The organism is Allobosea sp. NPDC055332, assembly GCF_053645455.1.
Window position 1 is genome coordinate 1 of record NZ_JBSHMO010000001.1, and the last position, 219,229, is coordinate 219,229.

A 219,229-nucleotide genomic window follows, 5' to 3' on the forward strand; every position below is an offset into this window, starting at 1 on the left:
GTCGTGCCGCCGCCGGTGTCCCCACCACCCGGCCCGAAGCCGGTGTCGTTGCGGGTCATGGTCAGCGTGACGCTGGTGCCGCCATAGCCGAGCGACGGCGTCAGGAAGGCGAGGTTCGAGCTGACGCTGGTGAAGGTGCCGGTGACCCCGCCCGAGGCGGTCAGGATGGTGTAGTTCGTTGCGGCCGCGTAATTGCCGTTCTGCGCCAGCACCTCGACCCTGCCACCGGTGATGGTCGCCTTGCCCGAAGCCGCGATCCTGTCGCTCTGGCCGGCGGCGTTGACCTCGACCTGGTAGGTCGAGCCGCTCGCGAAGGCGACGTTGCCGGAGACGTTCAGCGTCCCGATCGAGTTGCCCGGCGCAACCGTCGCGCCGCTGGCGACGCTGACGCCGCCGATCGTGCCGGAGCCGCCGAGCGTGCCGCCATCCAGCGTGACCGAGCTCGCCAGCGAGCCGTTCACCACCAGCTTGCCGCCGGAGACCTTGGTCGCGCCGGTGTAGCTGTTGGTCCCGGTCAGCGTCAACGTGCCGGTCCCCGCCTTGGTCAGGCCGCCGGTGCCGGTGATCGTGCCGGAGAAGCTCGTCGACGAGTCGTTCGCGCCCGCCGTCAGCGTGCCCGAGCCGAGCGTGACCGTGCCAGCGCCGGCAAGCGAGGCGATCGTCTGGCTGAAGCCGGCAAGATCGAGCGTCGCGCCGCTCGCCACGGTGAAGGCCGAGCTCGACGAGAACGCCCCGGCGACGCCGGCCCGCAGGGTGCCCCCTGAGACCGTGGTCGCGCCGGAGTAGCTGTGCGTGCCCTTGAGAACCAAGGTGCCGGCGCCGGCCTTCGAGAGCGCGCCGGTGCCCGAGAAGGACTGTGAAACCGAGAAGGTATTCCCGGCCTCGACGATGTCGAAGCCGCCACCATTCGCACCGAAGACGATATTGCGAGTCAGCCCGTGCAGCACCGTGTCGGTCACCTGCAGCACGCCGCCATCCAGCGTCAGCGCCCCCGAAGTCGCGCCGAGCCTGCTCTCCTTGGAGATGCTGATCGCCCCGCCGGCGATCACCGTGCCGCCGGTATAGCTGTTGCCTTCGGTCAGCGTCAGCGTGCCCGTGCCGGTCTTGCGCAGGCTGCCATCGCCGGAGATCAGGCCGCTGAAGCTGGTCGAGGCGTTGGTCGCGCCGGTTTCTAACGTAGAGCCGCTTCCGATCCGGACCTGGCCGGCGCCCGCGATCGAGCCGGCCGTCACCGTGCCGAGCGTGTCGTTGATGTTGAGCGAGGCGCCCGCCAAGACAGTGTAATCAGACGCCGCCGACATGGCCTGCGCGCCGTCGATGAGGAGCTCGCCGGCCGACACCGTGGTCGCGCCCGAATAGGTGCTGGTGCCCGACAGGGCCAGCTGGCCATCCCCGCTCTTGGTTAGGCCGCCCGTGCCCGAGATCGTGCCGCTATGGCTGAAGGCCTGGCCGACCACGACCTCGATGCCGCCGCCAGCGCTGCCCAGCGTCACCGTGCGCGCGGAGGAGAAGCTGCTTGTCACCGACAGCGTGCCGCCATCCAGCGTCAAGCCGCCGGAGGCCGCGCCGAGATTGGCGTCCGCCCCGACCGCGAGGTTGCCGCCTGTGACCGTCGTGCCGCCGGCATAGCTGTTGTTCCCGGTCAGCGTCAGCCTGCCGGCGCCCTGCTTGGTCAGCCCGCCACTGCCGCCGAGATTGGCCGAAACGTCGATGTCGTAGCCGTTGCTGTCGAAGAAGGCGCCGTTGGCGCCGATGTTCACCACGCCATAACTGTCGAGAAAAAAGGAGTGGTTCATGCGCGCGCGCAGGATGCCGCCGTCCAGATTGAGCGTGCCTCCGACGATGACGTAGTTGGCCTCCATCACGCCACGGCCGCTGCTGGCATCACCGAGCAGGTTCAGCGTGCCGCCGAAAAGGTACAGCCAAGCCGTTCTGACATGGCCGCCCTTTTCGACGGTCACCGTGCCGTTGCCGCCGATTTCGATGCCGTTGTTCTGCCAGATCGAGCCGGCGCCCGTGACCGTCACGGCGCCGGAGCCGTTTTGTCCGATCCGGCTGAGGACGGCCTTGACTCTTCCGCCATTGGCGATGGTCAGCGTGCCGGAGCCGTCATGGCCGACATCGAGGATGCCGTCGACGGTCCAGCGCGAATCCGGGCCGGTCACCGTCACGGTGCCGCTGCTGCCGGAGGCAAAGCCGAGATAGCCGGAGGTGTTCCGGACCGCACCGCCAGCCTCGATGGTCAGCGTGCCGGTGCCGGCTGAGCCGACATAGAGCTCCCCGGTCTCGGCCGAGACGTTATTGATGGTCCAGGCCGAGCCCGCGCCGGTCACCGTCACCGTGCCGGTCGAGCCAGCCATGTTGCCGATGAAGCCGCCCGCCCCGGCGGTCGTGACCGTGCCGCCATCGGCGATGGTCAGCGTGCCGGTGCCCTGATAGCCGACATAGAGTTCGGTGCTGTTGCTCCAGCGCGAGCCGGCGCCGGTCACCGTCACCGTGCCCGTGCTGCCGGCGTTTCTGCCGACAGAGCCGATGGTATTCGAGACCTTGCCACCAGCCTCGACGGTCAGCGTGCCGGTGCCGGAGTAGCCGACAAGGAGCTCGGCGCTGTTGGTCCAGGTCGAGCCGGCGCCCGTCACCGTCACCGTGCCAATGCCGCCGCTAGAAGTACCGACATAACCAAAGAGCGTGTTGCTGACCCTGCCGCCATTCTCGATGGTCAGCGTGCCGGTGCCCTGATAGCCGACATAGAGGTCGCCGCTGTTGCTCCAGCCCGAGCCGGAACCACTCACCGTCACCGCGCCGGTGCTGCCCAGGTCTCTGCCGACATAGCCCGTGGTGTTCGAGACCGTCCCACCATCCGCGACGGTCAGCGTGCCGGTGCCGAGGTAGCCGACAGTGAGCTCGCCGCTGTTGGTCCAGCTCGAACCGGCGCCCGTCACCGCCACCGTGCCAATGCCGCCGGGGTTGAAGCCGACATAGCCCGTGGTGTTCGAGACCGTTCCGCCGGCTGCGATGGTCAGCGTGCCGGTGCCGGCGTTGCCGACAAGGAGCGCGTCGCTGTTGCTCCAGCGCGAGCCGGAACCGCTCACCGTCACCGCGCCGACGCTGCCGGAGTTTCTGGCGATATTGCTGTAGGTGTTCGAAACCGTGCCGCCATTCTCGATGGTCAACGTGCCGGTGCCGGAATCGCCGACATAGAGGTAGCCGCTGTTGGTCCAGGTCGAGCCCGTGCCCGTCACCGTCACCGTGCCGGTTGAGCCGGCGTTGCTGCCGATCGTGCCATTGGTGTTAGAAACCTGGCCGCCATTCTCGATCGTCAGCGTGCCGGTGCCGGCGAGGCCGACGATCAGCTGGCCGCTGTTCGTCCACGTCGAGCCGGTGCCGGTCACCGTCACCGTGCCATTGCTACCGGCGCCAGCGCCGAGCCGGCCATCGAGGCTCTCGACGACACCACCATTCTCGACCCTCAGAGTGCCGGTGCCGAAGACGGCGACCCTGAAGGTGCCGGCATTAATCCAGCGCGAGCCCGCGCCGGTCACCGTCACCGTGCCATTGCTGCTGGCGGCGGCGCCGACAGTGCTGCCGTCGGCGCTGCCCCCGCCACCGGAGACCGTGGCGCCATCCGCGACGGTCAATGAGCCGGCGCCGTGGAAGCCAACGGAGATAAAAGTCGATGCGGTCAGATTGGAGCCGGCGCCGGTCACGGTCACCGTGCCGTTGCCAGCGGCGGCATAGCCGATGTGAAGGTAGCCGGTCGAGACGGCGCCGCCATCCTCGACCGTCAACGTGCCGGTGCCGGCGAGGCCGACATAGATATAGCCCGGATCGTTGCTCCAGCTCGAGCCGGCGCCGGTCACCGTCAGCGCGCCGGTGCTGCCCGCCCGGCCGCCGATAGAGCCGAAACGGACATCGGTAACGGTCCCGCCACCGGCTATGGTCAAGGCGCCGGCGCCAGTGTCGCCGATGGTGAGATTGCCCCCTCCCAGATTCCAGTTCGTGAGCGGCGCCGCCGGGATGGCGGGAGTCAGCTCGCCGGTGCCGGTCACCGATTGGGCATTGGCGGCAGGCGCGGCGGCGAGCAGGGCGAGGCCGAGCGCGAGCATCGAAACGGACTGACATAGCTGCGCCGGCCGCCGGCCACGCGCCGGCAGCATCAGCGCAAGCTTCAGATCGTTCGGCATCAATAGTCAGGCCCCAACCGCACAAGCAGACTCAGGCAGCGTCGCGCGCGAGGCAATGAACAGCCGTTCACACCCGGTAAAATCGATGAGATGTGACGAATTTGCCGCGCGCCTTCTGGAGGAGCCTGGGCATCGGCGCAGAGCCATTTGCCCGCTCGCACCCGCTGACTTAGGCGGCAACCGCGCTATAACCGGGCAAAGGTCTCATCCGAGCCGGGAGGACATCATGCTCGCCAACGCGCCCCGCCCCTTCAATTTCGACCTCGGCGAGACCGCCGACGCGATCCGCGACACCGTCCATGCCTTCGCCCAGGAGAAGATCGCCCCGCGCGCCGAGGAGATCGACCGGACCAACCAGTTCCCGCGCGATCTCTGGCCGGAGATGGGTGCGCTCGGCCTGCACGGCATCACCGTCCCGGAGGAGTATGGCGGCGCTGGTCTCGGCTATCTCGAGCATTGCGTCGCGATCGAGGAGGTTTCCCGCGCCTCGGCCTCGGTCGGCCTCAGCTACGGCGCCCATTCCAATCTCTGCGTCAACCAGATCGCGCGCAACGGCAACGAGGCGCAGAAGCGCAAATACCTGCCCAAGCTGATCTCGGGCGAGCATGTCGGCGCGCTCGCCATGTCGGAGCCAGGCTCGGGCTCCGACGTCGTCTCGATGAAGACGAAGGCGGTCAGGAAGGGCGACCGTTATGTCCTGACCGGCAACAAGATGTGGATCACCAACGGCCCGATCGCCGAGACTTTGGTGGTCTACGCCAAGACCGATCCGGAGGCCGGCCCGAAGGGCATCACCGCCTTCCTGATCGAGAAGGGCATGAAGGGTTTCTCGACCCATCAGAAGCTCGACAAGCTCGGCATGCGCGGCTCCGACACCTGCGAGCTCGTCTTCGAGGAGTGCGAGGTTCCGGAGGAGAACGTGCTCGGTTCGGTCGGCCGCGGCGTCAACGTGCTGATGAGCGGGCTCGACTATGAGCGCGTCGTGCTCTCCGCCGGCCCGCTCGGCATCATGCAGGCGGCGATGGACATCGTCCTGCCCTATATCCACGAGCGCAAGCAGTTCGGCCAGTCGATCGGCGAGTTCCAGCTCGTCCAAGGCAAGGTCGCCGACATGTATGTCGCGATGAACTCGTGCAAGGCCTATGTCTACGCCGTCGCCAAGGCCTGCGACCGGGCCGAGACCACGCGCGAGGACGCCGCCGGCGCCATCCTGATCGCCGCCGAGAAGGCGACGCAGCTCGCCCTCGACGCGATCCAGCTGCTCGGCGGCAACGGCTACATCAACGACTACCCGACCGGGCGGCTGCTCAGGGATGCCAAGCTCTACGAGATCGGCGCCGGCACCAGCGAGATCCGGCGCATGCTGATCGGGCGGGAATTGTTCAACAAGACGAAGTGAGGGCTCGCGGCGCTTTCTTCCTTCTCCCCTCGGGGGAGAAGGTGGCCCGGCAAAGCCGGGTCGGATGAGGGAAGGACAGCCCTAGCCTGCCTTCGTCTCACCCAGTCATACCGCCCTCATCCGTCTGCTTCGCAGACACCTTCTCCCCCGAGGGGAGAAGGAAGCCCCGCTCCGGTAAGCCGACGCACGCCAATGCCCCTCTATTTCGCCTACGGCCTGAACATGGACGTCGCCGGCATGGCGCAGCGCTGCCCGCGCTCGACGGCGCTCGGCCTCGCCCGCCTGCCGCGCCATCGCTTCATCATCACCACGGACGGCTACGCCTCGGTGATCCGCGATCCGCGCGAGAGCGTCCATGGCGTGCTCTGGGATTGCGCGCTCGGCGACATCCGTACGCTCGACAAGTTCGAAGAGCTCGCCAGCGGCCTCTACATCAAGATCAACCAGCCGGTCGTGGTCGAGGGCGGCGCCAAGCGCGCCCTGATCTATGTCGGACGCAGTGCGCAGGTCGGCCGGCCCCGCCTCGGCTATCTTGAAGACATCATCGCCAGCGCCAGAAAATGGGCTCTGCCAGAGACTTACATCGCCGCGATGAATCGCTTTGCGAGCAAGCCGATTCAGGACAGCAAGCCGTTGAATCCCGATCTGAGCGAGCCATTACCGGCCGGTCCGGTCGCCGGCGTCAGGCCGCGCGCCGCCGCGCCGAGCTCGGGAATCCGTGCCGGCAAAGCCTCGGAATAGTTCGGATCTCGAAAGATTGACGCTGGCGCATGCACGCCATGCGCGAGCCCTTCCAACCTGCGAAAATCGCGCTGGCGGCGACAGGCGGGAGGCGTCCGGAAAGCTTCCGGGCTCCTTTCCCGAACTGTCTCGATGGAGGCCCCAATGAGCGGAATCGTCGGCTGGATCACCGGCAAGATCAAATGGCTGCTGCTGATCGCGGCGATCGGTGGACCGGTCCTCGCCTTCTTCAGCTGGCAGGATGGCGAACGCGTCAGGACCATCGCGGCGAAGGGCATCGAGGCGCAGGCCTCGGTCGAAGGCGCGACCCGGACCAAACGCCGCCGCGGCGGCACCAGCTATAGTGTCGACCTCGCCTGGAAGGATGCCACCGGCAAGGACCGCACTGCCGAGAAGGTCTCGGTCTCCAACCAGTTCGCCAATCGCATCATCAGCAACGACAAGCTCACCGTCGACATGCTGAAGATCAAGTACCTGCCGGACGAGCCGGGCAAGGACGCGGTGATCATCGCGGACGATGCCGACAAGCAGGCCGATCAGGACAGCGAGATGATCTATGTCGGCGCCGGGGCCGGCGCGATCGGCATCATCGGCTCGGCGCTGTTCTTCTGGCTCGGGCGCCGTCGCCAGGAGGATGAGCCGCAGGCCGCCTGAGCTGATCGTTCACCAGCTTTCGCGCCGCTATCCTGCGAGGATGGCGGCGCAAGGTGCTGTTTCGTAGCAGCCAGATTGCGTCTTTCCGGGAGCAAGATCGATGAAGCTCGTCCGTGCTGCTGCCATCCTGCTGTTCCTCGCCATGCCTATGGCTGAAGCAGCCCTCGCCCGCTCCGCGGAAACACCGGCGGCACCGCTCACCTGTGGCGGTGACGAGCCCTATTGGAGCCTGAAGCTCGGGATCGACGGCAAGGCCCGTTTCTCTGATGGCAATGGCGGGGACTCAACCACCCCCTTCACCCTGCAGCAGAGCCGCAACACGACGCTGATCGCCGGTGTCACCTTCGGACTGAGTGCCGAGATCCGCGCCGTCATCGGCCACGAGGCCTGCTCGGCGACCAACAGCGACGAGGACAGGCCGATGACGATCTCGATCTGGTACAGGGACAGCCTGCTGTCCGGCTGTTGCCAGCCGGACAGCTAGGGCAATTCCCTGTTCAGGGGTGGAACTGGTGGCCTTACGCCACCAGCCCCTTGGCCAGCTCGCTGACCTGCTTCTCGAACAGCGCCCGGTAGATGCCGCCGTCATGGGTGAGCAGCGTCTCATGCCGGCCCTCTTCCACGACCTTGCCGCGGTCGAAGACCAGGATGCGGTCCATGGCGCGCACCGTCGAGAGCCGGTGGGCGATGACGATGGTGGTGCGGCCTTCCATCAGCCGCTCCATCGCCTCCTGGATCAGCGCCTCCGATTCCGAATCGAGGCTCGAGGTCGCCTCGTCCAGGATCAGGATCGGCGCGTCGGCCAGGAAGGCACGCGCCAGCGCCACCCTCTGCCGCTCGCCGCCCGAAAGCTTGACGCCGCGCTCGCCGACGAGCGTGCCGTAGCCCTTGGGCAGGCGCATGATGAACTCATGCGCATTGGCGAGCTTCGCCGCCTGCTCGATCTGCGCCATGCTGGCGCCGGGCCGGCCATAGGCGATGTTCTCCGCCAGTGAGCGATGGAACAGCACCGGCTCCTGCTGCACGATCGCGATCTGCGCCCGCAAGCTGGCCTGCGTCGCCGAGGCGATGTCGCGCCCGTCGATGGCGATGCGCCCGTCGGTGACGTCGTAGAGACGCTGCACCAGCTTGACGAAGGTGGTCTTGCCGGAGCCGGAGCGCCCGACCAAGCCGACCTTCTCGCCGGCTTTGATCGTCAGCGAGAAGTCGCGATAGAGCGGCTCGATGTGGCCTCCATAGTGGAAGGTCACCCGCTCGAAGGCGATCTCGCCGGCGGTCACGTCCATCGCCGTCGAACCGGCACGGTCCGGCACGCCGAAGGGCAGCGAATGCATCGCGACCAGCTCCTCCATGTCGTTCACCGAACGCTGGAGGTTGTGCACGTGCTGGCCGACATCGCGCAGATAGCCATGCACGACGGCATAGCTGGTCAGCACGAAGGCGACGTCGCCGGGCGAGGCCTGGCCATTGGCCCAGAGCCAGATCACCAGGCCGATCACCGCGGCACGCAGGCCGAGCAGCACGACCTGCTGCGCCGTACCCGACCAGGTTCCGCGCACCCAGGTGCGCCGCGTCCGCCCCGCCCACTTCGCCAGGACACCCGAGAGACGATTGTCCTCGCGGGCCTCGGCGCCGAAGGCCTTGACCACCGGGTTGCACGAGATCGAGTCGGCCAACGCGCCGCCAAGCCTGGTGTCCCAGCTATTGGCGAGCGTCGCCGCCGGCGCGACGAAGCGCAGCGATAGTGCCATCGTCACCGCGCAGTAGATCACTGCGCCGGCAAAAACGACCGCGCCCATCGCCGGCCAGTGCCAGGCCAGCAGCACCGTCGTGCCGAGCAGCACGATCAGCGAGGGCAGCAGCGCGATCACGATCGTGTCGGTGAGCAGGTCGAGCGCCCACATGCCACGCGTGATCTTGCGAACTGTCGAGCCGGCAAAATTGTTGGCGTGCCAGTCAGTCGAGAAGCGCTGCAGTCGCGCGAAAGCCTCGCGCGCCACATCGCTCATGGTGCGCAGCGTCATCGCGGTGATGCCGATGAAGGACAGGTGCCGGAAGAACACCGTGCCCGCGCCGAGCGCGATCATCATGGCGAGCGCCACGAGCGCGGCCTCGAGCCCGCTCGCCTTGTCGCCGGCGACCGCATCGACCAGCCGCCCGGCATAGAGCGGCATGAACAGGTCGGCAGCGGTCGCCGCCATCACGGTGAAGACCACGCCGGCGACGCGCCAGCGCTGGCGGCCCCAATGCGAAAATGTGAAGCCGAGAACGGCCCGGAACGGCTCCTGCCGCTCCGTCTTGGGAGAAAGAGACATGAAAGCATCCGGTCCCGAGAGACCGGCTCCAAATTCAGGCGAAGCGCAGCGAAGGCCGCGGCTTCAGAAAACGTGTTTGGAAATGATGGCTCGAGCCGCCTAGGAGGCGGGCCTCGTGCTGATCCGACCTAGTGGTGGCGGGACCGCGTGGCGGGAGCGACGATGGTTGCGAATTCCATTCAGCCCTCCCTTTCCTGAGTTGGAGCCAAGGCAGGCAACATGCCGCATGCCCGCTTATTGTGCAAGCCGCGTCCGATGCATGGGGTGGTTGCAGCCGAAACCGATCGGGCTTCGCATTGCAGTCACGATTTGCCGCGACGCGCGGGCGGGATTCGCCACCACTTCCTTCTTCCCTTGGGGGAGAAGGTGGCAGCGCGAAGCACCCGCGGATGATGGCAGGATTGCTTCAAGCAGCCAGCCCGGCGCTCACCTTGTGGCTTCGCCTAGCCGGAAAGCAGCGGAGGCTGAGCCCAGCCAGGTGTGGATGTTCCTGTCCCAGCACCAACCCAGGCGCGGTCGCCCCTTGCTGAACCAGATCGAGGGTATTCGCTGATCGCCCGCTTTCCGCGAGCCGGGCATTTGAATGCAGTTGTAGTTCTTTTTGTCCGTCAGCAATGCCGGATGTTGTGTCGTGAGAGCGACCCCCTCCTCCATCGTCAAAGGCGTCCTGCCGCGCCGCTCGATGATGGCCAAGGATTCCTTCGGACTGACATTCAGGAGATCGCGCCCGGTATCGATGTCGAGCAGGAGATAGAACTCACCGCGGGGAAGCTGAATTCGGTCGATCACGTGAAAGGCGTCAGGCGACAGGGGCGTCATCTCAACGACGCCGGTTGCCGATTTCGCCTCGATCCGCGCCATCGCATCTACGAGATTCACAAGGCCGAAACGAAAGGCGACGCACAGGGGAACGTTGCCCGAGATCGGGACCTCTCCGGCAGAATCGAGCAAGGAAGCGAGCTCTTCCATTCTCGAAATGAAACCCCTTTCCGTCGCGCCACATAACTCGTGAAATCCCTTATCCAAGAGCTTCTTCGCTTGGTGCTCGAGAAGGGCGTTCAGTTGGCGGGGGGTCATATGGCCTACGATCCAGCGATGACAGTGTGCGGGCGGGCCCGGTCTCGGATCCCCGCCTCCATCTAGGAGCTGGAGGAGAAGCTTTCACGTTGCCAGTTTGTTCTGAAATCTGCTGAGAACTGCCCGCAAGCCCGTAAGGCATCCAGACCCAAGTCGAACTGCCCTCAACAGGCTGCTTTGCAGCTACCTCCTTCCTACGCATGTCGGGCAGGCCCGAGATCGGTGGGAGAAGGAGGCTCACCAGAACAGCGCCAGCAACCTCATCCCGATCACCAGCAGGAACGCCGCGATGATCGTGCCGAGCACGCGCTGGCGCTTGCCTCGGTCGGGGAATTGCTTCGCCAAGAGGCGGCCGAGCGGCTTGCGGAAGACGAAGCAGACGACCAGAAAAACGATGACGAAATGGGACAAGCGCCGAGCTCAGCCTTGCTTCGGTGCGGGCGCATCGAAGGGCGCGCCGGCTTTCTTCCAGGCGCCGAATCCGCCCTCGACATGCGCGACCGGCTTCAGCCCCATATCCTGCGCCGTCTTGGCGGCGAGCGCCGAGCGCCAGCCGCCGGCGCAAAAGAAGACGAACTGCTTGTCCTCCTGGAAGACCGGCTTGGCATAGGGGCTGTCCGGATCGATCCAGAACTCCAGCATGCCGCGCGGGCAGTGGAAAGCGCCAGGCATGCGCCCTTCCCGCTCGAGCTCGCGCGGGTCGCGCAGGTCGACGAAGACGACGTCGCCCCGCCCCACCAGGCCTTGCGCCTCCTCGACCGAGAGCGTCTTCACCGCAGCTTCCGCCTCGGCCAGCAGCGCCTTGTAGCCCTTGGTGATCGTCTGCGGCATGACCGGCCCTTCCCTTAAGAGGCCGGCAAGGTGGCGGCTACGACCGCTGGCGTCAATCGACAGGCTTGCAGGCGCGCGCCGGCCTCGCCAATCTGCCGGCCGGAGGGGCTCATGGCCGGATTCGGAACGCTCGACCTGATCGCGATCGCCTTCTTCGCCGCGGCCTGGATCGGCTATCTGCTGGCCGTCGAGATCGGTCCCCATTCCAGACGCAGCCTCAACACGCTGATGAACGAGCGCCGCGAGCGCTGGATCATGGAATCGGTCAGGCGCGAGAACCGGATCATCGATACGCAAGTGATGAACGGCCTGCAGAACGGCACCGCCTTCTTCGCCTCGACCTCGCTGATCGCCATCGGCGGCTCGCTGACCCTGCTGCAATCGGCCGATCGCGTCGTCCAGATCTTCGCCGACCTGCCTTTCGCCACCACGACGACGCGCGCCGCCTGGGAGATCAAGGTGATCGGGCTCGCGGTGATCTTCGCCTATGCCTTCTTCAAGTTCGGCTGGAGCTACCGGCTGTTCAACTACTGCGCCATCCTGATCGGCGCGATCCCGCCGCATACCGAGGCCGACAAGCCGGAGACGATCGCAGCGGCACGCGAGGCGGTAAGAATGAACATCGTCGCCGGCCTCCACTTCAACCGCGGCCAGCGCGCTTTCTTCTTCGCTTTGGCCTATCTCGGCTGGTTCATCTCGCCCTGGCTCTTCCTGATCGCCACCGCGGCGGTGCTGACGGTGATGTGGCGCCGGCAATTCGCCTCGGATTCAGCGGCGGCCGTCGGTGCGGGGCGCCGCAGCGCTTGACGAAACCCGTCGCTGCGCTCAGCAAGCGGCATGACCACACCGACAGACGAAGAGCTTGCCGAGACGATCCTGCGTCTCACCAACGAGCGGAGCGATCGGACGACCTCGCCGATGGACGTCGCCCGCGCCCTCGGCGGCGACCACCCCGATGGCTGGGGTCCGCTGATGCAGCCGATCCGCCGCGTCGCCGTGCAGTTGATGAAGGATGGCAGGCTGGTGATCACCCGGAAAGGGCGTCCAGTCGATCCCGACGATTTCCGCGGCGTCTATCGCCTGCGCCGGCCGGGTCATGAAGGGGCCAGCCAGGACTAGCCCGCTCCCAACAGCGATGGGTCGCTAGGCACTGGAATAGCCGTCTCCGGACGGAGCTGAGCCGCGCCTGTTTAGATGTCATCGATGGTCGCGAAGTCGTCCGAGGCCGCGCCGCCAGCTCGCAAGGAGCAGTGTCAGCGGCAACAAAAAAGGGCCGAGGAATGCCTCCGCCCTTTGCCACTATCATCGTCTAACGCGCCCGGGGGCTTGCGGCAAGCCCCCCTCCATGGCCTAGGAACGCTGCCCTCGACCTGAACCTCAGGTCAAAGGGAGCAGAAAAATGCGTGTATTGCTACCGACTTACGGCTCGCGCGGCGACGTCGAGCCGCTTGTGGGGCTTGCAGTCCAATTGCAGGCTCTTGGCGCCGAAGCAGTGGTGTCAGCTCCGCCGGACCGGGAGTTCACGGACCTGCTGGCGCGGGCCGGCGTGCCGCTGGCGCCGGCCTTCATGCCGATCCGCCAATGGGTCAGCGAGCGGGCCAAGCCGTCATCGCCGGCCGATTTCCGCAAGCTTGCCTCCGACATGATGGCTGGGCAGTTCGCTGCCATCTCCGCAGCGGCCGAAGGCTGCGATGCGATCGTCGCGACCGGCCTGTTCCCGTCGGCGAGTGCCGCGCGCTCCGTAGCGGAGCTGACGGGTCTTTCCTATCGCCACGTCACCTTCTGCCCGCTCTTCCTGCCATCGCATCATCATCGGCCCTTCCCCTATCCCGGCCATCCCCTGCCGGCGGCGGTGACCGACAATCGCGAATTATGGGATTTCAACGCCCGGACCATGAATGCGCTGTTCGGCGAGGCGCTCAGGGCGCACCGGGCGTCGGTAGGCGTCGCGCCCGTCGACAATGCCCGCGACCATATCTTCACGGACCGGCCATTTCTGGCCTCGGACCAAGTCCTGTGGCCCTGGCAGCCAACGGACCTTTGCGACGCCGTGCAGACCGGCGCCTGGATCCTGCCTGACACGCGTCCGCTTCCGGCAGAGCTGATGGCGTTCATCGAGGCCGGCGAACCGCCTATCTATATCGGCTTCGGCAGCATGTTCGTGCAATCGGCAAAGGACGCGGCTCGCGTGGCGATCGAGGCGGTTCGTGCGCGGGGCCGCCGCGCGGTCGTCCTGCGGGGCTGGGCCGACCTCGTCTTGGACGACGCCCCGGGCGATTGCTTCATCACCGGCGACGTCAACCAGCAGGCGCTGTTCCCGCAGATGGCGGCCGTGCTGCATCATGGCGGCGCCGGCACGACGACGGCAGCGGCCCGCTCCGGCGTACCGCAGGTGATCGTCCCGCAGATCGTCGATCAGCCCTATTGGGCCGGCCGGGTGGCGGAACTGGGCATCGGCGCGGCCCATGATGGCCCAACGCCGAGCTTCGAGTCCTTGTCGGCAGCGCTCGCCACGGCGCTGGCGCCTGAGACTGGAACACGGGCGACCGACGTGGCGCGCACGATCCGCACCGATGGAGCAGCGGTAGCTGCGAAGCTGCTGCTCGACGCGATCAGGCGGGATAGGCCGCCGTCCTAGCGCCTGGCCGCCGCCTGTGCCGGTCCGGGGAACAGCGCATCCGAATAGCCGGCGAGATAGTAGGCAAGCAGCCCGGCCCATTCCTTGAAGGCATCGTCGGCAATGTCGAGCCCGCGCGCCGCCTTGCGGTAGGGACGCAGATAGTCGGCGCGCTCGCCGCTGGAGAGGAAGTCGACCGGGAAGGCCTCGACCTGGAACCCCGCCTTGCGGAACACGCCCATGGCGCGCGGCATGTGCCAGGCCGAGGTCACCAGGAGCCAGCGCTCGCCGGGCTTGGGATCGACCAGCCGGCGGGTGAACACCGCGTTCTCGACCGTGTTGCGCGATTTGTCCTCGAGGACGAGACGGTGCTCGGGCAGGCCGAGCCCGAGGAACAGCAATCGTGCTCCGTCGGCCTCGGTCTTGACCACCGGCGAAAGCAGATTGGCGCCGCCACCGGTGAAGACCAGCTTCGCCTCGGGATGGGCGCGGGCGAGCTCGACCGCCTTGGTCATCCGCGCCGCGGCGTTGTTGAGCACGATGTCCTCGCGCGCCACGCCGATCGCGCCGCCGAGCACGATGATGCCGTCGACCTTGCCGGAGTGCACCGCCTGCTGCGGGAAGCGATCCTCCAATGGCCTGACGACGATGCGCGGCAGCGGGCTGAAGGCGAGCAGGCCAAGCACGAAGACGCAGGCGAGCCCGAGCCAGCGCCCCGGCCCGGAAAAGCGCGTGAAGGCGAGCAGGCTCGCCAGCACGAGCCCGCCAATGGCGAGATTCACCGGCGAAGCCAGGAACCAGAGGATCTTTGAGAGGACGAAGAACATGATTTTCTTGAACAGACCCACCTCCCCTTACGCACAGAAAGCTGACAGGCCGTTAGGAAACGGCTGAGGGCGGCCGGGGTTCGATGCGGGATTGCGTTCACGTTGCGGTGAAGGCCAAGCGACCACCGCAGCCATCCCAAGCCGTCATTCTAGGGCGAAGCGAAGCGCAGACCCGAGAATCTCACGACGAGAATGCCCTGGACGGAGCCTCATCCGGCTTGAGATGCTCGGGACAAGCCCGAGCATGACGCGAAAGAGCGATTACCGGATGATCTGCGGCGGTTGGGCCGGCGGGCGGCGGGTCTGCCGCGCCGCGAAGCGCTCGACCTCGAGCGCCCGCTCGGCCACTTCGCGCAATTCGCAGCCGGCCTGCAGTCCGGCCGAGCGCGCCGGCGGCTGGGCAGCGCCGTAGAAGGCGCATTTCTGGACGGCGTAGCTTTGCCAGGCGAGCTGCAGCGCCGCGAACTGGCTGCGCGCCCCGGCATCGAGCGAGCGGCCCAGCGCCTGCGTCGCCAAGCTCAACCGCTCGCGCCAGACCGCCTCCTCCCGCCGCGCGCAGGCGATCTCGGCCTGGGGACGATCGCTGGCTGAAGCGGCGCTGACGCAAGGCACGGCGACGAGGCCGATGCAGGCCGGGCTCGCGGCCAGCCCCTGTCGGACGCAATTCGCCACCTGCATGCGATCGGCCGACTGCACCGGATTGGTCGGCACCTGCGCGAACGCAGCCGCACAGCCGAGCTGCGCCAGAATGACGGGAATGACCAGAAAACCGCGCATGGCGGGGATCATGACGGCCAAATCGGCCGGGTCAAGCGCCGCTTTCCAGCCTCACGAGATCGGCAACGGCATGGCAGGCCCGGCCGCCGGCCGCGCCGAGACCTGTGCATACCAGCGGCGGATATTGGGCCAGTCCTTCTGCTGCACCGGCATGTGCAGCCAGCGATGGGCACCGAGCGCCACCGTGATGTCGGCCATGCCGAAGCGCTCATTGGCGAGGAAAGCCCGCCCCGTCAGATGCGCTTCCAGGATGTCGAGCTTGGCTTCGGCCTTGGCGACCGAAGCCGCGATCGCCGACGGCTCGGTGTAGCCCGGCGTCTTGCGGATTAGCCCCCAGAAGGCCGGCGTCATCGAAGGCTGCAATTCGGACAGCATCCAATCCATCCAGCGATCGGCCTCGGCGCGCCTGGCCGGATCCTCTTCCCAGATCCAGCCGGCTCCGTAACGGGCCGCGAGATAGCGCACGATGCTGTTCGACTCCCAGATGACGACCTCGCCATCCTCCAGCGTCGGAATCTGCCCGTTCGGATTCTTGGCGAGATAGGCCGGCTCGCGATTGCCGCCGAACTGGCCGCCGACATCGATACGCTCGAAGGGCTGGCCGACCTCGCCAGCGGCCCAGACCGCCTTCTGCACATTGATCGAGCTGATCCGTCCCCAGATCGTCAGCATGGTCGCCCCTTCGCGTGATAGGGCGGCGACAATCAGCCTGCGGGTGAACGAAGACAAGCGTCTTTGGCGGAATGCAGCGTCTTTCCCCGAGCACGCCGCGACGATGCGTGAACCTTGCGCCACGCCAGAGGCATGCGCCTCAAGCCGTCTTGCCGCCGGCCCGAATGGCGAGGCTCGCGACCACGTCCTCGACGATCTCCAGCAGCTCCGTCCGCGAGGCGCCGTCCCGCGCCTGGATCGAGATCCCTTGCATCACCGCGGCAAGGTGCCTGGCCAGACGCTGAATCGCGCGCGCTTCACCGAAGCGATCCAGGGCCGAGACGATCCGCTCGCGCATCGCCTCGCGATGCGCGGCTGCATGACGAGCGAGCTCGGCGTGATCGGGATGGCAGGTGATCATGCCGCTCGAGATCATGCAGCCAGGCTCGCGTTCGGGGTCAGTGACTGCTCGCACCGCCCCTTCGAGCAGCAGGCGCACCGCCCACTTCAGGGTTTCGGCCGCGGCGAGCGAGGCGACGTCGAACGAGCCGAAAATATCCTCATAACGCACCAACGCCTCGCGATAGAGCTCGGCCTTGCTGCCGAATGCGGCGTAAAGGCTCGGCGGCGCGATCCCCATCGCTTTGGTCAGGTCGCCGATCGACACGCCCTCATAGCCGTGTCGCCAGAACTGTCGCATCGCGATGTCGAGCGCCCGGTCGCGGTCGAAGCTCCAGGGGCGTCCGCCGCGGGATCGGTCAGCCTGTTCCATAGCGACCACTAAATAACCGCTTGACCATGGAGGTCAAGAATGTTGTTTAGCGATCAATAAACAACATGGAGCGATGCGATATGGATCATTCGCGGCGGACCTTCCTGGCCGGAAGCGGCGGTCTCACCATGGTCGCGACCGGAGCCGGTGCGGCCCTGGCGGATATGTCGTTGCATCGTCCGGCTGCCGAGGCCGCCACCCGGAACCAGGCTGGCCTTTTCTCGGCGACCTCGTCCGACGGGACAAAGCTCGCCGGCTGGGCCCAGGGCGATGCAGCGGCGCCCGAGATCCTCTTCATCCACGGGCTGCGCCAGAGCCGCCTGAGCTGGGAGACGCAGTTTTCCGATCCGGTCCTTGCCGGCTTTCGCCTGGTCGGGTTCGACCTGCGCGGCCATGGCGATTCCGACAAGCCCACCTCGATGGAGGCCTATTCCGATGCCGACCGCTGGGCTGACGACGTCGCAGCGGTCATCGCGGCAACCGGGCTGCGCCGGCCCGTCCTGGTGGGCTGGTCGCTCGGCGGCTTCGTGGCCGGCGCTTATCTGCGCAAATATGGCGGAGCGGCGATCGCCGGCGTCAATCTCGTCGATGCGGTGACGAAGCTCTCCCCCGATCTCCTGACGGAGGAGGCCGGGGCCTTCACGCAGACCACCACCTCGCCTGATCTGGCACAGCGGGCGACGGCTACGGCCGAGTTTCTCGCCGCCTGTTTCCATCGGCCGCCGGCGCCGCGCGAGCTGCAGCGCATGCTGGTCATCAACGGCATGACCGGGCGCGCCGTGAACGAGGGCTTCGTCAGGACACAGGTCACCGACCTCGAACCGGTTTTCAGGGAGTATTCCGGACCGATCCTGCTGAGCCATGGCGTGCATGACCGGCTGGTGCGGGTCGCCATGTCCGAGCGCATCGCGGCGCTCCACGCGAATAGTCACCTCTCCCTCTATACCGATAGCGGCCACGCCCCCTTCTATGAGGAGCCCGGCCGCTACGGGCTGGAGCTCGCCGCCTTCGTCACGGCAGCGAACAGAGGCTGAGACGATGACGTCGCAGCCGATACCGCGTCGGAACTCCAGCGCCGGGTCGCCGCCCTTCTTTCCAGGCTTCCGATCGCTCGATCTCGAAGCCGGCGGCGTCCGCTTCGCCGGCGTGATCGGCGGCAGCGGCCCGCCGCTCCTGCTGCTGCACGGCTTCCCGCAAACCCATATCGCCTGGCGCAAGGTCGCCCCGGCCCTGGCGCGCGAGCATACCCTGATCATTCCCGACCTGCCCGGCTATGGCGCCAGCAGGACGCAGGCATCGAAGCCGCGCTGGAACAAGCGCCGGGTCGGTGCGGCGCTGGTCGCGCTCATGCGGGCGCTTGGATACGGGCGTTTTGCGCTCGCCGGGCACGATCGCGGCGCAAGGGCCGGCTACCGCCTGGTGCTCGATCATTCCGGCATCGTCGGCGCCTTCGCCTCGCTGGCCGTCGTGCCGACGCGCGATGCGATGTCGGGGGTCGACTATCGCTACGCCCAAAAGGCCTATCACTGGTTCCTGCTGGCGCAGGAAGCCGACCTGCCCGAGCGCCTGCTCGCCGCCGAGCCGGATCTTTTGATCGACCGCGCCTTCGCCGGCATGAACGCGCAGAGCGATGCCGTCATCGAGCCGGCTGCCCGGGAGGCTTGCCGCACTGCTTTCCGCAGGCCTGAGGTCCAGCATGCGGTCTGCGAGGATTATCGCTCCGCTTTGGACGAGGACCTGGCCTGCGACGAGGCTGATCGGGCGGCCGGCCGCAAGCTCGACTGCCCGGTGCTGGTGATCTGGCCGGGCCCGGAGAACGCCCTCGCACGGCGTGTCGGCATCTGGCGCAACTGGGCGGACGAGGTCAGCGGCGCGAGCACGAGCGGCGATCACCTCCAGCTCGAGGACAGCCCCAGGCAGGTCGTCGCGGCGCTCATGCCCTTCTTCCGGCGGCAGGCCAGTGCCGCAGCCCCCGGCTGAGGCCTCAGGCGAATTCCATGATCACCGCGTCGACCGCGAGCGAATCGCCCTCCTTCGCCAGGATCTTGGCGATGGTGACGTCCTTCTCGGCACGCAGCACGTTCTCCATCTTCATCGCCTCGACCATGGCGAGCGGCTCGCCGGCCTTGACCTCCTGGCCGACGCTGACGAGCAGCGCCTTGACCAGGCCGGGCATCGGGCAGAGCAGCACCTTGCCGGTGTCAGCCGCTGCCTTCTCCGGCATCAACGCCGCGAGCTCGGCCTCGCGCGGCGTGTAGACATGGGCGTTAGCATAGGCGCCGGCATGGCCGAGCGCGACGCCGTTGAGGATCGGCCGGACCTGCGCCGCGATCGAAACGCCATCGAGCGTGCCGCGCCAGACCGGCTCGCCCGGCCGCCAGTCGCTCGCGACCGTCAGGCTGCGGTCGGCGAAGGCGATCGTCACCGCCCCACCCTGCTCCGTGACGTCGCCTTCGAAGCGCTCGCCGCCGAGCGAGACGATGCGGGTGCGCTCGAACTCGACCTTGCGCCAGCCTTCCATCTGCGCCGAGACGTGGCGCTTGCGGGCATTGAGCCGGTGGTCGCAGGCGATCGCGATCGCCGCCATGCGCAGCGCGATCTCGCCTTCCGGCTGCGGCAGCGAGAAGCCTTCCGGGAACTCCTCGGCGATGAAACCGGTCGAGAGATTGCCCGAGATCCAGCGCGGATGCTGCATCACCGCCGCAACGAACGGGATGTTGTGGCGGATGCCGTCGATGGCGAAGGCATCGAGCGCGCGCGCCTGCGCCTTGATCGCCGCCTCGCGCGTCGGCGCGTGCGTCACCAGCTTGGCGATCATCGGGTCGTAATAGATCGAGATCTCGCCGCCCTCGAACACACCGGTGTCGTTGCGCACGGTGGCGTCGCCGTCCGGCCCCTCGCTCGGCGGGCGATAGGTGACGAGCCGGCCGGTCGAGGGCAGGAAGTTGCGGGTCGGGTCCTCGGCATAGACGCGGCTCTCGACGGCCCAGCCATTGAGCTTCACGTCGCCCTGGCCGATCGCGAGCTTCTCGCCATAGGCGACCCGGATCATCTGCTCGACCAGGTCGATGCCGGTGATCATCTCGGTGACGGGATGCTCGACCTGCAGGCGGGTGTTCATCTCCAGGAAGTAGAACGACTTGTCCTGGCCGGCGACGAACTCGACCGTGCCGGCCGAGTCGTAGTTCACCGCCTTGGCCAGCGCGACCGCCTGCTCGCCCATCTTGCGGCGGGTCGCCTCGTCGAGCAGCGGCGACGGCGCCTCCTCCAGCACCTTCTGGTTGCGGCGCTGGATCGAGCATTCGCGCTCGCCGAGATAGATGACGTTGCCGTGCTTGTCGCCCAGCACCTGGATCTCGATATGGCGGGGATCGACGATGAACTTCTCGACGAAGACGCGGTCGTCGCCGAAGGAGGATGCCGCCTCCGATTTCGCCCGGGCAAAGCCCTCGGCGACCTCAGCCGAAGAATGGGCGATGCGCATGCCCTTGCCGCCGCCGCCGGCCGAGGCCTTGATCATCACGGGATAGCCGATCTCGTCGGCGATCTTCACGGCATGCTCGGGGTTCTCGATCACGCCGAGATAGCCCGGCACCGTCGAAACCTCGGCCGCGGCCGCGGCCTTCTTCGATTCGATCTTGTCGCCCATCGCGGCGATGGCGCCGGGATTGGGGCCGATGAAGACGATGCCGTTCTCCTTCAACGCCTTGGCGAAGGCCTCACGCTCGGAGAGGAAGCCGTAGCCGGGATGGACGGCCTCAGCCCCCGTCTGCTTGCAGGCGGCGATGATCTTGTCGATCTGGAGATAGGATTCGGCGGCTGGGGCTGCGCCGATATGCACGGCCTCGTCGGCCATCTCGACATGCAGCGCATCACGGTCGGCATCGGAATAGACCGCCACCGTCTTGATGCCCATCCGCTTTGCCGTCTTGATGACGCGGCAGGCGATCTCGCCACGGTTCGCGATCAGGATCTTCGAGAACATGCGTGGCGTCCCCCCGGCCCGGTGCCTTCATTGTGCAGTGCGGGCTTTACGGGAGGCAAGCGCATCCGTCCACTGATGCGAAAGTTCTGCGACGTGCGCAAACACCAGAGCCGTATCCGAGCGGGTCGGATCAACCCGCTCGGATACGGCTCCAAGATCATCCAGTGGCGAGGCGCACCACGCGCCCCACGCTTCAGCTCGCCAGCACCACGCGCTGGGCGGTCGGAGCCATCGAGATCCGGGCATCGGCCTTGCGCAGGGCGAAGCTGACCAGTGCCTCGTCGCAGGCCTCGGCTTCGCGAACCACCTCGAAGGCGATCTTCTGCGCCAGCGGCGTCGGGCCATCGCCGGCCGAGAGCGTCGTCACCAGCCAATGCGCCTTGTCGCGGTCGATCCGGCCGGTCGGGCGGCTCTCCCAGACCGAGAAGTCGACGCAGAATGCCAGCAGCACATCGGCGAAGAGCGGCGACTTGTCGGTAACGGCCCGGTCGAGCGCCACCAGCACATCAATGATGTCGCGGGTCAGCACGGCTTCGTGCAAGATCTCGCGCTGAAGAATTCGGACGTCTTCATCGTCGATCACGCGCCTGTCTATCACGTGATCGACGAATTCGCGGAGTTCGTGGCCAATCATCGTTCAACTCCTGTCCGACGTTGTTGTGTGTCGGCTTGTCCCTGTCGTATGAAGACGATGCAGCCGGGCCAGTCATCAGGTGGTTAACACGCAAATCTGAACGTCCGTTCAGGTTAAACGGTGCTGAGTCAGCGTGGTTGCGAGGATGTTACTGCCTTGCCGCTCCTCCCTGCCCACGAGCGCTTTTCCGGGCTGCGTCCGGCGCATTGGACGCGATCGCGCGCGGCACTCTACCGTGTCCGGATCCTCATCCCGGACAGGTAGCGCGACATGGCTTCTTCCGACACGCTGGCTGCGGTCTTCGCGCATATCGAGGCGAACCGCAGCGCTTTCCTCGATCGCCTGCTCGCCTATCTGCGCCATCCCAGCATCAGCGCCGAGAATATCGGCATCGCCGAAGTCGGCGCGCTCTTGGTCGAGATGCTGACGAAGATCGGGCTTGAGACCAGCCTGGTGCCGACCGACGGGCATCCCATGGTGGTCGCGCGCTGGCAGAAGGCACCGGGCAAGCCGACCGTGCTGCTCTACGGCCATTACGACGTGCAGCCGCCGGACCCGCTCGACAAATGGCTTTCGCCGCCCTTCGAGCCGACGATCCGCGACGGCCGGATCTATGCGCGCGGCGTCGGCGACAACAAGGGCCAGCACTTCGCCCAGATCCTGGCGATCGAATCGCATCTTGCGGTGCACGGCACGCTGCCGTGCAATGTCATCCTGCTCTTGGAGGGCGAGGAGGAGATCGGCAGCCCTAACATCGCCGGCTTCGTACACGCCAACCAGGCGATGCTCGAGGCGGATCTTGCCGTCACCGCCGACGGGCCGCGTCATGCCAGCGGTGCAGCGGCGATCAAGTTCGGCTCGCGCGGCGTGGTCTCCTTCGAATTGCGCTGCCGCCACGCCGTCCGCGACGTGCACTCCGGCAATTTCGGCGGCGTCGTGCCGAACCCGATCTGGACGCTGGTGCATCTGCTCGGCACCATGAAGAACGCCGCCGGCGAGATCACCATTGCCGGCCTGCATGACGACATCGAAGCACCGACGCCAGAAGAGCTCGCCGCGATCGAGGCCCTGCCGCTCGACATCGAGGCGGTCAAGCGCAGCCTTGGGCTGACGCGGCTCGATGCGCCGGCCGACCGGCCCTTCTACGAGCGCCTCTGCTTCCGCCCGACGCTGACCATCAACGGCTTCCATGGCGGCTATGGCGGCCCCGGCTCCAAGACCGTCCTGCCCAACGAAGCCTTGGTGAAATGCGATATCCGCCTGGTCGAGGCGCAGGACCCCGGGGACATCCTGCGCAAGGTCGCGGCGCATGTGGCGCAGCATGCGCCGGAAGTCGAATTCATCGCCGCCGATGCCGGCATGCAGCCCTCGAAGACGCCGATCGCCTCGCCCTTCACCGCCCCCTTACGCCGCGCCTTCGTCGCGGCGCAGGGCGTCGAGCCGCTGCTGATCCCGGCGGGGTTCGGCAGCCTGCCCGGCTATGTCTTCACCAAGATCCTCGGCATCCCCGCCTTCGTCACGCCCTATGCCAATCCGGACGAGGCGAACCACGCTCCGAACGAGAACCTGACGCTCGACTGCTTCTATAGCGGGCTGCGCACCGGCGCGGCGCTCCTGCACGAGCTCGGCCAGCTCAAGGCGTCCTGAGCCCTCTCCGGGCGGCTTCAGCCGCCCTCAGGCCGGCTCCGCCACCGCCAGCTTGTCGACGATGCCGAGCAGCTCGGCGCAAGCGTCGATCACATGCCGCGCCCCGGCTGCCTGCAGCGCCGCGACCGGCTGGAAGCCCCAGGAGACCGCGACCGGGGTCACGCCTGCCGCCACCGCCATCTCCATGTCGAAGGTGCTGTCGCCGACCATCAGCGTCCGCTCCGGCGTCGCGCCGGTCTCGGCGATCGCCCGCAGGATCATCTCGGGATGCGGCTTCGAGATCGCATCGTCAGCCGTCTGGGTCGTCGCGAACAGCTGTCTCCAACCATAACGTTCGATGGCGTAGTCGGCCCCGCGCCGTGACTTTCCGGTAGCGATGCCGAGCAACGTCTGCGGCCGCTGCGACAGCCCTGCCAGCAGATCGACCACGCCGGGGAAGAGCGGCTCGGCCAAAGACGGATCGCTCTCCGCCCGCAGCCGCATGTCGTTGAAGACGTCCCGGTAGGTCTGCGTCAGCACGTCATCCGGCTCGGCAAGCCCGGCGACCCGCATCAGCGCGATGTCGAGGGTGAGCCCGATCACACCGAGACCGGCCTCGCGACCGGGGTGGACACGGCCACAGCGCGCGAAAGTCTCGTATTGCGCGCCGAGGATGATCGCCTCGGAATTGATCAGCGTGCCGTCGAGGTCGAAGATGATGAGGTCCATGCCCGGCGCTCTACAGGAGATGGCGGCAGCCCGCCATCTCCGCCGGCGCAAGGCCCTCATGCCGCAACGGCCTCACCCTTGCGGGTTGCGGCCGCATCCGGCGATCGCCGCCTTCAGGGCATCGCCATCGAGCCCCTTGCCGCGCGCCTCCTTGCGGCATTCGGCGCGCTGGGCGAGGTCCGGACGCTTGCCGTTGAAACAGGCGACCAGCGCCGCCGTGCGCTCGGCGCCCTTGAGCCCGCCAGCATCGGCCTCCTGCTTGCAGACGGCCCGCGCCGTCGCCGCGGTCGGCTTGCCGTCGCGGGTCAGCCCGTCGCTGGCATAGAGCTTCACGCCCGGAAAGCGCTCCTGCATGCACTCGCGCATGGCGCGGCGCAGATCATCACCGGAGAGAGCGACGTTCTCGGCATAGCAATCGCGCCGGGCCTCGGCGCGGGCAGCGCGCGGCACCGGCTCGTCGGCCGCCGTGGCGGCCGGCTTCGCGGCGGCAGGCGCCGGCTGGACCTGAGCGAAACCGGCAGAAGAAAACGAAAGAACGAGGCCAGCGGCAAGCAAGGCGATGCGCGACATGGAAAGCCTCCCGTGATGAACTGTTCACAGGAACAAACTTAGAACATAACGCGTTTTGTTCCGCAAGTGTTCTGACGTCAGGTCACGCAACTTTCTCGTGCGGGCCCTATTCGTCCGGCGCGTCGACGATCGGGTCGTAAGGCGCATCCTCGAAGCCGAGCAGGTTCCAGCTCTGGCGCATATGCGGCGGCAGCGGCGCGCTGACGTCGATCGTGCCCTTGCCACGCGGATGCGGCAGCACGATTCGCCGCGCCAGCAGATGCAGCTTGTTCTGGATGCCGCCCGGCATCTCCCAGTTCTGGATGTCGAAGTATTTGGGATCGCCGACGATCGGGTGGCCGATATGGGCGGCATGGGCACGCAATTGGTGCGTGCGCCCGGTCACCGGCTTGAGCGAGAGCCAGGCCAGCTTCTGCGCCGCGGTCTCGACCACGGCGTAGTAAGTCACCGCATGCATCGCGCCCTCTCCGCCATGCTCGGCGACGGCCATGCGCTGGTCGCCGTCATAGGCTTCCTCGCGCGCGAGATAGGTCGAGATCCGGCCCTGCTTCACGCGCGGGACATGATAGACCAGCGCCCAGTAGACCTTGCGGGCCGAGCGCGAGCGGAAGGTCTTGGCGAGCGTCGCCGCGGCGAAGCGCGACTTGGCGATAACCAGGCAACCGGCCGTGTCCTTGTCGAGCCGGTGGACGAGACGCGGCTTCTGCCCATCCTTGCCAGTCAAGGCCGCCAGCATGCCGTCGACATGGCGGGTCGTGCCCGAACCGCCCTGCACGGCCAGGCCCGCCGGCTTGTTGAGGACCATGACGTCCTCGTCCTCATAGAGCGTGATCGAGCGCAGGAAGCCGATCGTATCGGCATCGGCCTTGGCCGAGCGCGGCCGTTCTGCCGCCTGCTCCAGCTTCAGCGGCGGGATGCGCACGGTCTGGCCGGCTTCGAGCCGGTCCTTGCTGTCGGCGCGCTTGCCGTTGACGCGCAGCTCGCCTTTCCGGACGATGCGCTGGATATGGCTGAAGGAGAGCTGCGGGAAGCGCGCCTCGAGGAAGCGGTCGATCCGCATCTCGTTCTCGTCCGGCGTCACCACGAGCTGCTGCACGCCGGTCGAGAGCACCTCGGCGGTGACGGCCTTGACCTCGGCGCGCGTCGGCACATCCGTGATCGGCGGCTTGCGTGTCGCAGGCTTGCGCGGTCCAGCGGCCCTCGGGGCGGGATGATGCGGCTTCGGGTTGCGCGTCGGCTCGGTGCGCACGACCACCTCCTCGGCCGGGCGCGGCCTGGCCGCGGCACGGGCCGAGCGGCGCGCATCATGGCTCGGGCGCTTGCCCTTCGGCGCGCCGGAAGCGGGCGGCCTGCCGCCGCGCTTGGGGCCGTTGCCGCGTGGAGGACCGCCCGTCCCCTTGCCACCGGTTCTCATGACAGCCCCCTGACCAGAGCAAGCCCTGCGACCAGCGCCGCAAGCGAGAGGACGACCGAGCCGAGCACATAGGCTGCCGCCAGCGCGATCTCGCCGCGCTCCCAGAGCAGCACCGCGTCGAGCGAATAGGCCGAGAAGGTGGTGAAGCCGCCCAGAATGCCGGTAGCGAGGAAGAGCCGCGCATTCTGCGTCCAGCCCTCCCCGGCCTTGAAGGCAAGGAAGCCGGCGACCAGCCCCATCACGCCGGAGCCGAGGATATTGATCGCCATCGTGCCATAGGGGAACGAGGCGCCGAGCCATTTCAGCGAGACGAGGTTGACCCCGTGCCGGAGCACGCCGCCGATGCCGGCGCCGAGGAAGACGAGAGCGGTGGAAAGCATCCCCGAGGCATAGAGCGCCGCGCCAGCGCGCACAAACGAAATCCGCTGCGGATCTGTCCGTTCCAGCCCGGCCTGCCCCTTATTTGACTGCTTCCGTGCCGTAGCCGCGCAGGAACGCGTCGACCGCAGCCTGCGCATAGCGGGCGAGCTCGGCCGGATCGCTGTCGCAATTGCCGCTGAACATGGCGCGGTTCAGCGGTATCCACAGCACCAGCCCGGCGAAATGGTCGGCCGCCAGCAAGGGATCGTCCATCCGCAGCCGGCCGTTGGCGACATAGCGCTGGAAGGCGCCCGACAACGTCTGGAGCACCCTGCCGAAGCCGCGGTCGAACCAGCCCTGCCCCACGTCCGGAAAGCGCTCGGCATTGGCGATCACCAGCCGGCGCAGGCGCAGCAGGTCCGGCTGCATCAGCGCGGTCAGGAACTTGCTGGCGAGCCGCCCGAGCCCTTCCCTCGGATCGTCGGAGGCGGCGAGTTCGTCGGCCACCATCCGCAGCAATCCGTCGATATTGTCCGTGGTTGCCGCGACGATCTCGGCATAGAGCCGCTCCTTGTCAGCGAAATAGCGGTAGAGCGTCGGCTTCGACACACCCGCCAGGGCCGCCACCTCGTCCATGGTGGTGCCGTCATAGCCCTTGCTCAGGAAGAGGTTCGTCGCCGCGTCGAGCACGGTGCCGCGCTTGCGCTCGGATCGATCGAGGGTGGCTTGCGACATGGCGCAGCGTCTCCGGGCTTGACATCAGGAATGAAACTACACAGTTTAGTTGTACTAAACCGTTCAGTTTCACTTTATCCCTTCCATCCCCGGAGAGCCAGATGAAAACCGCATCCTCCCAGCCCACGAACCGTGCCCTCCTCGCCTGTGGCGCCGTGACGGCCCCGTTCTTCTACCTCGTCGTCGCCCTGCAATTGGCGCTCAGGCCGAGCTACGACATCCGCACGCAGCCACTCAGCTTCCTCGCGGTCGGCGAGCTCGGCTGGATCCAGGTCGCGAATTTCGTGCTGTCCGGCACCCTGGCGCTCGCCGGTGCGCTCGGTTTGCGCCGGGCCCTGCGCGGCCAGCGCGGCGGCATTGCAGGCCCCATCCTTGCCGGCCTCTACGGAATCGGCATGATCGGTGCCGGGCTGTTCGGACCCGATCCCCTCCCCGTTCCCGGCCAAGCGCCGCAAATGAGCGCCACCGGCGCCTTGCATATGGTGGCGTTCCTCGTCTCGTTCCTGTCGCTGATCGCCGCCTGCTTCGTCCTGGCGCGCCGCTTCAGCGCCGTCGGCAAGCGTGGCTGGGCGCTCTACAGCATCGCCACGGCCCTGTTGGCTCCCGCGCTCGTCGCCATGGGCATGGCCAATCCCTCCTGGGCAGGCGTGATCGTCGGCAGCGCTGGTATCGTGCTCTTCGGCTGGCTCTCGCTCGTCGCCTTCGAGATCCGCAACGAAGCGTCGGCCTCCTCGGCACTCCCGCCTCAGCCAGCTTCCGCCGGCTGATCCGGCCGGCGTTCCGGCGCCTCCGCGATTGACTTGCCACCCCCGCGACCGGCAAAAACGCCGGGTAGCGTGGGGTGGTCGGCGCGCCGATGGCATGCGGTTTCGAACCGGAAGGCGAGCGTATCGGCGCAGCTTGTTGGCGCGCGGCCTTGCCTGCCGGGCTCGTGCTCGCACTGCTCTCGCAGACCGCCCTCGCCGCGCCGGCCCCCTTGCCGTCACGCCCGGCGCAGGCCCCGAGCTTCGCCCGCGCCTGCACCATCACGCTCCCCGAGACCGAGCCGCTCTTCGCCAGCGAAAAAGCAAAGCCCACGGCGTCGAGCGCAGACGAGGCGGATGACGACAGCGACGACGAAGAGGAAGATGACGACGACGAGGACCCGCCCGAGCGCGGCCTCGTCCTGCCGGGCTCGGCCACCTGCCTCTCGATCACCGGCACGGTCAGCGCCGGCATGCAGCGTGATTCCTTCCGCGCCTCGCGCAACGGCCCGCCGGCTCCCTCCGCCGCGACCTCCTCCTCGGTCAGCGCCGCCTTCCGCATCGCGACCTCGCATGAGCTCGCCTCGGGCCTGCGCATCGGCACCGCCTTCGGCTTCACCATGCAGAGCCCGGTCGACGGCATCAGCGAGACCACGATCGACGAGGCGACGATCCTGATCGGTCCCTGGACCTTCGGCCTCGATTCCTCACGCTTCTCGTTCTGGACCGCCGACGAGTTCATCTTCTCGACGCGCGTGCCGTCGCGCACCGTCGGCGTCATCGCGCTGGAACTGCCGCTGACCGAGAGCTGGACCGCGACGCTCGCCCTCGAGGACCCGGCGCTCGGCAACGCCTCGGTGACGGCGCCGGTCCAGACCGGCCGGCGGATGCCGGATGCGGTCGGCCGGCTGGTCTATGAGCAAGGCGGCTGGACCATCCATGGCGCGCTCGCCTTGCGCGAGATCCCCGGCACGCCCGCGCGCTTCGGCCGGGCCGGCATCGTCGGCGCGACCTATGAAGGCGAAGCCTTCGGCCATGGCTGGAGCCTGACCGCCCAGCTCGCCGGCGCGATCGACGGCGCGCCCTATATCGGCTCGCAGCTCGACGCCCGCCTCGTCAACCGCGTGCTGCTGGCGAGCGACGCCACCCGCGGTTTCTCGACCGTCGTCTCAGGCCGCTTCGAATGGACCGAAGAGCTTGCCAGCAACGCCTATCTCAGCCGCTACTGGCTCGAAGTGCCGCTCGCCAACCAGATCCGCGGCGAGATCAGGATCGACCGCTTCGCCACCAATCTGGTCTGGACGCCCGTGGAGGGTTTCAAGGCCGGCATCGAGAGCTCGATCGCCTGGGCGAAGATCGCGCTCACCGGCCGCGAGATCGCGGCAGGATTGGCGGGGCGGCAGATCTCGACGCAGATTTTCATCGAGCGGAGTTTTTAAGAGGCGGGCAGACAAATTCAGCGCGGCTTGTCGGTTGGTTAAGCCGGCGACCCGAATACTTTAGCAATCGTCTCAATTATGCGGACGAGCTGCGGATTCTTGGGAAAGGCTGAGGCTGCGTAGGCAGACAGAGCGGTCGCATGCTGTGCCACGAATGCCGCGATCGTTGCCCATTGCCCAGTCAACCAAACGCCGACAGCAGCAGTTCCGATCAATCCGGCGATCTCTCCGCTCTTCTTATAGAAGCCTGAACGCGCCTCCTTCCATGCGAAGGCAACTTCACTTGCCGCCGCCACTCCGGCCTTCTTGAGGGGTACATAGGCGCGTCGCAATAGTGTGGCGATGAAATTCCGGATCGTTCGCTGCCCTGCTTCGGCTCCTTGGCGCTCGGCTAGCGAAGCCCCAGTCCCTATCTTTGCCAGTTCCTCCGTGACGGCCGCTCCGGCATCGCCAGACGCTATTGCGGGGTTGAGAGCCGCAGCGCCCGCCACCGGTTCAATCAGCTGCCGTTCTCGGTAAGCAATTTGAATCTCTTGTGGACCGGGTCGCGCTGCATCCCGGTCCACCAAAGCCGGATCGCCAAGGACGAAGGCATTGATCGTCTCGACGAGATCTTGCAGCCCATCCCCGGTCAACGAATCTAGCAGCCTGTCGTCCTTCTCGTAGTCCGGTTTCGAATTGTTCTGCGTTCGGTGCGCCACGGCAGCCTCGTGGCCTTCCAGCTTGATTCTGAGCGTGTTGAGCACAGACCAGAAAGCCTGAGCACGTGTTTCTGCAACAGCCTCAGGAAGCGCGAGAAGGCGGTCGACTGAACTTACTAGATGGCCGAGACGATTTGGGCCCAGGGCAGAAAGCTCGCGACCTTTCGTCCTGATATCCGCATAGTCTTCCTGCCGATCGGGTCCCACCAGCAATCGATCCGACGTATCGCTCGCTGCCGCTATCTGAATTGGCCCGCTCGCGAGCCCGTTGAAGCGATATGCAAATGACTCTTGTTCTGGCAACGCCTCAACAGACGGCAGGACTTCTGCGCCCATTTCGTCAAGATCCGCGCTTTCCTCCAGTTCTTCCCGCTCCACCTCGATCAGCGTCCGAATGCGCGGATTGATATGTAGCGCGCCCTTGTGCCAATCCTCCTGCGGCCAGAGCATCGCTTCGATGAGAATGCGCTCGCCGACCTCGCGTGCCAAACCCCAAGGCGCGCGGCCATCACGCAAGGCCTTGTACCAGTCGAGCCAAACACCAATCCAATCTGCGGCCCCATCAAACCGGGCAACCGAAGCGCTGAACTCTCGCCAAGCCGCTTCAAAGACAGGCGGGGCACTGCGGTCTGGCCAGAGCGGCGCCTCGGCGAGTGCCCGAGGCCCTTCAGCAATCAATGTAAGAGCATCCCGGCGCGACGCCATCCAAGCGGCCGCGGCGTCAACGACAGCCGCAGCGGCGCGCACAGTGGTACGGGCGGCATCATCAGCGTCGTCAGCGGCCGCGTAGGCGGCGGCGGAGCGGGCAACATGACCCGCAGCGGCGGCGCGAATGGCGGCCCGGGCATCGTCGGTGGCGGCGGCGTCAGCGGCAGCGGCAGCGTAAGCGGTGGCGGCACGGGCAGCGGCTGCGGCGCGGGCAGCGTAGGCGGCATCGGTAGCGCGGGCGGTAGCACGGGCGGCTGCGCGGACGATGGCGCGGGGAGCATCGGCGGCAGTATACACGGAAACGTTAGCGTCGGCCGCACGGGCGGCTGCGTCAGCGGCATAGGCAGCAGCTGCGGAGGCGTCAGCGGCCACTGCGTCAGCATGGGCGGCGTGGGCAGCGGCGGCGTCAGCAGCGTCTGCAGCAGCGGCGACGGTGCGTTGGCCACGGCCGGGTATAAGAGCTGTAAGCCACGGCAGTGCCGTGCCACGTAGTAGCGGCAGCAGAATCGCAGCTGGCGCCGCTGCTCCAAGTCGCTTCGATCTTGGTGCGATGGCTGACGCCAGCAGCGGCAAGACACGCAAAGCCGCACGCGCTGCCAGCATCATAGCCCACTCTGGCGGTTTTCCGGTCAGAAAGCGCTCGACGTCTTCGCGCGAGCCAAAATCTATGTCACCGTCGTTAGGCACCACGCCATCCTCTGCCGTTACGGCACTGTCGGCGAGGCTACCAGCGATTGCAAGAGATGAGCCTTGCGCCCTGCCGATCCCCCCTTCTTGAAGATCGTTCCTGCGACGGAGAACTTGCAGGCTGGCTCAAGCCCGAGCGTGAGGGAGAGGACGCCCAAGCGTACGAGCCCCTACTCCCCCCGCTCCTGCCGCAGCTTCTCCCAGTACTCCAGCCGCTTCCTGATCTCGCGCTCGAAGCCGCGCTCCGGCGGATCGTAGAAAAGCTGGCGACCGAGCGCGTCCGGCCAGTAGTTCTGGCCGGAGAAGGCGTCGGGCGCGTCGTGGTCATAGGCGTAGTCGGCGCCGTAGCCCTCCTGCTTCATCAGCTTGGTCGGGGCGTTCAGGATCGTCTTGGGCGGCGTCAGCGATCCCGCTTCCTTGGCGGTGCGCATCGCCGCCTTGTAGGCGACATAGGCCGCGTTCGATTTCGGCGCCGTGGCGAGATAGATCACCGTATTGGCCAAAGCGAGCTCGCCCTCGGGCGAGCCGAGCTGCTCATAGGTTTCGGCCGCGGCGCGGGCATGCACCAGCGCCTGCGGATCAGCGAGGCCGATATCCTCGACCGCCATCCGCATCAGCCGCCGCGCCAGGAAGCGCGGATCCTCGCCGGCGTCGAGCATGCGGGCGAAATAATAGAGCGCCGCATCCGGATCGGAGCCGCGGATCGTCTTGTGCAGCGCCGAGATCAGATTGTAGTGGCCGTCCTGCGCCTTATCGTAGATCGGCGCGCGGCGCTGAATCACCTCGGAGAGGCCGGCTTCGTCGAATATCTCGCCCGGCTTGGCGGCGCGCCAGGTCTCCTCGGCCAGCGTCAGCACCGCCCGCCCGTCGCCATCGGCGAAACGCGCCAGCGCGAGGCGCGCCTCCGGCGTCAGCGGCAATTCACGGTTCTCCAATGCCTCGGCCCGGCCGAGCATGAAGAGCAGCGCGCCTTCGTCGAGCGCCTTGAAGGTCAGGACGCGGGCCCGCGAGAGCAGCGCCGCGTTGAGGGCGAAGGACGGGTTTTCGGTGGTGGCGCCGACCAGGGTGATCGTGCCGTCCTCCATCACCGGCAGGAAGGCGTCCTGCTGGGCCCGGTTGAAGCGATGGATCTCGTCGACGAACAGCAAGGTGCCCTTGCCGCCGAGGCGGCGGCCGCGGGCGGCATCGAAGGCTTTTTTCAGATCGGCGACGCCGGAGAAGATCGCGCTGATCTGCTCGAAGCCGAGATCGGTCTGCCCCGCGAGCAGGCGCGCCACCGTGGTCTTGCCGGTACCGGGCGGGCCCCAGAAGATCAGGCTGCCGAGCGAGCCGGAGGCGATCAGCCGGGTCAGCACGCCATCCTCGCCGGTCAGATGGTCCTGTCCGGCAACCTCGCCGAGCGTCGTCGGCCGCACCCGGTCGGCGAGCGGGCGCGGGCCGGACTTGTCGAGGCCGGAGGCGGAGAAGAGGTCGCTCACCTCACCCGCCGAAGGTCGAGGTCACCGTCTGGCCATTGCGCGAGATCGTCACCTCCCAGGAGCGCTTGCGCTCGCGCGTCGCCAGCTCGATCTCGCGCGAGGCGGTGATGCGCTCGCCATTGATGGCGAGGATCAGGTCGCCCTTCTGAAAGCCGACGCGGGCAGCAGCGCTGTTGTCCTCGATCTCGCTGACGACGACGCCCTCGGTCGAGGGATCGATCGAAAGCTCCTCGGCGACGGCCGGCGACAGGTTCAGCACGGTCAACCCGGTGAAGGGCGAGCGGCCGGCGACCTTGATCGGTTCGCGCGGGCGGGTTTCCGGCGCCGGGGTCAGCTTGACCGGAACGGTGATGCGCTTGCCGCCGCGCAGCACGGTGAGCTGCGTCGTGCCGCCAATCGGCCTGGTGGCGAAGCGATAGCCGAAGCTCTCGGGGTCGTCGACGCCGACGCCGTCGACGGCGAGGATCACGTCGGAGCGCTTCAGGCCGCCTTCCGCCGCCGGCCCCGAATCGACCACGCTGGCGACGACCGAGCCGGCCGGGCGGTCGAGGCCAAGCCCGTCGGCGACATCCTGGGTCAGCGCCTGCAGCCGCGCCCCGAACCAGGGTCGGCGCACCAGCTTGGCCCCCGATTTGGCGCTCTCGATGACGACGCGCACCATGGCGGAAGGTATCGCGAAGCCGATCCCGTGGCTGCCGCCGGAGCGCGAGAAGATCGCGGTGTTGATGCCGGTGAGGCGCCCCTGCATGTCGACCAGCGCGCCGCCGGAATTGCCGGGATTGATCGCCGCGTCGGTCTGGATGAAGGACTGGGCGTCGCCGACGCCGACCTGGGTGCGCGCCAGCGCCGAGATGATGCCTTGCGTCACCGTCTGGCCGACGCCGAAGGGATTGCCGATCGCCAGCACGAGATCGCCGATCTGCAGCGTGTCGGAATCGCCGACCTCGATCGCGGCGAGGTCCTTGGCGCCTTTCACCTTCAGCACGGCGAGGTCGGTGCGCGGGTCGCGCAGCACGATCTCGGCCTCGTATTCGCGCTTGTCGGCGAGCGCCACCTTCACCTCGGTCATGTTCTGGATGACGTGGTTGTTGGTGACGACGAGCCCGATCGCATCGACGATCACGCCGGAGCCGAGCGAGCGCTGCACCTGCTCGCGCGGCAGGCCGAAGCCGCCATCACCGAAGAAGCGGCGGAAGAACGGATCGTCCATGAACGGGTTCTGCGGCCGCCGCTCGACGCGCGCGCCATAGACGTTGACGACCGAGGGCGCCGTCTTCTGCACCACCGGCGCGAAAGACAGGCTGATCTGCTGGCGCGCTTCGGGAACCTGGCGGGTCTGGGCCAGTGCGAGCGTCGACGCCCCCATGGACAGCGCAAGGCCGAGGCTTAGGGCGACAAACCGACTGCGGTTCGGCATGATGGAACGGCGCATGCCGATCTCCTTCTTGAAACAAAACGGCTGCTTTGGACGTTCAAATCCTGAACCATCTCTCCGCGGCAGCATCCCGGACAGTCTCGGAAACACGCACTGCGCGATTCCGTTCCGGGCCGCAAACCTCCCGCCCTGCCCTGAAAAAGGACCGTTGACGTGAACCTCGTGCGCCTTGTTTATGCCAGCCGCAGCCGACTCGTCGAGGCGGATCGACGCGTCGAGCTCACACGCATTCTCGAGACGGCGCGACGGCTCAATGCCGAGCGGCATGTCACGGGGTTCCTGATGGCGACGCCGGGCGGATTCGCCCAGGTCCTCGAAGGCGAGGCCGGCTCTATCGCGGAAACCTATGGCCGGATCATGGTCGATCCGCGCCATGGCGAGCTGCGCCTGCTGGCGCAGGATGCCATCGCGCAACGAAAGTTCACCGGCTGGGCGATGGCCTTCGCCGAGCACAACGAGACGACCCAGTTCATCTTCGGGCTCTATGGCGTCTCGCCGGAGGCCGAGATCTTCGAGCAGCCGCTCGACGTGCTGCTCGATCTCGCCGGCGAGCTCGCCAGCACTCGCGCCTGAAGCTGCTTACTTCGCGTCGCTAAGCAGCACCTTGTACTTCTCGATCTCGGCCGGGACCATCCTGGCGACGAACTCCGGCGACATCTCCTCCTTCTCGGGCAACACCGAGGAGAGCTCCTTGAACCGTGCATGCAGCTTCTCGCTGGAAAGCGCGGTGCGCAGCGCCTGATTGAGCTTGTCGATCACCGGCTGCGGCGTGCCCTTCGGCGCGAAGATCGCGTTCCAGCCCTGGGCCTGGAAGGCCGGCAAGCCGGCTTCGGTCGAGGTCGGCACGTCCGGCAGGCTCGGCAGGCGCTGCGGCGTCGCCACCACCAGCGCCTTGACCTTGTTGCCCTGGACGGCGCCGGAGAGCGAGGTCGCGGCATCGCAGACGCCGTCGATCTGGCCGCCCATCAGGTCGTTCAGCGCCGGCCCCGCGCCGCGATAGCTCACCAGAGCCACGTCGAGCCCCGACGCCTTCAGGAAATTGCGGCAAATCAGGTAGTTCGACGAGCCGACGCCGGCATGGCCGAGGCTGATCTTGCCCGGATTCGCCTTGGCGTAGGCGAGGAACTCCTTGAGGTCCTTGGCCGGGAAATCGAGCTTCAGCGCGATCATCGGCGAGGTCTTGGCGACGAGGCCGACCGGCACGAAATCGGCCGGCGTGTATTTCAGGTCGTTGTAGATCGTGTAGGAGGCGGCATTGGTGCCGCTATTGCCGATCACGATGGTGTAGCCGTCCGGCTCGGCTCTCGCCGCCCGGGTCAGCGCGGTGGCGCCGCCCGCCCCGCCCATGTTCTCCATCACGATGCGCTGGCCGAGCACCTGCGCCATCTCCTCGCCGACGAGGCGCGCGATCACGTCGGAGGAGCCACCGGCCGCGAACGGCACCAGCATGTTGATCGGCTTCGACGGATATTTGTCCTGGGCCTGAGCCGGCACGAAGGCGATGGCGGCCAGCACGGCCAGAGCAGTGCGCTTCATGTATTGTCCCCCGCGTTGCCGGGCTTGCTTCCGGCGGCGTTGAGCCGCCCTGCCCGGTTCAGGGAAACGCTAACATTGACCTGACGCAGCGAAAAGCGCGAGCGGGCGCAACAATTTCCCGCAGTAATCGTGGCCGCAGGCCGTTCCAGCTATGGCAATGAGCGCAGCCGCACCGGCGAGGATCGATGCAGGAGCAGGAGCTGCGTCACCGCCACGACCAGAGCGCCGTACAGGGCGAACATGACCGCCTGCGTCGGCGTCCAGCCGGGGTCGAGGATCGAGCGCCCCATGAACAACGCGGCGCTGCCCAGATCCGGTTGGTACGAGAACAGCATGACAGCGCCGATGTTATTGGCGAGATGCGCGCCCATCGCCGCCGCCAGATTGCCGCTCGCCATGAGCAGACAGCTCATGCTCAGCGAGAAGCCGAGGATGACGAACAGACCGGCCAGGTTCATCGCAGTCGAAGCTCCGCTTTGCCAGTGCATTGCTGTGAACAGCACCGTCGGCACGGCGAGCCAGATCAGCGGCGTCGCGAAGCGTGCCGCCAGCGTCTGGTGGAGATAACCGCGAAAGACGACTTCCTCGGCCGAGGTTTGCAGGAACAGGCTGACGAGCAGCAGAGGCGCCATCGCCAGCCAGCTGGACAGGCTGACACTGCCACGGACGATGGTCGGATCGATGAGAAGGGCGATCGGCGCGGTCACGCAGCCGACGACCAGCGTGACGAGCGCGCTCCTGGCAAAATCCGACCAGTATAAGCGCCCCTCGACCCCGAACAGGCCATGCAACGGCCGCCTGTGGACGACCTTAACGGCCAGCCAGACGGCGAGCCATAGCGGCGCGATCGACAGCAGCATGACGAAAGGCCAGATTCGATCACTGCTCAGGTCCGCAAACCCGATGAGCTCAAAGACGCCGCTGAAACTCCCCGGCCAGATCCCGTCGCGGATCAGAATGAAGACTGCAGCGGCATAGACGAAGACAAGCGATATGACGGCCCAGATGACAGCGATGATCACGACCGAGAGAATGATCCGCCAGAGGGCGTTCTTCCCATTGCGAGCCGCGTCGACATAGGCGGCAAAACGGCTCTCTCGCATCGGGATATCCAGGCTCGCATCCACGCGTATGCGTATATACTTGAAAGCCTCGGCAAGTCAGGAGAGCGGACAAAGAAAAAGGGCGGTCCGAGGACCGCCCTTCCGAAATGCTTGATGCCGATGAGACTCAGGCGGCCTGCTCGTCATCCGCGGTGAAGACCGGGCCGGAATCCTTGCCCTTGGCCTCGACGTCGCGATCGACGAACTCGATCACGGCGAGCGGGGCGTTGTCGCCGAAGCGGAAGCCGGCCTTCATGATGCGCAGATAGCCGCCATTGCGCTCCTTGTAGCGCGGGCCCAGCACAGCGAAGAGCTTGCCGACCAGGGCGACGTCCTTGATCTGCGCGATCGCCTGGCGGCGGGCGTGCAGGTCGCCGCGCTTGCCGAGGGTCACCAGCTTCTCGACGACCGGACGCAGGTCCTTGGCCTTCGGCAGCGTGGTGGTGATCTGCTCGTGCTTGATCAGGGCCTGGGCCATGTTGGCGAACATCGCCTGGCGATGCTCGGCCGTGCGGTTGAAACGGCGACCGCGAAATCCGTGACGCATGTTTGGCTCCTTAGTTGCTTACGGCCGCCGTGCCACGGAACGGCCGTCCTTTATGCTCCGGCGTGACGTCACGCCGGGCGGGGAAAGGCGCGGAGATGCCCCGCGCCAGGGTCTCAGTAATGCTCTTCGAAGCGCTTCGCCAGCTCTTCGATGTTCTCCGGCGGCCAGCCCTGCACATCCATGCCGAGATGGAGGCCCATGGTGGCGAGCACTTCCTTGATCTCGTTCAGCGACTTGCGGCCGAAGTTCGGGGTGCGAAGCATCTCGCCTTCCGACTTCTGGATCAGGTCGCCGATATAGACGATGTTGTCGTTCTTCAGGCAGTTCGCCGAACGGACCGACAGCTCGAGCTCGTCGACCTTCTTGAGCAGGGCCGGGTTGAACGGCAGCTGCGGCGCGGTCGAGACGGCCTCTTCCTTGCGCGGCTCTTCGAAGGTGATGAAGACGGCGAGCTGGTCCTGCAGGATGCGGGCGGCGAGCGCCAGCGCGTCCTCAGGCGAAACCGAGCCGTTGGTCTCGATCTGCATGGTCAGCATGTCGCGGTCGAGATTCTGGCCCTCGCGGGTGTTCTCGACGCGATAGGAGACCTTCTTGACCGGCGAGTACAGGCTGTCGACCGGGATCAAGCCGATCGGCGCGTCCTCGGGACGGTTCTGCTCGGACGGGACGTAGCCCTTGCCGGTGTTGACCGTGAACTCCATGCGGATCTCGGCCCCATCGTCGAGCGTGCAGAGCACGAGCTCGGGATTGAGGATCGAGACGTCGCCGATGGTGTTGATGTCGCCGGCAGTGACGGCGCCCGGGCCGGTCTTGCGCAGGGTCATGCGCTTGGGACCCTCGCCCTGCATCTTGATGGCGATCGCCTTGATGTTCAGGACGATGTCGGTGACGTCCTCGCGCACGCCCGGAATCGAGGAGAACTCATGCAGCACACCGTCGATCTGGACGGCGGTGACGGCAGCGCCCTGGAGCGAGGAGAGCAGCACGCGACGCAGCGCATTGCCGAGCGTCATGCCGAAGCCACGCTCGAGCGGACGCGCGATCACGGTGGCCTGACGCTTCGGGTCGTCGCCGACCTTGACTTCGAGCTTGTTCGGCTTGGACAGATCCTGCCAGTTCTTGCTGATCACGACCGCACTCCTGGTGATTCAATAATGGCGGCGGCGGGCCGCCCCGTACCGGCGTCCGCCCCTGCGGACGCCGCTTCGATCCGGCTGAGGCTCAGACGCGGCGACGCTTGCGCGGCCGGCAGCCATTGTGCGGGATCGGCGTCACGTCGCGGATCGAGGTGACGGTGAAGCCGGCGGCCTGCAGCGCGCGCAGCGCCGACTCGCGGCCCGAACCCGGACCGGTGACCTCGACCTCAAGGGTGCGCATGCCGTGCTCAGCAGCCTTGCGGGCGGCGTCCTCAGCCGCGACCTGAGCGGCATAGGGGGTCGACTTGCGCGAGCCCTTGAAACCCATCGTGCCGGCGGACGACCACGAGATCGTGTTGCCCTGCGCGTCGGTGATGGTGATCATGGTGTTGTTGAACGAGGCGTTCACATGCGCGACGCCGGAAACGATGTTCTTGCGTTCGCGACGACGGACGCGTTGGGCTTCCTTGGCCATAGTCTCTTTCTTCCATCCTTCAGGCGCGCCCGTGATGCCAGGCGCTGGGGATATCGCCTGCCCGCGAGCGGGTCAGGCGACGCAAAACAATGCAGCGGGCCGGTTGTCCGGCCCGCCGAAACTCACTTCTTCTTGCCGGCGATCGGCTTCGACTTGCCCTTGCGGGTGCGGGCGTTGGTGTGGGTACGCTGACCGCGCACCGGCAGCGAGCGGCGATGACGCAGGCCACGATAGCAGCCGAGGTCCATCAGGCGCTTGATGTTCATCGAGACTTCGCGGCGCAGATCGCCCTCGACGAGATAGTCGCGGTCGATCGTCTCGCGGATCTGCAGGACCTCGGCGTCGGTCAGCTGATTGACCCGGCGCTCGGCGGCGATGCCGACCTTCTCGCAGATCTCCTGGGCCTTGTGGGCGCCGATGCCGTGAATGTACTGCAGACCGATGACGACGCGCTTGCCGGTCGGAATGTTGACGCCCGCGATACGAGCCATGTTCTTCACCTCTCCATGCGGTCGCAACGCCAGGCGCTGCGACAATGACAAGAACTCCGCGTCCGGTGGAGGCCGGCCCTTGCGGAGCGTTGAACCCGATCCATGCGAGAAAGCGACGTCGACCCTTCTTGCGAAGGCATCGGCATCGCTCATCTGAAACCGGATGGCCGGCTGTTAGTCGGTCGGGCGCCGCCTGTCAAGCCGGGAGACGCCCAACCAGCTTGCGTCACTTCTTGACCAGCGGGCACTTGCTCTCCGAGAGCGGCGCGATGATCTCGGCCGCCGGGATCCTGCGGACCACCTTGAAGTAGTCCCAGGCCGCCTTGGATTCGGACGGAGCCTTGGCCTCGACCAGCAGCATGTCGTTCAGCAGCCGGCCGTCCTCGCGGATCTTCGCGCCAGGCGCATAGAAGTCATCGACCGGCAGCTCCTTCATCTTGGCCGCGACTGCAGGCCCCGCTGCCGTGCCGGCCGCCTTCACCGCCTTGAGATAGTGCAGCACCGAGGAATAGACGCTGGCCTGGATCATGCCCGGCATCCTCCTGGTTCGCGCCATATAGCGATCAGCGAAGGCGCGGCTCGGCTTGTCGGCGTCGTGATAATAGGCGGCGGTGGTGATCAGGCCCTTGGCCTTGTCGAGGCCGAGCCCGTGCACGTCGCTCAGCACCACGACCATGGCGGCGAGCTTCTGACCGCTGTCGACGAGGCCGAACTCGCCGGCCTGCTTGATCGAGTTGATCGTGTCGGTGCCGGCATTGGCGAAGGCGACGATCTTGGCCTTGGAGGCCTGCGCCTGCAGCAGGAAGGAGGAGAAGTCCGGCGTCGAGAGCGGTGCGCGCACCGCGCCCAGCGTCTTGCCCTTGTTGGCCGCGACGATCGATTCGATATCGGCGGTGAGCTGATGACCGAAGGCGTAGTCGGCGGCGATGATGTACCAGCTGTCGCCGCCCTCGCGCAGGATCGACAGCGCCGTGCCCTTGGCCGAGGTGGCCGTGTCGAAGGTCCACATGAAGCCGGTCGGCGAACAGTCCTCGTTGAACAGCCGCGTCGTCGCCGGGCCATTGTAGAGCGCGACCTTCTGCTTCTCCTTGGCGATGCCCGCGACCGCAAGCGCCACCGCCGAATTGGTCAGGTCAGCGATGGCAGTGACGCCGTCGACATCGTACCAGCGCCGCGCCAGGCCGGCGGCGACGTCAGGCTTGTTCTGATGGTCGGCGGCGACGATCTCGATCGGCTTGCCCAGCACCGAGCCGCCGAAATCCTCGATCGCGAGCTTGGCCGCCTCGACCGAGCCGAGCCCGCCGAATTCGGCATAGTTGCCCGACTGGTCGTTGAGGATGCCGATCTTGACCGCGTCCTGCGCCCGCACGGTCGATGCGGTCGCCAGCAACGCGGCCGCCACAAGGCACGCAACCCGTTTCATGCTGTCCTCCCGGTTTCCGGCTGGTCGGCTGACCGGCGATGGCGCATGCCACCGGCCATCGGCTACCGCCGCCATGTCCTGGCCGTCTTGGGCCTGCCGGAAGTTCAGTTTCAGGGAGAGGATGTGTCAATTGCAGGAGCGGAGCACGAAATCGCGCCTGCGCTGGCGCAAAAGCGCACCGCAACGATCGACAGCCGCTTCGTCTCAGCGCTTGCGCACGAACTCGGTGCGCAGAACGAGGCCCCTGATGCTCTCGTGCCGGCAGTCGATCTCCTCGGGATTGTCCGTCAGCCGGATCGAGCGGATCACCGTGCCCTGCTTCAGGGTCTGGTTGGCGCCCTTGACCTTGAGATCCTTGATCAGCGTCACCGCGTCGCCATCCGCCAGGATGTTGCCGGAAGCATCGCGCACCTCGGACTTCTGAGCCGCAGCCGTCGCCAGCTCAGAGGCCGGGCGCCATTCGCCGGTCGCCTCGTCGTAGACATAGTCGTCGTCGCCGCTGGTCATGCCCCGCCCCATCGCAAGAAAAAAGCCGCGCGGCGAAAACCGCGCGGCATCAAAATCCAAAGCTGCAACGGGCTCTCAGCCCGTCAGCGCCTGCTCGATCGCCGTCGAGACATGATCGATCGGCTGCATGCCATCGATCGGCGTCAGCTGGCCGCGCTTCTCGTAATAGGGCGCAACGATCGCCGTATCGCGGTTATAGGCCTCGAGCCGGGTCTTGAAGACCTCCGGGTCGTCATCCTTGCGCACCGGCTGGCCAGCGGCCTTGGCTTCTTCAGCGCGGCGCACGATCCGGTCGACGAGCTTGCTCTGGTCGACCCTGAGCTCCAGCACCTTGTCGAGCTTCAGTCCCTTGCCGGCCAGCATGGCGTCGAGCGCCTCGGCCTGCGCCAGGGTGCGCGGGAAACCGTCGAGAATGAAGCCCTTCTTCGCATCGGCTTCTTCGATGCGGTCGGCGACGATGCCGATGACGATCTCGTCCGAGACCAGTCCGCCGGCATCCATCACCGCCTTCGCCTTGAGCCCGACCGGGGTGCCGGCGGCCACCGCAGCGCGCAGCATATCGCCGGTCGAGAGCTGCGGAATGCCGTGCTTTGCGACGATCCGCGTCGCCTGAGTGCCCTTCCCCGCCCCTGGCGGCCCCAGGAAAATCAGCCTCATCAGCGCCTTGCCCCCCTCAACTTCGCCTTCTTGACCAGGCCCTCATACTGGTGGGCCAGGAGATGACCATGGACCTGAGCGACAGTGTCCATCGTCGTCGTCACCACGATCAGCAGCGAGGTGCCGCCGAGCAGGATGATCGGAATCTGGGCATAGGTGATCATGAACTCGGGGATCAAGCAGACGATAGTCAAATAGGCGGCGCCGAGCACGGTGATGCGGGTCAGCACCCGGTCGATATGCTCGGCGGTGCGCTCGCCCGGGCGGATGCCCGGCATGAAGCCGCCATGCTTCTTGAGGTTGTCCGCCGTCTCGACCGGATTGAACACGATCGCGGTGTAGAAGAAGCAGAAGAAGATGATCAGCGCCGCATAGAGGATCATGAACAGCGGCCGGCCATGGGCCAGATAGGTCGCCAGCGTCGACAGGATGCCGGTACCGCCCGACGCCTGCGAGAAGCTGGCGATCGTGGTCGGCAGCAGCAGCAGCGACGAGGCGAAGATCGGCGGGATCACGCCGGCGGTGTTGAGCTTCAGCGGCAGGAACGAGGTCTGGCCCTCATACATGCGGTTGCCGACCTGGCGCTTGGGATAGTTGATCAGGAGGCGCCGCTGCGCGCGCTCGACGAAGACCACGAAGGCGATGACGCAGACCGCCATGACCAGCACCAGCAGCAGCAGGCCGGTCGAGATCGCACCCTGGCGGCCGAGCTCGAGCGTCTGTGCCAGCTGCGACGGGAACTCGGCGATGATGCCCGCGAAGATGATCATCGAGGTGCCGTTGCCGATGCCGCGGCTGGTGATCTGCTCGCCGAGCCAGAGCAGGAACATGGTGCCGCCGACCAGGGTGATCGTGGTCGAGATCAGGAAGAACGGCCCCGGCTCCAGCACGAGATTGCCCGAGCCCTGCAGGCCGACGCCGATACCCCAGGCCTGGAACACCGCCAATACCAGCGTCAGGTAGCGCGTGTACTGGTTGAGGATCTTGCGGCCCGCCTCGCCTTCCTTCTTCAGCGCCTCGAAAGTCGGGACGACGCTGGACAACAGCTGGATGATGATCGAGGCCGAGATGTACGGCATGATCGCCAGCGCGAAGATCGCGAGCCGGCCGACCGCGCCGCCGGAGAACATGTTGAACAGGCCGAGCACGCCCGACTGGGTCTGCTTGAACAGATCGGCGACCGCGTCGGGGTTCATGCCCGGCAGCGGGATATAGGTGCCGAGCCGGTAGACGATCAGCGCCCCCAGCGTGAACCAGATCCGCTTCTTCAGCTCGTCGGCCTTGGCCAGCGCGCCGAAGTTCAGGTTTGCCGCAAGCTGTTCAGCCGCCGATGCCATGCGTCCGGTCCTTGGGTGTAGAATTCTGGTCTAGACAGTCGAACGGCGGCCAAGGCTTCGGGCCCGGCCGCCGCTCGCGTTAGTCATGTAAGCGTGGAAGTCACGCCTGTGAAGCGGCAGCCGCCAGGATCTTGACCGTGCCGCCCGCCTTCTCGATCGCCTCGACGGCCGACTTCGACGCGCCGGCCACCTCGAAGGCGAGCTTCGCCTTGAGCTCGCCGACGCCGAGGATCTTGACGCCGTCCTTGGCCTGCCGGGTGATGACGCCGGCGGCGACCAGCGCCTCGATCGTCACGGCACCCTTGGCATCGAGCTTGCCGGCTTCGACTGCCTGCTGGATGCGACCGAGGTTGACCTCGTTCAGATCCTTGGCAAACAGGTTGTGGAAGCCGCGCTTCGGCAGGCGCCGATAGAGCGGCATCTGGCCGCCTTCGAAGCCCTTGACCGCGACGCCGGCGCGAGCCTTCTGGCCCTTGACGCCACGTCCGCCGGTCTTGCCCTTGCCGGAGCCGATGCCGCGGCCGACGCGGATGCGCGACTTGGTCGCGCCTTCGTTGTCACGAATGTCTGTGAGTTTCATGTTCGCCCCTCCTCACTTCGCGTCGACGACGCGGACGAGGTGCTTGACCTTCTCGACCATGCCACGCGCAGCCGGCGTGTCCTGCAGGGTCGATTGGCGGCGGATCTTGTTCAGGCCGAGACCGATCAGGGTCTGGCGCTGCGAGGCGTCGCGGCGGATCGGCGAACCGATCTGCTCGACGGTGAAGGTCTTGTCAGCCTTTGCCATCGAGCCCTCCTCACGCGTCCGCGCCGGCATCCGCGCCAGCATCGCGGCGGCGGGTCTGCAGGGCCGAAACCTTGAGCGAGCGACGCGCGGCGACGCTGCGCGGCGAATCCTCGTTCTTCAGCGCATCGAAGGTGGCGCGCACGAGGTTGTACGGGTTCGAAGAGCCGAGCGACTTCGAAACCACGTCCTGCATGCCGACCGCCTCGAAGACGGCGCGCATCGGGCCGCCAGCGATGATGCCGGTACCGGCAGGCGCAGCGCGCAGGATGACCTTGCCGGCGCCGTGACGGCCGTGGACGTCATGATGCAGCGTGCGGCCATCGCGCAGCGGGACGCGGACGAGGCCACGCTTGGCGGCTTCTGTCGCCTTGCGGATCGCCTCGGGCACTTCACGGGCCTTGCCGTGGCCGAAGCCGACGCGGCCCTTCTGGTCGCCGACGACGACGAGGGCAGCGAAGCCGAAGCGACGGCCGCCCTTCACCACCTTGGCGACGCGGTTGATGTGGACCAGGCGGTCCACGAATTCAGAATCGCGCTCTTCGCGAACCTGACGGTCACGAGGTTCTCTCGCCATGTCTTCCTCTTACTTGCGCGGACAGTGCCGATCGTGGCCCGCCGCTCGCTCGAGCGCTCCGGAATGGAGCGGCTTTCCAAATGCGATATGCGGGAAGCCCGTGAGGCCTCCCGCATCCCGCGGTAGTCAACCAATCAGAAGCTCAGCCCGCCTTCGCGAGCGGCCTCGGCCAGCGCCTTGACGCGGCCATGGTACATGTAGGCGCCACGGTCGAACACGACCTCCTTGACGCCGGCCTTGATGGCGCGCTCGGCAAGGATCTTGCCGATCTGCGCCGCGGCCTCGACATTCGCGCCCGACTTGATGTCGGCGCGGATATCCTTGTCCATCGACGAGGCCGAAGCGAGCGTCAGCCCCTTCGTGTCGTCGATGACCTGCGCGTAGATCTGCTTGCCGGTGCGGTGCACCGACAGGCGGGCGCGGCCATTGGCCACTGCCTTGATCGCGCGGCGGACGCGGGCCTTGCGGCGCGCAGTCGCAACTGTCTGCTTGCTCATGGCTCGCGTCCTTACTTCTTCTTGCCTTCCTTGCGGAAGATGAATTCGCCGGCGTACTTGACGCCCTTGCCCTTGTAGGGCTCGGGACCGCGATAGTCGCGGATCTCGGCGGCGGTCTGGCCGACGACCTGCTTGTCGATGCCGACGACGACGATTTCCGTCGGCTTCGGCGTCGTGATCGTCACCCCGGCCGGGATTTCGTAGTCGATGTCGTGGCTGTAGCCGAGCGAGAGCTTCAGGACCTTGCCGGCGACCGCGGCCTTGTAGCCGACGCCGTTGATCTCGAGCTTCTTCTCGAATCCGGCCGTCGTGCCGACGACCAGGTTGTTGATGCGGGCGCGCGAGGTGCCCCAGAGCGCGCGGGCGCGCTTGGTCTGCGAACGCGGCTGGACGGCGATGGCGCCGTTCTCCAGAGCGACCGAGACCTCCTCGGGAACCTCGAAGGACAGCTCGCCCTTCGCGCCCTTGACCTTGACCAGCTGGCCCGAGACGTTGGCGGTGACGCCAGCGGGGACCGAAACGGGCTTCTTACCGATACGAGACATTGGATCTCTCCTGAGCAGCGGCCTGAAAGGTCAGAAGACCTTGCAGAGCACTTCGCCGCCCACGTTCTGCTCGCGGGCAAGATGATCGGACATCACGCCACGGGGCGTGGAGACGATGGTGACGCCGAGACCGTCGGCCACGCGCGGCATGGTCTCGACCGAGGAGTAGACGCGACGGCCGGGCTTCGACACGCGCGAGATCGACCGGATGACCGGCTGTCCCTCGTGGTACTTCAGCTCGATGTCGAACTCGGTACGGCCGTTGCCGAACTCGGTGGTCGAATAGCCGCGGATGTAGCCTTCCGACTGCAGCACGTCGAGCACGCGGGCGCGCAGCTTCGAGCCCGGGGTGGAAACGCGCGACTTGCGCCGCATCTGCGCATTGCGGATGCGGGTCAGCATATCGCCAAGCGGATCAATGATCGCCATGGTGCTACCTCCTCACCAGCTCGACTTGACGAGGCCGGGAACCAGCCCCTTGTTGCCGAGCTCGCGCAGAGCAACGCGCGACATCTTCAGCTTGCGATAGAACGCGCGCGGGCGGCCGGTGACTTCGCAACGGTTGCGCACGCGGATGCCGGCGGAATTGCGCGGCAGTTCGGCCAGCTTCAGGCGAGCGAGGAAACGCTCGTCCATCGACTGGTTCTCGTCATTGGCGATCGCGAGAAGACGCGCCCGGCGGCCCGCGAATTTCTTCACGAGCGCCTTGCGGTGGTTGTTCTTCTCGACGGAGCTCTTCTTAGCCATCGATATCTCCTGGTTTCCGCGTATGAGCCCGAAGGCTCACTGCCGGAACGGGAAGTTGAAGTGCTTGAGCAGGGCGCGAGCCTCGTCATCCGACTTCGCAGTCGTGCAGACGATCACGTCCATACCCCAGACCTGGTCGACCTTGTCGTAGTTGATCTCGGGGAACACGATGTGCTCCTTGATCCCGAGCGCGAAATTGCCGCGCCCGTCGAACGACTTCGGGTTGAGGCCACGGAAGTCGCGCACCCGCGGAAGAGCAATGGTGACGAGCCGGTCGACGAACTCGAACATCTTGGTCTTGCGCAGCGTGACCTTGCAGCCCACCGCCATGTTCTCGCGCAGCTTGAAGCCGGCGATGGCGAGGCGGGACTTGGTGATGACCGGCTTCTGGCCGGCGATCATGGCAAGGTCGCCGGCGGCGTTGTCGACCTTCTTGCGGTCGGCAGTCGCTTCACCAACGCCCATGTTGATGACGACCTTCTCGAGGGTCGGCACTTCCATGACGTTCTTGTAGCCGAACTCGGCGATCATCGCGGGACGGACGACGTCCTCGTAGTGCTTCTTCAAACGCGGCGAGAGAGCCGCCTGCTGGGTATCAGCCATCGATCAGATCTCCCGAACGCTTGGCGAAACGGACCTTGCGGCCGTCATCGAGCACCTTGAAGCCGACGCGGGTCGGCTTGCCGTCCTTCGGATCGGCGACGGCCAGGTTCGACAGGTCGATCGTGGCTTCCTTGCTGATGATGCCACCCTCGGACTGGGCGGTAGCCTTGGTGTGCTTCTTCACCAGGTTCACGCCGCGCACGACGGCGCGAGCGTCCTTCGGCAGGACCTGGAGCACTTCGCCGTTCTTGCCCTTGTCGCGGCCGGCGAGCACGACGACCTTGTCGCCCTTCTTGATCTTCGCAGCCATCACAGCACCTCGGGAGCGAGCGAAATGATCTTCATGTGGTTCTTGGCGCGCAGCTCGCGCGGAACCGGTCCGAAGATACGGGTGCCCACCGGCTCCTTCTGGTTGTTGATCAGCACGGCCGCATTGCGGTCGAAGCGGATCACCGAACCGTCGGGGCGCTTGATGTCCTTGGCGGTGCGCACGACGATCGCCTTCATGACGTCGCCCTTCTTCACGCGGCCGCGCGGAATGGCTTCCTTGATGGAAACCACGATAATGTCGCCGATGCGGGCATAGCGCCGCTTCGAGCCGCCGAGAACCTTGATGCACATCACGCGGCGGGCGCCGGAATTATCGGCGACCTCGAGATTGGTCTGCACCTGGATCATGGCCTTGATCCTTCCATCTGTGTATCAGCGCGGTTTCCGGACAAAGGCGTTATGCCTGAGCCCGGACTACGACTGACGGGGGTCGATCGCCCCCTGGCCTCAAAGATTTTGACTTACGCCTTGGGGGCGTTATCGAGCACAACCCAGCTTTTCAGCTTGGAAATGGGCTTCGACTCCTCGATCCAAACCGAGTCACCGACCTTGAACGACCCCGCCTCGTCATGGGCGTGATAGTTCTTCGAACGGCGCACCGTCTTCTTGAGGAGCGGGTGCGTATAACGCCGCTCGACCTTGACCACAACAGTTTTGTTTTGCTTGTCGCTGACGACGACGCCCTGCAGCACGCGCTTCGGCATAATCGATCTCCTCAGGCGCTCGCCGAAGCGGTCTTGGACCGCTGCAGCGTCTTGATGCGGGCGATGTCCTTGCGCACCTCGGTGACCCGAGCGGTATTCTCGAGCTGACCGGTGGCGCGCTGGAAACGCAGGTTGAACTGCTCCTTCTTGAGCTTCAGAAGCTCGTCCTGGAGCTGGTCCGAGCTCATCACCTTGAGATCGGACAGGCGTTGCGTAGCTTTCATGTCGCCCTCCTTACTCGGCGATGCGCTGGATGAAGCGGGTCTTGATCGGCAGCTTGGCGGCGCCGAGACGGAGCGCCTCGCGGGCGATATCCTCCGGAACGCCGTCGAGCTCGAACATGATCCGGCCCGGCTTGACCTTGGCCGCCCAGAACTCGGGCGAACCCTTGCCCTTACCCATGCGGACTTCGGTCGGCTTCTTCGAGACCGGCACGTCCGGGAAGATCCGGATCCAGACTCGACCCGCGCGCTTCATGGCGCGGGTGATGGCACGACGGGCCGCCTCGATCTGGCGGGCCGTGACGCGCTCCGGCTCCTGGGCCTTCAGGCCGAACTGGCCGAAGTTGAGGTCCGTACCGCCCTTGGCGACGCCGGAAATGCGTCCCTTGAACTGCTTACGGAACTTAGTGCGCTTTGGTTGCAGCATGGCTCTTCTCGATCAGCCTTACGCAGCCTGCTCGCGACGTTCGCGACGCTCACCACCCGAGCGGCCGCCCTCGTCCGAGAGGCGCTTGTCCTGGGCCATCGGGTCGTGTTCGAGGATCTCGCCCTTGAAGATCCAGACCTTGATCCCGCACGTGCCGTAGGTCGTGAAGGCAGTGGCGACGCCGTAATCGACGTCGGCGCGCAGCGTATGCAGCGGCACGCGGCCCTCACGGTACCATTCGAGGCGCGCGATTTCCGCGCCGCCCAGACGGCCCGAGCAGTTGATGCGGATGCCCTCGGCGCCGAGACGCATCGCCGACTGCACGGCGCGCTTCATGGCGCGACGGAAGGCGACGCGGCGCTCGAGCTGCTGAGCGATCGAGTCGGCGACCAGGGTCGCGTCGATCTCGGGCTTGCGCACCTCGACGATGTTGATCGTCACGTCGGCGTTCGTCAGCTTCGAGACAGACTTACGCAGCTTCTCGATGTCGGCGCCCTTCTTGCCGATCACCACGCCCGGACGAGCCGAGTGGATGGTGACGCGGCACTTCTTGTGCGGGCGCTCGATGATGATCTTCGAGACAGCGGCCTGCTTCAGCAGCTTCATCAGAGCGGCGCGGATGGCCATGTCCTCGTGAAGCAGCTTGCCGTACTCGCCCTTGTTGGCGAACCAGCGCGAATCCCAGGTCCGGTTGATGCCGAGACGAAGGCCGATCGGATTGATTTTCTGACCCATCGTTCTCTCCTCAGGCCTTCGCAGCCTGAACTTCGCGCACCACGATCGTGATGTTGGCGAAGGGCTTCATGATGCGGGCGCCACGGCCGCGGGCGCGGGCATGGAAGCGCTTCATGACCAGCGCCTTGCCGACGAAAGCCTGGGACACGACCAGATCGTCGACGTCGAGATCATGGTTGTTCTCGGCGTTGGCGATCGCGCTCTGCAGGCACTTGCGCACATCGGTCGAGATCCGCTTGCGCGAGAACTCGAGGTCGGCGAGCGCGGTCGAGACCTTCTTGCCGCGGATGAGCTGGGCGAGAAGGTTCAGCTTCTGCGGGGAGACGCGCAGGTTGCGCGCCACCGCCTTGGCCTCGTTCTCGGGCAGCGCACGGGGGGCGGAGGGCTTACCCATGGCTTACTTCCTCTTCGCCTTCTTGTCGGCAGCGTGGCCGGGGAAGGTGCGCGTCGGCGAGAACTCGCCGAACTTGTGGCCCACCATCTCCTCGGAGACGTTCACCGGCACATGCTTGTGGCCGTTGTAGACGCCGAACGTCAGACCGACGAACTGCGGGAGGATCGTGGAGCGGCGGCTCCAGATCTTGATGACTTCCGACCGGCTCGCCGAACGGGCGACCTCGGCCTTCTTCAGGAGGTATCCGTCGACGAACGGACCTTTCCAAAGCGAACGCGCCATGACGGACCTCAGTTCTTCTTCTTGCGGGCGTGACGGCTCGACACGATGAACGTATCGGTCCGCTTGTTCGAGCGGGTCTTCTTGCCCTTGGTCGGCAGACCCCAGGGCGTGACCGGATGACGGCCGCCCGAGGTGCGGCCTTCGCCGCCGCCGTGCGGGTGGTCGACCGGGTTCATCGACACGCCGCGATTGTGCGGACGCTTGCCCAGCCAGCGATTGCGGCCGGCCTTGCCGATGTTGATGTTCATGTGGTCGGGGTTCGAGACCGCGCCCACGGTAGCATAGCACAGGCCGCTGATCAGGCGCTGCTCGCCCGAGTTCAGGCGGACGATGACGTAGCCCTGGTCACGGCCGACGATCTGGGCGTAGTTGCCCGCCGAGCGCGCCAGCGCCCCGCCCTTGCCGATCTTGAGCTCGACATTGTGGACGATCGTGCCGATCGGCAGCGAGCCCATCGGGGCGGCGTTGCCGGGCTTCACGTCGACGCTGTCGCCGGCGACGACGGTGTCGCCCACGGCCAGGCGCTGCGGCGCCAGGATGTAGGAGAGCTCGCCGTCCTGATACTTGATCAGGGCGATGAAGGCGGTGCGGTTCGGATCATACTCGATCCGCTCCACGGTCGCCGGGATGCCGGCCTTGCCGCGACGCTTGAAATCGATCAGGCGCAGCGTGCGCTTGTGGCCACCGCCGCGGAAGCGGACGGTGATGCGGCCGAGGTTGTTGCGGCCGCCCGAGGACGACTTGCCCTCGGTCAGCGCCTTGACCGGCTTGCCCTTGTAGAGCTCGCTGCGGTCGACGATCACGAGCTGGCGAAGGCTCGGCGTGATCGGCTTGAAACTTTTCAAAGCCATGATGACGATCCTTCTCAGAGGCCCGTGGTGACGTCGATGGAGTGGCCCTCTTCGAGGGTCACGACCGCCTTCTTGACGTCAGAGCGCTGGCCGAGACGGCCGCGGAAGACCTTGACCTTGCCCTCGGTGACGAGCGTGTTGACGCTCACCACCTTGACGTCGAAAAGCTTCTCGACGGCCGCCTTGATCTGCGGCTTGGTCGCGGTCCTGGCGACCTTGAAGACGACCTTGTTGTGCTCGGAGAGCATGGTCGCCTTCTCGGTGATCACGGGCCCGACGATGACGTCGTAATGCCGCGGATCGAGGTTCTTGGACTGGCTCATTTGAAGCGCGCCTCCAGCGCGTCGACAGCCGAGCGCGTCAGCACGAGCTTGTCGCGACGCAGGATGTCATAGACGTTGATGCCCTGGACCGGCAGGACGTCGACGTTCGGGATCGAACGCGCCGCCAGGCCGAAGTTCACATCGATCTCGGCACCGCCGATCACCAGCGCGCTCGACAGGTCGAGCTTGCCGAAATGACCGAGCAGGATCTTCGTCTTCGGCTCCGCGAGCTTCGCGTCGTCGATGATGATCAGGCCGGCATCCTTGGCCTTCGACGAAAGCGCATGGCGCAGGGCCAGGGCCTTCACCTTCTTCGGCAGCTCGTGAGCATGGTCACGCACCACCGGGCCGAAGGCCTTGCCGCCGCCGCGGAACTGCGGAGCGGAAGCCGCGCCGTGGCGAGCGCCGCCGGTGCCCTTCTGCTTGTAGATCTTCTTGCGGGTGCGGTCGACTTCCGAACGGCCCTTCGACTTGTGCGTTCCGGCGCGGCGCTTGGCGAGCTGGTAGCGCACCATGCGGGCGAGCAGATCGGCGCGCGGCTCGAGGCCGAAGATCGCATCGGACAGCTCGAGCGAGCCGGCGTTGCCGCCTTCAAGAGTGACGATATCGAGTTTCATCACACGTTCTCCTCAGCCTGGGCCGCAGGAGCCTCGACAGTTTCGGCCTTGCTCTCGCCGGAAACCTTGAACTTGCCCGGCAGCGGGGCGTCCTTCGGCAGCGTGCGCTTGACCGCGTCACGGACGTGGATCCAGCCGCCGGCGACGCCGGGGACGGCGCCCTCGACCAGGATCAGGCCGCGCTCGGCGTCCGTCTGGACGACGCGCAGGTTCTGCGTGGTGACGCGCTCGGCACCGAGATGGCCCGGCATCTTCTTGTTCTTGAAGGTCTTGCCCGGGTCCTGACGGCCACCGGTCGAACCGATCGAACGATGCGAGATCGAGACACCGTGGGTGGCGCGCAGACCGCCGAAGTTCCAGCGCTTCATACCGCCGGCGAAGCCCTTGCCGGTGGTCGTGCCGGAGACGTCAACGAACTGACCGACGACGAAGTGGTCGGCGGTCAGCTCGGCGCCGACCGGAATCAACGCGTCGTCGCTGACGCGGAACTCGACGATCTTCTGCTTCGGCTCGACCTTGGCGACGGCGAAGTGGCCGCGCTGCGCCTTCGAGACATTCTTGACCTTGGCCAAGCCCGACCCGAGCTGCACGGCGACATAGCCGTTCTTCTCGATCGTGCGATGCGCGACGACCTGGCAGTTGTCGAGCTTCAGCACGGTGACCGGGATATGCTCGCCGGCATCGGTGAAGATGCGGGTCATCCCGACTTTCTGTGCAATCACACCGGAACGCATCGGTGCATACCTTCCCTTGGGGTCATGTCCATCCGGATTACCCGGAAACAGAGGACCCGATGATGGATCAGAGCTTGATTTCGACGTCGACGCCGGCGGCGAGATCGAGCTTCATGAGGGCGTCGACCGTCTGCGGGGTCGGGTCGACGATATCGAGAACCCGCTTGTGGGTCCGCATCTCGAACTGCTCGCGCGACTTCTTGTCGATGTGCGGCGAGCGGTTGACGGTGAACTTCTCGATCAGGGTCGGCAGCGGAATCGGGCCGCGAACCTGAGCGCCGGTGCGCTTTGCCGTCGAGACGATCTCGCGCGTCGACGCATCGAGGATACGATGGTCGAACGCCTTGAGGCGGATCCGGATATTCTGACCGTTCATGGTCCTGTTATCTCCGTGACGTGAAAAGGCGAAAGCCCCGAAGGGCTCCCGCCCTCAGATCAGCCTGCTTACTCGATGATGGTTGCGACGACGCCTGCGCCGACGGTGCGTCCGCCTTCGCGGATGGCGAAGCGCAGCTTCTCTTCCATCGCGATCGGCACGATCAGGTGCACTTCCATGGCGATGTTGTCGCCCGGCATCACCATCTCCGTGCCCTCGGGCAGGTGCACCACGCCGGTCACGTCCGTCGTGCGGAAGTAGAACTGCGGGCGGTAGTTGGTGAAGAACGGGGTGTGGCGGCCGCCCTCCTCCTTGGTCAGGATGTAGGCCTCGGCCTTGAACTTGGTGTGCGGCTTCACCGAGCCCGGCTTGCACAGCACCTGGCCGCGCTCGACGTCCTCGCGCTTCGTGCCGCGCAGCAGCGCGCCGATGTTGTCGCCGGCCTGGCCCTGGTCGAGCAGCTTGCGGAACATCTCGACGCCCGTGACGGTCGTCTTCACCGTGTCCTTCAGGCCGACGATCTCGATTTCCTCGCCGACCTTGACGATGCCGCGCTCGACGCGGCCGGTCACCACCGTGCCACGACCCGAGATCGAGAACACGTCCTCGACCGGCATCAGGAAGGGCTGGTCGATCGGGCGCTCGGGCTGCGGGATGTAGTCGTCGACCGTCTTCATCAGCGCGATCACCGCATCATGCCCGATCTCCGGGGTGACGCCGTCCAGCGCCGCCTTGGCCGAGCCCTTGGTGATCGGGATGTCGTCGCCCGGGAAGTCGTACTTCGACAGAAGCTCGCGGATCTCCATCTCGACCAGCTCGAGCAGCTCGGCGTCGTCGACGAGATCGACCTTGTTCATGAACACCACCAGCGCCGGAACGCCGACCTGGCGCGCCAGCAGGATGTGCTCGCGGGTCTGCGGCATCGGGCCGTCGGCAGCCGACACCACCAGGATCGCGCCGTCCATCTGCGCCGCGCCCGTGATCATGTTCTTCACATAGTCGGCGTGCCCGGGGCAGTCGACGTGCGCGTAGTGGCGGGCCGGGGTCTCGTACTCGACGTGCGCCGTCGAGATCGTGATGCCGCGCGCCTTCTCCTCAGGCGCCTTGTCGATCTGGTCATACGCCGTGAACGACGCGCCGCCAGACTCCGCCAGCACCTTCGTGATCGCAGCCGTCAAGGACGTCTTGCCATGGTCGACGTGACCAATCGTACCAATGTTGCAGTGCGGCTTCGTCCGAGCAAACTTCTCTTTGGCCATCTCAGCCTCCGTCAGATCTCTTAAGTGTTCAGTCTAATGCGTTGTTCGATCAGGCGTACTTGGCCTGGACCTCAGCAGCGACCGCGGACGGCACCTGCTCGTAGTGGTCGAACTGCATCGTGTAGTTGGCGCGGCCCTGGCTGAACGAGCGCAGCTGGTTCACGTAGCCGAACATGTTCGCCAGCGGCACCATCGCGTTGATCACGACGGCGTTGCCGCGCATGTCCTGGCCCTGGATCTGGCCACGCCGGGAGTTCAGGTCGCCGATGACCGAACCAGTATAGTCTTCCGGGGTCACGACTTCGACCTTCATGATCGGCTCGAGCAGCACCGAGCCGCCCTTCTGCAGACCTTCACGCAGAGCGGCGCGCGAGGCGATTTCGAAGGCCAGAGCCGACGAGTCGACTTCGTGGAAGGCGCCGTCGATCAGCGTGACCTTGACGTCGACCACCGGGAAGCCGGCGAGCACGCCGGAGCCGATGACCGAGTTGAGGCCCTTCTCGACGCCGGGGATATACTCCTTCGGCACCGAGCCGCCGACAACCTTCGACTCGAACTCGAAGCCCTTGCCGGTCTCGTTCGGCTCGATCACCAGCTTGACGCGGGCGAACTGGCCGGTACCGCCGGTCTGCTTCTTGTGGGTGTAGTCGATCTCGGCCTTCTTGGTCAGCGTCTCGCGATACGCAACCTGGGGCGCGCCGATATTGGCGTCGACCTTGTAGGTGCGCTTCAGGATGTCGACCTTGATGTCGAGATGCAGCTCGCCCATGCCCTTCAGGATGGTCTGGCCGCTCTCCTGGTCGGTCGAGACGCGGAAGGACGGATCCTCGTTCGCGAGCTTCGACAGGGCGAGACCCAGCTTCTCCTGGTCGGCCTTGGACTTCGGCTCGATCGCGATCGTGATGACCGGCTCGGGGAACTCCATGCGCTCAAGGATCACGGCCTGGGCCGGATCGCACAGCGTGTCGCCGGTGCGGACGTCCTTGAGGCCGGCCAGGGCGACGATGTCGCCGGCAAAGGCCTCCTTGATGTCTTCGCGGTTGTTCGCGTGCATCAGCAGCATGCGGCCGACGCGCTCTTTCTTGTCGCGCGTCGAGTTGATGACGCCCTGACCCGCCTCGACCTTGCCCGAATAGACGCGGCAGAAGGTGATGGTGCCGACGAAGGGGTCGTCCATGATCTTGAAGGCGAGCATGGCGAACGGGTCTTCGTCCGTCGGATGACGAACGGTCTCTTCTTCGGTCTTGAAGTCGATGCCCTTGATGTCACCGCGATCGACCGGCGACGGCAGGAAGTCGACGACGGCGTCGAGCAGAGGCTGCACGCCCTTGTTCTTGAAGGCCGAGCCGCAGAGCACCGGGTGGAAGGCGCGGCGCTGCACGGCAGTACGAACCAGCCGGCGCAGAGTCTCGGCATCCGGCTCGGTGCCATCGAGATAGGCTTCCATCGCCGCATCGTCCATCTCGACAGCGGCTTCAAGCAGCTTGTGACGGTATTCGACAGCCTTGTCGGCGAGATCGGCCGGGATCTCCTTCTCTTCGAAGGAGGCGCCAAGCGCTTCGCCGTTCCAGACGATCGCCTTCATCTTGATGAGGTCGATGACACCGGCGAAGTTCGACTCGGAACCGATCGGGAGCTGCAGGCAGACGGGCTTGCCGGCGACGCGGTCGATGATGTCCTGGACGCAGCGATAGAAATCGGCGCCGATCTTGTCCATCTTGTTGACGAAGACGACGCGCGGAACGTCGTACTTGTCGGCCTGGCGCCAGACGGTCTCGGTCTGGGGCTCGACGCCCTGGTTGCCGTCGAGCACGCAGACGGCACCGTCGAGCACGCGCAGCGAACGCTCGACCTCAATGGTGAAGTCGACGTGGCCGGGGGTGTCGATGATGTTCAGGCGATGATCGCGCCACAGGCAGGTCGTCGCGGCGGAGGTGATCGTGATGCCACGCTCCTGCTCCTGCGTCATCCAGTCCATGGTGGCGGCGCCGTCATGGACTTCGCCGATCTTATGGCTCTTGCCGGTGTAGAACAGGATGCGCTCGGTCGTCGTCGTCTTGCCGGCATCAATGTGGGCCATGATGCCGAAGTTACGATAGCGATCGATGGGATGAGAACGGGGCATGGGGATGCTCTGTCTTTCCGGGTCCGAACGGACGAATTACCAGCGGTAGTGCGAGAAGGCGCGGTTGGCTTCCGCCATCCGGTGCGTGTCTTCGCGCTTCTTGACGGCGTTGCCACGGTTGTTGGCGGCGTCCATCAGCTCGGCCGAGAGGCGCTCGACCATGGTGCGGTCGTTGCGGGCACGCGCCGCGGCGATCAGCCAGCGGATGGCGAGAGCCTGACGGCGCTCGGTGCGAACCTCGACCGGGACCTGATAGGTCGCGCCGCCGACGCGGCGGGAGCGGACCTCGATTGCCGGGGCGACGTTCTCGAGCGCGGTCTTAAAGACGGCGAGCGGATCGCTCTTCAGCTTGCCCTCGATGATGTCGAAGGCGCCGTAGACGATGCCTTCGGCGGTCGACTTCTTGCCCTCGTACATGACCGAGTTCATGAACTTGGTCACGATCACGTCGCCGAACTTGGCGTCCGGGATGATCTCGCGCTTTTCGGCACTGTGGCGGCGGGACATCGTCTAGTCTCCGGTCAAATCTCAAAAGCTGCGAACCGGCTGGGGCATCTTGCCCCGCCGGTCGGGCAGGAAAATTACTTCGGACGCTTGGCGCCGTACTTCGAACGGCGCTGCTTGCGGTTCTTGACGCCCTGCGTGTCGAGCACGCCGCGCAGGATGTGGTAGCGCACGCCGGGAAGGTCCTTGACGCGGCCGCCACGGATCATGACGACCGAGTGCTCCTGGAGGTTGTGACCCTCACCCGGAATGTAGCCGATGACCTCGAAGCCGTTGGTCAGGCGCACCTTGGCGACCTTACGCAGCGCCGAGTTCGGCTTCTTCGGGGTCGTCGTGTAGACGCGCGTGCAGACGCCGCGCTTCTGCGGGCAATTCTCGAGCGCCGGGGCGGTGTTACGCGCCTTGACCGGCGAGCGCGGCTTGCGGATCAGCTGGCTGATTGTCGGCATTTAAGGCCTCTCGCTCCCTTGAGCGCTTGATGAATTCGGTGTCCATTCCGGCGCCGAACAAGACCATGACCAAACGAAGCCGCGCCATCGGCGCCCATTTACGGGGCCTCAGGCGCGTTCGCATGCAGAGGAACACGGAATACCCCGCGTTCATGCGTCCTGCCATGTCGTCGTTAGACGCTGGAATTCCGATGGAGTTTCGGTCGCGAACCTCGCTTGCAACAAAGGCAAGCGACAAACGTGTCCGACAGCCATCGACAGTGGCGCGCTTATGACTCAGCTATAGATTCGCGTCAACCCCGGATTTCGCCGGGACGACCGCAATCTCGCCATGCGCGAGCCGCGGCAGCTCAGCTGGCCCCGCCGGTCGCGACTCCCGTCCCGCGCAACAGGCCGATCAGATCGGCCTGGCGGTGCAGGCCGGTCTTGGCCATGACCCGCTTCAGCGTCGAGCGCGCGGTTTCCTCCATCACGCCGAGCGCCGCGGCCGCTTCGCGCGGGCGGTGGCCGGCGGCGATCAATGCCGCGAGCCGGGCTTCGGCCGGGGTCAGGTCGAACAGGCCCTGGACCACATCGGCGGTCGGGACGTCCTTCACCACCACCGGCGTCACCACCAGAATGCTCGCCGCCCGCGAGAAGATGTCGTGCGCGGCGCCGCGGACCGGCGTCAGATGCAGGATCAGCGGCGGGTGATTCTCGCGCCGCGCCACCGCGATCGAACGCACCGTGGCGCCGTTCGCCTGCCCCATCGCCTGCAGGGCCGTCGCCAGCAGACCGTCTGCTGGCACGTCGACCAGCCCGAGCCGCGACGGGCGGTCGAGCGCGACCGCCGGCATCAGCGCCTCGAAGCGAGGATTGAGCGCAAGCGCCCGGCCGTTGCGGTCGAGCACCGCAGCTGGCAGGCCGATCGCGTCCAGGGCCTGGGCGGCGCCGCGCGCCCGCTCGAATTCAAGCCGGGCCGAGAGCAGCATGGCGCGGGCGAGATGCGGCCGCATCCGATCGAAGCGCGCGATCAGCCCATCCTCGACATGGCCTTCATCATGTTCGCGCTCGGAATGCAGGATGAAGGCCTCGCCGCTCGGCGAGGTGATCGACGTCGCGACGCCGATGCCGAACCCCTGCGGCAGCAGGAAATCGCGATAGACCGGCTCCCGGGCCATCTCGGCATCCGAGAAGATGTCGATGTCGCGCAGGAACCCCGCATGTCGCCGCTCCAGCAGGCGGCGTGTCCGCTCATTGCCCGGAAAGCTGTTGAAATGGGTGGCGACCAGCTGGTCGAACTCGGGCGAGGAGGAGATCCAGCGACTGGAGCTCGGCGTCACCGCGACCAATACCGCGCCGGCGCCGCGCGCGATCTCCTGGAACCGGCGCAGCACCTGCGGCCACAGCTCCGGCACCACCGCCGCTTCGTAAAGACTGTCCAGGAACCTCTCATCCATGGCCCCAAACTCACACCCCGCGTACCGCTGCCCCCCGGCAGGTCTCGCCGGGCGAGTTTAGGCCGGTTGTAAAGTGGAAGGTCAAGCACAGTCGCGACCGAACACACATAAACAAAAACGGCCGCCCGAAGGCGGCCGTTTCGCTAACGAGACCGTTCTCGCCAATCTTATTCGGCAGCCGGCAGAACCGCCGCGGCCGCAGCTGCGGCCTTGGCCGCCGCATCCGCCTTCTGGCCGACGATGAGATCGTCGCGACGCGTCGCCACCTGCTTGATGCGGGCGACCTGCGCGCCGGTGCCGGCCGGGATCAGCGAGCCGACGATGACGTTCTCCTTGAGGCCTTCCAGCGTGTCCATCTTGCCGTTGACCGCCGCCTCGGTGAGGACGCGGGTCGTCTCCTGGAAGGAGGCGGCCGAGATGAACGAGCGGGTCTGCAGCGAGGCCTTGGTGATGCCGAGCAGGACCGGAACGCCGGAAGCCGGCTTCTTGCCCTCCTCGCGCAGCTTGGCGTTGACCTCTTCCAGCTCGATCCGGTCGATCTGGTCGCCGGTGAGAATGTCGCTATCGCCGGATTCGGTGATCTCGACCTTCTGCAGCATCTGCCGGACGATGACCTCGATGTGCTTGTCGTTGATGGTCACGCCCTGGAGGCGATAGACCTCCTGGATTTCGTTGACCAGGTAAGCGGCAAGCTCCTCGACGCCCTTGATCGCCAGGATGTCGTGCGGCGCCGGGTTGCCGTCGAGGATGTAGTCCCCGATCTCGACGACGTCGCCATCCTGCAGGTGGATGTGCTTGCCCTTCGGGATCAGGTACTCGACCGCGTCCGTGCCGTCATGCGGAGTCAGCGTGACGCGACGCTTGTTCTTGTAGTCGCGTCCGAAGCCGATGACGCCGGCCTTCTCGGCGATGATCGCGGCATCCTTCGGACGACGCGCCTCGAACAGCTCGGCGACGCGCGGCAGACCGCCGGTGATGTCGCGGGTCTTGGCCGAGTCGGTCGAGACACGCGCCAGCACGTCGCCGGCCTTCACCGACGAGCCCGGCTCCACCGAGATGATGCCCTCGACCGGCAGGATGTAGCGCGCCTCGCCGCCACGGGCGAGCTTCGCGATCTTGCCGTCCGAGCCGTGCAGGGTCATCGCCGGGCGCAGGTCCGACGTACGGGCCGAACCACGCCAGTCGATCACGAGGCGCTTGTTGATGCCGGTCGCCTCGTCGGTCGTCTCCGTCATCGACATGCCGTCGACCAGGTCCTCGTACCCGACCTTGCCGTCGACCTCCGCCAGGATCGGGCGGGAATAGGGATCCCACTCGATCAGGCGCTGGCCGCGCTTGACCTTGTCGCCGTCGTCGACGCGCAGCTTCGAGCCGAACTGGACGCGGTGAACCGCGCGCTCGGCGCCGTCCGGGCCGGTGATGACGATGGCGAGGTTGCGCGCCATCGCGATCAGGTCGCCGTCCGAGTTCCGCGCGGCGTTGCGGTTGCGGATCTTGACCGTGCCCTCGAAGTTCGACTCGACGAAGGACTGGTCGGCGATCGTCGCCGCGCCACCGATGTGGAAGGTACGCATGGTGAGCTGCGTGCCCGGCTCGCCGATCGACTGCGCCGCGATGACGCCGACGGCCTCACCCATGTTGACGGGCGTGCCGCGGGCAAGATCGCGCCCGTAGCAGGTCGCGCAGACGCCGTTCTTGGTCTCGCAGGTCAAGACCGAACGGATCTTCACCTCCTGGACGCCCGCGGCGTTGATCTTGGCGATGTGGCTTTCCTCGATCACCGCACCCTTGGCGACCAGGATGTTGCCGTCGATGTCGGTGACCTCCACGGCCGCCGAACGGCCGAGGATGCGCATGCCGAGCGAGGCCACGACCTGGCCGGCATCGACGATGGCGCGCATCTTGATGCCGTTGTCCGAGCCGCAATCCACCTCGGAGATGATCGCGTCCTGCGCCACGTCGACGAGACGGCGGGTCAGGTACCCCGAGTTCGCCGTCTTGAGCGCCGTGTCAGCCAGACCCTTACGGGCGCCGTGCGTCGAGTTGAAGTACTCGAGAACGTCGAGGCCTTCCTTGAAGTTCGAGATGATCGGCGACTCGATGATCTCGCCCGACGGCTTCGCCATCAGGCCGCGCATGGCGGCGAGCTGGCGCATCTGCGCCGGCGAGCCACGGGCGCCCGAGTGGCTCATCATGTAGATCGAGTTGATCGGCTTGTCGCGGCCGTGCTCGTCCTTCTTCACGGTCGAGATGCCAGCCATCATCTCCTGGGCGAGCTTGTCGGAGCACTTCGCCCAGGCGTCGACGACCTTGTTGTACTTCTCGCCCTGGGTGATCAGGCCGTCCTGGTACTGCTGCTCGTAGTCCTTGGCGAGCACGCGGGTCGCATCGACGATCTCCCACTTGTTCGCGGGGATCACCATGTCGTCCTTGCCGAAGGAGATGCCGGCCTTGAAGGCGTGCTTGAAGCCCAGCCCCATGACGCGGTCGCAGAAGATCACCGACTCCTTCTGACCGCAGCCGCGATAGACGGCGTCGATCATGTTGGAGATCTCCTTCTTGGTCATCAGCTTGTTGACGACGTCGAAGGACACGGCCGGGTGCTCCGGCAGCGCGGTCGAGAGGATCACGCGGCCGGGCGTGGTGTCGTAGATCTTCGTGTACGGCTTGCCGTCATGGCCGACGCCGGTCCAGCGATATTTGATCTTCGAATGCAGCGTGACGACCTTCTCGTGCAGCGCGTATTCGAGCTCGCCGAAATCGCCGAAGATCTTGCCCTGGCCCGGCTCGCCATCCGAGATGATCGAGAGGTAGTACAGGCCGAGCACGATGTCCTGCGACGGCACGATGATCGGCATGCCGTTCGCCGGGTGCAGGATGTTGTTGGTCGACATCATCAGGACGCGCGCTTCCAGCTGCGCTTCCAGCGACAGCGGGACGTGCACGGCCATCTGGTCGCCGTCGAAGTCGGCATTGAACGCGGCGCAGACCAGCGGGTGCAGCTGGATCGCCTTGCCCTCGATCAGCACCGGCTCGAAGGCCTGGATGCCGAGGCGGTGCAGCGTCGGCGCGCGGTTCAGCAGCACCGGATGCTCGCGGATGACCTCGTCCAGGATGTCCCAGACCTCGGGCTTCTCCTTCTCGACCAGCTTCTTGGCCTGCTTGACCGTGGTCGAGTAGCCCTTGGCGTCGAGGCGGGCATAGATGAACGGCTTGAACAGCTCGAGCGCCATCTTCTTCGGCAGCCCGCACTGGTGCAGCTTCATCTCCGGGCCGACGACGATGACCGAGCGGCCGGAATAGTCGACGCGCTTGCCGAGCAGGTTCTGCCGGAAGCGGCCCTGCTTGCCCTTCAGCATGTCGGCGAGCGACTTCAGCGGGCGCTTGTTGGCGCCGGTGATGACGCGGCCGCGGCGGCCGTTGTCGAACAGGGCGTCGACCGATTCCTGCAGCATCCGCTTCTCGTTGCGGATGATGATGTCCGGCGCGCGCAGCTCGATCAGCCGCTTCAGGCGGTTGTTGCGGTTGATGACGCGGCGATAGAGGTCGTTCAGGTCCGAGGTCGCGAAGCGGCCGCCATCGAGCGGCACGAGCGGACGCAGATCCGGCGGGATGACCGGGATCACGGTCATCACCATCCATTCCGGCTTGTTGCCCGACTCCTGGAAGGCCTCGATGATCTTGAGGCGCTTCATCAGCTTCTTCGGCTTGAGCTCGGACGTCGTCGTCGCGATCTCATGCTTCAGGTCGGCATTGATCTGGTCGAGGTCGAGCGCGCGCAGCATCTCGCGGATCGCTTCCGCGCCGATCTGGGCCGTGAAGGTGTCGGCGCCGTACTCTTCCTGGGCACGGACATACTCTTCCTCGGTCAGCAGCTGGCGATCCTTGAGCGGGGTCAGGCCCGGCTCGAGGACGACATACGACTCGAAGTAGAGGATGCGCTCGAGGTCCTTGAGCGGCATGTCCATCAGCAGGCCGATGCGCGAGGGCAGCGACTTCAGGAACCAGATATGCGCGACCGGGGCGGCGAGCTCGATATGGCCCATGCGCTCGCGCCGGACCCGTGCCAGCGTCACCTCGACGCCGCACTTCTCGCAGATCACGCCCTTGAACTTCATGCGCTTGTACTTGCCGCACAGGCACTCGTAGTCCTTGATCGGCCCGAAGATGCGGGCGCAGAACAGGCCGTCGCGCTCGGGCTTGAACGTGCGGTAGTTGATCGTCTCGGGCTTCTTGATCTCGCCGAACGACCAGGATGCGATCTTCTCAGGGCTCGCGATCGAGATCTTGATCGCGTCGAACGCCTGCTGCACCGGCTGCTGGCCGAAAAGGTTCATGACCTCTTGCTTCATAGCCTGTCTCCTGTGACCGGCGGGGTTCTAGGGAAAACCGCCCTGCCCGGTCCTTGATCCAACGGCCGGCGGCGACAATGCCGCCGGCATGAGTAACGAACGACGTTCCGCCCCTGCGGGCGTCGCGGCTTACTCGGCTGCCTCGGCGGGCACGTCGCCCGACTTCGGCTTGTTGTTGATCAGCTCGACGTTGAGGCCGAGCGAGCGCATTTCCTTGACGAGCACGTTGAAGCTCTCCGGGATACCCGCTTCGAAGTTGTCCTCGCCGCGCACGATCGACTCGTAGACCTTGGTGCGGCCCGCGACGTCGTCCGACTTCACCGTCAGCATCTCCTGCAGCGTGTAGGCGGCGCCATAGGCTTCGAGCGCCCAGACCTCCATCTCGCCGAAGCGCTGGCCGCCGAACTGGGCCTTGCCGCCGAGCGGCTGCTGGGTGACCAGCGAGTACGGGCCGATAGAACGGGCGTGGATCTTGTCGTCCACCAGATGGTGCAGCTTCAGCATGTAGATGTAGCCCATCGTGACCTTGCGGTCGAAGGGCTCGCCGGTGCGCCCGTCATAGAGCGTCGACTGGCCGGACGAGTGCAGACCCGCCTGCTCCAGCAGCCGCTCGATGTCGGACTCCTTGGCGCCGTTGAAGACCGGCGTCGCGATCGGAACGCCGCGGCGCAGGTTCTGGCCCATCTCGATCAGCTCGGCGTCGTCCATCGAGGCGATGATCTCGTTGTCCTCGTAGACGGCGTCGAAGGAGGCGCGCAGGGCCTTGGAGTCATGCGCCTTGCGATAGGCGTCGATCGCCTTGCCGATCTGCTTGCCGAGACCGGCGGCAGCCCAGCCCAGATGCGTCTCCAGGATCTGGCCGACGTTCATGCGCGAGGGCACGCCGAGCGGGTTCAGCACGATGTCGGCATGGGTGCCGTCCTCGAGGAACGGCATGTCCTCCGCCGGCACGATGCGCGAGACCACGCCCTTGTTGCCATGGCGGCCGGCCATCTTGTCGCCGGGCTGGATCTTGCGCTTCACCGCGACGAAGACCTTGACCATCTTCATCACGCCCGGAGGCAGCTCGTCGCCGCGCTGCAGCTTCTCGACCTTGTCGAGGAAGCGCTGTTCGAGGCGCTTCTTCGACTCGTCGTACTGCTTCCGCATCGCCTCGATTTCGGTCATCAGGGCGTCGTCCGCCGTGGCGAACAGCCACCACTGCGAGCGCGGGAACTCGCTCATCACCTCACGGGTGATGACCGTGTCCTTCTTGAAGCCCTTCGGACCGGCCAGGCCGGTCTTGCCGGTCAGGATCTCGGCCAGACGCGCGAAGGTGTTGCGGTCGAGGATCGCCTGCTCGTCGTCGCGGTCCTTGGCGAGACGCTCGATCTCCTCGCGCTCGATCGCCTGGGCGCGCTCGTCCTTGTCGACGCCGTGGCGGTTGAACACGCGGACCTCGACGATCGTGCCCTGGACGCCCGGGGGCACGCGCAGCGAGGTGTCGCGCACGTCCGAAGCCTTCTCGCCGAAGATGGCGCGCAGCAGCTTCTCTTCCGGCGTCATCGGGCTCTCGCCCTTCGGCGTGATCTTGCCGACGAGGATGTCGCCCGCCGCCACTTCAGCGCCGATGTAGACGATGCCGGCTTCGTCGAGGTTCTTCAGCGCCTCTTCCGAGACGTTCGGAATGTCGCGCGTGATTTCCTCAGGACCCAGCTTGGTGTCGCGGGCCATGACCTCGAATTCCTCGATATGGATCGAGGTGAAGATGTCTTCCGAGACGATCTTCTCCGAGAGCAGGATCGAGTCCTCGAAGTTGTAGCCGTTCCACGGCATGAACGCGACGAGCACGTTGCGGCCGAGGGCGAGCTCGCCGAACTCCGTCGACGGGCCGTCGGCGACGATGTCACCCTTCTTGATGACGTCGCCGACGCGGACCAGCGGACGCTGCGTGATGCAGGTCGACTGGTTCGAGCGCTGGAACTTCTGCAGACGGTAGATGTCGACGCCCGGCTTGGTCGGGTCCATTTCGTCCGAGGCGCGGATGACGATACGGGTCGCATCGACCTGGTCGACGATGCCGGCGCGGCGGGCCGCGATGGCGGCGCCGGAGTCACGGGCGACCGCGGCCTCCATGCCGGTGCCGACGAACGGGGCGTCGGCACGAACCAGCGGCACCGCCTGGCGCTGCATGTTCGAGCCCATCAGCGCGCGGTTGGCGTCGTCGTTCTCGAGGAACGGGATCAGCGCCGCGGCGACCGAGACGACCTGCTTGGGCGAGACGTCCATGAAGTCGACCTTGTCGACCGGCACGACGATGACCTCGCCCGCCCGGCGGCAGACGATCAGGTCATCGGTCAGACGGCCTTCCTTGTCGACGACGGCATTCGCCTGGGCGACGTTGTACTTCGCCTCCTCCATGGCCGAGAGATAGATGATCTCGTCGGTCTGCTTGCCGTCGCGGATGCGCCGGTACGGGCTCTCGATGAAGCCGTACTTGTTGACGCGCGCGAAGGTGGCGAGCGAGTTGATCAGGCCGATATTCGGGCCTTCCGGCGTCTCGATCGGGCAGATGCGGCCGTAATGCGTGGTGTGGACGTCGCGCACCTCGAAGCCGGCGCGCTCGCGGGTCAGGCCGCCCGGGCCAAGCGCCGAGAGACGGCGCTTGTGGGTGACTTCCGAGAGCGGGTTGGTCTGGTCCATGAACTGCGAGAGCTGCGACGAGCCGAAGAACTCGCGCACCGCGGCGGCCGCGGGCTTCGCATTGATCAGGTCCTGCGGCATCACGGTGTCGATGTCGACCGAGGACATGCGCTCCTTGATGGCGCGCTCCATGCGCAGGAGGCCCAGACGATACTGGTTCTCCATCAGCTCGCCGACCGAGCGCACGCGCCGGTTGCCGAGATGGTCGATGTCGTCGATCTCGCCCTTGCCGTCGCGCAGGTCGACCAGCGCCTTGACGACCGCGAAGATGTCCTCCTTGCGCAGGATGCGCACGGTGTCGGCGGCGTCGAGGTCGAGACGCATGTTCATCTTGACGCGGCCGACGGCCGAGAGGTCGTAGCGCTCCGAGTCGAAGAACAGCGACTGGAACATGTTCTCGGCGGTCTCGAGCGTCGGCGGCTCGCCCGGGCGCATCACGCGGTAGATGTCGAACAGCGCCTCTTCACGACGCGAGTTCTTGTCGACCTTGAGCGTGTTGCGGATGTACGGGCCGATCGTGATGTGGTCGATGTCGAGCACCGGGATCTCGTCGAAGCCGACGTCGAGCAGCGCCTTCAGGCTCTTCTCGTCGATCTCGTCGCCGGCCTCGGCGAAGACCTCGCCGGTCTGCGGGTTGACCAGGTCCTCGGCGATGTACTGGCCGTAGAGGTCCTCGTCCGTGGCGCGCAGGAACTTCAGGCCCTTCTCGGCGAGCTGGCGGGCGGTGCGCGCCACCAGCTTCTTGCCGGCCTCGATCACGACCTCGCCGGTGTCGGCGTCGATCATGTCGACAGTCGCCTTGAAGCCCTTCATGCGCTCGGCGTCGTAGGGAACGCGCCAGCCGTCCTTGTCGCGGACATAGTCGACGCGGTTGTAGAAGCGCGACAGGATCTCCTCGCCGTCCATGCCGAGGGCGAACAGCAGCGAGGTGACCGGGATCTTACGCTTGCGGTCGATGCGGGCGTAGACGATGTCCTTGGCGTCGAACTCGATGTCGAGCCAGGAGCCGCGATAAGGGATGATGCGGGCGGCGAAGAGCAGCTTGCCCGAGGAATGGGTCTTGCCCTTGTCGTGGTCGAAGAACACGCCCGGCGAGCGGTGCATCTGCGAGACGATGACGCGCTCGGTGCCGTTGACGATGAAGGTGCCGTTGTCCGTCATGAGCGGCATCTCGCCCATGTAGACGTCCTGCTCCTTGATGTCCTTGACCGACTTGGCCTGAGTGTCCGGATCGATATCGAACACGATCAGGCGCAGCGTCACCTTGAGCGGCGCCGAGAAGGTCATGCCGCGCTGGCGGCACTCGTCGACATCGTATTTCGGCGGCTCGAAGGTGTACTTGACGAACTCCAGCAGCGACGCGCCCGAGAAGTCGCCGATCGGGAACACCGACTTGAAGACCGACTGCAGTCCCTCGTCGCTGCGGCCGCCCTTGGGTTCCTCGACCATCAGGAACTGGTCGTAGGACGCCTTCTGAACCTCGATGAGGTTCGGCATCTCCGCCACTTCCTTGAGCTTGCCGAAGAACTTGCGGACGCGCCTGCGACCCTGGAGGGAAGTTACCATCATGTTCCTCGCAATCTCGGACGGCTCACCCGGTGGTCCGGGCCTCGAGGCGGAACGGGCCGCCGGGTGAGCCGCTCGGCGCTCATGGGCGCCGACGTTCAACTGGATCGACCTGCATCGTGGCAGGCCCTGCAAAGCGTCGCTCCGGCTAGGCGGAAACGACGCAACAGCCCCGGAGGCGGCGAGCCGCCCCGGGACTGTCCTTGTCGACTAGATACGGACCGGCATCAGCCGGCCCGGCTCACTTGAGCTCGACCTTCGCGCCGACGGCCTCGAGCTGCTTCTTGAGCTTCTCGGCCTCGTCCTTGGCGACGGCTTCCTTGACCGGCTTCGGAGCGGCTTCGACCAGATCCTTGGCTTCCTTGAGGCCCAGGCCGGTGATGGCGCGGACTTCCTTGATCACCTCGATCTTCTTGTCGCCGGCCGAGGCCAGGACAACGGTGAACTCGGTCTGCTCTTCGACGGCGGCGGCAGCCGCGCCACCGGCGGCCGGGCCAGCGGCCACGGCGACAGCAGCGGCGGCCGAGACGCCCCACTTCTCTTCGAGCATCTTGGCGAGGTCAGCAGCCTCGAGAACGGTGAGCGACGAGAGTTCGTCGACGAGCTTGGCGAGATCGGCCATGGTTTAAGTTCCTGATATAAGAGGTTCGAACGATTAACGGTTGTCGGCTGCTCAGGCAGCGTCCTTGTCGGCATATGCCTGGAACACGCGCGCGAGCTTCGCAGCAGGCGCGGTCGAGAGCTGGGCGATCTTGGTCGCAGGGGCCTGCAGGAGGCCGAGCAACTTGGCGCGCAGTTCGTCGAGCGAGGGCATCGTGGCCAGGGCCTTGACACCATCGGGGTTCAGGGCGGTCTTGCCCATCGCGCCGCCGAGGATGACGAGCTTGTCGTTCTCCTTGGCGAAGGCGGTGGCGACCTTCGGCGCCGCGACCGGATCGCTGGAATAGGCGATCAGGGTGGGACCCGTCAGCAGCTTGCTGATGGACGCGACGTCGGTGCCTTCAAGAGCGATCTTGGCCAGCCGGTTCTTTGCGACCTTCACGGTGGCGCCATTGGCCTTCATCTCGCGACGAAGCTTCTGGAACTGGGCCACCGTCAAACCCGCATAGTGGGCCACGACAACGACCGACGTCTTCGAGAAGACATCGTTCAGCGTCGCGACGGCATCTGATTTTGCCGCTTTATCCACTGGGCTCTCTCCGGTAGGCGACAGGTTTTGGCCTGCCGCCAGTTGCACGTGCCGCTCTCGAAAAGTGACCGGTTGACACCGACCCCTCGCCGGAGCGACGCTCAGTGCCCTGTCCCCTGCCATGGCCGAAGCCGTGATCGGGCGAGATGGTTCGAACCTCGTTCGGCACCTTTCGGCGCCGGAAAAGCTCTTGCACCGTCTATGCAGGCCTCTTGGCGAAATTATGCCCCCTGGCCGGAGCCAAAGGCGCACCTGCAGTCTCAGACAGGACTGGGTGCCCGGCCTCGGAGATCGCTCTCCTCGACCAAAACACCCATTCTTCAGCGGCGAACCGCCGAAAAACGCGAAATGGACCTCCTCATGCCAAGCACGCGGAAGCCCCGTCACTCATGGAAACGCGGAGGAGGCTATAGACCCTCCCCCGGCTTCTGCCAAGTGGTAATCCTCGCGCCAAAGCGCAAGGCGGGGCTGCGGCCGCCATTCGGGCGACCGCTGCGCGATATCAGCCGCCGAGAACGGTGTTCGGCTCGATCTTGACGCCCGGACCCATGGTCGAGGAGATCGCGACGCGCTGGATATAGGTGCCCTTGGCGCCGGCCGGCTTCGCCTTCGAGACCGAATCGACGAAGGCCTTGATGTTCTCGCCGAGCTTGTCGGCATCGAACGAGGCCTTGCCGACGGCGGCGTGGACGATGCCCGCCTTCTCGACGCGGAACTCGACCGAGCCGCCCTTCGAGGCGGCGACGGCGGCGGTCAGGTCCATGGTGACCGTGCCGACGCGCGGGTTCGGCATCAGGCCGCGCGGGCCCAGCACCTTACCGAGGCGGCCGACCAGGCCCATCATGTCCGGGGTCGCGATGCAGCGGTCGAAATTGATTTCGCCCTTCTGCACGGTCTCGACCAGATCCTCGGCGCCGACGATGTCGGCACCGGCCTTCTTGGCCTCCTCGGCCTTGGCGCCGCGGGCGAAGACGGCGACGCGCAGCGTGCGGCCCGAGCCGTTCGGCAGGTTGCAGACGCCGCGGACCATCTGGTCGGCGTGACGCGGATCGACGCCGAGATTCATCGCGATCTCGACGGTCTCGTCGAACTTGGCATTCGCGCGGGCCTTGACCATCGCGACGGCCTCGGCGAGCGGGTAGAGCTTGATGCGGTCAACGCCTTCACGGCCCTTGACGACGCGCTTTCCGACATGTGCCATTGTCAGTTCCCCCTCAGCCCACGACTTCCAGGCCCATGGAACGGGCCGAGCCACGGATCATCGCCACCGCCGAATCGACGCTGTCGCAGTTGAGATCGGCCATCTTCTTCTCGGCGATCTCCTTGAGCTGGGCAGTCGTGACCTTGCCGACATTGCCACCCTTGCCCGGAGTCTTCGAACCCGAGGTCAGGCCAGCAGCCTTCTTCAGCCAGTACGAGACCGGCGGCTGCTTCATCTCGAAGGTGAAGGAGCGATCCTGATACGCGGTGATGATCACCGGGATCGGCATGCCCTTTTCCATCTGCGCGGTCTTCGCATTGAAGGCCTTGCAGAATTCCATGATGTTGAGGCCGCGCTGACCGAGCGCGGGACCGATCGGCGGCGACGGATTGGCGGCGCCCGCCGGAACCTGAAGCTTCACGTAACCCGTGATCTTCTTTGCCATGATGGCTGCTCCTGTCGCCCGCCCCGGTGCCGACCGGAACGACGACGCCCCGCCCGCGAGCTGCTATCGCTCCGGATCGGGGTGTTGCAGGGCGTGGTGCGGCGAGAACCTCCGGCTGGCTGACCGGCACGCCTCCCACGCATGTGAGGGCCGCCCTATGGCACAGGACGGTCTGAAAGGGAAGCCCCGGATGTGCCCGCACGCGGCGGACGGCGTGTCGCAGGCGCAAGCCGCTGCGCCTCGCGCGCCAGGATGCCGTCGGCGTCGAGATCCCTGATCGGCCGGTCGAGCTCGCGCGGCACCTCGCCGGCAAGCTGCAGCATCAGATAGCGGCCGCAGCAGACGCGCAGGAAGGAGGCGAAGTTCTCACCGTCGCCATGGGTCTCGATCAGCTCGCTATGGAGCTTGGCGAGGAGTTGCCCGGGGCTCATGCCGTCCCGCGCCGCGATCTCCTCGAGCACGCGCCAGTACAGGTTCTCGAGCCGCACGCTGGTCGAGAAGCCGTTGAGCCGCACCGATTTCAGGCGCGTGCGCCAGAGATCGGCAGCGGCGTTGATGAAGAGCTTGCACATGGCGCCCTCCCCGCGCGCAACCGCCGCGCACCATAGCGCGGCGGCCGGCGAAAGCACGTGCGATCCTATACCGCCTCAGGCTGCCTGGCGCAGCTCGCCATGGCTGATCCTGGTGCCCAATACCGCCAGGAACTGCGCGATCCAGGCCGGGTGCGCCGGCCAGGCGGGCGCGGTCACCAGATTGCCGTCGGTCGTCGCTGCGTCGATCGCGATGTCGGCATAGCGTCCGCCCGCGAGCTCCACCTCGGGGCTGCAGGCCGGATAGGCCGAGCAGCTGCGCCCTTTGAGGACATCGGCAGCGGCCAGGATCTGCGCCCCATGGCAGATCGCGGCGACCGGCTTGTTCGCCTCGAAGAAGTGCCGGACGGTTCCGATCACCTGCTTGTTCAGGCGTAGATACTCCGGCGCCCGCCCACCCGGCAGCACCAGCGCGTCATAAGCTGCCGCATCGACATCGGCGAAGCTGGCATTGAGCGTGAAATTATGGCCGCGCTTTTCCGAATAGGTCTGCTGGCCCTCGAAATCATGGATCGAAGTCGCGACACTCTCGCCCTTGGTCTTGTCGGGGCAGACGGCATCAACCTTGTGGCCGACGGCGAGCAGCGCCTGGAACGGCACCATGATCTCGTAGTCCTCGCCGAAATCGCCGACGATCATCAAAATGCGCTTGCCGCTCATCATTGTCCTCCCTCGAGCCCCGTCATGGGTTGTCGGGAAGGATAGGCGCAGCGGACGCGGCGCGGGTGTTAACCGGTTAACGCAGACTCAGCCGAGCTTGGCGTCCCGGGTCAGGTAGTCGCCGAGCGCGACCCCGATATGGACGACGACGAACGCGATCAGGCCGAAGGCGAGCCAGGCATGGGTCGTCAGCAGCGGCTCGGCATAGCCGGCCTCCGGCGGCCAGATCTCCGGAAGCGACAGGCCGAAGAGCAGCTGGAGCGCTCCGAAGCTGGAGGCGCCCGCCCAGCCCAGCAGCGGCACGATCAGCAGGAGGAGATAGAGCAGCGCATGCACCGGCCGGCTCGCCGCTCCCTTCTGCCAGCGCCCCGTCAGGCGAGCGAACAGGCGATAGCCGATGCGAACCAGCACGATGCAGAGCAGGCTGGCGCCGGTGGTCTTGTGGCAGAGATAGAGCAGATCGGCGAGCGGCCCGTTGCCCAGCTGCTTCATCATCACGCCGGTGGCGAAGAGCGCCAGCACCAGCGCCGCGGTCAGCCAGTGCAGTACCTGCGCGATGGCCGGCAGCGACGGCGCCGCAGCCGGCTTCGCCTCGGCCTCGGGGATCGCCATACTCATGCGCTCGCCAGCTCCTTGCGCCTGATGAAGCCCTCGACGGCCTGCCGCAGCTCCGCCGCCTGCCTGTCCAGGTCCGCCGACGCGGCAGTGACCGAACCGGCGGTCTGGCGCCAGCTCGCCAGCGTGCCGGCGAGCTGTTCGACCTGCTCGGCGACGAGCCGGACATCTCCTGCCGTCCGGATCGTCGTCTCGCTGATCGAGCGCGAGCCGACATCCTGGCGCGCGGTCAGTTCAGCGATCGAGAGCGCCGCCTTGTCGACCTTCTCGACCGAGGTCACGAGAGCGCCGACCCGCATGGTAATGCGCTGGGCGGCGATGTTGATCTGGTCCAGCCCCTTGCGGACATCGTCCGTCGCCTCGGCGGTGCGATGCGCGAGCTGCTTGACCTCGCCGGCGACGACGGCAAAGCCCCTGCCCGCCTCCCCGGCCCGCGCCGCCTCGATCGTGGCGTTCAGCGCCAGGAGATTGGTCTGGCTGGCGACAGTCCCGATGATGTCGATCACCTTCACGATCTTTCCGACCGCATCGCAGAGGACCACGGTGTCGGCGGTCGCCTCGTCGACCAGCGCCTTTGCCGCATCCGCGACCTCCGAGGTGCGTTGCGCCTCGCTCGCCGCCGTTGCCAGGAGCGACGACACCTCGCTGATCGCGCCGGCGACATGATCGACATGGCCGGAGACGCGCTGCGTCGACTGCGTGGCCGCGCCGGCCCGCGCGTCGACGACGCCGGAGAGCTGCGCGAACTCGCCGGCCGCTTGCGACAGGCGGGAGCCGTGCTGCTCCAGCGCCTGGGCGATCGCGGCGATCCGCTCCTGGAAGGCGGCGTTGCGGCCCTGGACCGCCTCCTGACGCGCAACTTCGTCCGACAGCGCGCTCAATCGAACCCGGGCCGCTTCCTGCTCGGCCTCCTGGCCACGCAGATGTGCCAGCAGCGCCCGGCCGAGCATGCCGATCTCGTCACGGCGCATGGCGAGCTTGTCGAGCTCGCCGTCCTCCTGCCGGCTCTTCGTCAGCGCCCGCGCCATGCCGGAGATCGGACGAACCAGCCAGCGATGTTCGAGCACGACGATGAAGACCAGGCTGAACAGCCCGAGCAGCGAGAGCAGCACCTTGTTCTGATGGGCACTCTCGACATGCTGCGACAGGCTCGCGCTCAACCGGCCGATCTCCTCGCCGAGCCCGCGCCGCAGGGCCGAGCGCTTGTCGGCGATCACCCTGAGCTCGGCCCGGGCCGTCGGGATGTCGGCGGCCTGGCGCATGGCGATGGCGGCAGCCGCGATGGTCTGCGCATCCGCTCGCAGCCGGCCTTCCAGCCGGGCGCCGATGTCCTCGGCTCCGATCGCAAGCACCTCGAGATCGGAAGGTTCCGCCGGGACGCCGGAGAAGGTCGCGATGCTGATGCGCTCGAAGACCATGGTCGTCGCTTCGAGGCGCCGGGCGAGGTCGCTCTGCGCCTCGAGCGCCTGCGTGAAGCCGTGCAGCTTGCGCGAGCCGACCAGCTCGGTCGCGACATAGAGGCAGGATAGCGCGCCGAGCAGCACGCCCCACAGCGCCAGGCGCTGTCCGACCGTCGCCTTGAATGTTCTGGGAAACATGCCCGCCCGCGTCGATAGCCGGCGCGGACATTCTCATACACGCCTGAAGGAGGCGTTAACTACGAAATCACGCAAAAAGGGTGCCGTCTCCGGCACCCTCCAGCAAGCTCTCGACCAGCCCTGAGCCTCAGAGCTTCTCGACCTGGCTGTATTCAAGCTCAACCGGGGTGGCGCGGCCGAAGATCGAGACCGCGACCTTGAGGCGGGCGCGGGCGTGGTCGACATCCTCGACGACGCCGTTGAACGAGGCGAACGGGCCGTCGGCGACCTTCACCTGCTCGCCGACCTCGAACACGACGGTCGGCTTCGGCCGCTCGATGCCTTCGGCGACCTGGCCCTTGATCCGCATCGCCTCATGCTCGGGGATCGGCATCGGCTTGGCCTTGTCGGCGCCGAGGAAGCCGGTGACCTTGGGCGTGTTCTTGATGAGGTGGTAGACCTCGTCGGTCATCTCGCACTTCACCAGGACATAGCCCGGGAAGAACTTGCGCTCGGTGTCGACCTTGCGGCCGCGACGGACCTCGACGACCTTCTCGGTCGGGACCAAAACCTCGTCGAACTTGTCGGAGAGGTGGCGCTGCGCCGCCTGATCCTTGATCGACTGGGCGACCTTGTTCTCGAAGTTGGAATAGGCGTGGACGATATACCAGCGGGTGCTCACGGTCTTATGCCTTCGTTCAACGTGCGCCGAGGATGAGGGCGAGGCCCCAGCGGATGACCGTATCGGTGAAGAGGAAGAACAGGCTGGAGACCAGCACCATCAGCAAAACCAGGCCGGTGGTGATCAGCGTCTCGCGGCGCGAGGGCCAGGTCACCTTGGAGGCCTCGTTGCGCACCTCCTGCAGGAACTGGAAGGGATTCGTCTTCGCCATCGGGCTCGTCACCTCGGTTCCGGATCGTCGCTTTGGAACGGCGATTCGGTGGTCCTGAAAGATTCGCGGCGCGGGGCTCAGGGAGCCGCGCGCCGTCGTTAAGGGCTTCTTACAACGCGAAGGCCCGCTCGCCAAGCGGTTTTAAAACCGCTCGGGTCAGGCCCGCTCGGCGGCGACCAGCAGGAAGGCCGGCCGCTCGCGTTCCCTGGCCCAGTCGGGCTCGGCGGCGATCTGCTCGGGCGTCGGCCCCCATTCCTCGATATGGCGCAGCCTGAGCCCGAGCCCGATGAGGAGGTTGAGATAGCCCGCCAGCGTGCGGTGCTGCTTGACCACGCCATCGGCGAGCCAGTCGGTGATGCGCCTGCCCTCGTCGAGATAGGCGCCGACCGGCCAGACCGGCAGGCCCGAAGCATCCTCGCCCCAAATCTGGTGGCGCGGCGCCGTCATGATCGGATGCTCGACCGAGAAGACGAAGCGCCCGACCGGCTTCAGTGCCTGCGCGACACGGCCGAACACGGCCGGAAGATCGACGAGATAGTGGAAGGCCAGCGAGGAATAGATGAGGTCGAAGCGCCCGGTCGGCGGCTCGTAGCCTTCGAGATCGGCCTGTTCGTAGCGGACGCTCGGCGCAGCGGTCTCCGCCCGCGCCCGCGCCAGCATGCGCTCGGAGACGTCGACACCGATGACCTCTGCCGCGCCCTCACCCGCCGCGAAGCGGCAGAACCAGCCGAATCCGCAGCCGAGATCGAGCACGGCGGCGCCGGCGAGCGGCGGCAGCAGCGCGCGCAGCGCCGGCCATTCCGGCGCGCCGTCGAGCCCGCGCTGCGAGCGCGGCAACTGGCTGTAATTCTGGAAGAAGCCGGCGTCGTCGTAGATGTTCTGGGTCATCTCGGATCTGACGGACGGCTGGCAGGGGCGGCAGGGCTCGAACCTGCGACACCCGGTTTTGGAGACCGGTACTCTACCAACTGAGCTACACCCCTGTAGCGCCGGTTGCTTAGCCTGAACCCTGCCGGCTTTTCAAGTCGAAATCGTCATCGCGATGTCGGAAGTTGACTCGATCCGTCAGCCGGCAGCGATAAGGCCTTGGCATATCTGGAGATTGGGGCGCGCAAGCCTGTGCGCAACGAAAAGGGCGGCGTCACCGCCGCCCCCTTCGAACTCCGCGTCGACCAGTCAGTCGCTGATCTTGGGCAGCCGGCCGATGATCTTCTGCTTGCCGTCGACGACCTCGGCCAGGAAGCTCTCGCGCTGGACATCGCCCTTCGCATCGAAGGTCGTCTCCATCAGGATGCCGGGCGCGTCCTCGGGCTTGATCGTGGCGCCATGCAGGGTCGCCGCGATCTTGGTCGGCTCGAACTTGCCGAGCTTCTCGGTCGCCCATTTCACCGCATGGACGGCCATGAAGCCCTTGATGCCGTTATGGTCGGGCACGAACTTGAAGCGCGCCTCGAAGCGCTTGCCGAAATCCTGCAGGGCTGGGATCGGCGCATCGACGGTCTGGCCGACATGGCCGCGCACGCCCTCGGCCGCCTTGCCGGCGAGCTCGATCACCTTCTGGCTCAGGATCGTTGTCTCGCCGATCACCGGCTTGCCGACATTCTGGTCGCGCATCGCCACCAAGAGCCGGGCGCTCTCCTCCTCGTTGAGATAGACGAAGACGGCATCGACTTCGGCATTCTTCACCTTGATCGCCTCGCCGGCGAAATCGGCCTGGCCCTGCTCGGTCGAGAGATCGACCGGCACCGCGATGCCGCGGCTCTTCAGCTCCTTCAGGATGGCCTCGTGCCCGCCCTTGCCGAAGTCGTTGTTGACCCAGACCACCGCGACCGACTTCGCCTTGACCTGATCCTTCAGATAGGCGGCGATCTTCGGCATCGCCGCCGACTGGCTGAGCGAGGTCCGGAAGATGAAGGGGTTGCCCTGGGCAGTGTAGGCCGTGCCGTCGCCGGCGGCGAGCTGGGCGATCTCGGCGCGCTGGGCGATCTGCATCGAAGCCATGATCGAGCCGGTATAGACCGGCCCGAGCACCGCATGGGTGCCCTCGTCGATCGCGCGCTGGACTGCGGCACGGGCATTGGCCGGGTTGGTCTGCGTGTCATAGGCGACGAGATCGATCTTTCGCCCGAGGATGCCGCCCTTGGCGTTGATCTCCTCGACCGCGAGCTCGATGCCGCTCTTCCAGTTGGTGCCGGCGGTTGCGCCCGGCCCGGACAGTTCGGCGATGGTGACGAGCTTCACCTTGTCTTGCGCCAGGGCTGGCGTGGTTGCCAGCGCGAGCGCCAGCGCAGTGGCTTTCAAAGCGATGTTCATGACGCCTCCTCCCGAACTTCGACGGCCATTACAGGCTCTCGCTTGAAAGCATAGACTCTAGGACACTGTATGCAAGATGATTTGACGGCCGCCATTGCTCTGCTGACCGGTCTACCCGCTCAGCCCGCCGCCTCCCCGCTGCGCAGCACATCGGCATAGGCGTCCCAGGCCCGCATGATGTGCTGATGCAGGATGGAATCGAGATCGGCCAGACGCCCGGCGGCAAAGGCCTCGACCATCAGGTGGTGCTCGGCCATGGAGCGTTCCTGCTCGCCTTCCAGCGGCACCGAGAGATGCGTGCGCAGCGCCGCGACACGGCCGGAAACGCCGCGATAGGCATTTCCGAGATAGCGGTTGCCGCAATGCTGGAAGAAGACTTCGTGGAAGACGGTGTCGGCCCGGGCGTAGTCGCGGCGGGTGCCGTTCGCCTGCGCCGCCTCCATGGCCGCGAGCGCAGCGTTCATCGCGGCCAGCGCCGCCGCCCGCGCCTTGCTCATGCATTCGCGCAGGGCCTGCGTCTCCAGCATGTAGCGGAAGACGCAGAGCTCGGCGACATCCTCCTCGGTCGGCGCGAAGACGAAGGTGCCCTTCTTCGGCACGATCGTCACCAGCCCCTGCAATTGCAGCCGCGCCAGCGCCTCGCGCACCGGCGTGCGGCTCACCCCCAGGGCCTCGCTCAACGCTTCTTCCGACAAGGTCTCGCCAAGGCGCATCTCGGCATCGACGATCGCGTCGCGCAGGCGCTCCTCGACGATTGCCACCAGCGATTTCGGCTGCTCGACCTTGAGATCAGGCATAGGTGTCACGACCCAGGAAAGCCTCGTAGCTCGGCAGGTCGAGCATGGCGGCTTCCAGCCCGCGCGTCGTGCCCGTGCGCTTCAGCTCGCGGGCGAAGGCCGCCATCATATGGGCGTAGGCCAGGGTCGACGACACCGGATAGCTCAGCACCTTGAAGCCGAGCCGCCCGAAATCCGCGGCCGTCAATGGCGGCACCCTGCCCTCGACATAGTTGAACATCAGCGGCGCCTCGATCTCGCCCAGCGCCCGCTTCATCTCCTCCTCCGACTGCAGCATTTCGAGCAGGACGAGATCGGCGCCGGCCTCCGCATAGGCCTTGCCGCGCGCGATCGCCTCGTCGAGGCCGAGCGGCAGCCTTGCATCGGAGCGGCCGATGATCAGGAAATCGGGATCACGCCGGGTCGCCACCGCGATCCGGATCTTCTCGGCCTGCTCCTCGCGCGTGACCAGCGCCAGCCCCTTCATCGCGCCGCAGCGCTTGGGCGTGACCTGGTCTTCGAGATGGGTCGCGGCGACGCCGGCGGCCTCATACTCGGCGACGGTGCGGGCGACATTGTTGAGATTACCATAGCCGGTATCGGCATCGGCGATCAGCGGCACCGTGATCGCGGCAGCGAGGGCCCGGCCGCGCGCCACCATCTCGGTCATGGTCAGGAGGCCGATATCGGGGGCGCCGATCAGGCTGGCGGAGAGGCCGTTGCCGGTCATGTAGACCGCCTCGAACCCGGCCTGCTCGATCGCCCTGGCGCCGATGGCGTCATGGCAGCCGGGCGCGACGACGAGGCCGGGCTGGCGCAGCCTGTCGGCGAGCGAATGGCGAGGACTCATCGCGATCTCCAGTCCGTATGCAAGATACAGGAAGCTGGCACGATCCTCATCGTGAAGCCAGTGCCGCCGCCGCGATCGCCAACGGAAACGAAAAAGGGCGGCGTTGCCGCCGCCCTTTCCCAGTTTCGGACTGAACCGAAGCTTACTCGATGATGGTTGCGACGACGCCTGCGCCGACGGTGCGTCCGCCTTCGCGGATGGCGAAGCGCAGCTTCTCTTCCATCGCGATCGGCACGATCAGGTGCACTTCCATGGCGATGTTGTCGCCCGGCATCACCATCTCCGTGCCCTCGGGCAGGTGCACCACGCCGGTCACGTCCGTCGTGCGGAAGTAGAACTGCGGGCGGTAGTTGGTGAAGAACGGGGTGTGGCGGCCGCCCTCCTCCTTGGTCAGGATGTAGGCCTCGGCCTTGAACTTGGTGTGCGGCTTCACCGAGCCCGGCTTGCACAGCACCTGGCCGCGCTCGACGTCCTCGCGCTTCGTGCCGCGCAGCAGCGCGCCGATGTTGTCGCCGGCCTGGCCCTGGTCGAGCAGCTTGCGGAACATCTCGACGCCCGTGACGGTCGTCTTCACCGTGTCCTTCAGGCCGACGATCTCGATTTCCTCGCCGACCTTGACGATGCCGCGCTCGACGCGGCCGGTCACCACCGTGCCACGACCCGAGATCGAGAACACGTCCTCGACCGGCATCAGGAAGGGCTGGTCGATCGGGCGCTCGGGCTGCGGGATGTAGTCGTCGACCGTCTTCATCAGCGCGATCACCGCATCATGCCCGATCTCCGGGGTGACGCCGTCCAGCGCCGCCTTGGCCGAGCCCTTGGTGATCGGGATGTCGTCGCCCGGGAAGTCGTACTTCGACAGAAGCTCGCGGATCTCCATCTCGACCAGCTCGAGCAGCTCGGCGTCGTCGACGAGATCGACCTTGTTCATGAACACCACCAGCGCCGGAACGCCGACCTGGCGCGCCAGCAGGATGTGCTCGCGGGTCTGCGGCATCGGGCCGTCGGCAGCCGACACCACCAGGATCGCGCCGTCCATCTGCGCCGCGCCCGTGATCATGTTCTTCACATAGTCGGCGTGCCCGGGGCAGTCGACGTGCGCGTAGTGGCGGGCCGGGGTCTCGTACTCGACGTGCGCCGTCGAGATCGTGATGCCGCGCGCCTTCTCCTCAGGCGCCTTGTCGATCTGGTCATACGCCGTGAACGACGCGCCGCCAGACTCCGCCAGCACCTTCGTGATCGCAGCCGTCAAGGACGTCTTGCCATGGTCGACGTGACCAATCGTACCAATGTTGCAGTGCGGCTTCGTCCGAGCAAACTTCTCTTTGGCCATGACACCTTGTTCCTGACAGCGCCCGCGCAGGGCCGGAAAACGCGGTCGCATTAGGCGGTTTTGGGGCGCGATGCAAGGTTTGGCGCTGCGCCGGTCCGGCCGTGCCCTGCCCGGACGCGTCAGTGCTCGCGCAAACGCCGCAACAGGACTGCCAGAAAGCCCTGGGGCTCCTCGATATGCGGGATGTGGCCGACATCGGCGATGACGTCGAAGGAGGCGTTCGGCAGGAGTCGGTGCAGGCGCTCGCCCTGCGCCAGCGGCGTAACGCCGTCCTTCTCGCCCCAGATGACCGCGGTCGGCAGGTTGAGCGCGCGATAGCGCGCCGCCTCGACGCTAAACGAGGCGCGGTCCGGCAGCAGCAGCTCCGGCAGCCAGGCGCCATAGGCCGGCGTCGTTCCGGCGCGGCGATAAGGCTGCGACAGGACGTTGACGATCGCCTCGCTCGCCGCCTCCTGGCGGTGCAGCATCATGGCGAGCAGCCGATGCGTCAGCAGCGGGTTGGTGACGATCCCGGCCGAGAGCGCCTCGGTCACGACCGGTTGCCGCAGCAGGGCCTCCAGCACCGGATTGGCCGCTTGAGCGGGAGCGCCATCCTCGGGCAGGCCGAGCGCACCCGAGACGATAGCCAGGCCCCTGAGCTGCTGCGGGTAACGCATCGCCGTCTCGACCACCGGCCCGGCACCGAAGGAATGACCGACGAGCACGACGTCGCGCAGCTCCATCGCCGCGATCAGCTCGGAGAGGCGGCGTGCCTGCTCGGCGCGCGAATAGTTGCCCTTCGGATCGCGCAACGAATAGCCGAACGGCGGCAGATCGACCGCGATCGCCCTGTAGCCGGCCTGCCCGAGCTTCTCGGCGGCATCGAGCCAGAAGCCGCTCCAGGCGGCGGTGCCGGGCACCAGCATGACCGGGCGGCCGCCCTGAGGCCCGCGTTGCTGCACGAAGATATGGCCATCCGAGATCGCCACGAGGCGGCCATCGGCCGGCGGCGTGACGCTGGAATTGGCCTCGCGCCAGGCCGCGCCGATCCGGAAGCCGGCAAGAACGAGCACCGCAACCACGAGGACGGTCACGACGGTTCGCAGTGTCAGTCTGATGAAGCGTCGCATAGGTCCCGATCCGAGGGGCGTCCGGCATCGCGGGCACAGCCGCGATTCAGGTCCCCGTTCGCTTGAGCAGCCAGTCGCTGAACTGCGGCTGCAGCAGCGTCAGCATGCGCACCATCGGATCCTGATGGAACATGCCGCGCGGGCCGCCCAGATCGATCCAGTACGATCCGCCGACGCCGAGTTGCCCGATCGGGGCCGAGCGCAGCAGGCTCTGCCCGGACTTCGTGTCGACGATCTCGAAGCTGACGCCGATGCTGTTCCGATCGCCTTCCGCGCCGACGGCGAGCTGCTTGAAGAACCTTGCCCAATAGGGCGGGATATACACCGCGATAAGCGTGGCGATGACCTTGACCGGACGCGTGCCCTTCAGCTCCTGGGTCAGCGGCTCCGCAAAGACATGCCTGACGCGCTGATCGAATTCACGTGACAGGAACGCCTTGAACTCGGCATCCGGAGGCATGACGACCTCCTTGGGCGGCGCGCCCGGGTTCTCGGTGTCGGGCTGCGGAGTGACGACCCCCTTCGACTTGAGGAAGTCGTCCTTCATCGTCAGCCACACGCCTTTGACCTCCGGATCGACCCGTCCCTCGATCCCGGCGAATTTGAAGCCCTGGACAAGGTCCAGGGACAGGCCGTGTTGCTGCCGGGTCGGCGTGCAACCGGCGAGCAACACCGCCCCGCCCCCGACAAAAAGCGCACGTCGTGTGATCATCGGCAGGCTCGGCTGGGCATTGCGGTCAGGGGCTTTGCCGGAGAACCGGCAAGCTGGCCATGACATACACGGCCCGCTCGTACAACCAGACCGCGCAAACGGCCCACAGCAGGTAGCGGCCGTGATCAGCGAACCAGAAGAAGCCGTGATCAGCGAACCAGGAAAAACTGACCGCCCGAGCGCTCGGCTACCCTTTAGCGAAGCGGATGCAGCCCACCGGGTCCGAGACGAAACAGCATCCGGCTGACCGGATAATCATCCTTCATCGCGGCGATCTCTCGCAAGGCCGCCACGGCTTGCGGGTCGTCGCCATCGCCGAAGGCGAGCACGCTGCGCCCCGGCATGGCAATCACCACCGTCTTCGGCAGACGGGGAATGTCCTTCCAGGGATTCGGCAGCAGAAGCAGCGAGACATTGTAGTCGGGCGACTTGAAGTCGAAGGCCCGAAAGAGCCCGTGATCGTGGATCTCGAACCGCTCGGCGCGCCGCTCGAGATTGGCGAGCGCCGCCTCGAACACCTGGGCGTCGCTCATGCCATAGCGCCGCCCTTCCCCGACCGAGACGAAGCGGGTGATGCGCGGCAGATCCTGTGCCGGCACGACGATGACATCCCCGGCGAGTGGCAGATGCAGCAGCTTGCCGTCGGGCACGCCCTGCTTGCGGGCGAGCGCGGCAAACTCGTCGACATAGGAGCGGTTCTTGAGCACAGGCAGCAACGCGTCGCGGAAACGCGCGATCTCCGCCGGACTCGGCTTGTTCGGATCGCCGCCGGCAGCGAGACGGTCCAGCTTCTGCAACAGGCTGTCGAAGGCCCGCTGCCGGCGGTTGGCGTCGGGCTCCGCATTGAGCTGGGTCGACAGGCTCGCCAGCCCAAAGCGCATCTCGGTACCGCCGGCGATGACGACGAAGTCGCCGGCATCGACACGGGCACCGCTGACACCGGTCCGCCCCCGGCTGGCCGTCTGCAGCAGCTCCGCCAATTCGGCCTCGCTGATCGGACGCGCCTCGTTCAGCCGCGCCCGGTCCAGCGCCTGCAGGGGAACAATCAGCCCCGCCAGGCACAGCAACGCCAGCAGGAACGCACGCAACGCTCTGCCCATGACGCCCCCAACCCACACGCCACAAGCGATGCTTGCACACAACCTGAGCGAGAGCAATGACGTTACGACACTCGCCCCGGAAGAGGCTGGCGCACGGGGCCGACCGCGGCTTAAGAGAGCACTCCTACTCGTTCAGGATCATCCCATGACCGAACCCAAGCCCGGCCCGCGCATCGCCATCACCTATTGCAGCATGTGCAACTGGCTGCTCCGCTCCGCCTGGATGGCGCAGGAGCTGTTGCAGACCTTCGGCCAGGACCTCGGCGAGGTCGTGCTGATCCCGCGCACCGGCGGCATCTTCCAGATCCACTACGATGGCGAGCTGATTTGGGATCGCACCGTCGATGGCGGCTTCCCCGATGTAAAGCAGCTCAAGCAGCGCGTGCGCGACCGGCTCGATCCCGAGCGCGATCTCGGCCATCTCGACGACCACAAGAAGAAGCTCGTCGAGGGCTGAGCAGCCCTGCACTCGGCGGCGTCCCGAAGCCGCCCCCGAGGCCTCCTCGAAAATCGCTCCAGTGAGTCGGCTGGCGGTGTTTTCGAGAACCGGAGCGCAGCGGACACTGGTCCGTGAGCACCGGAAGCGCAGAAAGCGCCGTCAGACGGCCGCTGGAGTAGAGTTTCGGGATGGCCTCAAATCCCGCCGCCGCAATCGCCGGCAAGGATCTGGTCCATCGAGCGCGACGGCTCGGCGCAGCCGGCCTCGCCCACCACCTTGGCCGGCACGCCGGCGACCGTGGTATTGCGCGGCACCGCCGCGAGCACGACCGAACCGGCCGCAACACGAGCACATTGCCCGACCTCGATATTCCCGAGGATCTTGGCGCCGGCGCCGATCAGCACGCCCTTGCGGATCTTGGGGTGGCGGTCGCCGCCCTGCTTGCCTGTGCCGCCCAGGGTCACGTCCTGCAGCATCGAGACATTGTCCTCGATCACCGTGGTCTCGCCGACGACGAGGCCGGTGGCATGGTCGAGGAAGATACCCTTGCCGATCTTCGCAGCCGGATTGATGTCGGTCTGGAACACCTCGGATGAACGGCTCTGCAGGTAGAGCGCGAAGTCGCGCCGGTCCTGCCGCCACAGCCAGTTCGCCAGCCGGTGCGTCTGCAGCGCGTGGAAGCCCTTGAAATAGAGCACCGGCTCGATCAGCCGGTAGCAGGCGGGATCGCGGTCGAGCACGGCGAGGACGTCGGCGCGGATGCCCTGCCCGATCTCGGGATCGGCCTCGATCGCCTCGTCGAAGGCCTGCGCGATCAGTTCGGCCGGCACGGCGCCATGGCCGAGGCGCGCCGCGATGCGATGGCCGACCGCCGCCTCGAAGCTCGGCTGGTTCGCGATCGTCGCCAGGATGAAGCTCGCCATCGCCGGTTCGCTCGCGATCGCCTGCTCGGCCTCGTTGCGCAGGCGCGACCAGACGGGATCGAGCCGGTCGAGGCCGGTGGCGGGATCGCGGATCTCGATGTTCGGGCGCCCGGATGGCATGGCGTTCTCCGCTGCGGTTCGCTCGTAGATCAAACTGGCGCGATCGGGGGCGCGCCAGAGCACGTGGTGCCGCCTTCTAGCTGAATCAAGCCGCGAAGAACAAGAATCGATTTGCGAGGCAAGTGTCGCAAGCTGTTGTCGTAGAATAATATTCTACCTGAGGAGATTATTATTCTACGGCCGGCGCGCCAAGAACTCGACCACTGCCTGCTTGTGCGTGCGATCGCCCACCGCGAGATTGTGATCGCGTCCTTCGATGGCAAAGCTTTGCGCGTTCGGAATAAGTGCCGCCAGCTCCGGGCCGGAGCCGGAGACGTCGTCCTTGGTGCCGACGCTGACCAAAGTCGGCACGGCGATCTTGCCGACCTCCTCCTTGCTCAGCGTCTGGCGCGTGCCGCGTATGCAGGCCGCGAGGGCCCGCAGATCGCTGCCAGTGTTCTCGGCGAAGGCACGGAACATGCGCTGCATCGGGTCGGTCAGGTCGGCGAGCGAAGGCGCCTCCATCGCGTCGGCGATGCCGAGCGGCAGCCCGACGCCTTCGACCAGATGGATGCCGAGCCCGCCGAGCAGCAGCGACCGCACGCGCTCGGGGTGGGCGAGCGTCAGATGCGAGGAGATCCGCGCACCCATCGAATAGCCCATGATGTCGGCGCGCTCGATGGAAAGGTGATCCAACAGTCGGCGCGCATCCTCGGCCATGATGTTCGAGTGATAGGCCTCGGGGTCGTAGAGCTTATGGCTGCGACCGTGGCCGCGATTATCGTAGAGCACGACACGCCGGCCGGCATGGGTCAGCGTCTTGGTCCACTGGGTGTTGACCCAGTTCACCACATGGCTCGAGGCGAAGCCGTGGATCAGCACGATCGGGTCGCCGCTACCTTCGCCGGTCGGGGCGAGGTCGAGATAGGCGATGGACACGCCGTCGGAATCGAATGTCTGCATCGGCCCTGCCGCCAAGCTGCTCTGATCTGAGGGCTGGTCTGCCACGGCGGCGCGGCTTTGGGTAGCATCCCTGGCGGTTGGCAGGCACGCCCCACCCCTTCCCCAGCCGCATCGCGCCGCTTATGACGAGACCATGAGCGAGCAAGCCCAATCTCCGGCCGGCGGCCGTATCGAACTGGTCGATCTGGCCCGCGGCATCGCGCTGCTCGCGATGTTCGTCTACCACTTCGCCTATGATCTCTCCTATTTCCGGCTGATCCGGGTCGATGTCGTCAGCGACCCGGCCTGGCGCGCCTTCGCGCGGATTATCGCCGGCTCCTTCCTGGCGATCGTCGGCTTCAGCCTGGTGCTGGCGACGCAAAAGGGCTTCGACCGCGGCAACTATCTGCGCCGGGTCGCCCTGATCGCCTGTGCCGCGGTCCTCGTCACCTCCGCCACCTGGTTCGCGCTGCCGGATGTCTTCATCTTCTTCGGCATCCTGCACCATATCGCGCTGGCGAGCGTGCTGGCCCTGCCCTTCCTGTTCCTGCCAACGGCCGTGATCGCGCTCACCGCGGTCGTCGTGTTCGCCCTGCCCTTCATCCTGGGTCACGACGTCTTCACGCAGGACTGGCTCGCCTTCCTCGGCTTCGGCCCCTGGCCGCTCACCGCCGATTTCGTCCCGGTCTTCCCCTGGTTCGGCTGCGTGCTCGCCGGCATGGCGCTGGCGCGGATCGCTCTGCCGAAAGCGCAGGGCAGCTTCTGGGCAAGCTGGCAGGCGAGTTCAGCCCCGGCCAGGCTCGTCGTCTTCGGCGGCCGCAACAGCCTCTTCGTCTATCTCGTCCACCAGCCGCTCTTCATCGGCGCACTGTTCCTGTTCATGCAGGCGACCGGGCATATGGCCGCGAAGCTGCCGGACGCCGAAGCCGTGCCGTTCCTGACCGCCTGCCAGCGTTCCTGCACCGGGAACGGCTCGCCCAGGGAGCTCTGCGAGCGCGTCTGCTCCTGCTCGATGGACGGGCTCAAGCAGGCCAATCTCTGGGTGAAGGTGACCGCCGACGCCTTGAGCCCGGCGGAAATCGAGCGCGCTCGCGAGATCGGCCAGAGCTGCGCCCGCCAACCCTGACCGGCTCGCTGTAGGCAGCGGCGACAGGTCACGGCAGCATCGGGATCGATCTGTCTCGCGCGCGCTGGCGCAGCCCGAGACGAACGATTATGGTGCCGCCGAATTCGCAAGGACGAGAACCATGGCCGATCACGGCACCCCGCATTTCCACAATGATCCCGGCGTCGCCGTGATCCATGTCGGCGCGCGCGAGTTCATGTGCATCGGCGCCAAGCCGCCCTTCGACCACCCGCATGTCTTCCTCGACATGGGTTCGGACGACGAGATCGTCTGCCCCTATTGCTCGACGCTGTTCAAATACGAGCCGTCGGTCGGCCATGGCCACTGCAAGCCGGCCGAGTGCGAATATCACGACACCGCCGCCAAGGCGGCGTGAGGCACATCCCGCCGGGGGCGCGGCGGGGCTGACCAGATGGCTAGTCTCCCGATCCTCGTCGCGGGCGCCGGCATCGGCGGCTTGACCGCCGCGATCGCCCTCGCCCGCCGCGGCGTTCCCGTCGCCATCGCCGAGAAGCGCACCCGCTTCGACGAGGCCGGCGCCGGCATCCAGGTCTCGCCCAATGCGGGGCGCGTGCTCGAATCGCTCGATCTCGGCCTGGCCCTGCGCCGCGCCGCGGTTCGGCCCGAAGCGCTGGCGATCGGACATTGGGGCGGCGGCAAGCCCTTGCTCGCCATGCCCTTCGCCCCGCCGGCCGAGGGCGCGACGCCGTCGCGCTCGCTGAAGCGGGCCGACCTGCACCAGTTGTTGCTCGATTCGGCCAGGACCTTGCCGAACATCCGCTGGATCATCGGCCGCGGCCTCGTCGATGCGCACGAAACCGAACATGGCATCTCCGTCACGTTGGGCAGCGAAAGCGGTGGAACCGAGACGGTCGAGGCCATGGCCCTGATCGGCGCCGACGGCCTCTGGTCGCGCGCCCGCGCCCTCATCGGCGATGCCGGCGAACCCGGCTTCACCGGCTGGGAGGCCTGGCGCTCGCTGATCCCCGCGGAAGGTTTGCCGGAGGCACTGCGCCGCCCGGCCGTGGCGCTGCATCTCGGCTCAGCCCGCCACGCGGTGCACTACCCCGTCTCCGGCGGCAAGGAGATCAACCTCGTCCTGATCCGCGCCGCGCGCGAGGCGCAGGCAGGCTGGTCGCGCGAGGGCGAGGCCTCTCAACTGACCGAGATCGCCGGCAATGCCGGCCCCGGCCTGCGCGAACTGATCGAGCGCGCCCCGAACTGGCGGATCTGGTCGCTCTACGACCGTGCGCCCGCCCGGATGGCGAAGGGCCGCATCGCCTTGCTCGGAGATGCCGCCCATCCGATCCTGCCTTTCCTCGCCCAGGGCGCCGCGCTCGCAATCGAGGACGCCGCCGTGCTGGCGCATGAGCTCGCGACGCGATTAGCGAGCGAAGGCGCGGCCTCAGTCCCCGCCGCACTGGCGGCCTATGCCAAGGCGCGCGGCGAGCGCGCGGCGCGCGTCCAGCAGGCCAGCCGCAAGACCGGCGAGGCCTATCATCTCGGCCGCCCCTGGAGCTTCGCGCGCGACTTCGCCATGCGCCGCATGGGCCCCGACGGCATGCGCCGGCGCCATGCCTGGATCCATGACTGGCGCGCGCCGGGCTGAGGCGTTTTTTCGTCATTGCGAGGAGCGAAGCGACGAAGCAATCCAGAAGCGGCAGAGCTCTGCGAGACTGGATTGCTTCGCTGCGCTCGCAATGACGGCAGCGGCGCACTCTCTGACGAAATCGTCATCGGCTGGGCTGGCCTGATCTCGTCAACGCCGCATTCGCTTCCTAGATTGTCCGCGGGTGACCCGAAACGAAACGAGCCAATGATCCGTATCGACCTCAACAATGCCGCCAGCGCTCGCCTGGTCCGCTTGCCGCGCTGGGCGAGCTGGCTGGTCATGGCCGGTGCCTTTGTCGTCGGCGTGCTGATTTTCCTGGTCGCGGCCAGCCTGGCGCTGATCCTCGTGCCGCTGGTCATCGCCGGCGGCGCCTTCGCCGCCTGGCAGATGCGCCGCCGCATGCGCGCCGCCGGCATCGATCCGCAGAACCCGTTCGGCCGCCAGCAGCCCGAAACCGCCCGCGACGAGATCGTCGACGCCGAATACCGGGTGATCGAGCCTGGCGAGCGTCGCTAACCCCTAGGGGTTGGCGCGGGCCGCGAGTTCGGCCCGCAACCGGGCATTCTCCGCTTCCAGCTCTTCCAGCCGCTGCCGTACCGGTGCGAGCGCCGGCGCCAGCTCGGCCTCGCTGAAGCGCGGCGTGATGTGCTGCGGGCAGTTCCAGTCGAAAGCCTCGACCTTGATGGTCATGCCGCGCTCAGGCAGGGCGCGATAGCCCGGCACGATCAGGCGCTGTGCCAGCTCGGGCTCAGCCGCGAGGTCATGGAACTGCGCCCGGCCGAAGATCTTCAATCGCGCCCGGTGGCCATAATCCATCAGGAACAGGCAGAGCCGGTCATCGGCGCTGAGATTGCCGAGGCTGAGATATTGCCGGTTGCCGCGCAGATCGGCGAAGCCGAGCGTCGTCTCGTCGAGCACGCGCAGGAAGCCGGCCGGCCCGCCGCGATGCTGCAGATAGGGCCAGCCGGTCTCCGACACGCTCGCCAGGTAGAAGGAATCGCGGGCCGCGATGAAGCCGGCCTCAGCCTCGCCGAGCCGGTCATTATGCAGCTCACCCTCTTCCTGCCTGGCATAGGAGCGCCGGCTGCCCTGCGCCTCCTGTGCCGCCTTCACGGCCGGTGTCGTCGCGATCTCGAGGAAACGGTGGGTCATCTCTGGGGCCTCCGCCCGTCGAGATGACCATTTCACGGTCAACTCGCAATCACTGCAGTCGGCAGTTCAGAATTCCGCTCCACGCAACAATCTCCGTCATGCCGCAAACCGCACCAGCACGGCGCCCGCCGCTGCGCAGGCGGCGAGCACTGGAACCATGCCGAGCTTGAAGCGTAGCAGCGCGATCATCGCCGCCACAGCGAGCACCGCGGCCCGCCAGTCGAGCGAGGCCAGCACCGGCAAGTCCGGCGAAAGAGGGCCGAGGACGAACGACTCGACCGTCCTGAACAGGACATGCAGGCCGAACCAGAGCGCAAGATTGGCGATGACGCCGACGACCGCGGCGGTGATCGCGGTCAGCGCCGCCGAGAGCGCCTTGTTGCCGCGTAAGGCTTCGATGTAGGGCGCGCCGAGGAAGATCCAGAGGAAGCAGGGCGCGAAGGTGACCCAGACCGTCAGCAAACCGCCGAGGCTGCCGGCGACGAGCGGATCGAGCCCGCCATGCCCGCGCCAGGCGGCGAGGAAGCCGGTGAACTGCAGCACCAGGATCAGCGGTCCCGGCGTCGTCTCGGCAAGGCCGAGCCCGTCGACCATCTCGCCGGCGACGAGCCAGCCATAGGTCTCGACCGCCGCCTGCGCGACATAGGCCAGCACGGCATAGGCGCCACCAAAGGTGACGACCGCCATGGCGCTGAAGAAGGCGCCGATCTGGGTGAAGACGTTGCCGCTTCCGAGCAGCGCCCAGAGCAGCGCGACCGGCCCGAGCCAGAGCGGCAGCCAGACCGCGAGGACCTTGAGTGCCCTCCCCGCCGAAGGCTCGGCATGGGTGAGCTCGCCGCGCTCGAACATCAGGTCGACCACGCCCTTGAACTCCGGCGCGCCCTCCTTGCCGGCATGGCCGCCGCCGCCGAACAGGGCGGGCGCCCGGCGATGACCGAGCCAGCCGATGATCCCGGCGCAGAGGATCACCAGCGGGAACGGCGCCTTGAACAGGAAGAGCGCGAGGAAGGCGGCGATCGCAATCGCGACCATCGCCCGGTTCTTCAGCGCCCGCCGGCTGATTCTGAGGCCGGCCTCGACGACGATGGCGAGCACCGCCGCCTTGACGCCGAAGAAGATCGCATCGACCAGCGGGACCTGACGATAGAGCACGTAGAGCAAAGAGAGGCCCCACATCACCAGCGCGCCCGGCAGAATGAAGAGCAGGCCGGCGATCAAGCCGCCTACCGTCCGGTGCATCAGCCAGCCGATATAGGTTGCGAGCTGCTGCGCCTCAGGCCCCGGCAGCAGCATGCAGTAGTTGAGCGCGTGCAGGAATCGGCGCTCCCCGATCCAGCGGCGCTCGTCGACCAGCTCCTTGTGCATCAGCGCGATCTGCCCGGCCGGCCCGCCGAAGGAGAGCAGGCCGATCTTGAGCCAGACCCGCGTCGCCTGCGCGAGCGTCGGCGTGGCGGGGGCGGCCAGCGCCGCCCCGTCGTTGATTGCAGTCGTCATCGCCCGTCCTCAGCTCTTCACCGGCACGGACGGCCAGTTATGGGTTTCCTCGGTCGCGTCCCGGCACCAGCGATAGAAGGCGTCGTAGAGCAGCATGCTGGCCTCGAGCTGTGCCAGATCGTCGCGATACATCCGTGACAGGCCGAGCGAGGCAGCAAGGAAGCCGGCCGCCTGCGGCACGAGGTCGAGCCGCGCGGTGTCGGCCGCCCTGACGATCGTGGCGAGTTGGTCGAGCGCCGGCGAGGCCAGCCCGAACTCCTCGATCATCGTGTCGAAGCTGCAGCGCTCGCCGCGATGGCTCCAGAACACGTCGTCGATGTCGAACGGCGTCGCATCGAAGCGATCGGCAACCGCCGCCACCTCCGAGGCCGAGACGAACAGGAAGACCGCATTTGGGTCGACGAAGCGGCGGATCAGCCAGGGACAGGCGATGCGGTCGACCTTGGGCCGCGCCCGCGTCACCCAGAGCGTGCGCCCGGCAGCATCGCGCTTCGGCAGCTTGCCGGTCTCGACCAGCAGCCCGCTTGCCTCGCGCCAGGCCTCGAAACCGCCGGCGAGGTTCTCCGCCTCGACGCCTTCATGCCGCAGCCAGGCGGCGACACCCTCGCTGAGCTTCTGGCCGCGCTGGCAGATGACGACGACCTTGCGGCCGGCATAGGCGGCGGCCCAGCCGGCGACATCGCGATGGCTGCGGCGCTCGCTCGCCGGCAGCAGGCGCGGATCGGCGGCGACATCATCGTCGATGCGGACGTCGACGAGAGTTGGCGCATCGGGCAGGCCGACGAGCCGGGACAATTGCGCAGGCGTGATCTGGATGTTGGAAGACATGAGCGTCCATCCTTGAGCTAAGGAGTGTGGACGCGATCCTTGGGCTGACGCCTCACGGGGCGGTCGCGATGGGCCCCTGCGCAGATTAGATCACGCAGGGGCAGCGACGGTCAACGACCGTCAATCGATCCGGCTGACCAAGAGCTTGTCGATCCGCCTGCCGTCGAGATCGACCACCTCGAAGCGCCAATGGCCCTTCTCGAAGCTCTCGCCGACATTGGGCAGCCGGTTCATCTCGGCCAGGACGAAGCCGGCGACGGTCTGGTAGTCGGCATCGCGCGGCACATGGATGCCGAGCTCGTGCGAGAACTCGTCGACCTGCATCCAGCCGGCGACCAGGAAGGAGCCGTCGGCGCGGGTGACGATCGCCGGCTCCTCCTCGTCCTCGTCCTGGAAGACGCCGGTGATCGCTTCCAGCACGTCGCTGGAGGTGATGATGCCCTCGAAATGACCGTATTCGTCGAAGACCAGCGCCATATGGACATGGGTGGCGCGGAGCGCCCGCAGCACCTCGAGCGCACCGGTGGTGTCGAGCACGACCGGCGCTTCGCGGACCAGACTGCGCAATTCGACCTTGTCGTCGGCGAGCGCCTCGAAAAGGTCCTTCATCTCGATGATGCCGATGATCGAATCGGCCTCGCCGTCCTGCACCGGCAGGCGGTTGCGGCGGGTCGACCGGACCTGCGCGCGGATCTCGTCGAGCGTATCGGAAAGGTCGATCACCTCGACCTCGCGGCGCGGCGTCATCAGCGCCCGCGCCGAGCGGTCGGCAAGACGCATCACGCCCGAGATCATCTCGCGCTCGTCGCGCTCCAGCACGCCGGCATTCTCGGCCTCGGCGATGATGGTACGGACCTCCTCCTCGGTGACCGTCTCCTCCGATTCGCCCTTCTGGCCGAGCAGCGCCAGCACCAGCTTGCCCGACGCGTCCAGCAGCCAGACCAGCGGCGAGGCGACCTTGGCCAGCACCACCATCGCCGGCGCGACGCGCGCCGCGACACGCTCGGCATCGCGCAAGGCGATCTGCTTCGGCACGAGCTCGCCGATGATCAGCGAGAGATAGGTGATGAGAACGACGACGCTGCCGACGCCGAGCGCGTCGGCGACGGCATTCGAGAAGCCATGGGTGCCGAGCCATTCCGACAGGCGCGCGCCGAGCGTCGCGCCGGAAAAGGCACCGGAGAGCACACCGACCAGCGTGATGCCGATCTGGACTGTCGAGAGGAAGCGCCCTGGATTCTCGGCGAGCCGGATCGCCTTCGCGGCCCCTTTGCTGCCTTGATCGCTGAGGACTTTGAGCCGTGCCGGGCGGGATGAGACGACCGCGAGTTCCGACATGGCAAGCACACCGTTGATGACGGTGAGGACGACGACGACCAGGATCTCCGTTAACAAAACCGGCTCGGGGGCTGCAGGACCGCGCTCGCTATCGGCCTGCTTCTTTGCCGCTTATAACGCATTGACGGCCGAACGCGATGGGAGAAGACGATGACCCAGGACGATCCCCGGCAGTTTGCTCCGGCAACGCAGCGCAACCGCGAGCCGATCCTCGCCGTACTGCGTCAGGTTCTGCCGGCGCGGGGCCTGGTCCTCGAAGTTGCCAGCGGCTCGGGCGAGCATGCCATTCAATTCGCCGGGGCGTTCCCGAACCTGGTCTTTCAGCCCAGCGATCCCGACCCAGCCGCGCTCGCCAGCATCGACGCCTGGGCCGGCCAGAGCGCCTTGCCCAATCTGCGCCTCGCCATCCGCCTCGACGCGACCGCGCCGCGCTGGCCCGTCGCTGAGGTCGATGCGATCCTGTGCATCAACATGGTCCATATCTCGCCCTGGGCGGCGACCGAGGGGCTGATCCGGCAAGCGGCGCAGCTCCTGCCGGCGGGCGGGCCGCTCTATCTCTACGGCCCCTATCGCCAGAACGACGTGCCGCTGGCGGCAAGCAACGCTGTCTTCGACGACAGCCTGCGCCGGCGCAATCCGAAATGGGGCCTGCGCGAACTCGAGGCCGTGGCCGAGCTTGCAAGAGCCGCCGGCTTCGGCGAGCCAGCTGTGACGGCGATGCCGGCGAACAATCTCAGCGTGGTGTTCCGGAAGGTCTAAGCGCTCAGCCGCCGTCGCAGCTGGTCTCCTGCGTCGCGCAGATGCGGTCGACCCAGGCGCGGAAGCGACCGGCTTCGGCTCCTGCCTTTGCGGCCGGAGCGACGGTAAGCCCGGACAGCGCCTCACTGCCCGCCGGCAGGCCATAGTCGACCAGCACCCATTTGCCGCTGCAGCCGATGAGGCGGCCATTCTGGACGAAGGCGTCGCCGTCGAAGCTCATGCCGTCTTGAGCGGAAAGGACCGTCGGCGCTTTGGCATCCGGGCGTTGCCGGCCGGTGGCGGCCTGCGACTTCACCGTCAGCTTGCGTCCGCTCACCCAGCCCGAGCCCTTGAACATCGGCCGCGGCGGCGCATCGGTCAGCATCTCGTTGTCGCGCGCCTTGGCGATCCTGAACCAGCCATTGGCACCGGCCGAGACCTCGACCTCGACCATGGCGCGCACCGGCGGCTCGTCGCCGCTGAGCTTCACCGGCGGCAGCGTGCCCACCACCTTGTGGGTGGTGCCGGGGCCGGCGCGGACATTGAGCCCCTCCGGATCGGTCTCGCTGACGAAGGCGCCGAAGGAACAGGCGACCTGCCCGGCCGGCGCCGGCGCCACGCTCTCCTGCTGCGCCCGCGCGGCCGGAGCGGCGAGCAGCAGCGCCGCCATCAGGCCGGCGGCCAGGGCGTCACGAGGCGGCATTGACCAGCACATAGTAGAAGGCATTGGGGGTTCCGACCGCCTTGAGGAAGGTCGGGTAGCGGTTCTTCGGCACGGTCTGGCAGCCGGCCGACCAGGTATTGGGTTCGAGCACATTGTCCGCCCCGCCACGGTGGATGTACATGCTGGTCCCCGCCCCTTTCGGGTCGATCCGGCTCTTGTCCTCCTGGGTGAAGCGGCCATCGCCGTCGGTGTCGCGCTCGGCGACCTGCGTGGTCTTCACCTGGAAGGCGCGGTCACCGAGGAAGCCGCCCTTCTTCTCGAAATACTGGTAGGTGCCCTCGGTCAGGCGGCCGGCATCCTTGATGCCATCCTTGTTGATGTCGACGCCGTCGGCCTTCTTGAACGCGACGCCCTTGTAGCGTTTGTCGCCGCTGCCGGCGCGCTGCGAATACTGGGCGCCCGGCTCGGTGCAGATCGGGAAGCTCGTGAGCTCGCGGAAGCGCCCGGTCCGACGCATGACCACGACGAGGTCGTCATAGGAGCCCTTGCCGCGGTGGGCGATCGTGCTGCTCTCCTTGCGCAGCGCCAGCAGGACGAGGCGGCCGAAGCGCAGGTCGAAGCGGGCTTCGGTCGAGCCGAAGCGCCAGAAGATCGCCGAGTAGGAATCGAAGGCCTGCTTCGGCGTGCGGAACTGCGGCCGGTCGGCGGAGGGGCGGCGAAAGCGGGAGTCGAGGATCTCGCCATAGAAGCTGCGCCATTCGCGCAAGCCGCGCAGCCGCGCCTCGGCGGCCGGGCTGAGATTGACCTCGACGACGCGCCAGAAGAAGTCCTGCAGGCCGGGCGGGATGGCCGCGACGTTGTCGCGCCATTGCGAGAAGGCGATGACGCGATCCTGGCGCAGGCAGCGGTCGAACTGCCGGGCGAAATGGCCGAAATCCAGCTCGGCGAGGTCGGGGCGACGGGCGCTCATGCCTCGCCGTCCAATCGTTGGAATGGGTGCATCGAACCCTCCACGCGTCCTGTCGGAGAGACCATAAGGCAACGTCGCCCGAAGGTCAGGCGGCGAGCAACCGGTCCGTCAGCAACTTGCGGAGGTCTGAAGCCTTTTCGCTAGAGCATTTTCGAGCGAAATGGACACCGGTTCGCGTTAAGAAAATGCGATAGACCAAAAACTCAGAGCACCATCGGCAGCACGAAGAAGCCGCCGACGATGATCACGGCCAGCGCCAATGCCGTCATCGGCAGGTGCTTCTCGATGAAGATGCGGATGTCGTCGCCGTAATAGCGCAGCGCCACCGCGATCATCGCGAAGAAGGTGACGCGCGAGATCACCATGCCGACCGTGAACTTCCAGATGTCGAAATGCAGGAAGCCGGACATGATCGTGACGATCTTGAACGGGATCGGGGTCAGCCCCTTGGTCAGCAGCACCCAGAACCAGTAGTCCTGCGAGGTGTGGATCAGGTGGGCCGCCTTCTCCTGCAGGCCGTAGATGCCGATCAGCCAGGCGCCGAGCGATTCATAGAGCAGCGCGCCGATTGCATAGCCGAGATAGCCGCCGGTCACCGCGCCGAGCGAGCAGACGCCGGCATAGAACCAGGCGCGGTCGGGCCGTGCGATGCACATCGGGATCAGGAGCGGGATCGGCGGCAGCGGGCTCACCGAACTCTCGACGAAGGTGATGGCGAAGAGCAGCCAGGGCGCAGCTGGGTGGGACGCGTAGGAAACGCACCAGTCGTAAGCACGCTTGAGCATGAAGAGGGAAACCGTTCCTGGGTTCTCGCGCCGGTTGCAGGGCTGCCCTGCGTCCTATGCATTAATCCAATTGGCGCGATCAGACCACTAATCTCTTGGGCTAGAGTCAATATGACGACAGGTTCGTGGCGGCCAGGAGGCATCCCGATCGCCACCACGCAATGGCGCCCTCACGCGCGCTTCATGCCGGGCTGCCCGGCCTCGACGACGAAGCTCGCCCGGGTCGAGACGGCCGCGCCCGGCACCGTGATCTTGTCGAGAACGCGGTACTCCGCCTGCCAGCGTTCCTTCGACAGGCTGTGGCGCATGTAGCCGCGCTGGTTGTTGAAGAAGCCGATATGCGGGTTCTTCTTCAGGATCACCTCTCCGGCCTTCGTCATGTCGGCGCCATCGCCGCCCGAGGTAATCGAGGTCGCGACGAATTCGACGCCCAGCGTCTTCGACTTTGGATCGTCGAAATCGGCTTTGAGCTCGCCGGCCCAGTTCTGATGGATGTCGCCGGTCAGCACCACGGAATTGCCGATACGGGCGCTCTCCAGCGTGTCGAACAACCGCTTGCGGGCGGCAACCGCTCCATCCCATTTGTCCATGCTGTAGCCGACCTTTTCCGGGGCCGGATCACGGTCGTGGCGCATCATCATCACCTGCTGCGCCAATACGTTCCAGGTCGCCTTCGAAGCGCGCAGGCCATCGCCGAGCCAGGCCTCCTGCTTCTCGCCGAGCATGGTGTTCTCCGGCTTCAGCGCATCGGCGCAGGCCGCGTGCGAACCGTCGCCGCAGGGCTGGTCGCTGCGGAACTGACGCGTGTCGAGCACGTCGATCTGGGCGAGGTCACCCAAGTGGAAGCGGCGATAGGCCTGGACCCACGGCCCGTTCGGCAGCGAGGTCCGGCGCAGTGGCATGTGCTCGTACCAGGCCTGGAAACCGGCCGCCCGGCGCAGCGCGAAGATCTCTGGCGGGATCCCCTCCTCCGAGACCATGCCGGCGAAGTTGTTGTCGACCTCGTGGTCGTCGAAGGAGACGATCCAGGGCGCCGAGGCATGGGCAAGTTGGAGGTCGGGATCCATCTTGTAGATGGCGTAGCGCTGGCGGTAGTCGGCAAGCGAGTAGATCTCGTCGGGCTCACTGGGCATGACCCGCGCCACCGGCAGCGGCCGCTCGTTCGGCCGCACCATCCGGTACTCGTAGATGTAGTCGCCATAGTGGAAGACGAAGTCGAAGCGCTCCTCGGCGACATGGCGGAAGGCGCTGAAGAAGCCGTCCTCGTAGCGCTGGCAGCCTAGCACGCCGAAACTGACACGCTGGGCGCTTGCCCCCGCGGCCGGCAGCGTACGGGCCCGGCCGATCATGGTCCGCTCGCCGCCGCAGCTGAAGCGGTAGAAATAGTCGCGGTTCGGCTCCAGCCCGGCGATCTCGACATGGACCGCATGCCCGAGTTCAGGCCGGGCCAGCGCCGTGCCGCGCTGCACGTTGCCACGCATATTGGCCTCGGTGGCGATCTCGTAGGCGACCTCGACCGCCTTCATCGGCATGCCGCCATTACGGGCAAGCGGCAGCGGCGCCAGCTTGGTCCAGATCACGAAGCCATCGGCGGACGGGTCGCCCGAGGCGATGCCGAGGCCGAACGGATAGGCGGCGAAGACCGGATTGGCCCAGACGCGCTGGTCGACGACCCCGCCGCCGGTCAGCAGCAGGCCGGAGGCCGCCAGCCCGGTCAGGAATCGCCGCCGCGACGGCGTGCCGGCCTCGGTCAGGAAATCATCGACGCTGAACTGACCGAAGGCGTTGCGGCGGAACATGACCGGGCTCCAGGCTCATCTGCCTGGAACCATACCAAGTTTCGCCTGACGCGCACGTGACACGAGCGGCTCAGGCGAGCCGCTCCAGCGCCTCGTTGATCTTGAGCTTGCGGGCTTCGGCCGCCGCCTTGCGCTCGCGGTTCTCCTCGACGATCTCCTCCGGCGCGCGGGCCATGAAGTCGGGATTGCCGAGCTTGCGCTCGACCGCGAGGATGTCCTGGTCGAGCTTGCCGAGCTCCTTGGTCAGGCGCGCGCGCTCGGCGTGGAGATCGATGATCCCGGCCAGCGGCAGCGCCGCAACCTCGCCGCGCACGATGATCTGGGCCGACTGGCCGGGGGCCTGCTCGGCGAACTCGATCGCCGAGAGCCGCGCCAGACGCTCGATCATCGGCGCCCAGGCCTCGACCGCGGCCCTGGTCGCCGCACTCGCCTTGACCAGCACCAGCGGCACCTGCGTCCCGCCCGGCACATTGGTCTCCGAACGGATCGAGCGGATGTCGGAGATGAGATCGACGACGAAGCCGATCTCGGCCTCGGCCTTCTCGTCGACCAGCGCCGACAGCTCCGGCCAGCGCGTCAGGCAGACCAGGCCCGCCTCCCCCGCTGGCACCGTACGGGCTGCGCCGGCATTGGCCTTCTGGGCCCAGAGCTCCTCGGTCAGGAACGGCATGAACGGATGCAGCAGCTGGCAGATCAGGTCGATGACATGAGCGACTGTCGCCTGCGTCTCCGCCCTTGCCGCCGTCCCGGCCGCATCCAGTTCCTCGGCCTGCAGCACCGGCTTCGACAGTTCGAGATACCAGTCGCAGAACTGGCCCCAGACGAAGCGATAGGCCGAATCCGCTGCCTCGTTGAACTTGAAGCTCTCGATGCCGGCCGCGACCGCCTCGGTGGTACGCGCCGCCTCGGACAGGATCCAGCGGTTCAGCGGCAGCTTGACCGCGGCCGGATCGAAGCCCTCTGCCCGCAGGCAGCCATTGATCTCGGCGAAGCGCGCCGCGTTCCAGATCTTGGTCGCGAAGTTGCGGTAGCCCTCGACGCGCGAGGTCGCGAGCTTGATGTCGCGCCCCTGTGCCGCCATTGCCGCGAAGGTGAAGCGCAGCGCATCGGCGCCATAGGTGTCGATGAGCACGAGCGGGTCGATGACGTTGCCTTTCGACTTCGACATCTTCGCGCCCTTCTCGTCGCGAACCATCGCGTGGAGATAGACGTCGCGGAACGGCACCTCGTCCATGAAGTTGAGGCCCATCATCATCATCCGGGCGACCCAGAAGAAGATGATGTCGAAGCCGGTGACCAGCGTCGCGGTCGGGTAGTAACGCTTGAGCTCCGGCGTCTCCTCCGGCCAGCCCAAGGTCGAGAACGGCCACAGGGCGGACGAGAACCAGGTGTCGAGCACGTCGTCGTCGCGCCTGAGCTCGACCGGCCCGCCATAATGGGCGAGCGCCAGCGCCTGCGCAGCGGCTTCCGACTCGGCGACGAAGCATTCGCCGTCCGGCCCGTACCAGGCCGGGATCTGGTGGCCCCACCAGAGCTGGCGCGAGACGCACCAGGGCTCGATGTTCACCAGCCAGTCATTATAGGTCTTGGTCCAGCTTTCCGGCGTGATCTTCGTCTTGCCGTCCTTGACCGCCGCGAGCGCGCGCTGCGCCAGCGGCTGGACGTCGACATACCACTGGTCGGTCAACCAGGGCTCGATCACGACGTCCGAGCGGTCGCCATGCGGCACCGTGTGCGTGTTCGGCTCGACCTTGCGCAGCAGGCCGCGCGCCGCCATCAGGCCGACCACCGCCTTGCGTGCGGCAAAGCGGTCGAGACCGTCGAGCGCCAGTGTCTCGGCCTCGGGAGCGGCGCCCTCCAGGAAGTCGGCATTGTCCTGAATCAGGATGCGAGCTTCACCGTCCAGGATGTTGACGATCCTGAGCGAATTGCGCTTGCCGACATCGTAGTCGTTGAAGTCGTGCGCCGGGGTGATCTTGACCGCGCCGGTACCCTTCTCCGGATCGGCATAGTCGTCGCCGAAGATCGGGATGACGCGCTTGACCAGCGGCAGGACGGCGTTCTTGCCGATCAGGCCCTTGAGCTTGTCGTTCTCGGGATGCACCGCGACGCCGGTATCGCCCAGCATCGTCTCCGGCCGGGTCGTCGCGACGGTGATGTAGGTTGAGGCGTCATCCGGATCGTAGGCAGCGCCCTCGATCGGATAATCGAAATAATAGAGGTGCCCGTTCGGGTCCTTTGCCAGCGCCTTCTCCAGCTTGTTGGCGTCGAACGCCTCCTCGCCGCCACGCTGCCATTTGAACGTGCCGGTCTTCTCGAGCTGCAGCACCTCGATGTCGGAGATCGCGGTCTGGAACTTCGGGTCCCAGTTCACCAGCCGCTTGGCGCGGTAGATCAGCCCCTGCTTGTGCAGGCCGACGAAGACCTTGAGGACGGCGGCCGAGAGCCCCTCGTCCATGGTGAAGCGCTCGCGCGACCAGTCACAGGAGGCGCCGAGGCGCTTGAGCTGGTTGACGATCGTCCCGCCCGACTCCTCCTTCCACTTCCAGACCTCGGCCAGGAAGGCCTCGCGGCCCATCGTCCGGCGATCGGTCTTGTTCTCGGCCGCGAGCTTGCGCTCGACCACCATCTGCGTCGCGATGCCGGCATGGTCGGTGCCGGGCTGCCAGAGCACGTCCTTGCCGCGCAGGCGCTCGAAGCGGCAGAGCAGATCCTGCAGCGTGTTGTTGAGCGCATGGCCCATATGCAGCGAGCCGGTGACGTTCGGCGGCGGGATCACGATGCAATAGGGCTCGGCACCGGGCGCGGCTCCACGCCCCGCCTTGAAGGCGTCCGCCTCCTCCCAGGCCTTGTTGATGCGCGCCTCGACGGAGGCCGGTTCGAATGTCTTGTCCATCATCGCTCTGCTCGAACGCCAAACGGCCGGGGAGCCTGCCCCGGCCGCGAAAACGAAAGCCAAAAGGTCTGCGGTCTTAAGAGCGCATGCGACGGCCCCGCGTCAACGCTTTCGACGTGGAAGCCGTCCCGTCTGCTGAGAGTGCTTGAGAATTCGCTGGCGCGTGACGGCCGTGCTAGCCGGCCGCGGCTGTAGACTTCGCAAGCGCTCTCAGGCCGCGCTCGACTCGAGGAACCAGAGCGCCTTGTCGAGCGCCCGCGAATAGCCGGTGAAGATGTCGGCGGTGTCGGCATCGCCGGCCTCGTCGGCAGAGTCGATCGCCGCCCGGATCGACTTGGCGGCTTCGGCATAGCGCTCGATCAACTCGGCGAGATGGTCCTTCACCGCGACGATGTCGGTCGGATAGGCCTTGAGCTTGCTCGCGCCGGCGACGACCTGCACCGTGCCGAGCGCGATGCCGCCGAGCTGCGCCACCCGCTCCGCCACCGTGTCGACATGGGTGTCGAGCTCGCTGCGGAAGCCGTCGAGCATCTCGTGGATGGCGATGAAGCCGGGGCCCTTCAGGTTCCAGTGCGCCTGCTTGGTGACGAGCGCGAGATCGATGCCATCGGCGAGCCGCGCATTGAGCAGCTCGATCATCGCCGTCTTGGTGTTGGATTTCAGGTCGTTGCGGGACTTGAACTTGGCCATGGGAACCTCACGCCTCGTGAAAGGCGACCATAGCAGCGAAGGCGGCAATTCGGCGACCACCGGAAACGGAACCTCGGCTACGCTTCGGCCGTTGGGTGAGGAACCGCGAAAGGAACCGCCCGATGACCAGGAAGACCGACCAGGATCGCGCCTGGGAGCTGATCGACGAGATCGGCCTGTGCATGCTCGTCAGCCATGACGGCAATGGCGACCAGCTGCGCGCCCGCCCGATGAGCGCCCATGCCCGTCGCGACGAGGATGCGATCTACTTCCTCACCGACCTGCGTGCCCACAAGGACGACGAGATCGAGATCAACGAGAATGTCTGCCTCTGCTTCGGCGACAACGGCTCGTACAAATACGTCTCGGTCAGCGGCACCGCCAACCTGCTCGACGATCGCGGCCGCATCGCCGAGCTCTGGTCGATGGCCGCGCGCGCCTTCTGGGAGAGCAAGGACGATCCCAACATCCGCATCCTCAAGGTGCGGCCGACCTTGGCCGAGTTCTGGGACAGTCCCGGCAAGATCGTGACCTCGGTCAAGATGGCGGCCGCGGCCGTCACCGGTTCACGGCCGGACCTCGGCAGCAACCGCAAAGTCCTGCTCTGATCGGGAGAAAGCGATGAGACTTCTCGTCCACCTCGTCGGCGCCTGGGTCGCCTCGGAGGCGGCATCGGGCCGTTATCCTCGTCCCTTGTCGCTCGGCATGCAGCTCCTCGTCTCGCGCCTCGGGCCGCAGACCGCGCTGATGGCGCTCGCTGGCTATGCCATCCAGAGCCTCAATGAAGGCGGGGCGTTCGGGCAGCGCGGGGCACCTGCCCGGAAACGGCGGCGCTGACGCCTCAGCGCCGTCCGCCGCGGGCGACGCGCTCGATCTCGGCCCGGACCAGCCGCTCGACCATGGTCGGCAGGTTGTCGTCGAGCCAAGTCTTGAGCATCGGCTTCAGCATGTCCTTGACCAGATCCTCCAGCGTGCGCGCATTGTTGCTGAGCACGGTGTTGGCGAGCGCGCCGAAGGCATTGTGCACGGCAGCGCCGGTCTGGTCGGAGATCAGCGCCGCCATGTCCATCGGCGGCGCTGGCTGCGGCTGGATCGGGGGCGGCACGAAGGCCAGCGGCTGAGGCGGTTCGGGTTCAGGTTCGGGCTCCGGCCGGGCCACGGCTTGCGGCTCGACGAAGTCGATGTCGTCCGACGGCGCCTTGACGATCGCAGCCGGTTCTTCCTCGATGCGCTCGGCCTCGGCGCCGAGGTCGAGCACGTCGTCCTCGATCGGCTCAGGCTCGGGCTCGGGTTCCGGCTCGGGCTGCGGAGCCAGGGCAACCGGCTCCGGAGCAGCCTCCTCGGGCGGCGCAGCGGGCTTCTCGTCATCGGCGATGATCCGCCGGATGGAGGCGAGAATCTCCTCCATCGAAGGTTCACTGGCCTTGGGCTGCGCGCTCATGCTGATTCCGGTCACTCGACTCAAGGGCCGCCTATGGAATCAGTGCGCCCCGCTGATGAGTATTTCACCGGGAAACCAACAGGCAAGGCGGCCTTGCGGCCGCCCACAGGAGAAATCCGGAGTGTTGCGCCAGTGCTGCGCTACGCCGGCGGAGCCGGACGGCTCAGCGCCCGTCTGGCGTCTGCGTGCCCCAGAGCAGGCCCTTGACCTGATCATAGTGCTTGCGCGAGTCGTAACGCTCGGCCTTGAGCTTCAACCTGTCGGCCGACAGCAGCCCGACCGCCGACAGCACGGCATAGGAGGCGACAACGCGGTCGCGCTGCGCCGTCACCAGGCTCGAGCGCGCGCTGACCAGCTCCTGCTGGGCATTGAGCACGTCGAGCGTGGTGCGCTGGCCGACCTTGGCCTCCTCGCGCACGCCGGCGAGCGCAGTCTCGGCTGCCTGGACCTGTGCCTGCGCCGAGACGATCTGCGCCTTGGCCGCGTCATGCGCACCCCAGGCGGAGACGACGGCGGCACGAACCGTGTCGCGCGAGGTGTCGACCTCGATCCGGCGCTGGCCGGCCGTTTCCTTGGCCTGCCGGGTGCGCGAATAGACCTGCCCGCCCTCGTAGATCGGGATGGTCAGGGTCGCGACGGCACTGGCCGAGGTGCGGTTGTCACCGAAGAACTGGTTGTCATAGCGCTGCTGCACCGTGCCGCGCACACCGAGGACCGGATAGAGGTCGGCCTCGGTGACCTTGACCTGCAGCTCCGCCGCATCGACGCCGTGCAGCGCCGCGATGATCGCCGGATGGCCCTGCAACGCGCTGCTCAGCGCGGCCGGCAGTGACTTCGGCAACAGGTTCTCGACCGGCCGGCCGGGAGCGAGCTGCTTGGGCTCGACGCCGACATTCTGGCGGAAGCGCGCGATCGAGGTCTTGAGATTGGACTCCGCCAGGATTTCCTGCGACTGCGCCGAGGACAGGCGCGCTTCGGCCTGCGCCACGTCGGTACGCGTCACCTCGCCGACCTGGAAACGGTCCTTGGTCTGGCGCAGCTGCTCCTCGAGCACCTCGACGTTGTTGCGGTTGAGGTTGAGGATCGCGGTGTCGCGCAGCACGTTCATATAGGACGTCGCCGCGTCGAGCAGCACGTTCTGCTCGGTATTGCGCAAGGTGGCGCGGGCGCCGAGCACCTGCGATTCGGCCTGGCTGACGGAGCTGCGGGTCTTGCCGCCGTCGAAGATGTTCTGGTCGACCTGCACCCCGGCGCCGCGCGGGTTCAGGCGCGCGAGGTTGCGGCTGTGTGCGCTGCCGGTGCCCTGCGCGTTGAAGGGGGTATCGCTCTCGGTGATGCTGGCGCCGATGTCGGCCGAGGCCGTGATGCGCGGCCGATAGCCGGAGAGCGCCTGCGGCACGTTCTCGTTGGTGGCGCGCACTGCGGCGCGCTGCGCGTTCAGCGTCGGATTGGCCGAATAGGCACGCCCCAGCGCCGCTTCCATCGTCTGCGCCAGCGCCGGTGAGCCCATGACGGCTCCCAGCATGCCGGCCATCACCAGACGGCTTGCGGTCTTCTTCAAGGTCGGTCGCGTTACAATCACTGGACGCCTCTTGTGCGGACTCTAGTCACGCCCAGGCATCGCCCCAGCCTCGGCACTCGATTTAAAATCATAAGCTTTGCAGCTCTCCACGCCAATGATGCGAGAGGAACTGGCCGCTTTTCAATTCGCAACTGCCGCAAAAATGCGACACTCCCGCCGGGATTAGTACCGACGACCTACGCCTTCTGGGGAAAACCGGCCCGAGGGCGGCTTGCCTCACAGGGCAAATACCTCCGCCTTGCGGAATTCGCGCAGCACCGGCGCCGCCGCATCGAAGACCGGCCGGCCGGAAAGCGATTCGCCCGCCTTGCGGTAGAGCATGACGCGAGCCGAGCGCCCGATGCCCTCGATCACGACGAGCCGCCCGCCCTGGCGGACATGACGGAACAGGGACTCCGGCTGGACCTCGCAGGCGCCGCTGACCAGCACCGCATCGAACTGCCGGCGCTCCGGCAGGCTCGCGACCAGCTCGGCAGCCGCGACGCCCGGCTGGGCGAAGGCGGTGCGGGCCAGCGCCAGTGCGGCCTCGTCCGGCTCGAGCAAGGTAGCCTTGGCCCCCATCGCCGCCATCAGCGCTGTGCCATAACCGGAGCCGCCGCCATATTCGAGAGCCTCTTCGCCCGGCTGCAGTTCGAGCACCTGGATCATGCGCGCCGTCACCATCGGCGCCGGCAGGGCCCGGCCCGTGCCCGGCAGCGGTTCCTGGCGGTCGAGATAGGCCAGATGTGACAATTCGCCCGGCAGGAACGCCTCGCGCGGCACCGCATCGGCCGCGGCGAGCACGGCGCGATCGGTCACGTCATAGGTGCGCAACTGGCAATCGACCATCATGCGCCGCAGTTCGGCGAAGCTGCTCATGCTCAAATCTCCGAAGGAAGACACCCGGACGGGTGCCTCGACCCTGCCCGCGGGTTTTGGGCGAGGCTGCCGCAAAAGGCAAGCCGTCGCGGCGGTGCAGCGAACCTGCGTCTTCGGAAAGGAGCTTCGGTTCAGGCCGAACGCCGGCGCGCCTTCAGGACCTCGTCGGCTTCGAGCAAGGTCTCGAAGGCGTAGACGAACTTGTCGTCGAGGCTGTCGCCGTACCAGATCTCCGGCACGATGGTACGGAAGCGGCTGTCGAGCAGGTCGGCCAGCGCCTCGGTGTCCTTCATCCACTCCAGCATGTCGGCATAGAGGTTGAAATTGCTCGGCGTCGGGAAGCGGGCGACGAGGTCCTCGAAGCCCTGCTTCACGAGGGCCGGATCGCAGAGCGTGTCCTCGAGCTCGTGCTCGCCGACCTCGGTATTGGCTGCCTGGATCAGGGCGTAGAACCCGTAGCCGAAGCGGTCCTTGGTCAGTTCGGCGGCGCGCCGCGCGAAGACCTCGAGATCATGCTCGTCGCGGCCGAGCCAGCGCGGCATGATCATCCGGGCGAAGTTGCGGCACAGGTCGATATTGTAGCGGTCGAGCCCCCAGGCGGCCTCGAACCGGCGCTGGTACTCGCTGAACGATCCGGTCTCGGCACCCCGCCGGAAATCGCTGGCGCGCCAGGCGAAATCCGCAGGGTCGGGCTGGCTGTCCAGCACCGCATCCGCCTGCCGCAGGAATTTGTCGAACTGCTCGGCCTGGTCGAGGTTGACGTCGGCCGCGCAGGCCGTGCCGCGCCAGGCATAGGCCGTGACCCGCAGCGCATCCGCATAGGTCGCAGCCGAGAAGGGCGAAGGCTCGCGCCTGAAATAGGCGGCGAAACCGTCGAGCAGCGCCTCGTGCCGCGGCCCGGCATCGTCGCTGTCGGGGATCGCCATGAATTCGTCGAGGAACCAGTCCCTGATCAGCGCGTAGCGCGGCTTGCCGTTCTCGGCGAGATCGCCTTGTGCCCGGGCCGCCTCGAAGGCGGCGCGATAGGCCGCGAAATCACGCTCCTGCCAGGCCCGGCGCATCGCATCGCGCTCGCCATAGAGCCGCGGGATTTCGTCGTGCAGGAAGAGCGAGCCGATCCCGTACTCCTTCAGCAGAATTTCGTACTGGGTGAGCTCCTCTGCCGGCTCGGACGCTGCCCGCCCGCCCAGCACCTTGTCGCGCACGCTGCGGACCAGGTCTTTCCATCCCATCTCGTCCCCCGTCCGCCCGCGCGACATATGGCCGCTTCGCGCCCGATTGCGCCGCCTTGCGCCTGTCAGCGCCGCTTTCGTTTCCCATCTGCATCCTCATCAGCGGTTGCTGCGGCGAGAACGACGAGCCGAGTTGCGCGTTCAGCTGGACAGCGACGAATGAGGTGAAATGCACGTTCCAACAGGACGACACGAGCTGAGGGCCGCCTTCAAGCGGATCGAGGCCGAGCTCCCTCCCCGGCTCGCCAGGGCGATGCGCTGGCTCCGCCATCGCGATTCCCGTCTGATCAGGATCCCGGCCGGGCTGGCGCTCATCCTCGGCGGCGTCTTCTCGTTCCTGCCGATTCTCGGTGTCTGGATGCTGCCGCTGGGCCTGATGCTGCTGGCGGCCGACGTGCCCCCGCTGCAGCGGCCGATGGCGCGCTTTGCAAGCTGGTGCCTCGGCTTGCTGGAGCGCTTCAGGCGACGCTGATCGAGCGCGCAATAGCGTGAACAATTAAGGTTCTCAGGGGCTTGCCGTTGCGTCAGATCGCCGAGGCGGTATTTTCGTGACGTGCTGCAGACCATCACCTTGGTTTGGCACGAGAGACCGTTCCAGATGCTCTTCTCCCGCATTGCCGCCGGCGCCCTTGCGCTCGGCCTCTTCGTGGTGCCCGCTTTCGCCAAGAACTTCGCCGTCCCGGCCAAGAACCCCTCGATCACCATCACGCTGCCGAACGACTGGTCGAGCGAGGACATCGAATACGGCTTCCAGGCGCGCCCGAAGGACGAGGGTGTCTTCTTCTCGGTAGAATCCGCGGAGGCACGCCAGATCGACAAGATGCTGGCCGACACCAAGACATGGATGCGCGACAACAAGATCAAGGCCGTCGAGCCGATCAAGGCCGACATGAAGATCAGCGGCATCGATTCGACGGTCTTCCAGTTCCGGACGAGCGATGAGAACGGGCCGACGACCGTCGATCTGATCCTGATGCCGGCCGGCAACGGCCGCGTGATGATGCTGACGGTCTGGGGCAACGATGCGGAGCGCGAGGCCAACGGCAAGGCGCTGGACGCGATCTTCGGCAGCATCAAGCCGATCAATTAGCCGGCGGAGGCCGATCTGGGCGGCTGTGGCAGGCGTCCTGCGCTGGCCGCCCGGGTTGAAGCGCGCGGTGCGTAGTGGCACGCGGCGAGATCAGAGCATGATCATGAAAGGAAATTTGGAGGCCTCGCCCGGAATCGAACCGGGGTGCAAGGATTTGCAGTCCTCTGCGTAACCACTCCGCCACGAGGCCATCCGGGAGCGGCGCCGAAGCGCGCTCCACGGCGGGCGTATAACCACATGCCGCAGCGCGCCGCAACCGAAACTCTGCCGGCAATGTGAATTGACCATTGGGAAGATCGGCTGCCCACGATTTTCTCCGGCCCGATGCCAGCAAAAGGCTTGCGCCTTGCCGGCAGCGTCGCTATACGCCGCCCACCGATCCCGGATAGCTCAGCGGTAGAGCAATCGACTGTTAATCGATTGGTCGCAGGTTCGAATCCTGCTCCGGGAGCCAGCATTTTCGAGGGCTTGAGCGACGGTCGCTTAGGCCCTTTCTGCTTTCCGGAGACGGAATGTTGCAGCGGGACACGCAAAGGACGACGCTGCGGCTTTTCGGGCTGGAGCTTTCCATGCGCCGCTGGGCTGCGCTGATCGGCTGGGCCGCTGTCGCCGTCGTCGTGTTCGCGACGCTGTCGCCGATCGGCGACCGTCCGCATATCGCCCATATGGGGCCGCAGCTCGAGCGCTTCATCGCTTATCTGGTCGCCGCAGCCGCCCTCGCCACCGCCTATCCCGCGCGCAAGGGCGTGATTCTCATCTGCATCGTCGCTGGCGCCGCCGGGCTCGAACTCGCCCAGCATTTCGAGGCGAGCCGGCACGCCCGCGCCCTCGACGCGCTGGTCAAGATCATGGGCGGTTTCAGCGGGCTTGCCGTCGTGAGCCTGTGCGAGCGGCTCTGGTCGAAGCGTGTCGCCCTCGCGCTCGCCCGCCGCCCCGATTGATTCTCGGCGCGTCCTCGCGCAGTGGCAGGTCTCAAGGGCTGGAGCCGCCTTCCACGCCCGGCAATGGCCGCGGCCGGACCGCCTGGATGCCGCGCTCGGTGACGATGCGCGTATAAGTCTCGGCCGAGCATTCGTTGCGCGTCGCCTGGTGCCAGAGCTCCCGCCAGCCACTCGGCGCTAACATCACCAGCGCATGCTGGACCAGGCCGTCCTCGCGTTCGAGGATGCAGGAGCAGACCGCCGCCCCGACGAGATCATCCGCCTGCTCGCGACAGAGCTCGTGCGCGATGCGGTCCTCGCGCATTTCCCGCTCTCCTTCATAGAGGATGGCGGCGGCCAGTGCGGCGAAGGTCAGAGCGAGCGGGCCCCACAGGAGCCGGCCGCCCCGAATCGAAGCCTCTCGTCCTTGCAGCGCCTCGCTCATGGCCGGGAATCACTCCTCACCCGCATTCGCCCCGCTCGGAGCGATGAAACGACGCGGCGGGTGACGATCACGGCGCGCCCGCTGCTTCACGCCACGCTCAGGCCGAGCGGGCCATCGGCTCCGGACGCACGACACTGAGGCGCGCGGCACCCGGTTCGCCGCCGATCCGGAAGGTCGCGACCAGCCCGTTGAGTCGCTGGATCTGGTCGGAGAGCGAGGTCGCCGACGCGGCACTTTCCTCGGCCAGCGCCGCATTCGCCTGCGTCATCTCGTCCATATGGGCGACGGTCTGGCTCATCTCGTCGATGCCGTTGGCCTGCTCGGCGGAAGCCGTCGAGATGTCGGAGACCGTCGCCGAGACCCGTTTCGAGGCTTCGACGATCCGGTCGAGCGCTTCGCCCGCCTGCCTGACCAGGTCGACGCCCTGACCGACCTTGGCGCCCGATTCGCTGATCAGGGCAGTGATGTCCTTGGCGGCCTCGCCCGAGCGTTGGGCGAGCGTGCGGACCTCGCTGGCGACGACCGCGAAGCCCTTGCCGGCGTCGCCGGCCCGGGCCGCTTCGACCGCGGCGTTCAGCGCCAGCAGATTGGTCTGGAAGGCGATCTCGTCGATTACCGAGGTGATGTCGGTGATCTTCTTCGAGGCCTGCTCGATCTGTGTCATCGCCGCGATCGCATTGCCGACGATGGCACCGCCCTGGACCGCGACCTCCATCGCCTCGCTGGCCAGCGCCGCCGCTTGCCGCGACGAGCCGGCCGAGGCTTTCACCGAGGCCGCCAGCTCCTCGGTCGTCGCCGCGGTCTCCTCCAGCGAGGAGGCCTGCTCCTCGGTGCGCTTGGAGAGATCGTCGGCGCCCATGTTGATCTCGCGCGCGGCGGTGCCGACATCCGAAGCGGTGGTCTGGATTGTCCTGACCGTCTCGGCCAGCCGGTTGACGGCGCGGTTGAAGTCGTCGCGCAGCTTGCGGTAGTCGGCCGCGACCTGCGCGTCGATGCGGTAGGTCAGGTCGCCCTGAGCCAGGAGATCGAGCCCATCGGCCAGCAGGGTGACGACCTGCCGCTGCTCCTGCGCCAGTCTCTCGCGCTCGGCCTCGGCGCGGCGGCGCTCCGCCTCGTTCTTCTCGCGCTCGGCCGCCGCGATCCGCTCCTGCTCGGCCGCCTGCACCTCCAGGCGTCTCATCTCCAGCCCGTTCTCCTTGAAGACGAGCACGGTCTTGGCCATCAGCCCGACTTCGTCGCGACGCTGCGCGCCATCGACGACCATGTCGAAATCGCCGCCGGCCAGCTTGTCCATGGCGCCGCGCAGGCGCGCCAGCGGGCTGGTGATCGTCTTCGCCGACATCAGCAGCGCCAGGCCGATGCCGAACAGAATGCCGGCGAGGCTCAGGCCGAGCATCAGCTTGGTCAGCAAGCCGACCTCGTCCGTCATCGTGTTGGAGCGCGCATCCGTTTCCTTCAGCACCGCGGTATTGAGCGCGACCGCGGCTTCCGCGAGATTGGCGGTCCGAGCGTCGGCCTGGTCCATCAGCGCCAGCGCCTTGCTATTGTCGTCGCCGGAGCCGAGGTCTGCCGCCTGGTCGAGGACCGCCTTGATCTCGTGCACACTCGCGATCAGCTGATCATAATCCGCCTTCTTTCCCGGCAGCTTGGCTGCGGCGGCCGCCAGCTGGGCCGTGGCGCGTTGATAGGAATCGTTCAGCTGCGCACGGCCTTCCTGCTCTCCTTTCGAACGGGGCGGATAGGAAATGATCTTGTAGGTTTGCGCCAGCATGTCATTGACGCGCCGCGCCGCTCTCCCGGTCTCGAACAGCGCAGGCGGCGCGGTATCCAGTATCGCGCCGTATTCGGCATCGACGTGCATCAGCTCGCGGCTGATGAAGAAGGATGCCGCCAGCCCGATCAGGCCGACCAGAGTGACAGCTCCGGCTATCTTGGTGCCGATGCGGATATTGCTCAGATTGAATGCAGAGGTTGCCATGGTTTCCAACGCCCCAGGACGACGATGAAAAACGCTGTGACATCAAAGTAAAAAAATAGAAAACAGACCATTAGATGCATAAAAAATCCCGCTATCAGCGGGGGGGGGTCTGATAGCGGGAGCGGCATAATTCCATTATCTTCAATCGCAATTGCGATTAAAGGCGGGCGATAACTTGATCACAAGTCATTTTTACTAGAACGTGACGGGAGACATCACGCCGTAGTCAACTCAATCGAGGTACTTGGTAAACCGGGATTCCGCCGGACCAGTGCGTCGCCCACGCCCTGGAGAGGTGTAGCCCCAGCTTACCGATTCGATGATCGTCGAAGCTGCGCCGGGCCGATATCCGGAAAGCGAAACCAATTATCCGGAAAGCGAAATGCGATGTCCCAGCTGTGTCGCCGCTACCGACCACGGTGCAGACCACAGCCGCGACTCAGCTTGCCTTGCCGCCTGGACGCGGACGCCGCACAGGAGCGGTACGGCCGAAGCGAATAAGAAAAATCTACCTAGTTGCCTATAAATAGGAGAAATTTCTCTTCTTTACCTGAAATCAGTCGAAATCGCTCACTGCCGCGATATCGCCATTTTTATCCCGGGATACGACTAAAGTCGCTCGCCCCGACATTGTGGCCCGCACGGATCGTGCGGCGTGGAAGCAGTGAAGGTTGCATGACGCAACAGAGGCGCGCGCATTGTCCGGACGCGGAGCAGGATGACTTGCTGGCGCGTCACAATCAGTTTGAAACCGACAATGCGGCCGCCGCTTGCCGGCAGACCATCCTCTTCGAACGCCAGGACTTCCTCGAGCCGCTCGATCGGGATGAGCCCTTTCGCATGTCGATCAACTCCGTGCTGCTCGACGGTGTCCGCATCAGCGCCGTGAAGACCAGCGGCCACCGCGTCCGTCTCGTCGAGGACGAGAACATCACCCTGCTGCTGCCCTGGACCGGAACGATCGAGACCGACGATATCGGCCGCCGGATCCAGGCGAATACGGAGTCGATGCTGATCCCGACACCTGGCAGGCGCACGACGATCTGCGAACCGGGCTATCTTGGCCTCGTGGTCCAGCTTCCGCTGACGCGGCTGCGCAGTGCGGCTGCCCTCAATCCGGCCGATGGCTGGCGTCCGGACGGACAGGCCCCGGGGATGATCAGCGTCACGTCCGGACAGGGCGCGGCTCTCGGCCGCTATCTGCGCCACCTCGCATCCGAGCTCGACCAGTCGGATGCGCTGCTCGTCGCACGCGGCGCCGCCAATGCAGCGGCGATGATGGTGACCGAACTGCTCGGCTTTGCCTGGCAGGCGGTAGTGGCGAACTCCGAGCAGCGCGGCAGATCGGCCGGCCTGCTGCAGGTCGCGCTCGCTGAAGAGATCATGCGCGCGAAATCCGACGACGCGCTCTCGATCACCGCGCTCGCCGCCAGGGTCGGCGTCAGCACCCGCTCGCTGCAGCTCGCCTTTCGCCGGTATCGCGGGGTCGGGCCGCGCCAGATCCTCGAGGATGTCCGCCTCGATGCCGCCCATGCCCGGCTGTTCGCCGCCGCGCCAGGCGACAACGTCACCCGGATCGCGCTCGATTGCGGCGTCACCCATCTCGGCCGCTTCGCCACGCGCTATCGCGCCCGCTTCGGCGAGACGCCGCTGGCGACCTTGCGCCGCCGCCGGAGCTGACGGAGCCCTGGCGCGCTATCCCGGCTGCACGCTGGCGAAGGCTACGGCGATCCGCTGCGGCGCCGTCGGGCGGGCATACATGCGGTCGAGATAGCGCTGCAGATGCGGGAAGCCATCGAGCAGCCCCTGCTCGTTCGCCCAGTCCATCAGATAGGCGGTGACGCAGTCTGCCGCCCCCATCCGGTCGCCGACGATGAAGTCGCGCTCCGCCATATGCGCCTCCAGCACCGCCGCCATGCGCCTGAACTCCTCGCTGGCGAGCGTGATGTCCTGCGGCAGCCGCTGCTCCTCCGGATAGAGGAAGCTGTGCTTGGTGATGCGCCAGAGCGGCTGCTCCAGCTCGGTCATCGCGAACAGGATCCAGCGATAGGCCTGCGCCCGCTCGGCCAGATCGTCCGGCAGCAGGCGCTTCTCCGGAAACTTCTCGGACAAATAGAGGATGATGGCCGCCGACTCGGGCAGGACATTGTCGCCATCGACCAGGACCGGCAGCTTGCCCGCCGGGTTGATCTTGAGGAACGCCGGCGTCTGCGCCTCGCCGCCGAGCAGGTCGACATGGATATAGTCGAACGGCACGCCGAGCTCCTGCAGCCCCCACATAGCCCGCAAGGTCCGCGTCGGTCCGAATCCGTAGAGTTTCATCATCGCTCTCTCCCATACATACCAATTGGTTTGTATTGACGCCGCTCAGGCTGACAGTCTGTGTCAGCAATCTCTGTCGCGGCCTTCCGCAGCGCCATGATCGCGCCACCGTCGCACCTAGATTCACCCGTCCCGAACGGCGCGATCGCGATCCGCTGCAGCTCGCGCCCGTCCCTGGAGAACCGATCCGATGCTCGCCCGTTCCGCGCTCGTGATGCCGCTGCTACTGATTCTCGCCAGTCCCCTCCTCGCCCAGACCGCCACGACGGCCACTCCGTCTGCTTCGGAGCCGGCCGCAGCGGGCAAGGCACCCGATGCCTGTCGCCTGCTGCCGCAGGCCGATCTCGAAGCGCTCTTCCCCGGCCGTCCGATCACCGCCAAGGGCCCGACGCTGAGCCCGATCAGCCGCGGCCCGCAATATGCCGAGAGCTGCATGTACTCGGTGAAGCTGCCGAGCCCGACCTCGAAGATGGACCATGCCCGCTTCGCCTCGGTCACGGTGATCCGCTGGGACGGCATCGCCAAGGGCCGCGAGACTCCGGCGCAGGCCTTCGCCTCGATCAAGGCGACGCGCGAGAAGGTCGCGGGCGATCCGAAGATCACGCTCAAGCTCGAGCCGCTCGCCGGCATCGGCGACGAGGCCTTCCAGGAGACCAATTCGTCCAGCGTCGTCGTCCGCGCCCGCAAGGATGATCTGATCTACGCCGTCTCGCTCGATCTCTATTCCGAGCAGACCGCGCCGAACGTGCTCGCTCTGGCGAAGCAGGCGGCGGCACGCTGGCAGGGCGGTGCCGGCATGGTCGACGCAGCGACGCAGATCGCCGCGAACAGCGCCGTGACGGTGCCGGCGGAAACCCGCCCCTCCTCCGTCGCCCCGGTCGAGCAGTGGCCGGACGCCTGCGCCCTGCTGACGCCGGCCGAGGTCAAGGCCGCCTTCCCCGATATGATCGTCAGCGAGCCGCGCAAGCTGATGGGCAAGATCACCCATGAGAGCCGCGAGAATCGGCAGGAGGCCCTGCCGAACCCGATCGGCTGCCAGTTCGACGCCAAGCGCAGCGTCGAGAAGGACGGCAAGCGCACGGTCGAGCTCAACCAGATCCAGGTCAGCGTCCGCAATGTCGCCGCCAATGAGGATCTGTCGAAGCGCTGGTTCCAGAGCGCAATCAAGGTCTCCGAGGCGAAGACGCCGGTCGAAGGGCTCGGCGACGAGGCGGCGCTCGACATCATGAACCGCATCCATATCCGCAAAGGGCTGGCGACGGTCGAGGTCCGCGTCTCCGGCGGCGAGCGCGACCAGGCGCTGCATGACCAGGCCAAGGCGCGCGTCGGCGAACTCGCCAGGATCGTGGCGGGGCGGCTGAAATAGCCTGCCGTCGCGGCGCCGCTGCTGATAGGAGAGCCCGTCAGCAAAGGGCTACGACGTCATGACCGAACGTTTCACCGAGACCCTCCGCCAGGCCAGCCAGCCGGCCTGGTCGCAATCCGTCGGCCACCGCTTCGTCCGCGAGCTGCTGGGCGGAACGGTGTCCGACGCGGTCATGGCCCGGTATCTGATCCAAGATCACCGCTTCCTCGACAGCTTCCTGACCCTGCTGGGGGCAGCGCTCGCCAGCGCCGACAGCTTCGAGGCCCGCATCCGCTTCGGCCGCTTCATCGGCATGGTGAGCGGCGAGGAGAACACCTATTTCCTGCGCTCCTTCGCGGCGCTCGGCGTCAGCGAGCAGGAGCGTAGCGAGCGCCCCGACAGCCAGCCCACCGCCGGCTTCAAGGCGATCATGCGCGAAGCCGCCGCGACGCGCTCCTATGCCGCCGCCCTCTCCGTCCTGGTCGTCGCCGAGTGGCTCTATCTCGACTGGGCGCAGCAGGCGTCGCAGCCGCTGCCGGCGAACTTCATCCACGCCGAATGGGTCACCTTGCACGACAACCCGGATTTCCGCGATTTCGTCGGCTTCCTGCGAAGCGAGCTCGACCGCGTCGGCCCAAGCGAAGCTGAGGCGAGCTGGGATTTCTTCCAGCGCACCGTCGCGCTGGAGAAAGCCTTCTTCGACTCGGCTTATGAGGAAGCCTGAGCGCCGTTCCTCCGGCTGAGGCAGGCGTGACAGGCGCGAGCCGCTCTGTCACAAGGGCTCACGAGAGACGGGGGCGTTCGCCGCGAGGCGAGCTGAGAAGCACCCTTCGAACCTGAACCAGATCATGCTGGCGGAGGGAGTCGCTCGGGGCAGCCTGGTCAGCGCTTATCCCCGTGCCCGCCTTCCACCGGAAAGGCGAGCCTTGACGACGCAGGACGCGACAGAGCGGAGCTCGGCCCCCGGCGCGAAGCCGGTGATGGCCGCGCTTGCCCCTGCCCTCCGCACGATTCTCGTCCTGCTGCTGGCCTGGCAAGGCGCGGTCTGGCTGTTCCAGCCGCCGCGCTACATCCTGCCCTCGCCGCTCGACGTGGCGCTGGCCTTCCAGCGCCAGCCCGGCTTCCTCTTCAGCCATAGCCTGACCACCATCGCCGAGATGGCGCTCGGCTTCGTGCTCGGCTCAGCGTTCGGTGCCTTGACTGCGCTCGCCATCGTGGCGCTGCCGCGGCTCGGGCGCCTGCTCTGGCCGATCTTGCTCGTGCTGCAATCCTTCCCGGTCTTCGTCATCGCGCCGCTGCTGGTGGTCTGGTTCGGCTTCGGCATGGGCTCGAAGGTGATCATGGCGACGATCATCATCTTCTTTCCCGTTGCCTCCGCCTTCACCGACGGCCTGCGCCGGACCGACCCGGAGCTGATCGACGCCACCGCGCTGACATCAGCGACGCATTGGCAGACGCTGCGCTATGTCCGCCTGCCGCTCGCCATGCCGAGCCTGCTCACCGGCCTCAGGGTCGCCGCCCCGCTCGCGCCGCTCGGTGCCGTGATCGGCGAATGGGTCGGTGCCTCGGCCGGGCTCGGCTTCGTCATGGTCCAGGCCAATGCCCGCATGCAGACCGACACGGTCTTCGCCGCGATGACCGTGCTCGCCGTGCTCAGCCTCGTCCTGCGCCATCTCGTCGACGCGCTCGGCCCGCGCCTGCTGCCCTGGGCGAGCGAGCCATGACGCCACTCCGCTTCAAATTGATCACGCAGAAGGATTTCGCCTGATGACCCTCCGCGCCCTGGCCAGACGCGCCCTCCTCGCCACCGGCCTCGTCCTGGCCGCCGGCCTCGCCAGCCCGGCGCGCGCCGCCGACAAGCTGACCGTGATGCTCGAATGGTTCGTCAACCCGGATCACGCGCCGCTGGTCGTCGCGCAGAAGCTCGGCCTGTTCAAGGAGGCTGGGCTCGAGGTCACCATGGTGCCGCCCTCCGACCCCTCGGCCGTGCCGCGCCTCGTCGCCGCCGGCCAGGCCGATATCGGCATCCACTACCAGCCCAATCTCTATCTCGACCACGCCGCCGGCATCCCGATCGTCCGTGTCGGCACGCTGGTCGAGACCCCGCTCAACAGCGTCATCGTCAAGGCCGACGGGCCGATCAAGTCGCTCGCCGACCTCAAGGGCAAGACGATCGGCTATGCCGTCTCCGGCACCGAGACCACTTTGCTCGGCCAGATGCTGGCCAAGGCCGGCCTCAAGCTCGACGACGTCAAGCTGGTCAATGTCAACTTCGCGCTCTCGGCCGCGCTGATCGGCGGCAAGGTCGACGCCACCATCGGCGGCTATCGCAATTTCGAGCTGACGCAGCTCAAGCTCGAAGGCCATCCCGGCACGGCCTTCTATCCCGAGGAGCACGGCGTTCCCGCCTATGACGAATTGATCCTGATCACCCGCCGCGACGCCCTCTCCGACAGCCGCCTGCCGCGCTTCCTCGACGCGATCGAAAAGGCCGCGCTCTATCTGACCAACCACCCGCAGGAGGCCTGGAAGCTCTTCATCGCCGCCCATCCCGATCTCGATGACGCCCTCAACCGACAGGCCTGGACCGACACGCTGCCGCGCTTCGCCAAGCGCCCGCGCGCCCTCGACCAGGGCCGCTATGAGCGCTTCGGCGCCTTCCTCGTCGAGCGTGGTTTGATCCAGAAGGCTCCGGCGCTCGCCGAGATCGCGGGCGAGGTGAAGTAACCGGCGGATCGCGGCGGCAGCCTCGCCTGCCGCCGGCCATCCCGCGTCCACATCAGGGCGGACCTGTGCCGACGGCTCTGGGTTCCCCACCGACAGCGGTGCTATGAGCCGGCTCCGCAGCCATTGGGCGAGCCCTCGCCCGGATTCGCAGCTGCGCCCGGCGAAGTCATCCCATGAACGTCAGCCAGCCGATCGCCTCCACCCGCCGCGCCGACCTGCCGGTGCTGTTCGCGCTCAGCGCGACGCATCTGCTCAACGACATGATCCAGTCGCTGATCCCGGCGATCTACCCGATCATCAAGACGGCCTACGCATTGGATTTCGGCCAGATCGGCCTGATCACGCTGACCTTCCAGATCACCGCATCGCTGCTGCAGCCTGTCGTCGGCGCCTATACCGACAAGAACCCGATGCCCTATTCGATGGTCGTCGGTATGGGCTGCACCCTGACCGGGCTGATCGGCCTCGCCTATGCCGGCAGCTACGCGCTGCTGCTGATTTCGGCGGCCTGTGTCGGCCTGGGCTCCTCGATCTTCCACCCGGAAGCGACCCGCATGGCCCGCAACGCCTCCGGCGGCCAGCAGGGGCTGGCGCAGGGCATCTTCCAGGTCGGCGGCCAGAGCGGCGGCGCGCTCGGCCCGCTGCTCGCCGCCTTCATCATCGTGCCGCGCGGCCAGACCAGCGTCGCCTGGTTCTCGGCGGCAGCCCTGCTCGCCATGGTGCTGATGGTCTGGACCGCCGGCCGCTATGCCGTCCTGAGCAAGGCCGCCGCAGCCGCTCCCAAGCCCACGAAGGTCGCGGCCGCAGCGCCCGCGGCGCCCGCCCATTCGAAGGGCCAGATCGCCTTCGCGATCACCATCCTGGTGATCCTGCTGTTCTCGAAGAACGCCTATTCGTCGAGCTTCAGCTCCTATTACACTTTCTATCTGATCGGGAAGTTCGGCGTCTCGGTGCAGGGCTCGCAGCTGATGCTGTTCCTGTTCCTCGCGGCCGCCGCCGTCGGCGCGCTCGCCGGCGGCATCATCGGCGACAGGGTCGGCCGCAATCGCATCCTCTGGTTCTCGATCCTCGGCGCCCTGCCGTTCTCGCTGATGCTGCCCTTCGCCGACCTGTTCTGGACCGGCGTGCTGACGGTGGTGATCAACCTGATCATGGCGAGCTCCTTCGCCGCGATCCTGATCTACGCAATGGAATTGATGCCGGGCCGGATCGGCCTGATCGGCGGCCTGTTCTACGGCCTCTCCTTCGGCCTCGGCGGGCTCGCGGCGGCGATCCTCGGCGAGGTCGCCGACTGGATCGGCATCGAGGCGGTCTACCGCATCTGCGCCTTCCTGCCGGCGATCGGGCTGCTGGCCTGGTTCCTGCCGAAGGTGGAGCACCGGCGGGGGTAGAGGCGGCCAACTAGGCCAATGGCGTAGGTCCGCAAGCGCTTTTTTGCCCGAGCTGGGACTCAGCTCTTGGCCAAATGCGAACATTCAGGAACCAAATGTGCTCGAGACAAAGGGCGCTCCATTTGAAACCAGCACTCGTTGCCGCACAAGCCATGGAGCTTATCTCCCGCTAGACGAATATTCATCAATTTTAGAGATGAACGCTGCGATCTTTGAGCTATCCTTCACTCCACGCTCGCTTGAGACACCTGTCATTACATCTAGCCCCCATGGTCTTACCCGCTCAAGCGCATTCCCAACATTGTCGGGTGTAAGCCCACCCGCCAGGACAAACTTCAGTTTTGGGAAAGAGCCAATGAGCTGCGCGCTCAAATTCCAATCATGCACTTTCCCGGTCCCTCCTTTGCCGCCCGCCGCGGAGGCGCTATCCAGCAGAAGTATAGAATAGAATCTATGAATCTCATACTCAGATACAATTTGGCTCAAATGCTCAGTACCACTATTAGGGACTATCGAAACCTTCTTTATAAACTTAATATCACCAGCGATAATATATTCATATAAGCTCTCAATACCTCTTACATCTGACTGAAGTTGAATATAATCAGGTTTTACAATTTTATTGATATGGAGTATTTCCTCAGAGTTTTTACTATGCGTCAAAATAACATATTGCAAAGAAGATATTTTTTGCTGAACGAGCGACGCAGCTTCCTCCAAAAGGAGTTGATCTTTGTTCCGATGAGGGTGCGTATTGGGGACGACAATCAATCCGACTGCATCGGCGCCGAGGGCGTGACAGGCGTGAATATCTTCCTCTCGTGCGAGGCCGCAAATCTTGACCCAAGGCCGCTGAAATTGGAGCATGATTCATTCTTCCTCATTGCGGTTGACTTGAATGATCGCGGATTCTCAGAAGTTCCTTAGCCAGTTTGAAGACTCGGAACGAGAATTTATTAAGCGCTTGTTGGATTCCTTTATATACGCAGACCGAAACCAGATTAGAAACAAGCTTCATGAGCAGTTTTCCGCACTAGACGGGCTTCCGAGAGTAGGCTTTGTCGCGTTAGGGCATACAACCGAATCTGGCAATGAGTTGGCAAGCGACCTCAGGCGTTCGCTAGGAGATCGTGTTGCCGTTGAACAGTTCCTGATGTCCGATCAATTGGATAGCGCGAATCTTGCGCCGTTCGAGCAATTCATTTTTCTCGACGACTTTATCGGGACAGGCCGCCAAGCCGTGGATTATTTTGAACGCATCCGCGGGAACTTCGAAAAAAAAATCACCTACGCATATCTGGCCGGCATGGATACAGGCATCGGAAAAGTCCGCGAATATTTGAAATCAAGATTTAAAAAATGCGAATTGACCTCAATATTGGACATTCAAATTAGACCAGCTTTCGATATTGGTTACATATTTGAGAATGAATTTGAAATAGTCCAGGCAAAAAAAATCTGCAAGAAATATGGCGATTATCTAAGCTCATTTGAAGCTGATCGTCATCATACAAGCTACCCACTGGGATACGGGGACAGTGCGATATTATTCGCTACCGAGTATAACACACCAAATAACACCTTGCCGATATTTTGGAGCACCGTTAAATTGCCTACGGGGGAGAAATGGCTCGCACCATACCCTCGACTGCACAAATTAGCTCGAATTCCTCCGCCGCCACGCGTACCTTTTATTCTGGAGCATAAGATGCATGAAGCGCATAAATTCGGCTCACTGATAGTCCCGTCCATAGCAAAGTACCAGCGTTTTGATCCCCCATTGCTGCATTCCGAGATCAAAACGGCTCTGGCAGAGCCCAAAAAGCCTGCCGTTCGAACTCGCAGAATATTACACCGCGGGCGTCGAGGTACGGATCTCTGAACTCCGAGCTCGTGGGAAGAGCGTTCAAATCAACAACGGATATTCACTACATTCCGCTAGGATAGATAAAATCCAAGTTGCGGGCCAAAAAGGCCTGAAGCATATCCCATATCTTGAATTTGAACCTGCGGACTACTCACACCAGATAATGTTCGGAGAGCGCATAACCGAACCGGCACTGATCGCGACCCAAGACGGACCTTGCTCCATTCGAGAGTTTATGGAGAGAGATCAACTCGTAAGCCTAGCCCACTTCGATTGGGCGACAATAAAGGACATACCTATTCCTCAACGATTTGCGAACGTTGTTGGCCTCGTCGTCCAACACGACCTTCAAGATAAATCGAAAGGAAAGTGTCTCATTGCCTGTTTGCGTTCGAAGGCCATGGCCGTATCAGAAGAGGAAGGGCTGGGTATCTGGCAGGCGACCATGTCATGCGCGGAAGGCATGCTACGACCTGACGACGCCGACGACATGGTCGGCGCTGCGCCGTCGCCCTTCAATACTGCAACGCGGGCGCTCAAGATGGAGTTGGGTCTGACACTAGGAAAACACTACAAACCCACAGATCTGAAGATGTTGGCACTTGCGTATGATTCAAAACGTTGCCAGCCGGTCGCTTGTTTTCTTTTGGAGATTCCAGATCTAGACTACGAAATGGTGGAGAACCTGTGGAACACCGAAGCTGAGGACAATAACGAGTCACCGGCGATTTTCCCCGTTCCGATTTCACCTGCCGCCCTTTCAGCTTTTCTCCGGGGGGATTTCGTGTGGGAAGGGCGGACAACGCGCATGTTCTCCAATCACCAGCAAATCGGCCTTTGCGCACTCGCTGAGCACTATTTCTCTCTGAAAAGTCTGAGTGTTTAGCCCCCCAGATGACCGTTATTGGTGCACATCTGATTATTGACCTAACGGCTCATAGTTTCAAAAGCATGGTGCGGACGGCGGGGATCGAACCCGCATGCCGTTTCCGGCGAGGCATTTTAAGTGCCTTGCGTCTACCAGTTTCGCCACGTCCGCGCGGCGAGACTGGTTAGCCGTCCGCGACGGCGGCCACAAGGGCGAGCGCTCACGAGTTGTGTGCGGAACCGCGCCGTCATCCTGGACAAGCCGCGAAGCGGTGCAGCTTCGGGATCCATCGTAAGGCTGCGGAACTCTACGATGGATCCCGGGACGAGCTACGCTCGCCCAGGATAACGGTGCGGTTCCGAGCTAAAACAAACGAGTGCTCCGGCCTCAGCGCCGGTGCGCCGGCTTGTACCATTCGACGCCGTCGGGATCGACATAGAGCCCGGGCGCGACGTCGGAGCCGATCTTCTTCTGCTCCATCGGCACGCGCACCGTGTCGTCGCGGTCGCCGCGGCGGATATAGGGGCCGCTCGCCTGCTGGCTGTGCTGGCCGCCGCCGCTGCCGCCACCCATCACCGCCCGGCGGCCAGCGACCTTGTCGTCGAGCGCCGCGACCTGGCGCGCCGAGAAGGCGACCTTGGCCGTGCCCTCGATGATCGGCAGCGCCTTGCCCGAGGCGCCCTCGCCGGTGACGCGGATGCCGACGAAGCGCGGCACATAGGACTGGCCGCCACCGCCACGCGCCAGCGCGTCCCAGCCGCCGGTCGTCGAGACCTGGGCGCCGCAGCGCTTGTGGGCCCGCTCGCAGGCGCTGCGCGAGGCATAGCGCGGCGCCTTCTGCTCGAATTCGGCGCGGGCGTTGCGGTAGGCGTGCTCGCACTGCTCGGCCGAGAGCTTGCCGGCCTCGATGCATTCGTCGCGGCGGACATAGGTCTGGCCGGTCGCCTGGGCGGCGAGGTCGGCAGGCGTCAGGGCGATCCCGGCGACGGCGAAGGCGGCCACGCGGACGAAAGCGAGGGGAAGAAGCGTGATCATGCGGCTTCCCTGATCATGCGATTGTGGCGTCACAGCAGCGGCCTCATCGTGATGGCGAGCTCGCGCGTGCCACCATAGTCGATTTTGCCGTTGCCGAGCACCGGAATCGAGCCGGTGACCAGGATCGCCTTGGGCAGCCATAATTCCGGGAAACCCTGGCGCTTGGCCTCGTCCTGCAGGGATTTCTTCTCAGCATCGGGCTTTTCGGTGACGAGGACGAGCTGCTCGCCCTTGCGCATGTCCGGCAGCGCGACGACCACGTGATTGTGACCGGGCCACAGGCCCGCGATCATCGACTCGACCGCCGCGAGCGAAACCATCTCGCCGCCGAGCTTGGCGAAGCGCCGCGCCCGGCCCTTGATGGTGATGAAGCCGTCGTCGACGGCGACGATGTCGCCGGTGTCGTGCCAGCCGCCCTCCGGCGGCACGATCGCACCGGGATTGTCGGCGTTGAGATAGCCGAGCATCACGTTCGGGCCCTTCACGCAGAGCCGCCCGCCCTCGTTGATGCCCTCGACCGGCTCGAGCTTGGCCGTAATGCCGGGCAGGAGCCGCCCGACGCTGCCATCCCTGGTCGCCACCGGCGTGTTGCAGGCCAGCACCGGCGAGCATTCGGTGCAGCCATAGCCTTCGAGGATGGTGGTGCCATAGGGCTGCCACATCCGCCGCGTCTCCGGCTTCACCCGCTCGGCCCCGGCGACGACATAGCGCACGCTCTTGAGGTCGCCCTCATCCGCAGCACGCGCATAGCCTTGCAAGAAAGTGTCGGTGGCGAACAGGAAGGTGGCGCCGGTCTCGCCGATCAGCTTCGGCACCTGCTTGTAGTGCAGCGGGCTCGGATAGAGCACGACCTTCATGCCATGGGTCAGCGGCATCAGCAGCGCCGCCGTCAGGCCGAAGGAGTGGAAGGCCGGCAGCGGGTTCATGACGATGTCGCGCTCGCTCAGGAAGCCGGCGGCGAGCTCGAAGATCTGGCGGGCGTTGGAGACGAGGTTGGCATGGCTCAGCACCACGCCTTTCGGCTTGCCCTCGGTGCCGGAGGTGAAGAGCACGACGGCGGGATCGTCCGGCCTGGCGGCATGGCGCGCATGCACCATGCCCGGCGCCAGCGAGGCCAGCGCGCCGAGCGCCTTGTCGAGGCTGGTCAGCTGCTTGCGGACGTCTTCGAGATAGATCACCCGCCGTCCGGGAGTGAGCGCGTCGATGATGTCGTCGAGCTTGGCCTGGTCGATGAAACGGCGCGAGGTGACGATGGTCGAGATCGGCCCGATCTCGCAGGCGGCGGTGAGGTTCTTCAGCCCGGCGGTGAAGTTGAGCAGCGCCGGCACGCGGCCATAGGCCGAGAGTCCGAACAGCGTCACCGCCATGCCCTGCACGTTCGGCAGCATCAGCCCGACCGTCTCGCCAGGCCTGGTCTGCGCCGACAGCTTGCGGCCGAGCACCAGCGCACCAAGTATCAGGCTACTATAGCTGAGCGGCTTGCGCTCCGGATCCTCCAGCGCGACGCGGCCCTTGCCATGCTTGCCGGCGGCGGCCAGCAGCGCCTGGAACAGGGTCGTCCGGGCGGCTTCGACATCGAAGGGCTGTGCCGGCAGTTCGATCGCGGCCATCTCGCTTTGTGCTCCGGGCTGTTTCTCTCCACAGCGGAACGTAGCTGCCCAGTGCATGGTTGCAATGCGCCAGGGTGACGAGAGTGCTGCAGCGCAGCGAAAATCGACCTGGAATCGGCTCCGACTCAACGATCTCGCAACGGCGGCGGTCCAATCGCTGAAATTTGACGAAGAAGCCGTTCATCACGTCGTGCGCCCGTCATTGAGATCGGGCATACTTATCGCTATCTCCGGTTGCGGAGCTGGGGATTGCAGCCGTGCCGTCCATTTCAAAAAAACTGATAGCCGCCACTGCGCTGGCAGCGGCTTGGGCCGCCATAGCCTCGCCCGCGAGCGCCGCGGGCTTCTGGGAGACGCTGTTCGGCGTCCCGCAGCGCCGGGCCGTCGCCCCCATGCCGGAGAGCGTGCCGCTGCACATGACCGTGCGGCCCAAGCGCAAGAAGGCCACGACGACGCTCGATGCCGGCAAGGACGGGCCGAAGCCGAAGCTCGTCAAGCCGATGGAATATGCCAGCGATCCGTTCTGGTATCTCAAGGACGAGACGCTGAAGAAGGGCGACATCATCGTCCTGAAGGACCGCGTCGTGGTCTTCGACGGCGGCGCCCGCGCCTATGCCAACTTCGCCAGCTTCCAGTCGAGCCCGCTGCTTTCGGCCAAGGCGAAGAGCCAGCTCAAATACCTGGTCTCGACCCCGCGGGACAACTACACGGTCTGGGAACCGGTCCAGTCGATCTCGGACCGCAACACCAGCGCCTCGGCCGAGCTCTCGGAGCGCACGCGCTAAAGCAATTCCAGCAGAAGTGAACAGCGGGTCTGCGTCCGGAATTGCGTCCAAAGCAAAAGCTTTATGACGAGGCGAGCCGGCGCTCGCCCCATCTCATTCCAGTCGCATTGAAACCTTCGAACGGTCAGACCGAGGACAGAGCCTGACCGGATTTCGCAACTAGCGTCACTTCGCATCGGGCGTTTGCCCCTCCCTCCAGTGATGGAAAGGAGCCAATGATGCGCAGCCTCGCCAGAGCCGCTTGCCTGTCCTTCGTACTGGTCGTCAGCGCAGCCACGGCGCAGGGCCAGTCGCCTTCCCTCCCCTCCGATAATCCCGGCCTGCAGGATCCTTCCGCGATCCGCAAAGCCGTCGTGATCGAGCGCCGCTCGCTGCCGCCGCAATTGCGCGTGCAGGTCGACAGCGCCGTCGCGCAGACGAGCCCCGACGATCTGCAGCAGCTCAGGCGATCGATCGAGACCATCCCCGCCGCCACCAGGGCCTTGCAGGCCAGGGGCATGAACTCGGCCGCGATCATCGCAGTCGCGCTCGACGAGGACGGCGATCTGACCCTGATCGCCGAAGAGAGCATCTGAAAGCCAGACGATTTGGGGGTGCCGGCCGGCAGGCCGAGCGCTTCCACGGGCAGCCCGGCGCTCCTGCCCCGACCAAGGTAGCGCCGCGAGAGCCGGATCCGATCGGATTGGCACAATCTGATCGGTGAATCCGTCTCTCTCTCGCAATGAAAGGACCGATCATGAAGCTGACTGAAGCAAGCATCGACACCGCCCTGCATCAGCTCGACGCCCAGGCGATTCCGGAGAACCATCCCGCCACCGTCCAGCTCGGCGAGCTGTTCGGCGAGCACACCTTCTTTCTCGACGCCGGCGGCCTGACCATCATCGAGCCGGTCAAGACCGATGGTGCCGCCGAGGCGATGGGCCGCGTGGTCAAGCTCGCCAGATGGGGCGACGAGACCCGCCGGAACCTCGCGCCGCACGAGCCGGAATATACCGACATCATGGTCACGCTCGACCGGGCGGCGTAGCGCTGCTCGTCATCGTCATGGTCGGGCTTGTCCCGACCATCCACGTCTTCCTTCATCAAACGCCGTGTTGAAGACGTGGATGCTCGCCACATGGGCGAGCATGACGGCGTGCGACCTCAGCCGAACGCCCCGATCTCATGCTGGATCGCGCCCGAGATCTCGCGCAGCAGCGCAAAGCACTCCCGCATCGGCTCGACCACGTCGCGATGGAAGGCGGCATAGGCGCCGCCCTCGCGCGGCCCCGGCGGCTCGCCGAAATCGAGGCCGAGCGCCGGGTCGGGATTGAGCGGGAAGATCTCGCCGAGCAGCGCGAGCGCCCCGTTCATGTCGAGCCGCAGAATGCGCTCGAGCAGGAGCTCGCGCGTCACGCCGGCATGCGGCCGGAAATCCGGGATATGCGTCGCCGACAGCCAGATCCGGTGCAGTAGCGCAAGCCGCAGCGTATGCAGCGCCACCAGCCGGACCGGCATCGCCGGCGGCTCGCCTGCCGCCTCCTTCAGCTTCAGCCGGTCGGAGGCGAAGCGCCAGAACAGCCTTCGCAGTGCCGGGGCGAGATCGAGCTGCGCCAGCGCCTCGGCGACGGCGAGCAATTCGTCTCGCCGGCCCTCTTTCTCGGTGCGCCGGGCCCGGTCGAACCAGGAGCCGGCATCGAGCGTGTCGAGATAGGCGCGCAGCACATCGAGATCACTGTTCGCCATCGCATGGGCCGCGAGCCGATAGGCCCGGCCGAAGCGCTCCGAGCCATCGCGCATCGTGGCGAACAGCTCCGGTGCCCTTGCCGCCGCCTGGCCGATGCCGTGCACGCTGTTCGCCAGCCAGCCGAGCTGCTGCAGGATGGCGTTGTTCGGGATCGCCCGCAGTTCGCGCGGATGGCGGATCACCGTCGGCCCGCCGGCATCGCTCTGCCGCGCCGCCGGGCGCGAGCCGGTCTTGTCGAGCAGCGAGGGACCGAAGGTGCCGATCAGCGCCGCATAGCCGGGATCGTCGACGAGATGGGTCATCTCCTCGCGCACCGTCTGGAAGAATTCGGTGGCGAAATCCGGCTCGGCATAGATCGGATCGTCCGTGCCCGCCGTAGCATCGGCGAAGACGGCTTCGGCGATGCGCGCCACCGTCGCCCCCGCAAGCCCCTTGGTGCCGAACAGCAGATAGCCGTCGCTGCCCTGGAAGCTGGTCTCGCGCGTCACCTTGACGCCGGCCTTGGCGAAGGCCCGCCGCGGCCATTCCGGATCGAGATAGGCCAGCCGGTCTTTGAGGCTGTCGGGATGGGCGCCGCGCCCGGCCGACTCGCCATGGGTGTCGAAGATCACCAGCTCGATATCGGTGAGCCCATAGCGCTGCAGCAGCTCAAGGATGCGGCTGCGCAGCCGCTCGACCCAGAACGTCGCCGCGACCTGGCCGATATAGCGGCCGGAATCGGAATAGCCGAACTGGACGCAGAGCCGGCCATGGCGCTTGAGATAGTCGCGCCAATGCGGGCTGCGCAGCGCCTCGTCGATGATGCGCGGCCCCTGCTCCAGCGCGTCCGAGGTCTCGAACAGCGGTGAGATCTCGACGAGATCGGCGATGCCAAAGCGCCTGGCGAGATAGAGCGCTGAGAGCAGCGTGTAGCCGGTCTCGGTCTCGGCGATCAGGAAGCGCACCGGCCGCGAGCCGTCGACATGCTTCACGATCTGCGCGACCATCATCATCATCCGCGCCGCCGAGGCGCGCTCGACCGCGAGCGCGCCGAAATCAACCGGCGTCGGCCTGGCCTTGGCCAGCGCCTGGTTGACGGCGGCGAGGAAGGCGCGCCGCTGCGCCGGCTGGGCCGGTTCCTCGTCGAGCGGGATCACGCCGCGCATCGCATTGTGCAGCTGCGAGGCGTTGAGCCGGAAATGCGGCAGCGCGATCGAGACGCCATGAGCGATGACGCCGGCCCGCGCCAGCACCAGCGCTTCGGCGGCCGCCTCGTCCTCGGCCAGCACGACCGCCTTGTCGAGCGCCGCCAGCAGCTTGGAGGCGTCCGGCATTGCCGCCTCGCGCTCGCCGACCAGCGACAGCGAGAAGGCCTGCAATGCCGCGATCTCCGGCTTGCTGTTCAGGGGCGGACAGAGGGCAAGCTGGCGCTCGACGGCCGCGAGCGCGCCCTCGACCAGCGCCCTCACCTCGGCTGTCGCCGGCGCCTCCGGCAATTTCTCCAGCAGCCGGAAGAACTGGCCGCGCTTCGATTCCAGCCGGTAGCGCAGCGTGTCCCACCAGCCGATATCGGTGCGCCCATCGGTGTCGCAGCCGACCCAGGAAGCGAGCTGCAAAGCGCGCGGCTTGAGCTCGCGCCAGCGTTGCGGCCAGCGCGCCCGCGCTTCGGTGAGGAAGACTGCGTTCAGCCGGTCGATCGCATCGCGGGCGTTGCGCACCGAAAAACGCGCCTGCTCGAACTCGTCCTGCAGGGTGATCGCCGCATCCGGCCGGAACGACAGGTCTGCAGCCATCAGTGCCGCCGCCTCGCCCTCGTTCGAGGCGAGATCGGCCAGCGCATGCGCCACCGCCCGGCTCATGCCGAAGGTCGGATGCGCCGTGAAGACGGCGGCGAAGCGCACCCGCGCCAGCGCTGCGCCATAGGCCTCGAAGGGCTGTGCCGAACCGCTCGCCTCCTCGGCGACGCGCCGCGCCAGCGCCGCATAGGCCTCGTTCTCGTCGCGTTCCAGCCCGACATAGGTCGCGACACGCGCCGCCCGGTCGGCGAGCGCAGCTCGGCCGAGCTGGCGGATCAGCGCCGCGGTGTCGACAAGTGTCACCTCGCCGCGATCCATTTTCCGGGTCAGCCAGAGCGTGACGCGTAAGACCGGATTGCCGAACGGGTCCTCGCGCGCATCCGAGCGCGCCTGCACGATCGCCGCCGACAATTCGTTCGCCAGCGCCGATGGCGACAATTCCTCCACACCCGCCACGCCGCTCTCCGCTTTTTTCAATCGTTTGATGAGGCGGCCGGCAGGTGAGCAGGATTCAGACTTTGCTGCAACTGCGAAAAGCATTGTGGCAGCGCAGCGGCCACGGCGGTGCCGCTGACTGGGCGTCGGCATGGCCTGGCCGATCGCGCCAAAATTACAACATGGCGACGCGAAGCCTGACGAGGTTGCAGAACCGGCTTGCTCACAGCGATGGCCTCCTGTCTTGAGCAATGCGATGCCGGCGCCTTTTCCAGGTCTTTCCATGCTGTTGCGCACTGCTGCTGTCGTGTCCCTTGCTGTCCTGCTCGGCGGCTGTCTCAATGCCGCCGGCCACAAGGCACCGCCGCCAGGCGCCGAAGAACTGCTCCAGCAGATCGCGCAGGACGAGCCGAAGGTCCGCAAGCTGGTCGCCTTCGGCCTGGCCGAGACGCCGCAGCTCAGGGGCGTCCTTTCCGGGCGGCCCCACCTCACCAGCGCTACGATCGCCGGCCCCCAGCTCCATCAGGATCCGATCACGCCGTACTGGGCGATCCTCTATTGCGTCGAGGCGGAGACCACCGGCTTCTTCTCGAAATTTGCCATGCACGTCGCCGTCAGCAAGACGCCCAATGGTTGGCGCGGCAGCGCGACCAAGGAGAAGCTCGGCATTGTCTGCACGCAGCCGAAGCGTCCCTTCCCCGAGCTGGTGACGCGCGCCAATGAGCTCGCCGACGCCCAGCCCCCGAAGCCGTAGTATCGGGCTCGCCCCTCCGAATATGAGGACGGGCCCCTCCGGCCCTTACAATCACCCTGTCCATGGCCATATTGGGGGCACCCCGGAGGAAGCCATGGACACGACCGTGCGGCGCAACCTCTCCGGCAACTGGGGCGTCTCCGACCTGCTCGAGCGCCCGATCTGCTCGATCATTCGCGATCCGCACGGCAGTTGCTGGATCATCCTCTCGCAGGATCAGATTGCGCGCCTGAGCGACATCCGGAAGGGGCCGTTCCTGTCTGTGGAAGCAGCCATGACGGCGATCGAGAAAAACCTCAACGGACCCTGCCGTCATCATAGGGCAACTGTTCCGCAGAACTATTTTCCGTAAGGTCCTTGCAGCCGCGAAACAGATAAACCTGTCGGCACAACTTCATTTGGCCACATTGCCTGGATAGAAACAGCAGGCAGGCGAAGAATGCCCGGCTGGCTCCCCTGATTGGAACCGGCGCCGCGCCTCCACCCTACCGTCGAAAACTGAATGCTGCCCGTGGCAGCACCATCGTCGCACGCAAGCGTGCCCGGCGATGTCACCACAAGACCGCACGGCCTCGGCCGGGCGGCAAACGGATATAAATGCAAGAATCAATCGAACTGAAGTCCACCCAGACCAGGCGTGTCGCCACTGCGATCGCCAATACGCTTCCGCCGAAATCCGCACCCGCAAGATCCGCACCCGATTGGAAGCCGCAGCCCTGCGGTCTCAGCCGCGAGGAGCTGCGTCGCATCGTCAAGAAGATGCTGGGATGAGGAGGCTGGACATGTCCATACACCAACCCAGAAGCACGACCTTCGACAATCGCGTCACCCGCGCGGGCTCACGCGCCGACGCCTTGCAGCCGAGGCGCGGCTCGACCGCGCAGGCGAGCTATGAGCGCTATCTCGCCATGGCCAGGGCCAAGGCCCTCGCCGGCGACCGGATCGAAGCCGAGCGCTACTACCAATATGCCGAGCATTACCATCGCCTGATCAGCGGCTCGGCCGCCTGAGGCCCCGTCCCGTCCTTACGGCGGACAGAGGTCATCACACGACATAGCCCCTCGCCAGGGTGATCTCGGCGCGCAGCGCCTCCGCCAGCCCGGTCTGCCCGAGACGCTCCATCTCGCCAGATGCATGCTCGCGCTCGTCGATCTCCGCCAATATCGCCGCCCGCACCTCCGATGGGCCCAGCAGCAGCCGCTCGACCTCGGCCGCGCCGCTGCGGAAATCATGCTGGACCACCGCCTCCTGCCTGGCCGTCGCCGGCGGTGCCTCGGCATTGTCGATCGCGGCGACGAGTGCCCGGATCAGCTTGGCCTCGTCAGCGCGCCCGCTCTTCATCGCGATACGCAGATCGGCCCGCAACCGGGTTTTCATCTCGGCGCCCGCGTCGATTTGCGCGGCGGCTCCTTCTGTCGTCATGACCTCTATTGATCTCTATTGCTCCTCGTATTAGGAATTTATGGGAGCAATAGGGAATATTCAATGTCGGATGGACTCGTCACCGTCGAGCAGGCGGCCACAGAGCTGAACCTCCACCCCAAGACCGTGCTCCGCTACATCCGCGAGGGCCGGCTGCCGGCGACGCGTGTCGGAAAATCCTATCGGATCGCCCGCTCCCGGCTCGACGCCTTCGCCGGCCTCGCCAGCGGCAGGTCCGAGGCAACGGCGTCCGCCCGCGCAACCTGCATCCTCGATATCCCCGACATCGCCGTCGAGCGGGCCGAGCGCATCGCGACCTTCCTGCAGGCCGTAGCGCTGACCGGCGATGCCGACAGCCCACCCTTGCACCTCGATACGGCGTTCGATCCGCAGGCCAGGAGCCTCAAGGTCGTGCTGATCGGGGATCCGGCCGATGTCGGACGGCTCCTCGAGATGCTGCAGATGCAGATCGGGAACCGGCCATGAGCGACCCGGTCTACGGCAACGCCTCGACCGCCGCGGCGGTCGAGGCGCATTACCGGCGCGTGCTCGCCCGCTGGCCGGTCCCCAGCACGCAAGCCCATCTGCCGACACGCCAGGGCCCGACCTTCGTCGTCGCCAGCGGGCCGGAAGACGCGCCTCCCGTCGTGCTGCTCCACGGCTCGCAGGCCAACTCGGCCGCCTGGCTGCTCGATGTCGCGCTCTGGTCGACCAGGTTCCGGCTCTACGCGGTCGACATGATCGGCGAGCCCGGCCTCAGCGCGAAGGTCCGGCCCGCGCTCGCCGGAGATGCCCACGCCCTCTGGCTCGACGACGTCTTCGCCGGGCTTGGGCTGTCGCAGGCGGCGCTGGTCGGCATGTCCCTGGGCGGCTGGCTGGCGCTCGACTATGCGAGCAGGCGGCCCGGCTTCGCCCGGGCGCTCGCTTTGATCGGCCCGGCCGGCATCGGCCGGCAGAAGAACTTCCTCCTGAAGGCGCTGCCGCTGCTGCTGCTCGGCGGCTGGGGCAGGCGCAAGGCGCGCGAACTGGTGCTGGGCCCCTTCCCGAAGGTGCTGCCGGAAGCGGTGCGGTCGCTCGCCGAGCTGATGGAGGAGATCGGCGGGGCCGTGCGCCCGCGTATCGTCAGCATCCCGCGATTGACGGATGCCGAGCTCGCCGGCCTCGGCGTGCCGATCCTGGCGGTCCTCGGCGGGCGGGACGTCCTGCTCGATTCCCGGGATACGCGGACGAGGCTGCAACGCGCCGCCCCGCAGGCCGAGATCTGCTTCCTCGATGACGGCTACCATTTCCTGCCGGACCAGACCGCGCGCGTCATGGCGTTCCTGGAGCGTAGCGCCGTCCTGACATGAGTCTGCGGAACCGCGCCGCAGAACCCGTCTCCTGGAAGGAGAGGGTTCCCGCGCTTGGCCGATCAAGCGAGCGACCTCCAAGCGGGGACAGATCCCCAATCAATCCCCGCCCCTGAAACCTGCTTTATGCTTCTCCCCGTCCCATCCGAGCCGAGGGGGCTTCGCGAGGCGTCGAGAAGCCGGGTGGGAGAGCGGTGTCCGTGGCGACAGAGCTTCGCAAGCTCGAAGAGCACGCTCCGCAAAAGTGTGATCCACTTTTGCGATCCGAGCTTGCTCCTCCACCACGGAGGGGTTTTCGTCGATGGGAGAGGCCCTCCCAGTCCTGCCGGACGTAACCAGACGACGAGAGCACCGTAAGAGAACCGCGCGCGGGGTTCGGGCAGTGGCCAGTGGCGCTGCTTCGACACATCGACATCGACATTCGGCACGCAGCCGTCGACTGCGGCGCCGCCTTAACCCCGCGCCCTCCCTCGGATGGCGTTTTTCGCAAACCCCGCGGCAGAAGCCGGCGGGAAGCGCAACCGCGGGCACAATACGAGCCCGCCCGGGCCATGATGACCGGATTGCGGCGCAATGATGTATGCGGCCGGGCTCAGCGAGCTGGGGGGCCATGCATCGCACGCAATCGAGGATGCTTGGCAAGGTTCTCACCGCAACCTAAAGAAGATTATCGAGTCGCCTGACAACCGGAACGATTCCCGGCTTTGGACACCGAGCAGAAGCGAAACACCGGATGCCAGTGAGCTCGTGGAAAAACCGGACGAGACATAAGAGGGAGCAGGCGCAGCTCTGCATAGCCGGCAAAATATACCTATCAACACTAAAATTTTGAGAACTTCTACTTCCGGCCCGTTTCTTTAATTGCCACCCTGTACAGCTACGCACAGGAACCTGACCATGAAGAAATGGGACATCCTTATCGGCGTACCTTCATACGACAGAAAACTATATATTGAGACGTCGAAATCTATCACCGGCACGATCGTCGAACTCGTCACCGTCAATGCGAAGGCTGCACTTTTTGCGGTGAGCGGCTGCGCCCTGATCACCCATGCGCGCAACGCGATCGTCGCCGAGTTCCTCGCGCGCAAGGAAAAGACCCACCTGCTCTTCGTCGACGCCGACATGGAATGGCAGCCGCATACCGTCCTGCGCATGCTGAAGGCGAACGTACCCTTCGCCGCCGCCCCCTATGCCAAGAAGCGCTATAGCAACTCGGCGACGCTCCGGGCCCAGCCGAAGAATTTCGACATGCTCCAGGCCGCCTCGCTGGAATGGAACCTGGAGTTCCACGACCGCGATGTCCTGAGCGGCAAGCGGGAGATCCCCGGGGTTCGCGGCGGCTTCGCCAGGGTTGTGCGTGTCGGCGCCGGGCTCACGCTGTTGCGGCGGGACATGCTCGAAACCATGGTCTCGAAATACGCCGACACCGAATACAAATGGGATGGCCGGAGCGACAACATCTCGCCGAGGGCGCGCTATTTCGGCCTTTTCGATCTGATGAAGGACCCCAATGGCGTGATCCTGGGCGAGGACTACGCCTTCTGCGACCGCTGGGTGAATGGCTGCGACGGCGAGATCTGGTGCGACATCGACGCCCGGCTCGGCCATCATGGCCATCACCGCTATTCCGGCGCCCTCGCGGAGAGCCTGCGCCTGCGCGGCCGCTTCACCGACGGGGTTGGAACCGACTGAAACCCGCCGGATGACGGGATCGGCAAACGCAGTACGATCTGCATCGCCTTCCGTGGCGCCGGCTGGCGTCCCCCTGGTCCCGAGCGCCAATGAGACGAAGCAGCCAGACCCGCCTGCCCGCGCCCTATCTCCGGCGCATCTGGCTCGACCGCGCGGCGGTGCCGGACCCTGACGCCTATCCCTGGTGCCTGCCCTTCCTGCGCGAGGACTTCGAGCTTTCTTTCGACAGGTCGATCACCATCATCGTCGGCGAGAACGGCACCGGTAAATCGACGCTGCTCGAAGGCATCGCCGTGCTTGCCGGCTATGACGAGGCCGGCGGCGGCAAGGGCTATCGCCCGGTCGATCATGCTGAGGCAGTCGAGGCCATGGGCGGCGCCCTCGCGCACTCGCTCAAAGCGAGCTGGCTGCCAAAAGTCACCGATGGCTGGTTCTTCCGGGCCGAAAGCTTCTTCTCGGTAGCGCGCTATCTCGACAAGGCCGCGCTCGATGCGGGCCAGCGCGGCCCGGATTTCCTCTCCCATTCGCATGGCGAGGGGTTTTTGCGCTTCTTCGAGGAACGCTGCCAGCGCCGCGGCATCTTCATCTTCGACGAGCCGGAATCGGCGCTGTCGCCGGCCCGCCAGATCGAGTTCCTCAAGCTGCTACGCCGCATGGACCGGCTCGGCCAGTGCCAGGTGATCATGGCGACGCACGCCCCGATCCTGATGGCCTATCCCGGCGCCCGCCTGCTCGGCCTGACCAAATACGGGCTCGATCCGGTGACGATCGAGCAGACCCAGCATTTCCGCCTGATCCGCGAGTTCTGCCTCGATCCCGCGACGTTCGTGGAGACGATGATGGAGGAGTGAGGGGCGATCGCATCAGGCCGATCGATGACAAGCCGGCGCGACATGACCGCCTTCGGTCCATTGCTGACGACGTATTCTCGCCGCAGTCAGCCTGAGATGCGCTCGATGATTTGCCCCATGATGTGCCGCAATTCAAATTGACTAGCAAAATACTCATCAATCTCGCCGAATACCGAGTATGAAGAGACATCGAAGCCTTCTTCGATATCGTTATACCAGACTACAGAGCTACCAAATATTGCAACAATCCAATAATCTCCAGCGTCGTCGCCGCGCGTGATTGCCCATTTTTCTGGCGCCGTAGCTACTAATTCCCATATGCGCAACTGCGCTGCCGACATCTTTGCTGTTTCAAGTTTGATTTGATCGCGAATGAACTGCTCCGTAGCGGGCGACCAATCCATCTTCATCCCCGTAGCTGGCATTGCCAGGCTCCGCCCTTAACCTGACATCGGCTCCTAGCATGGAACGACCGAGTTGTAGTTCAGGTCCCAGCGCTCCTTACCGATCAATCTCATGATCTGGCGGTTATTGAACAGAAAATAGAACCTAGCTTCGCTCCGGCAGGAAGCGCACTCCCCATAGCACCCTTCTGTTACATGCACGCTCCCGGCTCCCCTAAGCTCGGAAACGAACGAATAATTTCCGGGCCAAGTGTCCTGCGCTTCATCATTTGGGTACCAGTCCATCACGTCACCGATGCGGTATTCTCGATTGCAGAGTCGCGCATCTCCATCGTAACCGCCGAAATCAGCGCATGTTGAGCATTGGGCGCGGTGTTGCGTTGACGAATTACACACCTCGCAGAACGAAGAGAAAACTATGAAATTGCGGGCTCCCACTTGGCCTCCATTCTCTGTGCGCCAGCTATTGCCGCAGCTGCCACCAAACTATACGCCGCTCCCCGGGGCGCAGAGGCTGTCAGATAAAGTACTTTGTCCAGACACCGCCGATGCTGTCCCGTCCAAAGCTGATTCCTGCAGTTTCGTGAGTAAAGATTTCTACGAGCGTCTTGTCTCTCGCAATGATGTGTCCGAGACCAACCGGGCGGAATGACTTCGAGAAATTCTCATCATCGCCATGATCATCGTGGCCACAATCGACTTGAATCTCTCCATCGTCGAAAAATACGACATGGCAGACAGGCCGCTCATTCGTGAAGATGTGATCGCAAACCAGGCACCGCCGTTCCATCGTTCTCCCCAAAACACGTCATCGATGTCCGCTGATTGGAGCAGGTCAGCTCTCCACCCGTACCAGTCATCACCTCAGGCACAACACCCTATTCACCAGCAGCCGAAGACGCCTCCCGGAGGCGGTGCTAGACCTGCCTCACCAGCAGCTACTTGTCCGAGGCCCCGCCTTGCCCCACTCCCACTCCCTCTCCCCCGCCCGTCTCCAGGCCGCCGTCGATTTCGCGCAGGCGCATGATTCCCCCTGGCCGCGCAGCATGTTCTATCCGGACGGCGCCTATGTCGGGAATCGCGAATGGGACGAGAAGGGTCCCTGGACCGAGATCGTCGGGCCAGTCGAGCCGCGCGGCGGGCCGGCCGGCGTGGTCTTGAAGAGCGGTCAGGTCGTCGCCGAATGGGGCGAGACGAACCGCGCCGACATGACCTTCTCGATCGCCAAGAGCTATCTCTCGGTGCTGGCGGGTCTCGCCGTCGCCGACGGGCTGATCGCCGATATCGACGATGCCGTTGGACGGAGTGTCGACGGCCCGCATTTTTCCAGCCCGCATAACGCGAAGATCACCTGGCGCCATCTGCTAAACATGAACAGCGAATGGCAGGGCGAGATTTTTGGCAAATCCGACCAGGTCGACCATTACAGGCAGATCGGCATCGGCGCCGACAACAGCCGCAAAGGCCAGCGCCGCGAGCTGCGCGAGCCCGGCAGCCTCTACGAATACAACGACGTCCGGGTGAACGCGCTCGGCTATGCGCTGTTGCGCCGCTTCCGCAAGCCGCTGCCGCAGGTGCTGCGCGAGCGCATCATGGATCCGATCGGCGCCTCGCAGGGCTGGCGCTGGGAGGGCTACGAGACCTCATGGCTCGAGATCGACGGTGAGCGCATGCAGTCGGTCCCCGGCGGCGGCCATTGGGGCGGCGGCCTCTTCATCAGCGCCCGCGACCATGCCCGCTTCGGCCAATTGATCGCGCAGAACGGCATCTGGGAGGGGCGCGAGCTGATCCCGTCCTCCTGGCTGACGCAATCGGTCGCGCCCTCGCCGACCCTGCCGAATTACGGCTTCCTCTGGTGGCTGAACCGCGGCCCGGCCGCCAATCCGAAGCTGCCGGCGAGCGCCTTCAGCGCGCAAGGAGCGGGCAACAACCTGATCTGGATCGACCCCGAGCACGAGCTCGTCGCCGTGCTGCGCTGGATCGACAAGGCCGCGATCGACGGCTTCCTGGAGCGGCTGGTCGCGGCGGTCGACTAGCTCGCGCCACCCTTCAGTAGGGCGGCTCCTGATGGACGAGCTTGCCGTCGATCAGCAGCCGCTTGATCGCCGCCTGCCCGGAGCCCGACACGGCGGCGACGATCTCCAGCCGCTTGCGCTCGGTCGCCTCGATGGCGCGGCCGGTACCCTGCGGCACGAAATAGCTTTCGAGCCCATAGGTGACGCGGATGGCGCGGCGGCCGGCATTGCAGTCGGGATCGCCATCGGCATTGGTGACGCAGGCGCCCGCCGAGGCGACCTTGCCCTCGAGCACGGTCTCGCCAGCGCCGGCAGCCGGGCGGGCGAGATAGACGCCCCTGGCCTCGGCGAGGCCGTCGGCGCCGGGCGCGACCCGGACGAAGACGCTCTGGTTGCGCTCGAAGCTCTTGTCGCCGTCGATCTTCGAGAGATCGAGTGTGCTGATCTTGTAGTTCAGGATGACATAGTCGCCGCGGAACAGGTCGCGCGGGTCGAGCGGCGCTGTCGCCAGCCGGACCTCGGTGCCCGAGCGCAGGATGCCGGCCCGCGATTCGACCAGGGCCAGGGTGAGCCCGCAGAGCAGGACGATGGCGGCAAGCCCGCGCCAGAGCGGCGAGACGCGGCCGAGAAGCGCGTCGGCGGAAGGCAGGCGGATCACGGCGCGGCCTCCGTCGGCTTGCTGAATTTGGCGAGGAGCCGGCGCATCCCGCTGGCGAGGCCGATCAGCAGTGCCCCGCCGACCAGGAAGAACAGCGACTGGTCGAGCAAGGTGCCGATGGTCTGCCAGAGCAGGATGACGATGGCGATGGCGAACAGGGTCGAGCCGGCGACGCTGAGCCGGCGCACGCCGCCGCCCGCCCCAGCGATGACGATGCCGATCGCGATCGCCAGGATCAGCGCCGCGACGACGATCTTGCCGGCCATGCTGACCGCGCCGCCGCTCCAGAACAGCACCGGCACCAGCAGCGACATGAAGAGCGCCAGTGCGAGCGGCCAGGCGAAGCGGCGCTCGCGCGCCAGCGCCGCAACTCCCACCAGGGCGGGCACGGCCAGCGCATAGGCAAAGTAGTTCAGCCAGAGTGCCGTGCCCGGCTTCGCCTCATTGGGTTCGAGGATGCGGGCGAGCTCGACATTGAGCGAGAGGATCAGCCCGATCAGCCCCCAGGGCAGGCAGGCGGTGAGCAGGCCCGGCCCGCCACGGTCGAGCGCCAGCGCACCGAGCGCGACGAACAGCGCCGAGACCGCCAGCCAATAGGCGAGCAGGCCATAATCGAAGCGAAAGAAGGCGTACTGGCCCGGCAAGGTCGCGAACCAGCCGAGCAATACCAGCACCGCAAGGTGATGGACGAGGCGGTTGTGCCGGGTCGCGGCCAGCCAGAGCGCCGGCAGGAACGGAATCCAGAACAGCAGATGGGCGCCCGCCTCGCGCTCGTCCCAGCGGCCGCCGGCCCAGCTGGCGATCGCGACCAGCGCGACGACGAGCGCACCGTTGGAGCGCAGCAGGAAGGCGACGATCAGCGCGCCGATCGCGACCAAGAGCGCCCCGCCCGGCCAGTCGGTCGGCAGATGGTACATCTGGCCGACGAGCGCGACGCCGGCGCCGAAGATCAGCGTGCCGCAGGTCGCGGCGGCATCGGCGCCGCCGCTCGCGCCGCGGCTCTCCAGCCGCGCCGAGATGCCGAGCGCGCCGGCGACGCCGAGCAGCACCATGACGAGCTTGGCGATCCTGGGGATCTCCTCCCAGTTCGCCGCGACGAAGGCGGAGACGCTCGAGGCGATCAGCAATCCGCCGAACAGGCCGAGCAGGGCCGGCAGCTTGAAGCCGCCGCCCTCCTGCGCCAGCGAACGGCGGATGGTGGCGGCGCTCTCAGGGGCGATCAGCCCCTCGCCCACCCAGCGACCGAGATCGGCTTCAAGCCGTTTGCGATAGGAACCCGTCAGCATGCGCCCCTATTTGGCATGATTTGAGGGGATTCTGCGAGAGCGCTCTGCCCAGCCCTCAGCGACATCTGGCGGATCGCCCGGAACCGGGGCCGCGTGCCGGCCCAACACGGCCGCGCGACCATGCGATGTCTCATCGTCAAATGAAGTAGAAATCGATCCCGCCGACGGTGGCGTGCTTGGTGAAGCGCCCGCCGGGCGAGGACGAACCGCCGGTCCGCCATCCGGCAAGAATGCCGGTCGACGGCTCGGCGACCGTCGCGGTCTCGGCGACCTCGATCGCCGCCTCGACGAACTCCTTGAATTCCGCAGCCCGCGAATCCTTGGCGTCGTTGGCGATGTTCAGCATCTTCTGGATACGTGTCTTGATGCCATCATCGTATTGCGGATAGTTCTCGAAGCCGGCGAATTGCCCCTTTGCCTTGATGATATCGATGATGTTCTTCGCTCCCGGCGCACCGAACTGGGCTGGGTTGTTGCCCAGGCGATTATAGAGAACGCGATCCATCAGCTGCATCGAGCGCTTGGATTGGCTGAGAACATAACTTGAAAATGCTGGACCGCGCGCTTCGGCCAGCAGCAAGCGGACCTCCGCGCCCGTTACGGTGTTGCGATCGGGCAAATCGAGTTTGGCCACCGGAGCAACCCCTGGGTTGAAGGGGCATCATACGGACAGCTTCAGCGTTGTATAGTCAGGCGCTGGCCTTTGGCCTCGCAATCCCTGGTGAGATCGGCGACCCATTTGCGGGTGACGCGATAGGTGCTGCCTTTCAGGGCCTGCTCGTCAGCAACGACATCCTTCTTCAGGTCGATCACGCGGCGCGAGAACCCTAGATCATCCGAGCCTGGCTCCAGAAGAATGATCTGCCCCCCTGCACGCCAGATCACCCACGCAGCCCGGCTGCTGTCTCCCGCAACGAAGCCAATCACGCAGACCTCGGTGCTTTTCGCCTTGCTCTTATCGAGAACATAGCGGCGCACGGTATCGCGATAGGGAGCGAATTGAGGATCGCCGCCAATATCGAAGAAGGTCGCTTGCGCCCGGGCAACGCCCGGGCCGTAGAGAACAGCGGCGATGCAGATCAGAGCCTTCAAGCGCGTCACGATCGGCCCCCGACAACTCCACTCAGAGCACCTGCGGACCCCGTTTCCGCGATGACCACACCGATCTCACGTTGTCCGACGGAGCGCTGCTTGGCCTCCGGCGCAATCCGCACCGGAGGCCAAGCAGCATTCTCTCGCATGTGCCGGGCGCATTCAACCGCCCGCCTGCCGCCTCGCCCTAGACAGCAGCTTTCGCCTTCTTCTTCCGGGCGAGATCGGGCGGCGTCGCCTCTTCGGTCAGCGCCGCGATCACGGCGTCGAGGCTCATCACCGTCTGGGCCTGGCTGCCGAGGCGGCGCACGGTCACGGTCTTCTCTTCGGCCTCGCGCTTGCCGACGGCGAGGATCACCGGGACCTTGGCCAGCGAGTGCTCGCGCACCTTGTAGCTGATCTTCTCGTTGCGCAGGTCGGCGCGGGCACGCAGGCCGGCCGAGAGCAGCGCCATGGTGACCTCTTCGCCATAGCCGTCCGCTTCCGAGGTGATCGGGCAGACGACCACCTGCTCGGGCGCCAGCCAGAGCGGGAAATGCCCGGCATGGTGCTCGATCAGGATGCCGACGAAACGCTCCAGCGAACCGCAGATGGCGCGGTGGACCATGACCGGCTGCTTCTTCTCGCCGTCCGAGCCGATATAGAAGGCGCCGAAGCGCTCCGGCAGGTTGAAGTCGACCTGCGTCGTGCCGCACTGCCAGTCGCGGCCGATGGCGTCGCGCAGGACATATTCGAACTTCGGCCCGTAGAAGGCGCCCTCGCCCGGATTGATCTCGGTCTTGATCCGGTTGCCGGACTGCTTCGCGATCGTCTCCAGCACGCTGGTCATGACGTCTTCGGCATGGTCCCAGACCGCGTCGGAGCCGACGCGCTTCTCCGGCCGGGTCGAGAGCTTGATCACGAGCTCCTCGGTGAAGCCGAAATCCTCGTAGACCGAGAGGATCAGGTCGTTGATCGCCATGCACTCGGCGGCGAGCTGCTCCTCGGTGCAGAAGATGTGGGCGTCGTCCTGGGTGAAGCCGCGCACGCGCATCAGCCCGTGCAGCGCGCCGGACGGCTCATAGCGATGGACGTTACCGAATTCGGCCAGCCGGATCGGCAGGTCGCGATAGCTCTTGAGGCCATGCTTGAAGATCTGGACATGGCCCGGGCAGTTCATCGGCTTCAGGGCGAAGACCTTGTGGTCGCGCTCCTGGTCGTTCGGGTTCTCGAAGGCCGAGGCCGACTTCACCGCGAACATGTTGTCCTGGTACCAGCCCCAGTGGCCCGAGGTCTCCCAGAGCGACTTGTCGAGCACCTGCGGGGCGTTGACCTCCTCATAGTCGGCGGCGAGCCGCCGGCGCATATAGGTCAGCACCTCCTGGAACAGCCGCCAGCCCTTGGAGTGCCAGAAGACGACGCCCGGCCCCTCCTCCTGGAAGTGGAACAGGTCCATCTCGCGGCCGAGGCGGCGATGGTCGCGCTTCTCGGCTTCCTCGAGCTGCTTGAGATAGGCGTCGAGCTCCTCCTGCCGGGCGAAGGCCGTGCCGTAGATGCGGGTCAGCATCGCGTTGTTGCTGTCGCCGCGCCAATAGGCGCCAGCCGTCTTCATCAGCTTGAAAGCGTTGCCGACCTTGCCGACCGAGGTCATGTGCGGGCCGCGGCAGAGGTCGATCCAGTCGCCTTGGCGGTACATCTTCAGCGTCTGGTCGGCGGGAATGGCATCGACCAGCTCGACCTTGTAGGCCTCGCCCTTCCCGGCGAAGAAGTCCTTGGCCTTGTCGCGGCTCCAGACCTCCTTGGTGAAGGGTTTGTCGCGCGCGATGATCTCGCGCATCTTCTTCTCGATCGCCGGGAAGTCCTCCGGGGTGAAGGGCTCGTTGCGCGCGAAATCGTAGAAGAAACCGTTCTCGATGACCGGGCCGATCGTCACCTGCGTGCCGGGGAAGAGCTCCTGGACCGCTTCGGCGAGAACGTGCGCGGTGTCATGCCGGATCAGCTCGAGCGCGCGCGGGTCCTCGCGATTGAGGAACTCGATCTTCGCGTCGGCGGTGATCGGGTCGGCGAGGTCGACGACCACGCCGTCGAGCGCCATCGCGACCGTGCGCTTCAGCAGCGAGGGGGAAATGCCGCCGGCAAGCTCCTTGCCGGTGATGCCGGCCGGGAATTCGCGCTGCGCGCCATCGGGAAATGTCAGGGAGATCGTCATCGATCGGCTCCTGCTCACTCGGGGATACAAAGCCCCGTAAGCCAAGGCCGGCTGCCTTTGAGGGGCGCGGCCGGCAGCCGGATCGGCGCGCGCCGGCACGGCCTATACGAGCGGGAGGGCGCAGGCAATCGGCGCATCGCAAATCGCGGCCTCGCCGCTTGCAACCAGCGCTAGACTGACGATAGGTTATGCAATCGACTTCCGATCCTCTCAGTCGGTTCGATCGCCATGCAGCCAGCGATGTCACCGGACGCCGCAGCGCCCGTCCTGCGAGACGTGGATTCGTGGCCGTTCAACTGGATCGGCGACCTGCTGCGGGTGATCTATGCCTGTCGCGTCGCCGCGATCTCGGTCCTCCTCGGCTATCTCCTGCTGACGAAGGTTCCGCAGGCGCGCGACCTCTTCCTGGTCTTCCAGGGACCGGCATTCGGGCCGGGAACGGACTATCCCCGCTTCTGGGAGATGCTGTTCCGCTGGCTGGTCTATTTCGTCATCCATATCATCGCCTGGAGCAGCGCCGTCCAGGCGTCCGCCGAGCACCTGCTCGGCGAGAGCGCCTGGCTGATCGGCCCGTCCCGCGAGCTGACCCCGCGCGACATGGCGATCTACGATCGTCGCTTCCGCGCCTTCGTCGTCGTCGTGCCCTATGCGCTCGCCCTCCTGACCTTCTTCGCGGTCTGGTGCGGCTATGAGGCGGCGCTGGCCGACCTGCCCGGCGCCGGCGACGACTCCCTGGCCTTGTCGGCAGGCATCCTCCGCAGCGGCTCGGCCGGCTTCTATGTCGCCCTCGGCTGCGGCATCGCCGCCCATCTCTTTCTCTGGGGTCGCAATATCCGGCAGATCGCCAGGACCGAGGCGCATTTCCGCGAGAAGAAGACGGCGCAGGGAGAAGGCGGGAGCGGCTGGCGTGAGGCGGTGAGCCTGCACGCCGCCGCCTGGCTCGCGCTCGGCCTGCTGATGCTCGGGGCCGTCGCGGCCTTCGGCGATCGCCTGCTGGCTGTCGTCTCCGGGATTTATCTCGTCCCGATCCTGCTCGGTGCCTGGATTCCGGTCTTCACGCAGATCGGCATGGCGAGCCAGAGGACGCGCTTTCCCTTCACCGTGCTGCTGCTGGTCGCCTGGCTGCTTGCCGCCAATTCCTGCGGCCATTCGAATCTCGTCTCGCGCGCCAGGCAGGAGCCGCAGCCGGCCATGGAATTCGGCGAGGCTGTCGCGGCCTGGAAACAGGCGAACTGCGTGGCCAGCGGCACCTGTCCGCGCCCGGTCCTGGTGACGATTGCCGGGGGCGCCTCGCGCGCTGCCTTCTTCGCCGCGACGATCCTCGGCGAGCTCCTCGACAACCCCTGCCGGCAGCCTGGCCGCGCCTGCGAAGGGCCCGACGCCACCGTGCCTCTGCTGGGGAAGCGGGTCTTCTCGATCTCGGGGGTGTCCGGCGGCTCGCTCGGCGCGATCCAGGCCGTGGCCGCCATGAGCGATGCGCGCCGCGCCCCGAAGGACACCACGCTGCTCCCGCCCTGCATCGACAAGAGCCCGGCGCATTTCTTCAAGACACCCAACGAAAGCAAATGGCGCGACTGCCTGCAGGTGCTCGCCGGCGAGGACTTCCTTTCGCCGACCGTGCTCGCTTTGGTGACGAGCGAGCCGTTCCTCTTCCTCGAGCCGGTGCTCGGCCGGTTCTGGCCAAGCGGCCATTTCCTCGACCGCGCCGCCATTCTCGAGAACAGCTGGATCAACCACTATCAGGACAATGTCGTCGCGCCGGCGCAGGGCGCGCAGACGATGCCGGCGCGCGGCGACCTCGCCCAGTCGTTCAGCCGGTTCGGCCAGGGCGTGCGCAAGGCAGGCAGCTGGCTCCCGCTCCTCGTCCTCAATGCGACTTCGGAGGAAACCGGCAAGCGCGTTCTCGCCAGCCAGCTCGCCAACCAGCTGGAACCCGCGACCCAGATCAAGCTCGACCGGCCGACATTGTTCGTCGACGCTTTCGAGGCATCGCGTTTCCTCGGCGAACTGGTCTCGCCGAAACCGAATTGCGCCATCGCCCGCGGCAACGGCCTCGACCTCACCCTCGCCAGCGCAGCTCTCAACAGCGCGCGCTTCCCGATCGTCTCGCCGGCCGGGCGTTTCGCCGATGGCTGCGACGTCACGCTCCGGGCGGTCGATGGCGGCTATTTCGAGAATGACGGAGCGACAACGACGGCCGAGATCGCCGACGCGCTGAAACGCTTCGGCCTCGCGCCCGTCGTGCTCCACATCGCCAACGACCCGGTCGACTTGATTGCCGACCCGGAGCGCGACCAGCGCCCGCCTCCGCGCGAAGACTCGCTGGCGCCACTGCTGATGGCGCCGGTGAACACGGTGCTGTCGACCCGCGGCGCGCGTGGATCCTATGCCCTCGCCGCGCTGGCAGGCGTGGTCGGCAAGGACAACGTCGCCGACTTCCTCGTCTTCGGCGAACCCTCGGCCCCGACCGGGGACAAGTTCGCCATCGTCGACAGGCTGACGGGCTTCGAATACGTGCCGCCCGAGATCGAACGCCCGAAATGCTTCGAGCGGACCAGCCCGACGACCGAGCTCGCCGCCGGAGCGAAGGCCCCGAGCGAGGGGGCGCCGCCTCCCGCCGTGCCGAACCGGGCGACGGTGCTGAAGGAGGTGTCGATGAGCTGGTGGCTGTCGAAGCCGGTTCAGGAATATCTCGACCGGCAGACCTATCACCGGCGCAACTGCCAGTCGCTGCTCAAGGCCCGGATGTGGCTCAACGAGCCTCTCTCCGCCCCTGAGCAGAAGACGATCGCCGAGCAGCCCGCGAGCGCGCCGGTCAAGATGCCGGACCGTTGACGCCGCGCCAGCGGCCATAGGCCCAGGGCTTGTACCAGGCGCCTTGCGGCGGCAATTCCTCGCAGACCAGGTCGATGCCGGAGGTGCCGAGCGGCGTACAGCGGCAGATTCGGGCAAAGCCGACCCACCCCCCGGCCCAGAGGCCGTGACGCTGGATCGCCTCGTCGGTGTATTCCGAGCAGGACGGCCAGTGTCGGCACTGCCGGCCGATCAGCATCGAGAGGCTGAGCTGATAGCCGCGGATCAGGAGATGCGCGCCCCGGCGCGGAGCGAGCGCGACGCCGCGTCGCCATGAAAGGCTTTTTTCAGCATGTTTAGGCAAGTATGACTCAGGCGAACCTCGCCGCCCCCTCTCACCCATCTCCATCGCCCCCGCCAATTCTGCCCTTCCCAGCCCCGGTCATGATGCGCGCTCGTCTCTTCGCCACCGCCACCGCCCTCTGCGGACCGCTTCTCGCGCTCGCCCTGGCCATGCCGGCGGCAGCACAGCAGCGACCCTATCTGATCTGGCTCGACGCCGGCAAAATCGACGTCGCCAAGGTGATGGGCCTGCCGCCCGCGCAGAACTCGCCCGAGCACCGCGCCGAGTTCGAGAAGGTCCTGGCCATCTCCTCGGCCCGCACGCCGGAGCGCGAGAAGCAGGCGATCGCCGACCAGTACCAGACGCTCAACGCCTTCGTGAACGGCATCGACCACGCCTATGTCGAAGGCACCCACCGCGAGACGCGCCTCCTCATGCGCGAAGCGCAGATCGAGCTCGCCATCCTGCTGAAGAGCGTCAACCGCCTGACCAGCCGCATCCGCCCGTTCCAGATGTGGAACAAGGTCAGGGTCAAGCCCTGCCCCGGCGGGCGCCCGGAAGGCACCTCCTTCCCCTCGGCCCATGCCGCGACGGCCGCGCTCTATGCCACGCTGCTCTCCGAAGCCGTGCCCGAGCTCGCCGACAAGTTCGAGCAGCGGGTCAAGAGCTATGGCGAAAGCCGCCTCGTCTGCGGCTTCCACTATCCGACCGACCTGGAAGCCGGCGACAAGATCGGCCGCGTCGTCGCCAAGGCGCTACTCGCCGAGAAGGCGTTCAGGGTCCGCTTCGACGAGACGCGGGTCGAGACGCGGCAGGCCTTCGGGCTGAAATAACGCTCAGCCCGCGACCGTCTCGCGCCGCTTCGCCTCGATCTGGCCGATCGCGTCGACCACCGCGTCGAAGGTCAGCATGGTCGAGGCGTGCCGGGCCTTGAAGTCGCGGACCGGCACGAGCACCGACAGATCCGCCCATTTGCCCGCGGGCGGCTCCGCGCTTTCCTTCAGGATCGCCCGTGCCTGCTCGCGCACCTGCCGCAGTTCTGCGGCGGTCGAGCCGATGACATGGCGCGCCATGATCGAGGACGAGGCCTGGCCGAGCGCGCAGGCGCGGACATCATGGCCGAAGCCGGTGACGACATCCTGGTCCATGGTCAGGTCGATGGTGACCGTCGAGCCGCACAGGCGCGAATGGGCCGTCGCCGTCGCATCGGGCGCCGGCAGGCGCTCGAGCAGCGGGATGTTTCCTGCCAATTCCAGGATTCGCTTGTTGTAGACGTCGTTCAGCATGGGTTGCCCCGCCGGGTCTGGAGTTGCCGGCTTTCGCAACCAATATAGAGTGCCGGTGCGCTCTTAGGGAGAGCGCGCCATTCGCGGGACGAGCGGGCGAACTTGTCTGACCTGCCGGTCGTGAGGCCGGCGTAACCGAAACGGGAGGCTCCACATGGATAATGTGGTTAAGTCCTTGTCCGTAGAGCGGGCGCGCAGCCCCTCCGCAGACAAGTTCATCATCACCCAGCCGACGCAAGCCGAGGCCGAGGAGGCCGTGCGCACGCTGATCCGCTGGGCCGGCGACGATCCGTCGCGGGAAGGCCTGCTCGACACGCCCCAGCGCGTCGCCAAGGCCTATCGCGAGTTCTACAAGGGCTATCGCGAGGATGCCCATGACATGCTCGAGCGCGTCTTCGAGGAGGTCGACGGCTACAAGGACATGGTCCTGGTCCGCGACATCCCGTTCTATTCGCATTGCGAGCACCACATGGTGCCCTTCGTCGGCAAGGTCCATATCGGCTACTATCCGAACGGTGGCGTGGTCGGTCTGTCGAAGCTCGCCCGCGTCGTCGATGTCTATGCGCGGCGATTGCAGACGCAGGAGACGATGACGGCGCAGATCGCCAAGGCAATCGAGCGGACGCTGAAGCCCGGCGGCGTCGCCGTCCTCGTCGAGGCCGAGCACATGTGCATGTCGATGCGCGGCGTGCAGAAGCAGGGCTCGTCGACGATGACGACGCAGTACACCGGCCGCTTCCGCGATCCCGCCGAGCAGGTGCGCTTCTTCACCATGGTGAAGTCGCCGGCGCTGTGATCCACCCAAGAGGCGCGTCATGCTCGGGCTTGCCCCGAGCATCTCAGCCCGGATGAGGCTGTGATGGCGCCTTCTCGTCCTGAGATTCCCGGGCCGGCGCTCTGCGCCGCCCGGGAATGACGGCAAGCCTCCCGCGCCCTATATGGCAGCGTGCCAATCCTTCAGGATCCCGACATGACCGCCTTCCCCACCCTTTCCAGCAAGGCCGAGATTGAGGAGGGCGCCGTCCTCGCGCCCAAGTTCGATCGCGACGGGCTCGTCACCTGCGTCACCACCGACGCGGCGACCGGCGAGGTGCTCATGGTCGCGCATATGAACGCCGAATCGCTGCGCCGGAGCATCGAGACCGGCGAAGCCTGGTACTGGTCGCGCTCCCGTCAGGCGCTCTGGCGCAAGGGCGAGACTTCCGGCCAGCTCCAGAGCATCGTCGAGATGCGGGTCGACTGCGATCAGGACGCGATCTGGATCAAGGTCAATGTCGGCGGCGACGGTGGCTGCTGCCACACCGGCCGCCACAGCTGCTTCTATCGGGTTAAGCCGGTCGGTACCGCTGCCGATGGGCCATTGGCCTTCTGAACCGGGGATGCCTGCTTCGTTGGCAATCCTTTCACCAAGCTTTCATGTTTCCTTCAAAAGCGACTGATAGCCGCCTAGGGTCCCGGCGCCGTTCATCTTTCGCTCATCGGCTCGCGTGATCCTGAATCCCCCGCGGAGGGATCGCGCCGATGAGACTGGAGAACATCGCCAGGCGGGCCTTTGGACTAGGCGGCGGCGGAGCAGCGATGAACGATCTCGTTTCCGAACCCGCCCCGCGTCTCAGCCGGCCGAGGATCGGCCTGGCGCTCGGCGGCGGCGCCGCGCGCGGCTGGGCGCATATCGGCGTCCTCGATGTCCTCACCGAGGCGGGCTACGCGCCCGAAGTGATCGCCGGCACCTCGATCGGCGCGGTGGTCGGCGGCTGCTACGCCGCCGGCAAGCTCGAGCCGCTGCGGGAATTCGCGCTCGGCCTGACCAAGCGCCGCGTCGTCGGCCTGATGGATTTCCATCTCGGTGGCGCCGGGCTGATCGCCGGAAGCCGGCTGAAGCGCCTGCTCGAGCGCGACCTTGCCGGGCTACATATCAGCGACCTGAATCAGACCTACGCCGCCGTCGCGACCGAACTCGGCACCGGCCATGAGATCTGGCTGACGCGCGGCTCGCTGGTCGATGCGCTGCGCGCCTCCTATGCGCTGCCTGGCGTGTTCGACCCGGTGAAGCTCGGCGGCCGCTGGCTGATGGACGGGGCGCTGGTCAACCCGGTGCCGGTCACGGTGGCGCGCGCGCTCGGCGCCGACGTCGTGCTCTGCGTCAATCTGAACAGCGACATGACCGGCCGCGGCACGGTGATCCAGTCCTATGGCGCCGATCCCGACCCGGAGCCTGCGGTCGAGCAGCGCCCGGCCACCGGCTGGTTCGGTGGCATGCGCGAGCGCATGCGCGGCATCGTCGGCAAGGCCAATCACGATCAGCAGCCGGGACTTGCCGGCGTGATGGTCGACGCCTTCAACATCACCCAGGACCGGATTTCGCGCTCGCGTCTCGCCGGCGATCCGCCGGATGTGATGATCGGTCCCAAGCTCGGTCGCGTCGGCCTGTTCGACTTCCATCGCGCCGACGAGGCGATCGCCCTCGGCCGGCAGGCAGCCGAGCGCGCGCTGGACGAGATCGCCGCGATCGTCGCGGCCAATCACCTGCCGCTGAACTAGCGGCAAAGGGCCGATCTAACGCTCTATCCGTCATGGTCGGGCTTGTCCCGACCATCCACGTCTTCGCTTGTCCAGACCTGTGTTCAAGACGTGGATGCTCGCCACAAGGGCGAGCATGACGGCGATGAAGCCTCACGCCATCGCGATGTAGTCGCGCATCGCCCGGCTCTCGGCCTCGATCTCGGCGACACGATGCTTGACCACGTCGCCGATCGAGACGATGCCGGCGATCCGGCCGCTATCGACCACCGGCACGTGCCGGAAGCGGCCCGAAGTCATGATCTCCATCAATTCGTCGACGCTGGTATCCGGCCGGCAGGTCACGACCTTGCCGGTCATCGCCCGCGACACCGGGGTCTCCAGCGCGGCGGCACCGTCCGTGCCCAGGGCCTTGATGATGTCGCGCTCGGACAGGATGCCGAGCAGGCCGCCATCGGCCCCGGTCACGACCACGGCACCGATCCGTCTCTCGGCCAGGGTCCGGGCCGCCTCGCCGAGTGTCCGGTGCGGCTGCACCGAGACCACTTCCCCCCCCTTGCTGCCGAGAATATGAGCGACGTTCATCGACTTCTCCTCCGACGATAGCGGCGCCGTTGGCCGGCGCACGTTTATGGGTTGCGACGAGAGCAGCGCCGGGGGCCAACGGACCATGACGTCCGCGGCGCGACGCCACGCTGGACTGAGTCCAATGTGAGCGAAGTCTGAGGCGACGGCAAGGCGATTGCGGCCCGAACCCTGCCCGCTCCGGTTGCGGTCAGCGCCGGACCGGCCCGCGATCGAGCAGCGGGAACAGCAGCAGCCCGGCGAGGAAGCCACCGATATGCGCCTCCCAGGCGATGCTGGTCTCTTCGCCCATGATGGGGATCAGCCCGGCCCCGAACAGGATGTTGGTGACGAACCAGATCACCACGAACAGCATCGCCCGCGAATTGCGCCAGAGGCCGCCGAGCGGCTCGGCCGGGATGGCGCGCACCACCTCGTCATGACCAAGCCCGCCGAAATGCACGCCGGGGGAGAAAACAAAGCGGATCGCTGCCGCCGTCGCGCCCGAGACACCGGCCGAGGCCCCGACCAGCGGCAGGACATCGAGCTCGCGCGACCACCAGTGCAGCAGCGCGCCGGCAATGGTCGAGAGCGCCATCAGCAGCAGGAAGCGCACGCTCCCCAGCCGGCGCGCCACCGGGCTGCCGAAGGCCGCCAGCCAGACGACGTTTGAGATCAGGTGCAGCCAGGACCCGTGCAGCAGCCCGTAGCTCAGCAGCGTCCAGGGCTGCCCGCCATCCGCCAGAAGCAGGCGCACGAGCTGCAGGCGCTGGACGAAGTCGGGCGTGGCGGACGCTCCAAGCGCCTGCGACACCTCCTGCAATCGCTCCGGCGCGAACCACAGCGTCAACCGTGCCGGCACGAAGGCGAGCCAGGAGACCAGGAGAAAATCGTCCTGCGCGCTGAGCAGTTCACGCGCGCCCTGGATCAACGCCAGCGCCGCGATCAGCCAGACCACGGCGGACGGCAGGTTGAACACCGGCTCGCGGGCCGGAGGACCGTGGGGATCGTCTGGATTCACCGACATCAGGCCCTCACTGGCGCATCGGCCTATGGCAGGCAACAGAAAAGGGGAGAGCCGTTGCTCTCCCCCTTTCCTCCCCGGCCGGTCACGCCCCCGCGCCCCCCGCCATTCCGGTAAGCCACGGGCACTTGGCACGGGCTCGAATTCGACAGCGGTTTTATGCGGCATTTTAGGCATCTTCCACAAGCTTAACCCTTGCTTAACCTTAACGCTCCCTGCCGCCTCGCCCTGTCCGGGTCGCGTGGCAAGACGGCATGCGTGCTGCGTCTCACCGATTCGCAAGGACCCGACAGTCCCCACCTCGAACGAATGCGCTCCGATTTGACACGCCTTCGCACGATCAGGGACAGCGCAGACCGGACTGGACAGAATATGAAGAACCCGAGCACCCGCCTGGTTTTCGACTACTGGGATACGCTGCGCGGCGAACGGAGCGCCCCCGAACGGGGCGAGATCGAGCCGGGCGCGCTTCGCCATGCGCTCGCCGACACCTTCGTGCTCGAGAACGAGCCGATCGGGCCGGTCTTCCGCCTGGCCGGGACGCGACTCTGCGCCCTGTTCGGACGCGAGCTGCGGGGCCGTGCCTTCGCTGCACTCTGGCCCGAGGTCGAGGCGCAAGGCGACATGCGCCGCCTCGTCCAGACGGTGATGGACGAGAGCGCCGGTGCCGTCGCTGGACTTTCAGCCCAGACCGAGAACGGCGCGAGCATCCACCTCGAACTACTGCTGCTGCCGCTGCGCTATCGTGGCCGCACCCATGCCCGCATCCTCGGCGCGCTCTCGCCTGCCCTCTCGCCGGACTGGCTCGGCCTCGACACGCTCGCTTCGATGCGGATGATTTCGCTCAGGATGATCTGGCCCGATGGCCGCGCCTTGCGCCCCACCGAGCCGTCGGCCCAGGACAAGCGGCCGAAACTGATGCTTCTCCCTGGTGGCCGGATCTGAGGTTATACTAACCAGCTCTTAACCCGCAGGCCGCTAGCATGGCCCTGTTAGGAACAAGGTCTGTGATGCTGACGGCGCCCCAAAATCAAAGAACGGGCTCGGTCCCGGTCGAGCGCCGGCGCCATCAGCGTATGAAGGTCGTCCTGCTCGGGCGCTACATGCTGCCGAGCCGCATGGAATACCCCTGCCAGACCACCGACATCTCGCCTGGCGGCCTGCATATGGTCGCGCCGGCGAAGCCCGCGATCGGCGATCGCGTCATCGTCTATCTCGAGCATCTCGGCCGCATCGAGGGGACTGCGGTACGCACCACCCCCGCCGGTTTCGCGATGACGATCACCGCGACCAGCCGCAAGCGCGAGAAGTTCACCGCGCAGCTGACCTGGCTCGCCAATCGGGACGAACTCGGCCTGCCCGAGGACCGTCGCCACGAACGCATCGTGCCGCGCAACCCGCGCTGCATCCTGACGCTGGAAGACGGCAGCGAGCACGCCGTGCGGCTGATCGACTTCTCGCTGTCGGGAGCGGCCTTCGCCAGCGACTACCAGTTCGAAATGGGCGCGGCGGTCAGGCTCGGCGGCACTGCGGCCACGATCGTGCGGCGCTTCGACGGCGGGTACGCCGCGCAGTTCCGCATGCCGCTCTCGGCCGACGCGCTCGACGAGAATCTCGAGCTCTGAGCGCGGACCAGCGCGCTTCTTCTTCCCGTTGAACGCCCGTTCCGGGTCGGCTGCGCGCGGCCGCCATGAGGGCAACCGGGTCGGCTCATCACATGCAGCCTTTTGACAAAGCTCTCCGGCTGATCTCAGCGCGGAGCTGAAAACCCGTGCGGGCCTCCAGAAGACCCGCGACGGATGAAGCGCGCGCAGAACCCCTCTCCCGGATGGGAGAGGGACAGGGGTGAGGGACCGCCGCTGATCATTGAAACGAGGCAATGCCGCTCCTCCGCCTTCTGCACATAGGGCAGGCCCTCATCCCTGCCCTTCTCCCACACGGGAGAAGGGTTCCCCGCGCCCTTCATCCACGCTCAAGGCCAGCCACTCGGCTGAGCGAGCCCGCATGGTTAAGAGACTGGATGGTTAAGGAAATCCATGGTTAAGGATTTCTGATACGAGCGCTGAAAATTCTTACCCTCGGTTTTATACCTGATTTTCTGTAAGTACTTTTGCGTTCTATAGGCTCGATTTCAGTAAAATTGTCCGCTTTCATTTCAAGCGATCTCTACAGCCCAAGAGCATGGTCGTTCCCGGGACAGGAAAGGGGACGACATGTTTTCGAGTTTCCGGGGATTTCGCGGCCTGGCGGCTGCTACGATCATCACTCTTGCCGGCGTGACCGGCGCTCAGGCGCAGCAGAGCGCCAACCTGCCGGTCGCCAGCGCGCCGATCGTCGCCGGCGGTGACGCCCGTGCACCTTATGCCTGGACGGATTTCTGCAAGCGCAGCCCGAGCGAGTGCGCCGTCGACACCCGCGAGGCCGAGCAGGTCGAGCTGACGCCGAAGCTGTGGAAGCTGATCGTCGCGGCCAACCTCAAGGCCAATCGCGAGATCGAAGCGATCACCGACCAGGACCATTGGGGCGTGGTCGATCGCTGGGATATCCCGACCGACGGCAAGGGCGACTGCGAGGACTATGTCCTGCTGAAGCGCCTGCGCCTCGCCGAAGCCGGCCTGCCGCGCCGCGCCATGCGCGTTACCGTCGTGATCGACGAGGAGAATGCCGGCCACGCCGTGCTGATGATCCGCACCGACCGCGGCGACTTCATCCTCGACAACAAGCGCAATGCGATCCTGCCGTGGAGCCAGACCGGCTACACCTACGTCAAGCGTGAATCCCAGGCCCGTACCGGCTGGGCCTCGCTCGGCGGCCTCTCGACCTCGACGGTGGCATCGCTGCGCTGAATGAGACAACGCGCCGGGCGGGGACGAAACCCGGCGCGAATACCAGACCGGCGAAGTCTAGACGGGCTTCGCCACCAGACGACGAGTCCGGTCACGTCCCCACCCACCCGTCCCCGACCGGGCACGTCCAGGGCCGGCTCCTTCCCCGGGAGCCGGCCCGCTTCGTTTTCAGGAACCGGCGAACGGTTCGGAGTGGTCAGTCGATCCGCTTCATGCCCTTGGCGAACTGCTTCCAGCGCGCGGAATAGCCGGCAGCCGAAGCGCGCAGGCCCGCAGCCGCAGCCTCGTCGAGCGTGCGGATCGCGCGGGCCGGCGAGCCGACGATCAGCGAATTGTCCGGGAATTCCTTGCCCTCGGTCACCAGCGCATTGGCGCCGACCAGGCAGTTCCGGCCGATCTTCACATGGTTGAGCACGGTCGCACCCATGCCGATCAGGCTGTTCTCGCCGATGATGCAGCCATGCAGGATGGCGCGATGGCCGATGGTGCAGCCAGCGCCGATCCTGAGCGGCGCGCCCATGTCGGTGTGGAGGACGCAGCCTTCCTGGATGTTGGAGGCCTCGCCGATCTCGATCCACTCATTGTCGCCGCGTAGAACGGCGCCGAACCAGATCCCGACATCCTTCGCCAGCCGGACCCTGCCGATGACATGTGCGTCGGGCGCGAGCCACCACTGCCCTTCCGGCGGCGTTTCGGGCGAGGTTCCGTCGAGTGAGTAGAGCGGCATGGCATCCTCCAGGGCTTTTCAGCCCGAGGATTGCAGGGCCAGCGCCCCAGCCGTCAAGCCGCTCCGAGCACCATCAGCAGGTCGAGCACGACCCGGCCGCTGATCAGGCTCCAGAGCGCGGCGATCATGCTCGCCGCCATGACGAAGAAGAAGGGCCGCCCTTCGATCCGCCGGCCGCGCACGGTGTTGCGCAGGATCAGGAAGGGCGCGCAGAACACCACCACCGGCACGCTCGCCACAGCGCCGACGCCACCGCTCTGCAGCAGCTCGAAGCCGGCGCGCTTGTGTGTGAACAATTCGAAGGCGCTCGCCAGCAGGCCGGCGAAAGCGAAACCGAGAACCAGTGATTTCAGGGCCTCGACGGCGGAGGGTTCGAGCGTCACGGGCGCGGCTTCCAGCAGGTTGCCGGCGAACCATGACTCAAGGTCGCTCGACGCGGAAGCGAAGCTTTAACCAATGGTTAACCACGCCGGCCCCGACATGGTTTACGGGGCGTTAAGACGGCTCTGGTTGAGTGGCCAGACAGGGCCGCGCGCCGGTCCAGGGACGAATCCGATGAGCCTCTACGCCGCGCCCGACCAGAACCAGCCGCTCGCCAGCGCCACCGATGTCGCGGCACTGATCCGCAACCATCTGAAGCGTCGCCCAGCGCCCGTGCTGCCCCGCGGCGATCGGGTGCTGTTGCGGCTTGCGGCGGCGATCGTCGTTCTTGGGCTCGGCGGCACCGGCCTTGCCCTGCTCGCCACCCGCCCCAACCCCGACGCCGGAACAGAATTGCAGCCGGCGAGAGTCGGCGACGTCGTGCTGGCGATCCCGGCGAACCTGACCGGCGCGGATGGCGAGGACGGCCGCCTAGTCGGCATGGCGCGCCTGCGCCTCGACTGGCCGAGCCTTGGCCCGGTCACGCCCGAGAACCGGCAGCGGCTGCTGGTGACCTTGAGCCCACCCGACAAGGTCAACGAGCCGGCGACGCAGTTGTCGACCTATGCCCGCTTCCTGACGCCAACCGTCTGGTCGAATCCGGGCGGGCTGGTGGTGCGCGGCTTCCGCAAGGGCTCGCCCTATGAGGGCGACGAGCTCTATGTCTCGGTGCCGGACGGGCGCGGCTTTGCGGCACGCTGCCCGGTCGAGATCGCCCATAGCGGCCTCGACGAACCCTGCCGCGTGACCTTTCGCCATCGCGGCGTCGATGTGAACATACGCTTCCCGCGCGCCATCGTCGCCGACTGGCAGGTGATGCTCGGCGGCGTGCGCCGCACCATCGACGGGCTGATGCGCTGAGCGCCTGAGCCCTCAGTCCTCGAGATCGACGTCGAGGATCGCCATGGTGAAGTTGAACGAGCGATCGCCGTCCTCGTCATCGACATGGATGATGCCGATGAACTCGTCGGCGAGGTAGACCTCGGCCGAATCGGTCTTCTTCAGCCGCGCACGCACGCTGATATTGTGGTTGGCGAAGGTGCGACGGAGATAGGCTTCGAGCTTGGCGAGTTCGGTCTTGTCCACGGTGACGATCCTTATGTGTGGCGCGGACGGATGCCATGCGCAGGCCGCGAGGGCAAGGACGAAGGCGATCCGACCAACAATGCATGGCTCCCGCGCTTTGCGGCGCTGACGCGGCGCCGGCAGCCGTGCCAAGCTTCGGCTCCCGCCCTGCTCGACGATGGATTTCCCGATGAAGCCATGGCTGCCTGCCGCGCTCGACTATGTCGCAAGCTGGCTCGAATTCCAGCGCCGCTTCCACGACCAGCCCGGTTGCGCGGTCGCGATCGCCGATGGCGGCGAGATCGTGCTCGAGGCCGCCTTCGGCAGTGCCGACTTGTCGACCGGCGAGGCGCTGACGCCGCGCCATGGCTTCCGCATCGCCTCGCATTCGAAGAGCTTCACCGCTGCCGGTACCCTGCGCCTCGTCGAACAGGGTCGCCTGCGCCTCGACGACAAGGCCGGCGCCCATGTCGAGGGGCTGCATCCCGAGGTCGCGGCGGTGACGCTGACGCAGCTTCTCTCCAACAGCGCCGGTCTCCTGCGCGACGGCGTCGATTGCGGCCAGTTCTTCGATCGCAAGCCCTATCTGCGCAAGGACGAGTTGCTGGCAGATCTCGCTAGGCCCCCGGTCTTCTCCGCCTCGCAGCGCCTCAAATACTCCAATCACGGCTTCGGCCTGCTTGGCCTCGTCATCGAGGCGGTGACGGGCGAGCCCTATGCCGACTGGATCGCTCGCGAGATCGTCGCGCCCGCCGGGCTGAAGGAGACCAAGCCCGACATCACGCTCTGGAACGGGCCGATGGCGAAGGGCCATAGCGGCACGCAGCCGCTCGGCCGGCGCGTGGTGATCCCGGCCGACAATCCCGGCAACGCCATGGTCTCGGCCGCCGGCTTCGTCGCGACTGCGGCCGACATCGCCCGCTACATCGCCCAGCTCTCGCCGAAGGCTGAAGCTAGTGTCCTGTCGGCGCTCAGCCGCCGCGAGATGACGCGCCGGCTCTGGCCCGACGCCGAGAGCAGCCTCGGCCGATATTACGGGCTCGGCACCATTTCCGGCGGCGGTGACGACTGGGACTGGGTCGGCCATTCCGGCGGCTTCCAGGGCTTCATCACCCGCACCGTCACCGTGCCGGAACAGGGCCTCACCGTCTCGGTGCTGACCAATGCCATCGACGGTCTCGCCCACCCCTGGCTCGACGGCGTGATCCAGATCTTCAGGACCTTTGCCGAGCACGGCGCACCGACGGCGGCGACCGAGCGCTGGCGCAAGCGCCTCTGGACGATCTGGGGCGCCGGCGATCTCGTCCCGGCCGGGGGCAAGGTGCTGATGGCCAATCCGGCGCTGTTCACCCCGTTCTTCGACGCCGGCGAGATCGTGCCGGAGACCGAGGATCAAGGCCGCATCATCAAGGCCTCGGCCTTCGCCAGCCCGGGCGAGCCGGCGCGCCTCGTCCGCAATGCGGCGGGCGAGATCGAGGAGGCCTGGCTCGGTGCCGCGCAGGTGATCGGGGAAGAGGCGCTGAAGGCCGAGATGCTGGAACGCTATCGCAGCTGAAGCGCGTCACCTCCCCCTCTCCCCTTGCGGGAGAAGGTGGTCCGAAGGGCCGGATGAGAGGTCGCTCGACGCTCCGTCATGCTCGCCCTTGTGGCGAGCATCCACGTCTTGAACACCGCATTCGCCGAAAGAAGACGTGGATGGTCGGGACAAGCCCGACCATGACGATGAAGCGTTGCGCGACCCCTCACCCTAACCCTCTCCCGCAAGGGGAGAGGGGATCTGTCGTGCGCCTCACCTCACATAGTGCAACCGGCCAAACCTCCGGCGGAAGGCTGTCACGTCGCTGGCGATCGCCTCGTCCGGACGCGCGCCCGACAGGCCGTCCGCAATGAAGCCCGCAAGTTCCGGCATGTGCTCGGGCTTCATGCCGAAGCGGACGATCTCGGGCGTGCCGAGCCGCAGGCCATTGACGTCGCCTTCGACTTCCGCGATCGGCAGGCCGATGCCGCAGCTCAGGATGTTGACGGCACGCAGCCGCTTCGCTGCCGCCTGCCCGCCGCCATAGGGCGCGGCCTCGATCGCGAACTGATGCGAAGTGGTCATGCCGCGATCGCGCGCGAAGACCGGGACCTGCCGCTCCGCCAGAGCCTCGGCGAGCGCTTTGGCGGTCGCTGCCATCATCGCGGCGTAGTCGCGGCCGAACTCCTGCCAGTCCATCATGGTGATCGCCAGCGCCGCCGACTTGGCCGCATCGAAATTGGCGGTGAGGCCGGGATAAGCGATGGCGTCGAGCTTCTCGGCAAGGCCCGCGTCGTTGGTGACGATCAGGCCGGAGGGCGGGCCGCCGAGGCTCTTATAGGTGCTCATCGTCATGACGTGAGCGCCCTCCTCCAGCGGCTGCTGCCAGCCATGGCCCGCGATCATGCCGGAGAGATGGGCGGCGTCGAACAGCACGATCGCGCCGACCTCGTCGGCGATGGTGCGGATTTCGCGGATCGGATGCGGGAACAGGTTGAGGCTGCCGCCAATGCTGATGACCTTCGGCTTCAGCCGCAGCGCATCCTCGCGCAGCTTAGCGACATCGACGGTGTAGCCGTCGGCATCGATCGGGGCCGGATGGGTGACGACGCCATAGAGCCCGGCGGCACCGGCGCCGTGATGGGTGACATGGCCGCCGATCGCGGGCGGCGGGGCGATCACGACGTCGCCGGGCCTGGCCGCCGCCATGAAGACGTAGAGATTGGCGATCGCACCGGAGGGCACGCGGATCTCGGCATAGGACGCTCCGAAGACCTGCGCGGCGAGCTCTGCCGCCATCACCTCGATCTGCTCGATCGCCTCGAGACCCATCTCGTATTTGTCGCCGGGATAGCCGAGCGAGGGCCGCGTTCCCAGCCCCTGCCCCAGCACCGCCTCGGCGCGCGGGTTCATCACATTGGTCGCGGGGTTGAGGTTGACGCAGTCGCGCTCATGGATGGTGCGGTTCTCGGCGACGAGATCGGCGAGCCTGGCCTCACGCGCCGCGCGATCCTGGCCGGCAACCTCGCCGGCGATCCGGAGTACGTAATCCTCGCTCGCCGCCGGCACCCAACCGCGCCGCACCAGTTTCACCGTCATCGCCATCCCTCGCCGAGCCTTGTTTCGTCAGGCCATTGCAGCGATTTGCCGACGCGAACGCAAACCAGTTATCGTCGCCGGCAGGCCTAGAAAATCTAGGCCTGGAACCTCGTGCCGCCCATGCCCGTCAGACCGCCCCGCCCACCCTTGCCACCGCTCAATGCGTTGCGCGCCTTCGAGGCGGCGGCGCGGCTGGGCAGCTTTTCACGCGCGGCCGAGGAGATCGGCGTGACACAAGGCGCCATCGCCCAGCAGGTTCGGCATCTCGAAACTTTTCTCGGGCTGACCTTGTTCAGGCGATTGCCGCAGGGCGTCGCGCTGACCGAGGCCGCGCAGGAAGCCCGACCGCGGCTCAGCGCCGCCTTCGATGCGCTCGCCCTGACCGTGCAGGAGCTCAAGGCGAGCCATGCCGGCCGGGCGCTCGCCATCGCCGCCCTGCCCTGCATCGCCCAGCTCTGGCTGTCGCCGCGCCTGCCGGCGCTGCAGCAGGCCTTCCCGGGGCTGCCGATCTCGATCAGCGCCATGGAGGAGCCACCGACGGGCCGGCATGACAGTTTCGACCTCGCTTTGTTCTACCTCGCCCGGCCGCCCGCCGACGCACTCGCCTTCGACGAAGACAGCCTGCTCCCGGTCTGCGCCCCGGCGCTCGCCCGCGCATTACGGACTCCTGCCGACCTCGTTGGCCAGACCCTGCTGCACGATGCCGTCTGGCGCAGCGACTGGGCGCGCTGGCTGCGCCATGCCGACATTGGCGCAGCCGACCCCAGCCGCGGCCCGTCCTATTCGCTCTATGCGCTGGCGCTCGATGCCGCGCTCGGCGGCGGTGGTGTCCTGATCGGCCGCAAAAGCCTGGTTGCGCCCTACCTTGCGGACGGGCGCCTCGTCGCACCCTTCGCAAATGAACTCAGGAGCGGCGATCGTCTGACCATGCTGTTCCCGCCGGCCGGCAAGCCGCATCCGCGGCGGGCCGAGGTCGTCGCCTGGCTGGAAGCCAACGCCTGATCCGCCCGTTGGCCAGCGGTGCACGCCATGGCTGAAGGATGATGCAGCAGGAGCGGGCGAGTCGGTAGGGATCGCCTCCGCGATCTGTTACCTTGCGGAACAGGCGATCCTCCCGTGAAGCACACACGGCGGTGCCGACGGCCAGTATCGCAATTGACGACATTTGCTCCGGACGACTGCCATGAAAGCTGTCGGACGCTGTCTGATCGCGGGCGCTGCCGCGCTCGTGTCATCCCTGCCTCTTGAAGTCCGGGCGCGCGACGAGACGATCGAGCGCCTGCGCCTCGGCTCGGGCTTCGAAATCGTCATCGGTGAAAGGCAACCCGATCCGGGAGGGCGGCTGCTGGAAGCCCTTGCGATCTGGGTTGGTGCGAAGCTTGGGCAGCTGGTTCCCAATTCATTGCCGAGGCTCGTCTTCAAGCCGGCTGGCCAAATCGCCGTGTTACGGTTCAAGCAATATGCGTCCGAAATGGTGCAGCAACAGGATCAGCCAAACATCATCTCGATCTACGATGCGCGCGAGAACATCATCTATCTGAGGGACACATGGAGCGGCGCGACGGCAGCCGATCTGTCTGTCCTGGTCCACGAACTGGTTCATCACTTTCAGGAAGTGCACCAGACAAAGTTCGAATGCGACGCAGCGCGCGAGGCCAAAGCCTTTGAACTACAGGAAAAATGGCTGAGACTGTTCGGGGAATCACTCGAAGAGGATTTCCAGATCGATCCGTTCACACTTCTGGTCCGGACATCCTGCGCGATGTGAGATCGGCGTTTTCCGCGTCGGGGCGCTGACATCGGCCGGATCACAGCCCGGCGCTGGAGGGTCATCCCCTGCCGAATCCCGATGAGGTCGAGGCCTCGGCGGCAACCTGTCAAAAACGAAAAGGGGCGGCATTTCTGCCGCCCCTCTGAACGAATGTTCTGTCCGACGCCGATCAGCGCTTCGAGAACTGGAAGCTGCGGCGGGCCTTGGCCTTGCCGAACTTCTTGCGCTCGACGACACGCGAGTCGCGGGTCAGGAAGCCTTCCTTCTTGAGCGGGCTGCGCAGCTCCGGCTCGTAGAAGGTCAGGGCCTTCGAGATGCCGTGACGGACCGCGCCGGCCTGGCCGGAGAGGCCGCCGCCCTTGACCGTGACGACGACGTCGTACTGGGTCATGCGATCGACCAGCATCAGCGGCTGCTGCAGGATCAGGCGCAGCACCGGACGGGCGAAGTAGACTTCCTGGTCACGGGTGTTGACCGTGATCTTGCCGGAGCCCGGCTTGATCCAGACGCGGGCGATGGCGTTCTTGCGCTTGCCGGTGGCATAGGCGCGGCCCTGCGCGTCGACCTTCTTGACGTGGACGGGAGCCTCGGGCTGGACGCCCTTGGCGACCTGGCCGAGCTGCTCGAGAGACTGGAGAACCTCGGCCATGGTCAGACCCTCGCGTTCTTGCGGTTGAGTGCCGCGACGTCGAGCGCCTCGGGCGACTGGGCGGCGTGCGGGTGCTCGGCGCCCTTGTAGACGCGCAGATTGCCGAGGATCTGGCGGAAGAGCGGGCCGCGCGGCAGCATGCGCTCGACAGCCTTCTCGACGACGCGCTCCGGGAAGCGGCCTTCGAGCAGGAACTTGGCGGAACGCTCCTTGATGCCACCCGGGAAACCGGTGTGGTGGTAATAGACCTTCTGGTCGCGCTTGCGACCGGTCAGCACCACCTTCTCGGCGTTGATGACGATGATGTTGTCGCCGCAGTCGACATGCGGGGTGTAGGCGGCCTTGTGCTTGCCGCGCAGACGCATCGCCACCAGGGAGGCGAGACGGCCGACGACGAGCCCGGAGGCGTCGATCACAACCCACTTCTTCTCGACATCGGCGGGCTTGAGCGAGATGGTCTTCATCGCGGCACCCTTCGGCTGCTTGAAAAAAGGACAAGCCGCCGGCAGGCCGGCGGCGGTGTGGGCGCTGGATAGGCGGCTACCCTTGCTATGTCAAGCGAAGATAATGCGCGACTTTGACGAAAAACGCATTGTTTTCAGCATCGTGCGCGAAACGGTATCAGGATACCGTAATTATCTCTCGGCGGGGATCGAATAGGTCCCCGTCGCGTGGCAGACCATCTCGCTCTCGCCTTGCGAATAAAGGCAGACCTCGCCGACGGCGAGGCGCTTGCCAAGCTTGAGCAGCTTCGCTTCGCCGATCATCGCCGCCTGCCCCGGCTTGCGCAGGAAGTTGTAGTTGAGGCTCGTCGTCACCGCGAGCCCGACCGGGCCGATCTGGGCGAGGATCGCGACATAGAGGGCGAGATCGGCGAGCGCCATCATGGTCGGCCCCGAGATCGTGCCACCCGGCCGCAAATGCTTCTCATGGTAGTCGCAGCGCATGCGGGCGAAGAGCGGTCCGACCTCCTCGACGAAATAGGTGCGGCCGCCATAGTGGAGCTGCGGGAAGACCTGATCGAGATAGGCCTCGATCTCGGCGGCGCTCATGCGGGTCGTCATCGTGCGGAAAACCAAGGGCTGATCGGACGTTAGCCCCCTTGCAGCACGGCACCCGGCTTCCGACAATAGGACAAACAGCGAAAGGCCTGTTGCCATGAACGCCCATGCCAGAGCGCAGATCCTGCTGCGCGAGGATGCCGACGGCACCGCGACGCTGACCTTGAACCGGCCCGAAGCGCGCAACCCGCTGAGCGAGGCGATGCTGACCGCCCTGTCGGAGACGCTCGCCGCGATCGCGAACGACCGCAGCGTCCGCGCCGTGGTGCTGGCCGCCGCCGGCCCGGTCTTCTGCGCCGGGCACGACCTCAAGGAGATGAGCGCGCGCCGGGCCGATCCCGATCGCGGCCGCGTCTATTTCGCCGATATTCTCGGGCGCTGCTCGGGCGTGATGCAGCAGATCACCGCCCTGCCCCAGCCGGTCATCGCCGCGGTCGAAGGCACGGCGACCGCCGCCGGCTGCCAGCTCGTCGCGACCTGCGATCTCGCCGTCGCCGGCGAAGGCGCGCGCTTCTGCACGCCGGGGGTCCATATCGGCCTGTTCTGCTCGACGCCGATGGTCGCGCTCTCGCGCAATCTCTCAGCCAAGCATGCGATGGAGATGCTGCTGCTCGGCGAGATGGTGCCGGCGCAGGAGGCCGCCCGCATGGGCCTGGTCAACCGCGTCGTTCCCGCCGGCGAGGCGCTGACCGAAGCGAAGCGGCTCGCGGCGGTGATCGCCTCGAAATCGGCGGCGACGGTCAAGATCGGCAAGCGCGCCTTCTACGAGCAGCGCGAGATGGGGCTGAAGGCGGCCTATGACCATGCCTCCGCGGTGATGGTCGAGAACATGCTGGCACGCGATGCCGAGGAAGGCATCGGCGCATTCATGGAAAAGCGTCAGCCGGACTGGCGCCATAGCTGAAAGGGCGGACTCGCCCGAGAACGGGTCCGCCGCTAACGATGGGCGCCTAAACGCCGATGGCTATCCGGTCAGAAGCCGAAGAGCGGGATCGGTTCGTTGTCCGTCCGCACCGGCTCGGCTTCGGGCTTTGCAGCCCGCTGCGCCTGCTCATCCGCCGGCAATTGCAGCACGGTCACCGTCTGGCCTTCCGAGAGGTTGGTCAGCAGCACGATCTGGCCATTGGGCAATTCGATCGCGTCGTGATGGGCATAGGGCTTGTCGAGATCGACCTGGCGGAAGCGCGCCACCGTCGCCGCCAGCCGGCGATGCGGCAGGAAGCCGATCGCCCTGTCGCATTCGATCTCGGACGCAAAGGCCAGTTCCGTGCCGGGCAGGACACAGACCGCGACACTCGGCTCGCCAGCAGCGCAGAAGCCCCTGGTGCTCGATCCGATGAAGCTGGTGGTCTTGAGGACGTCGCCGACTTTGGCAGGAGTCGACATTACATGGTGCAGACTGTAGTCGCACATGGCAGGCCTCCTCGCTGAAGAAGAAGACTGGGATCGCCCCTCGGTCTTCAGCAAAGCAAACCAGCGTGGCGAAGCTGTGTTCCGGGTGCCGACGCCACTGGCAACGCAGGGCGGAAAGGCCTTGTAATTCGTTCTATTCGCTGGGAATTTAGCTCCGTGAATCACGACGCTTACGACGATGCGCTGATTCGCCGCATCCTGCGCGAGGTGAAGAGCATCGCGCTGGTCGGCGCTTCCGCCAACGAGGCGCGGCCGAGCTGGATCGTCACCAAGTATTTGCTCGATCGCGGCTATGACGTGATCCCGGTCAATCCCGGCCTCGCGGGGCAGACGCTGCTGGGCAAGACGGTCTACGGCTCGCTGAAGGATATCCCGCAGCCGATCGACATGGTCGAGATCTTCCGCAACTCGGAAGCGGCCGGGCCGATCACCGACGAGGCGCTTGGCCTCGAGCCGCTGCCCAAGGTGATCTGGATGCAGCTCTCGGTGCGCAATGACGAGGCCGCAGCGAAGGCCGAAGCCAGAGGCGTCACCGTGATTATGAACCGCTGCCCGAAGATCGAATATGGCCGGCTCTCCGGCGAGATCGGCTGGCAGGGCATCAATTCGCGCATTCTCTCGGCGAAGAAGCCGGTGCTCGCCGGCAAGGGCTTCCAGAAGCTGACGATCAACCGGCCGGGGACCTGAGGCGCACGAAGCCCCTTCCCCGCCGGCGGGCGATCGCTAATCTCGCCGCTCCCGCTCTAGCCGGAGAAGGCCGATGCCCCCTCTCGATCGCCGCACCGTCCTGCTCGCCGGCCTCGCCAGCGCGCTCGGCACGGGCAGCGCCCGCGCCGCCTTTCCCGAGCGACCGATCCAGCTCGTCGTGCCCTTCGCGCCGGCCGGCGGCACCGACATCGCGGCACGCCGGCTCGGCGAGACCCTGGCGCGGCAGCTCGGCCAGTCGGTGATCATCGACAACCGGCCGGGCGCCAACGGCATCGTCGCCGGGCAGGCCGTGGTCAAGGCGCCGGCCGATGGCCACATGCTGCTCGTCGCGACCGCCGCGAGCTTCGCCGCCGCCCCGGCGCTCGGGCAGAAATTGCCCTATGACGTCGAGCACGACTTCGCCCCCGTCGCGATGCTCGGCCTGTTCCCGCTGGTGCTCAACGCCTCGCCGGCCCTGCCGGTAAATTCGCTCGCCGAGTTCCTGGCTTACGCGAAACAGCGGCCCGGCCAGCTCAACTTCGCCTCTGCCGGGATCGGCGGCACCAATCACCTCGTCTTCGAGATGATCATGCAGGCGGCCGGCATCCGGCTGGCGCATGTGCCCTATCGCGGCGCCGGGCTCGCCGCAGCCGACCTGATGTCGGGCCAGGTCCATGTCATGATCGACAGCCTCGCCGCCAGCCTCGGCAACATCCAGGGCGGCAAGCTGAAGGCGCTCGCCGTCACCACCGAGGCGCGCCAGCCGCAGCTCCCCGACCTGCCGACGCTGAAGGAGCAGGGCGTCGACGTCGTCTATCCCGGCTGGGCTTCGATCGTCGCGCCGGCCGGCATCGCGCCCGACACGTTGCGGATCCTGAGCACCGCGACCAACGCGGCGATGGCCGATGCCGAGCTCACCGCACGCTATCGCGAGCTGGTGATCGAGCCTGTCGCCTGGAGCCCGCAGGAGACCGGTGCGTTCATGGCGCGCGACCGCGCCATCCTGACCGAGCTGGTGGCGAAGACCGGGATCAAGCTGACCGAATAGGCGGGGGCAAGGCCATGCGCCAGGAGAGCGCGACCTGCTGCATCGCCGGCGGCGGCCCCGCTGGAATGATGCTCGGCTTCCTGCTGGCGCGTGCCGGCGTCGAGGTGACTGTGCTGGAGAAGCACGCCGATTTCCTGCGCGACTTTCGCGGCGACACCATCCATCCCTCGACCATGCAGGTGATGCACGAACTCGGCCTGCTCGACGAGTTCCTAAGGCTGCCGCATGTCAGGGAGGACGACCTCGTCGCCCGCTTCGGCAGCGAGGACATCACCATCGTCGATTTCAGCCATCTGCCGGTCAAGGCGCCGTTCATCGCCTTCATGCCGCAATGGGACTTCCTCGACTTCCTCGCCGATCACGGCCGGGCCTATCCGAACTTCCGGCTGCTGATGCAGACGAAGGCGACCGGGCTGATCGAGGAGACCGGGCGCGTCGCAGGCTTGCAAGCAGAAGGTTTGGACGGCCCGCTAGAGCTCCGTGCCGACCTCGTCGTGGCGGCTGACGGGCGGCGTTCCGATGTCCGCGAGGCGGCCGGCTTCACCGTCACGGAACTCGGCGCGCCGATGGACGTGCTCTGGTTTCGCTTCAGCCGCCGCGCAGACGAGCCAGCGCAGGCTTTCGGGCAGGTCGCGGCCGGGCGCTTCTTCATCCGGCTCAACCGCGGCGACTATTGGCAATGCGCCTTCATCATCCCGAAGGGCTCGCTCGACAGGCTGCAGGCCGCCGGGCTCGATGCCTTCAAGGCCGGCCTCCTCATGCTCGCGCCCGAGCTCGCCGACCGTACCGCTGAGCTCGCCTCATGGGAGGACATCAAGCTGCTCTCGGTCGCGGTCGACCGGCTGGAGCGCTGGTGGCGGCCGGGGCTGCTCTGCATCGGCGACGCCGCCCACGCCATGTCGCCGATCGGCGGCGTCGGCGTCAACCTGGCAATCCAGGACGCGGTTGCGACGGCCAATCTGCTGGCTCGTCCGCTGCGCGAGAAAGCCTTGACGGAGAGCGATCTAGCCGCTGTCCAGAAGCGGCGGGAATGGCCGGCCAAGGTCACGCAGGCCGCCCAGATCGCGATCCAGAACCGGGTGATCACGCCGCTGCTCGCCACGGACAAGCCGGTCGCGCCGCCCTGGCCACTCCGGCTGCTGCAACGCTTCCCGCTGCTGCGCCGCCTGCCGGCGCGCATGGTCGGCATGGGCGTGCGGCCGGAGCATGTCGGGCGAGAGCTCTCGCCTGCCAGATAGCATGCCGAGATCACCGCTCTCGCCGGTCCGCGACCGCGCGATCCTGACCGGGCTGATGGCAAGGACCGGACTCACGCTGGGCGAATGGCGGCCAGCCAGGGGCAATGCCTCAGGGCGGAGAAAGGCTGGTCGCGATTTTGAGTGCGAGCGCAGTCGCGCCATTGGGCCGAAACATCGAATTGAAGGCTGCCTTCTCCATCAGCTCGACGGCGCGCGGCATGCCCATTTCCGCGTAGAAGGCACGAACTCGGGTGGTGCCGCTTTCGCTCAGGACCGTCTGGCCGGTCTGCTTCTCGGTGCGCCGGGCCGGATGGAAGCCGAGGCCCGACAGCGCGGTCGAGCCTTCGAAAACGCCTTCGCCGCCGATATAGTGGCGCCGGACGCCGCCAGCGAAAATAAAGGTGCAGGCGCTGGAACAGGCGGCGCTGCCGGCGTCGACCGCGGTCGCCAGCCCAGCCTGGCGCACGAGCCGGCCGATCGCGAAAGCCGGCAGGATGTAGCCACCACCGCTCGACAGATAGAGCACGCGCAAGGGCCTTGCCCGTGGCCGCTCCAGGAAGGCCTTGAAACGCTTGTCGTCATCCAGTTCGATCGAGCCGGTGAGCCAGGCGGTCTCGCCGCTTTCCGAAAGCCAGATCGCGCGGGCCGGCTGAGCGCCGCCGCACAGGGCGAGCCAAAATAGAAACCAGTATGCAAGGCGCCTCATTGCCATCCCCCGATGCAATGAGGTTGCCATGCCGCAATTGCCCGCTAGCGGCAACGCCTTGATTTGACGCCTCGCAGGCCGTTCGTTAAATCGAACGAGACCGTTTCACGATCAGAATTGTCAGGGAGCACGCCATGACCGACCGCGCACCGGGTTTCCACACGCTCGCCGTCCATGCCGGCGCCGCTCCCGACGCAGCCACCGGCGCGCGCGCCACGCCGATCTACCAGACGACGTCCTTCGTCTTCGACGATGTCGACCACGCCGCCTCGCTGTTCGGGCTGCAGGCCTTCGGCAACATCTATACCCGCATCGGCAACCCGACCAACGCGGTGCTGGAGGAGCGCGTCGCGGCGCTGGAGGGCGGCACGGCTGCGCTCGCGGTCGCATCCGGCCACGCCGCCGAGTTCCTCTGCTTCCATGCGCTGCTGCAGCCGGGCGACGAGTTCGTCGCCGCCAGGAAGCTCTATGGCGGCTCGATCAACCAGTTCAACCACTCCTACAAGAACTTCGGCTGGAACGTGATCTGGGCCGATTCCGATGATCTGGAGGCCTTCGCCGCGGCGGTGACGCCGAAGACCAAGGCGATCTTCGTCGAATCCATCGCCAATCCGGGCGGCGTCGTCGTCGACATCGCGGCGATCTCGAAGATCGCCAAGCAGCACAACATCCCGCTGATCGTCGACAACACGATGGCGAGCCCCTACCTCATTCGCCCCTTCGAGCACGGCGCCGACATCGTCGTGCATTCGGCGACGAAATTCCTCGGCGGCCATGGCAATTCGATCGGCGGCCTGATCGTCGACGGCGGCTCGTTCAACTGGACCGGCGACGAGCGCTACCCGATGCTGTCCAAGCCGCGACCGGAATATAACGGCATGGTGCTGGGCGAGACCTTCGGCAATTTCGCCTTCGCGATCGCGACCCGCGTGCTCGGCCTGCGCGACATGGGCCCGGCGCTCTCGCCCTTCAACGCCTTCATGATCTTGACCGGCATCGAAACCCTGCCGCTGCGCATGCAGCGCCATTGCGACAATGCGCTGAAGGTCGCGACGCACCTCTCGAAGCATCCGGCGATCGAGTGGGTCAGCTATCCCGGGCTGGCCGGCGACAAGTATCACGAGCTCGCCAAGCGCTATTCGCCCAAGGGCGCCGGCGCGGTGTTCACGCTCGGCCTCAAGGGCGGTTACGACGCCGGCGTCCAGCTGGTCTCGAAGCTGCAGCTGTTCTCGCACCTCGCCAATATCGGCGATACGCGCTCGCTGGTGATCCACCCGGCCTCGACCACGCATCGCCAGCTCTCGGACGCGCAGAAGACGGCATCGGGCGCTGGTCCGGAGGTGGTGCGCCTGTCGATCGGCATCGAGGATACCGAGGATCTGATCGCCGATCTCGATCAGGCGCTGGCCTGATCCTCCCCATCATTGCGAGCGGAGCGAAGCAATCCAGGAGTCGTAGAACTCTACGTTCCTCTGGATTGCTTCGTCGCTTACGCTCCTCGCAATGACGGTCAGGCCTGATCGAGCTCCTCGCGGATGCGGCGCGCGGTCGCCTGCTGCTCATCCGCGGACGGACGCGGGCAGTCGCGATAGGTCACGACCTCCTCGGCGATATAGCGCCGGGAGGTCACATCGTCGGAGCGCACCATGGGGATGAGATGGGCGTGCGCATGAGCGATGTCGTTGCCGGTGAACATGAAGGCGACCTTCGGCACGCCGTAGATCCGCTTCAAGGCCTTGGCCAGGCGCTGGCCGAGCTGGATCATCTCGGCCGCGAGCTCCGCCGGCATCTCCTCGAAATAGGGATGATGCGCGCGCGGCACGATCTGGACATGGCCGGGCCGCACCGGCGCGATGTCGAGGAAGGCGACGAGATTCTCAGTCTCGGCGACACGATGCGACGGGACCTTCCCAGCCGTGATCGCGCAGAACAGACAGCCGTCAGGCCGCATGTCTCTCTCCCTGCTGCGTGCGCGTCACATGCACCACGCCCATCGCCAGCACGGTGAAGCCGAGCGCCTGATGGGCGAGGCCGGCCCAGAGCGGCACGACCAGCAGCAACGTCACGATGCCCAGCACAGACTGCGCCAGCACGAGCCCGGCGATGGCGGTGGCGCGCTTGGCCGAACCCGAGCCCGGCGCGGCGCGGCGAAGGCTGAGCATCTGCCAGAGCGCGAAGGCGAACAGGATATAGGCGCCGAGGCGGTGGTTGAACTGCACCAGGGCGACATTGTCGACGAAGTTCTCCCAGACTGGCGTGCCGGCGAACAGCGTCGATGACGGCGGCACCAGCGCCCCGTCCATCAATGGCCAGCTGTTGAAGGTGAAGCCGGCCTTGGAGCCGGCGACGAGCCCGCCGAGCGCGATCTGCACGAAGAGCAGCAGGAGCAGGAGCCAGGCGCCCACCCTGCCCCGTGCCGGCTCGATCCGGCGCAGCGGCGTCAGCCAGGTGGCGAAGGCGATCACGCTGGCGAAGAAGAAGCCGGCGAAGGTCAGATGCAGCGTCAGCTTGACCGGCGCGACCGCGATCATGCCGGGCTCCAGGCCGGACGCGACCATGATCCAGCCGATCGTACCCTGCAGGCCGAGCAGCAGGCCCATGCCGAACAGGATCGCCGTTTCGCGCCACGGCATCAGCCGTCGCAGCAGGACGACGAAGAAGCCGGCGAGGTAGAGCAGCCCGATGAAGCGGCCGAGCTGGCGATGGCCCCATTCCCACCAGTAGATGAACTTGAAGTCGGCGAGCTCCATGCCGGAGTTCAGGAGCTGGAATTGCGGGCTCAGCCGGTACTTCTCGAATTCAAGCGCCCAGGCGGCATCTGATAGCGGCGGGATCGCGCCGGTGACGGGACGCCATTCGGTAATCGAGAGGCCGGAGCCGGTCAGCCGGGTCGCGCCGCCAACCACGACCATGACGAAGACGAGGAAGGCGACGACCCAGAGCCAGCGGCGGATACCGGAATGGCTTGCTGCGGCCGGAACGGCAGGCTGATCGAGCGCGATCGTCACGGCGGCGGGACCTCGGGTCGCAGGGAGCAGACTTGAATACGCTTCACAAGCGCGGCGGCGGGTGACAGATAGTCCGCCCTTGAAGCCTGAACAACGCCCGCAATGCCGCAGCCCGGACTGAAGATCGCCATGAGGCAGACCCATCGCAAGCTCATCGGCACGGTCGTGATGATCGTCTTCGTCTGCGTCTACGCGCTCGTCGCGATGGCGTTGGCGCAGGGGCGGATCACCGAAGCCTCGAAACCGGTGCAGACCATCGCCTATATCGTGCTCGGACTGGTCTGGGTGCTGCCTCTGCTGCCGCTGATCCGGTGGATGGAGCGCAAGGACGAGGTCTGACCTCGGCGCCCGCCGGCCTCCGGCGCATCCGTCTTCGCCTCTACACCAGCGTAGCGCGACGCCAGCCCGCTCGAGCGCCTCTGTAGCCGGATTGTCGATTCCTGCATTATCGGGCCGCCAAACTTAAAAAACTTGCGACCGGGGCGCCAATTTAGAGCGCCTCTCTCTTAGTGACCGCAATAGCGTTTCGCCGCGATCGAACAGGTCGACCGGCATGACGCATGCCGCGGACAAGATGGGGGATCGGTCATGAAGAGGTTGCTACAGCTGGGCTCGCTCGCGTTGGTGCTTGGCGGGGGGCTGGCGCAAGCCGGTACGCTGGAGACCGTGAGACAGCGCGGCGTGCTGAAATGCAGCTCCACCATGGGCACGCCCGGCTTCTCCATCGCCGACGCCACCGGCCGCCATCGCGGCCTCGACGTCGATTTCTGCCGCGCAGTGGCAACGGCGGTGTTCGGCGATCCCGAGAAGGTGATGATCGTGCCGCTTCCCGCAGCAGCCCGTTTCACGGCGCTTCAGTCGGGCGAGGTCGATATCCTCTTCAACACCACGACCTGGACGATGGGGCGCGAGACCACCAATGGCATCCTGTTCGCTGCCGTGACCTACTACGATGGCCAGGGGATCATGGTCCGCTCCGGTGAGGTCAAATCCGGCAAGGAACTGAACGGCGCGACGCTCTGCACCAATCAAGGCTCGACGACCGAGCTCAACCTGACCGACTTCTTCCGCACGAACAATCTGAAGAACGAGATCGTGGCGTTCGCCAGCCAGGAAGAGGCGCTGCAGGGCTACCAATCAGGGCGCTGCGATGCCTTCAGCTCCGACCGCTCGGTCCTCTACGCCTTCCGCTCGAAGCTGACGGAGCCATCGAAGCACACCGTGCTTCCCGACACGCTGTCCAAGGAACCGCTCGGCGCTGCCGTCCGGCAGGGTGATGATCCCTGGTACAACGTCGTCAGATGGTCGGCCTATGCGATGCATGCCGCCGAGGAATTCGGGCTGACGTCGAGCACCGTCGAGCAGGCCGCAGCGTCGACGAAAGACCCGAACGTCCTCCGCCTGCTCGGCCGCGAAGGTACCATCGGCGAATCGCTCGGGCTGTCGCGCGAATGGGCGTTGAACATCATCCGGAAGGTCGGCGCCTATAACGAGGTCTTCGACCGCAATATCGGCAAGGACAGCCCCTTGAAGATCGATCGCGGGTTGAATGCATCCTGGAAGCAAGGCGGTCTGCACTACGCACCGCCGATCCGCTGATCGCGCCAGCAGAGGGCGGATCACCCAGGCGCCTAAGCAGCAGGACGAGGTCTGAGGCAGCCGGCCCGGACCACGCCCATGCGCATGGCGTCGACCGCCCCGCCCCACCCACTCTTGCCGGCGCCCCCACCCGCGCGCATAAGCCGCCTCGCTCCCGCAAGGCCTTAAGCCAGTGTCCGCAGCCGCGCCCGCCTCCCCCCGTCTCGCCATCGGCTTTGCCTGCGGCATCCTCTCAGCCGTGATCTGGGGCGTGCAGTCGGTGATCTCGCGGCAGTCGGTAGCCGACGGGCTCTCGGCCGGCGACGTCACCATATTGCGTTTCCTCGCGGCCTCGCTGGTGCTGCTGCCCTTCGCGCTGAAAAGGCTGAAGCCCTTCCCGGTCGGCCGGCTCGGCTGGAAGCGTGCGCTGATCCTCACCGCCATCGTCGGGCCGAGCTACAGCCTGATCCTGGTCGGCGGCGCGCATTTCGCCCCGGCCCTGCATTCCTCGGTGATCTCGCCCGGTTTGATCCCGGTCGCGACCGCGCTGCTCGCCGTTCTCGTCCTCGGCGATCGCATCAGCCCGCTCAGGGTGATCGGCCTCGCCGTCATCGTCGCGGGGGTCGTGGTCTTCTCCTTCGAGGCGATGGCGAACACGCCGACGCGGGAAGGCGCCTGGATCGGCGATCTGCTCTTCGTACTGATCGCCCTGCTCTGGTCGGTCTTCGGCCTGCTGGCCCGGCGCTGGGGCGCCGATGCGGTCGAGGTCACCATGGCAACCTGCCTGCTCTCGGTGCCGCTGCTGCCGCTGCTCGCGCTGGTGCAGCCGGTCAACCTGCTGCAGGTGCCGCTTTCGGCCGTCGCGCTGCAGGCGCTCTATCAGGGCGTTCTCGTCGGCGCGGTCGCGCTCTTCCTCTACACGGAAGCCGTCGCGATCCTTGGCGCGGCGCGCGCCGCGCTGTTCCTGCCGCTGGTGCCGGTGGTGACGGCCCTGTCGGGCGCCGCCTTCCTCGGCGAGCGCGCCTCGGCCCTAGAGATCGCCGGCATGGCGCTTGCCATCCTCGGCATGCTGGTGGCGCTGAAGGCGCCGAGCCACGCCTAGGGCGCGCGCTCAGCCCTTGTGGTCCTTGGCGATCGGCTCGACATAGGCGAGCCCCATATCCCAGGGGAAATAGATCCAGGTGTCCTGGCTGACCTCGGTGACGAAGGTGTCGACCACCGGCACGCCAGCCGGCTTGGCATAGACCGTGGCGAAATGCGCATTCGGCAGCATCTCGCGCACGACGCGGGCGGTCTTGCCGGTGTCGGTCAGGTCGTCGACGACGAGCACGCCCTTGCCCTTACCGTCGCCGATGGCGCGGATCGAGGGGGCGATCTCCTTCATCACCTTGAGCTCGGACTGGTTCTTGTAGTCGTGATAGCTCGCGACGCAGACCGTCTCGATCATGCGCAGGCCGAGCTCGCGGCAGATGATCGCCGCCGGCACCAGCCCGCCGCGGGTGATGCAGACCATCGCCTCGAACGGCCCGGCATCGGCCAGGCGCCAGGCGAGCGCACGCGCGTCGCGATGGAACTGGTCCCAGGAAACGGGGAAAGCCTTGTTGGAAGAGGGCTCGGCCATGGCTGGTCCTGCGGCAGGCTGGAAATGAGCCTTTCCGCAAAGCGCATTCAGCGAAGGCTGGCAAGAGCCGCAGCGCCACAATCCCCGGCGCGCGGCTCTCGATCAGCCTAGAACTCGGCCCAGCCGTCATCGCCCCGGCTGCCCGCCGCCACCCTCGCGCGCGGCAGCGGCACCAGCTTCGCCGGTGCGGCCGCGGCCTTCATCGCCGGCAGCACCGATCGCAGATTTGACGCCAGTACCGCGGGCTGGTCGCTGCCGCCGAGCCGGAAGGCTCCGACCAGCGCCGCCAGCGCCTGAGTCTCCGCCTGCAGGTCACGCGACAGCTTCGAGCTGGAATCCGCCATCAGCGAGTTCTGCTGCGTCATCTCGTCCATATGGGCGACGGTCTTGGCCATTTCCTCGACGCCATTGGCTTGTTCCGTCGCCGCGCTCGAGATCTCGGCGATGGTGCCGGCGACGCGGTTGGCCGCATCGACGATCTCCTCGAGCGTACGACCGGCATCCTTGACCAGCTGAACGCCGGAGCGGACCTGCTCGCTCGAATTGGCGATCAGCGACTTGATGCCGTTGGCGGATTCACTGGAGCGGCCGGCGAGCGCCCGTACCTCGGAGGCGACGACCGCGAAACCGCGGCCGGCATCGCCGGCACGCGCCGCCTCGACCGCGGCGTTGAGCGCGAGCAGATTGGTCTGGAACGAGATCTCGTCGATCATCGAGATGATGTCGGCGATCGAGGTCGAGGCCTGCTCGATCCGGCCCATCGCCGCGACCGCGTCAGTGACGATCGCCCCGCCGCGCGAAGCAACTGTTTTGGCTTCATCGCCAAGCGCCGCCGCCTGGCGCGAATTGCCGGCACTGGTCTTGATCGAGGCCGCGAGCTCCTCGGTCGTCGCCGCCGTCTGCTGCAGGCTCGAGGCCTGCGCCTCGGCGCGCTCGGCGAGTTCGAGGCTCTCGCCCGCCATCTTGTCGGCAGCCGCGCCGACCTTGCCGGAGATCGTGCCGACGGCGCCGATCACCTCGGCCATGGTCTCGATCAACTCGTTGATGCCGCCGCAGAGAACCGCGACCTCGCCCTCCTTGCCCGCCATGTCGATGCGCGTGGTCAGGTCCTTGTCCTTGGCCCGGCCGATCACCGCCTGCGCCTCGCCCACGGCCTTGGCGAGCTGCCGTGCGGCCTTCTGCTCGGTGATGTCGGTGGCGTATTTCACCACCTTGGTCGGCCGGCCCTTGGCGTCCATGATCGGGTTGTAGCTCGCCTGGATCCAGACCTCGCGGCCACCCTTGCCGAAGCGCTGGTACTGGCCGGAATCGTATTCGCCCCGGCCGAGTTTCTCCCAGAAGGCGCGATACTCCGCCGAGCTGCGATAACTGGCATCGCAGAACATGGCGTGGTGCTTGCCCTTGATCTCGTCGAGCGAATAGCCGGTGACGGCGAGGAAGTTCTCGTTGGCGTCGAGGATATGGCCGTCGAGCGTGAACTCGATCACCGCCATCGCCTTGCGGATCGCCGCGACCTGCCCGGCCATGTCGGCTTCGCGATTCTTCTGATCGGTGATGACCGTCGCGAACTTGATGACCTTGACCGGCTTGCCGCCCCTGTCGAAGACCGGGTTGTAGCTCGCCTCGATCCAGAACTCGCTGCCGTCGGCGGCAACGCGCAGGAACTGCCGCGCATCGTATTCGCCCTGCCGCAATCGCTCCCAGAACGCCTTGTACTCGGCGCTCGCGGCCTCCTCCTTCGTCACGAACATGCTGTGATGGCGCCCCCGCACCTGCTCCAGCGTGTAGCCGACGGTCTTCAGGAAGTTCTCATTGGCATCCAGGATAGTGCCATCGAGCTTGAAACTGATCACCGCCATGGCGCGGTTCAGCGCCATCATCTCGCCTTCCAGCTCGCGGCGCGAAACGCCGCCCCCAAATGGATTTAGCCGCATGCCCGTCCCCCGCATTCAGCCCCACGCGAACTCTTGGTCCGCAAGAACAGAATGGATGGAGAATGGTTTATGATCTACTAAATTAAGTTTTCATCAAAGTTGACGATGCCATTTCGACACCCAATAAGCAACGAAGACTTGCGGCTCATTCAAGATGAATAAAATTCCTATCGCAAGGGAAATCGAATACGTCAATCTCAGCACTCGACCAATATTTTTGCATTCCATTCAAAATAAAAAAACTGATTGCCTCACGGGCCTCGGCCATACATGAGAATTATTCCAACAAACTGGCAGATGAACTTTGAGCGGCGTTAGAAATTCAAATCAGGTCGCCTCCCGGAAACATGTATACAGAATTCCTCTCTTTATGCATTCAATCGCTTGCGTTCTGCCTCGACCATCGCCTGCACGGCGGCGGTCGCCATCATTAGCTTCTCGGGATCGCGTGAGCGGATGACGATGTTGGTGTCCGGTCCCGTCTCGGACCAGAACGGGTAGGAGCCGATCGAGCAGTCGGGATGGGCTTTCGCGATCTCGGCGAGCGGCGTGCCGATATCGCCTTCGCGCAGGCCCGCCCTCACCGTCTCCGACAGGATCCTGGCGCCGGTCTTCAGCGTCGGCGCGACGACGTCGAGCATCGCTTGCATGATCGCCGGCACGCCGGCCATGACATGGACGTTGCCGATCTTGAACCCCGGTGCCTTCGACACGGAATTGGCGATCAGGTCGGCTCCCTCCGGGATGCGTGCCATACGCATCCTGGCCTCGTTGAGCTGATCCGCAGGGAAACGCTCCAGCAGCATGTCGACCGCGCGCTGGTCGTAGCCGATCGGCACGCCGAAGGCCGCGGCGACCGCATCCGCGGTGATATCGTCATGGGTCGGGCCGATGCCGCCCGTGGTGAAGACATAGCTATAGCGCGAGCGCAGCGCGTTCAGCGCCGAGACGATCTCGTCGGTCAAATCGGGCACGACCCGGACCTCACGCAGCTCGATGCCGATATTGGTCAGGTACTCGGCGATGTAGCCGATGTTCTTGTCCTTGGTCCGGCCGGAGAGGATCTCGTCGCCGATCACCAGGATCGCGGCGGTGATCACCGGCTGGAAGGCGGGCGCTGGCGCTGCCGTCATGGGCACGTCCCTACTGTTGGAAAAAGCCGCATGCTTGCCCCGATACGCGAGCGAGCTAAGCCGCTTGCGTACAATTGCTCAAGCGGCGCGCCAGTCAGGGCCGCCATGCGCATGCGGCGGGCGCATCACGAGTTCGTGCGCTCGTAGACGAGATTGAGCCGGGTCTGGGCGATGAGCTTGTAGCCCTTGCTCTCCAGCAGGGCCGGCAGATCGGCCTGCCAGCGCCCGCGCGAATCCTCGACGATGACGAAGCCGGGCCAGAGCGCCTCGGGCGCATCACGCAGGAAAGGTTCGAGGATCAGATCCTCGGCGCCCTCGACATCGAGCTTGATCGCGTCGATCCGCTCATAGCCCTCGCTCTGCACCAAAGCGAGCAGGGTCGTCGCCGGCACCCTGACCGAGTTCGCATTGCTGGAGCGCAGGATGCGCACGCTCGATTCGCCCTTGTTGGCGGGATCGAGGAACAGCGTCAGTTCGCCCGGCTTGTCGGCGAGCGCGCAGGCGATCGCCTTGACCGTGCCGAACGGGTTCTGGGCGATGTTGTAGGTCAGCCGCGCGAAGATCTCGGGCTGAGGCTCAACCGCCAGGATGCGGGCGCCCCGGCCGGCACGAGCCGCGACGAAGAGCGAATAGGCGCCGATATTCGCGCCGACATCGATGAAGCTGAAGCCCTCGCGGATCCGCGAGGCCAGAAGCTCGCGCTCCTGCGCATCGAAATATTGCGGCGTGAACAGCACCCGCTTCTCGCAGACGTTGCCCTCGGGATAGAGCCGCATCTGCGCGCCGAGTGCCTCGATGTCGACGGGCTGGCCCTTGAGCCGGTTGAGCCCGAGGCGACGCAGCGCGAAGGCGACCTTGCGGCCGAGGAAGGAGCCGGAGGCGCAGCGCGTCCAGCCGATGATGCGGGCGATGAACCCCTGCGGCGCGAAGGTGCCGAAAGGCTGGTCCTCGACCGGTCTGATCTCATTGAATGCCATTGGCGCGCTGTACACCTCAAGTGCCGATGGCGCCAGAGCCGGATCGCAGCCGGGGCAGCGCGAGGGCGATGTCAGGCTGCATCGCTCGCCGCCGACGTGCAGTCGGCGTTCAGCGGGCAGAGGCTGCCGCAATCAGCGACACCGGCCAGGAGATAGCGCAGGCAGCAGAGCTTGCGGCGCCGGATCGGCTCGCCCTGCTCGACCGGATAGCGCACCGCCTCATGCATCGGATTGCGCTGGCCCGAGGGTTCCAGCCGCCGCTCCAGCCGCAAGCGCGCCCGCGCGAGCGCCAGCGGATCGGCGAGATCGGCAGGCAGCTGCTGTAGCGTCCATTCGAAGATCGCCGCCGCATTGGCCCAGAGCAGCCGCGGCGAGACCCGGAACTGCCTGGTGAGCAGGTCGACCAGCGGCGCGGCATGGTCATCGAACAGGCGCGCGAACGGATCGCCGCCATCGCATCGCGGAGCGCCCTCGTCCGGGATTACGATCGCGCTCGTCAGCCCCGCTTCCTGCGGCACGATCGCGATCCGGTCGAGTTCCAGCGGCAGGTCGCGATCGCATAGAAGGATTGCCACCGTCGCCGGGATGATCAGCGCGCCGAAATGCCATTGCGACCACATCGAGACCAGCGCCCGCCGGTCGCTGTCCGGATAGAGCGCGGCAAAACGGGCCATCAGCCGCTCGGCGGCGCCGTCGAGCAGGTCCCGTCCCGAGACGACCTCCTGCCCTATGTCTGGCAGCACGAGCTTGTCTCTGTACCAGGCCAGCGCCTCCGGAAAGCGGGAGGCGAAGGACGGCAGCGGCAGGGCCTCGCTCATCCGAGCGCCGCCTGCTCCCGCGCCGCCGGCCGCTGCTGGGCCGCGGACCAGCCGCCGAGCAACGCCGCCAGAGGTGCCGCGATCAGGGCGACGACGGCGGCGAGGCCGAAGCAGACGCCGTAGCCGAAATGCTGGGAGACCCAGCCGGCACCGATGCCGCCGGCCATGCTGACCAGCCCGTCCATGCATTGCAGCAGGGTGAAGTCGACGCCGGCCTGACGCGGATCGGACAGCGCCATGAAGCAGGCATAGAGCGCGACGAAGCCCAGCGCCATGATGCCGGAGGAGCTCGCCAGCGCCAGCGCCAGCACGAGCGGCTGCGGCAGGCCGCGCCAGGCGGCGAAGGCGAGCCCGCCGAGCGAAGCTGCCTGCAGCACGAGTGCCAGCACCAGCACGCTGCGCGCACCGAGCAACCGGACGAGCGCGCCGCCGGCAAGTGCGCAGGCGAAGCCGATGGCGAGACCGCCGATGCCGTTGACCAGCCCGATCGATTCAAGATCGAGCCCGCTATCGACCAGATAGGCGCCGAGCATGGCGACGCCCCATTTCTGCGCCGGCACATAGACGGCGGCAAGCAGCAGGCCGGAGCGCATCTCCGGCCGCTTCAGCGCCTGCTTGAGCGAAGGCTGGTGGATGCGCTTGGTCGGCGCGGCCGGGGCTGGCGAGAGCAGGAAGGGCAGCGCCAGCACGAAGAGTAGCCCGGCCATGGCGAAAGTGGCGAATTGCCAGTCGAGCCGCGCCACCAGCACGAGGAAGAGACCGGAGCCGAGCGCCGAGCCGAGATAGGCCCCGCCGACCTGGGCGGCGTTGCCCCAGCCGTGATGGGCCTGCGCCAGCGTCTCGACCGCGTGGCCGTCGCAGGCGATGTCGCCGGTCGAGGCCGAGAAGGCGATTAGCACAAAGACGCTGATCAGCGGCACGAAGGCGACCGGCCCGATCAGGCCGACCGCGACGAGCCCGGCAGCCGAGACGAGCGTGGTCGCCAGCACGATCGCCCGCGAGCGCGCCGGCCCGGTATTAGGAAGACGGTAGCGCTCGACCGCCGGCGCCCACAAAAACTTCAGCGCCCAGGGCAGTACGGCGAGATAGGTCAGGCCGATCTGATCGAGCGGCAGGCCGCGCTCGCGCAGCACGCTCGGCAGGGCGATGAAGGTCAGCCCGCCGATGATGCTCTGGCCGACATACAAGCCCCCGATGGCGAGGACGATCGCCGCGGGCGACAGCAGGAGCGCCCTCACCAGCGATAGCGCAGGCTGGCGATGACCTTGCGTCCCTCGTCGAAATAGCAATAGCCGGCGGTGCAGGTCTGCTGGACCTCGTTCAGGAGATTGGTGGCGTTGACCTGCAGCCGCATGCCCTTGAGCTGCGGGCTGAGGTTTTCGAGATCATAGCGGATCGAGCCGTCGACGAAGGTGCGCGCCTTGTTGTCGATCACCGGCCGGCCGAGATTGTCGCCGAGGCTGGAGCCGACATAGCGCACGCCGCCGCCGATCCCGAGCCCGCGCGCTGGCCCGTCCTGGACGGTGTAGTCGAGCCAGAGCGAAGCCATGTGGTAGGGGATGCTGGAGAGGCGGTTGCCGACGGTCTCCTCGGTCAGCTTCTTGATGCGGGCGTCGTTGTAGGAATACGAGGCCTGGACGCTGAGCCCGTTCGCCAGCGAGGCGACGCCCTCGATCTCGAAGCCGCTGGAGCGCAGGTCGAGCTGGACCTGGCGGTTGAGGCCGTCGACGACCTCGTAGACCACACCATTGTCCTGGCGGATGTTGAACACCGCGGCGCGCAGCGAGGCATTGTAGCCCGGCAAATCGTATTTCACACCGAGCTCGGCCTGCTTGCCGCTCGTCGGCTGGGCGACGCCGCCATTCAGCACTGTACCGGGATTGGGCACGAAGGAGGTGCCGTAGCTGACATAGGGCGCGAGGCCGAACTCGGTGACGTAAGACAGCGCGGCCCGGCCGGTGAACTTGCCGTCGGTGCGCTTGCTCTCGGTCGGAACGGCGCCGGCCGCGCCCGCCTCGAACTTGCTGTCGACCCAGTCATTGCGGACGCCGGCGGTGAGACGCCAGCCGCCCCATTTGATCTGGTCCTGCAGATAGACGCCGGTCGTGGTCAGCGTCTGCTCGGTCCGCCACAGGAAGGCGGGATTATAGCCGAGCGGAACGCCGCCGAAGGCTTCCTTGTTCTTGTAATGTAAACGGCTGACATCGACGCCGGCGAGCAGCGTATGATCGACCGCGCCGGTCCGGACCTTCGCCTCCAGCGAGGTGTCGACCGAGAAACCGGCGGTGTTCTCGCGCGTCAGACCCGAACCGAAATAGACGTATTGCTGGTTGTTGCCGAGCTGCTGGTACCTCGCCCGCTGGCGTAGCGTGAAAATCTCGTCGAACTTGTGCTCGAATTCGTAGCCGATGCGGGCCTGCTGCTGGCGGAAGTCATTGTAGCGCTTATCGCCGACATAGAGCTTGGTCGCGCCAAGCGTCTTGGAGAGCACATTGCCCTGGCGGTCGACATAAGGGCCGTACTGATTGAGATAGGCCGCCGTGCCGCCGGTGGTCGAATCCATGTACTCGCCGAGCACGGTGAGCTTGGTCGCCTCGTTCGGCTTCCAGGTCAGCGCCGGCGCAATGAAGACGCGATCGTCCTTCATCGCGCTGATGTCGGTCTTGGCGTCGCGGATGACGCCGGTCAGCCGGTAGAGCAGCGTTCCTTCCGGATTGGCCGGGCCGGAAAAGTCGAAGTTGAACTGCTTGCGGCCGAACGAGCCGCCCTGGACCTCGATCTCGCGGAATGGCGTCTCGGTCGGCCGCTTCGAGATCAGGTCGACGATGCCGGCGCTGGTGCTGGCGCCGTAGATCGCCGAGGCCGGGCCACGCAGCACGCTGATCGCCTCCAGCCCATAGGGTTCGAGCCGCATCAGCCCGTTCGGGCTGCCGATCTGGCGCAGGCCGTCGCGGAAGACGGCGTTATGGGTGACGTCGATGCCGCGGATGGTGAAGGCGTCGTAGCGCGGGTCGAAACCATAGGTGCCGATGCGCGCACCGGGCGTATAGGCCAGCGCCTCCAAGAGGTTCTGCGGCTTGCGCTGCTCGAGCTGCGTCTGCGTCACCGTCGAGATCGACATCGGCGTCTCGAGCAGCGGCGTGTCGGTCTTGCTGGCGCTCCGGCCCGAGGTCGCGACATAGCCATTGGCGCTGAAGACGCCCTTCTCGCCGCTGCCCTGCCCTTCGACCACGATCGTATCGAGCTGGATCTGCCGTGCACTCTCAGCCTGCGCGAAGGCCGCGGCTGGAGCGAGGAAGAGAGCCGACGAGGCCAAAAGCGCAGAACGAAGAGTCATGACAAGGCAGTTCCGGAGATAAAATCACCGGTCCGGTATCAATATTGCCAGACAACGGTCAACGAAAACTTATTTTTAATTATTCAAAACTGAGAAACAGTACAAGATGCCAAAGATAAATTCAAGAATAATACACCGCCATCCAATTCTGAATTCTTTCTACACTCGTCACTCGGCGATTTCATCGCTAAGAACAGAACCAGCCGTCAGCATGCGAAGGACGAGGCGCCTGGCGCTCGTATGCCATCTCACCCTCCGCACCTGCGCCGGATTTTTTGAAGCTGCGCGAACCATTCGCGGCGGAGCGCCCCTCTTTCGGGTATTCAACCCGGAGACGCGCATCATGATCTACCGAAAGAACCTGCCCCGCTGGGAACGTCTGATCCGCCTCGGAGCGGCGCTGGGCCTGGGCCTTTGCGCCTGGCTGTTCCGCGACGGCGCGCTCAGCCTCGTTTTTGCGGCCGGCGCGGTCATCACCGCGCTGACCTCGGTCTTCGGCTTCTGCCCGATGTGCGCCATGGTCGGCCGCCGCCTGCCGGGCGATGGTGGGGCCGGTCAGTGAGCGGCCTGCTGGCGCTGCCGCACGATCTCGTCGAGCGCGCCCGCGCCGGCGATCCTCGCGCATTGGAGACCATGCTGGCGCTCTGCCGCACCGACATCACCCGCTACGCCCGCCGTCACTGCGAGGCCGAGGATGTCGAGGAGGCGGTCCAGGACGCTCTCTGGATCCTGTATCGCCGGCTCGGGGGCCTGCGCAGCGCCGCCGCCCTCGCCGGCTGGCTGTTCCAGATCATCCGCCGGACCTGCCTTGCTCTCGTCAGACGGCGGCGCCGGCATCTGCCGATCGAGGACGCACCGGCTGCGGCCCTGCGCGACGGTGGAGCAAGCGACCTCGAATTGCGCCTCGCCATCACCGGCATCATCGCCGAACTGCCGCAAAGCTATCGCGAGGTGCTCCTGCTGAAGGATATCCAGGGTCTCTCCGCCGACGAGGCCGCGAGCACGCTGGGCATCTCGCCGGAGGCGGCGCGCAGCCGCCTGCACCGGGCACGGGCAATGGTACGCGCCGCGCTGACCGAACCGGCCGGCCTTGACCGAAAGGCGGTGCCGGCATGAGCTTCGGCAACGCCTCAATCACAATCCATCTGCTGCGTGGATTGCTCGGAGTACTCGCGCTGCTGCTCGCAGCCTGGAGCTACAAATGGCTCGGCCTGTTCTCTTTGCTGTTTCTGCCGGTCGCGCTGTGGGCGCTGAAGGGCTGCCCACTCTGCTGGACGATCGGCCTGTTAGAGACGGTCATCTCAAGAAGACGAGGGTAAAGCGACAACGCGCCGGTGCCCCGATGCTTGCGCGCCCCGCCAAACCCAATAGATAAGGAGGTCAAGGAGCGGCCTTACGGAATGACCCTGAACGACTCGATCTCGCGCGGGCGGCGCGACCCCGCCATCAAGCTGCATGGGCCAGAAGCCTTCGCGGCGATGCGCAAGGCCGGGCAGCTCACGGCGCGCGGCCTCGACATGCTCGCCGGCGAGGTCAAACCCGGCGTGACCACACAGCGCCTCGACGATCTCGCCTTCCAGTTCGCCATGGACAACGGCGCCTATCCGGCGACGCTGTTCTATCGCGGCTACACCAAGTCGATCTGCACCTCGATCAACCATGTCGTCTGTCACGGCATTCCCGACGACAAGCCGATGCGCGAGGGCGACATCGTCAACATCGACTACACCCTGATCGTCGATGGCTGGCACGGCGATTCCAGCCGGATGTTTTCGGTCGGCGACATCCCGCGCAAGGCCGAGCGGCTGGTCGAGATCACCTATGAGAGCCTGCTGCGCGGCATCCGCGCCGTGCGCCCCGGCGCGACCACCGGCGATATCGGCTTTGCGATCCAGCGCTATGCCGAGGGCGAGCGCTGCTCGGTGGTGCGCGATTTCTGCGGCCACGGCCTCGGCCAGGTCTTCCACGACGCGCCGAACATCCTGCACTATGGCAGCCCCGGCGAAGGCGTCGAGCTCAAGCCCGGCATGCTCTTCACCATCGAGCCGATGATCAATCTCGGCAAGGCAAGCGTGAAGGTGCTCTCCGACGGTTGGACGGCGGTGACGCGCGACCGGTCGCTCTCGGCCCAGTTCGAGCACACGATCGGCGTGACCGACACGGGCTGCGAGATCTTCACGCTTTCGCCCGCCGGCCTCGACAATCCGCTCGCCCGCACATGAAGACCAGCGGCAACGGCAAGTCAGCCTCGCTTGCCGCCGCCCCGGACGACGCCCCGCCGCATCATCTCGGCCATCGCGACCGCCTGCGCCAGCGCTTCCTCGACGCGGGCGATGCCGCCCTGCCCGACTACGAACTGCTGGAACTGCTGCTTTTTCGCTCGATCCCGCAGCGCGACGTCAAGCCGCTCGCCAAGCAGCTGATCCAGCATTTCGGTTCCTTTGCCGAGGTGATCGGCGCGCCGGTCTCGCGCCTGACCGAGGTCAAAGGCATCGGCGAGAGCGTCGCGCTCGATCTCAAGATCGTCGAGGCGGCGCTGAAGCGCACGATGAAGGGCCAGGTCGCCAAGAAGCCGGTGCTCTCCTCCTGGTCCTCGGTGATCGATTATTGCCGCCTCGCGATGGCCTTCGCCGAGCGCGAGCAGTTCCGCATCCTCTTCCTCGACAAGAAGAATGCGCTGATCGCCGACGAGGTGCAGCAGACCGGCACGGTCGACCACACCCCGGTCTATCCGCGCGAGGTGATGCGCCGGGCGCTTGAACTCTCGGCGACCGCGCTGATCCTGGTGCACAACCACCCCTCCGGCGACCCGACCCCGTCCGGCGCCGACATGCGCATGACCCGCGAGCTGGTCGATATCGCCAAGCCGCTCGGCATCGCCATCCACGACCACATCATCGTCGGCCGCGACGGCCATGCCAGCTTCAAGGGCCTGGGGCTGATCTGAACGCTGGGCCGGCATGCACGGCAGCGCTAGCCTGGTTGCGCTGTGCCTTCGCGCGCCTGTTCGCACAGCCATGCGCAGAGATGTCGCGGCGCTGGGCGAGAATCGTCGGCGCGCACCAGTGCAAAGTGCCATGCCGGCCCGCTCAGGACGCATGAGAACGGCGCGATCAGCCGGCCTTCGGCCAGAAGCGGCCGAAACAACGAAGGCGACAACAGCGCCACACCCGCACCCGCCACCGCCGCATTCGCGTCCAGTTCGTGCGTCGGATAGTCGACGGCGACAAATCGTAGACGCTTCGGCGCTCCGCATCGGGCTTCGGCAAACCAGCGCTCCCAATCCGGATGCGGCAGGAGCTCGAAATCGGCCAGCTCTTCGGGCGACGACAGTGTTCGCCCACCGAGCAGCGCAGGAGCCAGCATCGGCGTCACCTCGACGGGGGCGAGCCGGAATTCTTCAAGCCCGGCCCACCCGCCACGGCCTGTCCTGATGGCAACGTCGAATGCGTGCGGGTCGCGCGTCTCGGATGAAACGTCGAGCTCGACAAGGCCTGCGCCAGGGACTGGATAGCGCACCAGCCGCGGCGCGAGCCAGCGCGATGCGAATGTCGGCGGCGCCGTGAGTCGGAGCGGTGGAATGGCGGCGCGAAACTCGTCGACCGCCCCCGCGATCTCGCCCAATGCGTCGCGGACTCGGGCGGCGAGACGCGAGGCGGCAGCCGTCGGAACCACCCGGCGACCGGCGCGCACGAAGAGTGCCTGATCGAGCTCGGCCTCCAGCGTGCGAATGCGCAGGCTGACTGCCGCCGGCGTCAGGAACAGACGTTCGGCAGCGCGCGCAAAACTACCGGCCGAGACACATGCTTCCAGGACGCGCAGAGATTCCAGCGACGGTCTCATGGTGAGTTTCTCTTGTGATGACGATTAGCAAAGCGCGTTTTGAGGAGAAGTCAGGCCTGCCTACGGTCGCGCGATCGAGAGGAGACGAACCTTGTCCCTGCAATCGCGCCCATTGTTCACACTTTTGCTGTCACTGCATCCAACGCTGGATCTGGGGCAGACGCCAGCCGGCGGCCGACGCATTTTTGCTGTTTCAGGCGGCAGTTTCGAAGGAGAACGCCTGAAGGGCACGGTCTCACCGCTGATCGGCTCCGATCTCCTTCTCGCCCGCACCGACGGCACCTTTCAACAGGACGTCAGGCTCCTCCTCGTCACCGACGATGGCAGCCTGATCCTGATGACCTATCGCGGCGTCAGGCGAGCCTCACCGGCCGTTGACGCGCGTCTCGCTCGCGGAGAGGCGGTCGATGCCTCCGAATATTATCTTCGCACGACGCCCTCCTTCGAGACCTCCGCGCCGGAACATGCCTGGCTCAACGGCATCGTCGCTGTCGCCAAGGGCACCCGTCGCACAGGCGGCGTCGAATACGAGGTTTTCGAGATTCTCTGATTGCGGGGCCACGCAGTGCGGGCGGAGCCTCGGATCAGGCTCGATATGCGCCGCGAACCGCACCGGGTGACAGGCCCAGCGCCCGCCGCATCGCGCGGGCCAGCGCCGAACCCGAGTCGAAGCCGGTGCGCCAGGCGATCTCGCCGACCGGAAGTGTCGTGTCGGTCAGCAGGCGACGGGCAGTCTCGATGCGCTGCCCATTTCGATAGTCGCCGATCGACATGCCGGTGAACTGCCGGAACAGCCGCGTCGCCTGCCGCCGCGACAGGCCGAATGCATCGGCGAGCTCATCCAGCGGCAAGTCTTCGTTCAGGCGCTCGCTCAAAGTCGCACGCATCTCGGCGACGAGTGCGTTGCCATGGTCATCGCTGCTCGCGGCCGAGAGCGCCTCACCCTGCTCGATTCGGGACAGTGTCGCGATGATCAGGGCAGCCGCCAGATGGTCTTGCGCAGCCTTCGGTGCTGCGTCGGCATCGTCGCTGCAGCACAGGCGCAGCAGCGTCCGCATCAACGGCGTCGCGGCAAACAGCGACGGCTTGCTGATCCGGCGCTCGAGCGGACGCGACGGCGCGAGCTGTGCGAGCGCTGCTTCGGTCAGATAGAGCGCCACATGATTGCTCGACTGGCGTAGCGCCTGCGACTCGTGCGCCTGCATTGTCGGGACGACGACGAACCGATCCTCACTGAGCCATGTCACCGACCGGCGCGTTTCGTCCCTGAAGGCGATGGTGCCGCGCGCAGGGACCAGGATCATCGCGCAGTCGTGCCAATGCCAATGCGTCCGATACTGCGGGCCGCCGCCGGTCACGACAGCGCGCTGCTCGCTCGCATCGAGGAGACGCGGCGGCGGCGCCGAATGCCGGATGTGCTCGAAGGATCGAAGCATGCCGCATCAATCTAGCACAGCCGCAGAAACATGCTGGACTATCGCGGCCCGTGGCCCGCCGGGTTGCATCATATGGCCCGTCGGGTTGCGCGCGGCCGAGCGCGAGCCGGCAAGCTCCGGCCATGACAACTGCACGCAACTCCGCCCGGCGCTATGCCGAACAGGTCTTCACGGTCAACGTGTTCGGCAACGGACCCGGCGGCGGCAACCCCGCGCCCATCGTCGTCGATGCCCGTCAGCTCGATGGCGAGGCGATGCGCCAGGTCGCCGCCCGTCATGGCCATGAGAGCGCCTTCGTCCTGCCCGGATGTGACGGCTGCAACTATCAGTTCCGCTTCTTCGTGCCGAACCATGAGATGGAGATGTGCGGCCACGCCACGCTCGGCGCGGTCTGGCTGCTCGGCCATCTCGGCGAATTGCCGGGGCGCACCGTCTCGATCGCGACGCTGTCAGGGCCGGTTCAGGCCCGTGTCGATGGCGGGCAGGCGAGCGTGAGCCAGCCCCGAGGGAAAAGCGCTGCGCTCGACGACGCCGGCGCCGTGCTCGACGTGCTCGGCCTGCGCCCGTCCGACCTGCCGGACCTCCCGCTGCTCAACGCCGCGACCAGCCGCGTCAAGACACTCGTCCCGCTGCGTTCGATCGAGATATTGAACGGCCTTCGGCCCGACTTCGCCCGGATCGAAGCCCTCTGCGATTCGATCGGCTCGACCGGGCTTTATCCGTTCGCACCCGCCGATGCGGATGCGGGCGTCTTCTCGGCCCGGCAGTTCCCGCGCTCCTCCGGCTACCCGGAAGACGCAGCGACCGGCATCGCCGCCGCGGCGCTCGCCTGGAGCACATGGGATCTCGGCCTGACATCAAAGCATCGCGTCATCGTCCGGCAAGGCGAGGCCATGGGACGGCCATCGCAGATCACGGTGGAGCGCGAGGGCGATCGCTGCTGGCTGTCCGGCCGGGCTGAACTCATCGGGGAGACGCCACTATGAACCGCCGCCTGTTCCTCGCCGGCGTTGCCGCCCTCGCTGCTGGCAAGAGCTTCGCACAGCAGAACGCCACGCCCTGGCCAGCACGGCCGATCCGCTTCATCGTGCCCTATGCGGCCGGCGGCCCGACCGATGTCGCAGCGCGTATCCTCGCCGAGACGCTGTCCCAGCGCCTGTCGCAACAGGTCATCGTCGAGAATATCACCGGCGCCGGCACGGTCGTCGGCACGACGCGAGCCGCTGCCACGAAGGACGGGCACAGCTTCCTGATCGCGACGGTCGCGCATGCCGTGAACACCGTGCTCTACGCCAATCTGACCTTCGATCCGGTCAAGGACTTTCGCGGCGTCGCGCTGATGGGAACCGTCCCGCAGATCGTGCTGATCAACAAGACCTTCCCCGGAAACTCGCTGGCCAATCTGCTGGCGGCGGCGCGGGCGAAGCCGGGCGGCCTGACCTATGGCTCGGCCGGCATCGGCTCGGCCCAGCATCTTGCTGCCGAACTGCTCGCAAGCATGGCGCAGGTCAAGCTCGTCCACGTTCCCTATCGCGGCAGCGGCCCGGCCGTCACCGATCTGATCGGCGGCCAGCTCGACCTCGTGATCGACAGTGCCGCGACGGCGCTCACGCAGGTCAAGGGCGGCTCCCTGCGCGCGCTGGCGGTGACCACGAAGGAAAGGCTGCCGGCCTTGCCGGACTTGCCGACCGTGGCAGAGACGCTGCCCGGCTACGAGGCCTACACCTGGAACGCCGTTCTCGCCCCAAGCGGCACGTCGCCCGAAATCCTCGCCGCGATGAACAGGATCACGAACGCCGCTCTGGCCGACCCGGCCCTGATCCGGCGCTTCGAGGAGATCGGCATCTCGGTCGCCAGGAACTCGACGCCTGAGGCGACGGACGCTTTCATCGCCGCCGAGATGGCGAAATGGCAGCCGCTCCTGCGCAGCGCCGGGATTGCGCCGAACCAGTGAGCTTTCGTTACGGCCCAACAGCAATCGCCGTCATGCTCGCCCTTGTGGCGAGCATCCACGTCTCGAACACCGCTTGCCCGAGGGAAGACGTGGATGGTCGGGATGAGCCCGACCATGACGGAAGGGGCTCAGACTTCGCGTAACACGATGCCGAACTCGGCGAGCCGCCGCATCAGATGGCCGGTGTCGACCAGCGTCTCCGGCAGATGCAATCCGCTCGTCGGACGCGGCTTGCCAGCCAATCCGAACAGGCCCTCGATCACCACGGCGATGCCCTTGGCGCTGAGCGCGGCATAACCGTCCGGATCGACCAGTTCCCAGCGGAAGCGGCCCGCGCGGCCGTCCTTGCGTAATCCGGCAATCTCGATGATCACCTCGTGCGAAGGTCGTTCGCCGCGCAAGCTGCTCGCCGTCTGCCCCTCAGCGAAGTCGACGCGCACGCTTCCGGCCTCGCTCGCCGACAGACTGAAGACGTCGACCAGGCCGACGGTCGTGCCCTGATGCGTGCGCCCATCGACGCCGGTATAGCCGCGCTGCGTCTGCGGCGCCGAGATCCAGCGCCACAGGCCGTCGGACTTGACCAGCGGCGCCGGACCGATGGCGCCGATCCGGTCCATGTCCTTCTGCGAGGCGAGGCCGAGCGGATCAGCCGGGTCAAATACGAGGCCGACCTCGATCGCATCGACCCGCTCGAAATCGCCGGCGGCATGCAGGGCAGCCAGCGCCGGCACCGAACCCATGCTGTGGCCGAGCAGCACGACTGGCGCAGCCTTGGGCTGACGGATGAAGCCGGCGATTGCCGGACCGACCTCGAAGACGCCATCCGACAGCGCGATATAGGCCGCGCCCTGCGCCGCCGCCCATGTCTGCGTGCGCAGCGAGAGGTCACGCACCGCCATCAGCACCATCGCCGGCTTGAGATCGGCCGGCAGGCCAAGATCGTCGCGCTCAAGATCGAGCGGAGCGCTCGTGGCATGACAGAGCTCTGTCGCCAGCGTTTCCGCCTTGGCGGCGTCGCGGCCGGCGATCACCAGCGGCAGTTCGGGATGAAGCTGGCGCAGGGCGCGGGCCGTGCGCGAGCCGACGCTGCCATAGCCGCCCAGGATCAGGACGGAACCCAGAACGGGATCAGCCATTGGCGTTGCCCTCCGTGAAGACCGCGCCGAATTCCTTCATCCGCGTGACGTAATAGGCAGGCTCGATCACGCTTTCGGGGAAGTAGAGCCCCGGCTTCAGCGCCTCGCCGCCGCAAAGGCCGAGCGCCCGCTCGGTCGCAAGCGCGACGCCGAGTGCGGTCAGCGGCGCCTGCCCCTGCGGGTGCACCACCTCGTAGGTCCGGATGGCGCGCTCGCCCGAGCGCAGCACGCCCTCGATCGTGATCACGCTCTCGGTCGAGAACGGCTCGCCGCGGCGACGGCTGGCCGAGACATCGAAGGCGAGGTCGAAGCGGATGTTCTTCGCGTCGGTCGTGGTGGCGAGGCCGAGCACGTCGAGGGGGCCATAGGCCGTCGCCGGCAGATCGACACCGTCGACGCTGCGATAGCGCGCCTTGGCCTCCTCACCGGCGATCCAGGCGAAGCGGCCATCCTTCAGCGTCAGCGTCGCCGAGCCGGCCTGGGTGATGCGGTCATAGTCGGCCGAGGCGGCCTGCCCGCCCATGTCCTCCTGATCGAGCAGCACGCCGACATGGATCGAATCGATGCTGCGGAATGCCTTGGCGTAGTCGAGCGTCGGGAACAGCGCCGCCCCGGCGAGCCACTGGCTGGCGAGCACGACCGGCGCCGCCTGCGGCGCGTGGATGAAGCGGGCGGCTTCGATGCCGATTTCGAAGGCGCCGCTGGAAACGCTGAGATGCGGGATGCCGTGACGCTGCGCATAGGCGAGCGCGTGGCTCCAGTCGTCCTTGACGAAGACGATGACCGCGCTGAAGCGCGCTGTCTCGGGCAAGCCGAGATCGGACTTGGAGAGGTCGGCGGCCAGCGCCTCGACGCCGAGCTTGCCGGCGACGGCCTGCGCCCTGGCGAGGTCGCGGCCGGCGATCGTGACGGGCAGGTTCGGATGCAGGCGCCGGATCGTCGCGACGGCCTGCGCGCCGACGACACCAGAGCCGCCGATGACGAGGACGGGATGCTGTATGATGGACATGGAAAGGTCTCCTTGACGGGCCGGCACCGGAGGGCTGGCATTCCTACTAAAAGTAACTTACCTTAAGTAGGAATGCATTTTGCCCCTTGTCAAGCGGGCCTTCGCCGGGATTCTTGAATCGCCATGCCACCGACCTTCGCCGTCGCCTCGACCCGCAAGCTGCCGAAGCAGGAACGCCGCGAGCAGTTGCTCGATTGCGCCCAGGCGATGGTGCGCGAGGAAGGGACCGAGGCGCTGACGCTGGCGCGGGTCGCCGAGCGCGCCGGCGTCACCAAGCCGGTCGCCTATGATCATTTCGGCACCCGAGAAGCGCTGATGGTCGAGCTCTTCCGGCGCATCGACGACCGGCAGACCGCTTTGCTCGTCGACACGCTGAAGACGACGGCGGGCCGGCTCGACGCCATCGCCGCGACGATCGCCGCGGCCTATATGAGCTGCGCCCGCGAGGTCGGCACCGAGTGGTACGCGCTCTCGGCCGCATTGAAGGGCAGCGAGGCGATGGAGACGGTGCAGCGTGAGCTCGTAGCCCGCTATGTCGGGATCTGGCGCGATGCCTTCGCGCCGCATGCGAGCCATCTGCCAGCAGACGAGTTGCAGTTGCGCTGCATCGGCATCCTCGGAGCAGGCGAAGCGATCTCGCTCGAATTGCTGCGCGGCCATGTCGACGAGGCGTGGGCTATCGCCAGCCTCGCGGTCTTGATCACGGCTGCGATCGGCGCCCCGCCCGCCTTCCCAGGCTGAGCGCGACCGCTATCGATCCGGGGCGAACAGCGTCCGGCCGATGGTTTCGGCTTCGGCAAGCCAACCTGCCCGCTCATCGTCGGAGCTGCCGACGACAGGCCGGAAAACATGCCGTGCATAGGTCTCCACGCCGCAATACGGCAATACACAGCGCCCCCAGATCGCTTCGAGCGGATCCCCCAGCTCCTTCTCCTCACGCTGCGCTGGAGTGTCGGAGGTGTTCAGGATGAGCGCAGTCCTGATCGCCAGCAGCCCCTCAGGCAAACCGGCCGCAGTGCTCAGGCGATAGGCCACGCCTGGGACCAGGACGCGATCCATCCAGCCCGATAAAATCGCGGGTGGCTTACCCCACCAATTCGGATGGACGACGAACAGGCCATCGGCATCCGCGATATCGAAACGATGTTGTCGAACAACCGGGTCTTGACCGCGCGCGAGAGCCGCCTCGAGCGTATCGCCGACAGTGTAGGCTTCATCCGCCTTCAGACAGGGATCGAACCCCTCGGCGTAAAGATCGTGATGGATGACGACGTGTCCGGCATCCGACAGCACGGTCCGAACACGGCCCGAAATCGCATGGCAGAAACTCGACTCGCGAGGGTGAGCGACCAGAGACAGAATGCGCATGACCGACAACGACTACACCGCACCGGAGTCCGCAAGATCATAGCCGATCTCCGGAACCCGGACCGCGCCCGCGATCTGCCGCCCCGTTCGATTGGGCCGGTTGCGCTTCGGGCCAGGCGGCCCCGCGCCGTCACCTGCCCAAGAATGAGGCAAGCCTAGCCAAAGTGCTTGGCAACAGACCTCTTTCCGAAGGCGAGCGAATGCGCATAGGCTACCCGAAACAGGGGAAGACGGCTGCATGGTCGCATTCGATGAGATGACCGGGGGCGAAGGCGGCCTGCGGGCTGCCTATGGCGAACTCGATCGTTGGCTGAAGGAGGCGCCGCCCGAGATGCTGGCGCTGCGCCGGTCACAGGCCGAGCTGTTCTTCCGCCGCATCGGCATCACCTTCGCCGTTTATGGCGACGAGGAATCGACCGAGCGCCTGATCCCCTTCGACATCATCCCGCGCGTCCTGACCAAGCCGGAATGGACCAAGCTGGAGAAGGGCCTGCGCCAGCGCGTCACCGCGCTCAACATGTTCCTGGCCGATGTCTACGGGAAGAAGGAGTGCCTGAAGGCCGGGATCATCCCGCCGGAGCTGGTCTATCGCAACGCCTGCTACCAGCTCGAGATGGTCGATTTCCAGGTGCCGCACGGCATCTACTGCCATATCGCCGGCATCGACATCGTCCGGGTCGACGCCGACACTTTCTATGTGCTCGAGGACAATGCCCGTACCCCGTCCGGCGTCTCCTACATGATGGAGAACCGCGAGGTGATGCTGCGGCTCTTCCCGGAACTCTTCGCCACCCATCGCGTCGCACCGGTCGACAACTATCCCGACCAACTGCTCGCGACCTTGCGCTCGGTCGCGCCGCGCACCGCCTCGTCCGATCCGACGATCTGCCTGCTGACGCCCGGCCAGTACAATTCGGCCTTCTACGAGCACTCCTTCCTGGCCGACAAGCTCGGCGTCGAGTTGGTCGAGGGTTCGGACCTCCTGGTCAAGGACGACGTCGTCTACATGCGCACGACGCAGGGGCCGAAGCGCGTCGACGTGATCTACCGCCGCATCGACGACGATTTCATCGACCCGCTGGTGTTCCGCAGCGATTCCGTCCTCGGCGTGCCCGGCATCATCGGCGCCTACAAGGCCGGCAACGTCACGCTGGCCAACGCGGTCGGCACCGGCGTCGCCGACGACAAGGCGGTCTACAGCTACATGCCGGAAATCGTGAAGTTCTTCACCGGCGAGGAGCCGATCCTCAAGAACGTGCCGACCTATCGCTGCCGCGAGCCCGAGGCCAACGCCTATGTGCTCGACAATCTCGACAAGCTCGTCGTCAAGGAGGTCAACGGCTCAGGCGGTTACGGCATGCTGGTCGGCCCGCATGCCAGCAAGCAGCAGATCGAAACCTTCCGCAAGAAGCTGAAGAACCAGCCGGAAGGCTTCATCGCTCAGCCGACTTTGGCGCTCTCGACCTGCCCGACCTTCGTCGCCTCCGGCGTAGCGCCACGCCATGTCGACCTCAGGCCCTATGTCCTCTCCGGCGCCAACGGCATCTCCTGCGTGCCGGGCGGGTTGACCCGCGTCGCGCTCAAGGAAGGCTCGCTCGTGGTCAATTCCAGCCAGGGCGGCGGCACCAAGGACACCTGGGTTCTCGATGCATGAGCAAGCGGGAGCGCCTTCGATCCAGCCCCTTGCGCAACCCGAGCGCCCGCGCGAACTGCTTCACGCCAGAAGACCGGACCTGATCATGCTTTCCCGTACCGCCGACAGCCTCTACTGGGTCTCGCGCTATGTGGAGCGGGCCGAGTATCTCGCCCGCATCCTCGACGCCACCACCCGCCTGACCAATCTGCCTTCAGCCTATGGCGGCGCCGGCACCGAATGGCAGAGCGCCGTCGCCACCGCCGGCTGCGAGGACACCTTCGCCAAGGCCTATGGCGAGGCGAACGAGCGCAATGTCTGCGATTTCCTCAGCTTCAACCCGGACAACCCCACCTCGATCCGCAACTGCTTCGCCCTCGCACGCTCCAACGCCCGCGCGGTCCGCACAGCGCTGACCTCGGAGATGTGGGACGCGCTCAACGGCGCCTGGCTCGAACTGCAGCGCTTCGAGCGCAAGCGCATGGACCGCGAAGAGTTCGCCCGCTTCCTCGACTGGGTGAAGAACGTCTCGCTCGCCTTCGACGGCTCGGCCTACCGGACCATGCTGCGCGACGACGGCTACTGGTTCTCGCGGCTCGGCGTGAATGTCGAGCGAGCCGACAACACCGCCCGCATTCTCGACGTGAAGTACCATGTGCTGCTGCCCGAGACCGAGCAGGTCGGCGGCTCGCTCGACTATTTCCAATGGACCACGATGCTGCGCGAGGTCTCGGCGCTGACCGCCTATCACTGGGTCTACCGCCAGGCGGTGAAGCCGGTGCTGATCGCCGATCTCCTGATCCTCAACCGGCGCATGCCGCGCTCGCTGGCGAGCTGCTACGAGAACATCTCGCGCTTCCTCGACCAGATCGGCGACGCCTATAACCGGCACGGGCCGGCGCAGCGCCAGGCGCGCAAGACATTGACCCATCTCGCCAACACGCCGATCGAAGCCGTGCTCCAGCGCGGGCTGCATGAGTTCATCGAGGATTTCATCACCGAGAACAACCGCCTCGGAAACGTCATCGTCGAGCAATACCTGCAATAAGAGCTTCCCTTCCGCGCTCGAATTTGGATTCCTCACCGCATGCGGATCCGGATCTCCCACAGCATCGCCTATACCTACGCCGAGCCGGTGCGCCAGCTCCGGCAGGTGCTACGGCTGACGCCGCGCGACCATGACGGCCAGCACGTCATGTCGTGGCGCATCGCGCCCAGCATCGACGGCCGGCTCCATGCCGGGCAGGACCCGTTCGGCAACCTCACCCACGACTTCTCCGCCGACGGCCCGATCGAGAATTATGTGATCGAGATCAACGGCCTGGTCGAAACCGTTGACCTCGCCGGCGCAGTTCGCGGCGTGGTCGAGAAGGTTCCGCCGGATGTGTTCATGCGCGACACCCGTCTGACCCAATCCAGCGAGGGGCTGCGGGCGCTCGCCGGCAAGGCCGCGGGCCGGAACGGCAGCGACCTGACCAAGCTGCATGCGCTCATGGAGACGATCAAGGCCGAGATCCGCTGCGTGCCGACCGCCGACCATCTCGGCATCGGTGCGGCCGCCTGTGCCGAGGCCGGCGAAGGCATCCCGCAGGACGTCGCCCATGTCTTCATGACCTGTGCCCGCCTGCTCGGCGCGCCGGCGCGCTATATCTCCGGCTATGTCGCGGCCTCCGATGCCCTGCCCCATGCCGACGGCGCCCATGCCTGGGCCGAAGCCTGGCTGCCCGACTATGGCTGGATCGGCTTCGACGCCGCCAACGGACTCTGCCCGATCGACACCCATGTCCGCGTCGCCACCGGACTGGACTATGCCGACGCTGCCCCGGTTCGCGGCGCCCGCGCCGGCGGCCAGGGCGAAAGCCTCCTGGTCGAGGTCAGCGCCCAGGCGGCGACGCCGCGCTTCCAGGGGCAGTAACAGCCTCCGCGCATTGTCGCTGTCATGCCGGCCTGATACCAGCCTCGCGCGCCATGGCAGCGTATTGCGGAGATCGATCTTGACCTATTGCGCCGGCATCCTCGTCCAGGACGGGCTCGTGATGATCGCCGACACCCGCACCAATGCCGGGCTCGACGACATCTCGACCTTCCGCAAGCTGCACGTCTTCTCCTGGCCGGGCGAGCGGACGATGGCGCTCGCCACCGCCGGCAACCTCTCCGTCACCCAGTCGGTGGTCAGCCTGCTGCATGAGGGCATCCCCAATCCTGAGACGGGTGAGCCAGAGTCGCTCCAGAACGCGCCGTCGATGTTCCGCGCCGCCCAGCTCGTCGGCCGCGCCGTCCGCATCGTGCGCGAGAGCGATGGCGAAGCCTTGCGCGATGCCGGGGTCAAGTTCGACATGTCGTTCCTGTTCGGCGGCCAGATCCAGGGCCAGCCGATGCGGCTCTTCATGGTCTACTCCGCTGGCAACTTCATCGAATGCGGCATGGACGCACCGTTCCTGCAGATCGGCGAGCACAAATACGGCAAGCCGATCCTCGACCGCGCCGTCACCTTCAAGACGCATCTCTACGACGCCCTCAAGGTCGGGCTGATCTCGATGGATTCGACCATGCGTTCCAATCTCGGCGTCGGCCTGCCAATCGACCTGATCGTGCTCAGGCGCGATGCCGCGGCCCCCGAACTCAACCGCCGGATCGAGGCGGGTGAGCCCTATTTCCACGATCTGCGCGAGCGCTGGTCGGCAGCGCTCCGCGCTGCCCATATGGCGATCCCCCGCCCGCCCTACGAGCCGACCGGCGACTAGCACCAGCCAGACGAGTTTAGCCGAAGGATCTGCAACTTCGCCGATTTCTAGACGGTTCTCTAAACCGGATGGCAAGATTCCCCTGTCAAAGTCCGTAGCCAGCGCGCCGTCCACAGGTCAGGGCCTTTGCCGACTCTTGTAAAGATCACGAGCAGTGAATCCTCGGCGCGCACGCTGACTCGCACCCTGCCGATGCTGGCGACCGCGTTTGCGCTCGTGCTAGCGGCGATCCTCGGCGTGATGACCGCGATGGTCAGGGACGCCAACCAGATCGAGGCCGAGCGGCAGCGCGATCGCGTCGAGGCGGCGCTCGCGACCCAGGTCCATCTGCGCCGGCTGCGGTTCGAGAACCTGCAGGCCGCCGGCGTCCTGGCGCCCGTCCTCAACAGCGTCCTGCCGAACGCCACCCTGCAATGGGCCTTCGCCCAACTGGCCAATCGCTTCCTCGATTTCGACGGCACCTATCTGGTCACGGCTTCGGGCCGCGTTCTCGCCGGTGTCGAAGGACGCCAGACCGGCGCGCAGGCCGACTACGACGCCTTGCTCCGGCTCAGGCCAGACCTGCCCGGCGGCGCTGCGCCGGCGCAATTGCCCGGCATCGGCAGCGGCCCGGTCAGAGCCGTGCTGGTGCATCGGAAAACCGAGACGTTCGGCATCATCGCCGCCGATCTGCGTACCCCGGAACAGGCGGCCAGCCAGCAGGCCGGCAGCGAGGGGGCCGCCTTCATCATCGGCTATCGCCGGGTCAACCAGAATCAGCTCGACGAGCTCGGCCGGCGCTATCGCGTGCCGCGGCTCGAGATCGTCACCACGCGGCCCGCGAGTCCCTTGGAACGGCGCGATATTCCTTCGCCCGACGGCTCGATCAGCGCCTGGCTGAGCTGGACGCCGGAACGTCCCGGCGACGCCATGATCCACCAGTTCGCCTGGGCACTCAGCGCAGTCATCATCCTGTTCGTCGCGCTGTTCGCCTATGTTTTCCATCGTCTGCGCAGCGCGGCGCAGCAGATCGCCTCGCGCGAAAGCCAGATCCACCGGCTCGCCGGGCAGGACGAGCTCTCCGGCCTGCCCAATCGCCGCACCTTCGATCTCAGGCTCGACCAGGAGCTCGCCCAGCTCGGCCGCACCAAGAGCGCGCTCGCCGTGCTGATGCTCGATCTCGACCGCTTCAAGGCGGTCAACGACACCTATGGCCACAATGCCGGCGACGAGCTGATCCGGCAGGTCGCGCTACGCCTGACCACGATCCTGCGTCTCGGCGACACGGTCGCCCGGCTCGGCGGCGACGAATTCGGCATCATCCAGACCCATATGGCCGCGCCGGGCGCCAGCGCGGCGCTCGGCCAGCGCATCCTCGACGCACTGACCGCGCCCTTCGAGATCGCCGGCGTCGCCGTCACCATCGGCTGCTCGATCGGCATCGCCCATGCACCACAGGATGGCGCCGATCGCAGCACGCTGCTGCGCCTTGCCGACACGGCGCTCTACCAGGCGAAGAACGAAGGCCGGAACCGGTATTCCTTCTTCGAGCCGCAGATGAACCGGGCCCTGCAGCTCAAGCGCATGGTCGAAGAGGATTTGCGCAACGCGATCGCTCGCGACGAGCTGCTGCTGCATTTTCAGCCGCAGGTTTCGATCGATGGCGCCAGCATTGTCGGCGTCGAGGCGCTGGTGCGCTGGCCGCATCCCGAGCACGGCATGGTGCCGCCATCCGAATTCATCGGCATCGCCGAGGAACGCGGCCTGATCGTTCCGCTCAGCGAATGGGTGCTGCGGCGCGCCTGCGAGCAGGCCCGGCAATGGCCGGGCATTAAGCTCGCGGTCAACGTCTCGCCGATCCAGTTCCGCCACAAGGATTTCGTCGCCAGCGTGATCCGCATCCTCGAGGAGACCGGCTTCGAACCTGACCGGCTTGAGCTCGAACTGACCGAGGGCGTCGTCGTCGAGGACGCCGACGCCGCGGAAGCCGCGATGATGGATCTGCGCGCCCATGGCGTCAGCCTGGCGCTCGACGATTTCGGCACCGGCTACTCCAGCCTGATCTATCTGCGCCGCTTCGCCTTCGACAAGATCAAGATCGACCGCTCCTTCCTCGAATACATGGAAGCGACGGGCGAGTCGGCGATCCTCGTCCACTCGGTCGTGCATCTCGGCCGGGCGCTGGGCCTGCGCGTCTGCGCCGAGGGCGTCGAGACGGCAGAGCAGCACCGCTTCCTGCAGGCGATCGGCTGCCACGAGCTGCAGGGCTTCCTGTTCTCGAAGGGCGTCCCGCCGGACGAGATCGACCGGCTTCTGGCGCTCGACCGGCCATTCGAGCAGGCCCTCGCCGCCTGAGCGGAGAGGCTCAGAAGAAGCCCGCGACCCAGCTCACCAGCGCATAGGCGAAGCCCGCCGACAGAGCCAGACCGGCTGCGCCGACCACGGCGCCGGCTATGATCACGACGCCATCGCGCTCGACCAGCCCGAGACCGACCAGGCAGACGGCGAGCCCGAGCGGAATCTGGCCGATGAAGGGCGCCGCGACGATCAGCCCGAGCGCCAGGATCAGCAGGACGGCGCCGAGCACCGGCAGCGCGAAGGGGCCGCCGAGCATGGTCAGCCGCGGCTTCGAGAAGCGTTCGAGCCGGATCAGCGGCGGCAGCGCACGCTGGACGGCGCGGGCAAGGTCCGCCTGGGCGATGCTGCGGTTGAGCAGCCGCTGCGGCAGCCATGGCGTGGCCCGGGCCATCAGCATCTGCGCGGCGACGAAGGCGAGGACCAGCCCGCAGACCAGCGGGATCGGCGGCGGCATCGGCAGGCAATTCGGCAAGCCGAGCAGCACCACCAGCAGCGCATAGGCCCGGTCGCGCAGCGCCGCGACGATGTCGCCGACGGCGACGCGCGGGCCCGGTAGATGGGTAAGCGCGATCAGCAGTCCGGAGGTGCGCAGGGGGGAGGACAAACAGGCTCGCCAGGCGATGGGCAGGGCCTGCGGCCTAGCATGCCCCGCAGCAGCCCAACAACCCTGCATGGTGCATGGCAGTCAGTGCAGCGTCAGCACGCCGTTCACATTCACGATCTCGGCCGGGCGAATGAGACGCGCATGCGCCACCGTGATCGAATGCAGGGGACCGTCGAGCTCACGTCGCCAGAAATCGAGAAACTTGTGCAGCTCCGGAAAGCGCGGGGCCAGATCGTATTCCTGCCAGACATAGGTCTGGAGAAAGTCGGGGTGATCCGGCATCCGGTAAAGAATCCTGGCGGTCGTCAGCCCGTAACCTGCCAGCTGGCGGATAAAATCCTGCGAGACCATGACCGATACGCTCCTCTGACCAGGAAGACGATGAGCCGGCTGCCTTCAGGCTGCGCCGCGATGGTTAACAAATGCTTGCAGGAATTCTGCCAACTGCCACACTCATAACGTGCAGGGGTACCGTCCCGTCGCAGGGGCGGAAGGGGCGTTGGCGTGGCGTGGGGTGTCGCGGGCCGGTCAGGCATGCTCGCGCGCGGATTCGGCGCGGCGCTCGCGCTCGCCTCCTCGGCTGCGAAGGCAGACCCGGCCCTCTTCGAACGCAGCCCGCTTTCGCTGGTGATCTTCGGCTCGCTCGAAGCCGATGCAAGCAAGACCTATGGCTCTGTCGGGCTCAAATGGGCGTTCGGCGCTGGCGGCGGGCTCGATGCCAGCGGCTTCCGCCTCGGCTTGAAATGGGGCGAAAGCGTCGAGCCGGCGCAGCGCAAGCCGAACGAGGGACGCCTCTACAAGACCGAGTTCCATGCAGAGCTCGGCTATGAATGGCGGATCGGCGACACCTTCCTGTCCCTCTCGGCCGGTCCCGAGATCGAGGCCCGTTACAGCGAGACCCGGCGCGACCGCAGCTTCGAGCAGCGCGGGATGCTGCGCCTGCAGGCCGATCTCTGGTCAAGACCGGCGGAGAACTGGCTGCTGCAGGCCAACGCCTATGCCGTCCTGGCCGATGGCGGTCGCTATTGGGGACGCCTCGCCGGAGGCTGGCAGCTGATCGACGAGCTCTATCTCGGCCCCGAGATCGAGGGCTATCGCGAGCGCGACTATCACAAGCTGCGCCTCGGCCTACATCTCACCGGCCTGCATCTGCTCGGGCTGGACTGGCGCCTCGCCAGCGGCCTCCAGAAGACCAGCAACGAGAAGGCCGGTGCCTATGTCACGCTGGGACTGCACTGGAAGCGCTGACGCCTCAGCGCGGCCCCTGCCCCGTCAGCGCCCGGAGCGCTTCCGGCGTGTCGATGTCGAGCGCGATGGCGGGATCGTCGAGGGCAACTTCCTCGACCGCATCGCCCGCCGCATCGAGCAGGCGGCGCGCGCCCTGATCGCCGCCGAGCTTGGCCACCTCCGGAAAGAGCTTTCGCGCCAGCAGCACCGGATTGCCGCGCTGGCCGAGCAGGGTCGGCGCCACAGCGAGCGCGTCCGGGCGGTCGGCGAAGGCCTGCGCCAGCCGGTCGATCACGCCGGCGGTGACGTTCGGCATGTCGCCGAGCGAGACGACGACACCCGGCACCTCCTTGGGCAGCGCCGCGAGCCCGGCCTTCAGCGAGCCGGAGAGGCCTTCGGCAAAGGCTGCATTGTGCACGACGGTGACGGCGAGCCCGGCGAGCGCGGCACGGACCTCGTCCTGCTGATGGCCGGTGACGACGATGATCGGCGCGGCGCGCGAGGCGATTTGCGCCTCGACGGCATGGCGCACCAGCGGCTTGCCCCGGACCTCCTGCAGCAGCTTGTTGCCGGTGCCCATCCGGGTCGAGCGCCCGGCCGCCAGCACGATGCCGGCGACGGGCGCGGCCTCGCCATGACCGGGCGCGCGCGGCTGCGGCCGCGAGACGATCTCCATCAGGAGGCCGCCGACGCCCATCTTCTGGATCTCGGCCCGAGTCACCGGTACGCCGGCGAGGCTGCGCTGCAGCACCCAGTCGAAGCCGTTCTCCTTGGGCGAGCGGGCGCAGCCCGGCGCGCCGATCACCGGCTTGCCGTCGAGCACACCGAGCATCAGCAGGTTGCCGGGATCGACCGGCATGCCCAAATGCTCGACCGTGCCGCCAGCCTCGACCAATGCTTGCGGCACGACATCGCGCCGGTCGGTGATGGCGGAGGCACCGAAGACGACGACGAGCTCGGCCGGCCCGGCCACCGCCTCGCGGATCGCCTTCGCCAGCGGCGGGCTCTCATGCGGAACGCGGGCATCGCGCTCGATCGCGGCGCTGGCCGGCTCCAGCCGCTCGGCCATGGTCCGCAGAGTCTTGTCGACCACGCTGGTCTTGAGGCCCGGCAGCAGCGTCGAGACCACCGCGACCGATTTCAGCCTGTACTCGGCGACGGAGATCGGCCTGTCGGCGCCGAGACGTTCGAGCGCCTCGGCAATGCGCTTTTCCGGCACGGCATAGGGGATGATCTTGACCGTGCCGACCATCTCGCCGGCGACGACCGGCTTCAGCGCCGGCAGGGTCGCGACCGTGATCGCCTCGTCGACGGCGTTCAGCGCATCGATCACGTTGGCATCGATCTGCAGCACGCCCGGCGCCGCGGCGAACAGGTTGACCCGGCCGGTGAACGGCGCCTCGGTCACCACGGCCCGCCCCGCCAGCGCCCGCGCCAATCGTTCGGCCGCGGCGTTCTCGTCGATGTCGCCGGCCTCGAACTCGACCGCGACGATCTCGCTCAGACCGGCTGCGGCAAGCTTGCGGACATCATCCTCGCTGATCGTCGCGCCCTTGCGCACGATCGCCTCGCCCGCCCGGACAGTGTGCGCAGCCACGGCGCCAGCGGCTTCAGCAATGGAAACGGGACCGAACTTCATCAGGCGTCTCTCAAGCGGGCTTGCGACGTGGGCCGCGCAACGCCTGCACGATCTCACCGAGGATGGCGAGCGCGATCTCGGCCGGCGAGACCGCACCGATGTCGAGCCCGATCGGCGCATGGATGCGCTTCACATCAGACTCGCCGAAGCCAGCGATGGCGAGCCGCTCCAGCCGCTTGCCATGCGTCTTCCGGCTGCCGAGCGCTCCGATATAGAAGCAGTCCGAGCGCAGTGCCGCGATCAGCGCCGGGTCATCGATCTTCGGGTCGTGTGTCAGCGCGACGAAGGCGGTGTAGCGGTCGAACGGAACGCGCTGCAGCGCCTCCTCCGGCCACTGCGCCAGCAAGGTCACCTCCGGGAAGCGCTCCTGCGTGGCGAAGGCGGTGCGCGGATCGATCACCGTGATGTCGAGATCGAGCAGCTTGGCCATCGGCGCCAGCGCCTGCGAGATATGGACGGCACCGGTGACGACGATGCGCGGCGGCGGCGCCTGTACGGTCAGGAAATAAGCCTTGCCGTCGACCTCGACATTGCCGCTCTTGCCGCTGCGCAATTGCTTGTCGAGCGCTTCGGCCAACGGATCGCCGGAAAGATCGGCCTCCTTGACCAGGCGCTGCTCGCCCGCGCCGAGCTCGGTCACCAGAACCGTCGCGCGCCGGGCAGCGCGCTCGGCATTGAGCGTGGAGAGGAGCGAGAGATCCATGGCTCAGTTCCGGTCGAGCGCGATGCGGGCGCCGAGCCCGATCAGGATGGTGCCGCCGATCGCCCGGATCACGCGTTGCGCAGTGCCGTTGGCGGCGACTTTCGCCTGCATGTAGGAGGCGGTCAGCACCGTCAGGATCGAGGAGGAGGTGAAGAGCAGGTTCACGACCACGCCGAGGACCAGGAACTGCGCCCAGAGCGGCAGGCTCGCCGACGGATCGACGAATTGCGGCAGGAAGGACACGAAGAAGATCGTCGTCTTCGGGTTGAGCAATTCGACCGCGAGGCTGTCGGCAAGGGCTCGCATCGGCGAGCGCGGAGCCACGGCACCAGCATGCTGCACTGGCGCGACGCCGCGGAAGAAACTGATGCCGATCCAGATCAGGTAGGCGGCACCGAGCAGCTTCATCGCCAGATAGAGTTCAGGCACGTGCCTGAAGATCGCCGACAGGCCGAACGCCGCGGCGAGCACATGCACATAGTCGGCGAGATGGATGCCGAGGACAGCCATGAAACCGGCCTTGCGGCCGCGCGACATGGTCTGCGCCGCGACATAGAGCACCGCCGGCCCCGGCATATAGGCGAAGACCAGCGTCGCGAGCAGGAAGGCCAGAAGGATTTCGGTCGACGCCATTGGGTCAGCCCTTGTCGGTGGCGAGCTTGAGGCCGAGCCCGATCATCAGCGAGCCGCCGAGCCAGCGCCCGAAGGCGAAGCCGGCGCGGCTCGCCTTCATCGTCTTCATCACCAGGCTGGCAGCCAGGACGGTGATCAGATCGGCCGAGGAGAAGGCGAAATTGACGACGATGCCGAGGATCAGGAACTGCGCCCAGACCGGCAGTGCCGCGGTGGGATCGACGAACTGCGGCAAGAGCGCGATGAAGAACAGTGCGACCTTCGGGTTGAGCACCTCGACGATGAAGGAATCGATCAGTGCGCGCCGCACAGTCTTGGCCGGCGCCACGGCCTCAACCTCGCCGCCGCCGAGCTTGGAACGGATCATGCCGATGCCGAGCCAGACCAGATAGAGCGCGCCGACGATCTTCACCGCGAGATAGAGCTCGGGCACGTGCTTGAACACCGCCGACAGGCCGAAAGCCGCGGCAACGACGTGGACATAGCAGCCGAGATGGATGCCGAGCATCGCCATCAGCCCGGCCTTGCGGCCATGGGCGATGGTCTGTGCCGCCGTATAGAGCAGCGCCGGACCGGGGAAATAGGCGATGAGCAGCGTCACCGTCGCGAAGGCGAAGAGTGTTTCCCAGGAGGCCATGACTGCGTTCCCTTAAGCCCGGACCGGCTCGACATAGACCTTGATGCGGCCGCCGCAGGACAAGCCGACCTGCCAGGCGGTCTCGTCGGCGACGCCGAATTCCAGCGTGCGCGGCCTGCCGTCGGCGATGACGTCACCGGCCTCGGCCACGACCGCGCCCTCGACGCAGCCGCCCGAAACCGAGCCGAGGAAATTGCCCTCGCCATCGATGACGAGATGCGAGCCGACCGGACGCGGGGCCGAGCCCCAGGTCTCGACTACGGTGGCGAGCGCGACGCCACGGCCGGCCTTGGCCCAGGCCTCGGCGGTGGCGAGGATGTCGGTGTCGGTGCTGATCATGATGGCCAGTTCCTGATGCAGGCGGCGCGCATCATACGTAGGCGTCGTCCAAAAGCCCCGTCTACTTAAGCATGGCCGCCGCACATTGTGAGCATCCGGAGCATGACACAGCGTATGATTTCTCGAGCCGCTCGGCCGATTTCGCTCTCGGCCGATCCTGTGAGCGGAGCCATTCTCCGGCTTTATCGCTCGTAGTAACGAAACTCCGCTCCAGGTAACCGCGACGTTCGATCAATAAGAAATGATCTCTTGAAATTTGGACAACGTAACGTCCGAGCGAGTGTCAGCGTCGACTTGTATTATCTCCACTGAGCATAGCTTCGCGATCCCCTCAACCTGCTCAATAAGATCGAGGACAGCCTTTGGATCAGCTTCAACCGGCAACTTCGGATAGAGAAAACCAGAATCGGCACCGTCTAGGCTGACTGCGTGCAGTGCCAAGAGGCGCTCTGAGGCCGCCTCCAGGTTTTCTCGAGACGCTGCCAAGTAGAAGGTAAGCCACCAGTTCGGAATGTCGAATTCCGGCATTGCACGAATGAGAGTGACACGGTCTTTGACCTGCTGTTTTCTCATCAATGAATCCTGAACAGCGCGAGCTGCCACTAGTCGTGGATCGAGAGCTGATCCTGTTCATAGCATCCGTACGTTATCCCGCCTTCTTCAACCACTGGCGCGGATCGGTGATCTGCCGTGCGTCGGACGACAGCGCGGCGCAGAGATCGGCCATGGCCGCGAGATTGTGGATCGGCCGGAACTGGTCGACATGCGGCAGCATCGCCCTGATGCCGCTGGCCCGCGCCTCGAAGGCGTCATAGCGCAGCAGCGGGTTGAGCCAGGTCAATTGCCGGCAGGATCGATGCAGGCGGTCCATCTCGAAAGAGAGATCGGGGCCGAGATGCCGCTCCAGCCCATCGGTGAAGAGCAGCACCACTGCCCCGCCGGCAAGCACCCGGCGCGACCAGACCCGGTTGAAGGCGTGCAGCGCCGAGGCGATGCGCGTGCCGCCCTCCCAGTCCGGCGCCGCCTTGCCGGCGAGCGCCAGCGCCTCGTCGGGGTCGCGGGCCCGCAAGCTGCGCGTGACATTGGTCAGGCGCGTGCCGAAGACGAAGGAATGCACGCGCCGGCGCTGCTCGGTGATCGCGTGCAGGAAATGCAGGAAGATGCGCGAATACTCCGCCATCGAGCCGGAGATGTCGACGAGCGCGACGACAGGCGGATGCACCTGCGCCCGCTCGCGAAAGGCGAGATCGATCGAGGCGCCGCCGCCCCTGAGCGAACGACGGAAGGTGCGGCGCGGATCGATCCGTGCCCCGACATGCGCCGCCTGGAAGCGTCGCGTCGGCACGGCATCGTCGGGCAGCCGCAGCTCGGCGATCAGCTGGCGTGCCCTCGCGATCTCGGCTGCGCTCATCTGGGCAAAGTCGCGCGATTTCAACGTCTCGCGCTCGGAAACGGTGAGCCGCGCGCTGAGCTCGGTCAGCTCGACCGGCGGCTCGTCCTCGCGCGGCGGCGGCGTGAAGGCCTCGGCGACGCGCAAGGCTCCGGCCTCCGGCTTCTGAGGCTCGCTGTCGACCCGCGGCGTCGCTGGCGACATCTGCGCCATCAATTTCTCGATCAGCCCGCGCCGACGCCAGAACAAACGGAAGGCCTGGTCGTAGACCGCCGAATCCTCATGCTTCTTCACGAAGATCGCATGCAGCGCCCAATAGACATCGTCGCGCCCGCCGAGCGCGCCATCGGCCAGCGCCTCGACCGCCTCGACCACCGCACCCGGCCCGACGCGCAGCCCGGCGCCCCGCAAGGCGCGGGCGAAATAGGCGACGTTCTCGGGCAGCTTACCGCTCAAGCGGCCGTCTCGGTCATGAACACTTTCTGCGCCACGACCCACTTCCCGTCGACCTTCAGGAACGACAAAAGATCGGTGAAATAGCGCGGCGGCATCTGGCACTTGACCTTGACCAGCGCCATGGACGGCCCGACCAGATCGATCGCGAGGATATGGTCGCCGCGCTCCAGCCCGGTCTCCTTCGGCGATTTGCGATTGCGCACCGCTTCGAACCATTGCTCGCGCGGCACGACCTTGAGCTCGCCGTCGAGCGACTGGGTCAGCGCGCTTGTCGGATGGAAGACCGAAGTCAGCTTTTCAACGTTCCCCTCGTAGAGCCCGTCGAGATAGGTCCAGGTCGCGGCTTCGATCGCCTTGATGTCGTCGTTCATCGCTCACTCCAGCCGTAGTGCGTCATGCTCGGGCTTGACCCGAGCATCTCGGAAACCAGTTTCATCCTGCCCAGGATTCTCGGGTCTGCGCTTCGCTTCGCCCGAGAATGACGGGCTCCTAACCCCGCGCCGCCTGCTTGGCCTGGTCGAGCAGTTCGCCGACCTTCGAGCCCTGCATCGCCTGGATGTCGTCCTGATACTTCAGCAGTGCGCCCAGCGTGTCGGAGACGATCGCCGGATCGAGCGCCACTGCGTCGAGCTCGACCAAGGCGCTCGCCCAGTCCAGCGTCTCGGCGACGCCCGGCGCCTTGAACAATTCCTCCTTGCGGATCGCCTGCACGAAGGAAACGACCTGCTTGGCGAGCTTGGCCGGGGCACCCGGCGCCTTCGCCTTGAGGATGGCGAGCTCGCGGGCGGCGTCGGGATAGCCGACCCAGTGATAGAGGCAGCGGCGCTTCAGCGCGTCATGGATCTCGCGGGTGCGGTTCGAGGTCAGGATCACGATCGGCGGCTCGGCCGCCTTGATCGTGCCGAGCTCGGGGATCGTCACCTGGGCATCGGCCAGCACTTCGAGCAGGAAGGCCTCGAAGGCCTCGTCGGTGCGGTCGAGCTCGTCGATCAGCAGGATCGGCGCGCCGCCCTCCTGCGGCTCCAGCGCCTGCAGCAGCGGGCGCTTGACCAGATAACGCTCGGAAAACAGGTCGCTCTCCAGCCGCGCGCGGTCGCCGGCGACGCCGCCGGCCTCGGCCAGGCGGATCGCCATCATCTGGCCGGCATAGTTCCATTCGTAGACGGCCGAGGCGAGGTCGAGCCCCTCATAGCATTGCAGGCGGATCAGCCGGCGCCCGAGCGCGGCCGACAACACCTTGGCGATCTCGGTCTTGCCGGTGCCGGCTTCGCCCTCGAGCAGCAGCGGCCGCTTCATGCGCAGCGCCAGGAAGAGCACGGTCGCCAGCGCCCGGTCGGCGACATAGCCTTGCGCCTGCAGCAAGGAGAGCGTGGCGTCGATCGAGGTCGGAAGGCGCGATGAGGTCAGCATGGACAAGGTCTAGCGCGCGGCCGGCGGTGACGGAAGCGGCACTGATGCAGGGCGCTCTGCTGCCACGATCGGGACAGGGGTGGAGACTACCATCATGCCCTCATTGAGGAGGTGCCAATGACCACGCAGGATCTCGCCAACGATTTCGTCGCCCTGCTGAAGGAGGGCAAGCACGACGAGGCGGCCGCGACCTACAATGCCGCGGACATCGCCAGTTTCGAGAATATGCCCGGGCCGATGGCCGAGTGCCACGGCAAGGAGGCGGTGAAGGGCAAGGGCGAATGGTGGACCGCCAATCACGAGGTGCACGAGTTCACCACCGCGGGCCCCTATCTCAACGGCGACCAGTTCGCCGTGCACTTCTACTTCGACGTGACCGTCAAGGAGAGCGGCGAGCGCCGCAAGATGCACGAGATCGGGCTCTACACGGTGAAGAACGGCAAGATCGTCGAGGAGCGGTTCTTTTATTGAGCCGCAGCTTCGCGCGCTTGCTGTACCTCTGAGGCGCCGGTCCGCCGCGAAAGGCCTGTCATGACCCGTCACGTCGTTTCCGCTCCGCAGGTCAGCCGCCGTCATGTCCAGAGGATCGAAGGCTCTCCGGCGAGGGCCTTCGCGCTGCTCTGCCCCTCTGCCGAGGAGGATTGGCTCGATGGCTGGCGCTTCGAGATGGTGCATTCCATCTCGGGCGTGGCGGAGAAAGGCTGCGTCTTCCTGACCCGGCAGCACGGCGCCGAGCCGACCTTGTGGTTCACCAGCGACTACGAGCCGGACGAGCGCATCCGCTTCATCCGCTTCACGCCGGGGGCAGCGGTGACGGAGATCGACATCCGCCTCACGCCCACGGCGCATGGCTGCGATGTCGACATCCGTTACACCGTGACCGGCCTGGCGCCCGGGTCGGAAGCGGCGCTCGCCGCTTTTTCTGCGGAACGCTGGACCGCGATGATGGACTTCTGGGAGCGGTCGATGAACCACTACCTGAAGACCGGCGAGCGCCTGCCTGCCGGCTAGCCCGCCTTCCCCGTCGCCTGCGCCACGGCCTGCTTGGCCATCACGCCGATCAGATGGGCGCGATACTCGGCGTCGGCATGGATGTCGCCATTGATGCCCTTGGCGGTGTGCTTGAGGCCGTCGAGCGATTTGGCGGCGAAGCGCGCCTTCAGTGCAGCCTCCGCTTCCGGCCAGCGGAAGACGCCGCCCTCGCCCGCGCCCGTCACCGCGACGGCGATCTCGCTGCCGCGCTTGGCGACGAAGACGCCGACCAGCGCATAGCGCGAAGCCGGGTTGCGGAACTTGGCATAGCCGGCCCTGGAGGCGACCGGGAACGAGACCTTGACGATGATCTCGCCCTCGTCCAGCGCCGTCTCGTAGAGGCCGCTGAAGAATTCTTCCGCCGGCAGCTTGCGCTTGTTGGTCACCACCGTCGCGCCGAGCGCCAGCAGCGCCGCCGGATAATCGGCCGCCGGGTCGTTGTTGGCGACCGAGCCGCCGATCGTGCCGCGATGGCGCACATGCGGGTCGCCGATATGGCTGGCGAGATAAGCCAGCGCCGGGATCGCCTCCTGCACCTCCGGCGAGGCGGCGACTTCGGCATGGGTCGTCATCGCGCCGATCACGAGGTTGCGGCCCTTGCGGGCGATGCCCTTGAGGTCGGCGCAGGATGAGAGGTCGACCAGCGCGCCGGGCGAAGCCAGGCGCTGCTTCATCGTCGGCAGCAAGGTGTGGCCGCCGGCGAGCAGCTTGGCGTCCTCCTTCTTGGCAAGGAGGCTGGCGGCCTGTCGCGCGGTCGCCGGGCGGTGATAGGTGAAGGCGTACATCGTCTCGTCCTTTCAGATCACTCGGCAGCCATGCGGCTGAGCGTTTTCTGGGCGGCGCGCCAGACGGCCTGCGGCGTCGCCGGCATGGCGATGTCCTCATGGCCGAGCGCGTCGGTGATGGCGTTGATGACCGCGGGCGGCGCGGCGATGGCGCCGGCCTCGCCGCAGCCCTTGATCCCCAGCGGGTTCGACGGGCACGGCGTCACCGTCATGCCGACCTCGAAGGACGGCAAATCGTCGGCGCGCGGCATGCAGTAGTCCATGAAGCTCGCGGTCACGAGCTGGCCGTCGGTGTTGTAGCGGGCGCCTTCGAGCAGCGCCTGGCCGACGCCCTGGGCGATGCCGCCATGGACCTGGCCCTCGACGATCATCGGGTTGATGACATTGCCGAAATCGTCGACCGCGGCCCAGCGCTCGATTCTGGTGATACCGGTGTCAGGATCGATCTCGAGCTCGCAGATATGGACGCCGGCCGGGAAGGTGAAGTTGGTCGGATCGTAGAACGCGCCCTCCTTCAGCCCGGGCTCGAGATCCTGGCCGTTGAACTTGTGGGCGACATAGGCCTGCAGCGCGCAGGAGCCGAAATCGAGCTTCCGGTCGGTGCCCTTGACGGTGAAGTTGCCGTCCTTGAAGTCGATATCGGCTTCGTCGGCCTCCAGCACATAGGCCGCGACCTTCTTGCCCTTGGCGATCACCTTGTCGATCGCCTTGAAGATCGCCGACATGCCGACCGCGCCCGAGCGCGAGCCATAGGTGCCCATGCCCATCTGCACCTTGTCGGTGTCGCCATGGACGATCGAGACGTTCTCCAGCGGCACGCCGAGCCGGTCGGAGACGAGCTGGGCGAAGGTCGTCTCATGGCCCTGGCCATGGCTGTGCGAGCCGGTCAAAACCTCGATCGTGCCGACCGGATTGACCCGGACCTCGGCCGATTCCCATAGACCGACGCCGGCGCCGAGCGAGCCCACCGCCGCGGAGGGGGCGATGCCGCAAGCCTCGATATAGGCGGAGAAGCCGATGCCGCGCAGCTTGCCGTTACGGCCGGAATCGCGGCGGCGCTTCGGAAAGCCTTTGTAATCAATGATCTCCAGCGCCTTCTTCAGCGCGGCGCCGTAATTGCCGGTGTCGTACATCATGATCACCGGCGTCTGGTGCGGGAACTTCCTGATGAAGTTCTGCGTGCGGAACTTGGCGGGGTCCTTGCCGAGCTGGCGCGCCGCGACCTCGACGAGGCGCTCGACCACGAAGGTTGCCTCGGGCCGGCCAGCGCCCCTGTAGGCATCGACCGGGGCGGTATTGGTGTAGACCGCGTCGACCTCGCAATAGATCGCCGGGATATCGTACTGGCCCGACAGCAGCGGCGCATAGAGATAGGTCGGCACAGAGGAAGAGAAGGTCGAGAGATAGGCGCCGAGATTGGCCGTCGTCTTGACCCGCATCGCCAGCATCTTGCCGTCGGCGTCCATGGCGAGCTCGGCATGGGTGACATGGTCGCGGCCATGCGCGTCGGAGAGGAAGGCCTCGGTCCGGTCCGAGGTCCACTTCACCGGCCGGCCGACCTTCTTCGCCACCCAGACGCAGACCGTCTCCTCGGCATAGATGAAGATCTTCGAGCCGAAGCCGCCGCCGACATCCGGCGCGATCACCCGCAGCTTGTTCTCCGGCGCAATGCCGATGAAGGCCGAGAGCACCAGCCGCGCCACATGCGGGTTCTGGCTGGTGGTGTAGAGCGTGAAGGCGCCCTCGCCCTGATCGTAATCGCCGACCGCGGCGCGCGGCTCCATCGGATTCGGCACCAGCCGGTTGTTGACGATGTCGAGTCTGGTGACGTGCTTGGCTGCCTTGAACGCGGCGTCCGTCGCGCCCTTGTCGCCAAGGTGCCAGTTGAACACCGTGTTGTCCGGCGCCTCGGCATGGACCTGCGTCTTCGCCTTGGCCGCGGTCGCGGTGTCGACCACCGCCGGCAGCACGCCATAGTCGACGACGATCGCCTCGGCCGCGTCGCGCGCCTGCGCCAGCGTCTCGGCGACGACCACAGCGACATGGTCGCCGACATAGCGGACCTTGCCCTGGGCGAGCGCCGGATGCGGGCCGGCCTTCATCGGCGAGCCGTCCTTGGAATGGATCATCCAGCCGCAGATCAAACCACCGACCTTGTCGGCAGCGAGGTCGTCGCCGGTGAAGATGCCGAGCACGCCCGGCATTGCCGCCGCAGCCTTGGTGTCGATCTTCTTCAGCGTGGCATGCGCATGCGGCGAGCGCAGAAAATAGGCATGGGCCTGCCCCGGCCGGTTGATGTCGTCGGTGTAGCGGCCCTGGCCGGTGATGAAGCGATGGTCTTCCTTGCGGCGGACGGGAGCGCCGATTCCGGTGGCGGACATGGATTCCTCCTGGCGTGGCGTCTCTTGGCGGGCGCTATCAGCATGTTTCGGGGATCACATCGGAAGAAGGCCGCGCCGGTCCTGCCTGCGCAGCTACGGGAGCGTGCTATTCGGCGGCCTGCCTGACCGGGGCTGCGCCCTTGCCCATCGCCTGCGCGCCGGCGGCGACCGCCTTGACGATGTTGTGGTAGCCGGTGCAGCGGCAGATGTTGCCATCGAGATCCTCGCGGATCGTCTTCTCGTCGAGATCGTTGCCGCGCCGGTTCACGATATCGACTGCCGCCATGATCATGCCCGGGGTGCAGAAGCCGCATTGCAGGCCGTGATGCTCGCGGAAGGCCTCCTGCATCGGATGCAGCGCCCCGCCATTGGCCAGCCCCTCGATCGTGGTCACGGAAGCGCCTTCGCAGGCCAGCGCCAACGTGGTGCAGGATTTCACCGCCTTGCCATCGAGATGGACGACGCAGGCACCGCACTGGCTGGTGTCGCAGCCCACATGGGTGCCGGTCAGCCTCAGATTCTCGCGCAGGAACTGCACCAGGAGGGTGCGTGGGTCGACATTCGCGGTGACGGGCTTGCCGTTCACCGTCATGGACAGGTTGGCCATGGGGCACTCCTCCGAAAGCCTGTTTTCCGGCGCGGCCCAGGACATCTCGAGGGTCACGCGATCCACGCGCCGGCCCGTCACGGGCCGGCGGAGAATTTTCCTTGGAACAACTCGAAAAGGAGTGTGGACCCGGGATTTTCTGCGGTCAAGCGGACAGCCATGTCGCAGGCGGGGCGGTTTGGCGACGTTTTTGCATGATTTCGGCGAAGCGGAGCGGAAAGGCCTTCCTGCTCGCCATAACCCGCCAGGCCGGGACTTTCGTGGAATCTTAACCACGCATGTGCAGCATCGTCGGTCGGAATGACGATCACCGATCGTCGCGCTCACGGATGGCGCGGTTGGCCTCGATCCTCGAACACGTCCAGCGTCGCCTGACGGCGATCGGCTATGACGAGCGTCAGCGCCGGCGCCTGCGCCGCTATCGCGCCATTGTCGAGCGCGTCATCGTCGAGGTCGTCGAGCAGGATTTCGCGCGTGCCTTCGCTATCCATCCGCTGCTGAAACCGGCAGTCGAACCGGCCGCGGCCGAGCTTTACGCCGCCGAGGCCAATCATTTCCGCCTGCTGTTCGAGGGCGATTTCGACCAGCGCTATTGCGACTCGCTGGAGCGGCTCACCCTTCTCGAGCGTCATGGCCAGGTCGGCGCCCGCGCCCGCGCCTCGATCGCCTTCACCCTGTTCCGCATCTTCCTCGAGGAGAGCCGCACGCGCCTCGTCTTCTCGCGGCGCGACATCCCGCACGACCTCTTCATCATCGAGCGGGTGCTGACCTATGACGTCAACACCGCCATGTCGCTCGATCGGGAGTTCGAAGCGGCCGAAGCCCGCCGCCGCGGCGTGGCGCTCGACGAGGTCGCCGCGACCCTGACCTCGCGCATCGGTCAACTCGACAGCACGATCAGCAACGCCGTCGATCTGTTCGTCGAAACCGCGGGCGAGACCTCGGCCGCGAGCAGCTTCATCAAGGATCAGGTCGGCTCCGTCGCCCAGACGTCGCTGCTCGTGCGCGAGAAGGCGATGCAGACCGCCGCCGCAACCGAAGAGATGTCGGCGAACATCGCCGAGATCGGCCAGCGCGCGCGCCAGAGCCTGGAGATCGCCAACCGGGCCGTCGCCGACGCGCAGGCGATGGACGGCGCGATCGCAAGATTGCGCGATGTCACCCGCAGCATCGAGACCGTGGTCGGCATGATCGCCGACATCGCCGCACAGACCAACCTGCTCGCCCTCAATGCCACGATCGAGGCGGCCCGTGCCGGGGAATCCGGCCGGGGCTTCGCCGTGGTCGCGGCGGAGGTGAAGTCGCTGGCGACGCAGACGGCTTCGGCGACGCAGGAGATCGCGGCGCAGATCGCCGAGCTGTCTGCCAGCGCCGAAGCCTGTGGCCAGCGTGCCACCTCGATCGGCGCGACGATCGGCGAGATCAAGGCGGATTCCGAAGCGATTTCGGACGCGGTCGCCCAGCAGAGCAGCGTCACCGGCGGCATCGCCCGGCATGCGGCCGAGGTCGCGCACGGCTCGGACGAGGCGATCGACAGTGCGACCCGCGTCAACGACAGCCTGGGCAAGACCGAGAAGGCGCTGGAGCGCGCCAATGCCGCCGCCGCCGATATCGCGCTTCAGGTCGGCGCGGCGGAAGCGACGGTCAGCGAGGCGCTTGCCGCATTGCGCAAGGCCTCCTGAGCATCAGCCTTCGCTCACCGCCTTGGCAAAATTGGCGAAGAACTCGTCGGCCAGCTTCTTCGAGACCGAATCGATCAGCCGCGAGCCCAGCTGCATCAGCTTGCCGCCGACCTGCGCCTCGACCTCGTAACGCAGCAGGGTCTGCCCGCCTTCGGCCTCTTCGAGCGCGACCTTGGCGCCGCCCTTGGCGAAGCCGGCGATGCCGCCCTCGCCTTCGCCGACGATGCGATAGCCGTTCGGCGGGTCGAGGTCCTGCAATTCGACCTTGCCCTTGAAGGTCGCCTTCACCGGGCCGAGCTTGACCTTCACAATCGCCGAGAAATGCGTGTCGTCGTCCTTGATGAGCTGCTCGCAGCCGGGAATGCAGGCTTTCAGCACCTCGGCGTCGTTGAGCTTCTCCCAGACCACCTGCTTGGCCGCGGGCAGCATCGCCTCGCCGGTCATCGTCATTGCCATGGGCTTGCTCCTCACCGCTCTCGAGGCCACTGACATGTTGCAGCCGGCCCGGCCCCGGGTCTATCCAAGGTCCGCCTAATCCATGACCGGAAAGCACCGGCGCGCACAAGAGGACGAAGCTGGGATGTGGGTTGCAGCGACCGCTCCGCAGAATGGCACGTCCGGGCATGGCTGATGGCGGACTCTACGGCGAACTCTTCGCCGATCACGAGATGGCGGCGCTGCTCGACGAGCGCGCCGCGCTGCAGGGCATGCTCGACTTCGAGACCGCCCTCGCCCGGGCCGAGGCGGATGTCGGCGTCATCCCCGCCGCGGCAGCCGATATCATCGCCACGCAGTGCAAGGCCGAGCTCTACGACATCGCCGCGATCGGCAAGGCCGCGACGCTCGCCGGCAATCCGGCGATCCCGCTGGTCAAGGCGCTGACCGCACGCGTCGCCGCAGTCGATGCCGAAGCGGCGAAATGGGTGCATTACGGCGCGACCAGCCAGGACGTGATCGATTCAGGTCATGCCCAGCAGTATCACGCGGCCTGGGAGCTGCTGCTGGAGCGCTCGGCCCGCCTCGCCCATGCGCTCGCCGAACTCGCAAGAGAGCACCGCCGCACGCCGATGATCGGCCGCACCTTCCTGCAGCATGCGGTGCCGATCTCCTTCGGGCTGAAAGCCGCCAACTGGCTCAGCCCGATCGTCTCCTTCCACGACGACTTCATGATCTGGGGCCAGTCCGCCCATCAGCTCGGCGGCGCCGCCGGCAGCCTCGCCTCGCTCGGCGACAAGGCCGATGCGGTGTCGGAGGCCTTCGCCCGCATCATGCCCTCGATCGGCGCCGCCCGCGTGCCCTGGCACAGCGAGCGCCGCCGCCCGGCCCGGATCGCGGCCGAGCTCGGCCTGCTTCTCGGCCATCTCGGCAAGATGGCCGGGGACATCGCCCTGATGGCGCAGACCGAGATCGGCGAGCTCGCCGAGCCGGAGGCGCCCGGCAAGGGCGGCTCCTCGGCCATGCCGCACAAGCGCAATCCGGTGCTGTGCACGCTGATCCTCACTGCGGCAAGGCGCACGCCGGGGCTGGTCGCGACCATGCTCGCGGCGATGCCGCAGGAGCATGAGCGCGCCATCGGTGGCTGGCATGCCGAATGGCCGACGCTGCGCGAGCTCTTCCTGATCGCCGGCTCGGCCCTGAACCAGGCGGTCGCCCTGATCGAGGGGCTTCAGGTCTTCCCGGAGCAGATGCAGTACAATCTCGACCTCACCAACGGGCTGGTGATGGCCGAGCGCGTCTCGCTCGCGCTGGCGCAGACGATCGGCCGCGGCGAGGCGCATCACCTGCTCGAGGAAGCCAGCCGCGACTGCCTCGCCAGCGGCCGCCATCTCAGGGATGTCCTCGCCGATCATCCGAAGCTCGCCGGCAAGCTTTCGCCGGAAGTGCTCGACGACCTGTTCGACCCCACCACCTATCGCGGCGCCACCGACGCGATCATCGACCGCATCCTCGTCCTCTACGAGGAGGAGCGGGAATACATGGGCGGCAATGCCTGAGAATCCCGCCGAGCCGCCACGGTCTTCAGGCCAACGCATTTCGATCACTGAAGGTGGCGAGCTCGCCGCCGGGAGGAAGATGCTATGACGATGATGACGATCCGCGGTGAGCCGTTCCATGTCCGGATCGACGGCGATGCCGGCGCCCCGGCGCTGCTGCTCTCGAACTCGCTCGGCACCAACCTCTCGATGTGGGATCCGCAGGTCGCGCAATGGGCGAAGCATTTCCGCGTCGTCCGCTATGACAGCCGCGGCCATGGCCGCTCGGCCGCGCCGGACAAGCCCTATTCGATCGCCATGCTGGCCGACGACGCGCTCGCCATCCTCGACGCACTCGGCATCGGGACGGCGCATTGGTGCGGCCTCTCGAAGGGCGGCATGGTCGGCCAGTGGCTCGCCACCCATCATGGCGAGCGCTTCGGCAAGGTCGTTCTCGCCAATACCGGCGCCTATATGGGACCGCCGGAGAACTGGGAGACCCGCATCCGCAATGTCCGCCAGAACGGCATGGCGGTGATGGTGCAGCCGACGCTGGAGCGCTGGTTCAGCCCGGCCTTCCGCGAACGCGACACGGACACGATCGCCAAGGTCAGCGAGATGCTCGCGACCACGCCGCCGCTCGGCTACGCCAATTGCTGCGCCGCGATCCGCGACATGGACCAGCGCGGAACGATCAACGCGATCCGCAATCGCGTCCTCGTCGTCATCGGCAAGGTCGATCCGGCGACGCCGCCCGAGGCCGGCCACTTCATCGCCGATACGATACCGGGCGCGCAGCGCATCGAGCTCGACGCCGCCCATCTCTCCAATCTCGAGCAACCGGCCGCCTTCACCAGGGCCGTGCTCGACTTCCTCAAGGGCTAAGGACCAACGCGATGGACGATAAGAGCCGCTACGATGCGGGCATGAAGACCCGGCGGTCGGTGCTGGGCGCGGCCTATGTCGACAAGGCCAGTGCCGGGATCACCGACTTCACCCGCGACTGGCAGGAATTCATCACCCGCACCGCCTGGAACGACATCTGGAACCGGCCCGGCCTGCCCCTGCGCGAGCGCTCGATCATCGTGCTCTCGATCGCCACCGCACTGGGCGCCTGGGGCGAGTTCCGCATCCATGTCCGCGGCGCCCTCAACAACGGGCTCTCCCGCGACGACATCAAGGAAGTGCTGATCCAGACGGCGGTCTATGCCGGCGTGCCCGCCTCCAACCATGCCTTCAAGGAGGCTGCGTCGGTGTTCGCCGAGATCGACGCCGAAGCCGGCAAGGGTTGACGCGAGAATTCGGCTGAGGTCAGACGCCGCCGAAGCGACGGTGGCGGTAGACCAGCCCCGGCCCTGAGCCGCCGCCGCCGAGCGCGACCACCTGACCGATCACAACGCGATGCGTCGCGACCCGGTGGACTGCGGCGACGCGGCAGTCGAAGCTGGCGAGCGCGCTCGCCAGCGCCGGCGCGCCGGTCGAGAGCTCTCCCCACTCGCCAACGCCGAACCGGTCCTCTCCCGTCAGGCCGCGTCGGCCGGAGAAGACGAAGGCGAGCTCGTGGTCGGCCGCCGCCAGCGTATTGATGCAGAAGATGCCGCTCTCCTCGATCGCCGCCAATGTCCGGCTGGCGCCCTCGATGCAGACCAGCACAGTCGGCGGCGCATCCGAGACGGAAGCGACCGCTGTTGCGGTGAGGCCGGCGCGGCCCGCAGGTCCGACCGTCGTCACGATATGAGCCGCGCTCGCCACCTGCGCCATCGCCTCGCGAAAGGCCTGCGCTTGGGGACGCGACGCGCGTAAGGCGGCATCGACCATGTTGTTCATCGCCCAACTCTGCGCGAGGACACTGCCCTTTATCTAAGCGCGCAGGGGTAAAAGGCCAGTTTCAACAATTCTCGACATAATGGGCGTTTCTTCCGCAAGGTTAAGATATATCATCATGCGGCACACCGTCCCGTTCAGTCCCGCCGCAACGCCGCCAGCAATCCAGCGCGCAGATGGTGCATCAGCGCGTCGCTCGCCTCGGCGGCCGCGCCCGGCTCGCCGGCTACCAGAGCCTGGGCGAGGATCACATGATGATGCGCGGCCGGCACGAGATCGACCTGCCGGTCGAAGAAGTACCAGGCGCGGCGGATCAGCGCCTGCAACGGCTCGACGG

Annotated in this window: 233 protein-coding genes, 4 tRNA genes and 1 riboswitch (1 of these 238 cut by a window edge); of the genes, 85 read left to right on the top strand and 152 right to left on the bottom strand. The window is 66.4% G+C overall.

The features are described from left to right. On the bottom strand, positions 1–4,184 hold a 4,184-nt coding region (locus ACWIGM_RS00005), incomplete at its 3' end, for a beta strand repeat-containing protein (RefSeq protein ID WP_454023895.1). A gap of 226 nt (positions 4,185–4,410) precedes the next feature. Here ACWIGM_RS00005 and ACWIGM_RS00010 point away from each other — a divergent pair. The 4 genes from ACWIGM_RS00010 to ACWIGM_RS00025 all read left to right on the top strand — a co-directional run bounded on the left by ACWIGM_RS00010 (position 4,411) and on the right by ACWIGM_RS00025 (position 7,462). After that, positions 4,411–5,583, top strand: coding sequence for an isovaleryl-CoA dehydrogenase (locus tag ACWIGM_RS00010; protein ID WP_454023896.1), 1,173 nt, complete (start codon positions 4,411–4,413; stop codon positions 5,581–5,583). A 192-nt stretch (positions 5,584–5,775) separates the two neighbouring features. Continuing rightward, positions 5,776–6,324 (top strand): gamma-glutamylcyclotransferase family protein, encoded by a 549-nt coding sequence (locus ACWIGM_RS00015; RefSeq protein WP_454023897.1) that lies wholly within the window; start codon positions 5,776–5,778, stop codon positions 6,322–6,324. 144 nt (positions 6,325–6,468) lie between these two features. After that, on the top strand, positions 6,469–6,978 hold the full coding sequence (locus ACWIGM_RS00020) for a hypothetical protein (protein ID WP_454023898.1): 510 nt from the start codon (positions 6,469–6,471) through the stop codon (positions 6,976–6,978). A gap of 100 nt (positions 6,979–7,078) precedes the next feature. Beyond that, complete coding sequence (locus tag ACWIGM_RS00025; protein ID WP_454023899.1) at positions 7,079–7,462, top strand: hypothetical protein; 384 nt, start codon at positions 7,079–7,081, stop codon at positions 7,460–7,462. Positions 7,463–7,496: 34 nt separating this feature from the next. On the opposite strand, the gene ACWIGM_RS00030 is transcribed toward ACWIGM_RS00025, so the two are convergent. The 4 genes from ACWIGM_RS00030 to ACWIGM_RS00045 all read right to left on the bottom strand — a co-directional run bounded on the left by ACWIGM_RS00030 (position 7,497) and on the right by ACWIGM_RS00045 (position 11,201). Further along, positions 7,497–9,293, bottom strand: a complete 1,797-nt coding sequence (locus tag ACWIGM_RS00030; protein ID WP_454023900.1) for an ABC transporter ATP-binding protein — start codon at positions 9,291–9,293, stop codon at positions 7,497–7,499. A 426-nt stretch (positions 9,294–9,719) separates the two neighbouring features. Beyond that, a complete protein-coding gene (locus ACWIGM_RS00035; protein WP_454023901.1) occupies positions 9,720–10,370 on the bottom strand; it encodes a DUF5701 family protein in 651 nt (216 codons plus the stop codon). A gap of 237 nt (positions 10,371–10,607) precedes the next feature. Further along, a complete protein-coding gene (locus tag ACWIGM_RS00040; protein ID WP_454023902.1) occupies positions 10,608–10,781 on the bottom strand; it encodes a hypothetical protein in 174 nt (57 codons plus the stop codon). Between the two features lie 9 nt (positions 10,782–10,790). Continuing rightward, a complete protein-coding gene (locus ACWIGM_RS00045) occupies positions 10,791–11,201 on the bottom strand; it encodes a rhodanese-like domain-containing protein (protein ID WP_454023903.1) in 411 nt (136 codons plus the stop codon). Positions 11,202–11,312: 111 nt separating this feature from the next. On the opposite strand from ACWIGM_RS00045, the gene ACWIGM_RS00050 reads away from it, so the two are divergent. From ACWIGM_RS00050 to ACWIGM_RS00060, 3 genes are all read left to right on the top strand, one after another. Beyond that, positions 11,313–12,008 (top strand): DUF599 domain-containing protein, encoded by a 696-nt coding sequence (locus tag ACWIGM_RS00050; protein ID WP_454023904.1) that lies wholly within the window; start codon positions 11,313–11,315, stop codon positions 12,006–12,008. Between the two features lie 30 nt (positions 12,009–12,038). Continuing rightward, positions 12,039–12,320 carry a DUF3253 domain-containing protein gene (locus ACWIGM_RS00055; protein WP_454023905.1) on the top strand — a complete coding sequence of 94 codons (282 nt, stop codon included), beginning with the start codon at positions 12,039–12,041 and terminating at the stop codon, positions 12,318–12,320. Positions 12,321–12,600: 280 nt separating this feature from the next. Next, positions 12,601–13,839 (top strand): glycosyltransferase, encoded by a 1,239-nt coding sequence (locus ACWIGM_RS00060; protein WP_454023906.1) that lies wholly within the window; start codon positions 12,601–12,603, stop codon positions 13,837–13,839. Here the strand turns inward: ACWIGM_RS00060 and ACWIGM_RS00065 are convergent. From ACWIGM_RS00065 to ACWIGM_RS00080, 4 genes are all read right to left on the bottom strand, one after another. Continuing rightward, the gene (locus tag ACWIGM_RS00065; protein ID WP_454023907.1) at positions 13,836–14,645 is read right to left on the bottom strand and encodes a YdcF family protein; all 810 of its coding nucleotides are present in this window, start codon (positions 14,643–14,645) and stop codon (positions 13,836–13,838) included. The two genes, ACWIGM_RS00060 and ACWIGM_RS00065, sit on opposite strands and share 4 nt — an antisense overlap. A 261-nt stretch (positions 14,646–14,906) precedes the next feature. Further along, positions 14,907–15,422, bottom strand: coding sequence for a lysozyme inhibitor LprI family protein (locus tag ACWIGM_RS00070; RefSeq protein WP_454023908.1), 516 nt, complete (start codon positions 15,420–15,422; stop codon positions 14,907–14,909). 51 nt (positions 15,423–15,473) lie between these two features. Further along, entirely contained in the window at positions 15,474–16,094 is a 621-nt protein-coding gene (locus tag ACWIGM_RS00075; protein ID WP_454023909.1) for a glutathione S-transferase family protein, read from the bottom strand. Positions 16,095–16,233: 139 nt separating this feature from the next. Continuing rightward, positions 16,234–16,845: a TetR/AcrR family transcriptional regulator gene (locus ACWIGM_RS00080; protein ID WP_454023910.1), complete on the bottom strand. Its 612-nt coding sequence runs from the start codon at positions 16,843–16,845 to the stop codon at positions 16,234–16,236. Positions 16,846–16,925: 80 nt separating this feature from the next. Between ACWIGM_RS00080 and ACWIGM_RS00085 the strand changes: the two genes are divergently transcribed. Both ACWIGM_RS00085 and ACWIGM_RS00090 read left to right on the top strand, forming a co-directional pair. After that, a complete protein-coding gene (locus ACWIGM_RS00085; protein ID WP_454023911.1) occupies positions 16,926–17,879 on the top strand; it encodes an alpha/beta fold hydrolase in 954 nt (317 codons plus the stop codon). A 4-nt stretch (positions 17,880–17,883) separates the two neighbouring features. Next, a complete protein-coding gene (locus ACWIGM_RS00090) occupies positions 17,884–18,825 on the top strand; it encodes an alpha/beta fold hydrolase (protein WP_454023912.1) in 942 nt (313 codons plus the stop codon). A gap of 4 nt (positions 18,826–18,829) precedes the next feature. Here ACWIGM_RS00090 and ACWIGM_RS00095 read toward each other — a convergent pair whose 3' ends face one another. Both ACWIGM_RS00095 and ACWIGM_RS00100 read right to left on the bottom strand, forming a co-directional pair. Then, positions 18,830–20,830, bottom strand: coding sequence for an acetyl-CoA carboxylase biotin carboxylase subunit (locus tag ACWIGM_RS00095; protein WP_454023913.1), 2,001 nt, complete (start codon positions 20,828–20,830; stop codon positions 18,830–18,832). A 193-nt stretch (positions 20,831–21,023) separates the two neighbouring features. Next, entirely contained in the window at positions 21,024–21,464 is a 441-nt protein-coding gene (locus tag ACWIGM_RS00100) for a hypothetical protein (RefSeq protein WP_454023914.1), read from the bottom strand. A gap of 270 nt (positions 21,465–21,734) precedes the next feature. Here ACWIGM_RS00100 and ACWIGM_RS00105 point away from each other — a divergent pair, with 270 nt between their 5' ends. Next, a complete protein-coding gene (locus ACWIGM_RS00105) occupies positions 21,735–23,111 on the top strand; it encodes a M20/M25/M40 family metallo-hydrolase (protein WP_454023915.1) in 1,377 nt (458 codons plus the stop codon). A 27-nt stretch (positions 23,112–23,138) separates the two neighbouring features. Here the strand turns inward: ACWIGM_RS00105 and ACWIGM_RS00110 are convergent, their stop codons facing one another. The 5 genes from ACWIGM_RS00110 to ACWIGM_RS00130 form a co-directional block, all read right to left on the bottom strand. Continuing rightward, complete coding sequence (locus ACWIGM_RS00110; protein ID WP_454023916.1) at positions 23,139–23,819, bottom strand: HAD-IA family hydrolase; 681 nt, start codon at positions 23,817–23,819, stop codon at positions 23,139–23,141. 72 nt (positions 23,820–23,891) lie between these two features. Then, a complete protein-coding gene (locus ACWIGM_RS00115) occupies positions 23,892–24,389 on the bottom strand; it encodes a hypothetical protein (protein WP_454023917.1) in 498 nt (165 codons plus the stop codon). A 106-nt stretch (positions 24,390–24,495) separates the two neighbouring features. Continuing rightward, on the bottom strand, positions 24,496–25,803 hold the full coding sequence (locus ACWIGM_RS00120) for an RluA family pseudouridine synthase (RefSeq protein ID WP_454023918.1): 1,308 nt from the start codon (positions 25,801–25,803) through the stop codon (positions 24,496–24,498). Next, on the bottom strand, positions 25,800–26,183 hold the full coding sequence (gene crcB / locus ACWIGM_RS00125) for a fluoride efflux transporter CrcB (RefSeq protein ID WP_454025423.1): 384 nt from the start codon (positions 26,181–26,183) through the stop codon (positions 25,800–25,802). Before crcB ends, ACWIGM_RS00120 begins: the two co-directional genes overlap by 4 nt. 79 nt (positions 26,184–26,262) lie before the next feature. Next, positions 26,263–26,898, bottom strand: a complete 636-nt coding sequence (locus tag ACWIGM_RS00130; RefSeq protein ID WP_454023919.1) for a TetR/AcrR family transcriptional regulator — start codon at positions 26,896–26,898, stop codon at positions 26,263–26,265. A 101-nt stretch (positions 26,899–26,999) separates the two neighbouring features. Between ACWIGM_RS00130 and ACWIGM_RS00135 the strand changes: the two genes are divergently transcribed. Continuing rightward, positions 27,000–27,665 carry a DUF998 domain-containing protein gene (locus ACWIGM_RS00135; protein ID WP_454023920.1) on the top strand — a complete coding sequence of 222 codons (666 nt, stop codon included), beginning with the start codon at positions 27,000–27,002 and terminating at the stop codon, positions 27,663–27,665. 149 nt (positions 27,666–27,814) lie between these two features. Then, on the top strand, positions 27,815–29,080 hold the full coding sequence (locus tag ACWIGM_RS00140; protein ID WP_454023921.1) for a hypothetical protein: 1,266 nt from the start codon (positions 27,815–27,817) through the stop codon (positions 29,078–29,080). Positions 29,081–29,118: 38 nt separating this feature from the next. Here the strand turns inward: ACWIGM_RS00140 and ACWIGM_RS00145 are convergent, their stop codons facing one another. The 3 genes from ACWIGM_RS00145 to ACWIGM_RS00155 form a co-directional block, all read right to left on the bottom strand. Further along, positions 29,119–31,176 carry a hypothetical protein gene (locus ACWIGM_RS00145; RefSeq protein WP_454023922.1) on the bottom strand — a complete coding sequence of 686 codons (2,058 nt, stop codon included), beginning with the start codon at positions 31,174–31,176 and terminating at the stop codon, positions 29,119–29,121. 170 nt (positions 31,177–31,346) lie between these two features. Further along, positions 31,347–32,654, bottom strand: a complete 1,308-nt coding sequence (locus tag ACWIGM_RS00150) for a replication-associated recombination protein A (protein WP_454023923.1) — start codon at positions 32,652–32,654, stop codon at positions 31,347–31,349. 1 nt (position 32,655) lies between these two features. Then, positions 32,656–34,020, bottom strand: a complete 1,365-nt coding sequence (locus tag ACWIGM_RS00155) for a DegQ family serine endoprotease (RefSeq protein ID WP_454025424.1) — start codon at positions 34,018–34,020, stop codon at positions 32,656–32,658. Between the two features lie 222 nt (positions 34,021–34,242). Between ACWIGM_RS00155 and ACWIGM_RS00160 the strand changes: the two genes are divergently transcribed. After that, positions 34,243–34,662, top strand: coding sequence for a BLUF domain-containing protein (locus tag ACWIGM_RS00160; protein WP_454023924.1), 420 nt, complete (start codon positions 34,243–34,245; stop codon positions 34,660–34,662). 6 nt (positions 34,663–34,668) lie between these two features. Here the strand turns inward: ACWIGM_RS00160 and ACWIGM_RS00165 are convergent, their stop codons facing one another. The 57 genes from ACWIGM_RS00165 to ACWIGM_RS00445 form a co-directional block, all read right to left on the bottom strand. Continuing rightward, positions 34,669–35,625, bottom strand: a complete 957-nt coding sequence (locus ACWIGM_RS00165) for a tripartite tricarboxylate transporter substrate-binding protein (RefSeq protein WP_454023925.1) — start codon at positions 35,623–35,625, stop codon at positions 34,669–34,671. Positions 35,626–35,774: 149 nt separating this feature from the next. Continuing rightward, complete coding sequence (locus ACWIGM_RS00170) at positions 35,775–36,728, bottom strand: CPBP family intramembrane glutamic endopeptidase (RefSeq protein ID WP_454023926.1); 954 nt, start codon at positions 36,726–36,728, stop codon at positions 35,775–35,777. A 127-nt stretch (positions 36,729–36,855) separates the two neighbouring features. Further along, entirely contained in the window at positions 36,856–37,275 is a 420-nt protein-coding gene (gene rplQ / locus ACWIGM_RS00175; RefSeq protein ID WP_454023927.1) for a 50S ribosomal protein L17, read from the bottom strand. A gap of 113 nt (positions 37,276–37,388) precedes the next feature. Next, complete coding sequence (locus ACWIGM_RS00180; protein ID WP_152013690.1) at positions 37,389–38,405, bottom strand: DNA-directed RNA polymerase subunit alpha; 1,017 nt, start codon at positions 38,403–38,405, stop codon at positions 37,389–37,391. Positions 38,406–38,496: 91 nt separating this feature from the next. Then, positions 38,497–38,886 (bottom strand): 30S ribosomal protein S11, encoded by a 390-nt coding sequence (rpsK, locus tag ACWIGM_RS00185; RefSeq protein ID WP_043237079.1) that lies wholly within the window; start codon positions 38,884–38,886, stop codon positions 38,497–38,499. A 122-nt stretch (positions 38,887–39,008) separates the two neighbouring features. Further along, positions 39,009–39,377 carry a 30S ribosomal protein S13 gene (gene rpsM / locus ACWIGM_RS00190; RefSeq protein ID WP_454023928.1) on the bottom strand — a complete coding sequence of 123 codons (369 nt, stop codon included), beginning with the start codon at positions 39,375–39,377 and terminating at the stop codon, positions 39,009–39,011. Positions 39,378–39,603: 226 nt separating this feature from the next. Next, entirely contained in the window at positions 39,604–40,800 is a 1,197-nt protein-coding gene (locus ACWIGM_RS00195; RefSeq protein ID WP_454023929.1) for an ABC transporter substrate-binding protein, read from the bottom strand. A gap of 204 nt (positions 40,801–41,004) precedes the next feature. Continuing rightward, complete coding sequence (locus tag ACWIGM_RS00200) at positions 41,005–41,307, bottom strand: alkylphosphonate utilization protein (protein WP_454023930.1); 303 nt, start codon at positions 41,305–41,307, stop codon at positions 41,005–41,007. Between the two features lie 75 nt (positions 41,308–41,382). Then, entirely contained in the window at positions 41,383–41,964 is a 582-nt protein-coding gene (locus tag ACWIGM_RS00205) for an adenylate kinase (RefSeq protein WP_454023931.1), read from the bottom strand. Beyond that, positions 41,964–43,301, bottom strand: a complete 1,338-nt coding sequence (gene secY, locus ACWIGM_RS00210; protein WP_454023932.1) for a preprotein translocase subunit SecY — start codon at positions 43,299–43,301, stop codon at positions 41,964–41,966. The genes ACWIGM_RS00205 and secY overlap by 1 nt, the downstream gene beginning before the upstream one ends. 100 nt (positions 43,302–43,401) lie before the next feature. Further along, a complete protein-coding gene (gene rplO / locus ACWIGM_RS00215) occupies positions 43,402–43,881 on the bottom strand; it encodes a 50S ribosomal protein L15 (protein WP_454023933.1) in 480 nt (159 codons plus the stop codon). 12 nt (positions 43,882–43,893) lie between these two features. Beyond that, positions 43,894–44,088, bottom strand: coding sequence for a 50S ribosomal protein L30 (gene rpmD / locus ACWIGM_RS00220; RefSeq protein ID WP_152013683.1), 195 nt, complete (start codon positions 44,086–44,088; stop codon positions 43,894–43,896). Positions 44,089–44,098: 10 nt separating this feature from the next. Beyond that, positions 44,099–44,662, bottom strand: coding sequence for a 30S ribosomal protein S5 (rpsE, locus tag ACWIGM_RS00225; RefSeq protein WP_454023934.1), 564 nt, complete (start codon positions 44,660–44,662; stop codon positions 44,099–44,101). Between the two features lie 134 nt (positions 44,663–44,796). Then, complete coding sequence (gene rplR / locus ACWIGM_RS00230; RefSeq protein WP_346359052.1) at positions 44,797–45,159, bottom strand: 50S ribosomal protein L18; 363 nt, start codon at positions 45,157–45,159, stop codon at positions 44,797–44,799. A gap of 11 nt (positions 45,160–45,170) precedes the next feature. Further along, positions 45,171–45,704 carry a 50S ribosomal protein L6 gene (rplF, locus tag ACWIGM_RS00235; protein WP_454023935.1) on the bottom strand — a complete coding sequence of 178 codons (534 nt, stop codon included), beginning with the start codon at positions 45,702–45,704 and terminating at the stop codon, positions 45,171–45,173. Positions 45,705–45,734: 30 nt separating this feature from the next. After that, positions 45,735–46,133, bottom strand: coding sequence for a 30S ribosomal protein S8 (gene rpsH, locus ACWIGM_RS00240; protein ID WP_057193248.1), 399 nt, complete (start codon positions 46,131–46,133; stop codon positions 45,735–45,737). 12 nt (positions 46,134–46,145) lie between these two features. Further along, a complete protein-coding gene (gene rpsN / locus ACWIGM_RS00245; RefSeq protein WP_092159603.1) occupies positions 46,146–46,451 on the bottom strand; it encodes a 30S ribosomal protein S14 in 306 nt (101 codons plus the stop codon). Between the two features lie 36 nt (positions 46,452–46,487). Beyond that, a complete protein-coding gene (rplE, locus tag ACWIGM_RS00250; RefSeq protein WP_454023936.1) occupies positions 46,488–47,054 on the bottom strand; it encodes a 50S ribosomal protein L5 in 567 nt (188 codons plus the stop codon). Continuing rightward, a complete protein-coding gene (gene rplX / locus ACWIGM_RS00255; protein ID WP_057193254.1) occupies positions 47,047–47,364 on the bottom strand; it encodes a 50S ribosomal protein L24 in 318 nt (105 codons plus the stop codon). Before rplX ends, rplE begins: the two co-directional genes overlap by 8 nt. Continuing rightward, positions 47,364–47,732, bottom strand: a complete 369-nt coding sequence (gene rplN / locus ACWIGM_RS00260) for a 50S ribosomal protein L14 (RefSeq protein ID WP_057193256.1) — start codon at positions 47,730–47,732, stop codon at positions 47,364–47,366. The genes rplX and rplN overlap by 1 nt, the downstream gene beginning before the upstream one ends. A 113-nt stretch (positions 47,733–47,845) precedes the next feature. Continuing rightward, the gene (gene rpsQ / locus ACWIGM_RS00265; protein WP_091842255.1) at positions 47,846–48,088 is read right to left on the bottom strand and encodes a 30S ribosomal protein S17; all 243 of its coding nucleotides are present in this window, start codon (positions 48,086–48,088) and stop codon (positions 47,846–47,848) included. An 11-nt stretch (positions 48,089–48,099) separates the two neighbouring features. Next, entirely contained in the window at positions 48,100–48,312 is a 213-nt protein-coding gene (gene rpmC / locus ACWIGM_RS00270; RefSeq protein WP_454023937.1) for a 50S ribosomal protein L29, read from the bottom strand. A gap of 10 nt (positions 48,313–48,322) precedes the next feature. Continuing rightward, positions 48,323–48,736 (bottom strand): 50S ribosomal protein L16, encoded by a 414-nt coding sequence (rplP, locus tag ACWIGM_RS00275; RefSeq protein ID WP_057193262.1) that lies wholly within the window; start codon positions 48,734–48,736, stop codon positions 48,323–48,325. 18 nt (positions 48,737–48,754) lie between these two features. Continuing rightward, complete coding sequence (gene rpsC, locus ACWIGM_RS00280) at positions 48,755–49,471, bottom strand: 30S ribosomal protein S3 (RefSeq protein WP_454023938.1); 717 nt, start codon at positions 49,469–49,471, stop codon at positions 48,755–48,757. Positions 49,472–49,481: 10 nt separating this feature from the next. Then, positions 49,482–49,865: a 50S ribosomal protein L22 gene (rplV, locus tag ACWIGM_RS00285; RefSeq protein WP_091842262.1), complete on the bottom strand. Its 384-nt coding sequence runs from the start codon at positions 49,863–49,865 to the stop codon at positions 49,482–49,484. A gap of 3 nt (positions 49,866–49,868) precedes the next feature. After that, complete coding sequence (rpsS, locus tag ACWIGM_RS00290; RefSeq protein ID WP_091842265.1) at positions 49,869–50,147, bottom strand: 30S ribosomal protein S19; 279 nt, start codon at positions 50,145–50,147, stop codon at positions 49,869–49,871. Positions 50,148–50,155: 8 nt separating this feature from the next. Next, positions 50,156–50,998 carry a 50S ribosomal protein L2 gene (gene rplB, locus ACWIGM_RS00295; protein WP_454023939.1) on the bottom strand — a complete coding sequence of 281 codons (843 nt, stop codon included), beginning with the start codon at positions 50,996–50,998 and terminating at the stop codon, positions 50,156–50,158. Positions 50,999–51,012: 14 nt separating this feature from the next. Then, positions 51,013–51,321, bottom strand: a complete 309-nt coding sequence (locus tag ACWIGM_RS00300) for a 50S ribosomal protein L23 (RefSeq protein WP_454023940.1) — start codon at positions 51,319–51,321, stop codon at positions 51,013–51,015. Continuing rightward, positions 51,318–51,938 (bottom strand): 50S ribosomal protein L4, encoded by a 621-nt coding sequence (rplD, locus tag ACWIGM_RS00305; protein WP_346359046.1) that lies wholly within the window; start codon positions 51,936–51,938, stop codon positions 51,318–51,320. Before rplD ends, ACWIGM_RS00300 begins: the two co-directional genes overlap by 4 nt. Continuing rightward, a complete protein-coding gene (gene rplC / locus ACWIGM_RS00310; protein WP_346359045.1) occupies positions 51,938–52,672 on the bottom strand; it encodes a 50S ribosomal protein L3 in 735 nt (244 codons plus the stop codon). Before rplC ends, rplD begins: the two co-directional genes overlap by 1 nt. A gap of 67 nt (positions 52,673–52,739) precedes the next feature. Then, positions 52,740–53,048 carry a 30S ribosomal protein S10 gene (gene rpsJ / locus ACWIGM_RS00315; protein ID WP_043237115.1) on the bottom strand — a complete coding sequence of 103 codons (309 nt, stop codon included), beginning with the start codon at positions 53,046–53,048 and terminating at the stop codon, positions 52,740–52,742. Positions 53,049–53,116: 68 nt separating this feature from the next. After that, positions 53,117–54,307 carry an elongation factor Tu gene (gene tuf, locus ACWIGM_RS00320; protein WP_454023941.1) on the bottom strand — a complete coding sequence of 397 codons (1,191 nt, stop codon included), beginning with the start codon at positions 54,305–54,307 and terminating at the stop codon, positions 53,117–53,119. A gap of 49 nt (positions 54,308–54,356) precedes the next feature. Continuing rightward, the gene (gene fusA, locus ACWIGM_RS00325; RefSeq protein ID WP_454023942.1) at positions 54,357–56,432 is read right to left on the bottom strand and encodes an elongation factor G; all 2,076 of its coding nucleotides are present in this window, start codon (positions 56,430–56,432) and stop codon (positions 54,357–54,359) included. Between the two features lie 36 nt (positions 56,433–56,468). After that, positions 56,469–56,939, bottom strand: a complete 471-nt coding sequence (rpsG, locus tag ACWIGM_RS00330; protein WP_454023943.1) for a 30S ribosomal protein S7 — start codon at positions 56,937–56,939, stop codon at positions 56,469–56,471. Between the two features lie 74 nt (positions 56,940–57,013). Continuing rightward, positions 57,014–57,385, bottom strand: a complete 372-nt coding sequence (rpsL, locus tag ACWIGM_RS00335; protein ID WP_057189964.1) for a 30S ribosomal protein S12 — start codon at positions 57,383–57,385, stop codon at positions 57,014–57,016. A gap of 350 nt (positions 57,386–57,735) precedes the next feature. Continuing rightward, complete coding sequence (locus ACWIGM_RS00340; RefSeq protein ID WP_454023944.1) at positions 57,736–58,824, bottom strand: helix-turn-helix transcriptional regulator; 1,089 nt, start codon at positions 58,822–58,824, stop codon at positions 57,736–57,738. Between the two features lie 167 nt (positions 58,825–58,991). After that, positions 58,992–63,176, bottom strand: coding sequence for a DNA-directed RNA polymerase subunit beta' (gene rpoC / locus ACWIGM_RS00345; protein WP_454023945.1), 4,185 nt, complete (start codon positions 63,174–63,176; stop codon positions 58,992–58,994). Positions 63,177–63,305: 129 nt separating this feature from the next. Further along, positions 63,306–67,424, bottom strand: coding sequence for a DNA-directed RNA polymerase subunit beta (rpoB, locus tag ACWIGM_RS00350; RefSeq protein ID WP_454023946.1), 4,119 nt, complete (start codon positions 67,422–67,424; stop codon positions 63,306–63,308). 241 nt (positions 67,425–67,665) lie between these two features. Next, positions 67,666–68,046, bottom strand: coding sequence for a 50S ribosomal protein L7/L12 (rplL, locus tag ACWIGM_RS00355; protein ID WP_454023947.1), 381 nt, complete (start codon positions 68,044–68,046; stop codon positions 67,666–67,668). A 51-nt stretch (positions 68,047–68,097) separates the two neighbouring features. Beyond that, a complete protein-coding gene (rplJ, locus tag ACWIGM_RS00360) occupies positions 68,098–68,613 on the bottom strand; it encodes a 50S ribosomal protein L10 (protein ID WP_137884480.1) in 516 nt (171 codons plus the stop codon). A gap of 502 nt (positions 68,614–69,115) precedes the next feature. Further along, positions 69,116–69,814 carry a 50S ribosomal protein L1 gene (gene rplA / locus ACWIGM_RS00365; RefSeq protein WP_057189971.1) on the bottom strand — a complete coding sequence of 233 codons (699 nt, stop codon included), beginning with the start codon at positions 69,812–69,814 and terminating at the stop codon, positions 69,116–69,118. A gap of 13 nt (positions 69,815–69,827) precedes the next feature. After that, positions 69,828–70,259 (bottom strand): 50S ribosomal protein L11, encoded by a 432-nt coding sequence (gene rplK / locus ACWIGM_RS00370; protein WP_110489241.1) that lies wholly within the window; start codon positions 70,257–70,259, stop codon positions 69,828–69,830. 155 nt (positions 70,260–70,414) lie between these two features. After that, complete coding sequence (locus ACWIGM_RS00375; RefSeq protein WP_454023948.1) at positions 70,415–70,831, bottom strand: ribbon-helix-helix domain-containing protein; 417 nt, start codon at positions 70,829–70,831, stop codon at positions 70,415–70,417. Positions 70,832–70,906: 75 nt separating this feature from the next. After that, positions 70,907–71,509: a DJ-1/PfpI family protein gene (locus ACWIGM_RS00380; RefSeq protein WP_454023949.1), complete on the bottom strand. Its 603-nt coding sequence runs from the start codon at positions 71,507–71,509 to the stop codon at positions 70,907–70,909. Between the two features lie 87 nt (positions 71,510–71,596). Next, positions 71,597–72,127: a cytochrome b gene (locus tag ACWIGM_RS00385; protein ID WP_454023950.1), complete on the bottom strand. Its 531-nt coding sequence runs from the start codon at positions 72,125–72,127 to the stop codon at positions 71,597–71,599. Further along, on the bottom strand, positions 72,124–73,722 hold the full coding sequence (locus ACWIGM_RS00390; RefSeq protein WP_454023951.1) for a methyl-accepting chemotaxis protein: 1,599 nt from the start codon (positions 73,720–73,722) through the stop codon (positions 72,124–72,126). Before ACWIGM_RS00390 ends, ACWIGM_RS00385 begins: the two co-directional genes overlap by 4 nt. A gap of 127 nt (positions 73,723–73,849) precedes the next feature. Continuing rightward, on the bottom strand, positions 73,850–74,383 hold the full coding sequence (nusG, locus tag ACWIGM_RS00395) for a transcription termination/antitermination protein NusG (RefSeq protein ID WP_454023952.1): 534 nt from the start codon (positions 74,381–74,383) through the stop codon (positions 73,850–73,852). Positions 74,384–74,399: 16 nt separating this feature from the next. Next, positions 74,400–74,594, bottom strand: coding sequence for a preprotein translocase subunit SecE (gene secE / locus ACWIGM_RS00400; protein WP_454023953.1), 195 nt, complete (start codon positions 74,592–74,594; stop codon positions 74,400–74,402). 156 nt (positions 74,595–74,750) lie between these two features. Next, positions 74,751–75,482 carry a class I SAM-dependent methyltransferase gene (locus ACWIGM_RS00405; RefSeq protein ID WP_454023954.1) on the bottom strand — a complete coding sequence of 244 codons (732 nt, stop codon included), beginning with the start codon at positions 75,480–75,482 and terminating at the stop codon, positions 74,751–74,753. A gap of 19 nt (positions 75,483–75,501) precedes the next feature. Continuing rightward, positions 75,502–75,577, bottom strand: a tRNA-Trp gene (locus tag ACWIGM_RS00410). 193 nt (positions 75,578–75,770) lie between these two features. Further along, positions 75,771–76,907, bottom strand: coding sequence for an ABC transporter substrate-binding protein (locus tag ACWIGM_RS00415; RefSeq protein ID WP_454023955.1), 1,137 nt, complete (start codon positions 76,905–76,907; stop codon positions 75,771–75,773). 119 nt (positions 76,908–77,026) lie between these two features. After that, a complete protein-coding gene (locus tag ACWIGM_RS00420; RefSeq protein WP_454023956.1) occupies positions 77,027–77,704 on the bottom strand; it encodes a GntR family transcriptional regulator in 678 nt (225 codons plus the stop codon). Continuing rightward, on the bottom strand, positions 77,697–78,533 hold the full coding sequence (locus tag ACWIGM_RS00425; RefSeq protein WP_454023957.1) for an isocitrate lyase/PEP mutase family protein: 837 nt from the start codon (positions 78,531–78,533) through the stop codon (positions 77,697–77,699). Before ACWIGM_RS00425 ends, ACWIGM_RS00420 begins: the two co-directional genes overlap by 8 nt. 142 nt (positions 78,534–78,675) lie before the next feature. Beyond that, positions 78,676–79,866, bottom strand: coding sequence for an elongation factor Tu (tuf, locus tag ACWIGM_RS00430; RefSeq protein ID WP_454023941.1), 1,191 nt, complete (start codon positions 79,864–79,866; stop codon positions 78,676–78,678). A 119-nt stretch (positions 79,867–79,985) separates the two neighbouring features. After that, positions 79,986–80,975 (bottom strand): alpha/beta fold hydrolase, encoded by a 990-nt coding sequence (locus ACWIGM_RS00435; RefSeq protein WP_454023958.1) that lies wholly within the window; start codon positions 80,973–80,975, stop codon positions 79,986–79,988. Positions 80,976–81,021: 46 nt separating this feature from the next. After that, positions 81,022–81,648, bottom strand: coding sequence for a hypothetical protein (locus ACWIGM_RS00440; RefSeq protein ID WP_454023959.1), 627 nt, complete (start codon positions 81,646–81,648; stop codon positions 81,022–81,024). Positions 81,649–81,881: 233 nt separating this feature from the next. Further along, positions 81,882–82,787 (bottom strand): DUF1444 domain-containing protein, encoded by a 906-nt coding sequence (locus ACWIGM_RS00445; protein WP_454023960.1) that lies wholly within the window; start codon positions 82,785–82,787, stop codon positions 81,882–81,884. A 145-nt stretch (positions 82,788–82,932) separates the two neighbouring features. On the opposite strand from ACWIGM_RS00445, the gene ACWIGM_RS00450 reads away from it, so the two are divergent. Next, positions 82,933–83,244, top strand: coding sequence for an Rdx family protein (locus tag ACWIGM_RS00450; protein ID WP_137884265.1), 312 nt, complete (start codon positions 82,933–82,935; stop codon positions 83,242–83,244). 176 nt (positions 83,245–83,420) lie between these two features. Here the strand turns inward: ACWIGM_RS00450 and cysE are convergent, their stop codons facing one another. Both cysE and ACWIGM_RS00460 read right to left on the bottom strand, forming a co-directional pair. Continuing rightward, positions 83,421–84,269 carry a serine O-acetyltransferase gene (gene cysE / locus ACWIGM_RS00455; RefSeq protein ID WP_454023961.1) on the bottom strand — a complete coding sequence of 283 codons (849 nt, stop codon included), beginning with the start codon at positions 84,267–84,269 and terminating at the stop codon, positions 83,421–83,423. Between the two features lie 174 nt (positions 84,270–84,443). Next, a complete protein-coding gene (locus tag ACWIGM_RS00460) occupies positions 84,444–85,211 on the bottom strand; it encodes an alpha/beta fold hydrolase (protein ID WP_454023962.1) in 768 nt (255 codons plus the stop codon). A gap of 133 nt (positions 85,212–85,344) precedes the next feature. Between ACWIGM_RS00460 and ACWIGM_RS00465 the strand changes: the two genes are divergently transcribed. From ACWIGM_RS00465 to ACWIGM_RS00480, 4 genes are all read left to right on the top strand, one after another. After that, positions 85,345–86,316 (top strand): acetyltransferase domain-containing protein, encoded by a 972-nt coding sequence (locus ACWIGM_RS00465; RefSeq protein WP_454023963.1) that lies wholly within the window; start codon positions 85,345–85,347, stop codon positions 86,314–86,316. 121 nt (positions 86,317–86,437) lie between these two features. Beyond that, positions 86,438–86,692: a zinc-finger domain-containing protein gene (locus ACWIGM_RS00470; protein ID WP_057191132.1), complete on the top strand. Its 255-nt coding sequence runs from the start codon at positions 86,438–86,440 to the stop codon at positions 86,690–86,692. Positions 86,693–86,728: 36 nt separating this feature from the next. Continuing rightward, the gene (locus ACWIGM_RS00475) at positions 86,729–87,925 is read left to right on the top strand and encodes an FAD-dependent monooxygenase (RefSeq protein ID WP_454023964.1); all 1,197 of its coding nucleotides are present in this window, start codon (positions 86,729–86,731) and stop codon (positions 87,923–87,925) included. Between the two features lie 207 nt (positions 87,926–88,132). Further along, complete coding sequence (locus tag ACWIGM_RS00480) at positions 88,133–88,444, top strand: hypothetical protein (RefSeq protein WP_454023965.1); 312 nt, start codon at positions 88,133–88,135, stop codon at positions 88,442–88,444. A 3-nt stretch (positions 88,445–88,447) separates the two neighbouring features. Here ACWIGM_RS00480 and ACWIGM_RS00485 read toward each other — a convergent pair whose 3' ends face one another. From ACWIGM_RS00485 to ACWIGM_RS00500, 4 genes are all read right to left on the bottom strand, one after another. Further along, positions 88,448–89,080, bottom strand: a complete 633-nt coding sequence (locus tag ACWIGM_RS00485; RefSeq protein WP_454023966.1) for a pyridoxamine 5'-phosphate oxidase family protein — start codon at positions 89,078–89,080, stop codon at positions 88,448–88,450. A 96-nt stretch (positions 89,081–89,176) separates the two neighbouring features. Then, on the bottom strand, positions 89,177–90,574 hold the full coding sequence (chrA, locus tag ACWIGM_RS00490; RefSeq protein ID WP_454023967.1) for a chromate efflux transporter: 1,398 nt from the start codon (positions 90,572–90,574) through the stop codon (positions 89,177–89,179). Positions 90,575–90,583: 9 nt separating this feature from the next. After that, positions 90,584–91,402: a chromate resistance protein ChrB domain-containing protein gene (locus tag ACWIGM_RS00495; RefSeq protein WP_454023968.1), complete on the bottom strand. Its 819-nt coding sequence runs from the start codon at positions 91,400–91,402 to the stop codon at positions 90,584–90,586. A 120-nt stretch (positions 91,403–91,522) separates the two neighbouring features. Beyond that, positions 91,523–92,782 carry a hemolysin family protein gene (locus ACWIGM_RS00500; RefSeq protein ID WP_454025425.1) on the bottom strand — a complete coding sequence of 420 codons (1,260 nt, stop codon included), beginning with the start codon at positions 92,780–92,782 and terminating at the stop codon, positions 91,523–91,525. Positions 92,783–92,890: 108 nt separating this feature from the next. Here ACWIGM_RS00500 and ACWIGM_RS00505 point away from each other — a divergent pair, with 108 nt between their 5' ends. Next, positions 92,891–93,499, top strand: a complete 609-nt coding sequence (locus tag ACWIGM_RS00505; protein ID WP_454023969.1) for a DUF938 domain-containing protein — start codon at positions 92,891–92,893, stop codon at positions 93,497–93,499. Between the two features lie 4 nt (positions 93,500–93,503). Here the strand turns inward: ACWIGM_RS00505 and ACWIGM_RS00510 are convergent, their stop codons facing one another. The 6 genes from ACWIGM_RS00510 to dps all read right to left on the bottom strand — a co-directional run bounded on the left by ACWIGM_RS00510 (position 93,504) and on the right by dps (position 101,282). After that, positions 93,504–94,181 (bottom strand): SH3 domain-containing protein, encoded by a 678-nt coding sequence (locus tag ACWIGM_RS00510; protein WP_454023970.1) that lies wholly within the window; start codon positions 94,179–94,181, stop codon positions 93,504–93,506. After that, on the bottom strand, positions 94,168–95,112 hold the full coding sequence (locus ACWIGM_RS00515; protein ID WP_454023971.1) for a hypothetical protein: 945 nt from the start codon (positions 95,110–95,112) through the stop codon (positions 94,168–94,170). Before ACWIGM_RS00515 ends, ACWIGM_RS00510 begins: the two co-directional genes overlap by 14 nt. Before the next feature lie 203 nt (positions 95,113–95,315). Continuing rightward, complete coding sequence (locus ACWIGM_RS00520) at positions 95,316–95,897, bottom strand: YqaA family protein (RefSeq protein ID WP_454023972.1); 582 nt, start codon at positions 95,895–95,897, stop codon at positions 95,316–95,318. 170 nt (positions 95,898–96,067) lie between these two features. Beyond that, positions 96,068–97,696 carry an alkaline phosphatase D family protein gene (locus ACWIGM_RS00525; RefSeq protein ID WP_454023973.1) on the bottom strand — a complete coding sequence of 543 codons (1,629 nt, stop codon included), beginning with the start codon at positions 97,694–97,696 and terminating at the stop codon, positions 96,068–96,070. Between the two features lie 70 nt (positions 97,697–97,766). After that, on the bottom strand, positions 97,767–100,595 hold the full coding sequence (locus ACWIGM_RS00530; protein ID WP_454023974.1) for a valine--tRNA ligase: 2,829 nt from the start codon (positions 100,593–100,595) through the stop codon (positions 97,767–97,769). A gap of 207 nt (positions 100,596–100,802) precedes the next feature. Further along, complete coding sequence (gene dps / locus ACWIGM_RS00535) at positions 100,803–101,282, bottom strand: DNA starvation/stationary phase protection protein Dps (RefSeq protein ID WP_454023975.1); 480 nt, start codon at positions 101,280–101,282, stop codon at positions 100,803–100,805. A gap of 122 nt (positions 101,283–101,404) precedes the next feature. Here dps and ACWIGM_RS00540 point away from each other — a divergent pair, with 122 nt between their 5' ends. Beyond that, positions 101,405–101,890, top strand: coding sequence for a pyridoxamine 5'-phosphate oxidase family protein (locus tag ACWIGM_RS00540; protein ID WP_454023976.1), 486 nt, complete (start codon positions 101,405–101,407; stop codon positions 101,888–101,890). Between the two features lie 13 nt (positions 101,891–101,903). Then, positions 101,904–102,119, top strand: a complete 216-nt coding sequence (locus ACWIGM_RS00545; RefSeq protein ID WP_454023977.1) for a hypothetical protein — start codon at positions 101,904–101,906, stop codon at positions 102,117–102,119. Between the two features lie 4 nt (positions 102,120–102,123). Here ACWIGM_RS00545 and ACWIGM_RS00550 read toward each other — a convergent pair whose 3' ends face one another. The 4 genes from ACWIGM_RS00550 to ACWIGM_RS00565 form a co-directional block, all read right to left on the bottom strand. Continuing rightward, complete coding sequence (locus ACWIGM_RS00550) at positions 102,124–102,723, bottom strand: PopZ family protein (protein ID WP_454023978.1); 600 nt, start codon at positions 102,721–102,723, stop codon at positions 102,124–102,126. A 163-nt stretch (positions 102,724–102,886) separates the two neighbouring features. Beyond that, the gene (locus ACWIGM_RS00555) at positions 102,887–104,284 is read right to left on the bottom strand and encodes a TolC family outer membrane protein (protein WP_454023979.1); all 1,398 of its coding nucleotides are present in this window, start codon (positions 104,282–104,284) and stop codon (positions 102,887–102,889) included. A gap of 237 nt (positions 104,285–104,521) precedes the next feature. Next, positions 104,522–105,163, bottom strand: a complete 642-nt coding sequence (locus ACWIGM_RS00560; RefSeq protein WP_454023980.1) for a protein-L-isoaspartate O-methyltransferase family protein — start codon at positions 105,161–105,163, stop codon at positions 104,522–104,524. A gap of 131 nt (positions 105,164–105,294) precedes the next feature. Then, entirely contained in the window at positions 105,295–106,395 is a 1,101-nt protein-coding gene (locus tag ACWIGM_RS00565; protein WP_454023981.1) for a hypothetical protein, read from the bottom strand. A 169-nt stretch (positions 106,396–106,564) separates the two neighbouring features. Here ACWIGM_RS00565 and ACWIGM_RS00570 point away from each other — a divergent pair, with 169 nt between their 5' ends. Further along, positions 106,565–106,867: a hypothetical protein gene (locus ACWIGM_RS00570; protein ID WP_454023982.1), complete on the top strand. Its 303-nt coding sequence runs from the start codon at positions 106,565–106,567 to the stop codon at positions 106,865–106,867. A gap of 126 nt (positions 106,868–106,993) precedes the next feature. Beyond that, complete coding sequence (locus ACWIGM_RS00575) at positions 106,994–107,485, top strand: hypothetical protein (protein WP_454023983.1); 492 nt, start codon at positions 106,994–106,996, stop codon at positions 107,483–107,485. 116 nt (positions 107,486–107,601) lie between these two features. Here the strand turns inward: ACWIGM_RS00575 and ACWIGM_RS00580 are convergent. Then, a tRNA-Cys gene (locus ACWIGM_RS00580) sits at positions 107,602–107,675 on the bottom strand. 189 nt (positions 107,676–107,864) lie between these two features. Here ACWIGM_RS00580 and ACWIGM_RS00585 point away from each other — a divergent pair. Then, positions 107,865–107,939: transfer RNA gene (locus tag ACWIGM_RS00585), tRNA-Asn, on the top strand. A gap of 115 nt (positions 107,940–108,054) precedes the next feature. Then, a complete protein-coding gene (locus tag ACWIGM_RS00590; RefSeq protein WP_454023984.1) occupies positions 108,055–108,426 on the top strand; it encodes a VanZ family protein in 372 nt (123 codons plus the stop codon). A 31-nt stretch (positions 108,427–108,457) separates the two neighbouring features. Here the strand turns inward: ACWIGM_RS00590 and ACWIGM_RS00595 are convergent, their stop codons facing one another. Then, positions 108,458–108,850: a hypothetical protein gene (locus tag ACWIGM_RS00595; protein WP_454023985.1), complete on the bottom strand. Its 393-nt coding sequence runs from the start codon at positions 108,848–108,850 to the stop codon at positions 108,458–108,460. A gap of 97 nt (positions 108,851–108,947) precedes the next feature. Next, positions 108,948–110,828, bottom strand: coding sequence for a methyl-accepting chemotaxis protein (locus ACWIGM_RS00600; protein WP_454023986.1), 1,881 nt, complete (start codon positions 110,826–110,828; stop codon positions 108,948–108,950). 675 nt (positions 110,829–111,503) lie between these two features. Here ACWIGM_RS00600 and ACWIGM_RS00605 point away from each other — a divergent pair. Beyond that, positions 111,504–112,508 carry an AraC family transcriptional regulator gene (locus tag ACWIGM_RS00605; protein ID WP_454023987.1) on the top strand — a complete coding sequence of 335 codons (1,005 nt, stop codon included), beginning with the start codon at positions 111,504–111,506 and terminating at the stop codon, positions 112,506–112,508. Positions 112,509–112,523: 15 nt separating this feature from the next. Here the strand turns inward: ACWIGM_RS00605 and ACWIGM_RS00610 are convergent, their stop codons facing one another. Further along, positions 112,524–113,153 (bottom strand): glutathione S-transferase family protein, encoded by a 630-nt coding sequence (locus ACWIGM_RS00610; protein ID WP_454023988.1) that lies wholly within the window; start codon positions 113,151–113,153, stop codon positions 112,524–112,526. Between the two features lie 187 nt (positions 113,154–113,340). On the opposite strand from ACWIGM_RS00610, the gene ACWIGM_RS00615 reads away from it, so the two are divergent. The 5 genes from ACWIGM_RS00615 to ACWIGM_RS00635 all read left to right on the top strand — a co-directional run bounded on the left by ACWIGM_RS00615 (position 113,341) and on the right by ACWIGM_RS00635 (position 118,613). Next, a complete protein-coding gene (locus ACWIGM_RS00615; protein ID WP_454023989.1) occupies positions 113,341–114,516 on the top strand; it encodes a hypothetical protein in 1,176 nt (391 codons plus the stop codon). A 58-nt stretch (positions 114,517–114,574) separates the two neighbouring features. Then, positions 114,575–115,219, top strand: a complete 645-nt coding sequence (locus ACWIGM_RS00620) for a TenA family protein (RefSeq protein WP_454023990.1) — start codon at positions 114,575–114,577, stop codon at positions 115,217–115,219. 59 nt (positions 115,220–115,278) lie between these two features. Next, positions 115,279–115,375: riboswitch (TPP riboswitch) on the top strand. 100 nt (positions 115,376–115,475) lie between these two features. Further along, a complete protein-coding gene (locus tag ACWIGM_RS00625) occupies positions 115,476–116,219 on the top strand; it encodes an ABC transporter permease (RefSeq protein WP_454025426.1) in 744 nt (247 codons plus the stop codon). A gap of 43 nt (positions 116,220–116,262) precedes the next feature. Then, entirely contained in the window at positions 116,263–117,222 is a 960-nt protein-coding gene (locus tag ACWIGM_RS00630) for an ABC transporter substrate-binding protein (protein WP_454023991.1), read from the top strand. Positions 117,223–117,395: 173 nt separating this feature from the next. Next, positions 117,396–118,613, top strand: a complete 1,218-nt coding sequence (locus tag ACWIGM_RS00635) for an MFS transporter (RefSeq protein ID WP_454023992.1) — start codon at positions 117,396–117,398, stop codon at positions 118,611–118,613. A gap of 159 nt (positions 118,614–118,772) precedes the next feature. On the opposite strand, the gene ACWIGM_RS00640 is transcribed toward ACWIGM_RS00635, so the two are convergent. Continuing rightward, entirely contained in the window at positions 118,773–119,480 is a 708-nt protein-coding gene (locus ACWIGM_RS00640; protein ID WP_454023993.1) for a phosphoribosylanthranilate isomerase, read from the bottom strand. Positions 119,481–119,511: 31 nt separating this feature from the next. Here ACWIGM_RS00640 and ACWIGM_RS00645 point away from each other — a divergent pair, with 31 nt between their 5' ends. Together ACWIGM_RS00645 and ACWIGM_RS00650 are read left to right on the top strand one after the other, a co-directional pair. Next, complete coding sequence (locus ACWIGM_RS00645) at positions 119,512–120,495, top strand: phosphoribosyltransferase-like protein (protein ID WP_454023994.1); 984 nt, start codon at positions 119,512–119,514, stop codon at positions 120,493–120,495. A 220-nt stretch (positions 120,496–120,715) separates the two neighbouring features. Then, complete coding sequence (locus ACWIGM_RS00650) at positions 120,716–121,366, top strand: hypothetical protein (RefSeq protein ID WP_454023995.1); 651 nt, start codon at positions 120,716–120,718, stop codon at positions 121,364–121,366. Positions 121,367–121,432: 66 nt separating this feature from the next. Here ACWIGM_RS00650 and ACWIGM_RS00655 read toward each other — a convergent pair. The 3 genes from ACWIGM_RS00655 to ACWIGM_RS00665 form a co-directional block, all read right to left on the bottom strand. Continuing rightward, a tRNA-Leu gene (locus tag ACWIGM_RS00655) sits at positions 121,433–121,519 on the bottom strand. Between the two features lie 216 nt (positions 121,520–121,735). Then, on the bottom strand, positions 121,736–122,383 hold the full coding sequence (locus ACWIGM_RS00660; protein ID WP_454023996.1) for a DUF1190 domain-containing protein: 648 nt from the start codon (positions 122,381–122,383) through the stop codon (positions 121,736–121,738). 29 nt (positions 122,384–122,412) lie between these two features. Beyond that, on the bottom strand, positions 122,413–123,993 hold the full coding sequence (locus ACWIGM_RS00665; protein WP_454023997.1) for an AMP-binding protein: 1,581 nt from the start codon (positions 123,991–123,993) through the stop codon (positions 122,413–122,415). Between the two features lie 257 nt (positions 123,994–124,250). Between ACWIGM_RS00665 and ACWIGM_RS00670 the strand changes: the two genes are divergently transcribed. The 3 genes from ACWIGM_RS00670 (at position 124,251) to ACWIGM_RS00680 (ending at position 125,805) form a co-directional block, all read left to right on the top strand. Beyond that, positions 124,251–124,778: a hypothetical protein gene (locus ACWIGM_RS00670; RefSeq protein ID WP_454023998.1), complete on the top strand. Its 528-nt coding sequence runs from the start codon at positions 124,251–124,253 to the stop codon at positions 124,776–124,778. A 218-nt stretch (positions 124,779–124,996) separates the two neighbouring features. After that, positions 124,997–125,353, top strand: a complete 357-nt coding sequence (locus tag ACWIGM_RS00675) for a hypothetical protein (protein WP_454023999.1) — start codon at positions 124,997–124,999, stop codon at positions 125,351–125,353. Positions 125,354–125,514: 161 nt separating this feature from the next. After that, a complete protein-coding gene (locus ACWIGM_RS00680) occupies positions 125,515–125,805 on the top strand; it encodes a hypothetical protein (protein WP_454024000.1) in 291 nt (96 codons plus the stop codon). A gap of 116 nt (positions 125,806–125,921) precedes the next feature. Here ACWIGM_RS00680 and ACWIGM_RS00685 read toward each other — a convergent pair whose 3' ends face one another. Continuing rightward, positions 125,922–128,597 carry a phosphoenolpyruvate carboxylase gene (locus tag ACWIGM_RS00685; RefSeq protein ID WP_454025427.1) on the bottom strand — a complete coding sequence of 892 codons (2,676 nt, stop codon included), beginning with the start codon at positions 128,595–128,597 and terminating at the stop codon, positions 125,922–125,924. Positions 128,598–129,021: 424 nt separating this feature from the next. Here ACWIGM_RS00685 and ACWIGM_RS00690 point away from each other — a divergent pair, with 424 nt between their 5' ends. The 3 genes from ACWIGM_RS00690 to ACWIGM_RS00700 all read left to right on the top strand — a co-directional run bounded on the left by ACWIGM_RS00690 (position 129,022) and on the right by ACWIGM_RS00700 (position 130,478). Beyond that, positions 129,022–129,468 (top strand): hypothetical protein, encoded by a 447-nt coding sequence (locus ACWIGM_RS00690; protein ID WP_454024001.1) that lies wholly within the window; start codon positions 129,022–129,024, stop codon positions 129,466–129,468. Positions 129,469–129,562: 94 nt separating this feature from the next. After that, a complete protein-coding gene (locus tag ACWIGM_RS00695; RefSeq protein WP_454024002.1) occupies positions 129,563–129,820 on the top strand; it encodes a hypothetical protein in 258 nt (85 codons plus the stop codon). Positions 129,821–130,250: 430 nt separating this feature from the next. Further along, on the top strand, positions 130,251–130,478 hold the full coding sequence (locus ACWIGM_RS00700; RefSeq protein WP_454024003.1) for a DUF4167 domain-containing protein: 228 nt from the start codon (positions 130,251–130,253) through the stop codon (positions 130,476–130,478). Positions 130,479–130,512: 34 nt separating this feature from the next. On the opposite strand, the gene ACWIGM_RS00705 is transcribed toward ACWIGM_RS00700, so the two are convergent. Next, entirely contained in the window at positions 130,513–130,890 is a 378-nt protein-coding gene (locus tag ACWIGM_RS00705) for a hypothetical protein (protein WP_454024004.1), read from the bottom strand. 63 nt (positions 130,891–130,953) lie between these two features. On the opposite strand from ACWIGM_RS00705, the gene ACWIGM_RS00710 reads away from it, so the two are divergent. The 4 genes from ACWIGM_RS00710 (at position 130,954) to ACWIGM_RS00725 (ending at position 134,785) form a co-directional block, all read left to right on the top strand. Continuing rightward, positions 130,954–131,376 (top strand): helix-turn-helix domain-containing protein, encoded by a 423-nt coding sequence (locus tag ACWIGM_RS00710; RefSeq protein ID WP_454024005.1) that lies wholly within the window; start codon positions 130,954–130,956, stop codon positions 131,374–131,376. After that, a complete protein-coding gene (locus tag ACWIGM_RS00715; protein WP_454024006.1) occupies positions 131,373–132,239 on the top strand; it encodes an alpha/beta fold hydrolase in 867 nt (288 codons plus the stop codon). Before ACWIGM_RS00710 ends, ACWIGM_RS00715 begins: the two co-directional genes overlap by 4 nt. Positions 132,240–133,136: 897 nt before the next feature. Next, positions 133,137–133,934 carry a hypothetical protein gene (locus ACWIGM_RS00720; protein ID WP_454024007.1) on the top strand — a complete coding sequence of 266 codons (798 nt, stop codon included), beginning with the start codon at positions 133,137–133,139 and terminating at the stop codon, positions 133,932–133,934. A gap of 89 nt (positions 133,935–134,023) precedes the next feature. Then, the gene (locus ACWIGM_RS00725; RefSeq protein WP_454024008.1) at positions 134,024–134,785 is read left to right on the top strand and encodes an AAA family ATPase; all 762 of its coding nucleotides are present in this window, start codon (positions 134,024–134,026) and stop codon (positions 134,783–134,785) included. 86 nt (positions 134,786–134,871) lie between these two features. On the opposite strand, the gene ACWIGM_RS00730 is transcribed toward ACWIGM_RS00725, so the two are convergent. Beyond that, positions 134,872–135,189 carry a hypothetical protein gene (locus ACWIGM_RS00730; protein ID WP_454024009.1) on the bottom strand — a complete coding sequence of 106 codons (318 nt, stop codon included), beginning with the start codon at positions 135,187–135,189 and terminating at the stop codon, positions 134,872–134,874. A gap of 959 nt (positions 135,190–136,148) precedes the next feature. Between ACWIGM_RS00730 and ACWIGM_RS00735 the strand changes: the two genes are divergently transcribed. Next, a complete protein-coding gene (locus ACWIGM_RS00735) occupies positions 136,149–137,225 on the top strand; it encodes a serine hydrolase domain-containing protein (protein ID WP_454024010.1) in 1,077 nt (358 codons plus the stop codon). A 13-nt stretch (positions 137,226–137,238) separates the two neighbouring features. Here ACWIGM_RS00735 and ACWIGM_RS00740 read toward each other — a convergent pair whose 3' ends face one another. From ACWIGM_RS00740 to thrS, 5 genes are all read right to left on the bottom strand, one after another. Then, a complete protein-coding gene (locus ACWIGM_RS00740; protein ID WP_454024011.1) occupies positions 137,239–137,862 on the bottom strand; it encodes a GDYXXLXY domain-containing protein in 624 nt (207 codons plus the stop codon). Further along, the gene (locus ACWIGM_RS00745; protein ID WP_454024012.1) at positions 137,859–139,148 is read right to left on the bottom strand and encodes a DUF2157 domain-containing protein; all 1,290 of its coding nucleotides are present in this window, start codon (positions 139,146–139,148) and stop codon (positions 137,859–137,861) included. Before ACWIGM_RS00745 ends, ACWIGM_RS00740 begins: the two co-directional genes overlap by 4 nt. 136 nt (positions 139,149–139,284) lie before the next feature. Next, on the bottom strand, positions 139,285–139,653 hold the full coding sequence (locus ACWIGM_RS00750) for a hypothetical protein (RefSeq protein ID WP_454024013.1): 369 nt from the start codon (positions 139,651–139,653) through the stop codon (positions 139,285–139,287). A gap of 170 nt (positions 139,654–139,823) precedes the next feature. Beyond that, complete coding sequence (locus tag ACWIGM_RS00755) at positions 139,824–140,249, bottom strand: hypothetical protein (RefSeq protein ID WP_454024014.1); 426 nt, start codon at positions 140,247–140,249, stop codon at positions 139,824–139,826. Positions 140,250–140,427: 178 nt separating this feature from the next. Then, positions 140,428–142,428: a threonine--tRNA ligase gene (thrS, locus tag ACWIGM_RS00760; protein WP_454024015.1), complete on the bottom strand. Its 2,001-nt coding sequence runs from the start codon at positions 142,426–142,428 to the stop codon at positions 140,428–140,430. A 276-nt stretch (positions 142,429–142,704) separates the two neighbouring features. Between thrS and ACWIGM_RS00765 the strand changes: the two genes are divergently transcribed. Next, a complete protein-coding gene (locus ACWIGM_RS00765) occupies positions 142,705–145,263 on the top strand; it encodes a hypothetical protein (RefSeq protein ID WP_454024016.1) in 2,559 nt (852 codons plus the stop codon). Here the strand turns inward: ACWIGM_RS00765 and yidD are convergent. Next, on the bottom strand, positions 145,244–145,624 hold the full coding sequence (gene yidD / locus ACWIGM_RS00770) for a membrane protein insertion efficiency factor YidD (protein WP_454024017.1): 381 nt from the start codon (positions 145,622–145,624) through the stop codon (positions 145,244–145,246). The genes ACWIGM_RS00765 and yidD overlap by 20 nt on opposite strands. A 41-nt stretch (positions 145,625–145,665) precedes the next feature. Between yidD and ACWIGM_RS00775 the strand changes: the two genes are divergently transcribed. After that, positions 145,666–146,397 (top strand): phosphatase PAP2 family protein, encoded by a 732-nt coding sequence (locus ACWIGM_RS00775; protein ID WP_454024018.1) that lies wholly within the window; start codon positions 145,666–145,668, stop codon positions 146,395–146,397. Between the two features lie 3 nt (positions 146,398–146,400). Here the strand turns inward: ACWIGM_RS00775 and ACWIGM_RS00780 are convergent, their stop codons facing one another. Next, positions 146,401–146,850 carry an iron-sulfur cluster assembly scaffold protein gene (locus ACWIGM_RS00780; RefSeq protein ID WP_454024019.1) on the bottom strand — a complete coding sequence of 150 codons (450 nt, stop codon included), beginning with the start codon at positions 146,848–146,850 and terminating at the stop codon, positions 146,401–146,403. Between the two features lie 154 nt (positions 146,851–147,004). Here ACWIGM_RS00780 and folE point away from each other — a divergent pair, with 154 nt between their 5' ends. The 3 genes from folE to ACWIGM_RS00795 all read left to right on the top strand — a co-directional run bounded on the left by folE (position 147,005) and on the right by ACWIGM_RS00795 (position 149,391). After that, entirely contained in the window at positions 147,005–147,646 is a 642-nt protein-coding gene (gene folE, locus ACWIGM_RS00785; RefSeq protein ID WP_454024020.1) for a GTP cyclohydrolase I FolE, read from the top strand. A 174-nt stretch (positions 147,647–147,820) separates the two neighbouring features. Next, the gene (gene hisI / locus ACWIGM_RS00790) at positions 147,821–148,222 is read left to right on the top strand and encodes a phosphoribosyl-AMP cyclohydrolase (protein ID WP_454024021.1); all 402 of its coding nucleotides are present in this window, start codon (positions 147,821–147,823) and stop codon (positions 148,220–148,222) included. A 206-nt stretch (positions 148,223–148,428) separates the two neighbouring features. Next, positions 148,429–149,391 (top strand): patatin-like phospholipase family protein, encoded by a 963-nt coding sequence (locus tag ACWIGM_RS00795; RefSeq protein ID WP_454024022.1) that lies wholly within the window; start codon positions 148,429–148,431, stop codon positions 149,389–149,391. A 132-nt stretch (positions 149,392–149,523) separates the two neighbouring features. On the opposite strand, the gene ACWIGM_RS00800 is transcribed toward ACWIGM_RS00795, so the two are convergent. Both ACWIGM_RS00800 and ACWIGM_RS00805 read right to left on the bottom strand, forming a co-directional pair. Continuing rightward, the gene (locus ACWIGM_RS00800) at positions 149,524–149,955 is read right to left on the bottom strand and encodes a CBS domain-containing protein (protein WP_454024023.1); all 432 of its coding nucleotides are present in this window, start codon (positions 149,953–149,955) and stop codon (positions 149,524–149,526) included. Positions 149,956–150,145: 190 nt separating this feature from the next. Continuing rightward, a complete protein-coding gene (locus ACWIGM_RS00805) occupies positions 150,146–150,961 on the bottom strand; it encodes a rhomboid family intramembrane serine protease (RefSeq protein WP_454024024.1) in 816 nt (271 codons plus the stop codon). 369 nt (positions 150,962–151,330) lie between these two features. Between ACWIGM_RS00805 and ACWIGM_RS00810 the strand changes: the two genes are divergently transcribed. From ACWIGM_RS00810 to ACWIGM_RS00820, 3 genes are all read left to right on the top strand, one after another. After that, complete coding sequence (locus ACWIGM_RS00810) at positions 151,331–151,903, top strand: PAS domain-containing protein (protein ID WP_454024025.1); 573 nt, start codon at positions 151,331–151,333, stop codon at positions 151,901–151,903. A 65-nt stretch (positions 151,904–151,968) separates the two neighbouring features. After that, positions 151,969–152,583, top strand: a complete 615-nt coding sequence (locus ACWIGM_RS00815; protein WP_454024026.1) for a PilZ domain-containing protein — start codon at positions 151,969–151,971, stop codon at positions 152,581–152,583. A 588-nt stretch (positions 152,584–153,171) separates the two neighbouring features. After that, positions 153,172–153,804, top strand: coding sequence for a transglutaminase-like cysteine peptidase (locus ACWIGM_RS00820; protein WP_454024027.1), 633 nt, complete (start codon positions 153,172–153,174; stop codon positions 153,802–153,804). A 196-nt stretch (positions 153,805–154,000) separates the two neighbouring features. Here ACWIGM_RS00820 and ACWIGM_RS00825 read toward each other — a convergent pair whose 3' ends face one another. Both ACWIGM_RS00825 and ACWIGM_RS00830 read right to left on the bottom strand, forming a co-directional pair. Beyond that, positions 154,001–154,531, bottom strand: coding sequence for a gamma carbonic anhydrase family protein (locus ACWIGM_RS00825; RefSeq protein ID WP_454024028.1), 531 nt, complete (start codon positions 154,529–154,531; stop codon positions 154,001–154,003). A gap of 53 nt (positions 154,532–154,584) precedes the next feature. Beyond that, on the bottom strand, positions 154,585–154,914 hold the full coding sequence (locus tag ACWIGM_RS00830; protein ID WP_454024029.1) for a DUF6949 family protein: 330 nt from the start codon (positions 154,912–154,914) through the stop codon (positions 154,585–154,587). A 172-nt stretch (positions 154,915–155,086) separates the two neighbouring features. Between ACWIGM_RS00830 and ACWIGM_RS00835 the strand changes: the two genes are divergently transcribed. Beyond that, positions 155,087–155,812: a hypothetical protein gene (locus tag ACWIGM_RS00835; RefSeq protein ID WP_454024030.1), complete on the top strand. Its 726-nt coding sequence runs from the start codon at positions 155,087–155,089 to the stop codon at positions 155,810–155,812. A 12-nt stretch (positions 155,813–155,824) separates the two neighbouring features. Here the strand turns inward: ACWIGM_RS00835 and ACWIGM_RS00840 are convergent, their stop codons facing one another. Continuing rightward, complete coding sequence (locus ACWIGM_RS00840) at positions 155,825–156,037, bottom strand: DUF3126 family protein (RefSeq protein ID WP_057192263.1); 213 nt, start codon at positions 156,035–156,037, stop codon at positions 155,825–155,827. A gap of 169 nt (positions 156,038–156,206) precedes the next feature. On the opposite strand from ACWIGM_RS00840, the gene ACWIGM_RS00845 reads away from it, so the two are divergent. Continuing rightward, on the top strand, positions 156,207–157,571 hold the full coding sequence (locus tag ACWIGM_RS00845) for a serine hydrolase domain-containing protein (protein WP_454024031.1): 1,365 nt from the start codon (positions 156,207–156,209) through the stop codon (positions 157,569–157,571). Positions 157,572–157,805: 234 nt separating this feature from the next. On the opposite strand, the gene ACWIGM_RS00850 is transcribed toward ACWIGM_RS00845, so the two are convergent. Further along, the gene (locus ACWIGM_RS00850; protein WP_454024032.1) at positions 157,806–159,131 is read right to left on the bottom strand and encodes a serine hydroxymethyltransferase; all 1,326 of its coding nucleotides are present in this window, start codon (positions 159,129–159,131) and stop codon (positions 157,806–157,808) included. Positions 159,132–159,251: 120 nt separating this feature from the next. Between ACWIGM_RS00850 and ACWIGM_RS00855 the strand changes: the two genes are divergently transcribed. Both ACWIGM_RS00855 and ACWIGM_RS00860 read left to right on the top strand, forming a co-directional pair. After that, positions 159,252–160,133 carry a LysR substrate-binding domain-containing protein gene (locus tag ACWIGM_RS00855; protein WP_454024033.1) on the top strand — a complete coding sequence of 294 codons (882 nt, stop codon included), beginning with the start codon at positions 159,252–159,254 and terminating at the stop codon, positions 160,131–160,133. 181 nt (positions 160,134–160,314) lie between these two features. Further along, positions 160,315–160,899, top strand: a complete 585-nt coding sequence (locus tag ACWIGM_RS00860; RefSeq protein ID WP_454024034.1) for a DUF6647 family protein — start codon at positions 160,315–160,317, stop codon at positions 160,897–160,899. 172 nt (positions 160,900–161,071) lie between these two features. Here ACWIGM_RS00860 and rpsI read toward each other — a convergent pair whose 3' ends face one another. From rpsI to ACWIGM_RS00875, 3 genes are all read right to left on the bottom strand, one after another. After that, complete coding sequence (gene rpsI / locus ACWIGM_RS00865; protein WP_454024035.1) at positions 161,072–161,551, bottom strand: 30S ribosomal protein S9; 480 nt, start codon at positions 161,549–161,551, stop codon at positions 161,072–161,074. 2 nt (positions 161,552–161,553) lie between these two features. After that, positions 161,554–162,015, bottom strand: a complete 462-nt coding sequence (gene rplM / locus ACWIGM_RS00870) for a 50S ribosomal protein L13 (protein WP_454024036.1) — start codon at positions 162,013–162,015, stop codon at positions 161,554–161,556. A gap of 171 nt (positions 162,016–162,186) precedes the next feature. Beyond that, complete coding sequence (locus ACWIGM_RS00875; protein WP_454024037.1) at positions 162,187–162,603, bottom strand: PaaI family thioesterase; 417 nt, start codon at positions 162,601–162,603, stop codon at positions 162,187–162,189. Between the two features lie 106 nt (positions 162,604–162,709). On the opposite strand from ACWIGM_RS00875, the gene ACWIGM_RS00880 reads away from it, so the two are divergent. After that, positions 162,710–163,516, top strand: a complete 807-nt coding sequence (locus ACWIGM_RS00880; RefSeq protein ID WP_454024038.1) for an enoyl-CoA hydratase — start codon at positions 162,710–162,712, stop codon at positions 163,514–163,516. Positions 163,517–163,584: 68 nt separating this feature from the next. Here the strand turns inward: ACWIGM_RS00880 and ACWIGM_RS00885 are convergent, their stop codons facing one another. Next, positions 163,585–164,025, bottom strand: coding sequence for a hypothetical protein (locus tag ACWIGM_RS00885; RefSeq protein ID WP_454024039.1), 441 nt, complete (start codon positions 164,023–164,025; stop codon positions 163,585–163,587). 156 nt (positions 164,026–164,181) lie between these two features. Here ACWIGM_RS00885 and ACWIGM_RS00890 point away from each other — a divergent pair, with 156 nt between their 5' ends. The 3 genes from ACWIGM_RS00890 (at position 164,182) to ACWIGM_RS00900 (ending at position 166,998) form a co-directional block, all read left to right on the top strand. After that, complete coding sequence (locus tag ACWIGM_RS00890; RefSeq protein WP_454024040.1) at positions 164,182–164,712, top strand: CoA-binding protein; 531 nt, start codon at positions 164,182–164,184, stop codon at positions 164,710–164,712. 73 nt (positions 164,713–164,785) lie between these two features. Then, positions 164,786–165,760: a Bug family tripartite tricarboxylate transporter substrate binding protein gene (locus ACWIGM_RS00895; RefSeq protein ID WP_454024041.1), complete on the top strand. Its 975-nt coding sequence runs from the start codon at positions 164,786–164,788 to the stop codon at positions 165,758–165,760. Between the two features lie 14 nt (positions 165,761–165,774). Continuing rightward, positions 165,775–166,998 carry an FAD-dependent oxidoreductase gene (locus tag ACWIGM_RS00900; protein ID WP_454024042.1) on the top strand — a complete coding sequence of 408 codons (1,224 nt, stop codon included), beginning with the start codon at positions 165,775–165,777 and terminating at the stop codon, positions 166,996–166,998. Between the two features lie 109 nt (positions 166,999–167,107). On the opposite strand, the gene ACWIGM_RS00905 is transcribed toward ACWIGM_RS00900, so the two are convergent. Then, positions 167,108–167,704, bottom strand: a complete 597-nt coding sequence (locus tag ACWIGM_RS00905) for a hypothetical protein (RefSeq protein WP_454024043.1) — start codon at positions 167,702–167,704, stop codon at positions 167,108–167,110. A 134-nt stretch (positions 167,705–167,838) separates the two neighbouring features. On the opposite strand from ACWIGM_RS00905, the gene ACWIGM_RS00910 reads away from it, so the two are divergent. Further along, the gene (locus ACWIGM_RS00910; RefSeq protein ID WP_454024044.1) at positions 167,839–169,116 is read left to right on the top strand and encodes an O-acetylhomoserine aminocarboxypropyltransferase; all 1,278 of its coding nucleotides are present in this window, start codon (positions 167,839–167,841) and stop codon (positions 169,114–169,116) included. A gap of 98 nt (positions 169,117–169,214) precedes the next feature. Here the strand turns inward: ACWIGM_RS00910 and ACWIGM_RS00915 are convergent, their stop codons facing one another. After that, positions 169,215–169,655, bottom strand: a complete 441-nt coding sequence (locus ACWIGM_RS00915; protein WP_454024045.1) for an HIT family protein — start codon at positions 169,653–169,655, stop codon at positions 169,215–169,217. Next, the gene (locus ACWIGM_RS00920) at positions 169,645–170,742 is read right to left on the bottom strand and encodes a COX15/CtaA family protein (RefSeq protein ID WP_454025428.1); all 1,098 of its coding nucleotides are present in this window, start codon (positions 170,740–170,742) and stop codon (positions 169,645–169,647) included. Before ACWIGM_RS00920 ends, ACWIGM_RS00915 begins: the two co-directional genes overlap by 11 nt. A gap of 99 nt (positions 170,743–170,841) precedes the next feature. Here ACWIGM_RS00920 and ACWIGM_RS00925 point away from each other — a divergent pair, with 99 nt between their 5' ends. From ACWIGM_RS00925 to ACWIGM_RS00935, 3 genes are all read left to right on the top strand, one after another. After that, on the top strand, positions 170,842–171,051 hold the full coding sequence (locus tag ACWIGM_RS00925) for a DUF2842 domain-containing protein (RefSeq protein ID WP_454024046.1): 210 nt from the start codon (positions 170,842–170,844) through the stop codon (positions 171,049–171,051). A 249-nt stretch (positions 171,052–171,300) separates the two neighbouring features. After that, entirely contained in the window at positions 171,301–172,311 is a 1,011-nt protein-coding gene (locus tag ACWIGM_RS00930) for an amino acid ABC transporter substrate-binding protein (protein WP_454024047.1), read from the top strand. 172 nt (positions 172,312–172,483) lie between these two features. After that, positions 172,484–173,392, top strand: coding sequence for a DMT family transporter (locus ACWIGM_RS00935; RefSeq protein WP_454024048.1), 909 nt, complete (start codon positions 172,484–172,486; stop codon positions 173,390–173,392). A gap of 9 nt (positions 173,393–173,401) precedes the next feature. Here the strand turns inward: ACWIGM_RS00935 and gpt are convergent, their stop codons facing one another. From gpt to ACWIGM_RS00970, 7 genes are all read right to left on the bottom strand, one after another. Further along, entirely contained in the window at positions 173,402–173,911 is a 510-nt protein-coding gene (gene gpt / locus ACWIGM_RS00940; RefSeq protein ID WP_454024049.1) for a xanthine phosphoribosyltransferase, read from the bottom strand. Between the two features lie 107 nt (positions 173,912–174,018). Then, the gene (locus ACWIGM_RS00945) at positions 174,019–175,845 is read right to left on the bottom strand and encodes a methyl-accepting chemotaxis protein (protein ID WP_454024050.1); all 1,827 of its coding nucleotides are present in this window, start codon (positions 175,843–175,845) and stop codon (positions 174,019–174,021) included. A gap of 368 nt (positions 175,846–176,213) precedes the next feature. Further along, a complete protein-coding gene (locus tag ACWIGM_RS00950) occupies positions 176,214–176,978 on the bottom strand; it encodes a competence/damage-inducible protein A (RefSeq protein ID WP_454024051.1) in 765 nt (254 codons plus the stop codon). A gap of 125 nt (positions 176,979–177,103) precedes the next feature. Next, entirely contained in the window at positions 177,104–177,955 is an 852-nt protein-coding gene (locus ACWIGM_RS00955) for an FkbM family methyltransferase (protein ID WP_454024052.1), read from the bottom strand. Between the two features lie 71 nt (positions 177,956–178,026). Continuing rightward, a complete protein-coding gene (gene fhuF, locus ACWIGM_RS00960) occupies positions 178,027–178,773 on the bottom strand; it encodes a siderophore-iron reductase FhuF (RefSeq protein WP_454024053.1) in 747 nt (248 codons plus the stop codon). Continuing rightward, entirely contained in the window at positions 178,770–180,014 is a 1,245-nt protein-coding gene (locus ACWIGM_RS00965; RefSeq protein ID WP_454025429.1) for an MFS transporter, read from the bottom strand. The genes fhuF and ACWIGM_RS00965 overlap by 4 nt, the downstream gene beginning before the upstream one ends. Next, complete coding sequence (locus ACWIGM_RS00970; RefSeq protein WP_454024054.1) at positions 180,008–182,110, bottom strand: TonB-dependent siderophore receptor; 2,103 nt, start codon at positions 182,108–182,110, stop codon at positions 180,008–180,010. Before ACWIGM_RS00970 ends, ACWIGM_RS00965 begins: the two co-directional genes overlap by 7 nt. A 343-nt stretch (positions 182,111–182,453) precedes the next feature. Here ACWIGM_RS00970 and ACWIGM_RS00975 point away from each other — a divergent pair, with 343 nt between their 5' ends. The 5 genes from ACWIGM_RS00975 (at position 182,454) to radC (ending at position 185,057) form a co-directional block, all read left to right on the top strand. Then, positions 182,454–182,672: a YgaP family membrane protein gene (locus ACWIGM_RS00975; protein ID WP_454024055.1), complete on the top strand. Its 219-nt coding sequence runs from the start codon at positions 182,454–182,456 to the stop codon at positions 182,670–182,672. Next, the gene (locus ACWIGM_RS00980; RefSeq protein ID WP_454024056.1) at positions 182,669–183,226 is read left to right on the top strand and encodes an RNA polymerase sigma factor; all 558 of its coding nucleotides are present in this window, start codon (positions 182,669–182,671) and stop codon (positions 183,224–183,226) included. The genes ACWIGM_RS00975 and ACWIGM_RS00980 overlap by 4 nt, the downstream gene beginning before the upstream one ends. Continuing rightward, the gene (locus ACWIGM_RS00985; protein ID WP_454024057.1) at positions 183,223–183,429 is read left to right on the top strand and encodes a hypothetical protein; all 207 of its coding nucleotides are present in this window, start codon (positions 183,223–183,225) and stop codon (positions 183,427–183,429) included. Before ACWIGM_RS00980 ends, ACWIGM_RS00985 begins: the two co-directional genes overlap by 4 nt. A gap of 81 nt (positions 183,430–183,510) precedes the next feature. After that, entirely contained in the window at positions 183,511–184,332 is an 822-nt protein-coding gene (gene map, locus ACWIGM_RS00990) for a type I methionyl aminopeptidase (protein ID WP_454024058.1), read from the top strand. Further along, positions 184,329–185,057 (top strand): RadC family protein, encoded by a 729-nt coding sequence (gene radC / locus ACWIGM_RS00995; RefSeq protein WP_454024059.1) that lies wholly within the window; start codon positions 184,329–184,331, stop codon positions 185,055–185,057. The genes map and radC overlap by 4 nt, the downstream gene beginning before the upstream one ends. Before the next feature lie 26 nt (positions 185,058–185,083). Here the strand turns inward: radC and ACWIGM_RS01000 are convergent, their stop codons facing one another. Then, positions 185,084–185,953, bottom strand: a complete 870-nt coding sequence (locus ACWIGM_RS01000) for a LysR family transcriptional regulator (RefSeq protein WP_454024060.1) — start codon at positions 185,951–185,953, stop codon at positions 185,084–185,086. Between the two features lie 91 nt (positions 185,954–186,044). Between ACWIGM_RS01000 and ACWIGM_RS01005 the strand changes: the two genes are divergently transcribed. Then, on the top strand, positions 186,045–186,503 hold the full coding sequence (locus ACWIGM_RS01005; RefSeq protein WP_454024061.1) for a DUF3237 domain-containing protein: 459 nt from the start codon (positions 186,045–186,047) through the stop codon (positions 186,501–186,503). Positions 186,504–186,537: 34 nt separating this feature from the next. Here the strand turns inward: ACWIGM_RS01005 and ACWIGM_RS01010 are convergent, their stop codons facing one another. Further along, positions 186,538–187,311, bottom strand: a complete 774-nt coding sequence (locus ACWIGM_RS01010; protein ID WP_454024062.1) for a helix-turn-helix domain-containing protein — start codon at positions 187,309–187,311, stop codon at positions 186,538–186,540. A gap of 200 nt (positions 187,312–187,511) precedes the next feature. Here ACWIGM_RS01010 and ACWIGM_RS01015 point away from each other — a divergent pair, with 200 nt between their 5' ends. Both ACWIGM_RS01015 and ACWIGM_RS01020 read left to right on the top strand, forming a co-directional pair. After that, a complete protein-coding gene (locus tag ACWIGM_RS01015) occupies positions 187,512–188,375 on the top strand; it encodes a PhzF family phenazine biosynthesis protein (protein ID WP_454024063.1) in 864 nt (287 codons plus the stop codon). Then, on the top strand, positions 188,372–189,343 hold the full coding sequence (locus ACWIGM_RS01020; RefSeq protein ID WP_454024064.1) for a tripartite tricarboxylate transporter substrate binding protein: 972 nt from the start codon (positions 188,372–188,374) through the stop codon (positions 189,341–189,343). The genes ACWIGM_RS01015 and ACWIGM_RS01020 overlap by 4 nt, the downstream gene beginning before the upstream one ends. Positions 189,344–189,471: 128 nt before the next feature. On the opposite strand, the gene ACWIGM_RS01025 is transcribed toward ACWIGM_RS01020, so the two are convergent. Next, complete coding sequence (locus ACWIGM_RS01025) at positions 189,472–190,479, bottom strand: NAD(P)-dependent oxidoreductase (protein ID WP_454024065.1); 1,008 nt, start codon at positions 190,477–190,479, stop codon at positions 189,472–189,474. After that, the gene (locus ACWIGM_RS01030; RefSeq protein ID WP_454024066.1) at positions 190,472–191,488 is read right to left on the bottom strand and encodes an NAD(P)-dependent oxidoreductase; all 1,017 of its coding nucleotides are present in this window, start codon (positions 191,486–191,488) and stop codon (positions 190,472–190,474) included. Before ACWIGM_RS01030 ends, ACWIGM_RS01025 begins: the two co-directional genes overlap by 8 nt. A gap of 123 nt (positions 191,489–191,611) precedes the next feature. Between ACWIGM_RS01030 and ACWIGM_RS01035 the strand changes: the two genes are divergently transcribed. Beyond that, on the top strand, positions 191,612–192,229 hold the full coding sequence (locus ACWIGM_RS01035; RefSeq protein ID WP_454024067.1) for a TetR/AcrR family transcriptional regulator: 618 nt from the start codon (positions 191,612–191,614) through the stop codon (positions 192,227–192,229). Positions 192,230–192,238: 9 nt separating this feature from the next. On the opposite strand, the gene ACWIGM_RS01040 is transcribed toward ACWIGM_RS01035, so the two are convergent. Further along, on the bottom strand, positions 192,239–192,856 hold the full coding sequence (locus tag ACWIGM_RS01040) for an NAD(P)H-dependent oxidoreductase (RefSeq protein WP_454025430.1): 618 nt from the start codon (positions 192,854–192,856) through the stop codon (positions 192,239–192,241). A 238-nt stretch (positions 192,857–193,094) separates the two neighbouring features. Here ACWIGM_RS01040 and ACWIGM_RS01045 point away from each other — a divergent pair, with 238 nt between their 5' ends. The 5 genes from ACWIGM_RS01045 to ACWIGM_RS01065 all read left to right on the top strand — a co-directional run bounded on the left by ACWIGM_RS01045 (position 193,095) and on the right by ACWIGM_RS01065 (position 199,567). Continuing rightward, positions 193,095–194,510, top strand: a complete 1,416-nt coding sequence (locus ACWIGM_RS01045) for a circularly permuted type 2 ATP-grasp protein (RefSeq protein ID WP_454024068.1) — start codon at positions 193,095–193,097, stop codon at positions 194,508–194,510. 85 nt (positions 194,511–194,595) lie between these two features. Continuing rightward, positions 194,596–195,537 (top strand): alpha-E domain-containing protein, encoded by a 942-nt coding sequence (locus ACWIGM_RS01050; RefSeq protein WP_454024069.1) that lies wholly within the window; start codon positions 194,596–194,598, stop codon positions 195,535–195,537. Between the two features lie 39 nt (positions 195,538–195,576). Further along, on the top strand, positions 195,577–196,404 hold the full coding sequence (locus tag ACWIGM_RS01055) for a transglutaminase family protein (RefSeq protein WP_454024070.1): 828 nt from the start codon (positions 195,577–195,579) through the stop codon (positions 196,402–196,404). 79 nt (positions 196,405–196,483) lie between these two features. Continuing rightward, the gene (locus tag ACWIGM_RS01060) at positions 196,484–197,233 is read left to right on the top strand and encodes a proteasome-type protease (protein WP_454024071.1); all 750 of its coding nucleotides are present in this window, start codon (positions 196,484–196,486) and stop codon (positions 197,231–197,233) included. Between the two features lie 126 nt (positions 197,234–197,359). Continuing rightward, positions 197,360–199,567, top strand: coding sequence for a putative bifunctional diguanylate cyclase/phosphodiesterase (locus tag ACWIGM_RS01065; RefSeq protein WP_454024072.1), 2,208 nt, complete (start codon positions 197,360–197,362; stop codon positions 199,565–199,567). Between the two features lie 10 nt (positions 199,568–199,577). On the opposite strand, the gene ACWIGM_RS01070 is transcribed toward ACWIGM_RS01065, so the two are convergent. Continuing rightward, positions 199,578–200,174 (bottom strand): exopolysaccharide biosynthesis protein, encoded by a 597-nt coding sequence (locus ACWIGM_RS01070; protein WP_454024073.1) that lies wholly within the window; start codon positions 200,172–200,174, stop codon positions 199,578–199,580. 81 nt (positions 200,175–200,255) lie between these two features. Beyond that, positions 200,256–200,525, bottom strand: coding sequence for an usg protein (locus ACWIGM_RS01075; RefSeq protein WP_454024074.1), 270 nt, complete (start codon positions 200,523–200,525; stop codon positions 200,256–200,258). A 183-nt stretch (positions 200,526–200,708) separates the two neighbouring features. Here ACWIGM_RS01075 and bcsS point away from each other — a divergent pair, with 183 nt between their 5' ends. Then, the gene (gene bcsS / locus ACWIGM_RS01080) at positions 200,709–201,422 is read left to right on the top strand and encodes a cellulose biosynthesis protein BcsS (protein WP_454024075.1); all 714 of its coding nucleotides are present in this window, start codon (positions 200,709–200,711) and stop codon (positions 201,420–201,422) included. A gap of 4 nt (positions 201,423–201,426) precedes the next feature. Here the strand turns inward: bcsS and ACWIGM_RS01085 are convergent, their stop codons facing one another. From ACWIGM_RS01085 to ACWIGM_RS01125, 9 genes are all read right to left on the bottom strand, one after another. Further along, positions 201,427–203,040: an NTP transferase domain-containing protein gene (locus ACWIGM_RS01085; RefSeq protein ID WP_454024076.1), complete on the bottom strand. Its 1,614-nt coding sequence runs from the start codon at positions 203,038–203,040 to the stop codon at positions 201,427–201,429. A gap of 10 nt (positions 203,041–203,050) precedes the next feature. Then, positions 203,051–203,743 (bottom strand): XdhC family protein, encoded by a 693-nt coding sequence (locus tag ACWIGM_RS01090; protein WP_454024077.1) that lies wholly within the window; start codon positions 203,741–203,743, stop codon positions 203,051–203,053. A gap of 3 nt (positions 203,744–203,746) precedes the next feature. Beyond that, positions 203,747–204,376, bottom strand: coding sequence for a LysE family translocator (locus ACWIGM_RS01095; RefSeq protein WP_454024078.1), 630 nt, complete (start codon positions 204,374–204,376; stop codon positions 203,747–203,749). Positions 204,377–204,380: 4 nt separating this feature from the next. Further along, positions 204,381–205,013 carry a LysE family translocator gene (locus tag ACWIGM_RS01100; RefSeq protein ID WP_454024079.1) on the bottom strand — a complete coding sequence of 211 codons (633 nt, stop codon included), beginning with the start codon at positions 205,011–205,013 and terminating at the stop codon, positions 204,381–204,383. Positions 205,014–205,025: 12 nt separating this feature from the next. Then, the gene (locus tag ACWIGM_RS01105) at positions 205,026–205,352 is read right to left on the bottom strand and encodes an XdhC family protein (RefSeq protein WP_336531041.1); all 327 of its coding nucleotides are present in this window, start codon (positions 205,350–205,352) and stop codon (positions 205,026–205,028) included. Between the two features lie 231 nt (positions 205,353–205,583). After that, positions 205,584–205,925, bottom strand: coding sequence for a hypothetical protein (locus ACWIGM_RS01110; RefSeq protein WP_454024080.1), 342 nt, complete (start codon positions 205,923–205,925; stop codon positions 205,584–205,586). A 73-nt stretch (positions 205,926–205,998) separates the two neighbouring features. Further along, a complete protein-coding gene (locus ACWIGM_RS01115; protein WP_454024081.1) occupies positions 205,999–207,198 on the bottom strand; it encodes a vWA domain-containing protein in 1,200 nt (399 codons plus the stop codon). Beyond that, positions 207,195–207,569, bottom strand: coding sequence for a nuclear transport factor 2 family protein (locus ACWIGM_RS01120; protein WP_454024082.1), 375 nt, complete (start codon positions 207,567–207,569; stop codon positions 207,195–207,197). Before ACWIGM_RS01120 ends, ACWIGM_RS01115 begins: the two co-directional genes overlap by 4 nt. 118 nt (positions 207,570–207,687) lie before the next feature. Beyond that, on the bottom strand, positions 207,688–208,608 hold the full coding sequence (locus ACWIGM_RS01125; protein ID WP_454024083.1) for an AAA family ATPase: 921 nt from the start codon (positions 208,606–208,608) through the stop codon (positions 207,688–207,690). Between the two features lie 117 nt (positions 208,609–208,725). Here ACWIGM_RS01125 and ACWIGM_RS01130 point away from each other — a divergent pair, with 117 nt between their 5' ends. Continuing rightward, positions 208,726–209,079, top strand: coding sequence for a SnoaL-like domain-containing protein (locus ACWIGM_RS01130; RefSeq protein WP_454024084.1), 354 nt, complete (start codon positions 208,726–208,728; stop codon positions 209,077–209,079). A gap of 60 nt (positions 209,080–209,139) precedes the next feature. Next, entirely contained in the window at positions 209,140–209,619 is a 480-nt protein-coding gene (locus tag ACWIGM_RS01135) for a hypothetical protein (protein WP_454024085.1), read from the top strand. On the opposite strand, the gene ACWIGM_RS01140 is transcribed toward ACWIGM_RS01135, so the two are convergent. The 3 genes from ACWIGM_RS01140 to ACWIGM_RS01150 form a co-directional block, all read right to left on the bottom strand. Further along, on the bottom strand, positions 209,616–210,425 hold the full coding sequence (locus tag ACWIGM_RS01140) for an FAD binding domain-containing protein (RefSeq protein WP_454024086.1): 810 nt from the start codon (positions 210,423–210,425) through the stop codon (positions 209,616–209,618). The genes ACWIGM_RS01135 and ACWIGM_RS01140 overlap by 4 nt on opposite strands. Positions 210,426–210,442: 17 nt before the next feature. Next, a complete protein-coding gene (locus ACWIGM_RS01145; RefSeq protein ID WP_454024087.1) occupies positions 210,443–212,806 on the bottom strand; it encodes a xanthine dehydrogenase family protein molybdopterin-binding subunit in 2,364 nt (787 codons plus the stop codon). 106 nt (positions 212,807–212,912) lie between these two features. After that, a complete protein-coding gene (locus ACWIGM_RS01150) occupies positions 212,913–213,413 on the bottom strand; it encodes a (2Fe-2S)-binding protein (protein ID WP_454024088.1) in 501 nt (166 codons plus the stop codon). A gap of 338 nt (positions 213,414–213,751) precedes the next feature. On the opposite strand from ACWIGM_RS01150, the gene ACWIGM_RS01155 reads away from it, so the two are divergent. Further along, positions 213,752–215,095, top strand: a complete 1,344-nt coding sequence (locus ACWIGM_RS01155; protein ID WP_454024089.1) for a methyl-accepting chemotaxis protein — start codon at positions 213,752–213,754, stop codon at positions 215,093–215,095. Between the two features lie 3 nt (positions 215,096–215,098). Here the strand turns inward: ACWIGM_RS01155 and ACWIGM_RS01160 are convergent, their stop codons facing one another. Then, on the bottom strand, positions 215,099–215,551 hold the full coding sequence (locus ACWIGM_RS01160) for an SRPBCC family protein (protein WP_454024090.1): 453 nt from the start codon (positions 215,549–215,551) through the stop codon (positions 215,099–215,101). A 167-nt stretch (positions 215,552–215,718) separates the two neighbouring features. On the opposite strand from ACWIGM_RS01160, the gene pcaB reads away from it, so the two are divergent. The 3 genes from pcaB (at position 215,719) to pcaC (ending at position 218,360) form a co-directional block, all read left to right on the top strand. Next, on the top strand, positions 215,719–217,089 hold the full coding sequence (gene pcaB, locus ACWIGM_RS01165; protein WP_454024091.1) for a 3-carboxy-cis,cis-muconate cycloisomerase: 1,371 nt from the start codon (positions 215,719–215,721) through the stop codon (positions 217,087–217,089). Positions 217,090–217,173: 84 nt separating this feature from the next. Then, positions 217,174–217,953 carry a 3-oxoadipate enol-lactonase gene (gene pcaD, locus ACWIGM_RS01170; RefSeq protein ID WP_454024092.1) on the top strand — a complete coding sequence of 260 codons (780 nt, stop codon included), beginning with the start codon at positions 217,174–217,176 and terminating at the stop codon, positions 217,951–217,953. An 11-nt stretch (positions 217,954–217,964) separates the two neighbouring features. After that, positions 217,965–218,360: a 4-carboxymuconolactone decarboxylase gene (pcaC, locus tag ACWIGM_RS01175; RefSeq protein ID WP_454024093.1), complete on the top strand. Its 396-nt coding sequence runs from the start codon at positions 217,965–217,967 to the stop codon at positions 218,358–218,360. A 19-nt stretch (positions 218,361–218,379) separates the two neighbouring features. On the opposite strand, the gene ACWIGM_RS01180 is transcribed toward pcaC, so the two are convergent. Then, positions 218,380–218,895: a flavin reductase family protein gene (locus ACWIGM_RS01180; RefSeq protein WP_454024094.1), complete on the bottom strand. Its 516-nt coding sequence runs from the start codon at positions 218,893–218,895 to the stop codon at positions 218,380–218,382. A gap of 134 nt (positions 218,896–219,029) precedes the next feature. Next, positions 219,030–219,229, bottom strand: the final stretch of a protein-coding gene (locus ACWIGM_RS01185; RefSeq protein WP_454024095.1) for a GntR family transcriptional regulator. The gene runs 487 nt beyond the window's last position; the window shows 200 of its 687 coding nt (coding positions 488–687); its start codon lies beyond the right edge, outside the window; its stop codon occupies positions 219,030–219,032.

Bases quoted from the DNA above. Each gene is read 5' to 3' on its own strand.
- ACWIGM_RS00010 (WP_454023896.1), top strand. From the start codon at position 4,411: ATGCTCGCCAACGCGCCCCGCCCCTTCAATTTCGACCTCGGCGAGACC.
- ACWIGM_RS00015 (WP_454023897.1), top strand. From the start codon at position 5,776: ATGCCCCTCTATTTCGCCTACGGCCTGAACATGGACGTCGCCGGCATG.
- ACWIGM_RS00020 (WP_454023898.1), top strand. From the start codon at position 6,469: ATGAGCGGAATCGTCGGCTGGATCACCGGCAAGATCAAATGGCTGCTG.
- ACWIGM_RS00025 (WP_454023899.1), top strand. From the start codon at position 7,079: ATGAAGCTCGTCCGTGCTGCTGCCATCCTGCTGTTCCTCGCCATGCCT.
- ACWIGM_RS00030 (WP_454023900.1), bottom strand. From the start codon at position 9,293: ATGTCTCTTTCTCCCAAGACGGAGCGGCAGGAGCCGTTCCGGGCCGTT.
- ACWIGM_RS00035 (WP_454023901.1), bottom strand. From the start codon at position 10,370: ATGACCCCCCGCCAACTGAACGCCCTTCTCGAGCACCAAGCGAAGAAG.
- ACWIGM_RS00045 (WP_454023903.1), bottom strand. From the start codon at position 11,201: ATGCCGCAGACGATCACCAAGGGCTACAAGGCGCTGCTGGCCGAGGCG.
- ACWIGM_RS00050 (WP_454023904.1), top strand. From the start codon at position 11,313: ATGGCCGGATTCGGAACGCTCGACCTGATCGCGATCGCCTTCTTCGCC.
- ACWIGM_RS00055 (WP_454023905.1), top strand. From the start codon at position 12,039: ATGACCACACCGACAGACGAAGAGCTTGCCGAGACGATCCTGCGTCTC.
- ACWIGM_RS00060 (WP_454023906.1), top strand. From the start codon at position 12,601: ATGCGTGTATTGCTACCGACTTACGGCTCGCGCGGCGACGTCGAGCCG.
- ACWIGM_RS00065 (WP_454023907.1), bottom strand. From the start codon at position 14,645: ATGTTCTTCGTCCTCTCAAAGATCCTCTGGTTCCTGGCTTCGCCGGTG.
- ACWIGM_RS00070 (WP_454023908.1), bottom strand. From the start codon at position 15,422: ATGCGCGGTTTTCTGGTCATTCCCGTCATTCTGGCGCAGCTCGGCTGT.
- ACWIGM_RS00075 (WP_454023909.1), bottom strand. From the start codon at position 16,094: ATGCTGACGATCTGGGGACGGATCAGCTCGATCAATGTGCAGAAGGCG.
- ACWIGM_RS00080 (WP_454023910.1), bottom strand. From the start codon at position 16,845: ATGGAACAGGCTGACCGATCCCGCGGCGGACGCCCCTGGAGCTTCGAC.
- ACWIGM_RS00085 (WP_454023911.1), top strand. From the start codon at position 16,926: ATGGATCATTCGCGGCGGACCTTCCTGGCCGGAAGCGGCGGTCTCACC.
- ACWIGM_RS00090 (WP_454023912.1), top strand. From the start codon at position 17,884: ATGACGTCGCAGCCGATACCGCGTCGGAACTCCAGCGCCGGGTCGCCG.
- ACWIGM_RS00095 (WP_454023913.1), bottom strand. From the start codon at position 20,830: ATGTTCTCGAAGATCCTGATCGCGAACCGTGGCGAGATCGCCTGCCGC.
- ACWIGM_RS00100 (WP_454023914.1), bottom strand. From the start codon at position 21,464: ATGATTGGCCACGAACTCCGCGAATTCGTCGATCACGTGATAGACAGG.
- ACWIGM_RS00105 (WP_454023915.1), top strand. From the start codon at position 21,735: ATGGCTTCTTCCGACACGCTGGCTGCGGTCTTCGCGCATATCGAGGCG.
- ACWIGM_RS00110 (WP_454023916.1), bottom strand. From the start codon at position 23,819: ATGGACCTCATCATCTTCGACCTCGACGGCACGCTGATCAATTCCGAG.
- ACWIGM_RS00115 (WP_454023917.1), bottom strand. From the start codon at position 24,389: ATGTCGCGCATCGCCTTGCTTGCCGCTGGCCTCGTTCTTTCGTTTTCT.
- ACWIGM_RS00120 (WP_454023918.1), bottom strand. From the start codon at position 25,803: ATGAGAACCGGTGGCAAGGGGACGGGCGGTCCTCCACGCGGCAACGGC.
- crcB (WP_454025423.1), bottom strand. From the start codon at position 26,183: ATGCTTTCCACCGCTCTCGTCTTCCTCGGCGCCGGCATCGGCGGCGTG.
- ACWIGM_RS00130 (WP_454023919.1), bottom strand. From the start codon at position 26,898: ATGTCGCAAGCCACCCTCGATCGATCCGAGCGCAAGCGCGGCACCGTG.
- ACWIGM_RS00135 (WP_454023920.1), top strand. From the start codon at position 27,000: ATGAAAACCGCATCCTCCCAGCCCACGAACCGTGCCCTCCTCGCCTGT.
- ACWIGM_RS00155 (WP_454025424.1), bottom strand. From the start codon at position 34,020: ATGGGGGCGTCGACGCTCGCACTGGCCCAGACCCGCCAGGTTCCCGAA.
- ACWIGM_RS00165 (WP_454023925.1), bottom strand. From the start codon at position 35,625: ATGAAGCGCACTGCTCTGGCCGTGCTGGCCGCCATCGCCTTCGTGCCG.
- ACWIGM_RS00170 (WP_454023926.1), bottom strand. From the start codon at position 36,728: ATGCGAGAGAGCCGTTTTGCCGCCTATGTCGACGCGGCTCGCAATGGG.
- rplQ (WP_454023927.1), bottom strand. From the start codon at position 37,275: ATGCGTCACGGATTTCGCGGTCGCCGTTTCAACCGCACGGCCGAGCAT.
- rpsK (WP_043237079.1), bottom strand. From the start codon at position 38,886: ATGGCCAAGGAAGCCCAACGCGTCCGTCGTCGCGAACGCAAGAACATC.
- rpsM (WP_454023928.1), bottom strand. From the start codon at position 39,377: ATGGCTCGTATCGCGGGCGTCAACATTCCGACCGGCAAGCGCGTCGTC.
- ACWIGM_RS00195 (WP_454023929.1), bottom strand. From the start codon at position 40,800: ATGAAACGGGTTGCGTGCCTTGTGGCGGCCGCGTTGCTGGCGACCGCA.
- ACWIGM_RS00200 (WP_454023930.1), bottom strand. From the start codon at position 41,307: ATGACCAGCGGCGACGACGACTATGTCTACGACGAGGCGACCGGCGAA.
- ACWIGM_RS00205 (WP_454023931.1), bottom strand. From the start codon at position 41,964: ATGAGGCTGATTTTCCTGGGGCCGCCAGGGGCGGGGAAGGGCACTCAG.
- secY (WP_454023932.1), bottom strand. From the start codon at position 43,301: ATGGCATCGGCGGCTGAACAGCTTGCGGCAAACCTGAACTTCGGCGCG.
- rplO (WP_454023933.1), bottom strand. From the start codon at position 43,881: ATGAAACTCACAGACATTCGTGACAACGAAGGCGCGACCAAGTCGCGC.
- rpmD (WP_152013683.1), bottom strand. From the start codon at position 44,088: ATGGCAAAGGCTGACAAGACCTTCACCGTCGAGCAGATCGGTTCGCCG.
- rpsE (WP_454023934.1), bottom strand. From the start codon at position 44,662: ATGGCGAGAGAACCTCGTGACCGTCAGGTTCGCGAAGAGCGCGATTCT.
- rplR (WP_346359052.1), bottom strand. From the start codon at position 45,159: ATGAGCAAGCAGACAGTTGCGACTGCGCGCCGCAAGGCCCGCGTCCGC.
- rplF (WP_454023935.1), bottom strand. From the start codon at position 45,704: ATGTCTCGTATCGGTAAGAAGCCCGTTTCGGTCCCCGCTGGCGTCACC.
- rpsH (WP_057193248.1), bottom strand. From the start codon at position 46,133: ATGGCGATCATTGATCCGCTTGGCGATATGCTGACCCGCATCCGCAAT.
- rpsN (WP_092159603.1), bottom strand. From the start codon at position 46,451: ATGGCTAAGAAGAGCTCCGTCGAGAAGAACAACCACCGCAAGGCGCTC.
- rplE (WP_454023936.1), bottom strand. From the start codon at position 47,054: ATGGCTGATACCCAGCAGGCGGCTCTCTCGCCGCGTTTGAAGAAGCAC.
- rplX (WP_057193254.1), bottom strand. From the start codon at position 47,364: ATGGCTGCGAAGATCAAGAAGGGCGACAAGGTCGTCGTGCTCGCCGGC.
- rplN (WP_057193256.1), bottom strand. From the start codon at position 47,732: ATGATCCAGGTGCAGACCAATCTCGAGGTCGCCGATAATTCCGGCGCC.
- rpsQ (WP_091842255.1), bottom strand. From the start codon at position 48,088: ATGCCGAAGCGCGTGCTGCAGGGCGTCGTCGTCAGCGACAAGCAAAAC.
- rpmC (WP_454023937.1), bottom strand. From the start codon at position 48,312: ATGAAAGCTACGCAACGCCTGTCCGATCTCAAGGTGATGAGCTCGGAC.
- rplP (WP_057193262.1), bottom strand. From the start codon at position 48,736: ATGCTGCAACCAAAGCGCACTAAGTTCCGTAAGCAGTTCAAGGGACGC.
- rpsC (WP_454023938.1), bottom strand. From the start codon at position 49,471: ATGGGTCAGAAAATCAATCCGATCGGCCTTCGTCTCGGCATCAACCGG.
- rplV (WP_091842262.1), bottom strand. From the start codon at position 49,865: ATGGGTAAGCCCTCCGCCCCCCGTGCGCTGCCCGAGAACGAGGCCAAG.
- rpsS (WP_091842265.1), bottom strand. From the start codon at position 50,147: ATGGCGCGTTCGCTTTGGAAAGGTCCGTTCGTCGACGGATACCTCCTG.
- rplB (WP_454023939.1), bottom strand. From the start codon at position 50,998: ATGGCTTTGAAAAGTTTCAAGCCGATCACGCCGAGCCTTCGCCAGCTC.
- ACWIGM_RS00300 (WP_454023940.1), bottom strand. From the start codon at position 51,321: ATGAGCCAGTCCAAGAACCTCGATCCGCGGCATTACGACGTCATCGTC.
- rplD (WP_346359046.1), bottom strand. From the start codon at position 51,938: ATGAAACTCGATATCGTCACTCTTGAAGGCGGCAACGCCGGCTCGCTC.
- rplC (WP_346359045.1), bottom strand. From the start codon at position 52,672: ATGCGTTCCGGTGTGATTGCACAGAAAGTCGGGATGACCCGCATCTTC.
- rpsJ (WP_043237115.1), bottom strand. From the start codon at position 53,048: ATGAACGGTCAGAATATCCGGATCCGCCTCAAGGCGTTCGACCATCGT.
- tuf (WP_454023941.1), bottom strand. From the start codon at position 54,307: ATGGCCAAAGAGAAGTTTGCTCGGACGAAGCCGCACTGCAACATTGGT.
- fusA (WP_454023942.1), bottom strand. From the start codon at position 56,432: ATGCCCCGTTCTCATCCCATCGATCGCTATCGTAACTTCGGCATCATG.
- rpsG (WP_454023943.1), bottom strand. From the start codon at position 56,939: ATGTCCCGCCGCCACAGTGCCGAAAAGCGCGAGATCATCCCGGACGCC.
- rpsL (WP_057189964.1), bottom strand. From the start codon at position 57,385: ATGCCGACAATCAGCCAGCTGATCCGCAAGCCGCGCTCGCCGGTCAAG.
- ACWIGM_RS00340 (WP_454023944.1), bottom strand. From the start codon at position 58,824: ATGGATGAGAGGTTCCTGGACAGTCTTTACGAAGCGGCGGTGGTGCCG.
- rpoC (WP_454023945.1), bottom strand. From the start codon at position 63,176: ATGAAGCAAGAGGTCATGAACCTTTTCGGCCAGCAGCCGGTGCAGCAG.
- rpoB (WP_454023946.1), bottom strand. From the start codon at position 67,424: ATGGTAACTTCCCTCCAGGGTCGCAGGCGCGTCCGCAAGTTCTTCGGC.
- rplL (WP_454023947.1), bottom strand. From the start codon at position 68,046: ATGGCCGATCTCGCCAAGCTCGTCGACGAACTCTCGTCGCTCACCGTT.
- rplA (WP_057189971.1), bottom strand. From the start codon at position 69,814: ATGGCACATGTCGGAAAGCGCGTCGTCAAGGGCCGTGAAGGCGTTGAC.
- rplK (WP_110489241.1), bottom strand. From the start codon at position 70,259: ATGGCAAAGAAGATCACGGGTTACGTGAAGCTTCAGGTTCCGGCGGGC.
- ACWIGM_RS00375 (WP_454023948.1), bottom strand. From the start codon at position 70,831: ATGTGCAAGCTCTTCATCAACGCCGCTGCCGATCTCTGGCGCACGCGC.
- ACWIGM_RS00380 (WP_454023949.1), bottom strand. From the start codon at position 71,509: ATGAGCGGCAAGCGCATTTTGATGATCGTCGGCGATTTCGGCGAGGAC.
- ACWIGM_RS00385 (WP_454023950.1), bottom strand. From the start codon at position 72,127: ATGAGTATGGCGATCCCCGAGGCCGAGGCGAAGCCGGCTGCGGCGCCG.
- ACWIGM_RS00390 (WP_454023951.1), bottom strand. From the start codon at position 73,722: ATGTTTCCCAGAACATTCAAGGCGACGGTCGGACAGCGCCTGGCGCTG.
- secE (WP_454023953.1), bottom strand. From the start codon at position 74,594: ATGGCGAAGACGAATCCCTTCCAGTTCCTGCAGGAGGTGCGCAACGAG.
- ACWIGM_RS00405 (WP_454023954.1), bottom strand. From the start codon at position 75,482: ATGACCCAGAACATCTACGACGACGCCGGCTTCTTCCAGAATTACAGC.
- ACWIGM_RS00415 (WP_454023955.1), bottom strand. From the start codon at position 76,907: ATGAACATCGCTTTGAAAGCCACTGCGCTGGCGCTCGCGCTGGCAACC.
- ACWIGM_RS00420 (WP_454023956.1), bottom strand. From the start codon at position 77,704: ATGCCTGATCTCAAGGTCGAGCAGCCGAAATCGCTGGTGGCAATCGTC.
- ACWIGM_RS00425 (WP_454023957.1), bottom strand. From the start codon at position 78,533: ATGAGTCCTCGCCATTCGCTCGCCGACAGGCTGCGCCAGCCCGGCCTC.
- tuf (WP_454023941.1), bottom strand. From the start codon at position 79,866: ATGGCCAAAGAGAAGTTTGCTCGGACGAAGCCGCACTGCAACATTGGT.
- ACWIGM_RS00435 (WP_454023958.1), bottom strand. From the start codon at position 80,975: ATGCGACGCTTCATCAGACTGACACTGCGAACCGTCGTGACCGTCCTC.
- ACWIGM_RS00445 (WP_454023960.1), bottom strand. From the start codon at position 82,787: ATGGGCAGAGCGTTGCGTGCGTTCCTGCTGGCGTTGCTGTGCCTGGCG.
- ACWIGM_RS00450 (WP_137884265.1), top strand. From the start codon at position 82,933: ATGACCGAACCCAAGCCCGGCCCGCGCATCGCCATCACCTATTGCAGC.
- cysE (WP_454023961.1), bottom strand. From the start codon at position 84,269: ATGCCATCCGGGCGCCCGAACATCGAGATCCGCGATCCCGCCACCGGC.
- ACWIGM_RS00460 (WP_454023962.1), bottom strand. From the start codon at position 85,211: ATGCAGACATTCGATTCCGACGGCGTGTCCATCGCCTATCTCGACCTC.
- ACWIGM_RS00465 (WP_454023963.1), top strand. From the start codon at position 85,345: ATGAGCGAGCAAGCCCAATCTCCGGCCGGCGGCCGTATCGAACTGGTC.
- ACWIGM_RS00470 (WP_057191132.1), top strand. From the start codon at position 86,438: ATGGCCGATCACGGCACCCCGCATTTCCACAATGATCCCGGCGTCGCC.
- ACWIGM_RS00475 (WP_454023964.1), top strand. From the start codon at position 86,729: ATGGCTAGTCTCCCGATCCTCGTCGCGGGCGCCGGCATCGGCGGCTTG.
- ACWIGM_RS00480 (WP_454023965.1), top strand. From the start codon at position 88,133: ATGATCCGTATCGACCTCAACAATGCCGCCAGCGCTCGCCTGGTCCGC.
- ACWIGM_RS00485 (WP_454023966.1), bottom strand. From the start codon at position 89,080: ATGACCCACCGTTTCCTCGAGATCGCGACGACACCGGCCGTGAAGGCG.
- chrA (WP_454023967.1), bottom strand. From the start codon at position 90,574: ATGACGACTGCAATCAACGACGGGGCGGCGCTGGCCGCCCCCGCCACG.
- ACWIGM_RS00495 (WP_454023968.1), bottom strand. From the start codon at position 91,402: ATGTCTTCCAACATCCAGATCACGCCTGCGCAATTGTCCCGGCTCGTC.
- ACWIGM_RS00505 (WP_454023969.1), top strand. From the start codon at position 92,891: ATGACCCAGGACGATCCCCGGCAGTTTGCTCCGGCAACGCAGCGCAAC.
- ACWIGM_RS00510 (WP_454023970.1), bottom strand. From the start codon at position 94,181: ATGCCGCCTCGTGACGCCCTGGCCGCCGGCCTGATGGCGGCGCTGCTG.
- ACWIGM_RS00515 (WP_454023971.1), bottom strand. From the start codon at position 95,112: ATGAGCGCCCGTCGCCCCGACCTCGCCGAGCTGGATTTCGGCCATTTC.
- ACWIGM_RS00520 (WP_454023972.1), bottom strand. From the start codon at position 95,897: ATGCTCAAGCGTGCTTACGACTGGTGCGTTTCCTACGCGTCCCACCCA.
- ACWIGM_RS00525 (WP_454023973.1), bottom strand. From the start codon at position 97,696: ATGTTCCGCCGCAACGCCTTCGGTCAGTTCAGCGTCGATGATTTCCTG.
- ACWIGM_RS00530 (WP_454023974.1), bottom strand. From the start codon at position 100,595: ATGATGGACAAGACATTCGAACCGGCCTCCGTCGAGGCGCGCATCAAC.
- dps (WP_454023975.1), bottom strand. From the start codon at position 101,282: ATGGCCAAGTTCAAGTCCCGCAACGACCTGAAATCCAACACCAAGACG.
- ACWIGM_RS00540 (WP_454023976.1), top strand. From the start codon at position 101,405: ATGACCAGGAAGACCGACCAGGATCGCGCCTGGGAGCTGATCGACGAG.
- ACWIGM_RS00545 (WP_454023977.1), top strand. From the start codon at position 101,904: ATGAGACTTCTCGTCCACCTCGTCGGCGCCTGGGTCGCCTCGGAGGCG.
- ACWIGM_RS00550 (WP_454023978.1), bottom strand. From the start codon at position 102,723: ATGAGCGCGCAGCCCAAGGCCAGTGAACCTTCGATGGAGGAGATTCTC.
- ACWIGM_RS00560 (WP_454023980.1), bottom strand. From the start codon at position 105,163: ATGAGCAGCTTCGCCGAACTGCGGCGCATGATGGTCGATTGCCAGTTG.
- ACWIGM_RS00565 (WP_454023981.1), bottom strand. From the start codon at position 106,395: ATGGGATGGAAAGACCTGGTCCGCAGCGTGCGCGACAAGGTGCTGGGC.
- ACWIGM_RS00570 (WP_454023982.1), top strand. From the start codon at position 106,565: ATGCACGTTCCAACAGGACGACACGAGCTGAGGGCCGCCTTCAAGCGG.
- ACWIGM_RS00575 (WP_454023983.1), top strand. From the start codon at position 106,994: ATGCTCTTCTCCCGCATTGCCGCCGGCGCCCTTGCGCTCGGCCTCTTC.
- ACWIGM_RS00590 (WP_454023984.1), top strand. From the start codon at position 108,055: ATGCGCCGCTGGGCTGCGCTGATCGGCTGGGCCGCTGTCGCCGTCGTC.
- ACWIGM_RS00595 (WP_454023985.1), bottom strand. From the start codon at position 108,850: ATGAGCGAGGCGCTGCAAGGACGAGAGGCTTCGATTCGGGGCGGCCGG.
- ACWIGM_RS00600 (WP_454023986.1), bottom strand. From the start codon at position 110,828: ATGGCAACCTCTGCATTCAATCTGAGCAATATCCGCATCGGCACCAAG.
- ACWIGM_RS00605 (WP_454023987.1), top strand. From the start codon at position 111,504: ATGACGCAACAGAGGCGCGCGCATTGTCCGGACGCGGAGCAGGATGAC.
- ACWIGM_RS00610 (WP_454023988.1), bottom strand. From the start codon at position 113,153: ATGATGAAACTCTACGGATTCGGACCGACGCGGACCTTGCGGGCTATG.
- ACWIGM_RS00615 (WP_454023989.1), top strand. From the start codon at position 113,341: ATGCTCGCCCGTTCCGCGCTCGTGATGCCGCTGCTACTGATTCTCGCC.
- ACWIGM_RS00620 (WP_454023990.1), top strand. From the start codon at position 114,575: ATGACCGAACGTTTCACCGAGACCCTCCGCCAGGCCAGCCAGCCGGCC.
- ACWIGM_RS00625 (WP_454025426.1), top strand. From the start codon at position 115,476: ATGGCCGCGCTTGCCCCTGCCCTCCGCACGATTCTCGTCCTGCTGCTG.
- ACWIGM_RS00630 (WP_454023991.1), top strand. From the start codon at position 116,263: ATGACCCTCCGCGCCCTGGCCAGACGCGCCCTCCTCGCCACCGGCCTC.
- ACWIGM_RS00635 (WP_454023992.1), top strand. From the start codon at position 117,396: ATGAACGTCAGCCAGCCGATCGCCTCCACCCGCCGCGCCGACCTGCCG.
- ACWIGM_RS00640 (WP_454023993.1), bottom strand. From the start codon at position 119,480: ATGCTCCAATTTCAGCGGCCTTGGGTCAAGATTTGCGGCCTCGCACGA.
- ACWIGM_RS00645 (WP_454023994.1), top strand. From the start codon at position 119,512: ATGATCGCGGATTCTCAGAAGTTCCTTAGCCAGTTTGAAGACTCGGAA.
- ACWIGM_RS00650 (WP_454023995.1), top strand. From the start codon at position 120,716: ATGGAGAGAGATCAACTCGTAAGCCTAGCCCACTTCGATTGGGCGACA.
- ACWIGM_RS00660 (WP_454023996.1), bottom strand. From the start codon at position 122,383: ATGATCACGCTTCTTCCCCTCGCTTTCGTCCGCGTGGCCGCCTTCGCC.
- ACWIGM_RS00665 (WP_454023997.1), bottom strand. From the start codon at position 123,993: ATGGCCGCGATCGAACTGCCGGCACAGCCCTTCGATGTCGAAGCCGCC.
- ACWIGM_RS00675 (WP_454023999.1), top strand. From the start codon at position 124,997: ATGCGCAGCCTCGCCAGAGCCGCTTGCCTGTCCTTCGTACTGGTCGTC.
- ACWIGM_RS00680 (WP_454024000.1), top strand. From the start codon at position 125,515: ATGAAGCTGACTGAAGCAAGCATCGACACCGCCCTGCATCAGCTCGAC.
- ACWIGM_RS00685 (WP_454025427.1), bottom strand. From the start codon at position 128,597: ATGGATCGCGGCGAGGTGACACTTGTCGACACCGCGGCGCTGATCCGC.
- ACWIGM_RS00695 (WP_454024002.1), top strand. From the start codon at position 129,563: ATGGACACGACCGTGCGGCGCAACCTCTCCGGCAACTGGGGCGTCTCC.
- ACWIGM_RS00700 (WP_454024003.1), top strand. From the start codon at position 130,251: ATGTCCATACACCAACCCAGAAGCACGACCTTCGACAATCGCGTCACC.
- ACWIGM_RS00705 (WP_454024004.1), bottom strand. From the start codon at position 130,890: ATGACGACAGAAGGAGCCGCCGCGCAAATCGACGCGGGCGCCGAGATG.
- ACWIGM_RS00710 (WP_454024005.1), top strand. From the start codon at position 130,954: ATGTCGGATGGACTCGTCACCGTCGAGCAGGCGGCCACAGAGCTGAAC.
- ACWIGM_RS00715 (WP_454024006.1), top strand. From the start codon at position 131,373: ATGAGCGACCCGGTCTACGGCAACGCCTCGACCGCCGCGGCGGTCGAG.
- ACWIGM_RS00720 (WP_454024007.1), top strand. From the start codon at position 133,137: ATGAAGAAATGGGACATCCTTATCGGCGTACCTTCATACGACAGAAAA.
- ACWIGM_RS00725 (WP_454024008.1), top strand. From the start codon at position 134,024: ATGAGACGAAGCAGCCAGACCCGCCTGCCCGCGCCCTATCTCCGGCGC.
- ACWIGM_RS00730 (WP_454024009.1), bottom strand. From the start codon at position 135,189: ATGGATTGGTCGCCCGCTACGGAGCAGTTCATTCGCGATCAAATCAAA.
- ACWIGM_RS00745 (WP_454024012.1), bottom strand. From the start codon at position 139,148: ATGCTGACGGGTTCCTATCGCAAACGGCTTGAAGCCGATCTCGGTCGC.
- ACWIGM_RS00750 (WP_454024013.1), bottom strand. From the start codon at position 139,653: ATGGATCGCGTTCTCTATAATCGCCTGGGCAACAACCCAGCCCAGTTC.
- thrS (WP_454024015.1), bottom strand. From the start codon at position 142,428: ATGACGATCTCCCTGACATTTCCCGATGGCGCGCAGCGCGAATTCCCG.
- yidD (WP_454024017.1), bottom strand. From the start codon at position 145,624: ATGGGTGAGAGGGGGCGGCGAGGTTCGCCTGAGTCATACTTGCCTAAA.
- ACWIGM_RS00775 (WP_454024018.1), top strand. From the start codon at position 145,666: ATGATGCGCGCTCGTCTCTTCGCCACCGCCACCGCCCTCTGCGGACCG.
- ACWIGM_RS00780 (WP_454024019.1), bottom strand. From the start codon at position 146,850: ATGCTGAACGACGTCTACAACAAGCGAATCCTGGAATTGGCAGGAAAC.
- folE (WP_454024020.1), top strand. From the start codon at position 147,005: ATGGATAATGTGGTTAAGTCCTTGTCCGTAGAGCGGGCGCGCAGCCCC.
- hisI (WP_454024021.1), top strand. From the start codon at position 147,821: ATGACCGCCTTCCCCACCCTTTCCAGCAAGGCCGAGATTGAGGAGGGC.
- ACWIGM_RS00795 (WP_454024022.1), top strand. From the start codon at position 148,429: ATGAACGATCTCGTTTCCGAACCCGCCCCGCGTCTCAGCCGGCCGAGG.
- ACWIGM_RS00800 (WP_454024023.1), bottom strand. From the start codon at position 149,955: ATGAACGTCGCTCATATTCTCGGCAGCAAGGGGGGGGAAGTGGTCTCG.
- ACWIGM_RS00805 (WP_454024024.1), bottom strand. From the start codon at position 150,961: ATGTCGGTGAATCCAGACGATCCCCACGGTCCTCCGGCCCGCGAGCCG.
- ACWIGM_RS00810 (WP_454024025.1), top strand. From the start codon at position 151,331: ATGAAGAACCCGAGCACCCGCCTGGTTTTCGACTACTGGGATACGCTG.
- ACWIGM_RS00815 (WP_454024026.1), top strand. From the start codon at position 151,969: ATGCTGACGGCGCCCCAAAATCAAAGAACGGGCTCGGTCCCGGTCGAG.
- ACWIGM_RS00820 (WP_454024027.1), top strand. From the start codon at position 153,172: ATGTTTTCGAGTTTCCGGGGATTTCGCGGCCTGGCGGCTGCTACGATC.
- ACWIGM_RS00825 (WP_454024028.1), bottom strand. From the start codon at position 154,531: ATGCCGCTCTACTCACTCGACGGAACCTCGCCCGAAACGCCGCCGGAA.
- ACWIGM_RS00835 (WP_454024030.1), top strand. From the start codon at position 155,087: ATGAGCCTCTACGCCGCGCCCGACCAGAACCAGCCGCTCGCCAGCGCC.
- ACWIGM_RS00845 (WP_454024031.1), top strand. From the start codon at position 156,207: ATGAAGCCATGGCTGCCTGCCGCGCTCGACTATGTCGCAAGCTGGCTC.
- ACWIGM_RS00850 (WP_454024032.1), bottom strand. From the start codon at position 159,131: ATGACGGTGAAACTGGTGCGGCGCGGTTGGGTGCCGGCGGCGAGCGAG.
- ACWIGM_RS00855 (WP_454024033.1), top strand. From the start codon at position 159,252: ATGCCCGTCAGACCGCCCCGCCCACCCTTGCCACCGCTCAATGCGTTG.
- ACWIGM_RS00860 (WP_454024034.1), top strand. From the start codon at position 160,315: ATGAAAGCTGTCGGACGCTGTCTGATCGCGGGCGCTGCCGCGCTCGTG.
- rpsI (WP_454024035.1), bottom strand. From the start codon at position 161,551: ATGGCCGAGGTTCTCCAGTCTCTCGAGCAGCTCGGCCAGGTCGCCAAG.
- rplM (WP_454024036.1), bottom strand. From the start codon at position 162,015: ATGAAGACCATCTCGCTCAAGCCCGCCGATGTCGAGAAGAAGTGGGTT.
- ACWIGM_RS00875 (WP_454024037.1), bottom strand. From the start codon at position 162,603: ATGAGCGCCGCCGAGATCGAGGCCTATCTCGATCAGGTCTTCCCGCAG.
- ACWIGM_RS00880 (WP_454024038.1), top strand. From the start codon at position 162,710: ATGAACGCCCATGCCAGAGCGCAGATCCTGCTGCGCGAGGATGCCGAC.
- ACWIGM_RS00885 (WP_454024039.1), bottom strand. From the start codon at position 164,025: ATGTGCGACTACAGTCTGCACCATGTAATGTCGACTCCTGCCAAAGTC.
- ACWIGM_RS00895 (WP_454024041.1), top strand. From the start codon at position 164,786: ATGCCCCCTCTCGATCGCCGCACCGTCCTGCTCGCCGGCCTCGCCAGC.
- ACWIGM_RS00900 (WP_454024042.1), top strand. From the start codon at position 165,775: ATGCGCCAGGAGAGCGCGACCTGCTGCATCGCCGGCGGCGGCCCCGCT.
- ACWIGM_RS00905 (WP_454024043.1), bottom strand. From the start codon at position 167,704: ATGAGGCGCCTTGCATACTGGTTTCTATTTTGGCTCGCCCTGTGCGGC.
- ACWIGM_RS00910 (WP_454024044.1), top strand. From the start codon at position 167,839: ATGACCGACCGCGCACCGGGTTTCCACACGCTCGCCGTCCATGCCGGC.
- ACWIGM_RS00915 (WP_454024045.1), bottom strand. From the start codon at position 169,655: ATGCGGCCTGACGGCTGTCTGTTCTGCGCGATCACGGCTGGGAAGGTC.
- ACWIGM_RS00925 (WP_454024046.1), top strand. From the start codon at position 170,842: ATGAGGCAGACCCATCGCAAGCTCATCGGCACGGTCGTGATGATCGTC.
- ACWIGM_RS00930 (WP_454024047.1), top strand. From the start codon at position 171,301: ATGAAGAGGTTGCTACAGCTGGGCTCGCTCGCGTTGGTGCTTGGCGGG.
- gpt (WP_454024049.1), bottom strand. From the start codon at position 173,911: ATGGCCGAGCCCTCTTCCAACAAGGCTTTCCCCGTTTCCTGGGACCAG.
- ACWIGM_RS00945 (WP_454024050.1), bottom strand. From the start codon at position 175,845: ATGCGGCTAAATCCATTTGGGGGCGGCGTTTCGCGCCGCGAGCTGGAA.
- ACWIGM_RS00950 (WP_454024051.1), bottom strand. From the start codon at position 176,978: ATGACGGCAGCGCCAGCGCCCGCCTTCCAGCCGGTGATCACCGCCGCG.
- ACWIGM_RS00955 (WP_454024052.1), bottom strand. From the start codon at position 177,955: ATGGCATTCAATGAGATCAGACCGGTCGAGGACCAGCCTTTCGGCACC.
- fhuF (WP_454024053.1), bottom strand. From the start codon at position 178,773: ATGAGCGAGGCCCTGCCGCTGCCGTCCTTCGCCTCCCGCTTTCCGGAG.
- ACWIGM_RS00970 (WP_454024054.1), bottom strand. From the start codon at position 182,110: ATGACTCTTCGTTCTGCGCTTTTGGCCTCGTCGGCTCTCTTCCTCGCT.
- ACWIGM_RS00975 (WP_454024055.1), top strand. From the start codon at position 182,454: ATGATCTACCGAAAGAACCTGCCCCGCTGGGAACGTCTGATCCGCCTC.
- ACWIGM_RS00985 (WP_454024057.1), top strand. From the start codon at position 183,223: ATGAGCTTCGGCAACGCCTCAATCACAATCCATCTGCTGCGTGGATTG.
- map (WP_454024058.1), top strand. From the start codon at position 183,511: ATGACCCTGAACGACTCGATCTCGCGCGGGCGGCGCGACCCCGCCATC.
- radC (WP_454024059.1), top strand. From the start codon at position 184,329: ATGAAGACCAGCGGCAACGGCAAGTCAGCCTCGCTTGCCGCCGCCCCG.
- ACWIGM_RS01000 (WP_454024060.1), bottom strand. From the start codon at position 185,953: ATGAGACCGTCGCTGGAATCTCTGCGCGTCCTGGAAGCATGTGTCTCG.
- ACWIGM_RS01015 (WP_454024063.1), top strand. From the start codon at position 187,512: ATGACAACTGCACGCAACTCCGCCCGGCGCTATGCCGAACAGGTCTTC.
- ACWIGM_RS01020 (WP_454024064.1), top strand. From the start codon at position 188,372: ATGAACCGCCGCCTGTTCCTCGCCGGCGTTGCCGCCCTCGCTGCTGGC.
- ACWIGM_RS01025 (WP_454024065.1), bottom strand. From the start codon at position 190,479: ATGGCTGATCCCGTTCTGGGTTCCGTCCTGATCCTGGGCGGCTATGGC.
- ACWIGM_RS01030 (WP_454024066.1), bottom strand. From the start codon at position 191,488: ATGTCCATCATACAGCATCCCGTCCTCGTCATCGGCGGCTCTGGTGTC.
- ACWIGM_RS01035 (WP_454024067.1), top strand. From the start codon at position 191,612: ATGCCACCGACCTTCGCCGTCGCCTCGACCCGCAAGCTGCCGAAGCAG.
- ACWIGM_RS01040 (WP_454025430.1), bottom strand. From the start codon at position 192,856: ATGCGCATTCTGTCTCTGGTCGCTCACCCTCGCGAGTCGAGTTTCTGC.
- ACWIGM_RS01045 (WP_454024068.1), top strand. From the start codon at position 193,095: ATGGTCGCATTCGATGAGATGACCGGGGGCGAAGGCGGCCTGCGGGCT.
- ACWIGM_RS01050 (WP_454024069.1), top strand. From the start codon at position 194,596: ATGCTTTCCCGTACCGCCGACAGCCTCTACTGGGTCTCGCGCTATGTG.
- ACWIGM_RS01055 (WP_454024070.1), top strand. From the start codon at position 195,577: ATGCGGATCCGGATCTCCCACAGCATCGCCTATACCTACGCCGAGCCG.
- ACWIGM_RS01075 (WP_454024074.1), bottom strand. From the start codon at position 200,525: ATGGTCTCGCAGGATTTTATCCGCCAGCTGGCAGGTTACGGGCTGACG.
- bcsS (WP_454024075.1), top strand. From the start codon at position 200,709: ATGCTCGCGCGCGGATTCGGCGCGGCGCTCGCGCTCGCCTCCTCGGCT.
- ACWIGM_RS01085 (WP_454024076.1), bottom strand. From the start codon at position 203,040: ATGAAGTTCGGTCCCGTTTCCATTGCTGAAGCCGCTGGCGCCGTGGCT.
- ACWIGM_RS01090 (WP_454024077.1), bottom strand. From the start codon at position 203,743: ATGGATCTCTCGCTCCTCTCCACGCTCAATGCCGAGCGCGCTGCCCGG.
- ACWIGM_RS01095 (WP_454024078.1), bottom strand. From the start codon at position 204,376: ATGGCGTCGACCGAAATCCTTCTGGCCTTCCTGCTCGCGACGCTGGTC.
- ACWIGM_RS01100 (WP_454024079.1), bottom strand. From the start codon at position 205,013: ATGGCCTCCTGGGAAACACTCTTCGCCTTCGCGACGGTGACGCTGCTC.
- ACWIGM_RS01105 (WP_336531041.1), bottom strand. From the start codon at position 205,352: ATGATCAGCACCGACACCGACATCCTCGCCACCGCCGAGGCCTGGGCC.
- ACWIGM_RS01110 (WP_454024080.1), bottom strand. From the start codon at position 205,925: ATGAGAAAACAGCAGGTCAAAGACCGTGTCACTCTCATTCGTGCAATG.
- ACWIGM_RS01120 (WP_454024082.1), bottom strand. From the start codon at position 207,569: ATGAACGACGACATCAAGGCGATCGAAGCCGCGACCTGGACCTATCTC.
- ACWIGM_RS01125 (WP_454024083.1), bottom strand. From the start codon at position 208,608: ATGCTGACCTCATCGCGCCTTCCGACCTCGATCGACGCCACGCTCTCC.
- ACWIGM_RS01130 (WP_454024084.1), top strand. From the start codon at position 208,726: ATGACCACGCAGGATCTCGCCAACGATTTCGTCGCCCTGCTGAAGGAG.
- ACWIGM_RS01135 (WP_454024085.1), top strand. From the start codon at position 209,140: ATGACCCGTCACGTCGTTTCCGCTCCGCAGGTCAGCCGCCGTCATGTC.
- ACWIGM_RS01140 (WP_454024086.1), bottom strand. From the start codon at position 210,425: ATGTACGCCTTCACCTATCACCGCCCGGCGACCGCGCGACAGGCCGCC.
- ACWIGM_RS01145 (WP_454024087.1), bottom strand. From the start codon at position 212,806: ATGTCCGCCACCGGAATCGGCGCTCCCGTCCGCCGCAAGGAAGACCAT.
- ACWIGM_RS01150 (WP_454024088.1), bottom strand. From the start codon at position 213,413: ATGGCCAACCTGTCCATGACGGTGAACGGCAAGCCCGTCACCGCGAAT.
- ACWIGM_RS01160 (WP_454024090.1), bottom strand. From the start codon at position 215,551: ATGGCAATGACGATGACCGGCGAGGCGATGCTGCCCGCGGCCAAGCAG.
- pcaB (WP_454024091.1), top strand. From the start codon at position 215,719: ATGGCTGATGGCGGACTCTACGGCGAACTCTTCGCCGATCACGAGATG.
- pcaD (WP_454024092.1), top strand. From the start codon at position 217,174: ATGACGATGATGACGATCCGCGGTGAGCCGTTCCATGTCCGGATCGAC.
- pcaC (WP_454024093.1), top strand. From the start codon at position 217,965: ATGGACGATAAGAGCCGCTACGATGCGGGCATGAAGACCCGGCGGTCG.
- ACWIGM_RS01180 (WP_454024094.1), bottom strand. From the start codon at position 218,895: ATGAACAACATGGTCGATGCCGCCTTACGCGCGTCGCGTCCCCAAGCG.